Genomic DNA, 230,686 nt, shown 5'->3' with positions numbered 1-230,686 from the left:
AAATATTTTAAAAAATTGCATTGAGGCTATGCCAAAAGGCGGTGATCTTTATTTCACATTAGTTCCTGATCATAAGCATATTCAGTTATATATAAAAGATACAGGAATCGGTATGGAGTCAGAACAAGTAAAACGGCTTGGTTCGCCTTTCTATTCAACGAAAGAAAAAGGCACTGGACTTGGAATGATGGTCGTATTCAGTGTTGTTCAAGCTATGAACGGAAAAATTGATATTATAAGTGAAAAAGGAATCGGTACAACCTTTTTATTAACTTTTCCACTCATACAAAAAACGTGATGAAATAATCATCACGTTTTTTCTGTTCCTTCAACTAATTCAGCAAAAGCTTTCACTTTTCCGTGCGGTTGTTGATTTTCTTTACGCGCTTTCCAGGCGCGCTCCTCTTCTCGCTTCTTCTTAGACATATTTTTTCAACTCCTTCTTTTCTTTCTCCATGTAGTATTCCAAAATAAGAAAGAAAACTATGCACATATCAAAAAAGAAGTGGTTTCCCACTTCTTCCACTTTAGCGTTGCAAAATTGCATGTTTCGCCTCTTTTAACTGCGTAAGATGTCTTTGTTCATGCAAATCAAGAAATTGAACCCATTGATACAAATTCAGATCATTAAAAACAGGATGCTTTAATCCATTTTCAAATAGATTTTTTTCATCTATAACACTATGAAGCGCGTGTAATAGTTCTTGTCGTGAATGTTCTAGTAATTGAATTCCTTGCTGTTTTTTCATTAAAGTTTCTGTTGGTTGCATTTGCTGAGGAGCTTCTCGTTTATGTGTGCGATCAAGCGTAAGTTGGAGGTCTTTAAATGGAGTCATGTTTCTTTCGTTTTTTTGTAAAGCATATACAAGGGCAGACGTGACAGATTGTTCAACTAAATGCAAGTGGTGTAAAATTTGAGTAATACTCCATTTATCACGGCGTGGCTTTACATTCACTTCTGTATCATTTAACATTTCAATTTCTGATAATAGCGTGCTTCGGGTAGACTGTAATGAGTTTACTAAACTTTCTAAACTCACATCCATATTAGATTGAAGCATACTTGTTCCCCCCTTTTGTTGGTGAAAAGAGGTGCTCCTTATTAGAAACACCCTTTAGTATTCTGAATTTTCTTTTATTATCTCATCATTTTCCCATTATGTCGATGTTAAACATGTGAAAAAAAGCGCATGTTTTTTACAATTTTGTGTCGTCAATCGCATGTAACCATGCTTCAATTTCTGTAATAACACTTTTCACACAGCCTTCAACAAATGGTGATGTTAAATTTGCAACTTCTACTAATTCTAAGAACGATTTACTTCCACCTTGTTGGCACAGATTCACATAATCTTCCCATGCCTCTTGTCTATTATCTCTTGCACGTTTCCAAAATTGTAGCGCACAAATTTGAGCAAGCGTGTAATCAATATAATAGAAAGGTGAGCTATAAATATGCCCTTGACGTTGCCAAAAACCACCGCGCTCTAAATAATCATTATCCTCATAATCACGATGCGGTAAGTATTTCTTCTCTATGTTACGCCATGCTGTCTTACGCTCTTCAGGTGATGCTTCTGGATTTTCATATACATAATGTTGATATTCATCAACTGATACGCCATAAGGTAAAAACAGAAGTGCTGAACTTAAGTGAGAGAAGTAATATTTATCTGCATCTTCTTCAAAGAATAGCTTCATCCATGGCCATGTAAAAAATTCCATACTCATAGAGTGGATTTCACACGCTTCATATGTTGGCCAATTATATTCTGGAATTTCAAATTTACGACTTTCATATACTTGGAAAGCATGACCTGCTTCATGTGTTAATACATCAATGTCACCAGATGTTCCATTGAAGTTTGAGAAAATAAATGGCGCTTTATAATTCTCAATATATGTACAATATCCGCCACCAGCTTTTCCTTTTTTCGCAACTAAATCTAATAAATCATTATCTAGCATGAAATTGAAAAATTCATCTGTTTCAGCCGATAACTCTTTATACATCGTCTTTCCATGATCAACAATCCAATCCGCATCTCCTTTTGGAGTTGGGTTCCCTGTAGCAAACTCAAAGTTTTCGTCGTAATAAGCTAACTTCTCTACACCGATACGTGCTTGTTGTCGCTTTCTTAATTCCGTTGTAACGGGAACGATATAATCCAGCACTTGCTGACGGTAATTAGCCACCATCTCCGCATTATAATCTGTACGGTACATTCTTGCATATCCAAGTTCAACAAAGTTTTTGAAACCTAAAGATTTTGCGATTTTCGTTCTCACTTTAACAAGTTCATCATAAATACGATCTAGTTCTTCCTCATTTCCAGCTAAAAATCCGTAGTATGCTTCACTTGCTGCTTTACGTTCGCTTCTTTCTTTTCCTTGCATAAACGGAATCAGTTGCGATAACGTTCTTTCTTCTCCAGCAAAGTCAATTTTTGCCGATGCTAATAACTGTGTATATTGCGACGATAATTTATTTTCTAATTGTAAATCTTTCACGACTTCATCTGAATATGTTTTTAAATCACATTCTGCTAGAGCAAATAATTGTTTTCCATAATACGCCTCTAATTCTTCACGAAATGGAGAATTAATGAGTGCCTTATAATATTTTGTACCATATCCTTGTACAACTGGAGAGAATTCATCAAAGAAATCCTGCTCCTCCTTATAAAAAGTATCCGTCGTATCAACAGAATGGCGAATGTAACAAAGGTTTCCCATTGTACCAAAATCGTTGCGAATTTCATTAATTGAATTAATGACTTGTTTTTGTTCTTCTACAGTTTTTGCTTTATCAAACTTCTCTAAAGCAACAGTAAATTTCTCTTTTAACTCTTCAATATTTGGGCGTTTATATTCATAGTCTTTAAATGACATGAACGAGCCTCCTCTCCATTACATACCTTTACTATAATTCAATACGTATTCCCGAATTCCCTCTTAATTTTCAACAAAATTCGGCAGTTACTACCCTGAGTTCATTGCAAATAAAAAAGCCTTGGATTTATTTATCCAAAGCTCCTTTGGAACATATTATTATTTTTCATACTTCCCAATTTTTTTTAATAGATCAAGTAATTCATCTTTTTCATCTTTCGTTAACATTTCAAAAGACTGATGTATAACTTTCTCATGCCCCGGAAAAATAGAAGCAATAAAGTTCTCGCCAGACTCAGTTAATTGCGCGTAAATAACACGTCTGTCATTCGGACATGGGATTCTCTTTACTAATCCCTTTTTCTCCAGCTTATCTACAACATATGTAATGCTGCCACTGGCTATTAAAATGCGCTCACCAATTTGCTGGAGTGGTTGACCGCCTTTATGATATAGCAGTTCTAATACAGCAAATTCAGTTGGATTTAACCCGTTACTTTGTATAGATCTATTTGTAGTATCCATAACAGAACGATGTACACGAGATAATGCAATAAATACTTTTAAAGATTGAGAAATATCTTCTCGTTCATTATTTGATGTCATACAACTTTCAACCCTTCACTTAAATTCTCAGCAATAAAAAGAAAATGCCACTTCATACTTCATGTGAATTCCGAATGAGCATTCACTCATCCATTTCCTCTCCCCTAATATATTAAGAATCATTCTTGAATAAAAACATGACAATTTTAACATAGTTTATATATAATGATAATAAAAAAAGAAGGAGTACCACATTTGAAAGTCAAATTCCAAAGCATAATTATATATATATTGCTTGTTATCCTACCGACGATAGGGATTGGTGCTACATTTTATTCGTATCATACATATAAAATGAAACAGGAAAACAAATTATCCGCTCATACAGTTCTCTTTTTATATAGAGATTATTTAGATCATCATCTTGGTGAAGCAATTTCTGCTTTAGACATGCTTGCAAAAGTTGTAGGCACCGAGACTGGTAATATAAATGGCATTAAACAAATTGTACATGATACAGATGGAAACGATGCACGCTTTTCTGGTCTATATTACGCTACACCAAAAGGGGCCATTACAATCGCATCTGAAGATGAATCAAAGCCTATAGATGTTTCAGACCGTAAATATATTCAAGACGTGCTACAAACTAAAAAAACCACTGTATCATCAGTCATTACTGATCGCGTTCTTGGACATAAAGCTATTATGATTGCTGCCCCCATATTCAATAAACAGAAGGAGCTCTCAGGATTATTATTAGCTAGTTTACGCTTTGATTACATTTCATCTTCTTTAAATGCCATTAAACCACAATACCATTTTGAGGTAACTGATAAACATGATGTAGTTTTTCTAACCGATGATAATAATGACACAAGTGATACGCATTCTAATATGCTTACTACCCCACTCCAAAGATTAAATTGGAAGGTCTCTGTTTCACCATTACCTATTCATCAAAAAACCTTATACCAGTGGGTTGCAATAGAGTGTATCGCTACTTTATTTTTAATGTCTATTTTATTTTTACTTGCTCAATATATGTTGTTAAAACGTCAAACAAAGCTTGAAAGACAACAAAATGAACTACAGAAAATTGAATTAGTTGGAACTTTTGCAGCAAGTACAGCACACGAAATCCGTAATCCTCTTACTGGAATTAAAGGACTCGTCGCTCTATTAAAAGAGAAATATAAAGATGAACAAGATCAGTTCTACTTTTCCGTAATTGAACAAGAAATAGAGCGAATCAATGAAATTGTAAGTGAATTTCTTATTCTCGGCAAGCCAACCGCCATCATCGAACAAACATATGACGTAAGAACAATTCTAAATGAGGTAGCATTAATTATTCAATCTGAGGCGAATTTACATAACATTGTATTCCATTTACATTTGCCAGACCATCCTGTTCATATCCGTTGTTCGAAAGACCATATGAAACAAGTGGTTTTAAACATTACAAAAAATGCAATTGAGGCCATGACTTCTAGTGATACACTAACCATTGTAGTAAAAAACAATGAAACACACGCACAATTGCAGATTATAGATACTGGAAAAGGGATTCCACAACATATTCAAAAACACCTCTTTCATCCGTTCTTTACTAATAAAGATACTGGAACAGGTCTTGGACTTGTCATATGTAAACGAATTGTAGAGATGTATAATGGGAATATTTTTATTGACAGTACAGAAAACAACGGAACGACAGTTCATATCGAAATTCCGTTACACATAGTATAATTATCCTTATCCTATAAGGGTAATTATACTTATTTCATAAAACCAGCGACAAGCATTCGCCAAAAATTATTCGATTTTCCTTCATACCCGATTTGGAAAATTGGTATTTTTATAATTGAAAACCATTTCGGTGTTTGTTTTTCTTTATAACACTGATATTGTAAAATAAGCTTGTCCAATTCTTGACTAACTTGAATTGTCTCCCTACTATTTAGCCCACTTGTTAATCCTAGTTGAATCATTTCTTCACGTTTCATATGAATATCACGTGAAAGCTTTTCTAATGTGTACTTCCTTTTTACAGTAAACATCCATATCCCCCTTATTATACTTCCATGCTCTCAACTTCACTTCTCCATTGACTTTTTTAACTACTTAATCATATGCAAATTTGAAGAATCAGAAATTTTAACATTTTCTCCCTGTAATTTACAAATCTTTACCCTCACTTTGAGAATTATTACAAATTATTCTATCTTTGTAAATACATTCGCAATAATAGACATTTTTTTCATCTTCTTTTTTTACAAATTCTACGTAAACCGGGGATTCTTAATTTTCCACCTACTTTTCTTCGACATTTTTTGTTTAATTTATATAAAAAAGCAAAACATAATGATGATTGATAAAGTGAAACTTTAATCAGTGTTTTTTGTTCAGCCCCACTGATTATTAGCATTCACCAATCGGGCGTTTATAGGCAGTGACTCTCCCACCTATCCAGCCCAATGTTGAGGTGGGAGTCTTACTACCCACAAATAGCGGGATAACAATAGAAAGGAAATATTTATATGCGAAAATATACGATTGCATTGTTCATCATTGTTTTGTTTTTACCGTCCTTCTTATTTCCTATTCAAGCAAATGCTCATACGAATAAAGTTGCTATTGTCATTGATGATTTCGGCAATAATATGAAGGGGACTAATCAAATGTTATCACTTCCCATTCCACTCACTGTTGCTGTTATGCCTTTTCTTCCTTCCACAAAAGAAGATGCAATAGCTGCCCATAAGAAAGGCCATGAAGTTATTATACATATGCCAATGGAACCTATTAAAGGTAAAAAAGAATGGCTTGGACCGAAAGCAATTACAACCGATTTAAGCGATGAAGAAATAAACAACCGACTTGAACAAGCGATTCAAGAAGTTCCGCATGCAATAGGAATGAACAATCATATGGGGTCAAAAGTAACAGCGGATGAAAGAATTGTTCGCCTTATACTTGCAGCTTGTAAAAAACACGGTTTATTTTACTTAGATAGTAAAACTAATCCTAATAGTGTCGTCCCAAAAATCGGAAAAGAATTAGGAGTTCCTATTATTGAAAACCAACTATTTTTTGATGATGTGTATACAGCAGGACATATTTCAAAACAAGCCCAATTACTCATCAAAAAAATTCAAGAAAAACCTATTATGGTAGCTATCGGGCATGTGGGCCCCCCAGGTGAAATTACATCACGCGTTATTGAAACTTCTATCCCTAAAATTCGTGAGCATGCAGACTTTATTTTTTTATCTGATCTAGCATTATCCCCGCCTCCTGTTTCAAAATAAAGTTTATTACTCACATAGAAAAGTACCTATCTATATAACAGATAGGTACTTTTCTTTTTAACTTAAATATAATCTACATGACTCACTCTGAATCCTTTTTTCTCTATTTTTCCGATTAATTGCTTTAATCTTGTTTCATCTAACTCATCTGATATATTTACAATAACGCGGCGGATATATTGATCACCGTTATCGAGTGTAAACAACCCACCGATATTATATGCTTTTAACAATGTCCCAAGCTCTTTAATCGTTCCCTTACAATCTTGTGTTGCAATTGTTAATATATAACCACCTGTTCGCATACCAAATGAATCTTCAATAACATCAAATATATTCGAATGCGTTAACATACCGACAAATTCATTATAATCATTTAGCACGGCTAAAAACGGAAGCCGACGAATTACATAAAAGGCTCTGAAGAAGGAATCCTTTTCAAAAATAAATGCATTGGAATTGTCAAGCATATCTCCTGCACTTACATGCTCTAATCCGCTATTGCATTTTTTTTCTAATAAATCTACTTTATAAATAATCCCCGTGAATTTCTTCTCATCTTCTGCTAATACCGGGATGGCTCGAAATCCCGTTTTGTTCATCGTTTGCAGTGCCTCTTCACCAGAATCATTTATTTTGCAAAATGTTACTTGCTGCTTTGGCAGAAAATGATATTTAACTCGCAAAATATGTTCCTCCTTACATGTCAACATGTAATCTATATATAATAAGGAGACCTATATTTTATGAGTGAAATTATTTTTAAAACGCTTTCATTTATTTATTAACTTGTAGCCATATCACATTCATTTTTATATAACAGAGCTTCTTGCGCCCTTAATCATTAATAACTTTACATGATAGTTCATTAAATATTCTATACCCTCTAGCCATTTTTTCGCTTCTTCTGGCGTTTTTCCCCACACAATCATGCCGTAATTATGAACAAGAACTACTCCTCCACCTTCAATGAAATTCGGAACATTTCTTTCTAATAAATCAGCGAATTTTTTTTCATCTTCTACAATTGGAATTGTCATTTCTGTTATACCTTCTTTTCCGAAAACACGTTCCACACTGCGTTTATCGAACGTTACTTCTCCTTCTTCTCCATATAACTCAGATATTAAATGACTATCTACAGTCTGCACTTGTAAAATACATCCTGCACTACTTTTTTTATAAATATCCGCATGCATAAATGACTCTGCAGCTGGTTTTTCTTCATTTTCAAATACTGACTCGCACATGCAATTTACGACAATAAAATCTTCTTCCGAAAATAGCCCTTTATCTCTTCCCTCAACATTTACTAAAAATGTTAACGGCTCTTTTGACGTACATAGCGACAAACTAATTTTGGTACCATAAAACCAATCACGAAGTGCCAATTCAGATTTCACATCTTTTAATTCATTCCATTTCTTCAGAAAAAATAACATTTCGTCACCCCCGGCATAATATTCATATAAGGTTCGAATCCTTTCTATGTAAAAGGAATATTTTTTTGATTATTCTAAAAATTTAATTGAATTATCACATGAGAATGCTTTTTTGTCAATATAGTTTCGCGGTTCTTCTTTAAAATAGGCTATTCATATGTCTATACTCCTATCTATTGTTTGCACATAAAAAAATGCACTATTCTTTAATTAAAGAATAGTGCATTTTCCTCACTTTTTATCCCGCTATTTGCTGGGCAGTAAGACCCCCACCTCAAAATTCAGCGAAAGCAAAGAAGTTAGGTGGGGGGGCGGGCTGCCCGTAAAAGCCCGATTGGTGAGGGCTAATAGTCTGTGGGGGATAAACAAAACCCCCACAGATTAAAGTTTCACTTCATTTCTTTATTGCATTATATAAAAACTGTGCATATTGTTCACGTGTTACGAAATTATCTCCTAAAAAATTCCCTTCCCCGTCACCTTTTGATATTTTATTATCTACTAGAGCTTTCACATATCCTTTCGCCCAATGGCCATTTGGTATATCTTTGAAATTCTCTGCACTATTTTCATTTTCTTTTAACTGAAATACTCTTTGTAGTACTACTGACATTTCATATCGAGTTAATACTCCATCTGGACGGAATATATCATTTCCATACCCTGTCATAATACCAGCTTGAACCACTGCATCAATAGCCGTTTCATACATATTTCCTTTCGTATCTGTAAATGCCGTTTTTGGTTCTAGATTATTTTCTAATTTTAAATACCTTTGTATTAGAAGAGCTACTTGTCCACGAGTAATGTTATCACCAAATCCAAATTCACCATTTCCATAGCCTATAAATAACTTTTCTTTCGCTAAGTAATTAATTGCTTCTTCTGACCAATGTCCCTTTGGTACATCTTTAAATTCTACCACTTCTGTTTTCTCATCTTCTTTAGATGTATTACCGTCTTTACTTTCTACTACATTTTGAATAACAGACCCTGTAAAGAAGATTCCTGTATCCGCAAATGGATCTTTCACACCAAATTCATATACTTTCTCACCTGGTGTACTCCATTTCACTACACCATTACTATACGTACCGTTATCGCTCTTCAGACGGATTTTCGTAGAAACCTCACCATCTTTTTCATATATAGGTACTTTTACTTCTTTATTTACTTCTGTTTCCTCTAAAAATACTTTTTGGTTTTGGACATTGATATAAGCCGTCTTACTTAGTTCTATAACTGGTCGGACATCACGGATTTCATTTGCAACAAAACTTAGAAATACTAATTTTTGCAAATTGCTCACTGGTGATAAGTCTGAAATATAATTCGCTTCTAAATCAAGCTTTTGTAAGTTTACTAGACTTGATAATGGAGTAATATCTTTTAATTCATTATTAGGTAAATCTAATTCTGTAAGCTGAGTCATTTTAGCAAGTGGTGTCACATCTTTAATTTGATTTTTCCCGACAAATAATTTATTTAATTGATTCATTTGATCAATACCCGATAAATCTTTAACATTATTACGCGTTAATACTAAGTCTTTTAAAGGTAATGAATATAACGGTTTAATATCTTCAATTTGATTACCTGCTAAAGTTAAGTATGTTACATTTTTTAAAGCACTTAATGGAGCAACGTTCTTAATTTTATTATTTGCTAAATTCAAGTAATCTAGTTGTTCCATTTTCGCTAATGCTGTTACATCTTCTATTTGGTTGCCTGATAGATATAAAGTTTTTACATTTTTCATTTCAGTTAGTGGTGCAACATTTGTAATTTTATTATTACTTAAATCAAGAGACTCTAAATTATTCATCTTAACAAGTGGCGTTACATCTGAAAATTCATTACCACGCAAAGCTAAATGATTTAATTGCTTTAGGTTCGCAAAGAACGACGGATCTTTTATCTTTGCATTCGCAACTGTTAAAGATTTTAAATTTGGCATATATTTTAATGCACTATAATCAAGTATCTCGTTTGTATTTAAAAACAAATCCTTTACTTGTAATAACTCTTCTTTCGTAATTGGTGTATTTAAATCTTTTCTATTAAATACTTTTTTATTAACAAGTTCTCTTAATTTGTTATCTGTTATCATGTTTTGATTATCAACTGGATTATCCGTTTCCGTATTGCCTGAATTAGAGTTATCATCTGGTTTCTCTGTTTCTTTGTTACCTACAGTTGGATCTTTAATTTCAAATTGAACTTGATATTTGTGATCATATCCAATAGCTGGAATAAGTATATGCATTTGCATATTGTGCTTCTTCTCAAACTCGCCAATTTCAAATTGAACTACTTTCGTTCCATTCTTCCTCTTATCTTCTGACAAAACTTTCACATCATGAAATACACCAGGCTGGTTTCTATCTTCTATTCTAAGATATTGAAAATAATCGCTATCTTGCATTGTTACAGTGACAATTTTTTTGCCAGCTGCAATTGTTACTTTAGGATCTTTTATATATTGAGAAACCATAGATGGCTCGTCTTTTTGATCCTTATATATTTTAATCTCAGTATCATACGTGCGATCACTCGCTGCTGCTACCGATTGATTTGCTTCAACTTTTAGTGCTGCTAATGCTGGAGTAGAGTACGTAGCAAATGGAATTGCTAATGTTGTCGCTACTACTAGCGCCTTCATATAATTTTTTTCAAAATAATATCCCCTATCATATATAATTTTTATAATTGATAATACTTATCAATTATCCATAAATAAATGATAATGAATCTCATTATCAATGTCAATGAGAACATTACATTAAATTTATATTTTTAAAGATAAATAATAAAAAGCCCTTTATTCAAAGGGCTTTTTTACCTATCGTATGAAGAATTTCACTTTTTTCCTTCTCATTAATGACACCGATTTTTTGCAAAATATTCGCGTACAATACAAGTTTATTATATATTCGTTCTGACATGTTCGCCCTTCTTTCCTTCGACCAACTTTTTTTGTATTGGTAAATTATATGAAAGAGATGAGAAAATGTGTCCACTTTTTGCATAAATGCAAATCTTTTATTTTACGATTTACAGACAATAAAACTCCCTCCTAAAAATTAGGCGGGAGTTTAGGTACTTTCACTGTATTTAACAAACTGTCCACTGAATATTATGCTTCATAAGTTCTTCTTCAAAACTATATGGCATTTTTTTATCACAAATTACATGTTGAATACGTGAAAATGCTGCTATACGATAATTCCCTTTCACGCCTACCTTCGTATGATCACATAAAATATATGTTTTCTCAGCTAATTTCATCATCGCCTCTGACAATTTCGCTTTCTCTAATTCAAAGCTGGAAACTCCAAAACTAGGTAATAGCCCATCAATCGAAACGAACGCTTTATGAAAATGGAATTGCTGTATTACTTGCTGAGAAATAGACCCTGATACACGCGAATGCTTTGGAGATACTTTTCCACCTATAAATAAAACTTCACCGTGAAACATCTTTTTATTAATAGAAGAAATTAATTGTGTTGCGACTGGAAATGAACTTGTTACAATCGTTAAGTTTTTACGATGAACAAGGTATGGAACCATTTGAAGCGGTGTACTTCCATCATCAATTGCAATAACATCACCATCTTCTACAAATGTCGCTGCTTTATAACCAATTCTTTTCTTCTCTTCTATATGTAGCATTTCTCTTTCTAACATTGGTGCCTCTACCCCAGCGCCTGGAAGTTGAACAGCTCCACCATACACTTTCTTCAGCTTCTTTTCACGATCTAATTCTTCTAAATATCGACGAATCGTTTCTGTTGATACAGCAAATTCTCTCGCTAATTCTGAAACCTTTACTTTCCCTTTAAACTCTACCTTTTCAAGAATGGTTCGCTTTCTTTCTTCTCCTACTACAGACATAGCTTCACCTCATTTATATCTCCCTCATAAACTTCCTTATTTATACAAGGTTGTAATTTTCTTTATAAGCAGAAACTTCTTCATGAATATGAATACCGCGCTTTGCTAGCTCATCAAAAATCAATTGTGGATTTTCAAAAGCTTCTTCAGGCGTAACAACACCCACCCTATTTACATTTCCATTTGCAATTAACTCTGCAGCAATCCCAAATGGAATACCGACGTTTCTCGTATACGCTCTTAATTTTTCCCATCCTACAACAGAACCATCAGATAACGGATGTGTATGATATAACACATGTCTTTGCTTCTCATTATTTTTCATACCTATTACTTCTACATGAAGTGCATAACCATAAACCTCTGTTTCTTGTCCTTCTTTCGATTGTAATAAATACTGCGAAATACAATCCATAATACCAATTTCTTTCCCATTTATTTCAATCTGATCATTACGCAATATGCCGTAATCATATAAAGCACGTACAAGTTGCATATTTTGCTTTGGCCAAGTTCCTCTCGTCTCTATCAGTTTGATACCTTTATTTTCTAGTGCCTTTGCTAACGTAATTGTTTCAGAATGCGGGATTATATACTGCGTTGTCTTACCATAAGGCGCTGGCAATTCTATTTCTCTCGGACGCGCAAACGGAAGTACTTGCTTAAATTCACCATCTTCATACACTGTACGCGATGGTAAATGTGGATCATATTCATATGTCGTTGTCTCTGTAATTGATGCAGAAAAAGCAATCGGACGATACGAACCGTGACTTACGCGGATCGACTCTACAGTATCCAGTTGATTTGCTGCATGCATTGCCATCATTTGTGTTACACCTGGCGTCATGCCAAATCCAGGTAAACATGTTTTTTCGTTTTGAACAAATATAGCATGCGATTCATTTTCTTCACCAAATCCATTTAAGTTCACACCGTGACAGCCTGCTTCTGCAATACAGCGGGTCGACAATCCGTTTAGCTTTATCGTCGTACCGTCCATTACAATGTCATAACCAATCATTTTTGCAACCGTATCCTCGTGATTCGTTACATCTACTTTTACAAAATCAACACGAGGATCGTTGAGCCATTCTACTACTTTACGGCCCTCTTCCTCGTTAAAATCAGCTACTGTAATCGTCTCAAAAGATGAAAATTGAACTAAATCCAAAATAGCTTCACGACAAATTTTACCTGCTCCACCTAAGCAAAATACTTTCATCCAATAACAGCTCCTTTAGCAATACTATCAACTAAGCGATTAATATCTTCTTCATGTACATCACCGATATTTCCAATGCGAAACGTATCTACTTTCGAAATTTTTCCAGGGTAAATAACAAATCCATAACGCTTTAATTCGTTATATAACTGTTGAAACTCGAACCCCTCTTTTGGATAAATGAAAGATGTAATAATAGGAGATTGATATTTCTCATCTACTAGTGGCTTAAATCCGATTTCTCCCATTCTATTCACTAGTAGTTTTTGATTGTTGTAATATCGATTGTAACGCGCTCTCACTCCACCCTCTTTTTCTAGTTCAAGTAGTGCTTGATAAAAAGCATGTACAACATGTGTAGGTGAAGTAAAACGCCATTTCCCATTTTGTTTTTCCATCGTTTCCCATTGATCATATAAATCAAGAGATAAAGAACGTCCTTTTCCTTTACACTTCAATAATTCATCACGTTTTGCGATTACAAATCCGAATCCAGGAACCCCTTGAATACACTTATTTGCACTACTAATTAAAAAATCAATTTGTAAATCAGCAATGTCTATTTCAATCCCGCCGAAACTACTCATCGCATCAACAATTGTAACCTTCCCATACTGCTTCCCTAATTTACATACATCTACAATTGGATTTATAATACCTGTCGTTGTTTCACAATGAACAACTGCAATATGCGTAATCTCTTTATCTTCTTGCAATAACTTTTCTACTTCTACAATATTAGTAGGTTCCCACTCTTCTGTTTGACTGACCACTACATCAATCTGTAACATCTCTGCCATTTGCACAATGCGCTTACCGTACGCACCATTTGTACAAACGAGAAGCTTCCCATTTGCCGGAATAACAGAACCAATTACTGCTTCAACTGAAAACGTACCGCTTCCTTGCATTAACACTGTTGTATATTTCTCTTCTTCCTTCGTCGCTAACGATACAAGTTTAGCTCTTACTTCTTGCACCATCGTATTATATTCAACATCCCACGTACACCAATCGTATAGCATAACTTCTTTTACTGATTTTGTTGTCGTTAATGGTCCTGGTGTTAATAATAAATAGTGATTTTCATTCATGATCCAGTGCCCCTTTTATGAAATAATTAGTTCTTGTTTCTCGATATGTTCTATTACGTTTTCGAGCTCCTGCATCGTTTCAATCGTAAAATGAGCCCCATTTTCAACAAACCGATTACGAACTACTTCTATTTTTTCACGAAGCTCTACCGAATCCATACTCTCCACTTCCTCTTCCGTTAAACCGAGCTCACTACTTCCAAGAATTACACCAACTGTCCACATTCCAGCATTTCTACCTTCTTTCATATCTGATACTGTATCCCCTACTTTTATCATATGGTTCATCGGATACACATCAAGTTCCATTGCATTTTTATAGCACATCCATGGATATGGACGGCCTGCTGGAACATCATCTGGCGTAACAAGAAAATCAGGTTTATATCCTTGTAACGCCGCTTCCTTTGCTACAATATCCATCATTTCTCTCGTATAACCAGTTGTTGAACCGATTTTAATGCCTCTCTCACGTAAAGAAGCGATTACTTCTTTTACCCCATCAATCGGCGTAGCATAACTTGGCAAAATAGAAAAGAGAATTTCTTCAAACTCTTCATACATCTCATGAATGTCTGCTTCTGTTGGTAATTGACCGAAGACACGCTTCCACTCATCCGCAATACGAGGCATTTCTGTTAGTGCCCTTACATGATCTATTTTTAATAAGCCCATTGGCTTACGTGCTTCTTCTGCTGTAATTTCAACGCCGCGTTTATGAAAAATCTTCATGAATACTTCTAGTGGTGCAAAACATCCGTAATCAACTGTCGTACCTGCCCAATCAAAAATAACTGCTTCAATTTTCATTCTGTCCATCACCCTTCTTACTTATCTTTTTTGCCATTGTGAAGTTCGGTTACGAAGTGCTTTCGTTCCCCATTCATATACAACTCTCACTACAATATTTGTAACAACAATAAGTACACTCATTGCAGCTGCTGGCGCTACATTTCCTGCATCATCCATATTTACGATTGATACGGCAGCTAGTTTAAAATCAGCTGCATATAAGAATACAACTGCTGACACAGTTACCATCGAATTTACGAAGTAGTACATTACCATTTCTAAAATTGCTGGTAAACACATTGGTACTGTTACTCGGAAGAATGTTTTATAAAACGGAATACCCATCGACTGCGAAACAAGCTCAAACTCTCGGTCTAATTTCTTTAAGGCAGTCGTTGCCGTGACAAATGTTACAGAATAAAAATGAATGATATTTACTAGTACTAACACAGCGATTGTTCCGTATAAAGAATGAAACGGATTCGTTACTGATAGTCCCAGAATTTGAATCGTTGGTTGACTAAAGAAAAAGACATATCCTAATCCGAGTACTAAACCTGGTATCGCTAACGGCACTATAGAGAAAAAGTAACCTGTTTTTCTAAAAAATTGTAGCTGGTCTATTTTCTCAATTGCATATGCGAATACAAATGTTAAAATCGCCCCAATAACTGCTGTAACTGCTGAAACAATTACGCTATTTTTAAATGCTTCAAGTCCATCTCCTGTTAAACTCGAAAAATTAAAATGCTCAAATGTAAAACTCATATTATATGGCCATACTTTCACACTTGCAGCAATACCAACTGCAACAAATAATAGAATGATCATAAGTGTAATTACACTACAATATATGAATGAGATTACATCTCTTTTCTTATTAGCTATTATTCTGTATGGTACTGCTTTTGAAGATAAGAAATTCGCCTGCTTTCTTTGCGTAATACGATCAACTACAAATGCGAATATAGCTGGGATTAATAAAATCATTCCGACAGTTGCACCCATCGGCATATTTTGCTGCCCAATTACTTGTTTGTATACGTCAGTAGCAAGCACATTATATTGCCCACCAACAATTTTTGGTGCCCCAAAATCAGTAAAACTAAGTGTAAACACAACAAACATTGCACTAATTAATCCGTACTTTACACTAGGTAAAGTAACAGTGAAAAATTGCTTTGTTTTACTCGCCCCTAACATATTAGAAGCTTCATATAAACGATAATCAGATCCTTGAAAGGCAATTAGCAATATAAGAAATGCTTGCGGAAATGTATACATAACTTCAGCTATTACAATTCCTACTGGTCCATATAAAGGGATTTGTATACCTTCAAATAACCCAAACATTCCTTTCGTTACTAGCCCTTGATTACCAAATAAATATGTAAGTGCTATACCGTGCATCATCGTTGGTGCGAACAATGGTAATAACGCTACATACTGAAATACACGCTTTCCAAAAACATTCGTACGGGCAATTGCATATGCGTAAACGAATGCGATTGCAACTGAAATAATTGTTGTTGCGCCCGAAATCCATACTGTATTTTGTAAAGACTGAACTAAAGTTGGTGTTGTGAAATATTTACTGAAATTCGCTAAACCAATGAAAACTCCATCTTTATTATAAAAAGCTTGTGTAAATAGTTGTAATAGCGGCAATACAAGTATGATAAGGAAGGAAAGAATCATACCGATAATTACGAGCCTTTGGATCCATTCCTCTTTCCCAATACTTCTCTTAATCTTTTTTTTCGTACTTTCTACCTTATAGTTTTCTAACATCTCCATCTATACAATGACCTTCTTTCCATATGACAACATATGATTTTCTGAGAAAGAGATTTGAATCGGCTTTCCTTTTCTAATAGCGGTTGCTTCTACTTCTGATGCTAATATATCCACTACAATTTTTTCATTATAAAGGTGTGTGTTTTCTTCTACGACTCGCACTTCCGTCCGATATACGGATCCGCGAAATTCCATACTTTCCACAACTGTTTTAATACCTTCCTTTTGTACAATTGTTACATGTTCAGGACGAATTGCATGTTCTTCGTTATTTTTCGAAAAGAAATTAATAGAACCAATAAAATCTGCCACAAACGGATTGGCTGGTCTTTGGTAAATCTCCTCTGGTGTTCCAATCTGCATAATTTCCGCATGATTCATTACAACAATTTTATCAGCCATCGTTAATGCCTCTTCTTGATCATGCGTTACCATAATCGTCGTTACTCCTATTTCCTCTTGCAAATCACGCATTTCTCTACGTAATTTTTCACGCACTTTTGCATCTAAAGCTGATAACGGCTCATCGAGTAACAAAATATCTGGAGACAGAGCGAGCGCACGTGCAAGTGCTACTCGCTGCTGTTGTCCACCAGACATTTGAGCAGGATATTTATCTTTTACATTCAGCAAATCTACAAGTTTTAACGCATCTAGCGCTTTCTCTTTCACTTCTGCTTTCCCATATTTTTTTGTCCTTAAGCCGTATTCAATATTTTCAAGTGCTGTTAAATTCGGAAATAAAGCATACGATTGGAAAACCATTCCGAAGTTTCTCTTTCCAGGAGGCAATGCTGTAATATCTTTGCCATTCACAGCTATACTGCCAGTCGTTGGTTCCTCTAGTCCCGCTAAAATGCGAAGCAACGTCGTTTTCCCACAGCCACTTGGGCCTAATAAACAAACAAACTCATTTTTGTTCACAGTAAAAGAAATATCTTTTAACGCTGTAAATGCATCAAACTGTTTTTGAATGTGTTGAATTGATAAATATTCGCTCATTTTTCTCTCTCCCACTCACTTACTTTTTCGGTTCTGCTTTTTGGCCAAACTCTTTTTCCCATTTTTCTAAAATTTTGTCACGATTTTCTGCTGCCCATTTAAAGTCATTCTTTTTATATAATTTTTCAGTAACATCTTTCGGGAATCCCTCTGGAAGTTTATAGTCATTTTTAATTGTCGCAAATCCATTTTTCTCAAAGTATAACTTCATTACATCATCAGTAATTGCCCAATCTAAAAATGCTTGCGCTAATTTATCATTTTTCGCATTATCTTTCTTAATAAGTGCGTTCGCTTCTACTTCCCATCCTAATCCTTCTTTCGGCAGTACAACTTCAACTGGGGCACCTTTTTGTTTCTCTTTTAAAGCACTATAAACCATTGATACACCGACTGGATATTCACCTGCTCCTGCTAATTTTGCTGGTTTTGATCCTGAATGCGTATAACTTGCCATATTATCATGAAGTTTCTTCATGTAATCCCAGCCTTTATCTTCACCCATGATTTGTAGCCATGCAGAAACTGTTAAAAATCCTGTTCCAGATGATGCTGGATGTGGCATAACAAGTGTTCCTTTATACTCTGGTTTCGTTAAATCTTCATATGATTCTGGCATCGGTAAATTTTTCTTCTTTAACTCTTCTTTATTTACAGCAATCCCCGTCATAAATGCAGTATTTCCTACCCATTTTTCAGGTTGCTTATCATCTTTAAATTGCGGAAGAACACGATCTGCTCCTTTTGGAGAGTATCCTTTTAACATATCTTTTTTATCTAAAGCTAATAGACTTGATGCCGCAGTTCCCCATACAACATCTGCTTGTGTATTTTTCCCTTCAGCTAGCAATTTCGCAGTAATAACTCCTGTTGAATCACGTACAATGTTCAATTTCACATCAGGATATTTCTTTTTAAAGGAATCAAGATAAATTGGTACAAGCTCTTCTTCAATTGCTGTGTAAACAGTTAATGATCCAGATAATTTGTCATCTTTCACTTTCGCTCCAGCACTTTCTTCCTTCTTTGCACCACACCCCATTAATAACGAAAATACCATTCCAGTCGCTACAGCTTTAAAGATTGTTTTTTTCACTGTTTCTCTCTCCTTTTACAAATCTTATGTACAACTCAAATATAAACAACTAGTGTAAAAGCAGTATTAAACCAACATTAATCTTTTATTTGTTGTTTGTTTTTGTGTAATACGTTGCTACTTCTATGTTTTTTCGCATTTTTCTGCTAATAAAAAACACTAAATTTACAAATAATTAAAAAAACCTTTATAATCCCACAAAAAAATGAAGCGTTTGTAAAAAACGCCTCATTTTTGTTTCCCTTTTTTGAATTACGATTAGCATACTTTGCGCTATTTTCTCCTTCATACTCTAATGCAAATTCTGCATCTGGTAAGCTTTCTTTCGGAGTTTTATTATTATTGATTGCCGCATTTTGTTTCACTTTTCTTTTTACCAATACATTCACCTGCTCTCAAGAAATCACTTTCTACTCTAGTTTGAAACAATTTAAAATAATTATTACTGGCAAGTGTTAACAAGTACATAAGAGGCATTCGATGGAAATACTACGTATGAAGAAATCATTATAAAAAGGAGCGATGATTTTGAAGAAAAAAGAAAAGATTCAATCACCAACTTTAGACGAAACGCTCCCGCATCAAATGCATTTTCCATCTTTTAAAGGAACAGGAAAAACGATGCAACAACCTTTTGTGAATCAATATGATGTTGTAATTGGAGACAGTAAATATAATTCCGAGAACAGTCCACTTAACAATTGGAGTGATGAAGTAGATCCTGCCATTATGGCTGGTGATGAGTGGATCCATCCTACAAATGATATTGGGTGGATTTCAGAAGAAAATCAAGAGTTGCTAAAAAACGAATCAGATAATAAAAATGAAACTTTTATGCATCCACAATTTGGCATTAACGACTAAAAAACCATTCTACCTAACGTAGGTAGAATGGTTTTTTACTATCCAATAATAATCCGTTCTTTCGGGTATTTATAGCGAGGTGGTTGTTCCCTTCCACCACTAGCTAAAATAAATGTTAAAATACCAACGCGTCCGATAAACATAAGCACAATGAGTACAAGTTTCCCAACAGTTGTTAAATCAGGCGTAACACCTGTTGATAGTCCCGTCGTTCCGAAAGCAGAACAAACTTCAACAATTAAGCTCATAAGCGGTACATTTTCCGTAATAGATAAAATGAATAGCGCAGTAGCACATAACAAAATCCCCATCGTCATAACGACAGATGCTTTCAGTACATCCTCTTCATGTAACTGACGTTTGAAGACTCTAACTGTTCTACCGCCCCTTGCAAAGGTGTATAGTGACAATATACTAACAGCAAATGTTGTTGTACGTATTCCGCCCCCAACCGAACTTGGAGATGCCCCTATAAACATTAATATACTCATAAATAAAAGCGTCGGTTGTGACAATTCACGTATATCCATCGTAGCAAGTCCACCACTTCGCGTCGTCACAGATTGGAATAATGTATAAAATACAGTTTCATGCCATGACTTTCCTACTAAAAAATGATTTCTCTCCAGTAAAAAAATCATAATTGTACCAACAACAACGAGTGCAAAAAATGTTGTTGTCGTCAATTTTGTAAATAATGAAAAACGAAATAATTGTTGTCCCCTTTTACTAAAGAATTGTTTCACTTCCATTAGCACTGGGAAACCAATCGCTCCTAAAATAATTAGTAACATATGAATCATTTGAACAATATAATCTTTTTTATACGGGATTAATGATTGTCCTGTTAAATCAAATCCGCCGTTCGTAGTCGCACTAACCGCTGCAAAGAAACCGTGAAAATAAGCTTCTTGCCAAGTCGGAAAATAAAGTAAAAATCTTGTACCTAATAGGATTGCTCCAATAAGTTCTATCGAAATAATTACAATTAAAATAGAACGCATCAATTCTACAAGCCCCGATAAATTTCCTTGATTATGGTCTGCCATAATTAATCTTCTTCTTTGCAAACCAATCTTTTTCCCCGTAATAATCCAAACAAATGTACCAAGCGCCATAATTCCTAAGCCGCCTAATTGTAAAATAAGGGCTAAAACAATAATTCCTGCTGTAGTAAACGTATCTGAAATCGTAATAACAGACAGTCCCGTAACACTTACCGCACTAACCGATGTAAAAAGGGCATCTATAAATGTCCATTTCACACTAGGCTTCGTAACAAACGGTAAACTAAGCAATATTACCGATACAACTACCGCTAATAAATAAAACAAAACAATGAGTTGTACAGGACGTAATTTTTGTAAAAACTTTTTTATATCTCTCATTCCATCACTTCGCTACCTTTTTTCTATCGATTAAATAAAGAAAAATCTTTACTTTCTTTATTTGTAAATAACTGCTCAAATAATTTGGCAAAGACCATTCCATATACAGTTCCATTACCTCCATACGGCAATGCGTAAAACAAATTATGTATCTTTTCGTCTTCTTTTAAAATGGGGAGACCATCATGAGTACCACCAAATGCGGCTGCCCAATAGTAGTCTGCCTGTATATTTTTATACTGCGGGAACAGTTCTTTTACAATATTAATAAGGATATCACGCTTATGCAATAATTTCGTATCACCGATTGTTTGAATTTGCATCGCTTCATCTAATCCGCCTACAATAATGCGGTTTCGATACGTTCGAAAATATAAGTAGGGCCGTGCCGTTTCCCAAATTAACGATCGCTCATGCCAGCCTTCAAACTGATCTATTTCATTTGTTACAATTGCATAAGAAGTTTCTACTGTTGTATTCTTTTCTTTCTTTCCAAAAAGCGCTTCATAACCTGTCGCCATAATAATATTCTTTGCTACAATTTGATTTCCTGTTTTCGTGTAACAAATTAAATCATTTTGGTGTTTTTTTATATGTATTGCCTCTGTATGTTCATATATATTGGCTCCCATTTGATTTGCTTTATGCAAAAAACTATGCGCTAGTAAATACGGATTCACCTCAGCATCACCTTGCGTATATAACGCTGCTTGTTTTGCAAAAGAATAACGTTTCTTAATATCAGCTTCTGTAAAATATTCAACTGGAAATCCATAATTCTGTAACGTATTATATTCCTCTTGTAAAAATGAGACATCCTCACTTTTACTTGCATAATATAAACTATTTCGCAGAATAAAATGGGGATCAATATCAAGAGTCGGTATAACCTCTTCCATTGTTCTTAGCGCTTCATAACAAAGCTTATATGCTCGTACCCCTTTTTCTTTACCAAATGTATGAATAAGAGAGGTTAACGATTTATCATGAAGAAATTGTAGTAAACCTGTATTAGCAGCTGTGCTACCACACGCAATTGCTCTTTTTTCAATAAGTGTAACACTCATGCCAATTTTCGCTAACGAATGCGCTATATGAGCACCTGCTTCGCCACTTCCGACTACAAGTACATCACATATCATATCACTTTCTAACGGTGGATAACAAGGTACAGAAACTCCTGTATTCCAAAACAACTTACCGGTCATAAGTTTCATAATCATACTCCTAAAATATAAATTTCTCCTTTCTATGTTTTGTTATTTTCCATAAAAAAATCCAACTAACATAGGCTAGTTGGATTTTTTATTTTTAATTAGAACGCTCTTCAAGCCAATTTCCAATCGTCGGATATGTTTGTTTTACAGCTGTTCCACCGTAAACAATAGACATATGCCCTGTCGGTAAACATACATATTGTTTATCTGTGCTAGAAATATGGTCTAGTAATGCTTCTACTTGACATGGCAAAGCGATATGATCACGTTTCCCGGAAATATTTAAGACATTCGCCTTAATATTTGCAAGGTCTACCTTTTGTCCGCGAATAACAAGTTCACCCTTAACCAGTTTATTATTTTGATAAAAATCACGAATCCACTGTCTGTATGATTCACCTGGGAACGGAATACCATCACCAACCCACTTTTGAACCAATCTCCAGCTTTCGACGAAGCGCTCATTCTCTGAACGATCTACTAAAGCAACATATGGACCAACAAAGTTCGTAATTGGTTTTAACATTTTGTTTCCGAAATCAATCATTTCTGGCGGGATATTTCCAAATGTATCAACCGCTTTATCTAAATTGAAGTATTTCTCATCTAATAAAGGACCATACAATCCTGTTTCAGAGAAATCAAAAGGACTTGTCATGAAAATTAAATTACGAATTGGCATTTGCGGATGAAGTGCTGCATAAATGGAAGTTAGCGTTCCACCCATGCAATAACCAAGTAAAGAAATCTCGTCCGCTTTTGCAGTTCGCATTACTTTTTTTACTGCTTTTGCAATATAATCAAACACGAAATCATCAAATTTCAAATGACTATCTTCTAAACCAAATGTGCCCCAATCAAGCATATACACATCAAAACCACGATCCACTAGATATTCCACTAAACTATTTCCAGGAGTTAAATCCATAATATATGGTTTATTAATAAGAGCATATATTAACAGAATTGGCACTCTTTGTGTTTTTTCTTGTTTTGGAATGTAGCGATAAAGCTTCGTCTTATTCTTCGTCCAAATAACCTCTTTCGGCGTTAATCCTACTTGCGGCTCTGGTTCACGTAATAAAATTTCACTCGCCCTTTTCACTCGGCGGTATGCTTTTCGGTACTCTTCTGGGTATAGCTCTAATTGCTTTTCCCATTCTGTTGCGAATGTAGTCATTTTCCTATCTCCTTTTTGGTCGATTTCCTTCTAAAAAAAAGAAGTGCATTCCTGCTATGGATATGCACTTTTTTCTTACTTCATTACATATATAATCCGCCGTTAATGTTTAATTGCTGACCTGTGATATACGCACCGTCACGGCATAGGTATACTACACCTTTTGCAATTTCATCAGCTTGACCAAAACGTTTTTTCGGGATTTTTGCAACGATTTTTTGACGTACTTCTTCTGGTACTTCTGCTACCATTTCAGTATCAATAAATCCAGGACAAATTGCATTTACAGTGACATTTGTTTTTGCAAGTTCTAATGCTAATGATTTTGTAAATCCTAACATACCCGCTTTTGCTGCTGAGTAGTTTGTTTGGCCAAATCCACCTGCTTGGCCAATAATAGAAGAAATGCTAATAATTCTTCCTTCTTCCGCTTCCGTTATGTATGGAAGAACCGCGCTTGTCGTATTAAATACGCTACTTAAATTCACGTCAATTACGCGCTCCCAATCTTCACGATTTAACTTTTTGAATGTACGATCTCTTGTAATACCAGCATTATTAACAAGAATATCAACTTTACCAAAATGATTCACAGCTTCTTCTACAAGTCGGTTTGCATCTTCTACTTTAGAAACATCCGCTTGCACTGCATAAACGTCATGTCCGTCTTTTCCTAGTTCATTTACTAAATTTTCAGCTGCTTCTTTACTGCTATTATAGTTAATAACTACTTTCGCTCCCTCTTGTGCTAATGCTACTGTAATTGCTTTTCCAATCCCTTTTGCTCCACCTGTTACGATTGCTACTTTGCCATTTAATTGAACCATTTCTTTTCCCCCTTAAATGAATTTGTGAACGATTGTTATGAATCATTTTGGTACTCATACTGTAGAGTCCCTATATAATTATGTTTCGCTGTTTACACGTGAAAGAGATTCTCCCTCTCTCTTTTACCTGTTATAAACAAGCGCTTTTATCATTTTTTATTTTCCGGCTTATTCGCAGGCTTTATCTCTTCTTTTACAGGTACTTGTAGTTTAGCTAGTACTGCATTTTGCTTTTCTAGCAATTCTAAAATTTGATCTACTTTTGTTTCAAGCGTACGAATATCTTGTTTCACTTTCGTCACATCACGCTTTAATGTAGGAGCTTGTCCTAAAGAATCTACTTTCTCCTCTAGAAACTCCTCAATGTTATCTACTTTATTTTCTAAGTTAATAACAAGCGTAGCCACTCTTGCGATATCCTCTTTCGTCGGCACATTTACTTGTTCTAAATAGTTTTTTGTCGTATCATTTAATGCTTTTTGATAAAACAAATTCAAATCTAGAACGCTGCCCATCCAAGCAGAATATTCTTCTGTTTTAATTGTTTCATTGAGCGCTTTTCCCCAAAATGTTTCGGTTTGTTCATAAGCATTTTTCCATGCTTGTAGTGGATCGAATTTTTGATCAATCACTTTACCTACACTCCCTTTTTCGTTTTTGAAACAATTCAACCTATTCACTATTTTCTAATATTCTGAATAAAACTTCAAGTCTATATTTTATTTTTTCTATTTTCTAACAAATGTGTTGACTTTAAAAACAGATAGGTGTAAATTGCACTTATAAGCAAAAAATTCCATCTAACTGATTCATGAGGTGATGCACAATCATGCTACAAAATGAACCAGAACAACGCGAAAGTTTGGAGAACAACCAAGCGAAACAACCAAACTCCATGCCAAAAAACTTCTTAGTTCCCTTCTTACTTCTCTGTCTAAAAGACTGGAGTCTTCATGGTTACAAACTTATTCAAATGCTAATGGATATCGGCTTTTCTTCTGTTGACCAAGGTAATGTTTATAGAACACTACGCAAATTAGAAAAAGAAAACCTTATTTCTTCTACTTGGGATACAAGCGATGGAGGGCCGGCAAAAAGAATTTATTCTTTAACTGAATATGGAGAGCAATATTTAACAACATGTGCGACTTCTTTTGAACATTATCAAAATATGTTGCGAACGTTTTTCACATTATACACCAATGCATTCTTTCCATTTTCTACTTCTCCAGAAAAGGATGAAAAGGATTCTTCATCTTCACCTGGTGGTACAGCAGAGTAATCTGCGTTCACAATATGCAAAAAAACATTTGGGGGTCAAACAATGGAAACTAAACCATACGAATTAGTCGATGCATTTTGGAAAAACTGGTCTCAATCACTTTCCCTTTTCTCTTCAGCTGGGAAACAATTAGAGCAACTTACTTTAGAAACATTAAAACAACAACAAGACGCTTTGCATAAATTAACATCAGGAGTAGATGAACTAGAAAAAGAACTACAACAACTCACTGCTCAGTTCAATAACCAATATACAGATTACGTGAAACAATTAACTGGAAACTCCTTAAATGATCAAATTAACGAGTGGCAAGACAAGTGGAAGGAACTTTCTGCTCATATGCAGCAACTTACTGTTTCTCCTACAAAAACATCTTTGTCAATCCTTACACAAACAAGCGGTCAATTTGAAGAAACAACAAAACAATTTATTGAGCAACAACAATTACAACGTGAAGAGGCTCAAAAACAGTTAGAGGGTTTTTTGGAAGAGTTCAAGTCAAAACAGTTGGAACTCGCAAAAAAGTTCGAGGAAAATTCAAAAAATCTATTTACTTCCATCAAGTAAGAAAAATGTGGGAGCTAACTGCAGCACAAACAAAACTCTTTCTTCCTCCTACTACATCAAGATGGCTAGCATTTTTCGATATGGAAAAGAAGGAGGACAAAATGAATCCATTTCAAGAAGCACAAACTGTTCCAGAGCTTCGTTATGATGAGATTCAAGTCGGTGATCAAGCATCCCTTACAAAAACAATTACGGATGAAGATGTTATCAATTTTGCAAAATTGACTGGAGATGTGAATCCTATTCATATTTTAGATTCTTTTGCAAAAACAACAATGTTTAAAGAACGTATTGCTCACGGTATGCTCGTTTCGAGTTTTATTTCTACCATCCTTGGAACGAAACTCCCGGGCAAAAATACGATTTATTTATCCCAAAATGTTTCATTCCGTGCCCCTGTCAAAATCGGTGATACACTTCGTGTTGTGGCAGAGGTTATTAAGAAGCGTGACGATAAAAAAATCATTACGTTGCAAACAAACATATATAATCAATCAGATGATATTGTCGTGGAAGGAACGGCGACAATACTAAAAAAAGAGTAGCAAATTTGCTACTCTTTTTTCTATCCAAGAACTTCTAATCGCACCGATTACTTCCGCGTATGACTACGTCATTTCCACATAAAATAACGTTACCAGTTTAGATAAGAACTTAGCTGAACTGGACTACTCATAAGGATGTGTATCAACATGGTAAAAACAAACAAATTATTAGTTCCAGGTGCAGAGCAAGCGCTTGAACAATTTAAATATGAGATTGCACAAGAATTTGGTGTAAGCTTAGGATCTAATACAGCATCTCGTTCTAACGGTTCAGTTGGCGGCGAAGTAACAAAACGTCTTGTTGCTTTAGCTCAACAACAATTACGTGGATAATAATATAACATATGGCTTAGAGGCAGATATTCTCTGCCTCTTTCTATTTTCAACATACATAATAGTGCTTTTTCACATACTAATCAAAGCAAAATGAAAGGAGCGATATGTGAAATGAAACGGATTAATATTAGCATGAGCCCTCCCCGCGTTCTTACTTTATCTTTTCTTCTATTATCAGTTGGCGGCACATGCTTATTAAAACTGCCCATTGCTACGACAACGTCCATTTCATGGCTCGATGCCTTATTTACAACCGTTTCCGCTTGTACTGTTACTGGGCTTGGTGTTGTAGATACCGGAAAAATGTTTACTTTATTTGGACAATGTGTCATTTTAACGCTTATACAAGTTGGCGGGCTTGGCATTATGAGCTTTGCTGTCTTAATTGCGATTATGCTCGGAAGAAAAATCGGTCTTCAAAACCGTATTTTATTACAACAAGCATTAAATCAAACGAATATCGGCGGCGTCATCCGTCTTGCCAAATCGTTATTTTTATTCTCTTTTACAGTCGAATGTATCGCTACCTTAATTCTTTCTTTTGAGTGGGTACCAAAATATGGGGTTACCAAAGGGATCTATTATAGTTTTTTCCATTCAATCTCAGCCTTTAACAATGCTGGTTTTTCTGTGTGGAGCGATAATTTAATGTCCCATTCTCATAGCATTCTTGTCAATTTCGTCATTTCCTCTCTCATCATTTTAGGTGGAATTGGTTTTACAGTAATCGTAGACATAAAAAGAAAGAAAAACTTTAAAAACCTTACACTACATTCAAAACTTATGCTTTCTTCTACTCTAATCGTCAACATTATTGCTACCCTTTTTATTTTTATATTCGAGTTCCATAACTCCCTTTCTATGAGAGGTTTTACCCCATTTGAAGAAGGAATGGCCTCTTATTTTCAAGTAATTTCAACGCGAACTGCCGGATTTAATACAGTTGATATTTCTACATTGTCAAAACCTTCCCTCCTATTAATGATGCTCCTTATGTTTATTGGTGCTGGTAGCGCTTCAACGGGTGGTGGGATTAAGTTAACAACATTTTTAATCATATTTTTTGGCGTATTTAAATTTTTACAAGAACAAGAGGATATTGTCGTATTTAAAAAATCCATTAAAGATACTCTCATTGTCAAATCATTAACCATTACTATTATTTCCATTTCATTTATCTTTTTTGCTATTTTAATTTTGAGTATTACTGAGCGAGTTCCTCTATTGATGAGTGCTTTCGAAGTATTTTCAGCATTTGGGACTGTTGGCCTCAGTATGAACTTAACACCCCACTTAACTATAATCGGAAAAGCTATTATTATCTTTATGATGTTTTTTGGGAAAATGGGTCCTTTAACATTGGCTTTTTCATTTGCTCGTAAAAAGAACCGGAAAATAAAATATCCGAATGAAGATATTTTAACAGGTTGACAACCGTAGAAATTATCCATATAATGAGAATACAATAGCATATCTCCAAAGGGGAGTAGCGTCCAAGAAAATTTCTTGGAAACAAAGTCGTCATTACGTAGAACTTAGTTCTTCCGGCTTTGTTGGCATTTTCATTACATATGTCTAGCAAGACCTTTGCCTATTAACGGCAGAGGTCTTTTTTGTATTCATTTCCAGATTCTCCCAAAGTTAATAGGCAGGAGTATGGGGAAACTAAATAGTGGGGAAATTCTTCACTTATTTAGAACTTATAGAAATGAGAGGAGAATGTACATGGATGTATCATTATTATTGGAGTATGGTTGGGTATTACTCATCCTAATTGCACTTGAAGGGATTTTAGCGGCTGATAACGCTCTTGTTCTTGCAATTATGGTAAAACATTTACCAGAAGAAAAACGAAAGAAAGCACTATTTTATGGATTAGCAGGGGCATTTGTTTTCCGATTCGGATCGTTATTTATGATTTCGTTCTTAGTCGATGTATGGCAAGTGCAAGCAATTGGTGCCATCTACCTTATGTTTATCGCTGGTAATCACTTATTTAAAACGTATGTTAAAAAGAATACGGATGAAGAAACAGAAGAAAAAAAAGCAAAGAAAAAACAAGAGAACTTTTGGTGGACTGTATTTAAAGTTGAGGTTGCTGATATCGCCTTCGCAGTTGATTCAATTTTAGCTGCTGTTGCACTAGCAATGACTTTACCAAAAACAGGATTAGGTACAATTGGTAGTCTTGATACTGGGCAATTCGTTGTTATCTTTGTGGGTGGACTTATCGGATTAATCATTATGCGATTTGCAGCAACTGCTTTCGTACAAATCTTAAAACGTAAACCAGGACTTGAAACTGCAGCATTCTTAATTGTAGGTTGGGTTGGTGTAAAGCTAGCAGTTTATACATTAGCACACCCTGCATTAAATGTAATTCCACATTCATTCCCAGAATCCACTCCGTGGAAGCTTACATTCTGGATTGTATTAGTCGGAATCGCAGTTGGTGGTTGGTTCTTCTCAAAAGAAGTAGAAGTAAAAGTAGAAAAGAATTTAGACGAAAAAGCGCTGTAATTACAGTGCTTTTTCTTTTTGCTTTCTTCCTCTCAATATCCAGAAAAAATTCCATTATACTATTTTTTGTAAACGTTTTCTTAATATATGTATGTCCTTTTTGTGAAACATTGCACAAACTTATTGAAAGTGAGAACAATTCCATGTACTTTATTCATATAAGGAGTATTTATAGAAGATTTACTAAAGGAGCGTATTACTCATGCTAGAACAAGGACTAGATTATGTTGTCAAACTGGCTAAAAGCAAAAAGAAAATGCTAGATACAAACCCAATGCAATATTTCATTCGTGCTGCACTTGCGGGTATTTATATCGGTTTTATTATTGTACTATGTTTTAAATTAGGTAACTTTTTTCACATTGCAGATTCACCAGCAACTTATTTAGCTGCTTCTATGTTTTTCGGGATTGCTCTCGTACTTATTATATATGGCGGTGCTGAATTGTTTACTGGAAACACAATGTACTTTACTGTAGCAACTTTAAGAAAGGAAACAACGATTTCTGATACACTTCGTAACTGGGTTGCTTGTTACGCAGGTAACTTAGGTGGCGCGTTATTCTTTGCCTTACTATTTTACGCAACTGGAATTTTTGAAGCAATTGATCACGGTCACTTAATGAGTAAAGTCGTTGAAGGAAAGATGAACACACCTACAATGCAGTTATTCTTTAAAGCCATTTTATGTAACTGGCTCGTATGTCTTGCTTGCTTCTTACCTTCTCAGGTTAAAGGTGACACAGCAAAAATAATGGTCATGATGCTACTTGTTTTCACATTCTTCTTATCTGGTTACGAACATAGCATTGCAAACTTATCACTCTTTGCTTTATCTTTAGTTTCACCGCATCCTGAGACAATTTCTTTTTCAGGTGCTATTCATAACTTAATTCCTGTTACAATCGGTAACATTATTGGTGGATCAGTATTTGTCGGTATGGTATACCACTACTTAACTAAGAAAACACCTGACGTTCAACAGGAAGAAACTGAAATCGCAGCAGCTCAGCAAGAAGAGATTATTCCTTTACAAGCACATATGAAACATTAAAAACTCCAAAGTTTTACTTTGGAGTTTTTAGCTTCCCACATATTTAACAACAAGGTGAGGATTAATTTCTCCTTCTTCCTTTCCCTTATCCATTCTTTGTTTCATCTTATGCATACCGCATGATATCATTCGTATGAAGGTGAATTTCATTTACATATAACCCCTCTGTACGAAAGGCTTCTACAAAATCTAGTCCACTTTTTTCTCCCCATCCCATATTAAAATCAAGGGAAAGAATATTCACACCATAATCCCGAACCATTTGTAAGGCACATTCTACTGTAGTTGCCGGCACATACCCGAACGGACAACTTCTTTGATCATCCATATATACGTTCATTTTCTATTCCCTCTCTACTTTGAATATGCGACCAATACATAACATATTGCCCCAAGGCTAATAAAAGGACCAAATGGAATGGGCTTTCGTACTTCTATACGTTTTAATACGATCCCAATCCCGAAAAAACAAAGACTAAAACAAGAGGCTAAAAATAAAATGATAAAAACTCCCTTCACTCCTACTATAAACCCAAGCAACGAAAGTAGTTTTATATCTCCACCGCCAAGCCCTTCTGGATATATCTTTTGCATGCAATATAACAAAATGAATATAACACCACTACCAACTATACTATCTGTCCAAGTAACTAATTGTACAAAAACACTTTCGAGAATGAGTAAAACGGCAAACGAAATTAAAATACAATCAGGAATTAACATATATAAGTAATCTGTAAGTGAAATAATAAGAAGTAGCGAAAAAAGGGATAAAATGATAATAAGCTCTCGTTCTATTCCAATTATATACACGGTAAGAAGAAATATACTTCCTGTTATACATTCAAATGCTACATACATAATCGGAATTTTCCTCTTACAATTCGTACAACAGCCTCTTTGTATATAAAATGAAATGATGGGGATTAGTTCTTTTGACCTTAGCACATATTTACAATAATGGCAATGTGAACGCGGGGTAATGATAGACTCCCCTAATGGAACCCTCATCGCAACTAACATAAAAAAAGAACCAAACACCATCCCTGCTAACAGTGCATATAAATAAGTGAACATCCCTTCCTCTCCTTTCCAAAAGAACATAGCAAAAAAAGGAGAGAACTTCTACTTCATATTATCCTTTATTCTACTAAAAAAGCAGGCCATTTTCTGGCCTGCTTTCCCCTCTTTTATACGATGAAATATACTGCTTTTAATGGTCCGTGTACTCCGACAACAAGATTCATTTCAATGTCAGCCGAATTACTTGGTCCTGTAATAAAGTTAATACAAGATGCCGCTGTCTCTCCATTTTCTACACGTGAGTTCATATCTTTAACTGCTTGTGTAATACGAGGCACAAGTGTTTCACGTGGAATAATAGCAAAATATACAGTCGGTAAAAAGTGTAAAGAACGTCCTTGTCCTTTATGACTTTGTACGACAATTGTTCCGGATTCAGCTAATGTATAATCACTAAATGCAATACCAATATTCGCTTTTTCAGCTAAACGCATATTTTCATCTTTTCTCTCTGGATCCCATACGTTTACTTCAACGTCTCGCTTTGGAAGTTCTTCTTTAAATAAAGATGTTAAACCATATGCATCAAAACGCTCATCTGCTGATAATAAAATAGGTCCCCCGCCGTTTTCCATGATTACTTTTTGAAGGTCTTCACCTAAACGGTCATTTGTCGTTTCTACTACAGTTGTATGAATGTTTGTACATTGATTTTTAAACACTTCTAGTAATTCTTCTTGTGAATAATCTTTTAACGTTTCTACATTCACATTACTTTTCCATACTGGGCGTTCTACACCTTCCGTTTTACGCGCACGCCCAAGTTCTTTTGCAATATTATCTAGAAAGGCATCACGGTTTTGAATTAATCCTGCCATTATTTATCCCCGCCTTTCTTATGATCTTTATACCAATCACGGAATCGTTCTTTACTTGGAGCTGGGAATTCACGAATATCCGTCCAGTTTTTAAGTGGTCCAACACCTTTTGATACACGATTACCAGATGTAAATGGACTCATTGCTGCTGGTGCCATTTTTGAACCCATTTTATATAAAGCAGCTGAAGAAGCACCCATACTAAACATTTTCATCGCTAGTTTTTCTGCAAGTGGTGCACGCCCTTCTTGCTCAACGATGACTTGACGATGTTTTAATAATAAATCATGCAATGGAATTTTTACTGGACAAGCTTCTGTACATGCTCCGCATAAACTAGATGCATAAGGAAGCTCTTTGTAATCATCATATCCACCTAGAAGCGGTGTTAATACCGCGCCGATTGGTCCTGAATAAATCGATCCATATGAATGTCCACCAACGTGACGATATACAGGACATACATTTACACAAGCAGCGCAACGAATACATTGTAATACTGAACGGAATTCAGATCCAAGAATTTGAGAGCGACCATTATCAACAACAACTAAATGGAATTCTTCAGGTCCATCAACTTCCTCTTCTTGAATTGGTCCTGCTACTGTTACATAACTTGTTAATTTTTGACCTACTGCACTACGACATAATAAACCAACTAAAACATCTAATTCTTCCATTGTCGGAACCATACGTTCCATACCCATTACTGCAATTTGTGTTTTCGGAATTGACATAACAAGATCTGCATTACCTTCATTCGTTACTAAACAAAGAGAGCCCGTATTTGCAACAGCAAAGTTACAACCAGTTACACCAATTTCTGCATCCATAAATTTCTCACGAAGTTGTTTACGAACAAACTTTGTCATTTCATACGGGTCATCAGAATTTTCATAGCCTAGCTTTTCTTTAAATACATCGCGAATTTGCTTTCTATTTTTATGAAGTGCAGGTGCAATAATATGTGAAGGTGGATCGTTATCTACTTGCAAGATATACTCTCCTAAATCACTCTCTAACACTTCACAGCCAATCTCTTCAAGCGCATGGTTCATACTGATTTCTTCTGTTACCATCGACTTTGATTTTACTACTTTTTTCGCTTGTTTCTTTTTGGCGACGTCTTGAATATACTTTGCTGCTTCCTCTTTCGTCTTCGCAAAGTACACGTGTCCGCCTCTTTTTGATACATTTTCACTTAACTGCATTAAATAATAATCAAGATTTTCTAACGTATGTTGACGGATTTGTTCACCTAGTTCACGCCACTCTTCCCAGTTTCCTAATTCATCTGCGGCTTTTAAGCGATTCGTATATAAACGCGTTTGTGCAGAAGATACTGCTCCGCGCATAAACGAATCTTGAATTCCATCACCAACGCGATCATTAAATTTTTTCTCACTGATTTTCATAGACATAGCTTATGTTCCCCCTTCATGAGCGACTATTCAGTACCTCAGCAATATGCATTACTTTTACTTCTTTTCCTAAACGCTCAATACGTCCGCCAATGTTTAACAAACACCCACAATCTGCACCGATTAAATAATCTGCACCTGTTTCCATTACACTATCTACTTTTTCATCTACCATTTGCTCAGAGATTGGAGTCATCTTAACTGAAAACGTTCCCCCAAACCCACAACAATTTTGCACGTTTGGCAAATCTCTCACAGTTAATCCTTTTACATTTGATAATAAAATCCCTGGTGCTTCTTTTACTCCAAGCAGGCGTGTCATATGACATGATTTATGAATAGTAGCTATCCCTGATAAACTTGCACCAACATCTGTAACTTTTAAAACATCTACAATAAACTGTGTAAATTCATAAGTTTTATCAGCAACTTTTTGTGCACGTTTAGCCCACTTTGGATCATCTTTGAAAACATGCGGATACTCATGAAACATTGTCGCACACGAGCCAGATGGTGTAACAATATATTCTGCATCTTCAAAAGTTTCAATCATATGTTTCATCGCTTCTTTTGCTGCTTCTACATGGCCGCTATTATAAGCAGGCTGACCACAACAAACTTGTGCTTCTGGAAATTCAATTTCACAACCTAAACGCTCCAACACTTCAACTGTTGCTTTGCCGACATTTGTTTCAAACATATCGACTAAACAAGTAACAAATAAAGTAACTTTCATAACTATTACTCCCCCTTTTTACAACTTCACCAACAAACATATGGTCATCAGATGACTGAGCAGAGAAGAAATAGGCTCAACCATAGCCTATCCTCTCCCTCTTCTAAAGAAAACGCTTACTTAATCTTTCTCTATTTTATCAGAAAATTAAATTTTTAAAAGATTAAATTACGAATTTATATCGTTTTTACCTGTGACAATATGTTCTACATTTGTTAAATGATCTAGCATTGCTTGCTGCGCTAATTCTACATCTTGTTTTAACACCGCATCATATATAACTTGATGCTCTTCTATAAGTCGTTCTGATGTCGTTTGTTCACCATATAAAATAATGCGTCTTGATTCACCAATCGTTTCAGCAATCATCTCTGAAACATGATTCATGAGTTCAAGCAAAATGTTATTATGCGAAGACTCTGCAATTCCCATATGAAATTGAAAATCGGCTTTTTCGCCAGCCTTTTCATCTCCAATGCTCTTTGCCATTTCATCTAACCAATGTTTCATATTTTGTAAATTATCTTCCGTACGTTTTGCCGCCGCTACTCGAACTGCCCCCACTTCAAGCACCTTTCGTACTTCTAATAAATTCAAAATATCCTCTTTCTTCATTAATAATCTATTGTTTAATGATTTTGTTAATGAAGAAGAATCGAAGTTCTTCACATATGTACCTTCTCCTTGTTTCATCTCAATTAAGCCCATCGCTCTTAGCGCACTTAGCGCTTCACGAACAGCAGATCTGCCAACTTGAAACTGCTCAGCTAATTGATGCACAGGGAGTAGTTTGTCACCAGGTTTTAACGTACCATTTTTAATCATTGTTAAAATAGCTTCAGATACTTCTTCGTAAATTTTTTTCGGTTTAATAGATTTGTACTCCAGTTAAATCACCTCAGTATCTTCCAAACAACAATTGAAACGATTTATAAGAACTTTGCATCATAACTATTTTAGACCGAATTGATAAGAAGTACAAATGTTTTGTTCATAAAATAGTCAAATTTTCGATATTTATTACATATTAATTTATATTTTTACGTATAAAGTGAAACTTTAATCAGTAGGGGTTTTGTTCATTCCCCACTGATTATTAGCCCTCACCAATCGGGCGTTTACGGGCAGCAGGGCCCCCACCTAACTTCTTTGCTTCCGCTGAATTTTGAGGTGGGGGGCTTACTGCCCGGCAAATAGCGGGATAAATATTTTCTTCAATATAAAGAACATGTCCTAAAAATTAGAACATGCCCACATCATCCTGTACATTCAGTTTAATAATAACCGTTGTTCCCGTATCTTTTTCACTTTCAATTTGCCACTGTCCACCATGTATATGGACAATTTGTCTCACAATAGCAAGGCCTAAACCTGTTCCACCATGTTGACGACTTCTCGCTTTATCAACTCGGTAAAAGCGCTCGCCAAGATTTTCTAAATGCTCTATATCAATGCCAATTCCTGTATCTTTTATTTTTAATTCACAGTAATCATCGATTTGCTCTAAAGTTATAACGATATTTCCGTTTTGATTTGTATACCGTATCGCATTATCTAACACATTATGAAGCACCTGTTGCATACGATCCTCATCAATCATGACAATGACCTCTGGATTTAAATTGGTTGAAATATGAATTTCCTTTTCTATAAACTTAATCTCATACGTATCTAATACGTCTTCAATCAGCTGTGAAAAAACGATAGGTTGCTTCTTTAACGGAAAGTGCTCACCTTCTAATTGTGCTAAGTCTAACAAGTCATGAACGAGACGCTGCATACGACCTGCTTCTTTATGAATTAGCTGCGTTACTTTTTCCTGCTGTGGTCCCTTTGCAACGCCATCTAAAATAGCCTCGCTATACCCTTTTATATAACTAAGTGGTGTTCTAAGTTCATGCGAAACATTTGCTAAAAATTCCTTACGCTTTACATCTTCTGTTTCCAATGAATTTGCCATTTTATTAAATGCTTTTCCTAGTCGTCCAATTTCATCCTCTGAAGAAACGGTAATCCGCTCCGAGAAATCTCCCGTAGCCAAATGGTTTGCAACCCGCTCCATTTGCGAAAGCGGCTTCGTTATTGCAATTATAATTTTTCTTCCAACCCATATCGTAATTAAAATCATCGCAATTGCTAGTGGTGCTAAAATAAGACCCATATCATATATTAAGTCTTTTATACTTTTTAAAGGAATATAAGAATATACAATTCCGACTAATTTTTTATTTTCCAATACAGGGATGACAACCCCCATAATATTACGTTCAAAATGTTCTTCATATCCTATCTTTGTCACAGTTTTCCCATCTAATAGCGTTTGCCTATCTCCTTCGCTTATAAGAGAATGATGATGCACATCAAAAGGTAAACATGCACTTAAATCACGCGGATTAGACACGAAAAGAACGTCTGAACTAGATATTTGATCAAATGATCTTACTTTCTCTTCAAAAATTGATATTCCTTCGCGCTTATCATACTGAGCAGCAAGATTTTTCCCTTCCATTACTAATGAACCTTTTAAATTATCAACGTATAGTTTTTCATATGAGTATAAAGATACGAAATAAAGAAAGGACACTGTTACACATACTGCACATACTACTGTAAGCCAAAGTTTTTGTACCATCGTAAACATACGTTACACCTCGAATTTATAGCCTACACCCCAAACAGTTTGAATGTAGTTTCCACTTTCTCCAAGCTTCAAGCGCATCGTTTTCACGTGCGTATCTACTGTTCTTGTACTTCCCGCATAATCATATCCCCATACCTTTTCAAGTAATTGCTCCCGGCTAAATACTTGTCCTGTATGCTGACAAAGAAAATATAGTAAATCAAACTCTTTTACAGTAAGAGAAATCGGCTCACCATCCGCCTCTATTCGTCTACTTTTTTCATTGATAAGAATTGGTCCAAATTGAATCTCTTCTTGCTGTTCTTGCTTTGTATATCTTCTTAACACAGCTTCCATACGGGCAACCAATTCACCAGGACTAAACGGTTTTACAATATAATCATCCGCTCCCATACGTAAGCCGTTCACCCTATTCCACTCTTCACCTTTTGCGGTTAAAAATATAATCGGCACATCTGACGTTTTTCTAATTTCTTTACAAACTGAAAGTCCATCCATTTCTGGCATCATAATATCTAATACAACGAAATCATAATGATCTGTTTCTAGTTTTTTAAGAGCCTCTTTTCCATCTTCAGCTTCTCCCCACTCATATCCGAAGTTGTCCAAATACATTCCAACAAGCTGCCTCATATCACTTTCATCATCTACAACTAGCACTCTATATTTATTCATTGTCCTTCCCTTCCCTCTCTATGAGTTGAAACGGTCCTTTTCCGACTTTAATTGTTTGTTTTATTTTCAAATTCCTCATATCCATAACGCACACTTCATCACTATCATAACTTGCTACATATCCTTCTGCTCCGCTCTCCAAAAATGCAAATGGATTCGATCCTACTTCTACAGAAGCTATTTCTTTATATGTGCTAATATCAAACTTTCTAAGTGTGTTCGAACCATGACTTAGTGCATATACGTACTTACTATCCTTCGTTATATTCACAGGCATAAATGGAGCGTGTAAAGAGCGCACCATTTCTCCCCCCTGTAAAGAATACACTAACACTTTCTCATTTACTTGATTTCCATCACCATGTCCGCCAATCCATATTTCTTTCCCATCAGGACTAATCGTTGCTCCGGTTGATGCTGGCGGAATCATAAAGGATTGAACAACTTCTTTTTTCTTCGTATCAATTGTCGTTAGTTTCGTATCATAAAAGTTTAGTACAGATAACCGATTATGATACTCTACCATCGTTATAGGACCTTTTCCTGTTGAAACATTTCCGGTCTCTTTCCCATTTATCGTAAAGAACCTTACCTTTTGAACATTTTGATCGGCAGCAAATAATTGTTTTTTATCTTCTGATACGACCACATTTACAATGCCCTTTCCAGTTTTATATTTTTCCACTTGCCTTCCTTCCGCCAGTGAATATACATACATATATTCTAATTGCTTACCGTATACAAGGATTTCCTCACCGTTTGGAAGCAGTGTGATTCCGGCCATTGGCTCATTTAGTTCCCATGTCGTGATTAACTTTTTATTTTTTTATCAATAAAACTAATGCTGCCTTCTTTTATATTCGTTGTTATAATAACATTTTTATCTTTAGCAATTGGTGTATATGAACTTCCTTGACACCCTACTAATAGAAATAAAAAACAGAGAAGAAAAACATACTTTCTCAAAAGATTCCCTCCATCTTCGGATGATTTCGTTATAATTGTAAAATAACAAATAAATGTGTGGAAAGTGTGAAATTTTCCTTTCTTACTCAATTTACATATATAATGTACAACAAATAGAATTTGAGGTGTGTCAATTATGCTATTTCCTGATTTAGCGAATAAAATTGTACGAGAAGTACGCAGACTAATTACAGAAAATATTATTATTATTAATATACAAGGCGTTATTATTGCAAGTACAGATACAGAAAGAATTGGTCAATTTCATGAAGGTGCACTCCGCTGCGCCAACCAAAAGAAAACTGTCATCATTACAACAGAAGATGAAAGGCAGTTGCAAGGTGTAAAGGCTGGGATGAATCTTCCTTTATTATTTCATGACGAAGTAATTGGTGTTATTGGAATTACAGGAGAACCTGAAAATATTTCACGCTATGGAGAAATATTGCGTAAGATGACCGAGTTATTAATTCATGAAAACTACTTTTTAGAGCAACTAGAACTTGAGCATCGTTCTTATGAAGCTTTCGTCTTTGATTGGCTTCAAAATACAGAATGGTCTCCAAGTTTTCTCGATCGCGCCAAAACACTTGGCATTGATTTATATAAGAAGAAACAACTTATTTTGTTTTCTATTGGCCAAAATGACACGATGCTCCAGCGTAAAATATGGCAACATATACGTAATATATTAACAAAAGAGCATCTATTTGTTCGGTGGGGAAATGATCGTTTTATTTTATTTACAGCGATGAGCTCCAACGAGCAAACATACCAATTTTTAAAACGATTAAAACAAGACTGCGAAGCTTTATTTTCTATTCCTTTATATATCGGGATTGGACAAACAGTTACCCCAAACAATATGAACATATCTTACGAACAAGCATTACGTGCTCTTTCTGTATCATTGGAAACGAAACAAATTGTATTTAATGAAGATTTACGTTTAGAAATGTGTTTACAAGATATTTCTGCCGAAACGCGTGAACAATTTCTAGAGCGTACCATCGAAAACTTACTATCATCTTCTGAGCTTATGCACACCTTACGCTTATTTATCGATTATAACCAATCTTATAAACAGACAGCTAAACAATTACATATACACATTAACACATTACATTACAGGCTAAAAAAGATTGAAGAACATACAGGACTTGATCCAAAACAATTCAAAGACTTAAACGTTTTATACTTCGCACTCCTCCTATTAGATAATCATACAAAAAAGAACGATAAAACAGATTAATCTTTAGATGATTATACATAGAAAGAATCCCTCGACTTTTTTATCATTATAACGAAAGCACTGTTACCACGTTGTTTATTATAACTAAACACGTTAACAGTTTGAGGGGGATTTCCAATGTTAGAAAAACAAATTATTCATTCATTCGTATCTATTGTTGGCGAAGATAATGTAGATACATCCAATATGGGGCGTTTAACTTATAGTTATGATGCCACTCCAAACTTCCAAGCAATGCCTGATGCAGTCATTGCTCCTCGTAATACAAATGAAGTAGCTGAAGTTTTAAAAGTATGTAACACTCACAAAATTCCTGTGTATGTGCGCGGGTCTGGAACAAACCTTTGCGCAGGAACATGTCCACTTGAAGGCGGTATCGTCCTTATTTTCCGCCATATGAACAATATTTTAGAAATTGATGAAGAAAACTTAACAATTACTGTACAAGCTGGTGTCATTACACTTGATATTATTAAAGCGGTAGAAGAAAAAGGTTTATTTTATCCACCAGATCCAAGCTCGATGAAAATTTCTACAATCGGCGGTAATATTAATGAAAACTCAGGTGGATTACGCGGTTTGAAATATGGCGTAACACGTGATTATGTAATGGGGCTTGAACTTGTCTTACCAAATGGTGATATTATTCGTACTGGCGGCAAATTAGCAAAAGATGTAGCTGGTTACGATTTAACTCGTTTATTTATCGGCTCTGAAGGAACACTTGGCGTGGTAACAGAAGCCATATTAAAACTTGTTCCTATGCCTGAAACAAAGAAAACAATGCTTGCATTATATGAAGATATTAATGAAGCTGCACGTGCTGTTTCTTCTATTATTGCAAATAAAATCATTCCAGCAACACTGGAGTTTTTAGACCAACCGACAATTGAAGTAGTAGAAGAGTTTGCACAAATCGGTTTACCTACAGATGTAAAAGCAATTTTATTAATCGAACAAGACGGCCCGCCCGAAGTAGTCAATCGAGATATTGAAAACATGGCTAACGTTTGCCGCTCTATGAATGCAGTTGATGTTCGCATTGCAAAAGATGAAACAGAAGCAGATGCGCTTCGTACTGCTCGCCGTAGTGCTCTATCAGCGCTCGCACGATTAAAACCTACTACAATATTAGAAGATGCGACTGTACCACGTTCACAAATCGCTCCGATGGTTGAAGCTATTAATGCCATTGCAAAAAAATATAATATTCCTATTTGTACGTTTGGACACGCTGGTGATGGTAACTTACATCCAACTTGTATGACAGATACTCGTAATGCAGAAGAGATGCACCGAGCTGAACAAGCTTTTGCTGAAATATTTGCGAAAGCAATTGAACTTGGTGGCACAATTACTGGTGAACACGGTGTTGGTGCGATGAAAGCTCCATATTTAGAAATGAAATTAGGTAAAGAAGGTATTACAGCTATGCAAGGAATAAAGCAAGCTTTCGATCCAAATAACATTATGAATCCTGGAAAAATGTTCGCGAAAGACACTCGAAAAAGAGTGGTGGTTGAGCGATGACCACATTAAATAAAGAAAATATTCAAAAAGAATTTAAAGAACGATTAAGTGAAGATGAATTACTAAACTGTATGCGATGCGGTTTTTGTTTACCTACTTGTCCTACCTACATTCAATCCGGATATAAAGAGTCACATTCACCGCGCGGACGTATCGCATTAATGAAAGCAGTCGTTGATGGTTTAATCGAACCAGATGAAGATGTTGAAAATACATTAAACGTTTGTCTTGGTTGCCGTGCTTGTGAGCCTGTTTGTCCATCTGGTGTAAATTATGGACATTTATTAGAAGAAGCTCGAGATATTATTAATCAAAATAAAAAATTCTCAATGCCAGTGAAAGCTGTTCGAAAAGTCGTTTTTGAAGGATTATTCCCCCATCAAAATCGAATGCGAACATTAACCGGACTAATCGGATTTTATCAACGTTCTGGTTTACAAACGCTAACACATAAAACAGGTATTATGAAGTTATTCCCTGAAACACTTGCAACAATGGATCTCGTTTTACCAAAAGTCCCTAAAATGAAAGCAATGAAAGATCGTCCTTCATTTTTACCTGCAGAAAGTACAAAGAAAAAACAAGTTGCATTCTTCACAGGCTGCTTAATGGATACGATGTTTTTAGAAACAAATAACGCAACGATGAAACTTCTCCAATTAGCTGGTTGTGATATTGTTATTCCGAAAACACAAAGTTGCTGCGGTGCATTGCATGGACATGCTGGTGAAAAGAGTGGAGCAAAAGAATTAGCAAAGCGAAATATAAAGGCATTCGAAGATTTAAACATCGACTATATTATTACGAATGCAGGTGGTTGCGGAGCTTACCTCGTAGACTATGATTATCTTTTAAAGGATGATTCGGAGTGGGCTGAACGTGCTAAGCAGTTTGTTTCTAAGATTAAAGATATTACTGCTATACTAGTAGAACTAGACTTCCATAAGCGAACTGATTTACGACTCACGCAGCAAATTATTACATATCAAGACTCTTGTCATTTACGCAATGTTATGCGCACAGCTTCTGAACCTCGTATGTTACTAGAGGCTATCCAAGGTGCAACATATCGTGAAATGAAAGATGCGGACCGCTGCTGTGGCTCTGCTGGTATTTACAATATTGTTCATTCAGAGTTATCAATGGAATTTCTAGATTACAAAATGGACCGTGTGCATGAAACAGAAGCAGCAACCATTGTTACTGCAAATCCAGGTTGTTTATTACAAATGAAATTAGGAATTGAGCGAGAAGGGCTTTCTCATAAAATGAGAGGAATTCACATTGTAGATTTATTATTAGAAGCAATTGAAACTAACTCGTAATAACTCGTAACATACGTAATAATAGGAAAACGGCTATCTCCTTCGTCTATGTAAAGAGATAGCCGCTTTTTTGTCTGCTACAACATTAAAAATATGTTACTTTATTATAAAAAAGAACAACAGAAACATTACAGTTTTGTAAAAATCAATCCATTATATTCCTCAAAAAATCGCTCAAACCATTGATACAATAGGATTCTTCATTTTCCATTTAGGTAAATTCATCCAAAAACCCCCTCTTAAAATCAAGTATAAAAACACTATAAATTCCTTTTATACTCTATATTTCTCTTATTTTTGCTCACTTCTTCTCTTAGGATAAATTAGGTAATTTTAAAGTCTATGAATTTTTTTCCATCTTTTTTCTCGCAAATTGTATGCTACGATAAATTTGTCAGTCAGACAGGCTGTCAAAAACAAATCGTGTGAAAACAAATTAAAACTTTATATAGGGGGACACACATCATGAAAAAGCGTGTTTTATTATCTGTAGCTGCTGCAACAGCTCTTACTTTAGGAGTATCTTCTCTAGATGCACAAGCTGCAACAGTACAACCATCTAACATTAAGGTTCAAAATATTCAGCATTCAAAAGTAATGATGAAACAAATGAACCAACAAGAATTACAAGCATTCTTACAATCTATGGGCGTTGAGTCATTAGCGCAATGGCAACAAGGAAACTTCCAACCAAATTGCATTATTCCTGGTCAACAACCTACTGAAAATGTTGTAACTGAGCAACCAACAGCTAAGCCAGAAACTCAAAAGCCTGCTGAGCAAAAACCAGTTGAGCAAAAGCCTGCTGAAGAAGTTCAAAAACCAGAAGCTCAAAAGCCTGCTGAAAACAACAATACTCAAAAACCTGCTGAACAAAAACCTGCTGAGCAAAAGCCTGCTGAAGAAGCAAAATCTTTAAGCGAGTTCGAACAACGTGTTGTTGAATTAACAAACGCTGAGCGTGCAAAACAAGGCTTACCAGCACTAAAAATCGATACTGAATTAAGCAAAGTAGCACGTATTAAGTCTGAAGACATGCAAAAAAACAACTACTTTGATCATAACAGCCCTACATACGGGTCTCCGTTTGACATGATGAAGAAATTTGGTATTTCTTATACATCTGCAGGTGAAAACATCGCTCAAGGCCAACGTACACCTGAAGAAGTAGTACAAGCTTGGATGAACAGCGCTGGACACCGTGCAAACATCTTAAATAACGGCTTCACTCACATCGGTGTTGGTTATGTAGAAAGCGGCAACTACTGGACACAACAATTTATTACAAAGTAAATAGATTAAAAGAGTCTTCTCATAATGAGAAGACTCTTTTTCAAGTTTCATAGCTTTCTATTATGTATGAATAGAAAATATAGAACATAAACAACATAGATCCACAGCTTATTACACTAAGCAATATATAAAATCCCCACTCTAAGTTCAAAAACAATGAAAACAATATGCCACATGCCATCACTTGAAAAATCCGTCTACTTACTAAACGAATTTTTTGTAATTTAATTGGATCTTTTTCTTTGCCTTTTATTTTCTTAAATTCTTTACTCAGCATAAAAAGAAACATGCTAATCCCAATCGTTAATCCTGTTTGAAAGAATATAAAATCTCCAAAATTAATCAAGAGAATAAGCATATGAATAAACAACATAAATAATGTAATTTTCTTTATAAATCCGCCTATAATACAATGCTCTCTTTCATTAAACTTAAATATATTATGTGAAATAATATACAAAAATCCATATGAAAAAATAATAAAACAAGGAATAAATGCTACAACAACTTGTTTACTCATAAACTCGTTTGGCTCACCATTTACATTCCAATGTACTGCCATACGATTTGGTAAATAGGGGTAAAGACATAGAGTAACTAAAAGACAAGCGAAAAATATTCCAAGTACATACTTATATTTGATCAAGTAATTCTCACCTCTCTTTTCTCTTAACGGCTTCGCTTCTTTTAGAGAAATCCCTGCAAAAATCTACTTTTTTCAAATTAAAACTTATACTTTACGCATTTTCTTTTTGAAATTCTTTTATTTTATTATTTAATTTTGTAGGAAACGGCACATCAACTTCAATTGCTTCTTTCGTAATTGGATGCAAGAAATTTATCTTCATCGCATGTAATGCTTGACTGGACATATATTTTGTTTGTCCACCATATAATACATCCCCAACTAGTGGATTACCATTATGGCTCATATGAACACGAATTTGATGCGTTCTACCCGTTTCTAATTGTAACGTTACGAAAGTCGTGTTTTGCTTCTTAAAATACTTTTCTACTTTATAATATGTGATAGCTTGGTCACCTTTTGGAGAAATACGACGCCTTGTAGCATGATGGCGATCCCTTCCGATAGCAGCATCAATCGTTCCTTGTTTCTTATTTACTTTCCCTTCAACGAGCGCTGCGTACGTTCTTTTAATTTTTCGTTCCATTAATAAACGATCCATAATTGCACCAGCAATTCTATGCTTAGCAAACACGACACCACCTGTCGTATCTTTATCTAAACGATGAATATGACGAACCTTTGTCTCTAAACCTTGCATTTGAAAATGAAAAGCAACAAGATTTGCAAGTGTCCCGTTTCCACCTTTTTCAGCAGGATGTGTGTCCATTTGCTCTGGTTTATTTACGATGAGTACGTGATCATCTTCGTATACTACATGTAATTCACCATATTCTGGATTTACACCGTACTCTTCCTCCGCAAACATATGAACTTGTAACTTATCGTTCTCTTTTAAAAGCTCATTCCATCTTCTTTGTTCCCCGTTAACCGTAACACCTTTTTCCATACGAAGCTGATGTAATAGCTTTTTCGGTATTTCCCATTCTACTTTTAATACTGATTCAATACTTATACCATTCCATTTAGCTGGAACGGTAATTTCACACCATTCGCCCTTTTTCTTTGTTTCCATACTGTTTATCACCTTATTTCTATTGATTCTCTCATTGTAACGGAAAACACACTTTGATGCACCGTCAAAAATAGAGGACAGTCTTATAATAGACTGCCCCTCAAGCTCTAAGCCTTTTCATTTCTAACAATACTTCTTCAGCTTTTTGTTCATACGATAAATCTTTAAAGAAATCTGCCAACCTTTTATAATCATTGTAAGCATCTAATAAATCGTCCATCCTTTCTATTTTCATCACTTGTTGTTTTTGTTTCATTTTTACTGGATAACGATAACCTGATACTTCTTGTATTTTGTAATACTCATCCTCTACTTGAACGACCTTTACAAGTTCTTCCTCCTCTGCATCCATCGTATACCCGTCAAATTCTCTAAGTAGTTCATAAATGATATGAGTCCATTCATCTTTTGGATAAAATCCCTTTTCTAACCGATAACCGACAATGCGATACATATGCCCATCGTTTTCTGCAAACTGTACTGTATCATTTAACTTAAACTTAAAATAACGAAACATTGCCTTCACCTACTTGTATGTAATGTTCTTATCACATACTATTTGCAAAATGTAGGTCTTGCTATTCATAAAAAAATGCTCATCAATATGATGAGCATTTTTTTATGATGATTTTTCTCGTTTTTTTCGAAATGGCAACCACCAGTTCCAGTCTCCAAATAACTTCATTAAGCTTGGTACGAGCATAAGACGAATAATTGTTGCATCAAGAAATATTGCTAATGCAACGCCAAGCCCCATCTGCTTTACTGGTAAAATATCAGTAAATGCGAATGCACCAGTTACAACAATCATTATTAAAGCAGCTGATGTAATGATTCTACTTGTTGAAACGAGCCCTTCTAACGTTGCTTGATCGTTATCTCCTGTTTCTTCATAGAGCTCATGAATGCGTGAAATAAGAAATACTTCATAATCCATACTAAGCCCAAATACGAGGCCAAAAATGAAGATTGGTAAGACAAACAGAACCGGACTCGCTTCTAAACCGAAATGACCACCTTCAAATAACCAAACAACAATTCCAATGGTTGCACTTAAACTAAGTATATTCATAATAATTGCCTTAATTGGAATGAGTATAGATCGGAATGCAAATAATAATATAACAAAGGTCGATCCAAATATAACAGACATACCAATTACAACTTTATCTTTAATTTCATCTTCTAATTCTTGTTGAAACGTCGTCATTCCGCCTAGATAATACGTAACATCCGTTTCTTTATAGTTCTTTTTAAAGTCACGCACCCACTGTTTTGCAGTCTCTGTACGTGGTTTTGTTTTCAAAAAGACTTCTATCGTCGTCTTATTCCCTTTCGTGTATGCTTCAAATACAGGAGTTAGTTTCGCTGACTCTGGCGACTGCAATATTCCAACAACTTGATTTGCTTTCATTCCAGTTAACCCGTCGTATAAACTTCTTACTTCATGTACTTTCTTATCATCTTTTAACTTTTGAACGACTTCTTCTATCTTTTGTAGACTTTCTTTTTCTTTCATATCTTCTTTCGTCTCTACAACTAACGTAACATCAGCGTGTGTTTTGACAGTTTCATTAAATGCTTCTTCATACTTTTCATATGCAATCCTTGTATCACTCTTTTCAGGTAAAGCTTCAACACCAGGGAACTGCAAATTAGCTGTACGTAACGGCAATAAGCAAATAACAATAAATGTTGTAACAACAATAATCATTGCGATTGGATGTTTCATTACAAATTGTGCAAATTTACGCCATGCTTTTGCCGGCGTATGTGCTACTTGATTCTTTTTTAATATTCTTTTACCTATTAACGATAATAGCGCTGGAAGAAGTGTGAGTGAGAATAAAATACTCATAATCACAACAATCATTCCGCTAATCGCGACAGATTGAATATAATCTATCTTAAAGAAAAACAAACCTGACAACCCAACAAATACGCATAATCCTGAAAATACAATTGCACGTCCTGCCGTCTGGTATGTAATTGCTATCGCTTCTTTTACCGTTCGTTTAGCAACTTCCTCTCGAAAACGGTTCACAAATAATAGCGCAAAATCAATAGATAGTGCAAGTCCAATCATCGGTGCAACGTTTAACACGAAAATAGAAAGTTCTTTATCCACACCGATAAAATACAATATACCCATCGTGCTAATAACACTAAGCGCCCCATTCAAAATCGGTAAAATTGATGCCAAAAGGCTACCAAACGAAAATAATAATACAAGAAACGCAATTGGTAATCCAATCATTTCTGCTACTTTTAAATCATTTTGCGTTCTTTCATTAATCTCTTGATTAATTTTCGGAAATCCTGTAGGTGTTACTTTTAATGCTACATTACTTTCTTTCTCAATCTCATCAGCAAATTGTAATGTCTTTTCCATTCTTTCTTTATTTGTTTTCCCAGAAAATAAAATTGTCGCATAACCGATATCACCTTGTAGCATTTCTTTATTTTGGATTGGGTGATGGAAAGATTCATAGTTCTCTTTCTCTTGAACATTCTTTACAATTTCATCTATTCGTTTTTTAAATTCCTCATGCGAAGCATCTTTATTTTTCTCAAAAACGAGCAGAAGCGTATCTTGAGACCTCTTAAAATCTTTATCTAAAATTTCTTTTGTTTTTTGATAGTCGCCTTCCGTTTGGAAACCGTCACCACCTAATACTCCCGGTAGCTTTGGAGCAAAAATCCCAAGTGCGATTGCCAGCAACAGTAACGCTACAATTACTGTATAACGAAATTGATACAAAAAAGCTCCTAACTTCCCCCACTTATCAACTTTATGAACATTTGTCTTCACACATTTTCACCTACTTTAAATAATTCAATTGTCACTTATACTGTATCATATCTTTATACAAACAAAAAACGCCTAGGAACACTATAATGATAGTTTTTCCAGGCGTTTTTTCTATCTCTCTTTATTAAGCCCCAATCTCTCAGTAAGTAAACGATGATAGTAAATCGCGATAATTAACAAAATACCACCTACGCAGTAACCAGCTAAAATATCAGTTGGGTAATGTACATTTAAAATGACTCTACTTAATCCAATCGATAGAATTACTATCCCCATCAAAATCGTTGTGACACATTTCCCAGCTACGCTTTTCAAATTAGCAGCAATGATATAAGCAAGAAATCCAAATGTCATAATTGATAGCATCGCATGTCCACTAGGAAAACTATATCCAAGTGCATCTAGCGCTTCATTTAATGACGGACGTTCTCTCTTTACAATCTCTTTTATCCCTTTATTCACAAGATGTGTTATTAAAATTCCCATTGGATATACAATCATCGTAGCATAATAACGCTTCTTCCAAAAAACAAGCAAACTTATAACGAGCGTAGCGACTATCCCAATTGCTGATCCCAATTTTGTAAAGTACGAGAAAAATGTAAGGGAACTCTCCGTTTGTAGCCCTTTTACTAATCCACGGACATATGTATCCATCACGGTAACGCCACCTGCATGTACGCGCCAAGCAACAATACCAAATACAGCAAATAATAAAGCAATACACATTACCTCATATTGATGTAACTTCTTCAAACGATTTCCTCCTACTATGAAAAAATGCGATTTCTACTTTAGAAACCGCATTTCCTTACTTATTTACCTTTTGTTTTTAGCTCTGTCCAGTAACGATCATAGTCTTTTAACTTATCATCTACATCAACAAGCCATTCTGTACGATCTAACTCTTCTTTCGTTAAGAAAATCATGTGATTATCACGGTATTCTTTACTATGAAGAGGATGAGCTTTTTCATTTGGATTACTGTAACCAATTGACTCGTAGTTTTTCACACTTACTTTTTCATCTAGTAAGTAGTTCATAAATTTCTCAGCAAGCTCTTTATGTTTTGCACCTTTTGGAATTGCTAACGTATCAGCCCAAATCGTGCCGCCTTCTTTTGGTACAACGTATTCTACATCTTTATTATCTTTTGCGATAAATGCTGCATCTCCAGACCAAACTGTTCCGATCCAAGCATCTTCTGTAATGAATTTTTGTTTAATGTTGTCTGTATCAAATGCTAATAAGTTTGGAAGCAGCTTCTTTAAATCATCTGCTGCTGTCTTTAACTCTGCATCTTCTTTCGTACTGTTTGAGAAACCGTGCTTCTTAAGACCCATTCCTAATACTTCACGAGAATCGTTTAGTAACGTTACATGTCCTTTATATTTCTCATTCCATAAGTCAGCCCAGCTTGTAGGTGCTTCTTTCACATACTTTTTATTGTATGCAATCCCTGTTACACCCCAAGTGTAAACTAAAGAATATTTATTCTCTGGATCAAACGCCGGTGTTTTGAAATTGGAAACCATGTTTTCGATATTTGGGATATTCTTTTTATCTAACGGCGCTAATAAATCCATTTTTGCCATTGTTTTAACCATGTAATCAGATGGCTGAATTAAATCATACTTTGCGCCACCAGCTTGTAATTTCGCAAGCATTTCTTCGTTACTTGCGTACTTATCATAGTTAATTTTCACATTATATTTCTTTTCAAAATCTCTTAGCACTTGCTCATCAAAATTGTCAGCCCAGCTATAAATATTTAATTCTTCTTTCTTTTCACCACAACCAGCAAGTACACCAACAACAAGGCTAAAGCTAATTGCTGCGCCAGCTATTCTTTTCATTAATTTCATCGGTTTATTACCCCCTCGTACTTTCTATATCGTTCGTATTATAAAGGAAGGTGTCCTCCAGAGTTTTCTTCACCATCTGCACCTTTGTTACGGAAGATTTCAGATAGAACCATTAATCCTACGATAGCAACAATTAAAATTGTAGAAAGAGCATTAATTTCTGGTGATACTCCGCGCTTAACCATACTGTAAATGTATAATGGCAATGTTGTTGATCCTGGTCCTGATACGAAGAAACTAATTACAAAATCATCAATTGATAATGTGAATGTTAATAATGCTGCCGAAATAACTCCCGGTGCAATTGCTGGGAACGTTACATAACGAAACGTTTGCCAAGGCGTTGCTCCTAAATCATTTGCAGCTTCTTCTAAGTCACGTCCCATACTTGAAAGACGCGCAGCTAAAATAACAACAACAAACGAAATACTAAATGTAATATGTGCAATAATAATCGTTGTTTGTCCAAGTTCCATTCCTAACTGACTGAAAAGAATTAGTAAAGATAATCCCATTAAAATATCAGGAATTAAAATTGGTAAATATACAAGGCCATTAATAGCCCCTTCGAAACGATATTTATAACGATGTAAAGCAATCGCAAAGAATACACCAAGTATCGTTGTCACAATCGTTGTTATAACTGCAATCGTAATACTATTTACAAATGCATCAATAACATCTTGTTTTTGAAATAAATCTGTATACCAATGGAATGTAAAACCTTCCCACTCCGCATTAATGCGAGAGTCGTTGAAAGAATAGACCATTAAAACCATCATTGGAAAATACAAGAATAACAAAATTAACCAAGAATAAGAAACTAAAAACTTCTTCATCTTTGCCTATTCCCCTCCGTTCTCATTATATTTATATACTTTCGTTGCACGATAATATAAGTAAATTAACAGAACAGAGAATAGAACAACGATAATCGATAACGCAGATCCAAACGGCCAGTCACGTGCACCTAAGAATTGGTTTTGAATAACGTTTCCGATTAATGCTACTTTCGATCCGCCCATCACGTCTGATACAACAAACATTCCGATAGAAGAAACGAATACTAAAATAGAACCAGTCGCAATTCCTGACATTGTCATCGGCACTGTTATATTCCAAAATGCCTTTATTGGTGTTGCTCCTAAATCATAAGCCGCTTCTAGCTTACGCTTATCTAGCTGCTCGATTGCTGCATACACTGGTAAGATCATAAAAGGTAATAAAGAATAGACCATTCCGAGTATTACAGAAGGAGTATTATATAATAAATTTAACGGTTCACTAATAATACCAAGCTTTAATAACAACGTATTCACAAGGCCTTGTGAACGTAAAATAACAATCCATGCGTATGAACGAACAAGAAAGTTAATCCAAAACGGGATCGTTGCCAATAATAAAAGAATAGAACGATATTTGCGGTCAACAATTGTAATTGTATACGCAAATGGATAACCAATTAATAAACATATTACTGTAGTAATAACTGCGATTTTAACAGTTTCCCATAACGTCCCTAAGTACAATGGATCAAACACACGGGATATATTCTCTAACGTAAATTGCATTTCTACTGTCCCGTAAGCTCCGCGCTGCATGAAGGCGAATCCTAATACGAATACGAGCGGGATTAGGAAGAAAATTAATAGCCACGCGACTGTAGGTAGTGCGAGTAATTTCCCTTTTTTCAATTTAAGGTCACCTCGTCCTCTTGCTCCCAGCCTACATATACATTATCTCCAATGCTCCACTGTGCTGCCTCTTCAGCAGTTTGATATGCCATTAGTAATTCTGATGTTTTCTCATCACGTACATAAAGCTTCTCCATATTTCCGACAAACTCTATATCTTCAATATGTCCAAGATGGTATTCTTTTAAAATTGGTTCTTCAACCGAACGTACTTTTACATTTTCAGGGCGAATTGCTACATAGCCTTCCCCGTTTTTCACAATATTATTTTCACCGATGAATGTCGCAACGAACAATGTTTTCGGCTTATTATAAATTTCTTTCGGCGTTCCGATTTGTTCGATATGTCCTTTATTCATAACCACGATACGATCGCTCATGCTCATTGCTTCTTCTTGATCATGCGTTACGTATATGAACGTAATTCCTAAATTACGTTGTAAGTTTTTCAATTCACGTTGCAAGTCTTTTCGTAACTTAAAGTCAAGCGCTCCAAGTGGCTCATCTAATAGTAATACACGCGGATTATTTACAATTGCTCTTGCAATTGCAACACGCTGCTGTTGTCCACCAGAAAGCTTCGCAGGTTTACGATTACGGAACTCAAGTAACTGCGTTAAACGCATTGCCTCTTCAGCACGCTCTTTCTGCTCTGCTGCTGATACTTTCTGCATTTTCATACCAAAACAAATATTCTTCTCCACTGTCATATGTGGGAATAGTGCGTAATGTTGGAACACTAGGTTCATATGACGCTTATATGGCGGCAAATCGTTAATTCTTTCATCATCTAATAAAAGATTCCCTTTAGTTGGAGTTTCAAATCCTGCGATCATACGAAGTAAAGTCGTTTTCCCGCAGCCACTCGGCCCTAAAATTGTTAAAAACTCTCCCTCTTTAATATCTAAAGAAAGAGGTGGGATAATCACTTGATTTCCAAAATGTTTTTCAACTGCTTCAACTTTAATAATCTTTTTCATTTTCCCGTCCTATCTACCTTAAATTTTAAATTTTTATATTCATGAATAAATATTTATGTTCTATAGACTATTTTTTGTTTCGATCCAAACAAAAATGGTTATTTAGCAAGCGTTCGTTTCTATTCTTTATGTAGTATGTTTGATTCATTTTCGCATGATACATAACGTCGAACAGAAAAACCCCTTCCATTGCGAAGGGGCTATTATCATACGGCTGCGCCTACTGATAAACACCATCATCATTTTAACAACTTTCGTATGAATTTTAAAGCACTTTTTGTAGAAGAGTAACGAATTTTCATGTCGAATGCTGTAGATTGGGCTAAAATGCTTTTATAATGTGAAAAAGTCCGAAAACTTTCTTTCCCATGATAACCCCCTAATCCACTACTTCCAACACCCCCAAAAGGTAAATATGGCGTGGCAAGATGATAGACAACATCATTAATACAGCCTCCACCATATGAAATATTACTCGTCACTTTCTTTTGTACTTCTTTATCTTCAGAAAATACATATAACGCTAACGGCTTCGGATGTTGCTGAATTGTGCCAATTACATCTTCTATGTTGTCGTACTCTATGATTGGTAAAATCGGACCGAAAATTTCATCTTCCATAACAGCATCTTGCCATGTAATATCCGCTAGTACTGTCGGTTCAATATGTAATGTATCTTTCTTATAGTTTCCACCAATTACGACTTGACCATCTTGTAAAAATCGACATAATCGTTCAAAATGACGTTCACTTACAATACGCACGTAATTTTCATTTTGCAAAGGTTCTTTACTATACTGCTCTGTAATTTCATGTCGCATTGCCTCAATTAGCTTTTCTTTCACAGAAGAATGCACGTACATATAATCAGGCGCTACACACGTCTGCCCTGCATTTAAAAACTTACCCCAAACAATTCGTCTGGCTGTCATCTCTATCCTTGCATCTTTATGTACAATACAAGGACTTTTCCCGCCAAGTTCTAACGTAAGCGGCGTCAACTGTTTCGCTGCTGCTTCCATTACAACTTTTCCAACGCCAACACTACCAGTAAAGAAAATATAATCAATTGGTTCCCTCAACAAAGATGTACTCTCTTCAACGCCACCTTCTACTACCGCTACAAGCTCTTCTGGGAATAACTCACCTAACATTCTCTTAAGCACTTTTGAAACGCTTGGCGTTAACTCTGACGGCTTTAAAACGATTGTATTTCCAGCTGCCAGTGCTCCTACAAGTGGTGCAATTGCTAATTGGAACGGATAGTTCCACGGTGCAATAATAAGCGTAACACCATACGGTTCTGGCACTACTCTTCCTTTTGATCCAAAATGAGTCAGTGCTGTTCGAACTCGCTTCGGTTTACTCCAAGATGACATATGTTTCAATTGAAAAGAAATTTCTTTTAATACATACCCAACTTCAGTTGTAAACGACTCGTGAACTGACTTATTTAAATCTAATTTCAATGCCTGAAATATTTCTTCTTCAAAACGCTGAATGCCTTCATAAAGTTTCTTCAAATTATTCTTTCTCATTTTCATGCTTCTCGTATGCCCTTTTAAAAAATATTCCTTTTGCCTACTTACAATAGAGGAAATACTCATTCACTCACCTTCTCCCACTATTTTTATCCAATTCTTTCATTATTTATATAGACTTCATATATAATAAATTTCTATTCTTAAAGTTACATTATATATGACTTTTTTAGCTATATAAAATTCATTGCTCAAAAAAAACTACCGAAAGAAAATCTCTCGGTAGTTTTACTGTATTAACGATATAAACGAACAGCACCTGCAGAATTATCATCAGCTTGTCCTACTACTTCAAACTTCAGACCAAGCTTCGGTAAAATACGTCCTGCATCTGGAATCTGTTGATTAATATACGTTTTAGAATCATCAAACTTTGGTACACCTGCTAAGCCATCATACGTAAATGTTCCACGCGTTGGAGATACAACTTTCCAAGCTGGCGTTTTGTCGAATGAGAACGCTGCATCAGCGATTTGGAATCGTGTACTACTCTTAACTGTTGGTTTACCATTTAAAGTACCAACAATTGCTTCTGGGTGAGAATCAACTACACCAAGGAAACCGTGTCCTGGATGTACACCAACCCAGTTATCTGTGTAAGCTGAATCTGCATACCATACAACCATACCAGTGTTATATTCAGGACCGCGAGCAAATTTCAACGCGTTATCTGAACCAGCATAGTTTCTCCACTCAACATAATAGTTATGTTTTTTCTTCTCTGTTCCGTTAGATACAACGAAACCGTCTAATTTTAATTGTGGTGTACCTTCTGCGTCATCAGAGAATACTACTTTCCCATCTACTGTTAATGAAGCATTATCAAGAGCGAATCCATTTAATGCTAAACCGCCATCAGTAATGTAATCAAATGTTAATTTTACTTTCTTACCTTTGAATTGGCTTAAATCATATGATTTGTCAATCCATTTTCCATTTGTCGAAGCTGCATTTCCGCTATTCGCTTTCTCACCAAGTCTTTCAATTAACGTTTGTTGACCGTCTTCTGTTACAGCATGTACCTCAAGGAAATCGTACTCTGCTTCAATTTCATATAATGATTTGAAATCAAATTTCGCAGTCGTTGCATTCGTTAAATCGAACAGCGGTGTTTCCATCTTCGTATGAAGATCATCACCTTTTGTACTGTAGTAATACTGTTTTCCAAATGCCGGCTCAATTGTTTTTATATCTTTGTCTGGTAAGTTAACACGAATCATACCTGGACGGTTAGATTTCGTAACACTTTGGTCTAAATATGTTGCTAGACCGATACCTTTATTTAATTTCTCGTAATCTACTTCTACGATATTTGCCCAATTACCACCGATTGTTTTTTGGAAATACTCTTTATTTTGTGGTGATAAACTCGTTGGTGTTGTTCCAGCAATTTTACCAGCCCAGCTTCCGCCACTCATAATAGACCAAGCTTCAATCGGCTCACCTTGACCGCTATATTGTGTATCATACTCATCTGGTAAACCTAAATCATGACCATATTCATGTGCGAATACACCAACTGCGCCATCTTCTGGTTCAATTGTGTAGTCGAATGCTGCCATCTTTCCGCCCCAATATGGAACTTTCGCTTGTGTACCTTCAATTGCGAATGGTTTTGGTCCAACTGTCCAGCGGTGTGACCAAATTGCATCATCACCTAATTTACCACCGCCAGCTTCTTGTCCAACACCCGCATGAATAATCATTAAGTGGTCAATTAAACCGTCTGGTTGATTTTTATTTCCATCACCGTTTACATCATATTGATCGAATTGATCAAACTGTGATAAATCAAGACCGCTATCTACAGCTGCTTTTAATGCGTCTTTTACTAGATCACGTGGCCCTTTTGGTCCTTTATTATCATGACCGCCGCTAGCAGCATCTGCACCGTAATCAGCAGCCTTACCAGGAACTGTCAACCATTTTGTAACTGTTCCATCTACAGTGTAACTACCACCAGATTGCTCTTCGTAATATTGTTTAAACGTTTCAATTTTACTTCCATCATCTAACGTGAATGGCTCGTCACCGAATAACATTTTTTCATAGTGTTCTTTATTAAAGTCTTCCGAATACATATAACCAGGTTCTTTATCAATATTGTTATGTTTGAAATCAGCGTACTCTACAAGTAAAACGAGTACTTTATCTTTACGAACTTCGCCGTTATACTCTTTTTGCTTTGCCGGAGAAGTTGGCACTTTACCGTTTAGACCACCTTTAACTGGGCCTGTCGCTGCGGGTGTCCCTGTTGCTGGTTGATTTAATTTTTCTTTCGTTTCTGCTTTCGCATCTTTCACTTTCTTTAAAAAGTCGGATGCATCTTTCGTAAGTTGGTCCCCATTCGCTGCTTCTTTCCCAGGATTTTCACCCTTTTTGTTCTCTACATACTTTTCGACTGCTTTCTTTGTTTCTGTCTCTGAAGCCTTCGAATCAATTACCCCACGTTTTTTTAATGCATCTGCTAAACGTTCTTCCGGAATTAAATGATCATCAACTGGGCTCGTAGCTGTTTTATTCACAGGCGTTTCAGCATATGCAGATTGAGTGCCAGCTCCGAATGAAAGGCCTAATACAGCTGTCAATGCGATTGATGACAAAACTTTGAACGGTTTCTTGTTCATCCCTTATTTCCTCCCCTAATAAATAATATGTATTACAAATTGAATTTTATTAAAAATTCAATATTTTTTCAATATTTAGTCATATTATGTAATGTTTTTAATATATTTGTAAAAATTTCATAGTTAGCATACGAATATATCACAATTCAACAATGTTTTCTGAAAATATTGAAAGTTTTTATCGAACAATTTATAATTTCCATAGAGGGAGTTTAATGGGGATTTTATCTTTGTTTCATCTACACAATATTTGATAATTCACTATATAAAACACAAAATCGGATTTCATTATCATGTATTCTGTAGCAGCAATTATGACCGATAATTAGGGAGGAATTACATTTGTACAAAGATAAGACAGACGCACTGGATCAAGAATGGATTGATTTAATACTTGAAGCTCTAGATGCTGGTATCGCCATGCAAGACATCGAGCAATTTTTCCAACGTATGAAGCCATCCAGTCAGGCTCAATAGGTTTGTTCTTTTTAACGAAGTTTATGTTATAATAATGACATCATAAGACAACTACATATTGATAGAAAGGTGCGCAAATATGATTGGAGAACGTATAAAACGCCTTCGTTTACAAAAAGGGATTTCATTAACTGAACTTGCCGAAAAAGCTGGCGTTGCTAAATCTTACATTAGTTCTATAGAACGAAATTTACAAAAAAACCCTTCCATTCAGTTTCTTGAAAAGATCGCAGCAGTTCTACAAATTCCAGTTGATACTTTACTTCATGATGAAACAACAAAGGAAACTAACCTAGACTCCGAATGGACACAACTCGTTAAAGATGCAATGAACTCTGGTGTCTCCAAAGAACAATTTCGTGAATTTCTTGAATTTACAAAGTGGAAGCAAAATCAAAAATAATAATAGAAAGAAGTGCTTACAACCAGCACTTCTTTTTCTTTATAAAAAAAAGCGGGAATACCCGCTTTTTTTATTATTTTTCTTCCCCAGCTTCTTGGTTAGCATTGAATGTCCATTCTAAATTCAATGTATCACCTTGGAAGATATTTTGGTCTTTTCCATCATCTACAAATTCAAATTGTACCCATAGATAATCCTCTGTACCAGCTGCTAATCCACCCTTTTCTCCCCACTCAGGAGCAAAGATATCTTTAGCTAAAAGATCTGGATCAACTTTTTGTAAGTCTGCTAAAGTTGTTTCGTATACAGGCTCACTTTGTTTATCCCAGTTCCAAAGGAATTTTACTTTAACGTGCTTACCAAAGTCTTCACCAGCATTATCACCTTTTGCATCTTTAACAGTATACTTTGTTGCTAATTTAACGTCTTTAATAGTTAACGAACCGCTGTTTTGTAATAAGAACTCTTTCTTAACAGAATCCCCTGGTTTTAAATCTTTAATATCTACAAGCGTCTTAGGGTTTAATGTAAGGTCTAACGTCCCAGCTGCAAATGTATTATTTGATACTTCTTTATCGCTAAAGAATGCAAATGTTCCTCCACCAATTAAAGCTAACCCCAATGCTGCTGATGCAACTCCCATACCTAATTTCTTTTTCAGACTCACAATCAATTCCCCTAGCTTTTTTTTATATTTTTATCACTTATTTTTCAATAAGAGATGTAAAGAAAACTATATTAGCTTAGCTAATATGCGTTCTTTTTAAAAACCTTATGTTCATTATAACGAACAACCCTATATAAACACAACACATATTTATTAATATTTTCAGTTATTTTTATTTCTCAATATTATTTAGACTTTTCAGAAAAAATAATGATAATTTATAACTTTTTTCACACTCAAATCATTTAATACTATAAGAAAAAAGAAAAACAAAGAGGTGAGGGCTAACGTTCCCTCACACTCGTATAAATATTACTAGCTTTGCTTATTCGTTCATAATCTCTTGCACCACATTCTTGTTTTCCAGCTGTTTCACTAAAGCAGTTACTCCGCTTTCTTCTGTTCTTCTATTTTCTTCTGTTCCTCTGCTTTCTTCTGTTCTTCTATTTTCTTCTGTTCCTCTGCTTTCTTCTGTTCTTCTATTTTCTTCTGTTCTTCTACTTTCTTCTGTTCTTCTACTTTCTTTTGTTCTTCTACTTTCTTTTGTTCTTCTACTTTCTTTTGTTCTTCTACTTTCTTTTGTTCTTCCGCTTTCTTTTGTTCTTCCGCTTTCTTTTGTTCTTCCGCTTTCTTTTGTTCTTCCGCTTTCTTTTGTTCTTCCGCTTTCTTTTGTCCTTCCGCTTCAATTGCAACGTTTAATTGTTGCTGAAGAGCCTGAATTTGCTCATCAATAGCTTTCAAGCTAATTTCTTTCTCAATATAGTCACGCTTCTCTTTGATACTGCGGAAGCCTTCATTTACATATATGGACACTTGCTGCATCGACTCATCTTTATTTACCTTTAATTCTTCTTGTATTTGATTGTAAGGAGCTTCTATTTCAGTATATACATTTTGCAGGGCTTCCTTCTCAGCAACAATTTTCTCACGCCCATGTTGCCATACAGAAATCGCCTGTTTTATTTCTTCAATAGAAGTTGCTTTCGATTTCCCCTTCATCGTTCCATACTCACGCTCAATAAACTGTTTATGTTTCTCAGATTGCTCTTTTAACGTATTAACTGTTTTCGGAAATATAATTGCTGTAGAAAGCGTCGCTTCTACTTTCGTTTCATGAATGAACGCCGCTTCTGTATGTGTCATAATTTGAGATCCTAAATAAAACGTAATAGAACACATACACGGCAATATAAGCATCTTTTTAAAATTACGCGGTCTTTTCAGCATCTTAATCTCTCCCATCGAACATTACGTTCTTTATACAGAACATTATCTATATTATAGTAAAGAACTATTAAAATTGATAGACAAATACTAGAAAAATAGAAAAAGGGCTATCCATGTGATAGCCCTTTTTCTTATTATCTTTCTTCACCTGCTGTTTGTTGTGCATCAAACGTCCAATTTAATTGTAACTTATCGCCTTGGAATTGATTTTGATCTTTTCCATTATCAACGAACTCAAATTTCACTTTGAATTTATCAGATTTACCTGCTGAAATACCTTTTTCATCCCAGAACCAAGCCGATAAATCATTATCTACAGCTGTAAGTGTGTCACCTTTTAATTTATCTAAAGTAGTTTGTTTCACAATTGTCTCATGCTTATCTACATTTTTTAAGAATGTTACTTTAATATGTTTACCAAAATCATCTTTATTATCTTTCTTTACATCTTCTACATTATAATCTGTTTTCAGTAGAACCTTTTTAATATCTAAAGAGCCTTTATTTTCTAGTTTAAATTCTTTTTCAATTGTATCCCCAGGTTTTAAATTCGATACGTTAACAACTGTTGATGGATTTAATGCTAAATCCAGTGTTCCAGCCGCAAATGTATTGTTTGACACTTCTTTATCACTGAAAAATGCAAATGTTCCTCCACCAACTAACGCTGCTCCTAGTACTGCTGATGTAATACCCATTCCTAATTTTTTCTTTAAAGTCATGTCCATATCCCCTTAATATATATTTGTTAACTTCCTAAATGGAAAGTATAACCAAACAAACTAGACGGATTGTTCTACTTTTTTATCTTTCTTTTCTCCGTCAATGCTACGAATAGCACCAAAAATAGAAATCGCGGAATAACCAAGTAAAAAGACTCCTGGAATAATAAGAAGTAATGCTGCTCCCGCTTTTGAATTCGCATAATTCAGTAAATAACCAACATACGGAACTGTAATATCTGCATACTTTCCAACTACATTTTCTGCAAGTACTGGCTCTAAATCTGGTCCGTTGTTGTTATCCCCTTTTGTTTCATACATTACTTTTCCATTTGTATCTTTCACACCGATAATACGGTGAGTGATAATTTTTTGATCTTTCTCTTTAAAGGTAATAACATCACCTTTTTGATATTTAGAACCATCTTTGTTTGGTTCTATTGCAATGATTGATCCTGTTAAAAACGTCGGCTCCATTGATCCTGAAAGAACGCTCTTAAATTGATATCCCATAACTGTCGGATCACCACCACTCGCTTTTGAAGAAATAACTACAAAAGCTAAAAAAACCATCAATGCAAATAAAACAAATGAGATTGCGTTGCTAATTACCTTCCAAATTAATTTCATCGTCTCTCTCCCTCTCCGTTGTTTTATATTATTTGAAGTATGCAATATCCATTTTGTTCTTTAACAAGAACACAAGTAAATGATATAACGAACTTCAGGTTATTGCAATAAGAAAATTTACAATTATTAGTTAAATGTATTTTTAGCATAGAAAAAGACTGTGATAAAATCTCCACAGCCCTTTTTACTAATACGTTATTTTTCTTCTGTTTTCATTCCTTTTGTATTTCGGCGTAGCACTACATATAAAATGGCTCCAAATAATACAATCGCACCTATCCCAACACTTATCACTTTCACATTTGAACCTTTTACTTCAGGCGCAGTTGTATCTTTTTTAGGCATCACAAAAGTGACATCTTCTGTTGAAAGAACATTTACCGTCGCAATTGTTTGATTATTTTTCGTAATATCAACTGCACCAACTACCTCACCACGATGGATTCCTTTATGATACAAAGATTCTTTATCTAATGAAGCTGCCCGGAAAATAGTTTTCACATTTTTCCCTTCATCTTTCTTAAGCATAAGTTCTGCACTTTTTTCAAGTTCACTATTAATATCTTTATTTAAATATGTTGTTTTTTGATGCCAACTATGTTTATCTAGTACAGTTTGCTTCACAAATTGACCAAAAGAATAGTCCGCCATCTGCTTCAAATCTTCATAAATTTCAGGTCTTTGAGAAGCCATTACTACATTTATAATACGATTTCCATCTTTCTCATTTAATAAAACAAGTGTATTACGCGCTTCATTCGTAAACCCTGTCTTACCGCCAATGCTATATGGATTTTCAAAAAAATTAGATTTATTAAAAATAGACACCGTCTGCCTAGACGTCGTAACTGTCGTTCTTTTCGTATTCATCGCTTGTAAAATTTCAGGATACTTTTGCACACCTTTCGTAATCATAGCCATATCATATGGCGTCGTATAATGATTCGGATCATGCAATCCATTCGGTGTTACAAAGTGACTATCTCTCGCCCCTAATTGCTTGGCTTTCTCATTCATCATATTGGCGAAATTTTCAACACTCCCGCCAATCCGCTCCGCAATCGCATACGATACATCATTCGCACTCAGCACCATTAAAATCATAAGCGCAGTATTTCTATTAATTGTCTCCCCAGGTTGGAACTCAATTTGATAATTACTCTTCTCTTGATCTAATGCTAATTGTGAAAATGCAAATTGATCCTCTGGCTTCGTATGCTCCATGAGTAAAATCGCTGTTAATACTTTCGTCATACTAGCAGGAAATGCGCGGTGATGTGCGTTTTTGTCATATAAAACATCTCCTGTTTTCGCATCAATCGTCGTTGCAAACTGACTAAAAACATTCGGCCCTTCCGCAGGTGGTGGTGCAACTTGTTCTGGATTTACTCCAATATTCGTCTCAGCACGCAATGTTATAGGCGTCAAAAAAAACAAACAAATAACTGTAATAAAAACCAAAATTTTCTTAAAATTTACCATATGACTCTCCCTTTTCCATTTACTCCTTAACAAAATAATAAATCTACCAATCACATGTAATTTGTATTAAACTGGAAGAATTTTCACTATTTTTTACTATATCATATTTTTACGATAAAGAACATAAATATACAATAAAAATAAGAAGGAATTACTCTTTCTTATCCTTCTCATCAATCAACGAATCTATTAACTTTTGACTAGCTTCCTCGGGCGTAATCTCATCTGTTATCCCCATAAACGACCAACCTTTAGAATCGACCCACTCAACAAACTCTTGTAAAAATTCATCATGTGTAACATCCACATCAAGAATCGATCCATTAATCGAAATCGTTCTATTTCTAGACACGCGCATCTTGAACGTTTTTCTTACCATTACAACTTTTCTCCCTCTACTTCTGAATATTTATAAAGTGAAACTTTAATCAGCCCTCACCAATCAGGCTTTTACGAGCAACCCGCCCCCCCAACCTAACTTCTTTGCTTTTGCTGAATTTTGAGGTAAGGGATCTTACTGCCCGCAAATAGCGGAATAAAATAATCTTGTATCTCTGTTATACATGATTTTCAGTAAATTGTAAAAAGGATATATTGGCCAATTTAAATAGCAAAAATGAAAATCTCTTACCTAAGTAAACGTAATACGACATACAATCACTCATAAATTATTAAATAAATCCATAAAAATATACAGTTTAAAACATAATTGAGTAAGCCATTCTAGTCTTTTGGAAGATATTATCTAAAATAGTATACTAAACGGATAAAGGATATTTGAATACAGAAACTGAGGCTTTCTATTTAGCTGGACTCTTAAGTTGTAGACTTAGAGACTGATGCCGGAATTCATATTTAATTTCTATTTCTGTACATAATATCGTAAGAAAGAAGGTAGTACTGTGAAAACAACAGAAAATTTTACTGACAGGGCCGATATATATGCAAAATATCGCCCTAGTTATCCTAATGAATATATTGAGTACTTGCTTTCAGCTAACCAACTGAAAGGGAATCGGATTGTGGCTGATATTGGTTCAGGTACGGGGATATTTAGCCGCCAGCTGCTTGAAAGTGGTTTACATGTTATTGGAGTTGAACCAAATGATGATATGAGGAAGATCGCTGAGCAATCGTTAAAACTATATTCTCGTTTTCAATCCATAAAAGCAACTGCTGAAAATACTACTTTAAAAGAAAATAGTGTAGATTTAGTAACTGTTGCCCAAGCATTTCATTGGTTTGATAAAGAGGCTTTCAAAATCGAATGCCAACGAATTTTAAAACAAAAAGCAAATGTTGCTCTTGTTTGGAATAGTAGAGATTTAACTAGTCCACTTATTAAAGAGAATGCAGAAATTTGCCAGAAAACCTGCCCAAACTTTAAAGGCTTTAGCGGTGGAATAGATGAAAATCCAGAAGTATTTAACAGCTTTTTTAAAGATGGAAAGTATGAGTTTAAAGAATATCAAAATGATTTACTTTTTGATTATGAAGGGTTTTTGGGAAGAAATTTATCAGCGTCTTATGCTCCGAAAGAAAATGACGAACAGTATAAAAATTTTATTTTTCTCCTATCAGAGCTATTCGAAAAATACAGTAAAAATGGAAAAATTATTCTCCCGAATTTAACGCGAAATTATCTAGGCAATGTATAAACAGCCTGATACAAAGAGACTTTGATCGAAATTAAAACAAGCCTAGCCCCTTCCTGAATGTAGAACGGGGTTAGGCTTGTTTTGCATTTTACCACATCAAATTCAAATGACTTTCGTACAATAAAGTAGAATCTATTAGAAAACACCTTAAACTGAGGAGGAACTCAATGGCGCGTTGTACGTATTGTAAAACGAAATGGAAAGTAAAAGATGTATGGTCGATACTCATGACATTTGAAAAAGATTGTCCGTATTGTTTTGGGAGGCAATATATGTCTAATGATACTTTTCATCAAGCTAACGCCGCTTTACCATTGTTATTTTTATGCCCTTTAATTGTTGATTTAAGCGATGAAAATCCTTTAAATAAATACCGGAAATAATATAACAGCTACATTCAAAAACTATTTTCTACTGAATTTTCTTCTCATCATTATCCCTTCATACATTACGAGCATAATCGCTTATACTTTCCCTTTTGAAGATCCTGTATCTCAGCAGAAAGGGTGTCCCCTGGACAAGGTTTATCAATTATGACTTTAATAAACGATGATATATGTATACTGTTAAACATAAAAAATTAGCATTAGATTCCACTCAAATATTAATTGAAACCCAACACTGCTTGTATTCTGTAATTCAGAATACAAGCAGTGTTTTTTATTATGCATTTTTGCATACAGTATGATTTTCTCTTGTAAATAGATAATAATGGTATATAATAAAATCAACGTTTTACCAATAAAAGGTAATAAAAAGCAGTGTGATAAGTAAATAACCAAAACGTATTAACAGATTTTCTCTATGTAAATCATGATACATATATGGAATCAAAACTATGAAATTATATGTAGAGGTTAGATTACTACAAGATGAAAGATTCATAGCGAATACACTCGAGGAAAAAAGCGTTCGATTAGATTAATGTTATAAAACTACTTAATGTGATATCTATGGAACGAATTGAGAATATACTTAGGGGGAATTTCAAGTGAAAACATTTGGTAAAGTATTATTAACAGGAGCTTTAGCTTTAGGTGGTTTAACAGCTATGAACATTGATACACCGAAGGCACATGCTGACGGAGCAAGCGAGTTCTGTCGTTATATTTGTGGTCCTAGCGAAACGTTGAATGGTGTTACAGTTCAAGTACACGCTACAGAATATAGCTTTGGTCAAAACGTAATTGCAAGAATTACAAATGAACGAGCTGAAGATATTCATTACAATGTCAGCATCGAGAAAAAATATGGCGATAACTGGGGAGAATATGATACTTTCTTCCATTGGCAAAATCAATGGGTTCCAGCTGGAAGTAATGATGAAATTTCTACTTTCACAGGATATGGCGAAAACATTTCAGACAATGGAACATATCGCTATAAAGTTGAAGTTGTAAGTGCTGACGGTTCTGTAGATACAATTTACACAGCAGGAATGACAGTTACAGGACGATAGCTCATGAACGAGCTCCATTATTTATGATTGTATTTTTGAAAATATCATTGATAATCGCGGTGATATTATTATTAAAATAAGCTCTTCGGGGCTTATTTTTTATATAAAAATTGGAATGATAATATCCACAAAATTAAATCTTTACACCATTAAAGTTTATTGCTATTATAGGAATGCATCAAATGTTACAATATTCAATAAATTATACAAATCCTTCGATTACACGAATGAAATGAAAACACATTGCTGATCGTAATATTTATAGTTGGGATCCCGTAGCTCAGCAGGGAGAGCGCCACCTTGACAGGGTGGAGGTCGTGAGTTCGAGCCTCTCCGGGGTCATAAAAAAAGAGACACCATATCAACCTTCTACGTGATATGGCGTCTCTTTTTTATCTAATTCAATTACTTCCCACCAAACATCTTCTCCAAAGACTTCGCATTTGCAAACAATACTTCTTTCAAGTTATCGTCAGCAACGATTTTATAGTCGCCATCTTTGTCTTTTTTTAAGTTCAATGTAACTTCGCGAGTTGCCATTGTTGCATCTTTATCCGTTAAGTTTTTGATGATAGTTGAGGTCATTGTTTTTTCGATCGCTTTTTCAGATTGTTCTTTGTCTTCGCTAAATGCGCTAGCGAAGGCCATTGGCATAACTTCTCCCACTGCTTTTGTTACAGCAACGGATAGATCAGCAGATGTAATTTTCACTTTCACTTCTGCTTTGTCATCCTTTTTTGATACTTCTTCTAGCTTTTCAAATTTAAAGTTTTTTGTAATTGCACTTAGCATTGCTTTTGCCTCAGCATCATCTGTTTTTTCATTTAGTTTATTAAATTCCTTGTCACTCTCAACAAATGTACGAGCCTTTTCTACATCACCTTTTTGTATCGCTGTTAAAAATTCTTCTGTAGTATCTTTCGGATTTGTACACCCTGCTAAAACACCTGCTGTTAATCCTACTACCATCATTAATAGCAATAATCTCTTTATCTTTTGCACGCTCATTCTCCTCTTATCTTTTCTAGTAAGTCAGCATCATACAATATTATGAAACTGACATTACAAACATTTTTTAGTATAGCATTTATATGATTCGTTTTCTATTAATTCCCAAAAAATAAAGGGCCTTGCAGCATTCCTACAAGGCTCTTTATCTATCAATCCGTATCCGTAGCACAAATGAACCACATTTTACGCTCCCTACTATCTAACACCACCCAAGTAACATCCCATGCAACATCGTAAAACCAATCTGTCCAAGGGCAATAGCTTTCGAACACTTTAATATCTTCATAGCGATCTTGGAACATATATTGACATACATTCACTGCTAATTGTTTTGCGATAACTGGTCGTTCCTTAAATCCTTCATATGCTCCGCCCGACAAAATTTGAGCGGCAATGCTACCATCAAGCATGACTGCCCATTGCTCTTTAAAATGCAACTTATATTTTTCTGACGTATGTATTTTTAACTCTTCTAAGCTATTGATTATATCTAAAGAGTTAAAGATTCTTCTAAAGAAGTGCTCGTGTCCATCTTTCCAATATGGTATTTCTTTGAAAAAATTTTCGTTATGTACTTTAAAACAGCTTATAACCGCTCCGCCATTTACGTTTTGTTCCTTAAATGTATGTATGAGTTTCTCAATAGATGAGTCATTCGTTTCTATTTTTTCAAACGTTCCTGCTTTCCATCTCATAACGCCCACTACTCTCTATTCAAAATTTGTTTCTTCATTATAAATATCAAAATAAAACCCAGCAACTTTAAGATTGCTGGATTATCTCTTATTTATATTTGAAAAAACAATAACAATTGCTCCAATTATATAATGCCCTGCTACCATCCACATACTCCGATCAAAAATCATAAGCAACAACCAAAGTAATATATTAATAGCAGCAAATAATACATATAAAATGAAGTCTCTCTTTTGTAGTGCCCCTCTATTCATTACAATGTAAATTGCACCGATAGGAGGCAAAATAAAGCAAAGGAAAAAGTTTTTCTTAACAACCATGGGTACGCAGTTGCTTTCTGCATATGAATCTCCTTTTCATCATAATACTTGCTTCAACATCGGCCTCACTACCCTATATTCATCACTATAAGTGTCCTTTATGATTAAAGGCGGGTATTCACTTTTTTCTTCCTCAATCATTGTGAATACTTCTGTTTTCTCTTGTAATGTATTAGATTCTCTATTTTTAGTAGGTTTTTTACTTGTTTTAATTTTCTTCGTTACTTCGCCAAGTTTTTGCCCAACTTCTTCAGCTTTGGCAGGTTCATTCGTAACATAGTATTCTTGTTCGTCCCATACTAATATAGGTGGCACTTGTTCTCGTTTGTTACATATTATATAAGTAGTACTAGCTACAAGTAGTAGACAAGTTAATAAATAGAAGATAGTTTTTTTATTCATATACTACACTCCTTATCTATCATTTCATTGGATTATATAATACAAATCATTTACAGTAAATGGATTTAGCCGTAATTTTCAGGTTAAAACATAAGAAAAAACCTTACCAAAGTAAGGTTCCGTTTTACCTTCTATAGTGACTGACTTATTAAAACAATCATTACAATAATCGCTATAAGCATAACAACTAAACAGCCGATTAATTTATAAAATCCTCGCTTCGTTAATGTCCCACCTTGAACATCTTTACGAATAAATAAGAATACGGCTAAAAATAATACAAGCCCAATGCCAAAAGCATACATCATTTGCATATGTTAATCTTCCTTTCTCTCTTCCATCTTAATATCTTTTTGCCAAAACAACAAATGAGATAAAGACGGTACTCATCGTAAGTGCCATAAGTATATTCAATAATTCAGTAGCAGATAGTGTAAGTATTTTTAAGTTTAAGCCGATAGAGAAAAGAAGATAATATGCTGTTAATGCAAAAAAGGTTACAAACATTCCTTTATAACGAATGAGTTTCATTCGCTCATCTTTTTCTTTAAATTGTGGGTGTAAGTAGCTTAGGCAGAAACTCATAATCATCATCCCAAGCAATGGATACGTTATAGCCGGCGGTGCAGAATGCGTCATTATACCTGTTAATATCATAAATCCACTCATAAATAGAAAGATAATTCCCATGATTACAAAGTACTTTTGTGAATAGTTCATTCTTACTCCTCCCCTTCTTTTCCTTCATAAATAAATACATGTTCTATCGTTGTCTGAAATGTTTTTGCTATTTCAAATGCTAGCGGAAGTGATGGATCGTATTTCCCTTTTTCAATTGAGATAATGGTTTGTCTGGAAACCCCGAGTTTCTCGGCCAGTTTTTCTTGAGATAGTCCAAATTTCTTTCGGTATTCGACCATTTTATTTTCCAAGGAAATTTCTCCCTCCTCCCATATATCGAGTATATATGTAAAGTAAACTTTACGTCAAGGTTCCTTTACATTTATTTCAATCAGTTTTCGTTCTATTTATATAGAAGAAACTTGTTCGATTTCAGCACGTCTATTTTTTAATAAAACATGGAACACTGTATGTAATCGTTACTATATTTCCTCCTCACCTTTTTTAAAATTTAATATCTCCATATTTGTTTTATCCTTTTAAAATATTTCATTTATTTCTTTATTTCACAAAATGCGTTATTTGTTTTACGGTGTTTTTCGTCATATTTATAGAAACTAACTGTTTATGGAGCATTTTTTATGTTTAGCAACTTTTTTTGTAGAAATCCTTCATTTTCCTTTCGATATTTAACACTATCGAAATAAAGTTTATGGTAAATTCATAATTTTTTATTTTTTATACTATATTCCGTTATATTGTTGTATAATATCTATGAAAGCGCTTATTATTTCAATATACATAATTCGAATCAACTTTTATCAAAACATTCCAATGATTATACTTATATTTACATGTAACAATTCTAGTTTTCAATGTAGGTATACCAAATATATCCACCCCATTTTTCTGTAAAATTACTTTATAAAGTGAAAGATTAACTTGGGTGATAAGTTATTGTGAATGTTTTTTTACAAAACAGATAAGTAATAGTGTTTGGTATTATGTAAATTATTGTAATAACATAAGAGTAAAGAAAACATTTACATTGATTATTGATTCATTACTTATTGAAAAAGAGCAAAATGCACCTTTGTATGGAAAAGGATTATATGCATTGGGAGGTTTAAACAAATGACGAGGAAGAATACAACGACAAACCCTTGGGCCAAGTTCCACGGTCCGAACCTTGGTTATGTGATTGAACAGTATGATCTTTACGTAACTGGAGCAGGTTCTGTTGATCCGGAATTACAAGAGCTTTTTGAAATTTTTGGAGCTCCTTCGTTTCAAGATGATGTCGTAACAGGGGACAACACAGCAACACATTTTTCTCCTCAAAACACAGGTAACATTGAAAAAATTCTTAAAGTCGTTCAACTTGTTGAGCAGATTCGTTCTTTCGGGCACACGTTGGCTCACATCAACCCGATGGAAGATGCTGCAAATGGACAATCTCTTCTTGAGAAAGCAATGAACGAACTGAGCGATGCTGACTTGAAAGCGATTCCAGCGAAAACAGTATGGCAAGATGCACCAGAAGGTATTCACACTGCACTTGATGTAATTCATAGATTAAAAGACGTTTATACAAAATCTTTAGCTTATGAATTTTCTCATATACAAGATAGTGAAGAACGCACGTGGTTGCATCAAATGGTGGAATCAAATTCATTGCGTCAACCACTATCAAATAAAAAACGAACTGCTCTTTTAAAACGTTTAACAGCTGTTGAAGGTTTCGAGCAATTCTTGCATAAAACATTCGTTGGGCAAAAACGTTTCTCTATCGAGGGCGTTGATATGCTTGTGCCTGTTTTAGATGAAATTGTTCTAGAAGGTGCTAAGAACGGCGTAGAGGATGTCATGATTGGTATGGCTCACCGCGGTCGTCTAAGCGTACTTGCTCACGTATTAGAAAAACCATATAGTCACATGTTTGCTGAGTTCAAACATGCAAAAATAGAAGGCGCAGTAGCCAATTCTGGCTGGACTGGCGACGTAAAATACCACCTAGGTAGAGAACAAGTCGTTAGTAACGAAGAAGTTAGCACTCGCGTGACATTAGCAAATAACCCGAGTCATCTTGAGTTCGTGAATCCTGTAGTAGAAGGTTTCGCACGTGCTGCTCAAGAGAATCGTAAAAAATCTGGTCTTCCAGATCAAGATATTTCAAAATCATTCGTAATTTTAGTTCATGGTGATGCTGCATTCCCTGGTCAAGGTATTGTATCTGAAACGCTCAACTTAAGCAGATTGAACGCGTATCAAACAGGCGGAACGATTCATGTTATCGCAAACAATGCAGTTGGTTTTACAACTGATAGCTATGATTCTCGTTCTACGAAATATTCAAGTGACCTTGCAAAAGGTTTCGATATTCCGATTGTTCACGTGAACGCTGATGATCCAGAAGCTTGTCTTGCAGCTGCTAACCTTGCGATTCAATATCGCATGCTGTTCAAAAAAGACTTCTTAATCGATTTAATCGGTTACCGCCGCTACGGTCATAACGAAATGGATGACCCAGCGGTTACGCAACCACAAGTGTACAAAAAAATTAAAAATCACCCAACTGTAAGAGCAATTTATGCAGATCAATTACAAGCTGCTGGTGTTCTAAATGCAGATGAGATTGAAACAATTACTCAGTTTACGCAAGAACAATTAAAATCCGATTATGCACAAGTACCGCCAGCTGATACGAGCGATGCAACAATTCACGTTAAAGTGCCAGATGTTGTTGCAAAAGGCATTCAACCAATTGATACTGGTGTTGAGATTGATTCACTTCGTGCAATTAATGAAGGTCTACTATCTTGGCCAGAAGGCTTTAACGTATATCCGAAAGTGAAGAAAATTCTTGAGCGCCGTAAAGATGCTTTAGAAGAGAACGGTAAAATTGAATGGGCACTTGCTGAGTCATTAGCATTCGCTTCTATTTTACAAGAAGGTACGCCAATTCGTTTAACTGGTCAAGATTCACAGCGTGGTACATTTGCGCACCGTCATATCGTATTACACGATACTGATACAAATGAAACATATTCACCTTTACATCGCTTACCAAACATTAATGCATCATTCTCTGTTCATAACAGTCCGTTATCAGAGGCTGCTGTTGTTGGTTACGAATATGGTTATAACGTATTCGCTCCAGAAACTCTTGTTATGTGGGAAGCGCAATATGGTGACTTCTCAAATACTGCGCAAGCATTATTTGATCAATATGTTTCAGCTGGAAGAGCAAAATGGGGTCAAAAATCTGGTTTAGTTCTTCTATTACCACACGGTTATGAAGGTCAAGGACCAGAGCACTCTAGTGCACGTCCAGAGCGTTTCTTACAGTTAGCTGCTGAAAATAACTGGACAGTTGCAAACTTAACGAGCGCGGCACAGTACTTCCATATCCTGCGTCGTCAAGCATCTATCTTAGGAACAGAAGCTGTTCGACCATTAGTACTTATGACGCCGAAGAGTTTATTACGTCACCCACTTACGCTTTCAACTGCTAGTCAGTTAAGCGAAGGACGTTTCCAACCTGCTTTAGAACAAGAAAACCTTGGCATGAAACCAAATAAAGTAAAACGTCTTGTTTTAAGCACAGGTAAAATGGCGATTGACTTAGCAGCAGAAATCGAGTCTGGTAAACATGAGTACAACTTAGACGAAGTTCATGTCGTTCGTATCGAGCAATTGTACCCATTCCCTGCTGAGAAAGTTCAATCTATTATTAAACGCTTTAAAAACTTAGAAGAAATCATTTGGGTTCAAGAAGAACCTCGTAATATGGGCGCATGGCATTACATGGCTCCAATTCTGTTCGAACTTGCTGGAGATAAAGTAAAAACAGGTTACATTGGACGTCCTGATCGCTCTAGTCCATCTGGCGGCGATCCATTCGCTCACAAAGCTGAGCAAGAACTAATTGTTGCACACGCTTTAGATGTGAAGTATAACTTCCGTCAAGATAAACAAGAAATTGAAGTTTTCAGCAACTAAAAAGTAATAATGAAGGTTTCTAGCTTGTTCCCTGGGCAGATATTCTGCCCAAGGCCAGGCTAACAAATGGAGATTACCGAAGACAAAAGAAGAAAAAACACACCGTTAGGCAAATAAGGGGAGGACATTTAAAATGATCGAAATTAAAGTACCTGAGCTTGCAGAATCTATTACCGAAGGAACTATTTCACAATGGCTTATCAACGTAGGCGACAAAGTTGAGAAAGGCGGCAGCGTTGTTGAGCTTGAAACTGATAAAGTCAATGTAGAAATCATTGCAGAAGATTCAGGTATTGTATCGAAGTTACTAGGCGAACCTGGGGATACAGTTGAAGTTGGCGCAACTATCGCAATTTTAGATGCTAATGGAGCACCGGTTGCAGTAAGTACACCTGCACCACCTGCTGAGCAAGCAAAACAAGAAACAGCTGAAGCTGCGGCTCCAAATGCTGAACAAACTACGGGTCTACAAGGCTTACCAAATACGAACCGTCCTATCGCATCACCAGCTGCTAGAAAAATGGCTCGTGAATTAGGAATCGACTTAAACGACGTACGTAGTACAGATCCACTTGGACGCGTGAGACCACATGATGTACAAGCTCATGCTGCCGCACCAAAAGAAGCACCAGCTGCTCCAAAAAGTCCAGCTCCTGCTCCAGTTGCAAAAACAGAATTCGAAAAACCAGTTGAGCGCGTGAAAATGTCCCGCCGCCGTCAAACAATTGCAAAACGTCTTGTAGAAGTTCAACAAACATCTGCAATGTTAACAACATTTAACGAAGTTGATATGAGTGCGATCATGGAATTACGTAAAGAGCGTAAAGACGCTTTCGAGAAAAAACATGATGTACGTCTTGGCTTCATGTCATTCTTCACAAAAGCAGTTGTTGCAGCATTAAAACAATTCCCATTATTAAATGCTGAAATTCAAGGTGACGAGCTTATCATCAAAAAATTCTATGATATCGGTATTGCAGTAGCAGCTCCAGATGGATTAGTTGTTCCAGTTGTACGCGATGCTAACCAATTAAACTTCGCTGAAATCGAAAGTGAAATTCGTAATTTAGGTATGAAAGCACGCGATAACAAACTTTCATTAAAAGAACTACAAGGTGGTACATTTACAATTACAAACGGTGGTGTATTCGGTTCTCTAATGTCAACACCAATCCTAAATAGCCCTCAAGTTGGTATTTTAGGAATGCATAAAATCCAAGTACGCCCAGTTGCAATTGATAACGAGCGTATGGAAAACCGCCCAATGATGTACATTGCTTTATCTTACGATCACCGTATTGTTGATGGTAAAGAAGCAGTTAGCTTCCTTGTTGCTGTTAAAGATATGCTTGAAGATCCAAAGTCATTATTATTAGAAGGTTGATAGATTAAAAATCTATTAAAGGCTGTAGAATGAATCATTCTACAGCCTTTTTTTTATTGTGTTCATACGGGACAAATTTCATGACATAAGGTAATAATGTATGCCTAAACGTAAGGAGGATTAAAATGAATAACCTTCCAATTCATGCAAAACTTAAAGTAAATAAGGATACTTTCTTCCTCCCCGATTCAAACGGGGGTGTCTATTTTCGAAATAACGCCAGTTCATTTCGCATGGACGGTGATGGAATTTATGACTGGATTGAAAAATTAATGCCAATGTTTAACGGGAATTATTCTTTAGCAGAAATAACCGATGGCCTCCCTCTCCCCTATCAAAATCGTGTATTTGAAATTGGAGAGATTTTATATGAAAATGGTTTCGTTCGTGATGCAAATCAAGATGCACCTCATGAACTAAACAGTACATTACTCGACAGATATGCTTCACAAATTGAATTTTTAGAAGCTGATTCTCATTCAGGTGCTTTAAAATTCGAAACGTACCGCGGAGCAAATGTCCTTATACTTGGTTCTGGGGAGATGCTCACTTCCTTAGTTTCTTCTTTATTAGAATCTGGTTTACCTACATTTCATTACCTCGTTACAGATCGTGATGAAACAAACTATGACAGAATACATGAGCTAATAGAACGTGCATATGAAGTTGATAACAATGTACTCCTTCAAGAAATCGATACTACAATTGACCGTCCCTTGCATGAAGTATTCGAACCTTTTGATTGGATTTTATATGTTTCTCAAAATGGAGACATTGACGGTTTAAAAACAGTTCATACTATTTGTAGAGAAACGAAAAAGAATTTCATACCAGCTATTTGTTTATCAACACTCGGTATAGCCGGGCCTGTCGTAACGGAAAATCGTGATGAATGCTGGGAATCCGCATGGCATCGGCTACATGAAACGACTTTGCAAAATGAAAATTCATCTGATTCCTTCTCACCAATTACATCTGCCATGTTAGCAAATGTAATCGTTTTTGAATTATTTAAGCATGTCGCAGATGATTCACATCGGGAAAAACAGTCACAATTCTTTTTATTAAACTATGAAACACTTGAAGGAACGTGGCATCCTTTTATAAAACACCCTCTTGCAACTGATGAAAGTTTTACAATTGATACGATAGAAAATCTTTCTGAAAAACTTGAGCATCGTTCAAACCAACATACTTCAACTGATGTATTCCGATTTTTTGACTCATTAACTTCTAAAGAAGCCGGTATATTCCATGTATGGGATGAACAAGATTCATATCAATTACCGTTATCACAATGCTATATTCAAGTAGCCAATCCACTATCAGATGGCCCAGCTCCCCTTCTACCTCTTATGACTCGCAGTGGATTGACTCATAATGAAGCACGCCGAGAAGCTGGTTTAACAGGAATTGAAACATATGTAGCAGAAATCATTCACCGCCTTATTCCTGAACATAACGATATCGGTATCGGTGCTGGAGAAACGATGACAGAAGGATTTTACCGGGCACTACAACAACATTTAAATAATAAATTGTATGAGCGGCAGTCACATATGCTAGAAGAACTTACAACGATTGATTTAACTGATATTCACGATAAACATTGTAGATTTTATTACGATGCTCTCTCTACAATCCATGAAACACCTAAAATCGCAATGAGCGAAGAGATTCTTAGTTTTCCTGTCGTTTGGATCGGTATAAATGATAGATGGTACGGCGCATCTAATATAAATATGACGTTAGCGTTACGAAACGCACTACAACTATCACTCTTTCACATTCAAAATGAAGAAATTCCTTACAGAGCTAATATTTTGTATGACCCATCTATTATTTTATATGACACGGATTCTTTTAGAGTGGAAATACAAGCGGAAGAAGAAATTCCAAGTGTGCAATCTTTACAGCTTGCCTTACAGCATTTAGAAGAACATAATTTTTATCCCTTCGTGTTCGATTTAGCAATCGAAGCATTTTTGAAAGAAAACTTAGACGGTGTGTATGGGGTATTAATTGCAAAGGAGGACGGTCTATGACTCAAAATATATTGCTTATAGGAGATGGCCTTCTTGCAGACTATGTACATGATCAATTATGCAAACAATATTCCATCATTCGTCAGCATACCCTTACAGAAGAACTTCCTGAAAATATTCATCTCGCTCTCGTATTACATGATGGATCTCCTTCTACTATTCATCATGATGCTGAGCTAATTTTTCGGTCAAATCATATTCCGTGGCTACGTGGTTTTACTTCATTTGGCGAAGGTATTATCGGTCCTTACATTCATCCTCTTACGCCCGGATGTTCCCATTGTTCTGATGGACGCCGTTTTATCGCTGGCTTTGATCAAAAAGAAATGTGGGAACTACAGCGGAAATATGCCTTTAAAGCAGATAATGTAACGAGGCGTGATGTACGTGCCACCCAAAATGGAATGTTACAAATGTGCCATCTTATTTGCGCAGAAACAGAAAAAATATTAACTCATAACCATTCTTCTTTAGAAAATGAACTTATTTTACTAAACTTACAAACATTACAATGTACACGACATTCTTTTCTTCCAGATCCTCTCTGTCCTGTATGTAGTAATTTACCTGATGATACTGCGGATGCGGCGGAAGTTTCTTTACAACCGAGTTTAAAAGTAAGCACCGAAACGTATCGCTGCCGTTCCATTCATGAATTAAACACATTTTTAACGCGAGACTATTTAGATTATCGGGTCGGTATGTTGAACGGCAAAATGCAGCATTCTTTATTACCATTCGCTGACGTCATTATAAACATGCCATTAATGTTCGGAAATGAAGGTGTTGCAGGCCGAACTCATTCATTTGCAGTGAGTGAAGCAACTGCCATTTTAGAAGGTTTAGAACGATATTGCGGTATGTCGCCTCGTGGGAAAAAGACAAATGTGCATGGTAGTTTTCATGATTTAGAGGAACATGCACTAAATCCCCTCACACTCGGTGTACATACAAATGAACATTACAATCGTGATAATTTTCCATTTAAGCCGTTTGATCCTGATTATGAGCAAAACTGGATATGGGGATATTCTTTATCACAAAACAGACCGCTTTTAGTTCCTGAATCAATTGCTTATTATAGCCTCGGTCATCGAGATGCTTTCGTGTATGAAACATCAAATGGATGTGCAATTGGCGGTAGTTTAGAAGAAGCGATTTTTCACGGCATTTTAGAAATTGTAGAGCGTGATGCCTTCTTACTCACTTGGTATGCCGAATTACCTCTTCCCCGCCTTGATCTTAGTTCAGCAAATGATACAGAATTACAATTAATGATCCAGCGGTTACGTACGATTACCGGATATGAATTACACGCTTTTAATGCGACAATGGAACACGGCATCCCGAGCTTGTGGGTAATTGCAAAGAATACGCGTGAAAATGGAATGAACGTTGTTTGTGCGGGAGGCGCTCATTTAGATCCTATTCGAGCTTTAAAAAGCGCCATTCAAGAAATAGCAGGCATGTTACTTATAACAGACGATGAGCTCGAGCACAAAAGAGAATACTACGAAAAATGCTTACAAGATCCTTATTTCGTTAATAAAATGGAAGACCATAGTATGCTGTATGGATTGAAAGAAACGGAAGAACGTCTTCACTTCCTTTTACGGGAAGATGCACCGGTGCAAACGTTCCAAGAAATGAATGTATCACAATCATTTGATATGGATTTAACATCCGATCTCCACCAACTTTTAAATCGTTTGCATCAATCTAATCTTGAAATAATCGTTGTAGATCAAACCGTTCCCCTCATAGAAAAGAATGGATTACATTGTGTAAAAGTTATTATTCCAGGCATGCTACCGATGACGTTTGGTCACCATCTTACTCGAGTTACAGGACTGGACCGGGTATATACCGTACCGATGACACTTGGATATACAGACGAACCTTTAACGAATGAAAGATTAAATCCACATCCACATCCGTTTCCATAGTAAAGGAGGGATTTCATGCAGCTAGATACTTTTTTACATCATCTCCATTTCTCTATCGATGAAATTATGCCGAATCATGAGGTGGACTGGAAAGACGCACCGCTTCCTTATAAATTATATCGAAATGTACCTACCATCCCGCTCTCCTTAGAAATCCCGTTATCTTTATCGAACTCTTCTACTACACCTACTCTAAATGAAATTGGTCACTACCTTTGGTATTCATTTGGTGTAACACAATTATGTCAGCTAAATAGCGAGAGAAATGTATTACGTAGATCCATTCCTTCAGGCGGTGCCTTATACCCGAATGAATTGTATATCTATTTAAAGATTGACGATTATCCAGACGGCATTTACCATTATGACGCCGCGCATCACCGACTTATTTTACTTCGCGAAGGAAATTTCGATTCTTATTTGGCAGACGCACTCGGTAATCGCTGTAATATACATGATTGTTTCGGTGCTGCATTCGTATCCACTATGTTTTGGAAAAACTTCTTTAAATACAATAACTTTTCATATCGACTTCAAGGATTAGATAGCGGGGTTCTCATTGGACAATTACTAGAATGTGCAAAACAGTTCGGTTATACGAACGGCGTATACTTTCAATTTCTAGACCGTGCACTGAACCATTTACTCGGATTATCAGAAGGCGAAGAAAGTGTGTATGCCGTTATTCCTTTAAGTACAGAGCTAGAAACTAATTGGTTTCACAATGATTACCGTGAAAATAAAACAGTTACTTCTCATGAGTTGTTGCAACAAATTCCGCCACTTGCACATGAACATTTCGTTCGCTCAAAACATGTAAATGAATATCCGATGATAACAAAAATAAATGAAGCTTCTATGATTGAATCGACAGCACACTTCAAAACGCTACATGATGAAGAGCACTATCAACATAATACGTACGCTGTACAACTGCCGAAAGTAGAGCGTTTATCTTATGATTTCTTGCAACTTTGCAGAAAACGGTATTCCCCTGATGCTGACTTTACTTTAACGAAATGGGATGCAGCCGAGCTCGCTACTTTACTACAAGAAGCGAGCCTCTCCTTCCCCTATTACAACGACCTTGACGGTAAGTATACAAATAAAAATACACGCGTCTCCTTATATGGATGTTTTTATAACGTGAAAAATATTGAAAACGGAGCTTACGCTTATAACAGTAAAACACATTCCATACAACCAATTCGATATGGAGACCTTCGCTACCCACTTCAGTCTAGTATGACGATGGATAACGTAAACCTTTTTCAAGTACCACTTTGCCTACATGTAGTCGGAAAGAAAGATTATTATACAAATGCATTAGGCTATAGAGGGTACCGTATTCATCAAATGGAAGCAGGTATACTCGTTCATAAACTCGTTTTTGCAGCGACCGCGATGGGGATGGGCGGGCATCCTTTACTTAGTTTTGATACAAATTCATGTGATCAATTGTACGGAATAGATGCTGGAAATGAAACATCTCTTATTCAAGTTCCAGTTGGGGCATATCGGGCGCGGAATTGGTTAAAAGGGGCTTTGCATTGTTAGAAGCACGCCGTCTATCGGCGTGCTTTTTTTAAAGGATTTAATTTATAAAAAGCGAAATGAGTATATATTCTTACATAAAAGGAGAATTTAACTTGAGCATTTTACAACGGTTAATTCAGCAAGCAAAAAATCCTAGCGGAACAATTGGTTCCTCCATGCTTTGTATTATGAACGCTGCACATACGAGATTAATAAATTGGGCATTGCAGAAAGTACATATAAAGACAGATGCAGTCGTATTAGACATCGGCTGTGGTGGAGGTAAAACCATACACATTCTTTCAAAACGAACTCCACTTGGGGAAATATATGGGATTGATTACTCCGATCAAGCTGTGAAAAATTCTATACAGACGAATGCAAAAGATGTTCAAAAACAAAAAGTAATTGTTCAACAAGCAAGCGTTTCTTCTATTCCACATCATACGAACTTCTTCGATCTCATTACCGCCTTTCAAACTCATTATTTTTGGCCTGATGTTGAACAAGATATAAAAGAAGTATTTCGCGTCTTAAAACCGGACGGCTCCTTTTTATTAGTGGCTGAAACTTTCAAAATTCAATATCATATGAAGAAGTTTAACACGACCGAAGAACTAATAAATCTCTTTTATAAAACAGGATTTACAAGTGTACAATGTTACGAAGAAAGAGATTGTCTTTGTGTAATAGGAATTAAATAAAAAGCAGACCTCAAAGGGTCTGCTTTTTTACTAGATTAACTTAAAAATACTCTTAATTTGTCTAGCAAATAACCAATTTTTCGTACCGTAGTTATCATTTAAACTATCTAAATTAATAGATTGTCCGTTAGCAAACTTTAATTCTAACGTAGTATTTTTGTCATTTGTTTTTAAGTTACTATTTGTAATGTCATCATACTTTAATTTTTCAATCTCAACATATTCGTCTTTTTCTTGTCCAATCACGACATGGTCTTGGAAGAAGAAAAAGACTTCTACTTTTTTACCAAAACAAAATACATTTTTCGTATAAATTAATGTCGCGTTATCAAGTCCGACACATACTTCTTTCATTTCTTCCACAACGTGTCCAAAGTCTTCTTCATGTCTTGCATTTGATTCAGCAATCCATTCTTCGATTGTTTTCATGTTAATTGCCATACTGCGCCCCCTGGTTCGTTCATTGCTTCGTTTAAAAAATAAATACTATATGAAAATATAAGCGATAAATACTATGTTTTCAAGGGTGAACGGTATATTCGAAATAAAGTTAAATTTCAAAGTAATATACTAGGAGCATCGATTTCATTATATTTTAAACGTTTGAACGAGACATTCTTCATCATCAATTAACTGTGTTTTCTCATCAAATTCGATGTTTAGCTCCCTATATACTTTCTTCCAAAAAGAAACTGCTGGTATATTTTTCACAAGTTCGATAACGAAATACTGCCCTCGTTTCTCTTTTAGTACATTCGCAATAACTTGTTTACCGATTCCTTTCCCTTTGTACTGATTCAATATGAAAATGTCATTTATACCAAAGTCGTTTTCCTTCTTCAAAAAAGGACGTTCCAGTAGTAATAAAAATCCTACAATATCATTATCACTTTTAATAAAATACGGAGTGATTCCGTCATTTTCCCAAAACATGTGCAAATCTTCGTATTCGAAAAATCCATTTGCCTCAATCGTTATATTAGGAGTAAATGTAGAGAGGTCATGAAGATATAGTGCATACAAATTACGCAATATTTCTTTTTCTGATTCTTGAACTATTTGAAGTGTTAAAAACATTTTTAAAGATCCCCTTCCCTATATGTAACTGTTTCTCCCTCTTTATTATTCGCTAAAAAAGTTTACCTACCTTTGCAAAAAAAATAGCACTTAAAAAGTGCTATTCTGCTCTCCTTGCCGCTTGTTGAATTGGGTCCCACACGCTGTTATATGGTGGTGCATAACTTAAGTCGACATCTTCTAAATCGTGAACACTCATTTTATTGAAAAGCGCCATTGCGATCACATCAATTCGTTTATCTACGCCTTCTTCTCCAATTACTTGCCCGCCCAGTAATTGTTTCGTATCGGATCGATATAGTAATTTCAAGTAAAGTGGTTTTGCATTTGGATAATAGCCCGCCATATTTGTAGAATCTACTTTGACTGTTTTATACGGGATGTTTAGCCCTTTCGCTTCTTTTTCATTTAATCCTGTTCTTGCGAGTGTCAAATCCATAAATTTAATAATGCCTGTACCTAACGTACCTTTAAATGCTCTTCGTTTATCAAGCATATTCAGTCCTGCAAGTCGGCCTTGTTTATTAGCAGTCGTTCCGAGCGGGATATGATCATGAATTTCCTTTATAACGTGGTAATGTGTTGCGCAATCACCAGCTGCATATACGTCCTGCACATTCGTTTGCATGTATGCATTTACTTCAATTGCCCCTTTATGATTTGTACGTATATTTGTTCCTTCAAGAAAATCAGTATTTGGCTTTACTCCAACCGACACTAAAACAAGATCTGCTTTATACGTCCCTTTATCCGTTTCAATTTGTTCCACTCTTTCGTTCCCTTTAAATGCTTTTACATTTTCATTCGTTAAAATTTCAATATGATGTTTATCTGCTTCTTTATGTATATATTCAGCCATATCTGCATCATAAATCGTACCGATATGATCGTTTCTCTCAATCATTCTTACTTTCTTACCAAGTTCGACGAATGTTTCTGCCATCTCCAGTCCAATCGCACCGCCGCCGATAATAGTTACATCCTCAACTTTATTCGTTTCTAACGTTTTTAATATGCGCTCAGCATCAGGAATTGTTTTTAAAAGATGAACGCCTTGTAATTCCCGTCCTTCCCATTCTGGCATAACAGGACGCACTCCAGTCGCAATTAATAATCGATCATATGGAAATTCAAAGACATCTTTCGTCTTCGTATGCTCTGCATACACCATTTTCTTTTCCGTATCTACTTTCGTTACTTCATGACGCACTTTCGCATCAATTCCATATTTCTCACGAAACGTCTTCACGTTGCGCGCGATTAACTTTTCAGTTGAAGCGATAGCACCACTAATGACATACGGTAATCCACACTGAGCGTATGAATAAATTTCACCTTTTTCTAAAGTTACAACATTTGCATTTTCATCGTTTCTAACAATTTGCATAGCTGCACTCATACCAGCTGCATCTCCGCCAATAATGACATAGTTCACTTTACCACTCCTTCTTTTTTACATACTCTTTACGTTTTCCATATTTTATAGAAATAACACCTACTTCCATTGTAAAGAAAGAGAATTTCATCTTCAAATTTGGTGCACAAACTTATGTATGAATAGGTAACTGTCGTGTCTTATAAACAACATGTTTAATATGCTATAACAGTAACCAATTGAAAGTAGGTGAAACATACATGTGCGCCGGCCTTCTCGCTCAAACTCCAGAGGAACCGAAAGAACCAAAACCCGCCTTGTCGCTCGATCAAGAATTTTCTATTAACGCAACCATTTATAGTGCTCGTGCTTGGTTATCTAATGATGAAACTTTCCCACAAACAATTTGGAAAGGCTCTCGCTTCGCTTCAGCATCACACGCTGGCAAGTCCATCTTACCAATCGGTACTGTAAAAATTTTGAACTTATCTGATGATACAATAACAGTTACTGCATCATCAGAATCAGATGATACTCTCAAAATAGTCGTACCCCCTCATTCTGAAGGTGTTTTAACATCTAACGCATTATCTGATGTGCAAGCAAGTACATCAGGAGGAGCAAGTAAAGTCACATTTCTCTTTCATATCTTTTTCTCAAGGGATCCTGGTTCAGATAAAAAACCATAAAAAAGGTACAGTTATGCACTGTACCTTTTTTCCAGGCTGTGGAGAAAGTCTTCTCCACAGCCTGTTTTTGTGTCTGAACCTCTTTTTATGTGTCAACACTGATAAAAAGAGGTAAAGGAGAGATTTTTTATGATGGGTGCTTTAAAAAATCATCGTGATGAACGTGTATCTGTTTCTGTAGAAGAGTTGGTTCCACAAGATCATTTCCTTCGTGCGATCGAAGCGACAATTAGTTTTGATTTTATTGAAGAGAAGTTACGCCCTTATTACTGTGAAAACAATGGACGTCCTTCAATCCATCCTATCGTTTTATTTAAAATGATGTTTATTGGATATTTTTACGGTATTCGTTCGGAGCGTCAATTGGAAAAAGAGATTAAAACGAATATCGCCTACCGTTGGTTTTTAGGGTCTTCTCTATCAGATACTATTCCAGATCATTCTACAATCAGTTGGAATCGTCGTACTCGCTTTATTCATACAAATATTTTCGAAGAAATTTTTGATGAGATCGTGAGGCAAGCGACAGAGCACCGGATGGTGGGAGGACGTGCGCTGATGACAGATTCTACGCACATTAAGGCCAATGCTAATAAAAATAAGTTTGTACATAAATATAAAAAAGAAAAGGCAAAGTTTTATATAGATGAACTAGAAGCTGCGGTAATTGAAGATCGTGAGGTACACGAAAAAAAGAATTAAAACCCAGAAAGGAAAGTGATACTCCCACTAAAAAAACTCGTATAAGTACTACGGATCCAGATAGTGGATTTTTAATGAGAGATGGAAAACCGAACGGTTTTCATTTCTTAGACCATCGTACGACTGATGCGAAGTACAATATTATTACAGATACTTATGTAACGGCTGGAAATATGGCAGATTCCGAGCCATATTTAGCGCGTCTACAAGCTCAAATTGATAAATTCGGATTTAAAGTGGAAGCTGTAGCTCTTGATGCAGGCTATTTTACAGGGTATATCTGTAAGAAATTATCGGAGAGAAATATATTTATGGTGATGGGGTATCGCCGATTTGGAAAACGAAATAAAGAAGTACCAAAAAGCCAATTTAAATATGTAGAAGAAATGAATGCATTTGCTTGTCCGATGGGGTGTATTTTAGAGTATGCGACAACGGATCGTGAAGGATATCGTCACTATAAATCCAACCCAGAAGACTGCGCTGTTTGTCCGCTACGTGAGGTATGTTTTTCAAAGAAACAAAAACAAAAAGTTATCACTCATCATATATGGGAGAAATATAAGGATATCGCTAGAAAAAACAAACTAACAGTTACAGGGAAAAAGTTGTACAAAGTACGCTGTTCAACTATAGAGCGAAGCTTTGCGGATGCCAAAGAACTACATGGCTATCGATATGCTCGATTTCGGGGGCTGAAGTCTGTCCAAATGCAGGCTTATCTCACCGCAACTTGTCAAAACATGAAAAAAATAGCCCTCCATCTGACCAAAAAAGGTCTGGTGGAGGGCTATTTTTTTGAAACTCTATTATTTTATGTTGTTTTTATTCGCTAAAATCAAAATGATTCCAGAGTGTGGGGAACCCTAAAGGGTTTCCCAACACTCTGTAAAAAAGGTACAGTTATGCACTGTACCTTTTTTCATGTGCTCTATTCTCTTGATTTAATTAGTTCAACATTATAAGATTCAATATCCGTTAGCTTTCCTGTAAAATATGGATTTTCTCTATACCAAGACTGTTTCGCAAAATATGCTTGCATATCTTTCGTTTGAAAAATATGTCCATGCCTTGCATATATTTCATTTCTAGCAATTTTCAACTGTTCTTTCGATAAATATGTTAAATCTGTGCTCGTTAATTTTCGAATATCACTATCAGGAAAGATGAAACCATTATATACATACCCAGTCGTAGGTGGCGGGGTAACATTATAAACAACTGTTTTTTCTGTACTTTTCGTTTGGAATGGAAGATTATAAGACGAAAGTGCCGTTACCTTCTCTACTTTTGTCGTTTCCCGTCCGCTTTCTCCATTTCGTTCTAAATAAATCGTCGCACTTCCATCAGTCGCTACAGGCCCCCATGTAATTTCTTCTCCTGCGAGCGCTGTAACTGGTTTTTGATTTACGTACAATGTTGCACCAGGCGCGTTCGTTTGAACTGTAATATATTGACCTTGCAACGTTAAATCTATCGTTACGTTATTTTGGCTTTGTTTCATAAGTACAACCTTTTCCTCACGAGATAGTTTTACATAGTCATTTTTATATTCTGATTGAAACACTTGATTTCCCGGAAGAAATGGCCCATATTGCTTCTCAAACTTTTTGTCATCTGTCTTATCAATTTCTTTTCCGTTCATTTTTAACGATACGCCTTTTTCATTTGTAAGCAAAGTTGTATAGTACGTCTTCGCTTTCAATTTATATCGATCAAATATAAAGAAATACTTTCCGTCTTTCGTTAATGAAAAATCGGCTCTTTCTATTCCGTCCCGTTGTTTTTCACCTTGTCTCAAATATTCTTTTAATTCATTTACGTAAGATGGATTTTCTTTTATATATGAAAATAGCGGCTTTACACTCTCTCTCGTTATCGTAACCGATGGATCATCTGTCGTAACGACCTGAGCTAATTTCTCTCCGTCCCTCTCTTGTAAAATCGTAATCATCCGGTCTACTTGTGCCACCTGCGTATAATACGATGATCCGTACAAATATAATCCAATAATCGCTATAACAAATAGTGCTAACAGTGTAATGCCAACCTTTGCACCACCGCTCATGTTCTTCTTTACTACAGGACTTCCCCTCTTCGTCCCGCAGTTTTGACAAAATTGCACACCATCTTCAAACTGAATTCCGCACTTTGTACATACATTCATCCAGTCAACCACCTTTTCATTAGAAGCCAGTTATTCCCTGTGTTAAGGCTTGAATTATCGTGCTAATGTAAGACCAAAGTACAATAAATGTTGCAATTCCAATTAAAACATTTGCAATAATAAGTGTGTACACGAGATCTAATCCGCCATTGTCTAGCTTTAATATGGCTACAGTTATACTAATCCCTAAATAAGTTGCAGCTACCGATAATAATATCGGTAAGAAAAAGATTAATAAGAAACTAAAAAGAAAAGAAAGGACTAATATAGCAATAGCCGGCGTCGCTAGCGTTCCCCATATACCGAATACTTCAAGAAACGAAAAAGATGATTTCATCATCTTACCACTTACAAAAATAATAAATCCGACAAATAAAGTTAAAATTAATAAAAAGAAAAAGACCGTTATAGATTCTACAAAAAATGTGGGAGTAGATATATCTGGTGCAAATGTTCTCGTAACTGCTGATGCTGCACTCATCATTCTATAAAAAATACATGCTCCTAAAAAACAAATAAGAACAAGACTTACAATTCCATTTCTTACTTCAATCGTGCCGCTTTTCATAATCGCTGTCGGTGCTTGTAATGCATGTTTAAAAAATTGAAAATAGCCGCTCGCAAACCGCTTCGCTTGCTCTACCGTTTCATTTGGCCGAGTTTCCTTTACTTGTGCCGCGCGTGCTTGTTCCGGCCCTTCTTCTTGACCACTACTTGCCACTACTTCTTCCGTTAACGAATGTCCACAATTCCCGCAAAACTTTGCCTCTGCTGCATTTTCTGTATGACATGACGGACATTTCATTCTCTCATCCCTCCTTAAGCATATACCATATAGGGTGTTACAAATTCAATATATGACTTTGTACATAAAACATGACTACAAGAAAAAGATTCTGAAATCCTTCTTTCGAAAGAAATATATGTGCTAGCAATCTTGAAAAAAATGCTATTATGAAACAGAATAAATAATATTTTTAACAGATTGGATGAAAGACAATGGAATTGGTAAACTCAATTTTTCAAATACTCCTTACAAGCGTAATCCAATTATTATCTTTAATTGGCGTTATCATTGTAATTGGATTTCTATTAGGCTATTTAGAATCTCTCACACGGATGTATTGGTCGAGAGCTTTCGGAAGAAAAGGATTCCTTTTAACTGCGTGGATTGGTGTTCCTATTCATGAACTTGGACATGCCATTATGTGCTTACTATTTCGTCATAAAATTGTTGCAACGCAGTTCTTCCCAACAGACATAAGTCAAGGTGCTTTAGGCTACGTACAACATCAATACAATCAAAAAAGTGTATATCAACGAATTGGGAATTTCTTCATCGGTATCGGGCCTATTATTTCTGGTATTACTGCACTAATCCTTTTAATGCGCTATTTCGTACCAGAATCATATTTTTTATTTAATACAACTCTCGAAAAAACGATCGCTTCTACTTCTATTAATATAGAAATGATCCAAAACATGCTCTTGTCGACGTTTGTATTATTGAAAAGCTTATTTACAATCGGCAATTTATTGAACCCTTCCTTTTGGTTATTTTTATTTATCGCCATTTGCATTTCTGCACATATCGCTTTAAGTAAACCAGACATTAAAGGATCAATAGACGGAGTTATCGTCATGTTTATCGTTTTATTTTTATTCAATATAATAGCCGGACTTTTTCAGTACGACAGTAATCAGCTAATTGGACAGGTTATGAAATATAATATGTATCTCATTGCGTTTTCTAGTGTAGCACTGCTTTTCTCTTGTCTTTCTACACTCGTTAGTTTTTCGTTTTATAAAATAAGAAGAGGGCGTTCTTTTTGAACGCCCTCTTCTTATTAATTATTCCCCTTATAATCACAATGCTCAACAGGCACACGAGCATGCCCTTCTTCATCCGTACACCATGACTGTGATTGGAATGCAAGAAAGATACCAATCCATTCTTCTTCCTTTTCAAAGTGAATGAGTATCCCTCCGTCTTGCCATATGCCATTATCACCTTTCCATTTCTCTACATTCCCTTGATTCATGTGAATATCATGTATACCGTTTCCTGGTTTGAAATGAAAATAGGAATCTGGTGTATTTTCTTCTGGTCCCCATCTTTCACCAAACGCGTAAATAATCGCTTTTTCTTCTATCGCTCGCTTTATATAACGTTCTATTTTTTCGTTTAAATCATTATCTGCTCCTGCTTTTTCGGGAGGCAAAGGAATCATTTGTTTTGAATCAAATAGATTTCCTCTTACATAATCTAAAGCCACTTTCGGTTCATTGTTTTTTATTTCTGTAAAACCGAATGGTAATGTCGGTAAAATATGAATCGCTTCTGATTTAATATTGTTACTCGCAAAATATAAAACTTCTGACGGATAACTTTGCGACTTTACGTTAATTGCAATACGATAATCTACTCCAGTCTCGCCCTGTAAATGAACTTGATAATGAGGTGTTTTCCCTTTTCCAATCTTTGATTGTATAACTGTACCTTTTAACACACCGTAGTTTTTTAGGGGCATACATTTCATCTCCTATTCATTTAGTAGAAGCTATTCATATTTAAATCATTATCCACTCATAAAAAAAATCCTCCTATGTTAGGGGGATTTTTAATTTCTCAACATATACCAAACAATAACCTCTACCACTACAAGTAAAGCCGCAACAAAGATCATTAACGTCGTCTTCTTTAATAGTTCATTTTCACGGTAAGGGATATTACATAAGTAAGCACCTAGTGTAATCCGTGACGGACAAGCGATTGTCGCTACTGATGATGCGGTGTTTTGCAGTGTTGTGACGTATTGCCACGGGAGTGCTACGTTTTGTGCGGTTTGCATTTGTAGTTTTATAAACATTGCATTTGATCCTGCGTTACTACCTGTTAAAAATCCACCAATAGCGCCAATAAACGGAGCAACAAAAACGAAAAAGGTTCCAAATGTTTCACCAGCTGTCTTTGCGAGTAATAAATGCATGCCTGATGCACCCATTAGTTCTGAAATGGCGATAAACATTGTCGTAGTAATAGCAAAAGGAATCCATTGTTTGATCGTTTGCGAGAGTGATTGTTTAATAATATTAGACGGGATGCGGAAGAAAATAATAGTAAATAAGCAAGTCATACCGAGCCAAAATCCTGGTGAATATAGTAACTCTAGTTTGTAAGAGTATGATTTCAAATCAAGAACCGCATATGATCTGAACAAATCATGTAATGCTGGAACGAGGCGAGAAAGTAAAATACAAACTGTTAGAAATATATAAGGGCTAATAATTTTTATAATGGATACTTCTCTCTCCGTTGCAGCCGCATGTTCTGTTATAAGATTCTGCCCACTTTTTCCTTTTAATTTAATGATAAGAAAGCCAAATGTAATCGTAACGATAGAACTTAATATCCCGGCTAGTTCAACACTTACGTACGCATTAGAAAGATAGATTCCGAGAGAAAATAATAGAAAGAATCCTACTCCTTCTTTCCACTTTTCTATAACCGCTTGCCAGCCGCCAACAACGTGTAAAGAAAGAATAACAAAGTAAGCAAACATCGGAATACTTAATAGCGCTGTATTTGTACCAAGTGTTGTAAGAGGCATATTTATTAGCTGCGAACCGATAATCGTACCAGTTGCCATTGCGCCCCATGAACTAGCTAGTAAGCCGATAAATGAGAGCAGTACAGCTTGAAATGGTTTATATCCTAGTGAAAGAAAAATAGGTGCTGCAACCATGAAGCCAATACCGAATCCACTTACTGATTCAATAAGCGGGCAAATGCCAAAACACATAAGCAGCATTTGTAATAAACGATCCTGAGTAACTGCTTCTAGAAAACGCGCTACTTGATCGATGTACCCCATTTTGTTCATGAGGTGAAATAAAAAAATACCGAAAAATAAAACGTACCCGACAATAAAACAAATTAACCATCCTTTAATCGTTGCGTGCACAGTTTCACTTATCCCTAATCGAAACGTTGGTGAGAGTAAAACGATTCCGACAGACACTGCATAAGAAATTAACGAGGACCTTAATGACGTTTGTTTAAATAAAAATAAACAAATGAAAATCATCATAATTGGGATAAGTGCCAACAATATGGCCATGTTATCATCTCATTTCGTTTAAAATACAATTTTTAACTATTATATAACAGATGACATAATTTTCAATTGTTTTTACAACAGATTCGAAAAAAGAGCCAAACGGCTCCTTTTCATTCACTCCCATTTTCTATTATCCTGAAAAATTGTCTGCTGTCCGACTATTTTATCTAACACAACAAACACAATATAAGCACATATTACTTGCAATACAATATTTCCAAATTTCATTAATTCAAATGAATGAATCCACCTGAATAATTCGTTTAATAATACAATCGAAACAATACTAAATAATTCTACACTAATCGAAAATATACATATTTCTAAAATAGACTGTTCTTGAATGCGATTTAAGTTTGAAAAGATGAATACATATCCTAAAAATAGAGCCATCAACTCTATTTTCGTCATGCTAATGAGCCAAGCGTATAGTGGTACAGTTAAAAGAAGATATAGTAATTTCCATCTTAGCATGCCTTCTCACCCTCTAAATTATATGTATTTTCTGTATATTTTAACATTTATTGAGCAAAACAAAAAGAAGGGACTTACGCCTCTTCTTTTTGTTTTGTCGCCTGTATTAATTCACATATCCCTTCTCTTTCTCCATTTTCTAACAGCTCAATAACTTTACTTCCAACAACAACGCCGTCACATATTGTAATCATTTCTTCTACATGTTCCTTTGTTGAAATACCGAATCCTGCGACGACTGGTAAGTTGACGTGTGATTTTACTTTTTCTAAGTAACTATGAATCTCTTCTTTAAAGTTTTGACGTACTCCCGTTACGCCCGCTACTGTAACAGCATAAACGAACCCTTCTGATTCACTCGTAATTTTTTCAATTCTTTCAATAGGACTCGTTACGGTAACGAGTGGAATGAGCGCAATGTTTGCCTCTCGAAGTAACGGCGCAATAATATTTTGTTCTTCATACGGTAAGTCTGGGACGATAATACCGTCTACACCTGCTTCTATACAGTTTTCGATGAATCGTTCTTTTCCGAATGCGAGTACTGGATTTAAATATGTCATGAGTACAAACGGAATTTGTACTTCTTTCCTTACCTCTATTAATGCTTGAAAAATGCCTTTTAATGTTACGCCGCTATCTAGCGCTCGCTTTCCTGCTCTTTGAATCGTTGGGCCGTCCGCGACTGGATCTGAAAACGGAATACCAATTTCAACGATGCTTGCTCCAGCCTCATCTAGAAAACGAATTCTTTCTTTTAATTTTTCAAGGCCACCATCTCCGCCCATTACGTACGGAATAAATGCTTTCTTACCATTTTCAAACGCTGCTTTAATTTTTTCTACTCCCATTTTTTACACCTCTTCCATATAACGTTTTATACTCTCTACATCTTTATCACCGCGGCCTGATAAGCAAATAACAAGTCCTTCATCTTCCTTCATTTTCGGAGCTAATTTTAATGCGTATGCGACAGCATGTGAACTTTCTAGCGCCGGGATAATGCCTTCTTTTTTCGTTAATAATTGAAATGCTTCTAACGCTTCTTCATCTGTTATCGAATGATAAGAAACGCGGCCAATATCTTTTAGCAAGCTATGTTCTGGACCAACACCTGGATAATCGAGTCCTGCTGAAATAGAGTGTGCTTCTTGAATTTGCCCTTCTTCGTTTTGCAGAAGATACATCATTGATCCGTGTAAAACACCGACGCTTCCTTTCGTTAAAGTTGCTGCATGCTTTTCTGTATGAACGCCTTTTCCAGCTGCTTCTACGCCGTAAAGAGCAACTTCTTCATCGTGTACAAACGGATAAAACATTCCCATTGCGTTACTACCACCACCAATACAAGCAACGACTGCTTCTGGTAATTTTCCTTCTAACTCTTCATATTGTTTCTTCGTTTCATTCCCAATTACACTTTGGAAATCACGGACAATTTGTGGGAACGGATGTGGTCCGAGAACTGATCCCATAATGTAGTGTGTATCATGCACGTGTGAAACCCAGTAGCGAAGCGCCTCGTTCACCGCATCTTTTAATGTGCCGCTACCTGCCGCTACACTTTCTACTTTCGCTCCGAGTAATTCCATTCGGAACACATTTAATTTTTGACGTCTCACATCTTCTTCTCCCATAAAAATGACGCATTCTAACCCGAGAAGAGCACATACAGTAGCTGTTGCAACTCCGTGTTGTCCAGCTCCTGTTTCAGCGACAACTTTTTTCTTGCCCATTCGCACTGCAAGTAGTGCCTGACCGATTGTATTGTTAATTTTATGAGCTCCTGTATGGTTCAAATCTTCACGTTTTAAATAAATCTTTGCACCACCGCAATACTTCGTCATATTTTCAGCATAATATAGCGGTGTTTCTCTTCCGACGTACGTTTTTAAATAATGATTTAATTCCTTTTGAAATGCTTCATCTTGCATCGCTTCTTTATATGCTTCTTCTAGTTCTAGTACAGATTGCATTAACGTTTCTGGAACGTATCGTCCTCCGTATATACCGTAATGTCCTTTTTCATCTGGATATGCGTAGTTCATTTGGAACACTCCTTCGCTTTTATAATAAATTGTTTTATTTTCTCTACATCTTTCTTTCCTTCTGTCTCTACTCCGCTGCTCACATCGACCATATATGGCCGAACAGTTCGAATTGCTTCTTCTATATTAAGAGCGTTTAATCCACCAGCTAATATCGTTTTCTTTCGCAATTCTTTTGGCATATGCCCAAGTAGTTCCCATGAAAATGTCTTTCCATTTCCTCCATGAAACTTTTCTTTCGGGCTATCAAACAATATATAATCCGTTTCATATGCTTGAGCGCTTTTCATATCACTCTCTGAAGTTACTCCTAGTGATTTTATAGATGGAATATTCAATCTTCTAATTCGATGATTCTCTTCATCCCCATGTAGTTGCACATGCGTTAACCCGCACTCATCTGCAATCTTCTGAATCACTTCAACTGATTCATTTACGAAAACCCCGATTTTTAACACGTGTGCTGGAAGCTCCCCAATAATTTCTTTCGCTAGCCCCGGAGTAATTTCCCGCTTACTTTCTGCAAAAACAAATCCGATTGCATCTGCTCCGTATTCGCAAGCACATTTTGCTGTTTCAACATCAGTAATACCGCAAATTTTCACTTTCATATATTCACCTTACAATCTTCAAAAAAGCTACTAATAGAAGATGATGTCATAAGTGCCTCTCCAACTAATACCCCTTTTGCCCCAGCTCTTTTAACGCGGGTAATATCTTCTTTTGAATGAATGCCACTTTCACTAATCCAAAGTAATTTCTCCTCATTCAATCGTTTTCCTAACTTTTCAGTTTGGCTTAAATCTACTTCGAACGTTTTTAAATTACGATTATTAATGCCAATAACATGTGGATTTAGTTGGATCGCAGTTTCTAATTCCTGTTCATCATGAACTTCAACAATCGCTTCCAATCCTTTTTCTAACACGTAGCCATACAACTCTTTTAATTTCTCTTTCGTTAACGCTGCTACGATTAGTAAAATAATATCTGCTCCCGCTTCATACGCTCTATCGATTTGAATCTTATCGATTATGAAATCTTTACATAAAAGCGGAATGTTACTTTCTTCTCTTGCCGTTTGCAAATCGTGAAACGATCCTTTAAAAAATTGACCATCTGTTAAAACAGATACTGCTCCTGCACCACATTTCTCATATGTTCCCACTTGTTTTCGTACGTCAACGTGTAAATTGATATCTCCTTTTGATGGTGATGCTCGCTTTACTTCTGCAATGACAGTAAACTGCTTTAACGCTTCTACAAGTGAATGTGCCTTTCTTTTTGTTTTTACTGGTGTATACGTTTCATATAACTCCGCAACTTCCTTTTTCTTCTGTTCTACAATTTTATCTAAAATCGTCCCCACTTTAGTTCACCCTTTCTAATTTTTCGTTGCTTGCTGCAATTAATAAGTTTAATTTGGTTAATGCTTTTCCAGAGTCAATGCTATGTGTTGCTAGTTTAATTCCTTCTTCAATCGTTTCTGTTTTTCCATTTGCAAAAAGGGCTAGACCTGCATTTAATAACACAGTATCGCGGTAAACACTCTTTTCTCCACTCAATACGCCGACTGTAATCTTTGCATTTTCTTTTGAATTCCCTCCTCTAATTTCTTCATTTTTCACTCTTGAAAAACCATACTTTTCTGGATCAATATTCATTTCTACTATTTCATTATCTTTTAAAAGGACTACGTGATTTTCCCCTTGTAATGACGCTTCATCTAAAAAACCACTTCCATTTACGACAAGCGCTTGTTTCCGGCCTAACTTTTGTAATACTTGTGCAACTGGTAATAACATATCTCGTTTATAAATACCGACAAATTGTGTTTCTAAATTCACTGGATTTGTTAAAGGACCAATTAAATTAAAGATTGTCGGCACATTTAATTCTTTTCTTATTTTCATAATACGTCTTAATGCTGGATGCATCGCTGGTGCGAATAAAAATGCGATGCCGACATGCTCTAATAAATAATCAATTTCGTTTGGTGTACTGCTAATATTTACACCGAGTTCTTCTAATAAATCTGCACTTCCTGTTTTACTAGATACAGCACGGTTACCATGTTTTGCAACCTTTACGCCAGCTCCTGCGAGTACAAATGCCGATGTTGTACTAATATTAAACGTTTGGGCACCGTCACCACCCGTTCCGCAATTGTCCATTGCTCCTTGTATATGGTTCAAAAACGGTAATGCCTTTTCGCGAAGAGCTCGAACAAGGCCGTATATTTCTTCTGCTGTTTCACCTTTCGCTTTCAGTAAGACTAAGAAAGCTGCAATTTCACTTTCCAATATGTTTTCATTTAATAAAAGAAGCCCTGCTCTATACATTTCCTCTTCTGTTAAATGTTGTCCCTCCACTAATTTACGAAGATAGTTATTCATACTCTTTCCTCCTCCTTCACTTCTGTTAAAAAGGCACGTATTAACTTTCCGCCTTCTTCTGTCGCGATTGATTCTGGATGAAACTGTAATCCGAATAGCGGATAATAATTGTGACGAACTGCCATAATTTCTCCGTCGTCCATCGCTGTCGCTAATATGTCAAAACACTCTGGCAAACTCGTTTGCGCTGCAACAAGGGAATGGTAGCGCATCGCTGTTAGCGGCTGTGTCACGTATGAAAAGATTGATGTTCCGTTATGTTTTACGCGTGATGTTTTTCCGTGTTTAATGCGCTCCGCTCTAACAATTTCTCCTCCAAATGCTGATATAATCGCCTGGTGTCCGAGGCAAATACCTAATATGGGAACGTTCTTATAAAAGTGACGAATCACTTCGATACAAATGCCAGCATCCTCTGGTTTTCCTGGTCCTGGCGAAAGCACAATTCCTGTTGGATTCATCCCTTCTAGCTGTTCTATCGTTATTTGGTCATTTCTTACGACTACAATATCTTCTTCGTATTCACCTAACAGTTGATACAAGTTATAAGTGAATGAATCATAATTATCAATCAGTACAATCATTTCATTACCTCCAAGAGCGCTCTCGCTTTATTTAACGTTTCTTCATATTCAGCTACTGGGTCTGAATCATAAACAATTCCCGCTCCTGCCTGAACGTATGCTTTTTCATCCTTTATGACCATCGTTCGAATGGCGAGCGCCATATCAAGATTCCCTGAAAAACTAACGTATCCAACTGCACCTGCGTATACATTTCTTTTTTCATTCTCTAGCTCATTTATAATTTCCATCGCTCTAATTTTCGGAGCGCCTGACACTGTTCCTGCTGGTAGGCAATACGCTAATGCATCAAATCCACTCATTCGTTTTCGTAATGTTCCGTAAACTTCAGATACAATGTGCATAACGTGAGAGTATTTTTCTACTTTCATATATTTATCTATCGTCACGGATCCAATTTCACTTACTCTGCCAATATCATTCCGACCAAGATCTACAAGCATCATGTGCTCCGCTCGTTCTTTCTCATCTTCTAACAGTTCTTTTTCAATTTCCGCATCTTGCTCCTTCGTTTTCCCTCTCGGCCTCGTACCCGCAATTGGATTCGTCATCACCTTATCTTCTCTAACTGATAACAAGCTTTCCGGCGAAGAACCGAGTACAACATAATCTTGAAAATCGATATAGAACATATATGGTGATGGATTGGTAATTCGAAGCTTTCGGTATAACGCGAAAGGATCACCAATACATTCACTTTGCAAACGCTGAGATAATACGACTTGGAATATGTCCCCGGCCCGAATGTATTCTTTCGCCGTTTCTACCATCTCACAAAACTTTTTTTCCGTTATAGAAGAAGTGAATGATAATGTGGATTGTATTGCATTTACTTCAGTTTCTTCTCCTTGTAGCACTTCCTCTTTGTATACTCGTAGCCTTTCGTATACTTCCTCATAATCTGCTGAATCATCTTCCCTGCATACATATACAAACGACAACTTTTGGCGTAAATGATCGTAAACGATAAACTCACGATATAGTAAAAGGTGTACTTCCGGAACATTTAATGGGTCGTGTAAATCCGCTCCAATGTTTTCATACTGCCGAATGACATCATATCCAATATAACCAACTGCTCCTCCGCAAAATGGAAATGGGCTATCTACTTGTGAGGATGCGATTACTTCTTCTAACACTTGTAGTACGTTACCTTGTAACTTTTCTGTTTGCCCATATATCATTCGTTCTACTTCCGTACCAACGCTTTTCACCTCTCCATAAGGATTACATCCTAAGTAAGAATAACGCCCTTTATCTTGATGAAGCTGTGAACTTTCTAATAAAAATTTCTTCTTCCCTTTCATACGTCTATATAAAGAAATTGGCGTAATGCTATCTCCTTCTTCTTCAGTGATTACTAAAAATGTCTTTCTCTCTCTTTTTTGTTTTATAAATTCTTCTTTCGTCATCATGTCCTTCACCTCACTCTGAAAAATAAAAAAGTCCCCTACATATCGAAAATATGTAGAGGACGATAAATATACCGCGGTACCACCTCGTGTTGGATGCAAAAGCATCCCGCTTTGTTCAGGTACAAAATTTATACCTTATCCTTGTAACGGCGGAACCCGGGTTGCCTACTGAAAATAATTGTTCAGCATACCTCTCGTAAGCCCATTCCGTATATGGCACCGTACCGGGCTCCCACCTATTCCCAGCTCTCTGTAACGTCTCCAATATACGTACTCTTCTTACTTAAACGATTTCATTTATTTAATTTTTTATACACAAAAAGGGAGTACTCATCCTATAGAAAGGACGGGTACTCCCGTGGTGCCACCTTAATTCGTTACAAATGTAACGCACTTTACCGTATCAAAAACAATACGTGTCTCTTGTATCGATGAGATCATGTCGCCAAAGCCTACTTCTTTCGTTTCGGTTTGGAAGCTCCGAAGCCCATTCCACATCAATTCCATACTGATTCGCACCAACCATCAGCTCTCTGACATGTTCATCATGTGTACTCTTCTTCATCAACGCTTGCATTTTTTTAAGTTGCACTCATTATAGACCTAACTTTTTTCACAAGTCAATACTTTTTTTAAAATTTTATTTTTCTTTCCTTTCAATATTATATTGACAAAACAACCTCTTTTTATGTAAATATAATAAATACTCTATTAAAAATAAGGTTTTTTGTATGAATATTATATATTAAAAAAGTAAAATAACATCAAAAAACGCTTACATTTCTGAAAATTCGTATTTCTATATGGATTTTTCAGAATAATCATGATAGATTATAAAGTGAAACTTTAATCAGTGGGGGTTTTGTTCATCACCCCACTGATTATTAGTTGAACCAATCGGGCATTTACGGGCAGTTGATCTCCCACCTAACTTCCTTGCCCAGCCAATTTTAAGGTGGGAGTTTTACTACCCGTTAATGCGGGATAAATATGCATAACGCATCAAAAGACATGACAAAAGGAAGGGGAACTACATGAGTACGCAGATGTTAACTTTAACTTCTATCTCTATTTACATGCTCGGGATGTTAGTAATTGGCTATTTCGCCTACAAACGAACATCCAACTTAACAGATTATATGCTTGGCGGGCGTACACTAGGCCCCGCAGTAACAGCATTAAGTGCTGGAGCAGCTGATATGAGTGGTTGGCTTTTAATGGGATTACCCGGTGCAATGTTTAGCGTTGGATTAAGTAGTAGCTGGATTGCGATCGGCCTAACATTAGGCGCATACGCAAACTGGATCTATGTCGCTCCTCGCTTACGTACCTACTCTGAAATTGCAAACAACTCTATTACTATCCCAGAATTTTTGGAACACCGTTTCCACGACAAATCCCATATGCTACGCCTAGTATCTGGACTTGTTATTATGATATTTTTCACGTTTTATGTAGCTTCAGGATTTGTCTCTGGCGCTGTATTATTCGAAAATTCATTTGGACTCAATTACCATGTTGGTCTTCTTATCGTTGGTGGAGTTGTCGTAGCTTACACATTATTTGGTGGGTTTTTAGCTGTAAGTTGGACAGACTTCGTGCAAGGAATCATTATGGTAGTCGCTCTTATTCTTGTTCCAGTCGTAACAATTATGCACGTAAATGGACTTGGTCCAGCATTTGAAACAATTAAATCTATCGATCCGGCATTATTAGATATTTTTAAAGGTACTTCTGTATTAGGAATTATTTCATTATTCGCATGGGGCCTTGGTTATGTTGGACAACCACATATTATCGTACGCTTTATGGCAATTTCTTCTGTAAAAGAAATTAAAAGCGCACGACGTATTGGTATGAGCTGGATGATTTTTTCTGTTGTCGGAGCTATGTTTACTGGCCTTATCGGTATTGCGTACTATTCAAAAGCAGGTTTAAAACTTTCTGATCCAGAAACGATTTTCGTTGAACTTGGCACTATTTTATTCCATCCACTTATTACTGGATTTTTATTAGCAGCTATTTTAGCAGCGGTTATGAGTACAATTTCATCTCAGTTACTCGTTACTTCGAGTGCTGTAACTGAAGATTTATATCGTACATTCTTTAAACGTTCTGCTTCTGATAAAGAACTTGTATTTGTCGGTCGTATGGCTGTTCTTGTTATCGCTTTAATTGGATGTGCATTAGCACTTAAACAAGATGATACGATTTTAGCTCTTGTTGGATACGCTTGGGCTGGATTTGGTTCTTCATTCGGACCTGCTATTTTATTAAGCTTATATTGGAAACGTATGACGAAGTGGGGCGCACTTGCTGGTATGATTTCTGGTGCCGCTACAGTAATTATTTGGACTCAATTCAAATTCTTAAAAGAATTCTTATATGAAATGATTCCTGGTTTCACTATTAGTTTACTAGTAATCGTAATTGTTAGTTTACTAACACAACCTTCAAAAGAAGTTGAAGAGCAATTTGAGGATTTCGAAAAACAACATAGTCATAATCTATAAAAAGAAATCTCTGCTGTTATCGTAACAGCAGAGATTTTTTACAGTTCGACAATCTTCTTATCAAATTTAACAAATTCTTTATGTTTCGTTAAATTTAACATAACACTACTCCTTTATAGTATGAGTATCAGCACTTATACAGAAAGGGGACTCCAACATGTTAGCAGCTTTCCAGCAACAACAAACACGAAAATTTTCACCTATCACAAATACTTCTGCGTCTTGTTTAAACATGCAACCTAACCCGCCTAAAATTTCAATTGCTCCTTCTGTTATTTCAGTCATCGGTGTTCATATGGAAAAACATAAATTAAAAATAAAAACGGGACAAAACATTGTGTTATCAGCTTCCATTTTGCCAATACAAGCAACGAATAAAGAGCTTATTTGGTCAAATATGAATTCTGATATCATCACCATATATCCAAAAGGTGACACCGTGACGATTACTGGAAAAAGTGCAGGTAAAGCAGTCGTAATCGTCACAACTGCTGAAGGCAAATTTCGTGACCTATGTGTCATTCATGTACAACCTTATATGACAAATCCAAAGTAAAAGAGTGGCTTCGTAGCCACTCTTTTACTCGATTTCAATATTTGAGTTTTTACTTTTTACAAGATTAATAAAAAAGATTGGATATAACCATACATCTTTTTTGATGGAAATTCCACTAAACTTTCCCCATCTTGATTTAAGTCAATGATTCTCTTCCTTTTCCCTATTACAATGAAAACAATATTAGAAAAGGAGGACGTATTATGACTGAACGAAAGTACGCCTTATTCGCTAGCACATCTCTTCTTGTTATGGCATTCATTGCCTTTTTTTCTTACGGTTTTGTTCATGGAAATCTCGTTGTACAAGGAGATGCGAGTACAACATTCCATAATATCCAAACTTCAAATTCACTTTTCAAAGCAGAAATTTCCGGGTGGATTATCATTTTTATTACTGATATTGTCGCCGCGTGAGCTCTTTATTTCTTTCTAAAACCAATTCATACTAGCCTCTCATTACTAGCTTCCTGGCTTCGTCTTATGTATACAGCTATACTTGGGATTGCTATATTCAATTACTTCTTTAATATCTCTTCCATTTCCCTCCCCCTTCTACGCCCGTATTTCTATAAAACAAAAAGAGAAGTATCACAACTTCTCTTTTCTCCCCTAACACTATAATTCCTGTGTATACACCGGCTCATTTACGACATTTTTTGTTGTTCGTTTTTGTTGCTGTAGTAAGAAAACAGATACACCAAACAATACGAGCATGCTACCGATAATTTGCATTGCATTTAATTTTTCTCCAAGTAAGAAGAACGCAAGTATAGATGCTCCAACAGGTTCTCCTAAAATACTCATTGAAATTGTCGTTGCATTTACATAATTTAATAGCCAGTTATTAATTACATGTGACACTGTCGGCACAACCGCAAGTAAAAGAAAAACGGTCCAATCCCACTTCGTATAACCTGTAAAGGGTACTTGTAATATGACATTATAAACCCCCATAAAAAGACCTGCGAACGCAAAAACTGTAAAGCTATAAATCCAGTGTGATACTTTCTTTACTGTCGTTTGCCCGATAAATAAATAACCGACAACTGCTATTACACTTAGAAAGGATAATATGTCTCCATAAATTGCTTGCTTACTTAAACCTAAATCTCCCCAACCAATGCACATTACCCCTAGAATAGCGATTCCCATCGTTGCAATGGCTGAATATGTTGTTCTTTCTTTAAACAGAAAAAAACCTCCAACTAAAGATACGATCGGTTGAAGTGCCAAAATAATTGTTGAACTAGCAACTGTTGTATGCTTTAAAGATTCAAACCATAAAAGAAAATGTAGCGCTAAAAAGAATCCAGATCCAATTAAAAATCCCCAATCTTTTATTTGAATCTTACTAAACTCTTCCCGTTTTTTCCAAACGATAGGCAGCATAATAAGCACGATAATCCATAATCGATACATACTTAATATTGAAGATGGTGCTGAGGACATCTTTACAAAAACTGCTGCGAATGAAATGGCTATAATAGAAATTGCTAATGGTAGTGCGATTGATCTTTCTTGTTTCAAATTCCGTCTCCCCTCTCACCTGTCAAAAATCCCACTTCATTATATCCGTTTTCTTTCGTAACTTAAATACTAATTTTTTAGATTCTTCGTACCATTATGGTAAAATAGAAATTAAGGCACCAATTAGTGAATATTTATTTCCTTTTTCACTATAAGCGTCGCTCTTACAAGCGTTACAGTAAATTTTTATTTAGGGGGATCTACATGAGTCAAACAATAGGGAGAATTGAAGAAATTTCATTTTATAGCGCATCACTTCAAGAAGACGTTACACTTCTCGTTTATTTACCAGTAAATTACACACCACTGCACAAACATACAGTTGTAATTGCACAAGATGGTAGAGATTATTTTCAGCTTGGTAAAGCGCATCGTGTAATTGAGCGCCTTCGTGAAACTGAAGAAATTGACCGTACAATTATTGTCGGTATTCCATATAAAAATGTACATGATCGTAAAGAAAAATATTTCCCAAATGAAGTAAAAAATGCTGCATATATTCGTTTCCTTGCTCATGAACTTGCACCATATATTGATGAAAATTATCCAACGTACCAAATGGGAAAAGGTCGTGTTTTAATTGGTGATTCTCTTGGCGGAACAGTTTCCTTTATGACTGCACTTATGTATCCGCATACATTCGGTAAAGTCGTTATGCAATCACCATTTGTGGATGAGACAGTAATGAACTTAGCAAAAGACTTCAAAGATCCACAAGCATTAGAACTGTATCACGTCATCGGTACAGAAGAAACGGCTGTAAAGCGTACTGATGGACAAGTATCTGATTTCGTAGAACCGAACCGTGAGTTAAATACACTTCTTACAGATAGAAATTTCATTACGCATTACGAGGAGTTTGAAGGTAACCATACTTGGAAATATTGGCAAACTGATTTACCAAAAGCCTTCTCTCATATTCTATCAATGAAATAATAGAGAGCAGTATTCAGAATAATTTGATATAATAGATAAAGAGATTTATTTATCTCAAAATCTAACTAGACTTACAAAGGGAGGAATTGGAACATGAAATTAGGCATTGTAATTTTTCCATCTAAAATGATTCAAGATAAAGCGAACGGATTGCGTAAACGTTATGACCCGCACTACGCATTAGTTCCGCCACATATTACATTGAAAACACCCTTTGAGACGCAAGATGAACAATTAGAATCGATTGTAAACGAGCTACATACAATCGCAGGTAAAACGAACCCTTTCACCCTTCATGTTGGGAAAGTCGGTTCATTCGCACCTGTTAATAACGTCCTTTATTTTAAAGTAGAAAAAACACCTGAACTTACTTTTTTAAATGAAGAAATGCATGGCGGGTTATTCACGCAAGAACGCGAATATGCTTTCGTACCTCACTTAACAATCGGACAAGGCTTATCAGATGCAGAGCATGCTGATGTATTGGGTCGATTACGTATGAAAGATTTCTATTATGAACAACCAATCGATCGTTTCCATCTTCTATATCAATTAGAAAATGGAACATGGACTGTACACGAAACATTTCACCTTGGAAAGGGGAACAACTAATTTGCACGCACAGATTGTACAAACGGACGAACAACTAAGAGATGCATTCTCTGTACGTAAACAAGTGTTTGTAAATGAACAACGTGTCTCTGCTGAAGAAGAGTACGATGAGTTTGAAGAAACTTCAACACACGTTGTTATATATGACAATGATGTTCCAGTTGGTGCTGGACGTTTTCGCATCCTTGATGGTATAGGAAAAATGGAACGCATTTGCGTGCTAGGTTCCCATCGTAAAAAAGGCATCGGAAAAATTGTTATGGATGCGCTTGAAGCGTATGCAAAAGAAAATTCGCTACCAAAATTGAAACTTCATGCTCAAACACATGCTGAAGATTTCTATAAAAAACTTGGATATGTAACGAGTTCTGATGTATTTATGGAAGCAAATATCCCGCACGTCGTAATGATAAAAGAATTGTAATTTGAAAGCAGGAGGTGCCCCCTCCTGTTTTTTACATTGCTATTTTCTTTTTCTTCCGCTAAAGTTAAATGTTGATGCTATAGTTTTGAAGGTGAACATATGACACAAGAAAAATTTTCACAAAAATCGTTAACACACGCTGATATTCCGCGTGCGACATATCATATTCCGAAAACATCTACCCATTTAATTATGGAAGAAGATGTAGATGCGGCTTATTTCCGCGCTCTCGAACAACAAAATGTTTTTTTAAACGAAAAACAATTAGAAGCCGTGCGCACAACAGAAGGTCCGGTTCTTACACTAGCTGGTGCTGGAAGCGGGAAAACATCTGTTTTAACAACTCGCGTTGGTTATTTAGTAAATGTAAAACAAGTTCATCCACGAAATATTTTATTACTTACATTTACACAAAAAGCAGCTGAAGAAATCCGAAGTCGTGTTGCGAAGTTACCAGGTATGAATCATGCAGCAAGTAGCTACGTTGTTGCTGGTACATTCCACTCTGTTTTCTTAAAATTGCTTCGTAGTCAAGGGTATAATCAGCAAATTTTAGCAAATGAAAAACATAAACAAATTATGATAAAGAAAATCTTAAAAGAATTGCGTTTAAAAGACGATTATGATGCGGAAACGATCCTCGCGATGATTTCACTTGAGAAAAACAAATTAAATCGTCCGAAAGATGTAAAGGCGAAAACGCCAGTCGAACAAGAATTTAAAGAAGTATATGAACGTTTTGAAGAGGTAAAACAACGATACAATTATATTGATTTCGATGACATCTTATTGGAAACATATTATATGTTAGAAAATAATGCTCCTTTACTAACTCAATTACAACAACGTTTTCACTACATTGAAGTAGATGAGTTTCAAGATACATCCTATGCACAATATGAAATTGTAAAATTGTTAGCCACGCCAAGAAATAATTTGTTCATCGCAGGTGATGATGATCAAGCAATTTATGGTTGGCGAGGAGCAAGTCACCAAATTATTTTATCTTTTCCAAAAGAATTTGATAACACAACAATCATTGCACTAAATACGAATTATCGATCCAATCCATTTATCGTCGGGCTTGGAAATGAAGTTATAAAATTAAATCAAGAACGTTTTGATAAAGAGCTATACTCCGTTCGTGAGGAAGGTGTACAACCTTTTTATGCAAGACCTGCTACGACTCTTGATGAAGCAAATCAAATTTTACAGCTCATTCAAGAAAAAGTAGATAGCGGTGAACGAAACTATAAAGATTTTTGTTTACTGTATCGCACACATTCTGTAAGTCGTTCGTTACTTGATCAGCTTACCATTCATAAAATCCCGTTTATTAAACACGGGGCAAGCCAATCATTTTATGAGCATTCTTTAATTAAGCCTGTATTAGATCATTTAAGACTCGTGATTGAGCCGTTTCGACTAGAATCACTTTCAAACATATTGCCGACGATGTATATCGGACGTGATGATTGTATTTCATTTATTGAACGTGAACAATGGAAATATGGTGAGGGGCGCTTCCCTTCTCTTCTTCATTTCTTACTATTAAATCCAAGCTTAAAACCTTTTCAAGTAAAAAAGGTAAATGAGCGTATTGATTTTATTAAATTTATAAAAGAATTAGAACCCAAAAAAGCATTAAAAGAAATCATTCATGGTAAAGGAAAATATTTAGAGTACTTACAAAGTAACGATCGTTCTTCCTTTACGATGCATAAAGACATACAAGAAGAAATGTTAGAAGAATTAATGGAGTCTGCAACTCGTTTCACCGATATTCCGGCTTATTTACAATTTATTGACGCGGCGATTCAAGGTCAAAAAGAAATGGAAGCATTAAAAACAATGCCGCAAAAAGATGCCGTTTCACTTATGTCAATTCATAACGCAAAAGGCCTTGAATTTCCATGTGTCTTTTTACTTGGAGCGAGCGATGGGATCCTGCCCCATACTTCCTCTTTAAAAGATGCAAATGATCGCGTTACGGAAACTTCTGAAGCATTAGAAGAAGAACGCCGATTACTTTATGTCGCCATTACACGTGCGAAAGAAGAACTTTACATTTCTTCTCCGCAATTTTTCAGAGGAAAGAAATTAGATATATCTCGCTTTCTATATACTGTCCGAAAAGATTTACCTGAAAAGACATCCACTAAATAAGGATGTCTTTTTTTATAATGCATTATGTACATCCCCCCTATATAAATTCCTTGTTCTTATCATAAGAATTAACGTAATATCAACCATATCCCACTCATATTGTAATAGTGTATGTCAGAACTCACGAGAAGGAGTGAACATAATGAGCTGCAATTGTAATGAAGATCATCAACATGAGTGTGATTTCAACTGTGTATCGAATGTTGTTCGTTTTATACATGAACTACAAGAATGTGCAACGACAACATGTGGATCTGGTTGCGAAGTTCCATTTTTAGGTGCACATAACAATGCATCAGTAGCTAATACACGTCCTTTTATTTTATACACAAAAACTGGAGAACCTTTTGAAGCATTCGCACCATCTTCAAGCCTTACTAGCTGCCGATCTCCAATTTTCCGCGTAGAAAGTATAGATGATGATGACTGTGCTGTATTGCGTGTATTAACTGTAGTTTTAGGTGATGGTACCGCTGTACCACCTGGTGACGACCCAATCTGTACGTTTTTAGCTGTACCAAATGCAAGACTAATATCAACCTCGACTTGTATTACTGTTGATTTAAGTTGCTTCTGCGCTATTCAATGCTTACGCGATGTTTCTATATAAAACTAAATACTGATTTAAGCATGGATTGGGTGGCAGAATTATCTGCCACCCAATCCATGCTTAAAGAGTATTATTATGTAAATTTCTTAAAATTGGGAACTTGTCTAGAACATAGAACCTGTCCTTTTCATTAACTGAAAGTAGAAACAGATAAAGGAGTGAAAAACATGTTCTCTTCTGATTGCGAATTTACTAAAATCGATTGCGAGGCAAAGCCAGCTAGTACACTACCTGCCTTTGGTTTTGCTTTCAATGCTTCTGCACCTCAGTTCGCTTCACTATTTACACCACTACTATTACCTAGCGTAAGTCCAAATCCAAATATTACTGTTCCTGTAATCAACGATACAGTAAGTGTCGGAGATGGTATTCGAATTTTACGAGCTGGTATTTATCAAATTAGTTATACATTAACAATTAGTCTTGATAACGTACCTACTGCACCAGAAGCTGGTCGTTTCTTCTTATCATTAAACACGCCAGCTAACATTATTCCTGGATCAGGTACAGCAGTTCGTTCTAACGTTATTGGTACTGGTGAAGTAGACGTATCTAGCGGTGTTATTCTTATTAACTTAAATCCTGGTGACTTAATTCAAATTGTACCAGTTGAGTTGATTGGAACTGTAGACATCCGTGCAGCAGCATTAACAGTTGCTCAAATTAGCTAGTAAAAAGCGGTATTTCTAATACAGAAATACCGCTTTTTATATGTATAATAAAAAACACTCACAGTAGCATGAGTGTTTCATTCTTCATAGTGTTTTATTTTGTTCTTCTTTTTCCCACAATTACATCCCTTTTTCTTCACAAATCCTTGTTGTTGTAATTGTTCTTGATATGCCTGTTGTTGTGCATGGTGCTGTTGCTGTATTTGATACCACTGCTGCAGGTCATATGAATTTTGCCTTAGATTACTGCTCACAGCAAACATCTCCTCTACTGTCAATTCTGTCTATTTACTATATGACCAACTCTTTATTTCCGTTCCCTCATTCTTTTAAACTCCGCTTTTCCTCTTATTATGAAAATATATTATTCTCCCATAAAATATCCTGTAATCGTTTCAATGATTGCTGCTGCACCTGCAATAGCTAATAATGCAAGTAACGGCTCCGCAACGATAGGAATACAATTATATAAAACTAATAAAAAAGCACTAACCCATACACCTGTACACCAATAACAGCTTAATAATTCGCCAATCCACTTTCTTAATCCTTTACCTTTTACTTTTGTAAACGTTGATACACTTCCATCCGGCTCGGTAATCTCTAATTCATCAATAAATGGTCTTCGCAAAAAGGCTGTAATTTTATCATAAACAATTAAACGAGTGAGCCTAAAAGCAGCTAACGCAAAAATAAAAAATAAAAGCCAGCTTGTAAACAGCATAATTCCACCTTCCCTTATCCTCTTTCGCCTATTTAAAAAAAAAGGTCTTGAGATTGTGACCAAATCTCCTCGACTCCAATATCTTATTAATGTAAATACAAACAAGAAGATAAGGAGTGACATTAATGAGTTGTAACGAAAATAAACACCATGGCTCTTCTCATTGTGTAGTTGACGTTGTAAAATTCATCAATGAATTACAAGATTGTTCTACAACAACGTGTGGATCTGGTTGTGAAATCCCATTCTTAGGTGCACACAATACTGCATCAGTAGCAAATACACGCCCTTTTATTTTATACACAAAAACTGGAGAACCTTTTGAAGCATTCGCACCATCTTCAAGCCTTACTAGCTGCCGATCTCCAATTTTCCGTGTGGAAAGTGTAGATGATGATAGCTGTGCTGTACTACGTGTATTAACTGTAGTTTTAGGTGACGGTTCTCCGGTACCACCTGGTGACGATCCAATTTGTACGTTTTTAGCTGTACCAAATGCAAGATTAATATCGACAACTACTTGCATTACTGTTGATTTAAGTTGTTTCTGTGCGATTCAATGCTTACGCGACGTTTCTATCGTTAAGTAAACTAAAAAACTATTGGGGTGGTAGAAGCTTTCTACCACCTTTACATATTTAAAAGCCGGCCATACTAATCGATTGGATATCATCTATAGACAACCTAATATCTCTCATACTATTTTGCGGCATAATAGATACAATGCCATTACGATACGATATGATCGATCCCACATAAGAAACTGTAGCTGTTTTTATTCTGCACCTTACTTTTGGAATGTAATGAGGGCGGTTTAATAAAAAATGAATTTTTTCTTCATTATTCATATCCTTAAATGATTTATTATACGGGACAGTTCTTACTGGCTCTTGCTGTTCTTCCTCTTCTTGTTCTGCGTGTTCTTCTTTTTCCTCTTCTTCTATTTTTTCTTCCACTTGCTGCTCTTCTTGTTTTTCTTGTTCTATTACCTCTTCCACAGCACTGCTTACAATATTTTCTTGTCTATTACTTTGCTCTTTTTGATCTTCATTTTCAAAGTTTGTCAGGATAATCCTTTTTATTTTCGGTGCAGCAAGTTCTAAACTTACTTGAGCAATATATAACAACGGTTTTCCAACTGTTGAACTTTTATTTTTATTCTTCACACTCGTCCCTCCCACTTCCATACGTAGCTGAATAAATTGTGTACTATTATAGTTATATTCATCATGTGGTAAGAACTTTCGTTAAAAATCGTGCTTTCTAAGAACAAATAAAAAGGACAATCTCAGCATTTAGAGATTGTCCTTTAAAAATTAATATTATATTTATCCTAGGATATGATACCCTGAATCAACGTGAATGTTTTCTCCTGTTACACCACGTGCTAAATCACTGAATAGGAATACTGCTGTATCGCCAACTTCTTCTGGAGTTGTTGTACGACGAAGTGGTGCGCGCTCCTCAATTTCTCTTAAGATTGAGTTGAAATCGCCTACACCTTTTGCAGATAACGTACGAATTGGTCCTGCAGAAATAGCGTTGACGCGAATACCATGTTGACCTAAATCGTTCGCTAAATATTTCACGCTCGCTTCTAATGAAGCTTTCGCAACACCCATAACGTTATAATTTTTCACAACGCGCTCGCCGCCAAGGTATGTTAACGTTAAAATATTTCCGCCTTCTGTCATTACTTTCTTCGCTTCTCTTGCTACAGCTGTTAAAGAGAATGCACTAATATTTTGTGCAAGTAAAAATCCATCGCGAGAAGTATCTACAAATTCACCTTTTAAGTCATCGCGATTTGCAAAAGCAATACAATGTGCTACACCGTGAATAGTACCTACTTCTTGTTTAATTGTTTCAAAGCAAGCTGTAAGTTCCTCATCATTTGTTACATCACAAGGTAATACAAGTGATTCTTGTCCTTCTAATGTATCCGCTAATTCACGAACGTTTCTTTCTAAACGTTCTCCTGCATATGTGAAGATTAATTTTGCACCTGCATTATGCAAAGAGCGAGCAATTCCCCACGCAATACTTCTTTGGTTCGCAACGCCCATAACAACAAATGTTTTCCCTTGTAATAGTTCCATGATATATCCTCCCAGAAATACTTATACTTGTTATTAGTACCTGATACTATAATTATAGTACCATAAAACCGCTTAAAGGCAAACAAAAAAGTCATTAACAGAAATTTGTTAATGACTTTTGGTTTCTATAAAAAAGCGCTCTAACCCTTCTTCCCAAGACGGCATTTGTAAAAAACCATTTAATCGTAGCATGTTATGTTGAAAGATAGAATATTTGGGCCTCGCAGCCGCAGCCCCGAATTCTTCCGTTGAAACAGGTAATACATTCACTTTCATATTTGTATACGAAAATATCTTTTGTGCAAATTCAAACCAAGAGCATGAGCCTCTGTTTGATACGTGGTATGTACCGTATAAAGAAGTATGAATGAGCTTATTAATAACTATATTTAAATCCGCCACATACGTAGGAGAGCCAACTTGATCCGCTACAACAGATATTTCATCTCTTTCTTTTCCTAATCGCATCATCGTTTTCACAAAATTATTTCCATATTTACCATATAGCCACGATGTGCGAACGATAAAATATTTATTATGTAACTCTTTGACGAACTGCTCCCCCGCATACTTAGAGGCTCCATATATATTTATCGGCGCTGGACTATGAAATTCATCGTATCCCTCTGGTCTGGCGCCTTGAAATACATAATCAGTACTAATATAAACTAGTTTCGCTCCTACTAATTGTGAAGCGACCGCTACATTTCGAGCTCCGATTGCATTTATTCTATATGCAAGATCCTGTTCTTTCTCCGCATGATCTACTTTCGTATAGGCAGCACAATGAATAATTATATGTGGTTTTATTTCTTGTACCACTTGTTGTATTCGGGATATATTTGTCACATCTAATAGCTTTTTATCAAATGGATATATATCATATTCTTCAGAGTTTAACTCTTCAAATAGTTGCTTTCCTAATTGGCCGTTTGCTCCTGTTATGATAACCCTCTCTTTCATTTAACATGCCCCTTACTGGTCTTTTAGTAGTTTCCACCATTCCTTATTCTTTTCATACCATTTCACCGTCTCTTGTAATCCTTGTTCAAACGTATATTTCGGTTCCCAATCAAATTCATTCTTCATTTTCTCCGCATCAATCGCATAACGACGATCGTGCCCTAAACGATCTGTAACATATTCGATGTCTTTTTTTGTTTTTCCTAAAAGAGTAATAATTTGTTCCACAACTTCTACATTTGTTTTTTCATTATTTCCACCTATATTATATACTTCTCCTACACGTCCCTTATGCAGAACAACGTCAATCGCACTACAATGATCCGTTACATGTAACCAATCTCTTACATTTAAACCATCACCATATAACGGTAGTTTTTTTCCTTCCAGTGCATTCGTAACCATTAACGGAATTAATTTCTCGGGATACTGGTACGGCCCATAATTGTTAGAACAACGCGTTACTATAACCGGTAATTGATATGTTTTATAGTAAGATAGAGCTATCAGGTCCGCGCTCGCCTTACTTGAAGAATATGGACTATTTGGAGCTAACGGCGTTTTCTCTGTGAATTTCCCTGTTTTCCCTAAAGAGCCATACACTTCATCCGTTGATACTTGCACAAGTTTTATATGCGAATATTTTTTAACTAGTTCTAATAAAGTGACCGTCCCAATTACATTTGTATCATAAAAAGGAATCGGATTTTCAATACTACGGTCCACATGTGATTCAGCTGCAAAATTTACAATCACTTGTACGTCTCGCTCTTTTATAACGTGTTCTAATAGCTCTCCATTTTGAATTTCCCCTTTTACAAAAGAGTAATTCGGGTGATTCTGAAGAGATTTTACGTTATTTAAATTCCCGCTATATGTTAATGCATCGTAATTAATAATTTTATATGTTTCATAACTTTGTAGCATGTAATGAACGAAATTACTTCCAATAAATCCAGCCCCACCTGTTACTAATATATTCATAAACAACGCTCCTACTTAAAAACTATCTTCATATTCCTCTAGTAATGGTAATATCTGATCCTTATCGGACAATATAGGATCGGTTACTGGCCAAGGAATTGCTAAATCTTTATCTTCCCAAAGTAATCCTGAGTCATGCTCTGCGCTATAATATTCATCTACTTTATACATAACGATAGTATGCGGAACAAGCGTGCAAAATCCATGCGCAAACCCTTTTGGCACTAGTAATTGCCGATGGTTATCTGCACTTAAAATATATCCTTTCCATTGTTTAAATGTTGGTGATTTTTTTCGTAAATCAACGATAACATCATAAATTGCCCCTTGCATAACTTGAATGAGTTTCGTTTGTGCTTTCGGTTTTTTTTGAAAGTGTAGTCCCCGAATCGTTCCTGCCTTAGCCGAATAAGATACGTTATCCTGTACAAATGTATACGTTATCCCTAATGTTTCTAGCACCTGCTTATTATAGCTCTCTGAAAAAAAGCCACGCTCGTCTCCAAACAACCTCGGTTCTAACAATTTTGCATCGGTAAAATTTGTTTCTACAACTTTCATATTCTCACCTATTCTCCGTTAAACTGTTTCCCAAAATTAATATCCCGTGCTAACGTATTCGCCTTTTGAAGCGAAGCGTGAGTTCCCGCATCAGTCCACCAGCCGCTCATTTCATTATAAGTAAGTACCCCTCGTTTTAAATACCAATTATTTATATCTGTAATTTCAAGTTCTCCCCGTGCAGAAGGTTTTAATTCTTTAATATAAGAAAAGACTTTCGAATCATACAAATAAATTCCCGTAACAGCATAAGAGCTTTTCGGCTCTTTCGGCTTTTCTTCAATTTCAACTATTTTTCGGTTTTGAATATGTGCTACGCCAAATCTTTCGGGATCTTCTACAGATTGCAATAGTACTTTCGCACCTTCTTTTTGATTTGTAAACTCTTCAACATACGGAAGAATATCATCTGAAAAAATATTATCCCCTAATATAACTACCATACGATCATTCCCGACGAAATCTTCACAAAGCCCTAACGCCTGTGCGATCCCGCCCGCTTTATCTTGTACTCGATACGTAAAGGACACGCCAAATTCATGACCACTCCCTAAAAAGCTAACAACATTCCCCATATGCTCTTTACCTGTAATAATCATAATATCTGTAATATCGCATTGTTTTAGCTTATATACCGCATGATAAATCATCGGATACCGACCAACAGGAAGTAAATGTTTATTCGTTACTTTCGTTATTGGATATAATCTCGATCCAGTACCACCTGCTAAAATAATTCCTTTCACCCTGCATCTCTCCTTTATGATGGAGATAATATATCTTTGTAATGTTCTATAAACACTTTCCGGTACTTCTCATATGTATCCGCATCAAACTCATCCCCGTTGTAATGAATACACCATAAATTTGCTTGATTTGGGATACCGATTAAATAACCAGCCCTTTGAAACTCTAAAGACTGTGACACATCATAAAAGTGAAACCCTTGAAACAAATCTTCTCGCCACGGAATATCATACTGCGTTGCCATGAATAAACCATCAATTGCCTGAACTGATAAAAATGGTTGATTACCATAAAAAACCTGATCTAAATTTAACAATTGATAATTCTGTCTTCTGTATTCAATCACTTTCCCTACTAAATTTTTTCCTTCCCACCATATCCCGTTATTCGGTAAAAACTGAGCCCCAGCGACTCCTATTAAACCAAGCTTTTCATTTTCTTTAAAAAGAGATATAAGTGTAGAAAACATGTCTCGATTAATAAGATATGTATCTTGATGTATATACACTTTGTATTTCGCTGGATATGAAAGGGCTCGGTTGTATGCACTTGCCATACTTTGTGCATCTCGTATCGGAAAAATTTGTACGACATAGCCAGGGGGAACAAAAATGTTTCTTATTTGACTCTCACATTGTTTGAAAAGCTCTTCATTATTTACACAAACAACAACTAATATTGTATGATCTTTCATTTTTGTCCCCCCTTTTATTCTTCCTTATTTACCTCTGACATATAGTGTTCCACAAATATTTCCCGATACTTTTCATAGTTCGTCATATTCACATCAAAATGATAATGGATACACCAAGCATCGCGCTGTACAGGTACACCGACTGTATATCCTGCTTTTTTAAATTCAAATGATTGAGATACATCATAAAAGTCAAATCCGTCAAATAAGTCTTCTCGCCACGGAACATCATATTGTGTCGCCATTAATAAACCGTCAATACATTCTACAGGAATAAATGTTTTTGATTCATGATACGGTTGTTCTAAACTTGCCATATAAAACAAATCATTCATATAACCAATGACCTTTCCTACAATTCCACGCCCTTCGTTCCATACACCAGTCGGAGGAACATATTGCGCTCCAACCATCCCAATCATCCCAAGGTGTTCATGTTCCTCAAATAATTGAAGTAATCCGTATAAAAAAGCCCTATTTATAATAAAAACATCTTGATGTAAATAAACTTTATACTTCGCTGGATGCGAAATGGCTTGATTGTATCCACTCGTCATACTTTTCGCATTTCGAATCGGCATAAATTGGACAATATACCCTGGCGGTACTAACAATTGCAATATATGTCGCACGCAGTTTGCATACAATTTCCGATCATTTATACATGTAACAAATAATATTGTTTTGTCTGCAGCACTCATAATTGTGATTTTTCAGCTTCAATAATATACTGAAATACAACTGTCTCAGCCATGAAGCCACTTCCAAGACGATATTTTTTACAAATTCCATATAACTCCTCAATAAGTGGCTCATACATTTTATGATCAACATATACACGATCTACTTTACTAATAACATATCCTGCTTTTAAAAACATTCTTAGCATTTCATTAAATGTAAAGAAACGAATATGTGTTTTATCTAATAAACCATATTCTGTATACGTCCAATTTCCGGCAAGTAAGGGAGCTAATACTGAAATATGAGCAACGTTTGGTATACTTGCTAAAATCACACCATTTTGCTTTATATATGGCTTAACCTTTTCAATCACAGCCCACGGATCAAATAAATGCTCTAATACATCTCCAAATAGGATGCAATCAAATTGCCCCTCCTCATAAGGAAGATCTATTTTTTCTATATCCCCTAAAATAACATGATCTAGTCTTTCTTTCGCTTTTTCTGCAGCCTCTGGAAATGCCTCGATTCCTGATACACGTGTACCATTTTCTTTAATAGCTGCTCCCAATGCACCGCTCGAGCAACCAATATCAAGAACTTCTTTCCATTCCTTTTTTATATGCTTTAATAAATTCGGATTCGCTGCATTATAATAATGCTCGGATTTTTCTTCATATAAAGAACTTTTTTCGCGATTCATTTCACACACTCCTTATGCAAATTGAATTAGAAATATAAATCTCATATGAATTCTATAAAGTGCAGATTTTGTTCATCCCCCACTGATTATTAGCCCGCAAATAGCTTTATAAAAATTTTTATCTATATTGGTTACGTTACTGATACTCTAATATATAACCAATCTATTAGAGTTAGAATAACGATAAATCATTTCTAAAAAACGAAACCTATTACGCTTTATATGGTTTATCAAAAACTCCCCGAAAATATTTACGGTTATATTCAATTGCAGCATTATTCGGAACATAAGAAGCTGCTAATTCATTGTAATAATACGCTTTATCCTGCTCCCCTAACCTGCTATAACAAATACACATTTGTAAATAGGGTAGCCATGTGTAGCTAGCTGGACTATGAAAAGGACTTTCCGTTGCCATTGGTACTTCCGTTGCAAGTTTAAACCAAAATATCGCTTCATTATATTTTTCTTGTTCCATATATATATATCCTATTCTTGTACAATTCTCTCCTCTAGGGACGTCATACCGAAACGACTTCACACAAGATTCGATTGCCTTCTCCCACATTCCGAGCTTCGCATAGCAATCTCCTAACTTACCACATGCATAAATTTTCTCTTCATACCATCCTTCGTCTTGATTAAGAAATGTTTCATAAAGAAGAACTGCATCATCATATTTTTGGTTATCCATAGATTCATTTGCGTAATAAAACAAATCCCTCGAACTCAATTCTTCCCCTGCAGCTACAGTATTTTGAAAAATTTTCAAATTACGATTTGTTACTTTTTTTTCTTTTTTATGTGTAATAGCAACTTTACTACTAAAAGTCTCACCGGCAATAGCTAAATACTCATGAACCTTTCCAAACCATTGAAATTGTTTTTCACGCTTTACAAGTCGATTTCTTTTTGTACAATATAAAGGTTTCCCATTAGAATCCATCGCAAGATGATAAGGCATCGAAACAGCATCAAATTTAGGATCTAATTCTATTTTTAAGAGTTTCAATGCTTCTTGAGCATCTTCTAATAATACGTCATCTGCATCTAGCCACAATATATACTCTTGCGTCGCTTTTGAAAAAGAAAAATTTCTTGCTGCCGCAAAATCATCAATCCACTGGAAATCATATATGTTAGAAGTGTATTTCTCTACGATTTCTTTCGTTCGATCGACGGAACCTGTATCAACTACTATAATTTCATCCACAATTTTCTCAACTGTCTCTAAACAACGGGCTATTGTCTCCTCCTCATCTCGAACAATCATACATAAACTAATTGTAATTCCTTGCTTGTTCAACATAATCACCCTCTTCCAAATCAATCATATGTTATACATATACTAAACTTTCCATTTTTTTAAATTGTTCAAGTAGTTTAAGATTTCTTTTCAATAATTCAAATGTCCGTGTCATTTTCTTTCGGTTTTGCATCTACTATATAATGAACGCTTTATGGAGGTGAATTTATGTCAAATAATAATTATTCAAATGGATTAAATCCCGATGAATCTTTATCAGCTAGTGCATTTGACCCTAATCTTGTAGGACCAACATTACCACCGATACCACCGTTTACCCTTCCGACTGGACCTACCGGGCCTACGGGGCCGACCGGACCTACTGGGCCGACTGTACCTACGGGGCCTACTGGACCTACTGGACCTACTGGACCGACCGGGCCTACTGGACCTACTGGACCTACTGGCGGAGGAACTGGAATAACTGGGCCTACTGGGCCGACTGGTGACACGGGGGCTACTGGACCGACTGGGCCTACTGGTAACACGGGGGCTACTGGACTTACGGGGCCGACTGGTGACACGGGGGCTACTGGGGCTACTGGACCGACTGGGCCGACTGGTGACACTGGAGCTACTGGACCGACTGGGCCGACTGGTGACACGGGGGCTACTGGACCGACTGGGCCGACTGGTGACACGGGGGCTACCGGACCGACTGGAGCTACTGGACCTACGGGGGCTACTGGACCGACTGGACCATCCGGATTAGGACTTCCAGCAGGATTATATGCATTTAACTCTGGCGGGATTTCTTTAGATCTAGGAATTAATGATCCAGTACCATTTAATACTGTTGGATCTCAGTTTGGTACAGCAATTTCTCAATTAGATGCTGATACTTTCGTAATTAGTGAAACTGGATTCTATAAAATTACTGTTATCGTATACACTGCAGCAGTAAGTCTATTAGGTGGCCTTACAATTCAAGTGAACGGAGTACCTGTACCAGGTACTGGAACGAGTTTAATTTCAATTGGAGCACCTATCGTTATTCAAGCAATTACGCAAATTACGACAACTCCATCATTGGTTGAAGTAATTGTTACAGGGCTTGGGCTATCATTAGCTCTTGGTACGAGTGCATCCATTATTATTGAAAAAGTTGCTTAATTTTTTACTTAGCAGTAAAACTGATATCAGTTTTACTGCTTTTTCAATTTTAAATTCAATCATGAAACATTCGCTATCTACATAATCATATTGTTGTATGACATTTTGCAGGAGGCACAAATATGGAAAGTAAATCTGCTGTTCAGCTTTATCTCGAATTGCTAAAGAAAACAATTTTATTTGAAATATGGTTGGAATATGAGGCATACTTACCCGCATCTCTACATATTTCGAAAGAACTAGAATTCGAACCCGTTACAGTCCCCCTCCCTTTATTCATTAAGCAATATGCCGAAAACCATAACTTAAAAATTGTAAAACCAAATGTTTCAAAAAGTGAACGTCATGATGGAATGGATTGGCCAAGAGCAGCACATAGCATGATTGGTCGAGAACGTATGAACCAATTACAAGAGGCAATGGAAACCGTTGTTCGTGAAAATATAGAGGGAGATTTTATTGAAACAGGTGTATGGCGCGGAGGATCATGCATTTTTATGAATGGTTTTTTACAAGCGAACAACATTACGAATCGTAATGTGTGGGTCGCAGATTCATTTGAAGGTTTGCCAGCACCGAATCTAGAACAATATCCAAAAGATTACGGTGATTATTTACACACATTCGATTACTTACGCGTCTCTTTAGAACAAGTACAAGAGAATTTTAAAAAATATGATTTACTAAATGATCAAGTGAAATTTTTAAAAGGCTGGTTTAAAGATACTTTACCAACAGCACCAATTGAAAAAATAGCAATTGCACGGCTTGATGGTGATATGTACGAATCCACCATGGATGGTCTCATAAACTTATATGATAAAGTTTCTAAAGGTGGCTATATAATTATCGATGACTACGGGCTACCGCCATGCGCTGAGGCTGTGACAGACTTTAGAAAGCAACGAAATTTAAAAGCCCCTATTACTAAAATTGATGTATTTGGCGTTTATTGGAGAAAAGAATAAACAAGATTTAATCTATAGGAGATTCCATTTTCACTCATCCTTCTCTCACTTCTAATCCAATTAAGTATTTCTTTTGTGGAATCTCCTTACATATAACAATTGTTTTCCTTTGTTCTCTCACTACAAATTGAAAATTTTATTAATAGAGTTACTGCATATTCTCACACAAGAAAGGGGTATACTCATGAGCGAACTTAACAAAGAAATGACTTTACTCCCCCCTCCTGAACTCGTCCAATATGTAGGTGGCGACTTCAAAAAGGTTGGAAAAGAGTTCCTAAAGCATTTTATTCAAATTGGCGCTTTAAAATCAAATGAAAAAGTATTAGATGTAGGCTGCGGCGTCGGCCGAATGGCTGTACCATTAATGAATTACTTAAATGATGATGGAGCGTATTATGGATTTGATTTGTTTAAAGATGGAATTACTTGGTGTCAAAATAACATTTCAACTATGCGTAATAATTTTCACTTTGAACATGTTGACATATACAATCAATTCTATAATCCAGAAGGAAAAGAAGATGCCTCTCAATATCGTTTTCCCTATGAAGACGGGACATTCGATTTTATCTTTTTAACTTCTGTATTTACACATCTTCTCCCAAAAGAATTAGAACATTACGTATCTGAAATTGTACGTGTATTAAAAAAAGACGGGAGATGTTTCATTACATTCTTTCTAATAAATCCTGAATCGTCCTATTATTTAAATGCAGGACAAAGTACATTAGGTTTTTATCATCGAATTGAAAATTGCTACGTTGTAAATAAAGATATTCCCAATTTTGCAGTTGCTTATCCTGAGACAGATATTTGCAATCTATTGAATAAGTATGGTCTAGAAATAATCAATAAGCCACATTATGGTTTATGGTGCGGCAGACCAGAATATACAAGTTACCAAGATATTGTTCTTACAAAAAAAAGCTTCTGAAAGGAAGTTATGTATGGCGAGTGAAAAGAATCTACCTCTCGTTTCTATCCTTATTCCCACTTATAATCGACCCCATTATTTCAAAATCGCTCTAGAAAGTGCATTGGCACAAACTTATTCAAATATTGAAATCATCATTGGAGATGATAGTACAAATGATGAAACAGCAACTCTAATACATGAACAATACTTACCAAATTATAAAAATATAACATACATTCGAAATATCTCTACTCTAGGACAATTTCAGAATGACCTTATGCTCATAGAAAAATCAAATGGTGAGTATATAAATTTTTTAATGGACGATGACGTGTTTTATAAGCATAAAATACAAAAAATGATGGCCTATTTTGAGCAAGATTCCAATAAAGATCTTGCTCTTGTTACTTCTTATCGAGTACGTATTGATGATTATGGAAATCTAATCGGCGATGCCCATCCAACACAAAAGTTATATAGCGAAGATACCCCATTAAACGGAATATTTTTAGGCGACTGGATGCTAAAGGCCGGCCACAACATTATCGGCGAACCTACAACTACTTTGTTTCGAAAGAACTTGCTCACTGAACCTTTTGGCACCCTTAAAGAGCGACAATATTCTTGTAGTGTTGATATGGCCTCATGGATTTCTTTACTTTCTAAAGGAAATGCAATATACATTTCTGAGCCTTTAAGTCAATTTCGCTACCATGCTGGACAACAAATACACAATAAACTACTTCAAGGTTGCGAAGATTTCACACACCTCGTTATAACAGCAAAAGAATATGGATTTTTACAAAATACTACAGACTATAGAACAGCTCTACTTAGTGCTTACAAATGGTGTAAAAGTTCCTTAAAATACTACCTTCATCAACTAGATATTTTTCCTGACGCACATGTACGTCTTGCCCATTGTTTGGATATAATTATTAAAGAGTTAAACAATTAAACTACTCTGCAAAATCAAAAGTGTATGGACTATATGTGAATCATTCGTATAGTTCATACATTCTTTCTCATACTATAAAGTGAAACTTTAATCAGTGGGGGTTTTCTTCATCCCCCACTGATTATTAGTTGAACCAATCGGGCTTTTACGGGCAGTTGATCCCCCTCCTAACTTCTTCGCTTTCGCTGAATTTTGAGGTGGGGGTCTTACTGCCCATTAATGCGGGATAAAATCCATTACTATAAAGAGCAGTAGAAAGGAATACCTACATTGAAAGATTCAAATTCTCAATATCAAATAGACTACGTATTACTATTTATTTTATTTGCCATTGGGATTGTTAGTTGTTGTGCTATTGCAAGTGCGCAAGCCTCCTTACCGCCATTTTTACAAAACGTCAATTTTGTACTCAAGCAAATCCAATGGTACTTCATTGGATTTATAGCCATTGGTGTTATTATGATTATCGATTTCGATCGTTATCAAAAAATTGCTTGGTATTTGTATAGCTTTGCAATGGTACTACTTATTGGACTAGAACTTCAAGTACCAGGTGCCGTTACAATTAAAGGCGCTACCGCTTGGTACAGGCTCCCAGGCATCGGAAATTTTCAGCCTTCTGAAATTATGAAATTGTTTTTAATTATCGTCATTGGACGAATTATAGCAAATCATAATGAGAAATATTTTTCCCGAACAATGCGTGACGATTTTTTATTACTTGGAAAAATATTTGCGACAAGCTTGCCACCACTACTACTTATTGCAAAAGAACCAGATTTAGGAAACACAATGGTCATTTCAGCGATGCTTGCAGCAATGATACTAGTTTCTGGCATACGATGGCGTTTTATTTTCGGATTAGTTTCAGGTACTTTCGTGGCTGGATCTACATTAATATATATTTTTTTACTCACACAGATTTCTTTAAAGCACACATTTTAAAAGAATATCAATTAAATCGCTTCTACGGATGGTTGGCACCTTACAAATATGATGCGCAAGGCTATCAATTAAGACAAGCATTCTTAGCGACTGGATCCGGAGAAATGCAAGGAAAGGGGTGGGAAAATGGACAAGTATATTTTCCAGAACCACATACAGATTTTATTTTCACTAATGTCGCTGAACAATTTGGATTTCTAGGCGCAAGTGTCATTATTTCACTTTTTTTCTTACTCATTTTTCGAATGATTCATATCGCTTTAGAAAGTAATGACCCTTTCGGTAGTTACATTTGCGCTGGTACAATCGGAATGTTTACTTTCCAAGTATTCCAAAATATCGGGATGACAATCGGATTACTTCCCATTACAGGGATAACATTACCTCTTATGAGCTACGGAGGAAGTTCACTGCTTACATACATGATTGCGATTGGATTCATTTTAAATATTCGCTCAAGAACGAAAAGCTTTATGTTTAAATGAACAACACAAAAACGCTATATTTTTATCTCTATCCTTTTTTAGATATACTAATGAAAAATACGATGGAGGTTTAAATATGAAATATGACATTATAGGAGATATTCATGGATGCTTCCAAGAGTTTCAAAATTTAACAGAGAAGCTAGGATATAACTGGAGTAGCGGTCTACCGATCCACCCTGAACAACGTAAACTTGCATTCGTTGGTGATATTACAGACCGTGGTCCTCATTCATTACGTATGATCGAAATTGTATGGGAACTTGTCATACATAAAAAAGAAGCTTATTACGCTCCTGGAAATCACTGTAATAAACTATATCGATTTTTCCTTGGACGTAATGTAACAATCGCTCACGGACTTGAAACAACTGTCGCTGAATATGAGGCACTTCCCTCTCATAAGCAAAACATTATAAAAGAAAAGTTTATCACTCTTTATGAACAATCACCACTCTACCACATACTAGATGAAAAAAAAGTAATCGTATGTCACGCTGGGATTCGGCAAGATTACATAGGAAGACGAGATAAAAAAGTACAAACCTTTGTATTATATGGCGATATTACAGGAGAAAAGCATGCCGATGGCTCACCTGTCCGTCGCGATTGGGCGCAAGAATACAAGGGGCAAGCTTGGATTGTATATGGACATACACCAGTAAAAGAACCTCGATTCGTCAATCAGACAGTCAATATTGATACTGGTGCTGTATTTGGTGGCAAATTAACCGGATTACGTTATCCTGAAATGGAGACTATCTCTGTCCCGTCTTCTTTACCTTTTGTCGCTGAGAAGTTCCGTCCAATTTCATAACTACCTTACTTAGCGAGAGATTACCGTATTATTTAGGCAGATCTCATATAAAACTAGGTAAAGTAATTAAAAAAAGATGCAATAAAGTGCATCTTTTTTTAATTACTTTACATATAATGTCGCAGGAGGTGACAGAATGAAGAAAAAATCTTCTAAACAAAAAAGAAAATTTCCCCCTTTATATCTGCCCATGTACGGAATTAACAACTGGTGTAGTATTCGGGCTGCAGCCATAGAAGAACTAGAAGAACAAGAGTCATCAAAAAAAAGCAAAGTAAAACCAACATATGTCTCTTTAGAAAATGCTGTGATGAACCACATAATCGATCACAGAAAAATAAAGATGCAACAAAAAAATAAACAGCTCTCAAATCAAGATGAACAGGTACTACGTTCTAACCAAACAGAAGAAAAGGCGGAAGAAAATAATTCTGTAGCAATAAATAAAAAAGTGGAACCAGAAATTCCAGCTGCTATTATAAACAAAGTAAAAAAAATAAAAGAAGCATTAGCTTCATCGAATGATATACAAACTGAAAAACCACTCATAATTGAGACACCTACACCTGAAAATACAAAAGTTAAAAGGGGCGGCCGATATGCATATGCGGAGGGGCTTCACTCTCATGCGGAGGGCATGGCAGCACATGCGGAAGGCTTATTAACACACGCAAAAGGTTCTTTCTCTCATGCAGAAGGATCCAACTCAAAAGCAACTGGACATAGTTCGCATAGTGAGGGAAGTGAAACGACAGCAGGCGGTGCTTATTCTCATGCGGAGGGTAAACAGACGACTGCTTTAGGCGAAGCAGCACACGCAGAAGGAACCGCAACTATCGCTAACGGCTCCTCTTCTCATGCGGAAGGTCATCATACATCAACAGCTCATTTTGCAGGTAGCCATATTATGGGGCGCTTCGGCACTGCAGAAGAAGCTTATTCCTGGTTTATTGCAAATGGTGCAAACGACACCGACCATAATATCGGTGCTAAATGGCTTGCCCATAATGGAGAAATGTATATTGAGGGCGCGTCTTACAATGCAAGCGGAACGGATTTTGCACAAATGTTTGAAACAGAAGGTCATAAACCTATTGATGTCGGTTATTTCGTTACATTTAGTAGCGAAGAAAAAATTCGGATAGCTACTTCACACGATTCGTTCATTTTAGGAATATCTAGTGCAACCCCTGCACTTATAGGAAATAGCGGGGCTTTAAGTTGGCAAAAACGCTATAAAACAGACAACTTTGGAAAACGCCAATATGTATGGACGGAATCAGAAGAAATACAACCTCTTTTAAATACAGAATGGGATCCAGCTTGCAAATATGTAGCAAGAAAAGATCGCGCCGAGTGGCTTCCTGTCGGATTAATTGGGCAAATGTTAGTACGTGATGACGGCACTTGCGAAACGCATGGATATTGTCGTCCAAATGACAATGGCATTGCTACAAAAGCCGAAAATGGATTTTTCGTTATAAAGCGTACGGGTGAAAACCAAATTTTAATATTATTCCGCTAAGAAAAAAGGGAACAAAATTCTTTATAATATAAGAATTTTGTTCCCTTTTTAAGCATTCCTAAGTAACGCTTGCATATCGCTTGGAATCTTTATAGTGAAAGACATTTCTTTCTCTAAAATAGGATGATAAAACGTCAAAGATTTACTATGAAGTGCTTGCCGTTTCATTTCATCCCTTCTTCCTCCATATAAGTTATCACCAAGTAATGGATGTCCTATATGAGCCATATGCACACGAATTTGATGCGTTCTTCCTGTCTCAAGCTCCAGCGCTACATGTGTCTTATGATATGTACTACCAATTACTTTAAAATGAGTAACTGCCCTTTGTCCATCCTCACAAACTGTTCGCTCAATAATGCTATCAGATTTCCGACCAATTGGTGCACCAATCATTCCTTCTCGTTCTACCATCTCACCGTGAACAATTGCTTCATACGTTCGTTTCACAGCTTTTTGTTGATGCTGCTTCGATAAAAGATGATGCACGAAACGATTTTTTGCAATAAGCATAAGCCCTGAAGTATCACGATCTAACCGTGTTACAATGTGCACTGTACTTGCAAGATACTGCTTATCATAATGAGATAAAAGCGCATTGGCAACACTCCCTGTCGGATGTTCTCTAGACGGAATCGTTGACATGTTCGCCTCTTTATCAATGATAAGAACCGCATCATCTTCATATACAATACATAAAGGGATATCTTCTGCAATCATCCCTTCACTTCTTTCCTCCACTGGAAAAAAAATACGTAATTCTTCACTAGCGCGCAACCGATGACGAACACTTGCATGTTGACCATTTACTTCAATTGCCCCGCCGTGAAACTTTATATCCGTTAAAGCGGCTTTAGAAATACCTTTCGTTTTCAAGAATTCCCTAACTAAAATCCCCTCTTCAGCCAGCCCTATATCCCATTTCAATGTAAATCTGTTCAAATATATAACCCTTTCTATTTATCTGCAACAAACGAGTCACGAACTCGTTTCCAGAACGGGAACGGGCGGAAACGAACAAATCGTACTTTCTCGTTTGCGACACGATACTGGATTGATTTCACATCTTGATGGACCATCGTTAAATGATCCACTGTAATTTGTAAGTTCATTCCTGCAGCTGGCTTTAACACACATGTATGGTGCTTCGGCAATACGAGTGGCGATCCCACAGTACGAAACACACGATTGTTAATGGACGCCATTTCTGCAATTTGAATCGCTTCAATAGAAGGGTGAATAATTGCTCCGCCAAGCGCTTTATTATACGCAGTACTTCCTGAAGGAGTAGAAATACAAAGACCGTCCCCTCGGAATGTTTCAAAATATTCTCCGCGTATTTCTACTTCTGTTACTAATGTACCTTCTGCACTTTTTACAGTCGCCTCATTCATCGCCAAATACTGTGACTCTTTACTTCCATTCACATAGCGAATAATCACTTCTAAAAGCGGATATTCCACCACTTGGAATGGTGTTTTCGCAATCGCAATTACTAATTTCTCTACTTCTGTCGGTAACCAATCTGCATAGAAACCTAAATGTCCTGTATGTACACCAACAAATGCTGTTTCATCCAATCGATTATAATAACGATGAAACGCATATAAAAGCGTTCCATCTCCCCCAACAGAAATTACAATATCGGGTTCCTTTTCATCCATTGTAAATCCAAAATCTAACAAGTACTCTTTCATCGTGCTTGCCAGTGTATCTGATGATTGATCTCCCTTTGACATAATCGTAAATTTCATCGCCCAACACCCTTTAGTTTATGATTCGGAATCTTTCGTTTCTTGCTTTCTTGAAAAAGCCTTCTGCGCTTCTTGAATCTCAAGACGAATAGAAGACATCTCTTCATCTAATAAAAACGCCGCTTCCGCTGCACGTTGCAAGCGTATTTTAATATCTTCAGGAAAACGTCCACTATATTTATAATTTAAAGAATGCTCAATTGTTGCCCAAAAGTTCATTGCTAGCGTGCGTATTTGGATTTCTACCAATACTTTTTTTTCCCCCTGAATCGTTTGAACAGGGTAACTAATGACAACGTGATAAGAGCGGTAGCCGCTATCTTTCTTTTGCGTGACATAATCACGTTCTTCCACGATTTCAAAGTCATTTCGTTTTCGAAGATACTCTACAACAGGCTTAATCTCATCAACAAATTGACACATCATTCGAAGGCCCGCAATGTCTTGCATATCTTCTCTAAGCCGGTCTAGCGGTACATTTCTCTTCTCCGCTTTATCAATAATACTCGCAACTGATTTCACTCGTCCAGTTACAAACTCAATTGGGGAATGCTCCGTCAACATTGCAAACTGCGTACGCATTCCTTTTAATTTCACTTTCAGCTCTGCCACCGCTTGGTGGTAAGGTGCTAAAAATTCTTCCCAATTTCGATTCATTTCAACCACCACCAAAATCAATCCATTTGCTTATAGAAATACTTTTTCTACAGCAGTTACTAGTTCTTCTCCGTAATTTGCATTACCTTCAATATTTTCAACTAAATATTCTACTTCTTCTTTTAATCCTTCTAATTCCATTTCAATGTCATTCACGCGAATGAACATTACCATATCTTTATTCATCGCTTCATGCATTGCTTCCCAGCATGTGTGCGGAATACTTACATAAATGAAAGATGATTCGTTTTCTAAAATATATAAAAATGATAAATTGTCTGAGTCTACAAGTACGTGATTACGCGCACTTAGCTCCTTTACCTCTATTTCACTATTTTCCGCACAAAAAATAAGCGCATTCTCTCTCGTTTCTACGCTCTTAACTTGAATTTTATTTTGCATGCTCGAACTCCTCCATCTCAACTTCCTGTCTTACTTAACAGTATTATTGTATCATAACATGGACGCAAACAAATAAAACATTGAACCAAATTTATGAAAAAGCGATAATGTGTAAAGAATTATTTTTCAAAAGGAGATTATACAATGACACAAGAAATTGAAATTGAATTCAAAAATATCGTTACAAAAGAAGAATTCGATATATTATGTAAATCGTTTTCCATTGAAGCATTTACGAAACAAGTGAATCACTACTTTGAAACACCTGACTTCTCGTTAAAAGAAACTGGCTCTGCACTTCGTATTCGTCATAAAGGAGAAACTTATACGTTAACGCTGAAACAACCTGCAGAAATCGGCTTATTAGAAACGCATCAAGTCGTAACAGAAGACGAAGCAAAAATGATGATGGAAACAAACACAATCATTCAAGGAGCAGTAGTAAATCAACTACACAAATTACAAATTCCTGTTTCCGCTTTAACATATATGGGTAGTTTAACAACAGAAAGAGCCGAAGCATTATTTAAAGGCGGAACGCTTGTCTTTGATCATAGTTTCTATTACAATCACGATGATTATGAAATTGAATTTGAAGTGCAAGATGAAGAAACAGGAAAAGCTGCATTTATTCATTTATTAACGCAACATAACATACCTGTTCGTCATACAAATAACAAAGTAAAACGCTTTTTCCTTGCCAAACAAAACAAAGCACGCTAAAGTGAAAATTCCACTAGTGAATATGTTTCACTAGTGGATACATCTTACTAAAAAAGTTTACACCCGTAGAATAAGCAAAGAATGTTTGAGAAGGCTGTTTATTTGCCCTCTCGAACATTCCATTGCTACAATAGATATACATTTCATGGAAAAAGGAGTTTATAAAGGATGAGCAAGCAACCGATGACACCATTTGAAGCAATTGGCGGTGAACAATGCATTGCAATATTAGTAGATACATTTTATTCCTATGTCAGTAAACACCCTGACTTATCTCCCATCTTCCCGGAAGATTTAACAGAAACTGCTAGGAAGCAGAAGCAATTTTTAACACAATATTTAGGTGGTCCTAATTTGTACACTGAAGAACATGGTCATCCTATGTTAAGAGCACGCCATCTTCCGTTTGAGATTACTCCAAAACGAGCAGAGGCTTGGCTATCATGTATGGAGCAAGCAATGGATGATACTGGAGTGCATGGTCATATAAGAGAGTTTGTTTTTGAACGTTTAGCATTAACCGCTCAGCATATGGTTAATACTCCAAACGAAACAGGTGAAGTGTAATGGATAAGCAGGAAGCAAAGCATATAAATATGCCATCTCCTTCCGCATGCGAGCATAAGTCTGTAGAAGCATATTTATTTATTGATCCACTTTGTAAAGATTGCTGGGAAATTGAGCCTTTTATTATTAAACTATGGCTTGAATACGGGAAATACTTCTCTATTCGTCATATCGTAACAGGAAAAGTGGATGGAACGAACGCTTCCTCACACAAATGGAATAAACCTGCTAATATTCGATTTGTGTGGGAAAAGACAACAAGTTTACAAGGTTTTTCATGTGATGGAAAGGTACATATGCAAGAAGCATCGTCAACACCATATTTAGTTTCGATGGCAATTAAGGCGGCGGAGTTGCAAGGCCGAAAAGCAGGTTCGAAGTTTTTGCGAAAACTCCAAGAATACATTTTCCTTGAAAATGTATCAAACCCTGACTGCGAACTATTACTTGCATGTGCGAAAGACAGCAATATTGATGTAGAAGAATTTAAAAAAGATCTACATTCTGCTAGTGCAAAAAAAGCTTTCCAATGTGACTTGAAATTCACGAATGAGATGCATATTACAGAAATACCCTCCCTCGTCTTTTTTCATGCGAACTCAGATGAAGAAGGTATTAAAATCTCTGGAAATTATTCCTACGATGTATACGTACAATTATTGAAAGAACTTGTAAAATGTGAAATTGAGCCGGAACCATTACCACCTTTAGAAGCATTACTAGAAGCAACACAATTTATATCTTCAAAAGAAGTAGCATTTATTTATGACTGTCCGCAGCAAGAAATTGAGCGCGAACTTAAAAAATTACAACTGAAACGAAAAGTACAAATGATTGAAGTAAAATGCGAACGTTATTGGAAATGGATAGTAAAAGAAAAAGACCTGGTGTAAACACCAGGTCTTTTTCTTTACGGCTTATAAAAATATTAAAGGGGATGGGAGAAATTTTCACGTTCAAACAAAGGGGTATATGTTTGTATGTGAATTCGTTCACGCTTATTATATTACAAGATTCGACGCCAGATGACAACCCCTTTTGTCGAAATTCACACTTTTGTCACATTCTAAACGTTTTCATTTTTGAATAAGCTATAAAAAAGGGCATTTAGGGGGGTTATTTATGAAAAAATCTTATATTGCTCTTCTCTTTCTAGCTGTCATCGTTTCTTTTTTCTTGTACATACTCTCTCTACTACAAGCTTTTCCTAAAATTATTGCCTTACCTCTTTTATTCGGAATCATCGTTATCACTCTCTCTTATTTCAATCATAAAAAAAGATTCAAAGGGTTTTAATTTCAAAAATCAGCTGTAAAACTATCCTTTCAGTTAGAAAAAACAAAGAAATTCACCTTATTTTTTCGACAAATATCGACATTGAATTTATTCAACAAAAAAGACGAGGATACAATCCCTCGTCTTTTTTCATTACTTTTCTTCAAATAATAATGCTTCTAATTCATTTAATTTCTCTTCAAATACTTGTAGTGCCTCTTTTACTGGTTCAGGAGATGCCATATCTACTCCTGCTTTTTTCAGCACTTCAATTGGATAATCAGAGCTTCCTGCTTTTAAGAACTCGTTAATATAACGTTCTACTGCTGGTTGTCCTTCTTCTAAAATCTGTTTAGATAGAGCTGTCGCTGCACTAAATCCTGTTGCGTATTGATATACGTAATAGTTGTAGTAGAAGTGCGGAATACGAGACCATTCTAAACCAATCTCTTCGTCGATTACTAAAGCGTCACCGAAATATTTCTTATTTAAATCGTAGTAGATTTCCGTTAGCATGTCTGGCGTAACAGCATGTCCTTCTTGTACTTTCTTATGAATAATATGTTCAAACTCTGCAAACATCGTTTGACGGAATACAGTACCACGGAATCCTTCTAAATAATGATTTAATAAATATAGACGCTCTTTCTTATCTTCTGTCGTTTTTAATAAATAATCATTTAGAAGCGCTTCATTACAAGTTGATGCCACTTCTGCTACGAAGATGGAATAATCACCATATACGTGCGGTTGTGTTTTTCTTGTATAGTAACTATGCACCGAATGACCAAACTCATGAGCAAGTGTAAATAAATTATTTACATTATCATGCCAGTTCATTAAAATATACGGATTTGTTCCATATGCACCAGATGAATATGCCCCGCTTCGTTTTCCTTTATTCTCATACACATCTACCCAGCGATTTTCATATGCTTCTTTCAAAATATCAACATATTCATCACCAAGTACGTTTAAAGATTTTAATAAAAGGTCTTGCGCTTCTTCGTATTTCACATTCATTTTCACTTCTGGTACAAGTGGTGTATATAAATCATACATATGAAGCTCATCAAGTCCTAATGCCCGCTTACGAATATCGATGTAACGGTGTAATAAATGTAAGTTGTCATTTACCGTTTCAACAAGTTGATCGTATACTGCTTCCGGAATATTATTATTGCTTAGTGCAGCTTGGCGAGCAGAATCATATTTACGAACACGCGCATTGAAATTATTACGTTTTACTGCTCCGCTTAACGTACTTGCGAATGTATTTTTAAATTTCCCGTACGTTTCATATACAGCTTTAAATGCATCTTCGCGAACACGGCCATCATCACTTTCTAAAAACTGAATGTAACGACCATGTGTAATTTCTATTTCTTCTCCGTCTTCACCTTTAATAGATGGGAATTTTAAATCCGCGTTATTCAACATACCAAATGTATTGCTTGATGAACTCATTACTTCAGATGCTTCCGCTAATAAAGCCTCCTCAGCTTCTGATAATACGTGCGGGCGTTGACGTGTAATTTCTTCTAATGCATGTTCATATACACTTAAGTCTCTATTTTCCTTCAAGAATGTTTGCAGTGTATCTTCTGAAACCGACAAAATTTCAGGTACAATATACGCTGTGCTACTAGATACTTGTGAATATAAATTTGTTGCGCGATCATTTAATGCTTGATATACAGAGTTTGTTGTATCTTGATCGTAACGCATATGAGCATATGTATATAGCTTACCTAATCGCATTGAAATTTCATCTTCATATTGCAATGCCTCAAGTAAATTGTCCGCAGAGTCACCAAGTTTCCCTTTAAATTCAATTAACTTCGGTAATAGCTCTTTAATAGCTTGGAATTCTTTTTCCCATTCTGCATCTGTTTGGAAAATATCTTCTAATCGCCACGTACTTGCTTCTTCAATCTCATTGCGATCTGGTAATGTTTTCGCTTTGTTTTGTTCAGACATTCTTTAAGCCCTCCTTTAATTATCTCTACTTAAGTACAATTCGTTTTTTTCTTATGTAATTCCTTCACAATCAGTCTTTATTATATCCCCTTTTCCTTCTCTCATGTTGTACTTTGCCTCAAATAAAGATAAGGCATACGCTAAACAAGTTTCATCATATTTCATAACTTCCTCCTCTGTTTTTAACATAACGATCCCCCTTATTTTCCGGTACTTATAAGTCTCCACTTTACGTAATACACCTGTATAACATAAGAATGTCATATATTCAGTAACTGCTACTTTCCATATATGCTTTGAAAAGTACGGGAGCATACGCCTTTTCGTATACTTTTTTACATAACTACACACATATTGAAGAGAAATACACTCTCCTACTGCAAGCTCCCCTATACACTTCATATATAGAAAAGCTTGCCATATAAATGGGTTTGTTTGAAAAGCAAATCCAGAAGGGAGTGGAACACCAACCTCAGAAGGAAAACTCGCTGGGGTACATTTAAATTGATATAAGAGGCGTAATAGTGACTTATAATTATAATTCCAAATAGGCAAAGCATTTTTTCGAAAATAGTCCTTTCGTTGCTTCCATTCTCGGTCTAATATTTCTTTTTGGAAAGGAACAGGGGAAAAGAGTAGTTCAAAAGTAGTAGTTTCAGTTGGTAAATATATAGTATGTGAGAAAGAGACGCTTGTAGAAAATGAAGTGAGAAACGCGCATTTCATAAATGATTTTTGTTTGGAACAGAAGAAAATAAGAAATGGTTGAGGATAAGATTGTAAGGAGAAAGCCATAAGTGAGGAGAATTTCATCCAATATGCAGATTGCTTTTTCAATTGATTTCCACCAATGATCCAAATGACCTGTATACCCGCTCGCCAATACAAATAGGTTCGTTTGTACAGCTGCTCTATAGAAAGGTTTGCGCATTGGTATTCAATCGCAATTTTTCTCCCTGCTCTCTCTATAAAAATATCTGGTCGTTGCTGAATCTGGGGCAGATAATGCTCTATATCTACATGAAAGTTTTGACGTTTGAACCATCTATATAACAATTCTTTACCGTGCCTATGATACATAGATTCCGCTTCATAAAAGGCAAGACATGAATCCACTTTTTTATGAGCAAAATGCCAACTTTTTTGTTTCCCTAATTTCATTTGTACTTCCTTTCCACAAGCTACACAAAAGAATCGTTCCTGTTGACGCATACGGCGCAAAAGCTCTTCATTACAATTGTAGAGTAAATGAATTTTTTCTCCGTTTTCTCTTTTAGCTATAAATATCGTAATCACACCCTTTCAGCTCTTTATATTCTACAATTTTCAACAAATTCCTTTTAAAAAAGAGATGTCCCAATTTCGGACATCTCTTTTTATAATAAAGGCGATAATAACCGGTATGTCGATTCAACAATTCGTCTATGAAGACGCCTTTTATGAAAATGATCGACGTGAATTTCACTGGATTCTTCTAAATCGTCTTTAAAATCTTGAACAAGCTTTCGAATGCTATCTGTATCATATAAAAAGGCATTTACTTCAAAATTCAAATGGAAACTTCTCATATCCATATTAGCTGTCCCAATTGAAGCTAAATCAGAATCGACAATGACAACTTTACTATGGAGAAAACCTTTTTCATACTCATATATCTTTACCCCTGCATCTAAAAGCTCTGGGAAGTACGATCTCGATGCGTAAAAGACAGTACGCTTATCAGGCTTACTCGGCATTAACAAACGAACATCAATACCAGCAAGCGCAGCTACCTTTAATGCGGATAAAATATCATCATCCGGAATGAAATACGGCGTTGCAATCCAAATAGATTTCCGAGCAGAAGCGATCATTGCGAAATATAAATGCTTAATCGTTTCCCACTTATTATCGGGGCCGCCTGCAACGAGCTGCACGCCTCCCCAATGATCACCCTCAACTGCTTTTGCTTGTAAATATTCAGGAGCTAGCACAGCCTCTCCAGTCATATAAAACCAATCTTGAAGGAAAATAAGCTGTAAACTTTGAACCGCTTCACCACGTAAATACAAATGCGTGTCTCGCCAAAAGCCAAAATATTTACTTTTCCCTAAATACTCATCACCGATATTTAATCCGCCTACAAACCCTTCGTTCCCATCAATCACAACAATTTTCCTATGATTTCGATAATTAATCTTATCGTTTAAAATCGGAAAGCGCACAGGAAAGAACGGAATCATTTCGACACCTGCATCGTTTAATTCTTCAATATACGATTTTGATAACTTAAAACTTCCAACCGCATCATATAAAAAACGAACAACAACGCCTTCTTTTGATTTTTGTATTAAAATATCTTTAATTTCTGTTCCTAATTTATCATCACGCACAATGTAATATTCCATATGAATATGATGTTTCGCTCGTTTTAATCCATCTAAAATGGCCTGAAACGTTTCATCTCCATTTGTTAATGTCCTCGTTTCAGTTTGAAATGAAATATTTAAAGCGCCTAAGCGATCCGCTAAACGAAATAACAGCTCTTGATGCTTATGATTGCGTAAAATTCTTTCTTCGTAATCATCATGCCCTTTATATTGTAAAAACGCCTGTTCATCAAGTAACGCCTTCTTTTGAAACATTCTTTTTCTCCGAAAATTTTGTCCAAATAATAAATAAGCAAAGAAGCCAAATACCGGAAAAATTCCTAACACAATTAACCATGTAAGTGTTTTAGATGGATGGCGATTTTCTAAGAAAATAACGCAACCAATTAAAAACGCAGATACTGTAAATAAAATACTAATAATACCTAAAATCGAAACATCTTTTATCCCAATCACATCTGAATAAAATGCTACATCAATAAACATACGTAACGAAACAAATAATGCGAACAATAGCAGGATAAAGAAAATCAGCTTTAACGTATTTTTCATCTCTTACCTCCTAACTAAGAAAGCTTTCCTATTCTTCATATAAAAAGCCGATTTCATACTACAGAAATCGGCCTACGTTTTAGCAGGAAAATTATTGCGAATCGTTTCAAGCGCATGCTCTTTCACAATTTGTTTTCCATACTCACTTACACGATGAATTGTTAAAGTTGATTCTTCCCCATATTCTAAAATAATACTTAAAATACGATCGATTTCTTCTTCATCATGTAGCACTTCATCGAATTCCACATATACATAATAGCGGTTCTCAAATGAATACAGCTCATCTTTTATATCTTCAAAGATAAGACGATGACTTAATGAAATGACATCTTCAAAATCATTAAATTTAATTAAAAAGCCAAACGTACCATCTTCATTAAAGTTTGTTCCTGTTTGTTCTTCTACCTCTTCGACTAACTCTTGTTGGAATAATGATTCGATGCCTTCATCTAGAGGAATATCTATAATTTTGTCTACTCCTATCGGTAGTTCTAGCTTTCGTCCGTCCTTTGAAAGCTCTGCTTTCGTGACAAGTACTTCAATCCCTTTATCGACTGCTTGCACTTGAATCCATAACGGCCCATCAATAAAGAAGTCGTCATGATCACGAGCTTCGTCCATCATCTCCCAAAAGAGCTCTTCACTTCGTTCGCGATCATACCAAATTTCTTCACGATTAAATCCTCTATCCTCTATATCAATGTACGTAATAAAAAATTTCATCGTATGATCATTAATTCTTTCAATATCCAAAATACAACTCTCCCTTCCTGCTTAGAATTGTTATGAAGGGATTCCCCACTCATATGACAAATCAATAGATTCTTGTACTCTCATTTTATGATAAGATTCTCCAGAATGGAAATAAAATCGATTTATTTTACAAAAATAGTTATATGCCTATCTTTACTCGATCAACTACATAAATATATTATTATAGCGATTTCTTACTTACAAAAAATTTGGACATACATTTCCACATTCCCCCGTACACTTTAATAAAGTGAAACTTCTATTGGAAGAGATTATTTAACAACAACTTTCTTCATCACATACATACAGTTCGCTTATTAAAACATTATAAATGGAGGCAGACGAATGGACTTAGAGTTTTTAACATCCGTACTAATGATTGTCGGTATCGATGTTGTATTAGGTGGTGACAATGCAATCGTCATCGCACTAGCTAGCCGAAATTTACCTGAATCGAAACGAAATAAAGCTATTTTGATTGGTACTCTTTTAGCAATCGTACTAAGAATTGCCCTTACTATATTAGCTGTCTATTTACTCGACATTCCATTTCTACAACTGATTGGCGGGGTTTTACTTACATTAATTGCAGTCAATTTATTAACTGATAATAACAACGATCTTTCTGCTATTCAAGGAAAAACAACTTTATTCCAAGCTGTGCGGACAATTGTTTTCGCGGATCTCGTTATGGGGTTTGATAATGTTATTGCCATTGCAGGTGCAGCTCACGGGAGATTTTTACTCGTCATAATTGGCTTACTCATTTCTATCCCTATTATTATTTGGGGTAGCAAACTTATTTTAATACTTATGGAACGATTTCCATTCCTCATTTATTGCGGTGCAGCGATTCTTGCTTATACTGCAGGAAAAATGGTTACACATGAAGACAGACTTGCAACCTTTTTTCATAACAACCCAAGTTTCACTGCAAGCATTCCTTATTTGTTCATTTTCACTATTTTATGCATTGGCTTTATTGTACAACAAGTTCGATTACGCAATGTGAAACATTAAAAAAACCTTCTACTATATAATAGGTAGAAGGTTTTCATATTATTATAATTAATTTACAAGACGTTGTGCTTCACGTAATTGGAACGTTCTTACTGTACGTGGTAAGAAACGGCGAATTTCGTCTTCGTTGTAACCAACTTGAAGGCGTTTCTCGTCAATCATAATTGGACGACGTAAAATCCCTGGATAGTCACGAATCATCTTATATAAATCTTGAAGTGGTAAAGATTCTAAGTTTACATTCAATTCTTGGAAAACTTTCGAACGAGTAGAAATAATCTCATCCGTTCCGCTTTCTGTCATACGTAAAATCTCTTTAATTTCCTCAATTGTTAATGGATCTGAGAAAATATTACGTTCTGTATAGGGAATATGATTTTCCTCTAGCCATAATTTCGCCTTTCTACAAGACGTACAGCTTGGAGAACTATATAATGTTACCATACAAAGCTCACTCTCCTTAAAGAGTACAAATTCTGTACTAAATACAGTTTTAATTTCTAACTTCAGCAATTTTTCGCGATAACTTGTCTTATTGAAAAGTACAAAAATCGCATTTCATGTAAGCAACAACTTATAATAAACAACAATTACTTTTAATAAGTAACTTCTATAATCATTATACAATAGATTTTGCAAGAAATATACAGTAAATTTCCTGCTAGTTGAGAAAACTCTTCCGTGTATTCCACTGCTATGTAACATGATTACGCTCAATTTAGCTGTACTTGAACAATAACTTTCAACCCTTTCAATACTCACTTCCTCTAGATTTTTCATATAATATATAGTTATTTATCTATAATCTTCCCTATGAAAAAGAGAACGTTTTCTTACTTTTTCCTGATAAATCAATTAAGAAATGTAAGACTATACAAATGAGAATAGAAAGGAACGTTTGTTCTTATTTTAACAAACATTCTCCCTCCTGTCCACACGATTTCTAAAGTAAATTAATTTTTTTCTGACATTTCTTTCTTTTTTATTTTTTATCTCATACAATAAACATACAGACAGGCAAAGGGGGAGTTTGCAAATGATTGCTTTTTTTATTGATTTTATTACGGTTGCTGCCCTCATCATCGGAATAACAGCATTGATTGGTGTCATTACAAATAGCATCGGGGAAAAGCTCTTTGGCGGAAAAGAAAAAATGAAGTTTGTTAACAAAAGTTTGGATGTACAATCCGGCTGGAATCAAGTTGGCGGAAAAGGCATTTATAAGAAACGCACGTATTAAAAAAAAGCAGGTGGTTAGCCTGCTTTTTTTATTTCCCTACGGATGCCCATTTAAAGCTTAATTCACCGCCATATTTGTGGATATACACATCTTTAATCGTTTCTCTTTCTAATATAGATCTGCCACGTTGGAATACCGGCGCAATTGCTGCATCCTCAAATAAAATTTTCTCTGCTTTTAACAGTTCATCCCAACGTCCTTTTACATCTGAGCCTTCTTGCTTTGCCTTTTTAATAATGTCATCATACTGAGCATTAGAATAAGCCATTTTATTTTGTGAACCATCTGTTATAAACATATCAAGGAATGTGATTGCATCAGGGAAATCAGGTCCCCATCCAGTAAATGAAATATCAAACTGTCCACTATCTTCAAGTTTTAATTTTTGTGCAAATGGTTGCATCTTAATTGTTACTGTTAGACCTGGTAAATTCTTTTCTAATTCTCCCTTTACATACTCACCAATTTTCTTAGATTCTTCATTATCAAAGTTTAAAAATTCTAGTTCTATTTTATCCTTACCTAATTCTTTCTTGCCTGCTTCCCAGAATTTTTTCGCTTCTTTCACATCGACTTTCGAAAGCTTTCCATTTTCTTTTCTGAAATCTTGCTTATCTGGCCCTTTAACAAAATCAGATGGTACTAAACCATAAGCTCCCTTAGAACCGTTGTTTAAAATAACCTCTCCAATACCATCTCGATCGTATGCACTAGAAATAGCCTTACGAATATTTTTGTTAGCTAAAGCCGGATTTTTTTGATTAAAACGCAAGAAGAATACAGTTGGATCATTAATTGTTTTAAAGTCTTTTTGTCCTTTATACTTATCAACTAATTCCGCTGATAAACCAACTCTGTCAATCGCATTCGTATTATACAAATTAACAGCTGCTCCTGTATCTTTTACAACATTAAAGTTAACTTCTTCTAATTTCACTTCTTTTTGATCCCAATAATTTGGATTTTTCTTTAATTGGAAACTTTGTTCATGTTTCCATTCATTTAATACAAATGGACCGTTATACAAAGTTGTATTTGCTTCCAAACCAAATTTTTCTCCCTGTTCTTTCATATACTTCTCATTTAATGGGAAAAATAGTGGATATACCGTTAAATTGAGAAAATATGGAACTGGATTATCCAATTCAACTTCTAATGTATAATCATCTATCGCTTTTACACCTAATTGATCCGGTGATAGCTCTCTTTTATTAATTTTCTCTGCATTTTTCACATCTAGCATAATATATCCTGATTTTGCTGCCGTATCAGGGTTAACAGCTCTTTGCCATGCATATACAAAATCTTTTGCTGTTACAGAATCACCATTCGACCATTTAGCGTCTTCACGCAATTTAAATGTATATTTTTTGCCATCTTCAGATTTCGTATGGGATTTCGCTACCCCTGGAACTAACTTATCTCCTTTCCCAAGTCGATATAGCCCTTCCATTGTATTATTCATAACTTTTGAAGAAGCAGCATCCGAGGCAAGTGTTGTATCCATTGTCGGAATTTCAGACACTTCTGTTAGATTAATAACTTGCTTCGCACCGCTTTTCCCGCTATCCCCTTTTGCGTTTGCTTGCGGTTCATCTTTTTGGTAGCTACATGCCCCTAACATCATGCTCATCGCTACTGTTGATGCTACAAAAACTGGTATCTTTTTTTTCATACTTCCACCCTCCAAAAAAATGTTAGCCCTTTTATTTTCAAACAGAAAGAAATGTATATATGTTCTAATAATTCATATTATACACACAAATATTTTTTTTGTATATTTATATTTCTATTTCATTAAAATTTTCTGTTAAAAAATATATCTTTGTAAACGTTTTATATTGTCTATTTTCCTTACTAAAGTGCCAAAAATAATTATTTTTTATTTTTCTAAATTATCAGATAAAAATAAATTTTATATTTTATAATACTTTATGTATAATTATCCCACTCTTTTCAACATAAAATAGCAGGCCCTTCATATTAAAAATATGTAGGCTAAAATGAGTGCAAAGGATAAGAAAGTATGTTACGATACATTTTGCTAAAAATAGATATCGGTAAAGAGGGGACGGACATGACAGCAATTCAAGCAAAAAATGGGCCGACAGAGAAATTAAGTTTATTCTTATTAACATGGCCTATTTTTCTAGAAGTTTTTCTTTTTATGTTGATGGGGATCGCTGATACTTTCATGTTAAGTGCATTATCAGACGATGCTGTATCTGGGGTTGGTGCAGCGAATCAATATCTTCATATTGCGATTTTAGTATTAGAAGTCATCGGGAACGGCGCTGCTATCGTTGTATCTCAATACCTCGGTTCCAAACGCTTTATGGAAGCATCTAAAATATCAGCATTAGCCGTCACATTAAATTTAATAGTTGGGCTCGTTATAAGCGCTGGTTTTCTTTTATTTTCGAAACATATGATGCTCGCAATGAACTTACAAGGCGATGTACTAACGTATGCACAAAACTACTTATCTATCGTCGGAGGGGCTATCTTCCTGCAAGCTATTATTAACTCATTAGCCGCAATTATCCGTGTACACGGTTTTACAAAGCAAGCAATGTTTATTTCACTCGGAATGAATATTATTCATATCGCTGGAAACTACGTACTCATTTTCGGGAAATTTGGTTTTCCTGAGCTCGGTGTACAAGGGGCTGCAATTTCTTCCGCTATCAGTCGATTGATCGCACTTATTGTTTTCTTCTGGTTACTATACCGCGTTATGGAATATCGTGTGAAATTACAATATTACTTCACTTTATCCAAAGAATACATTGGAAAAATTTTAAAAATCGGCATTCCATCTGCATTTGAACAAGTGATGTATCAAGCTTGTCAAATCGTCTTCCTTTATTACGCAACGTACTTAGGAACGGAATCATTAGCTGCTAGACAATACGCTACTAACATTTCCATGTTCACTTATTTATTTGCAATTGCGATTGGTATGGGAACAGCCATTATTATTGGCCGCCTTGTTGGTGGCGGCGAAAAGGATGAAGCATACGAACGTTTGTGGAAAAGTGTAAAATGGGCGATTGGTGTAACTTTATGTATGGTCGCTCTCGTTATTACATTCCGTACACAATTAATGGGACTGTTTACAGATAATCCACACATTATCGGGTTAGGCGCAAGTGTTCTTTTACTAAGTGTACTACTTGAAACGGGACGTACGATGAATATCGTCATCATTAATTCGCTTCGTGCAGCTGGTGATGCAAAATATCCTGTTTTAATCGGTGCATTCTCTATGGTCTTAATGAGTTTACCACTAGGCTACTTTTTCGCCTTTCATTTAGATATGGGGCTCGTTGGTATTTGGCTAGCGATTGCCATCGACGAATGGACGCGTGCGATTATTATGTTCTTCCGCTGGAAAAGTAGGGCGTGGGAACGTTACGCACTAGTTAAACCTGAAGAACAAGAAGAGAGTATTTCTGTTCAAGTTCAGTAATTTTATATAGTAGAAAAAGAGCCCTCCTTCCGCAATGGAAGAATGGCTCTTTTTTTATTGATAGATTTCTTTATATTTCTTATACTCTGCTTCAGAACATAGTACGAAATGTCCTGGACGAATTTCACGCATTGTTGGCACTTCGCTACCGTAATCATGCTGCGATGGATCGTATACGATACGTTTACGATTACGCTCATAATCTGGATCTGGTAGCGGAATTGCTGATAATAGTGATTTCGTATATGGATGAACTGGATTCGCATATAACTCTTCACTTGTTGTCAGTTCTACAATTTGACCACGGTACATTACGCCGATGCGGTCACTAATGTATTTTACCATCGATAAATCATGGGCAATGAATAAGTATGTTAAGCCTTTTTCTTTTTGTAACTTTTTCAGTAAGTTTACAACTTGCGCCTGAATCGATACGTCAAGTGCTGAGATCGGCTCATCGGCAATGATAAATTCTGGTTCTACAGCAAGCGCTCGAGCGATACCGATACGCTGACGTTGTCCACCTGAGAATTCGTGTGGGAAACGGTTTGCGTGCTCTTTATTTAAACCAACTGTGTTTAATAGTTCATGAACACGGTCCATGCGCTCTTTTTTACTTTTCGCTAATCCGTGAATATCAATACCTTCTGCGATAATATCCCCTACTGTCATACGAGGATTTAATGATGCGTATGGATCTTGGAAAATCATTTGCATTTTACGGTTGAATTTCTTCAATTCTGTGCGTGATTTCTTACCATGTACGTTTTCACCATCGAACAATACTTCACCAGCAGTTGCATCATATAAACGAATAATCGTTCTTCCAGTTGTTGATTTACCACAACCTGATTCTCCTACAAGACCAAATGTTTCTCCGCGGTAAATATCAAATGAAATATCATTAACCGCTTTGACAACACCACCACTCACGTCGAAGTGCTGCTTTACATTTTTTACTTCAATTAATTTCTCACGTTGTTTAGTCATGTTGTTCACCTGCTTTCATTTGAAGAATACGTTTTTCAACAACTGCCGGCGGTTTTACTTCTGGAGCTTGCTCGTGAAGTAACCAAGTTGCCGCATAGTGTGTATCACTTACTTTAAATAAAGGTGGGTCCATTTCAAAATCAATTTTCAGTGCCTGTGGGTTACGTGGTGCAAAAGCATCCCCCTTTGGCGGCTTCAATAAATCCGGAGGCGTTCCAGGAATTGCGTATAACTCTTCCTCTGAACCATCTAAACTTGGCATAGATGCGATTAAGCCCCAAGTATATGGATGTTTCGGATTATAGAAAATTTCATCTACAGTTCCAATTTCAACAACTTTACCAGCGTACATAACTGCCACTCGGTCAGCAACGTTTGCTACTACACCTAAGTCATGCGTAATGAAAATAATTGCCGCTTCTGTTTTTTGCTGAATGTCTTTCATAAGTTCTAAAATTTGTGCCTGAATCGTAACGTCTAGCGCTGTTGTCGGCTCATCGGCAATTAATAATTTCGGGTTACAAGCTAACGCCATCGCAATAACTACACGCTGTCTCATACCACCTGAGAATTGGTGAGGATATTGTTTTAAACGAGCTTCTGGATTTGGAATACCTACAAGGTCGATTAATTCTAAAGCAACTTTACGTGCGTCTGCTTTACTCATTCCTTGGTGTTTAATAAGGCCTTCCATAATTTGATTCCCAATTGTCATCGTTGGGTTTAATGATGTCATTGGGTCTTGGAAAATCATTGCGATATCTTTACCACGTACTTGTTGCATTTCTTTTTCTGTTAATTTCGTTAAGTCACGACCTTCAAATACGATTTCACCATTTTTAATGCGTCCAGGAGGATTCGGAATTAATCCCATTAACGCTTTAGAAGTAACTGATTTCCCTGAACCAGATTCTCCTACAATCGCCAATGTTTCTCCTTTTTTCAAATCAAAAGTAACGCCGCGTACAGCTTGTACTTCACCTGCATGTGTATCAAAGGAGACTTGTAAATCTTTTACCTCTAACAATGTTTTCATCTTTGCCTCTCCCCTCTTTTACTTACGCATTTTTGGATCTAACGCATCGCGTAATCCGTCTGCCATTAAGTTAAACGCTAAAATTAATATACTGATGACAACCGCAGGGATGAACATCATATGCGGATACGTTTGAATAGATTTATAACCGTCATTAACAAGAGAACCAAGTGATGCGAATGGTGGCTGAATACCTAAACCGATAAAGCTTAAGAACGCCTCACCAAACACCGCTGTTGGGATTGTAAACATTGTCATTACGATAATTGGTCCCATTACGTTCGGGATTAAGTGTTTTACAATTAATTGTGTATTCGTTGCACCTAATGTACGAGATGCTAATACGTATTCTTGGTTTTTCAATTTCAAGATTTGTCCACGAACGATACGGGACATCCCTATCCAACCTGTAATCGCCATTGCTAATGTAATTGACCATATACCAGATCCCATAATGATTACCATTAAGATAACAATGATTAAGTATGGAATACCATTAATAATCTCCATAATACGTTGCATAATATTATCTACTCTGCCGCCATAAAATGCTGAAATCCCTCCGTATGCAACCCCAATTACTAAGTCAATTGCTGCTGCTAAAAGAGCGATATATAAGGATACACGTGTACCTTCCCATGTTCTTGTCCATAAATCACGACCAAGATCATCTGTACCAAACCAGAAATACTCTTTAATATCACGTTTTTCATATTGATCAACACCATATTGATCTGTACCGTCAAATGGTAACCAATGAACATTTTCAATAACAGGAATTTTCGGCGGCATTTTCGCACGGCCTAAATCTTGCTCTTTATATGAGTGTTTACTTACCATCGGTCCAAAAATTGCTAGTAATATAATAAGGCTTAATAATACGAAACCAAACATCGCACCTTTATGTTGGAACAAACGTCTTCTTACATCTTGCCAAAACGTTAAGCTTGGACGGGCAATGACTTCATTATCCACATTATTTTGATTGGCTTGTTGAAATAAATCTGGAGATAATTTTTGTACATCTTTCATCATTTTTTCCCTCCCGCTAAACGAATTCGAGGATCAATAATTCCATATAAAATATCGACAATGAAAATAACTAAAATGAAGATTGCACTATAGAAAATCGTAGTTCCCATAATAACTGTATAGTCATTCACTGTAATAGATTTAACGAACTGTTCCCCTAGTCCTGGTACAGCATAAATTTGCTCAATAACTAGTGTACCTGTGATTAAACCTGCAACCATTGGTCCTAAAATTGTTACTACTGGAATTAACGCGTTACGAAGTGCGTGTTTGATAATGATAACGCCTTGGCTAATCCCTTTCGCTTTCGCTGTTAAAATGTAATCGGCTTGCATAACTTCAATTAACTCTGCACGAGCGAAACGTGCGATTGTCGCGATAACTGCCATCGATAAAGCAATTGTAGGCATTACTGTAAACTCTGGTCCTTTCCAGAACGCTACTGGGAACCAACCAAGTTTTACCCCTACGAAATATTGTAGTAAAGCGGCGAATACGAATGATGGTACCGACATCCCGAGTACGGAAATAATTGTCGCTCCATAATCGACCCACGTATTGTTACGGAGTGCCGCAACGATTCCTAAAATTAAACCGATAAATGTTCCTAATATAATCGCTTGTAAACCAAGTTGTGCTGATGGTCCAATGCGATCCACAATCATATCTGTTACTGGACGGTTATCATATTGGAATGATACCCCTAAATCACCTTTTGCTAAGTTACCTAAGTAACGTGCATATTGAACTGGTACTGGATCATTTAAACCATATTTTTCAAGAATGATTTCTTTCTGTGCCGGTGATAACTTCTCCTGATTTTTAAGCGGAGAACCCGGAAGTAATTTCATCAAAAAGAAAGTCAGCGTAGTAATTAAAAATAATGTCAAAGCCATGTACACGAAACGTTTTAATACATAACGTCCCATAGTCAAGCACCTCCCCGTTTTTCTCAAAAGCAATAAGATAGTTTAAAATATTCTTACTTTTATTTTTTTAAAATAAGAGCATATGCCCATCATAGGCATATACCCTTGTAAACGATGGAAAAAAGATTATTTTTGTTCAACAGATGCCCATTTGTAAGTTAATCTACCACCATAGTTGATTGGTATAATATCTTTTACAGCATCTTTTACTATATATGCTGAACCTTTTTGGAAGATTGGAGTGATAACTGCATCCTCTTTAATTAACATCTTCTCTACTTCTAAAAGGTTGTTCCAGCGTGCTTGTAAATCTTTTGTATCTGTTTTAGCTTTTAGAATTAACTCATCATATTTCTGATTAGAATACCCTGTTTTATTTTGAGAACCATTTGTAACAAACATATCTAAATATGAGATTGGATCTGGGAAATCTGGGCCCCAAATACCAAACGCAATATCATATTGCTGAGAATCTTCTAATTTATTTTTTTGTGCAAATGGCTGCTGTTTAATTTTAATTGATAAACCAGGTAAGTTTTTTTCTATCTCACCTTTTAAGAATTCACCAACCTTTTTTGCATCTTCATTATCAAAGTTTAAGAATTCTAGTTCGATTTTATCAGTGCCAAGCTCTTTCTTCGCTGTTTCCCAAAGCTTTTTCGCTTCTTTTGGATTCGTTTCAACTAGCTTTCCATTTTCAGCTCGGAAATCTTTTTTATTCGGACCTTCAACGAAATCTTTTCCAACAAATCCATAAGCTCCAATCGCACCATTATTTAAAATAACTTTCGCAATGTTATCACGATCAAAGGACATTGAAATTGCTTTTCTTAAGTTTTTATTACTTAAGTATTGATTACTTTGATTAAATCGTAGGTAAGCAACCCCTGCTTCTTTTCTTGTGTGGAATTCTGAGCTTTGTCTAAACTTATCAACAAATTCTGAAGTTAGAGCCGCACGATCAATCGAGTTTGTCTCATATAAATTTACATCAGTTGACGTATTTTTTACAATATTAAAGTTAATTTCTTCGATTTTAACCGTTTTATTATCCCAATATGATGGGTTCTTCTTAAACTGGAAGCTTTGCTCATGTTTCCAATCACTCATAACAAATGGCCCATTATATAATGTTGTATTTGCCTCTAACCCAAACTTATCACCTTGTGCTTTTACAAAGTTTTCATTTAGTGGGTAAAATACCGGATAAACTGTTAAATCAACAAAGTAAGGAACGGGATTGTCTAATTCCACTTCTAATGTATAATCATCAATTGCTTTTACACCTAATTGGTCAGCAGGTAATTCTTTTTTATGAATTTTCTCTGCATTTTTAATATCAAACATAATGTACGAATACGTCGCTTTTGTATCTGGATTTACTGCTCTTTTCCATGAATACACAAAGTCTTTTGCTGTTACAGGCTCCCCATTCGACCATTTCGCATCTTTTCTTAATTTAAATATGTATTTCTTCCCATCATCTAACTTTTGAAAATCTTCAGCAACTCCTGGCATTCTCTTTTGATCTTTGCCGGTACGATATAAACCTTCCATCGTATTATTTAATGCTGTAGAAGATGCAGAATCAGATGCTAATGATGCATCCATTGACGGAATTTCAGATAACTCTGTTAAATTAAGAATCTGCTTTCCATTACTACTACTCGTAGCATCTTCTTTCCCTTTTGCTTTTGCGTCATCTTTTTGGTAGCTACACGCGCCAAGCAACATACTTGCAGTTAAAGTCGATGCAAGTAATAACGGTATCTTTTTCTTCATGTTGTGTTGCCCCCCTAATTGCACTTCCTGTACCCTCACCTGTTAAAAAGTAGAATTGAAAGAATAATCTCCAAGTTTCTACAATTTTCATTATACATATAATATAACAATTGTGAATATAGTTTTTTGTTTTTTTGTTAAAATTTTTAATAAAATGTTTATATTTTTATTTTTTTGTAAAGGGATACGTTAACATTGCTACCATCATCTTGAAATCAGACCTTTAATTGCGTATAATTTTCAAAAAATTAATTCTGGTACATATTATAGCTTTTATAGTATAATAATTCTAGTAATATTTTGACGGAGGGGAACATTTTGAATAAAGTTTTTTTTCATACTTGTATACTAATTTTCATAGCGATCATCGCTTCTAGTATTAGCGCATTCCTCATTTCATCGCAATTTTTGTTGAATTTTGTCAACATCTTGTTTTATATTGCACTGTTTTTTATTCTTACCGGCGGTTTTTTATACATATTTCAAAATGGTTTTTTCAATGTAACCATTTACGCATTCCAAAGAGTATTTGGTACGAACAAAAAGATTGACTCTTTAATTGAAGAAGTCGAGGAACCTACAGATAAGAAAGAACGTATTTATAAAACATATTCATTCAAATGGACATATCCAATTTGTATTACAGGTATCGTTCTTGGGTTGTTCTCGACCCTCATTAGCTTTACTATTTTGATGTAGTTTGCAAACACTATCCCATATGATATAATAATCAGCAAAACATTTTGTTATAAAACTTTAGTTCTTTCATATTAAAAGAGCTCAAGTAACAATAAATAAATTTATATGTATGCGATGATAAAGAAGAGTACATATTGAGGCAATTTCAGAGAGCTTGTGGTCGGTGTGAACAAGTAATTGTACAGTATGGAATGGGCTTTTGAGCACCAAACCGAACCGAAAGTAGTAGGCTTTGGCGTTATATCCAAACGTTATTATGGATTAGAGAGATTTCACAGTAGTGAAATAATTAGGGTGGTACCGCGGTCCATTCGTCCCTATAGTTTTTGGGATGAATGGGCTTTTTTGTTTGCCTTCTCTTCCCCCATCACGCATTCAATTTTAGGAGGAATTACTTATGTCAGTTATCTTTTCTGGTATTCAGCCAAGTGGAACGATTACACTTGGAAACTATTTAGGAGCAATGAAGCAGTTTACAGAGCTTCAAAATGAACACGACTGTTATTTCTGTATTGTAAACCAACATGCGATTACAGTACCTCAAGATCCCGTACAACTTCGTAAAAACATCCGCAGTCTTGCTGCACTTTATGTGGCATGTGGCATTGACCCTGAAAAAGCTACTTTATTTGTACAATCAGAAGTACCAGCACACGCTCAACTAGGTTGGATCATGCAATCTGTTGCTTACGTTGGAGAATTAGAGCGTATGACGCAATATAAAGATAAAGCTTCTGGTAGAGATTCAGTTCCAGCTGGATTACTTACATATCCACCACTAATGGCTGCTGACATTTTACTTTACAACACTGAAATCGTACCGGTTGGTGATGACCAAAAGCAACATATGGAATTAACACGCGACCTAGCAGAGCGTTTCAACAAACGCTTCCGTGAAGTGTTCACAATTCCTGAAATTCGTATTCCAAAAGTAGGAGCTCGCGTTATGTCACTAACAGAACCTACGAAAAAAATGAGTAAATCTGATCCAAATCCAAAATCAATGATCAGTATGCTTGATGAACCAAAAACAATTGAAAAGAAAATTAAGAGTGCCGTAACTGATTCTGAAGGTATCGTGAAATTTGATAAAGAAAACAAACCTGGAATCTCTAACTTATTAACAATCTACTCTTCATTCTCTAGAAAAACAGTTGAAGAAATTGAAGCAATGTACGAAGGAAAAGGATACGGAGACTTCAAAGGCGACCTGGCTCAAGTAGTCGTAGAAGCAATTCGTCCAATCCAAGACAAATATAACGAACTAATCAACTCACCAGAACTAGACGAAATTCTAGACAAAGGTGCAGAAAAAGCAAACCGCGTTGCATTCAAACAACTACGCAAAGTAGAAAACGCAATGGGACTAAGCAGAAAACGTAGGTAACATAAAAAGCGGAGGCGACTGCTTAGCCCTGACGGCTAAAGTTCTTTCCCACAGAAGGTGCTTTTTACCTTCTCGTGGGGAAGGTTCTTAGACGCGAAGGGCTAGGAGCCGGAGCTAGATTACATATAAAGCGGAAGCGGCTCGTTTAGAATGTGAGGGGGATGGAGCGCCTTCCTACGAGGCGTTTTTTGCCTCGTAGGAAGGCGCGAAGCCACCGAACATTCTTGCCGCTGGAGCTGGATTTCTACAAAATTAAAAAACCGCCAATTGGCGGTTTTTTAATTTACCTTTTGCTCATTTTCCATTTCCCATAACTTTTCAAAAAATGGCTGTCCTTTTACGAGACGCTCGCATAATTGTTCATGTTTCTCAGACCAGCCAGCTTTCGCTTCATCATACAGTCTAGCCCAAATATCCTCGAACTCCATATGTTGAACCGTTCCATATGCTGATGGATCCCACTCTGTGTACCAATAGCGAATCTCTGCTGTATTTTTCGTTGTATGTAATTGATCTAACGCCATAAATAATAATTGTTTTAGCTGTCTTTCTTTACGAGTCAAGCCATTCATAATGAAAGGCGATGGTGATAAAATGTGGTGTTCTTTTTCTGTTTCTTCTACTTGGAACTCATATTTTTCTGCTTGTACGTTTTCTACCATCTCATATACCATCTGCTCTTGGCGTGGTATAAGTCTGCTTTTACGAATAGGTACATTGTAACCAATTGTATCAATCGCAATAATTCCTTTTCCATCTGTAACAACAAAGCAATACTCTTGCTGCAAACGTTCATGATTTTTACGAATATAAGCCTTATGATGTACGTCTTCCAACAATTTTTGCGGAAGCTCTAACAATTCGTCCTCGATGTAATGATATAATGTGGCATCTACTTTTAATAATGGCACTTGATCTAATAGCTCAATCGTATCATCTTTCCGCCATTCGTAAAAATGACAAACGTTATACCCATTCTCTTCACCTTCAAACCAATTTACCCATACATCATGTAGATATAACATTCACTACCCCTCACTTCACTACTGTTTGTATCAATCATTATGTTCAATTTTTCTTAACTTTATTCCACCTAAGGAAATATATTCTAATTATTATTTTTCTTCTATTAATACTAAAAAAAAACAGGAAATAGAGCTCCTGTTTTTTATATATGAAATGTATTTGCTTTATTCAATATTTCTTTTGCATCTATAGATAATAAAGAAAGTGTATCTTCTCCTTCCAATGTTACACAATCTTTGACAATATGAAATCCAAGCGCATAGCCAAGCATCTTTGGATAAGAGTGAAATCCATTTAATAAGATGTCGTGCTCCCTTGTTCCTCGTTTTATACTTATTCTTTCATGTACAACATTTTTCCAATAATAAATAGCCTCTTCTTTTGAAAGATACATCGTCCACGGTGCATTGTTTTTTTCTGAATATCTTTCCGTTACCGCTTGCTCAGCTAACCCTTCCATAATCATCGTATCAAGTAATGTATATTCTGTTTCTTTCGTCTCAATTTGATGTAACCTGCATATGTGATGATATTCATGCGCCAATAACACCTTTAATTCTTCCACCGAATTCCGTCCACATACGAATAAGAAAATAACATGACGCATAGATAATCCAGCCCTACCGTTATACTCTTCTTGTACAGTTCGATTATAGGAATCTGATAATAAAATAAAGACAGGGACATCCGGACCTTTCAACCAATTTTTCAATTTATCATACTCCAAGCTCAACTCTTTCCAAATTTCCTTTTCCTCTAATTCTTTAATTTCCTTTTCCCCATGCATGACCGGACGATACATCCCTTTTGAAATTAAAAAGCGATACAACCTTTCTTTTGGCAACGGAATATACTTCGTAAATTTCTCACAAAGTTTTTCTGGCCGTCCATAATATAAATGTAGCCATTCAGCTGTTTCAATAACCCCCATCTTTATCCCTCCTTTTTTCTTATGTATATGCTACAGGAGAAAAAGACGTAAAAATAAATAAGGAGTTTTTTCGTAATATGCTACGAAAAAACTCCTTATTTCATCTATTATTTATACGATTTAAATACTAATACTGCGTTATGACCACCGAATCCTAGTGAGTTACTTAATACTGCATTTACTTCTTGTTGTCTCGCTTGATTCGGTACGTAATCTAAGTCACATTCTGGATCTGGTGTTTCATAGTTAATTGTTGGAGGGATTACTCCGTCTGTAATTGATTTAATTGAGAAGATCGCTTCAACAGCACCAGCTGCTCCTAATAAGTGACCTGTCATTGATTTCGTTGAGCTAATTGCTACTTTGTACGCGTGCTCACCGAACGTTTCTTTAATTGCCATCGTTTCATACTTTTCATTCGCATCCGTACTTGTACCGTGCGCATTAATGTAATCAATATCTTCTGGTTGTAGACCTGCATCTGCTAAAGCTTGACGCATTGCACGCACGCCGCCTTCACCACCAGGAGCCGGCATTGTAATATGGAATGCATCACCAGTTGCACCGTAACCAGCGATTTCCGCATAAATGTGAGCACCACGAGCTAATGCGTGCTCTAATTCTTCAAGAATTAAAATACCTGAACCTTCACCCATTACGAAACCGCTACGGTTTTTATCAAATGGACGGCAAGCCGTTGCTGGGTCTTCATTAAATGTTAATGCTTTCGCTGAGCTAAATCCTGCGAATGCCATACTTGTTAACGGCGCTTCAGCTCCGCCTGTTATCATTGCATCAGCATCACCACGCTGAATTGCTTTAAATGCATCACCAATTGAGTTTGCACCAGATGCACAAGCCGTTACAGAACAAGTGTTAATTCCTTTCGCTCCTGTTGCGATTGATACTTGACCTGCTGCCATATCTGGAATCATCATCGGCACGAAGAATGGACTCACACGGCGCGGACCTTTCTCAGTAAAAATCTTAAATTGTTCTTCGTATGTCTCCATACCGCCAATACCAGATCCAATCCATACACCAATTCGAGGTCCGTTTTCTTCTGTAATTTCAAGCTTTGCATCTGCAACTGCCATTTTCGCTGCTGCTACTGCATATTGTGTAAAGCGATCCATACGGCGCGCTTCTTTTTTATCAATATATTTCTCGACTTCAAAGTCGTTAATTTCTGCTGCTACTTTTGCTGGAAATAGTTCCGGATCAATTCTTGTAAGTCGTCCGATTCCAGATACACCTTTTTTAATGTTTTCCCACGCTGTTTCAACATCTGTACCGATCGGTGTAACAGCTCCTAGTCCTGTAATTACGACCCTCTTTTTTTCCATACAAAATACACTCCTTTTTTTCTCTCAGTCCTTATTTACCCCAACGAAGAGCAACTGCTCCCCATGTTAATCCGCCGCCAAAACCAACAAGTATAATTAAATCACCATCTTGAATACGTCCATTTTGCAATTCCTCTACCATTGCAATTGGAATTGAAGAAGCTGATGTATTACCAAACTTTTCAATTGTCATACTCATTTTTTCTTGTGGTAAATTTAATCTCTCTCTTGCAGATTCCATAATACGAATGTTCGCTTGATGCGGTACTAAGAAATCCACATCCTCTTTCGTAAGACCAGCTTTATCCAGCACGCGAAGACAAGATTCACCAAGTTGACGAACGGCAAATTTAAACACTTCTCTGCCATTCATCATAACATACTCGTCTTGATAAAGATGCTTACCGCCACTTCCGTCTGCTCCTAATTCGAAAGATAGAACGCCTCTTCCTTCTGAAACAGCTCCCATTACGATAGCACCGGCTCCGTCTCCAAATAGTACCGCTGTATTTCGATCATTCCAGTCTACAATTTTAGATAGTTTATCACTACCAACTACTAATACATTTTTATAAGTTCCCGTTTGAATAAATTGCTGCGCTGTAATCATTCCGTACATAAAACCAGCACATGCTGCACCTAAATCCATTGCAGCTGCATGTTTCGCTCCAATCGCTTCTTGAATGACACAAGCTACTGCTGGAAACGCACGATCTGGTGTTACTGTCGCCACCAAAATAAGATCGATATCTTCTCCGCTAACCCCTGCATCTTCAAGTGCTTTTTTAGCAGCCTCTACGGCCATATACGAAGTATCTATTGTATCATCGGCAATGCGTCTTTCGGCAATTCCCGTTCTCGTACGAATCCATTCATCGGATGTATCCATTATCTTCTCTAAATCGTGATTTGTGACTACTTTTTCCGGCACATATCTTCCGATCCCTAAAATGCCCACGTTCACATCGCAGCCCTCCGTTTTATATCAATTATTATGACTTGGTACTAATTTTAAAACATAAATGTATTTTTGTCTAGAATATATTTCAGCTAAAACATAAAGCTAGGCATTATTCACTTTATTGTTTATTAAAAGAAACAGAAACATACCTTTCCTGTTTCTTTTGAAATATAAAAAGGCTCGAACCGCTTCTCTCGACGGTTCGAGCCTCTTTCTCCTCAAAAAGAAAGGGTTTTATTGTTGATCTGCTTTCCCAAGCTCATATGCTTCGTTCATAACTTTCATCAATAACTCTAATACTGGTTGTGCTTTCTCCATATCAAGCGCAATTCCATTATCATCTAAAATGGCCTTTGCTTCTGGTAAATGCTTCATTGCGATTTGTAAAAACTGCATGCTTTTTTCGTTCATATTATACTCTTCCTCTCCATTAAAACTTTCACATACAATAGTGTAACACGCGTGCTACCCTTCGTATAACTCTTTATATTTTTTCATGTGTGCCAGTTGCTTATTTAAACCGTATTCTAACGGAGTATTTCTTTTTATCGAAATTACCTCGATAGCCTCATCTCTTACTTCGTTATTATCTTTATTTACTTTATCATCCGCGCGTAAAAGGTTCATACCTTTTTTCCATAATGATTTTTTACCACTAAGCAAATTGTATATACCGAGATGCTGCTCGTTCATTCCATTTTCCCATAAGTATTCACATACATCTTCCACGTACAGTAGATCACTTCCGTTTTCCTCACTCGCATAATAGCACTCTTTCTCATCCAGTTCTGATAAAATGAGCTGATGATACATCATAAAAGACGGTTGCCACGGTCCATATAATGTAGGAACTCGAAATACACTATATTGTAAATCCCCTTTTTTCAATCCTTCTTCTACTTTCAAAAATATGCGCTTATTTTCCGATTCATCTGTACTACCTACTTCAATAGAAGAAATTAAATTTAACTTCAATTTTTGTTCTTCACACATTCTTATAATTCGCTTTAAATATTGTAATATGACTCTTTCATTCCGAAACCCACATTGCTGATTTGGCTCATATAAGCAAAAGTAAACAGTATCGAATCTCTCTTCCTCTACTAATCTCCATCCATCTTCATCTCTTATCGAATAATACGTAAATAACGCATTTCGCCCAATTAACAATAACTTCTCTTCATTAATTTTGGTCATACTATTGAATTCATCAAAATCAAGACCATACACTTCTACTTCTTCTGCGATCATTTTATTCACAAGGTGATAACCTACAAACGTAAGTGCACCTATTATCAGCACGCGTTCCATACCACCAACCCTTTCTCCTTGAAACAAATAGCTCCTCATTTATGTATATGGGAGCTTCACAATTCTTCTTCATATTTTTTAAAGAAATCAGTCGTTTGCCTAACCATTTTATATTTCACATCTTGCAGATGGAACAAGACAGAAGTATCGCATTGATTTAATTGCCTCATTTTCTCATATTTACGCAACTGTTGTTTTCTTCCTCTTTTTTCTTGTGTTGATACGAAAACTTTGACAGGTACACAAGATGGAAGAAGCGTAAATGATTTCTTATTTATTTTTAAATCTAACTCTTCCTCTTTGGCATCATACGCCAAACTTAATTCCTTCACTAATCTTTTGTAAAAAAACTTATGCTCTTTCTCAAATTCCACATATTCTGGTAAATCTAAACACGGATTCAACATAATGACAGAACGAATACATTCAGGGTATTTGTTCATCATTTCAAGTGCTACAAGCGCACCCATACCATCTGCCATTATGTGCATTTTCGCATTTAACGTCTCTTTTCTCAAAACAACATCATATAAACGTTTTGCTAGACGAACAGATTGGTCGTTTCCCCAGTGCCTTCCGTATAAATTAGAAGAAAAGACCGTGTAGCCTTCCTCAATAAGGCCATGTAAAAAATAAGATCTTCCCGCATGCTGTGTCCATAAACTTGTACCATTCTCAATAAAGTAGTTGTAATCACCGAGGAGCATAACCGAAAATCCATTTGGCTTCTCCGGTAAATAAATGACACATGGTTCTTTTTCTAAGTAAAAAAAACGTTCCGTAATACTCATTTTTCCCCCGCCTTATTTTCTAAACATATAAAACCACTCTTTTATAATGTATGAACGGAATGCAAATTTGCGTTGAAAAATCTACAAATATTTTTCTATATTCTTTTTTCAATTGTGTTACAATAAGGACAGATTGAACGAATAGAGGTGTAAAATATGCGTTTCATTTGGGCATTAATTTGGTCGTTCTTACTTGTACATATGATGAGCTATGTAATCGGCTCTATGACTGGCGGTACATACGACTTTAACCAAGCGTCTATTTTCTCAGTTGTTCTTGCTGTATTAGTACTAGCGATTTCAGCTGCAATTCCAAACGAGCCAGTAGAACAACACTAAAAAAAGAGTCCGGATTTTATCCGAACTCTTTTTTATTTTTATTTCACATGAACAACTAATTCGTTATTTTCTACATCGACAACTACGTGACTATTGTCAGTAATTGTTCCTGCAATTAATTCTCGCGCTAATTTCGTTTCCACTTGACGTTGTACGTATCGTTTTAATGGACGAGCTCCATACATCGGATCAAAGCCAGCTTCTACAACGAATTCTTTTGCTGCGTCTGTTAATTCTACTGTAATGTGACGGTCAGCTAAACGCCCTTGTAATTCTTTTACAATTTTATCAACAATACCTTTAATTTCATTCGTTGTAAGAGGTTTAAATAAAATAATTTCATCAACACGGTTTAAAAATTCAGGGCGGAAATGTCCTCTTAATTGCCCCATTACAAGGTCTCTTGATTCCTCTTTAATCGAGCCATCTTCTTCTAATCCATCTAGTAAATGAGCAGATCCAATATTTGAAGTCATAATAATAACTGTGTTTTTAAAGTCCACTGTACGTCCTTGCGAATCTGTAATGCGTCCATCATCTAACATTTGTAATAAAATGTTGAATACTTCTGGATGTGCTTTTTCAATTTCATCTAATAAAATAACGGAATATGGTTTACGTCTTACCGCTTCTGTTAATTGACCGCCTTCTTCATATCCTACATATCCAGGAGGTGCACCAATTAAGCGTGACACTGCGTGTTTCTCCATATACTCAGACATATCAATACGAATCATTTGCTCTTCACTATCGAATAAAGACTGCGCTAACGTTTTTGCAAGTTCTGTTTTACCAACACCCGTAGGGCCTAAGAAAATAAAGGAACCAATCGGGCGGTTCGGATCTTTAATACCAGCGCGAGCACGAAGAACCGCGTCTGATACTAAGCTTACTGCTTCCTCTTGTCCGATGACACGCTCTGATAAGATTTGCTCTAAGCGTAGTAATTTCTCGCGTTCACCTTCAACGAGTTTAGCAACAGGAATACCAGTCCAGCGTGAAACAATATCTGCAATTTCTTCTTCACTTACTTCCTCACGTAATAAACGATTTTCTTGTTTATTATGCGCGCCCATTTCTTCCGCTTCTTTTAACTCTTTTTCAATTGCTGGAATTTTCCCGTGACGAAGTTCGGCCGCTTTATTTAAATCGTAATTACCTTCTGCTTCTTCTAATTCACGGCGCAGACGTTCTAAATGTTCACGTAAGTCACGAACTTTGTGAATGTCTTCTTTTTCTTTCTCCCATTTCGCTCTCATACCACTTGCAACTTCTTTTAAATCTGATAGTTCACGTTGCAACGTTTTAAGACGTTCTTGGCTACCACGATCTGTTTCTTTTCCAAGAGCTGCTTCCTCAATTTCTAACTGCATAATACGACGCGTTACTTCATCTAATTCTGTTGGCATAGAATCAATTTCTGTACGAATTGTTGCGCACGCCTCATCAACAAGGTCAATTGCTTTATCTGGTAAGAATCGATCTGAAATATATCGATCTGATAAAACTGACGCTGCAACAATCGCACGGTCATGAATATTTACACCGTGATAAATTTCAAAACGCTCTTTTAATCCACGTAATATGGAAATCGTATCTTCAACAGTTGGTTCTTCTGCTAATACTTGTTGGAAACGTCTTTCTAGCGCTGGATCTTTCTCAATATATTTACGATATTCATCTAATGTCGTCGCCCCGATACAATGCAGTTCACCACGCGCAAGCATTGGTTTTAGCATATTCCCTGCATCCATCGCACCTTCTGTTTTACCGGCGCCAACGATTGTATGAAGTTCATCAATAAATAATAAAATACGCCCTTCACTCTTTTTAATTTCATTTAATACAGCTTGCAGACGCTCTTCGAACTCACCACGGAATTTCGCACCAGCTACGAGCGCACTCATATCTAACGCGAAAATCGTTCTATCTTTTAGCCCTTCAGGTACATCTTTTTTCACAATACGCTGCGCTAACCCTTCAACGATTGCTGTTTTACCAACACCTGGCTCACCAATTAAAACAGGGTTGTTTTTCGTTTTACGTGAAAGAATGCGAATGACACGTCGAATTTCACTATCCCGGCCAATAACAGGATCAATTTTCCCTGCTCTCACTTCTGCCACTAAATCACGGCCATATTTTTCTAACGCTTCATAAGTTGCTTCTGGATTTTGACTAGTCACTCTTTGATTCCCCCGAACTGTCATTAAAGACTGTAATAAGTTATCTTTCGTAATATGAAATCTTGTAAATAATTGATTGATATCGCCTTTTTCTTCAGAAAAAGCAAGCAATACATGTTCCACTGAAATGTAGTCATCTTGCAATTTCTCTGCTTCTTTTCCTGCTCTTACAAATAGTTGTTGCAGAGCACCTGTTATATATAATTTGCCTACTTCTGCACCGCTTCCCGTTACAGAAGGCTTTTTCTTAATTAAACTTTCGGCGCCTTGCTTTAACGCTTCTATATCGACATTCATTTTTTGAAAAATACGCACTGCTAACCCATCTTGCTCTTCTAATAATGTAAACAAGAGATGAACAGTATCTACTTCTTGATGATGATGAGATACCGCTAAAGATTGGGCACTCATAATCGCCTCTTGTGTTTTTGTTGTCATTTGATTTAAGTCCATCTTTACAGCCCTCCAAACGTTTGACTTTCTTTGACCTTTGATTTAATTATACGCCAACTGACTTTTTTATACAATAAATTCGCCTATGCATTTTCAAACTTATTATTGGAAAAAGAAAAAAGGAGCATTCATTATGCTATTTAAAAAAGTACGATAAATGAAACTACATTATGTAACAACAAAAAAGCCGCAATAAAGATTGCGGCTTCTGTTACGGTTTTCTTTTATATGTCCACTGGCGGTTATGATTCGTGTTATCTGGAAACTTTTCACCGGCAGTTAATTGTACCATTTGCGGATTTTTTACCATACTTCCCGTTTCACCAATTTCTACGTAAATGCCATCATTTGGCGCTTTTTGTCCAGAACGAAACCTGCGATTTTGTCCCATCTTCATTCTCCTTCCATGACGTCTTGCCTCATTAGTATATCCATTTTAAAAGAAAGGTTTTCTGTCATGTTTAGGAAACAAGTACTACATCTCATTCTTGTACATATACATGAATGACACAAGCTTAGGAAGGAATTCCTTTCCTATCTGTAGAAAAAAAGAAACCAACCTACTCTAGGCTAGTTTCAAAGGAGAGTCAAACATATACGAGAAGATTACATGTTCATTATATGCCTCATCATACGAGCAATGTAACCCTTTTCACATTTTGTACATAATGAAAGAAACATTATTTGAACTTTCTAAAAAGATGTTGACTTTTCTTAATTTCCAACGAGAAATAGTAGACACCGTAGTACTTCGCGACGTAAGATGGATATATAGTGAAATCTCCATCTATGGTGGTCTCACCCAGTCTAACCTCTTATTTCTGCATATTAAAAACGGAAATACAGATAGAAACAAAAAAATTATTATAAGAGGTGAAATTATGAACAAACAACATTTAATCGCATTAGACTTAGACGGCACTTTATTAACAGACAACAAAATAATTTCCACTCGAACGAAACATACAATTGCAAAAGCAAAGGAACAAGGACACGTTGTCGTTATTTCAACAGGACGTCCATTCCGCGCTAGTTATGATTACTATAAAGAACTAGGTCTGAATACACCTATCGTAAACTTTAACGGTGCGTACGTGCACCATCCTCTTGATTCAAACTGGGGTATACATCACTCTCCTCTTGAGCTAGCAACAGCGCAAGAAATTGTACGAGCTTGTTTTGATTTCGGCGTAAAAAATATATACGCTGAAGTTATGGATGATGTGTATGTTCGTGAAATTGATGAAGATAAAAAACACATTTTCGAATTCGGTTCTCCTAAGATTTTTACAGGAGACTTATTAAATATTTTAAATGACCATCCAACTTGCTTATTAATTGACGCACATGACGAGCATTCTACTGCAATTCGTCAACATTTAACTGATATGCATGCGGAAGTAATCGACCATAGAAAATGGGGTGCACCTTGGCCGATTATTGAAATTGTAAAAAGCGGATTAAATAAAGCGGTCGGATTACAAAAAATTTCTAGTCATTACAACATTCCACAAGAGCGAATTATCGCTTTCGGTGACGAAGATAATGATTTTGAAATGATTGAATTTGCTGGTCACGGCATCGCAATGGGAAATGCCATCCCTGAATTAAAATCACTCGCAAACCATACTACGTTAACGAACGAAGAAGATGGTATTGCTTTATATTTAGAAGAGGTTCTTGGGTTGTAATCTAAAAATTCCCTACTTATAGTTTCCTGCCAAATGCCCATACTATAAGTAGACGCATAAGACATCGCGTCGATTGTTTTCAGCTAAATAAAGGGGGTTTTTCGAATGGGTAAAAAGAACAAATCAAAACGTTTTATCCAACAAGGAGCCGATGCTGTTATGAAGCATGATGCAAGATTCCCGTACAGAGGTACATTAGCTGAGGCAGAAAAGGCAAGAAGTAACTCTTCTTTTGGAGGGGTTTAAATGGGGAACTTACTATTCCAACAAGCTAGAGATGCTGTTGAAAATGCCGTATCTTGTTCAAGCGGTACTGAGCAACAAGATCTCGTATATAGAGCAAAAAATGCTTTGCAATCCGCTTACGCAAACTCTTCAACTGCTGAAAAAGTTCAGCTCCGTGAAATGCAAGAGCAATTGCAAAACATTACGAATGTACATTAAAAAAGAGGACCAACTTTGGTCCTCTTTAATCTTTCCGAAACAATCCGAACACCCCAACTGTTTGCAGTATATTTGTAAATGCACCTGGGTCCACTTGTTTAATAATCCTCTCCAATTCGTATAACTCGTAACGGGTAATAACCATCATTAACATTTCTTTATTTTCATTCGTATAAGCACCTGTTGCTGGTATCGTTGTAATTCCTCTTACTAATCGCGAGTGAATCGCCTTTCTTACGTCCGCCCCATTCTTCGTAACAATTAATGCTGTAATCTTTACATGACGAGTATGAATTGCATCAATAATTCTCGTTGATACATATAAAGTCACTAACGTATATAACGCTTTTTCCCATCCATATACATAGCCAGCAGCGATAATGATAATTGCATTAAAAAAGAAAAAGTATGTACCGACAGGCTTATCTTTTATTTTTGATAAAATCATGGCGATAATATCTAATCCACCTGTAGAAGCACCCCACTTTAAAGCAATCCCTACTCCAATTGCCGAAATAATCCCGCCAAAAATCGCATTTAATATGATATCATTCGAAACCGCTCTAACAGGGATGATTTCTAGAAACAAAGTCATAAATATAACACAAAGAAAACTAAAAAAGGTGAAGGCCTTTCCAACCTTTTTCCACGCTAAAATAACGACAGGAATATTAAATAAGCTAAACAATACTCCCGTAGATATGTGAATCGATAAAAAATCACCTAATATTTGTGATAATAATTGAGACAATCCAGCAAAGCCGCTCGCATACACTTTCGCTGGCGTTAAAAATAAATTCATCCCAATCGCGTTTAATAAACCTGCGATGATTACAACGATTAACTTCTTTATAAGTTCAGTATAATTCAACTTCAAATCCATTTGGAGTCCACCTTTACCCTTCATAAATGCACCGCTATACATAGTCTTTACGAAAAAGGAAATGATAAACGTACAACGTTTAGAAATGGAGTTGATACATATGCCACATACGAGTGATAACGACAAAAAAGCACGCGATAATAATGCAAAACGCACACAAAAAAATGAGCAAGAGCAAAAAAATATTCAGCAAGGTAAACGTGCATACTCTAAAAAGACCGATCACCTTTGATTCCATCGTACATCAACAATTATGTTGATGTACTTTTTTACATTTTAAAGGAAAAAAACATTAAAAATTCACTTCATGTTCACTTCTATATTCTACAATAGCGATAACATATTCGGATGAGGTGTTGGCATGAGAGGGAAACATATTTTTATTATTACTGCACTAATAAGTATATTGATGCTATCTGCTTGCGGACAAAAAAATGGCTCAGCTACAGTCGCCACAGCAACAGACTCGACTGTTACGAAGGACGACTTCGAAAAACAATTGAAAGATCGTTACGGAAAAGACATGCTATACGAAATGATGGCACAAGACGTCATCACAAAAAAATATAAAGTACCTGATGAAGAGGTAAATAAAGAAGTAGAAAAAGTAAAAAAACAATATGGAGATCAATTCAAAAAAGTATTAGAAAACAATCGTTTAAAAGATGAAGAGGATTTTAAAAATCAAATTAAGTTCAAACTTGCTATGAATGAAGCGATTAAGAAAAGCATTACAGAAAAAGACGTAAAAGACCACTATAAGCCAGAAATTAAAGCGAGTCACATTTTAGTAAGTGACGAAAATGAAGCGAAAGAAATAAAGAATAAACTAGATGCCGGTGCTTCATTTGAAGAATTAGCAAAACAAGAATCACAAGATCTACTATCAAAAGATAAAGGTGGAGACCTTGGATACTTCAATTCAGGTACAATGGCTCCTGAATTCGAAACGGCTGCCTACAAACTAAATGTTGGACAAATTAGCAATCCCGTAAAATCATCAAACGGTTATCACGTTATTAAATTAACTGATAAAAAAGATTTAAAACCTTACGATGAGATAAAAAACTCTATTCGCAAAAACTTAGAGGAAGAACGTACTGCTGATCCTGTATTCAGCAAAAAATTGTTACAAGAGGAATTAAAAAAGGCAAATATTAAAATAAATGATAGTGATTTGAAAGATACATTTACTCTTGTTTCTCCGCAAGGAAATTAAAAAAGCACAACCTTATTTTTTTAGATAAGGTTGTGCTTTTTAATCTTTTATCTTATTTCTTAAAGTAAGTCCAACCTTCTTCTTGGTAAACCTTTTCTTCTTTCATCAACTTACCAAGTGCGCGCTTAAATGCAGCTTTACTCATGTTAAAGCGTTCTTTAATATCTTCTGGATGGCTCTTATCCCAAAACGGCATTGCTCCGCCTCGTTCTTCCATATATGCATAAATTACTGCAGCATCATCTTCCATTCCTTCTTCTTTACGAGGAAGAAGTGAAATGTTAATTGTACCGTCATCTTTTACGTCAATAATACGGCCCGTTACACGCTCACCGATGCGGACTTGTTCTTTTCTTTCTGTATGGTGTAGGAAAGCACGGAAATGCTCATCCGTTAGTATGAATGAACCAACTTGAAGTGAACGATATACACGTCCGTTTACGTTTTTATTACGCATAGATGGCGTTGCATCTACGATAATTTCTTGCATATCACTGTCTCTCGCTGGAAGAGCAATTAAACGATCACGATTCGTTAATTTTAACGTACAATATAATTCGTCGCCTACTTCTGGCCATACTGGCATATAAATCGGGAACTCATCAGCTGGAATTAATATATCTTTTGATACACCAATATCAACAAACACACCTAAACTAGGAATGACTTCTACAACCTTTACCCAGTTCCAATCATAAGTTGTAATAATTGGCTCCTTCATTGTTGCTGAAATACGATTTTGGTGATCAAGGTATATGAATACATCAATCGTATCGCCTTCTGCAATTTCTCCAGCTACTTCGTTTTTATGTAGGAAGATTTCTTCTTCTTCATTCCCAACCATATATCCGATTTCCGTTTCGCGTAAAACAGTTACCTGTTCAATCGATCCTATTTGCAAATACATATTTTTAATTCCCTTCTATATATATAAAATTATCTTTTTTATCATTCCAAACAAAAGTTAATTATAACATGATTTTCCCTGTATTTGTCCAACTGCCCAAAATTCACTATAATAAAATGTGGTTCCATGAATATAAGTACGAAAACACTTAAGTCTAGACTCGTTTTCAGCTATACTTTAGTATGTACAGTACATAACAAGATTAGAAATTTATTTGGAGGTGCTAACTATGGCAAAAGATAGTTCTTTTGACATCGTTTCGAAAGTAGAATTACCTGAAGTAACAAACGCAATTAATATCGCATTAAAGGAAATCCAAAACCGATATGACTTTAAAGGAAGTAAAAGTGATATTAAATTAGAAAAAGAAGTACTAGTTTTAACTTCTGATGACGAGTTCAAATTAGACCAAGTAAAAGATGTTTTAATTTCTAAACTTGTAAAACGTAACGTTCCAATTAAGAACTTAGATTACGGAAAAGTTGAAGCTGCAACTGGCAACACTGTTCGTCAACGCGCAACACTTCAACAAGGTATCGATAAAGATAACGCTAAAAAAATTAACAACATCATTAAAGAAATGAAATTAAAAGTAAAAACACAGGTACAAGATGATCAAGTACGTGTTACGGCGAAAAGCCGCGATGACTTACAAGCAGTAATTGCAGCTGTTCGTAGCGCTGATTTACCAATCGACGTACAGTTTATTAACTACCGCTAAAAAGAAAACTCCTCTTAATTAGAGGAGTTTTCTTTTTAGTTTTGTAGAGACAATATTACAAGAACAAACCATAGAAAAAAGGCATCTGCGATGAAAATTGCTAAGTGAACAGAGTCTAACCATACGAATACTTCACAAGTGAATGCATGATTAAACTAGGCCTTATTGTAGAATTTGTTTTATACATGTATTTAGCAGACCTTATTGAAAATAAGAAAAAGACACCTCAAGACGTTTCCCCCTTCGATTTGAATTACTTTTCTTAGTAACTACACCCTAGACCAAAGTCATCTTAAAAATCGCTGTAACTCATAATTCCTCTCCCCGCCAAAACGTAACAATTTATGAGTATAAGAATATTTCCCAACCTTTAATGTAATGTAAAATTAATAAGGATCTTAAAAAATGTTAATTAAAAAAGAGTTAGAAGTGGTTTTTTGAAGAAATTAATATTATGGTTTTTATTGGCCACATTCTCCCTAAATACTGTAGGATGTTCTAATAATACGAATACACTAACGGATAAGTCTAACTGTACCAACAAAGCTTGGTACAAAAAAACTATGTCATGTAATCATTTAAAAAACATTAAATAGTTAATGATAAAAGTCATAAGAAAAGACACATCAAAGCGCCTTCCTCCGACTTGAACCATCTTAATTTTAATCATATTTGGATGGAGTTAAAAAGAAGCATAAATGGTTAATAAAGATGCAGACTTCAAAATAAAAAAGTACGTTAAGGAAACTCTTATATTAAACACTAATATTCTAGAAGCAAGTTTATAAGTGTAAAACCTACAGGGATTTCCCCTGTAGGTTTTATTATATTTCAAGTGATTTCCAAATGAATTATGAGTGGCTTTTTTCAGTTTGGTTTTCAAAATATTTTTCTTTAACCATTTTTATCAGATTTTCTTTTTCTGTTAGTTCAAATATAAATAATGCTTTTTTCATGTTATTTGCAATATCTTCTTCATTCTGTTGTTTAAATCTTAATAAATTCCATCCTTTTAAATAGTACAGTTCACCTAATAAGTATAAAGTATTTAGATTAATAGCTAATTTGATGCCCTTATCAATGTATTTTACCGCTTCTTCATATTGATAGGTCATACCTAAACATTTCGCTAAATTAAAAATGATTTTTAATTTAATCGCTTTATCTCTCGGAAAATCTAACTTATTAAAATTAGTTAAACATCTTCCTAATATAGTAATACTTTTATCATATTCTTTATTTTCCGCATAAAATATAGACATTGTCTGCATAATATCTATTTCTCTTTCTGATAAAAAATCAACATTGGTTAAAGTTAGTTTTAATGCATTATTTAAAAGTTTTAAAGCAGTTTTTATGGATCTGTTCACCTCAAATACAGCAATTGCTTCATGCCATAGGAGAAATTGTTTATCTTCTTTTGCCTGGAATTTTTTTTCATCTTTCTCTTTTTTCACTATTTCATAAAGTTCTTTATATTGTTTTTGCTTTAAGCAATCTTTTATTACACATTTTACATTTTCTACATATTTAAATTTCTTGTTTTGAGTTAATGCAAATATATTATTCGGGTCAATACCAAGTCTTTCTGATAATTGATATAACAATATACTAGATGGATAAATCATACCTTTTTCTATTTTGCTAATTTGACTTTGCGAACATATTCCATGACATAATTCGGATTGTGATATATTTTTTTAATTCTAAGCTCTTTAATGGTAATACCCAAATCGTAAAATTCCATTTTCCCACCTACTATTTAGCACTATATTAGTATAAGAGTATTCTCTAACTTTTAATGTAATGTAAAATTAATATAGTTGCAATTATCGTTCGTTTCAAAGATCTTTCTCTATCCGTATTGACACAAAAACAGGCTAGGAAGAAGACTTTCTCCCTAACCTAGAACCCCCTCTCATTAGAGAAGTTTTCATTTTCGTATCGTTTCTCTTAAGAAATTTCATATCAACAGAATAAACACTATTGCCCCACCGAACAAACTTACAAATACAATAAGAAGACATGAACATAGAACGAGCACCTTCTCATCTACGTTTCCTTTTAACTGCAATTAAAAACGCAATAAATAATACATTCACACCAACGATTAAGGAGATAAATAACCAATTCACACCTGTTTCTCCGTTAACTTTATACACGTTTGATTCTTCACGCTTTAAAACGAGATAAAATCCCCCATTTTCCTCTCTTATAATTTCATCCTCTAACAATCCTCTTAACTCTTGTTTTTCACCAATCGCACTTGCAGGTAAGGAGACTTTTTGTGTTTCTTTCGTATTATTAATTGCTACTAAAGTTACTTCATTTTTATATTTTCGTTTTAGTATGCTCATCCCGCTCTTATCATACAATAGCTCAAACGTACCGCGTCGTAAAGACGGTCTCGCCTGTCTAAGTTCACCTAGTTTTGTTATGTGCTGCATAAATTTTTCGTCTGACTTAAAATCCATTAATCGTCTATTATCGGGTACACTTCCTCCATCTAATGCAATTTCAGTTCCGTAATAAAAATTCGGAATTCCAGGTGATGTTAACAGATATGTAAGCGCCAGTTTTAAACGTGATGGCGGATAATACATATTTTCTTTTGCAATACGCGCATATCTTTTTGTTTCTTGATCATCTAAAAACGTAACAAATTCCCCTTCTTTTTTACTCACATCGTATAACGATTTCACCGATACATCCGCTTTGGAAAACGATTCTACTATTTTTTCGTTGTATTCGCTATCCTCCTTTGTCATAATACGAAAATCTTTCTTTATCACTTGCATATCTTTTTGCGCGTTATCCCAAAAGGAACGCGGCTTTTTTTCACTATGTATAACATAACTTCCGTCTAAATCAACTTCTTTTATCCACCATTTCATTGCGTCAATTACCTGTTGTTCGTTTTCTCCAAGCGGAAATTGAAATACAACTTTCATTCCTTTTGCCTGAGCTTCTTTTACAAGTTCTTTCACATCATTTTCTGTCCCGAAATGTTCATTTACCTTTTTAAAATTTCGCACGTCTAATCCATCGTACTTTCCACTTTCAAAAAGTGGCGAAAGCATAACGGTAGTAAAACCCATTTCTTTTATGTAATCCAACCTTTTTATAATTCCTCTTATATCCCCGCCTTGATACCCTTCTAAATTACCAACTTCTAACTGTTTGTCATTTTTCGGTTCTCCATTATTGAAGCGATCAATCATAATGGAGTATATAACTTCATCTCGCCACTCTCTTTTTTCGTCTGCAAAAGTATGTATTGGTACAAACAAAACAACAGCTAAGCAAAAACAAATGAATAGTTTCCTAGTCCGTATTTTTCCCACACGCATCCCCCAAGCTTTTTAATTGTAAGAATATTATACCAATTATCCGAATGAAACGCATATGTCGATTTTAATCCTCACAAAATAATTCATGTTAGATTTCCTGACATCATGTATATAATTTTCTGAATTTTTAGTTGATTTTTAGTTTAATTTCGAATATGATATGAAACATAACAAATAGATGTTATTTTTTCTAACATTACAGGAGGAGAGCTCATGAATATGGGAGATACAGTTTTTATGTTTGTGACGACAGTAATGGTCATGTTGATGACACCAGGATTGGCACTTTTTTATGGAGGTATGGTTCGCAGCAAAAATGTACTCAGTACAACGATGCATAGTTATAGCGCAATGGCTATCGTTTCGATTCAATGGATTGTTATCGGCTATTCTTTATCATTCGGACCAGATTGGCACGGGATTATCGGTACACTTGATTGGTTCGGTCTAAACGGAGTTACCTACGCACCAAATCCAGACTACTCATCTACTATTCCTCACAATTTATTCATGATGTTTCAACTCATGTTCGCCATTTTAACTCCAGCTTTAATTTCAGGTGCATTCGCTGAAAGAATGCGATTTTCTGCCTTTCTTATTTTTATCCTTCTATGGACAACGATCGTTTACAATCCTGTCGCTCATTGGGTATGGGGCGTCGGCGGGTGGCTAAGGGAACTTGGCGCACTAGACTTCGCTGGCGGAAACGTCGTTCACATCACTTCCGGAGTTGCTGGTCTTGTATTAGCTATTTTCCTTGGAAAACGAAAAAACATAAATGGTTCTTCTCCTCATCATTTGCCATTTACAATGTTAGGCGCAGGCTTATTATGGTTTGGCTGGTTCGGTTTTAACGTCGGCAGCGCATTATCCTTAAACGACGTAGCTTTAACTGCATTTGTTAATACAAATATAGCCGCTGCTGCCTCCGCTCTAACTTGGATGCTTTCTGAATGGTTCTTCCAATCAAAACCGACTGCGATGGGAGCTGCTTGCGGAGTTGTTTCTGGTCTAGTCGCTATTACACCAGCTTGCGGGTTCGTTACACCTTTCTCCGCTCTTCTTATCGGAGCAATTGGTGGTATATTATGCTTTGGCGCCGTTTTCTTCTTAAAAACAAAATTCGGGTATGACGATACACTTGATGCCTTTGGATGCCACGGTATCGGAGGAACTTGGGGCGGTATTGCAACAGGACTATTTGCAACTACTACCGTAAACGGGGATGGTGCGAACGGATTGTTTTACGGAAATGCGGCTTTACTGTTTAAACAACTTATAGCGATCGGTGCAACATATGCATTCACGATCATCATGACGTATGCCATTATTAAAGTTATTAACTTCTTCCTCCCTGTTCGAGTAGATGAGCACGAGGAACACATGGGACTTGATATTTCGATGCATGGCGAGAAGGCTTATGAACATGCAGAGCGAGCAAACTAAAAAAGAGATGCAATCTATTAGTAATAGATTGCATCCCTTTTTTTGCGCACGGGGCAACATACCCCGCCTAGTATAAATGTAAATATATCAACGATTTTTCAAATATATCGATTGTTTCTTTCAATATATCAACGGTTCGACACAACATATCGATTTACAAACAAATTCCGACATAATTTACACGCAAAATACCCCACATAAATTTATACAAAAAAGACGACCGAAACCCGGTCGTCTTTTCCTATTTATTTCGGAGCATTTCCTACATATTGCGTAATATCAACATTTAACGCCTGCGCTAAACGCATACCGTATTCTTGATCTGCACGGAAGAAGTTACAAACAGCTAGTAATTTCGTGCGTTCATTTACGTCTTTTAGATCATTTGTTAAGTTTGCAATTAAGTTATCTTGCTCTTCTTTAGAGAATGAACGGTAACGCTCACCTGCTTGTTTAAAGTCATTTGGTTTCTCGATTTTTTCACGAGATACATAGCCTTCTACTTTCATAGTTGAATCGCGGTAAGCTTTGTCTTCAACTGGATTCTCCGCATGACGGCTCGGTTCGTAGTTGATTGTAGATGGGTTTTGATTCATTTGCATCGCACCATCACGTTGTTGGTTATGAACAGCTGCGTACGGGCAGTTTACAGGAATTTGCAAGTAATTTGCACCAAGACGATAACGCTGTGTATCTGGGTAAGAGAATAAACGACCTTGTAATAATTTATCTTCCGATGGTTCAATACCATTTACAGTTGCACTTGGAGAGAATGCTACTTGTTCTACTTCTGCAAAGAAGTTTTTCGGATTACGATTTAACGTCATTGTCCCTACTTCAATTAACGGGAAGCGATCTTCTGGCCATACTTTCGTTGGATCTAGTGGATCAAAGTCTAAAGAATCCATTTCATCAAGTTGCATAACTTGTACGTGTAAATCCCATTTCGGATGATTTCCTTTTTCGATTGCGTCGAACAAGTCACGAGTTGCATGATTGAAGTCTTTCCCTTGTACTTCTTGCACTTCTTTCGCATTTAAGTTACGTACACCTTGCTGCGGTTTCCAGTGGTATTTAATATAAACAATTTTACCTTCTTCATTAATCCATTTAAATGAATGGACGCCGAAACCTTCCATTTCACGATAGCTTGCTGGTGTACCATAATCAGAAAATACCCATGTCATCATATGTGTAGACTCTGGAGTTAACGTCATGAAATCCCAATAACGATCTGGCGTTTGAATATTTGTATCCGGTGCTGGTTTTAAAGAATGAACCATGTCAGGGAATTTAATTGCATCACGAATGAAGAAAACTGGTAAATGATTACCTACGATATCGTAGTTTCCTTCTTCTGTATAAAATTTAACTGCGAAACCGCGTGGGTCACGAGCTGTTTCCGGAGAACCTTGACCATGAATAACCGTTGAAAAACGAACAAATACAGGTGTTTCAGTTCCTTCATTTTGTAAAAATGCTGCTTTCGTATATGGCTTCATGCTATTTTTCGTTACGAATACACCGTGAGCACCTGCACCACGTGCATGCACAACACGCTCCGGAATACGTTCACGATCAAAGTGTGCAAGTTTTTCTACTAAATGATAGTCTTCTAATAATACTGGTCCACGACGACCAGCTGTACGAGAATTTTGGTTGTCTCCAACTGGAGCACCTTGGTTTGTTGTTAAGCGATTATTTGGATTCATCTAGGGGGATCCTCCTCTTTCTTTCGTAGTAATTATTATTTATTTAAAATTATTATAAACTAATTATTATTTAAAACTAAATCTTTGTCAACTATTTCCTTCACTTTTTTTGAAACAATTTCAGCCAAACAGTCGATAAATGCAGATTGTGCATTCGGCATATTTGGTCTAAAATATTTGGCATTTAATTCATCAGTTACAACTTTACATTCATAATCGTTGTCATATAAAACTTCTAAATGCTCCGCTACAAAGCCAATTGGGCAATATATGAAAGATTCGTACCCATGGTCTTCATATAAATCTTTCGTTAAATCTTGCACATCTGGACCAATCCATGGATCAAGAGTATTCCCAGCACTTTGCCAACCAATTGTATAGTTTTGAATATTTGCAGCTTCTGCAATTAAATCTGCCGTATACTTTAGTTGTTCTACATATGGGTCTCCTGCTGCAATAATTTTTTCTGGCAAACTATGCGCCGAAAAAATTACGACTGTTTTCTCTTTATCTTCAATCTTTGTAAATGTTTCTTTTATTTGCTCTGCCCAATACGAAATAAACTTCGGTTCATCGTACCATTGTTCAATTGGTTCAATAACAGGACCACCGATTTCTTTTGAAAGACGAATAGCACGGTCATTATACGCTTTAATGCTAAATGTAGAATAGTGCGGTGCTAATACGATACTAATCGCCTGCTCAATTCCATCTCGCTTCATTTCCTCTACAGCCTCTTCTATAAATGGCGCAGTATGTTTTAAACCTAAGTAACAAGTAAATTCATACTCTGTAAATATGTTATTCATTGAATCTGTTAATTTATGCGCCTGCTCTTTCGTAATTTTTGCAAGCGGCGAAATTCCACCAATCGCTTTATAGCGCCCAATTAAATCTTCAAGCGCTTCTTCTGACGGCTTACGCCCGTGACGGATATGTGTATAATATGCCTCTACATCGTCTAATGATTCTGGTGTTCCATACGCCATTACGAGTAAACCTATTTTTTTCTTTGTCATCTATATAACACCTCAATTTTATAAATGAGAATCCTTTTCAGAACGTTTGTTTCCAATTATAACAAGCAATAATAAGTACGTCAAAATAATAATTCTAATTAAGTATTATTTATAAGGTGATTTTGAATTTTATATGACAATTTCTTTAATAAAAAGCGACTTACATAATTGCAAGCCGCTTTTCCCTTATTCCTTAATATTTACCCCATATTCTTTAAACCAAACGTGAATTTGTGCTAAATGAGCTAAAAGCTGTGGCCCAGTCATCAATTGACCAAACCATGGTGTTTGAAATGCACTGCCACCAGACTGAATTAATCCGTTCAACTGCTCTTTATCAAACAATTCGTGTAAAATTGAACCTTTATCTGTTAATAGATTTTGAAGCCATACCGTTACTGCCTTTGTATAGTGTGGATTGTGCGTTTTCGGATAAGGACTCTTCTTCCTATATAAGATGTCATGTGGGAGTACATCTTCTAACGCTTTACGTAATAGACCTTTTTCGCGGTTTTTATACATTTTCATTTCCCAAGGAATATTCCACGCATATTCGACAAGACGATGATCTGCAAACGGAACACGTACTTCTAAGCTTGCCCCCATACTCATGCGGTCTTTTCTGTCTAATAATGTTGTCATAAACCATACCATATTTAAATAAAATAATTGGCGTCTTTTTGCTTCTAGCGGACTTTCTCCCTCTAAAATAGGAACTTCTTGAATGGATTCTTCATAACGCTGCTGTACATATTGTTGTAAATTTAATTTATTTCTCCATTCTCTCTTTAGCAATTGTTCACGCGCTTCTGTAGAGCGCATCCACGGAAACGCACTCGATTGTAAATCATCTTCTCTATAAAACCACGGATAACCACCAAATATTTCGTCTGCACATTCCCCAGATAAACCAACGACAAAATCTTGTTTAATTTCACGGCAAAACCATAGTAATGACGAATCGATATCTGCCATACCAGGCAAATCACGAACGAGTACGGCTTCTGTTAAATACTGCGCTAATTGTTCATTTGAAATGACGCAACGATGGTGGATTGTTTGAAACGTCTCCGTCATCAAATGAATAAATGGTGCATCTGAATTTGGCTGGAACGCATTCGCTTTAAAGTATTTGTCATTATCTTCATAATCAACAGAGTATGTGTGTAATTGTCCTTTTCCTGACCTTACATATTCTTTTGCAGCAATTGCTGTTATAGCGCTCGAATCTACACCCCCTGATAGAAAAGTACATAGTGGTACATCAGAAACGAGCTGCCTTGTAATCGCATCTTGTAATAAAAAGCGTGTTTTTTCTACTGTTTCTTCAAAGGAGTCTTCATGTTTTTTGCTTTCCACATTCCAATATCTCCATATGCATAAACCGTTCTTTGAAAATGTCATCGCATGACCTGGACGTAATTCTTTTATACCAGCATAAATACCGTGGCCAGGCGTTCTTGACGGTCCGAGTCCGAATATTTCTGATAATCCTTCTAACGTTACTTCCGCCTTCACATCTGGATGCGACAATATCGCTTTTAACTCCGAACCAAATAATAAGCGTCCACTATCATATTTATAAAAAAGTGGCTTTACACCTAATCGATCTCGCGCAATAAATACTTGTTCTTTCTGTTCGTCCCATACTGCAAACGCATATATACCGTTTAAATGATCGACACATTCTTCTTTCCATTCAATATAAGAAGCTAATAATACTTCTGTATCAGAATGACCTTTGAACGTATATCCTCTTCTTAATAATTCCTTTCGAATGTCTTCTGTGTTATAAAGTTCACCGTTATAGCAAATGGCGTAATTCGTTTCATCTTTTAAACAAGTCATCGGTTGTTTACCACCCTCAGGATCAACAACGATTAAACGTTTATGCCCAAATGCGACATTGCCTTTAATCCAAACTTTATTATCATCCGGACCACGTTTGGCTAACGTCTCAGCCATCTTCGTAACGACATCTCTTTCTCCTTCTAATGAGCGTTTATAATCCACCCATCCTGTAATCCCGCACATATAAATCATCCTTCCATCTTATTTCTTTTCTTGAACGTGCAGTAATCCCCACCCTAAGAGTGCGGATCAAAAAATGAAAAACTTGACGATAACCTACTATCCACATATGGAATAGCATTCTCACTCAGTAAAACGTGTTTTATTGTATGCCCACCTATGTCTATATGTGTCTAGTTATAAAGAATGCACGAACTGTCTATAACAGGAATAACTACTTTTCATAAAGGAGAAATCGTGTATGATACAACGTAAACATATTTTATATAACCAGCCCCGTGCTCATACAGTCGGTAATGTAGAATATATAAACAATGAATGGGTATTCTTTGATGATGAAAATGATGAAGCGTTTTTATTAGAAGATATTGCCGAAGATGGGTTTGAAATTTTATATAATAACAATTGGCTACCAGCCCGTTTCTATGAACAAGATGTATTGCAAATCGCCAACGAGCAACACCATTTGCAAAATGGTGAAATGATACGTATTCGAAAAAAGTTACTTCTTAGTTATAATGAATGGCTCGAGGAATTACCTGACTCCGTCTTCACATTATTAACTGAATCATTGCAATCACTTCACTACTCTTTATATGATTGCATGTATTGTCATAATTATTTATCTTTCTTACCGAAAGAGGAGTCACGCGAAGGAGTAAATATTCTTTTGTTTGATAACGAAGAGATGATCTGTACACTGCAGCATCATTTCGTTCGTCACACTACGTCAAATAAAAATATGTTCCGTTTTACGAAAGTAAATGGAGAAGAGTTGCATATCGATGCGACATAAAGTGAAACTTTAATCAGTGGGGCAACCCCCACTGATTATTAACCTTCACCAATCGGGTGTTTACGAGCAGTTGATCTCCCACCTAACTTCTTTGCTTAAGCTGAATTTTGAGGTGGGAGTTTTACTGCCCGTTAATACGGGATAACGTAAAAAACCACCTTATCTCCCAAGTCTTTGAGGATTATAAGGTGGTTTTATTTTTATTTGAATACGTACCAGCCAAGTGGCAATTTCAGTCCTAAGTATAATACTGCTACTAGCGCAACAATAAATAAGCCCCAAACCGCCCCTGTTGGTTTGTTTTTGCTCATTTTCACAAGAACCATTTCCATTCCACCGATAACTAAAATACCAGCTAACATTTTTAAGCCATACCACATGTGCATGCTACCTGTTGCGGTCTTCACAATACTCATGTACAACATGAAGCCTGTCACAATAATGATGATATACATTAGGCGAAGCCCCATATGTACACCTTTACCTTTTCTTCCTGCTGAATAAAGTGAATACGCAACGAAGAATAAAATTAAACCTAACGCCCATGCTGTAATATGCATATGTACCATCGTATCCCTTACCTCCTCTTTTCACACTTTTTCACTCTATATGATAACATGTTCATTTATTTTCAGGAAATGTTTCGCTTTTTTACATTTAAATGATATAATATTTAGAGTATTTACAAACTTCTTGTAATAACAAAAGGGGGAACAATCATGATTCAAACTAAGGATATTATCGAACTTACAGACACATACGGAGCAAATAACTATCACCCACTTCCAATCGTTATTTCTAAAGCAGAAGGTGTTTGGGTAGAAGATCCTGAAGGAAACCGCTATATGGACTTATTAAGTGCATATTCTGCAGTAAACCAAGGTCATCGTCACCCGAAAATTATTAACGCTTTAATTGACCAAGCTAATCGTGTTACGTTAACTTCTCGTGCTTTCCATAGCGATCAATTAGGTCCTTGGTACGAAAAAGTTGCGAAACTAACTAATAAAGAAATGGTACTTCCAATGAATACAGGTGCTGAAGCTGTTGAAACTGCAATTAAAACAGTTCGTCGCTGGGCTTATGATGTGAAGAAAGTAGAAGCAAACCGTGCTGAAATCATCGTTTGTGAAGATAACTTCCACGGACGTACAATGGGTTCTGTTTCTATGTCTTCAAATGAAGAGTACAAGCGTGGATTCGGCCCAATGCTTCCTGGCATCGTTGTGATTCCTTACGGTGATTTAGAAGCATTAAAAGCCGCAATTACACCAAACACAGCTGCATTCATTTTAGAGCCAATTCAAGGTGAAGCAGGAATTAATATCCCACCAGCTGGTTACTTAAAAGAAGCTCTTGAAGTATGTAAAAAAGAAAACGTTTTATTCGTAGCAGATGAAATCCAAACAGGCTTAGGCCGTACTGGTAAAGTATTCGCTTGTGACTGGGACGATGTAACTCCTGACATGTACATACTTGGTAAAGCACTTGGTGGCGGTGTGTTCCCGATCTCTTGCGTTGCAGCAAATCGCGACATTTTAGGCGTATTTGAGCCAGGTTCTCACGGTTCTACATTCGGTGGTAATCCACTTGCATGCGCTGTGTCTATCGCAGCTCTTGAAGTGTTAGAAGAAGAAAAATTAACAGAGCGCTCTCTTCAATTAGGAGAAAAATTAGTTGGGCAATTAAAAGAAATTGATAACCCAATGATCACTGAAGTTCGCGGTAAAGGTTTATTCATCGGTATCGAATTAAACGAACCAGCTCGCCCTTACTGTGAACAACTAAAAGCAGCTGGTCTACTATGTAAAGAAACACACGAAAACGTAATTCGTATCGCACCACCTCTAGTAATCTCTGAAGAAGATTTAGAGTGGGCATTCCAAAAAATTAAAGCTGTATTATCGTAATAATAGAGAGGTTGTCCGACATCTTGGGACAACCTCTTTCTTTTTATATTCAATTATATTAAGATGAAATTGTAATTTTCTGTATTTTAAATTCGTAAAGGAGGTGCAATATGCTATTAAGATATGGTAAACAGATTAACTATTTAGCTACATCTTTTATTTTAGTTACATTCTTTGGCTTCCTACTTTCCACAACATGGCTTACTCACTACTCAACTCCTATTACATTCACACTACTGAAAGCATCATTTTGGATTGCTGTTATTCTTACTATCATTGGTTTTGGACGAGAAAAAAGTGCACTTACGGTTATACTATTTGGCATTTGTACACTTGCATTCATTGGCCTTTACACTTTTTCCGTTATCGATTACCTCTATAATCCAAGGCCATAAAAAAAAGCTATCTTTTAACAAGATAGCTCTTTTCTTTATTTCACTACATTTCGCAAAGCACCAATTCCTTCTACTGTAATGACCACTTCATCACCAGCATGTAAAAACTTCGGTGGTGTAAAACCTTTTCCGACACCAGCCGGGGTTCCTGTTGCGATAATATCACCTGGTTCTAAAGTCATTCCTTTGCTTATCGTTGAAATAATTTCTTCTATCGAAAAAATCATTTTATTTGTGTTGGAAGTTTGCCTTACTTCTCCATTTACTACCGTTTCAATGTGTAATGCATTCGGCGCATTAACCACCGATTTATGAATTAAATACGGTCCCATCGGGCAAAATGTATCGAAGCTTTTCCCAAGGAAAAACTGTTTATGTTTTCTTTGAATGTCTCGAGCTGTTACATCATTTATAATCGTATAACCAAAAACATGCTCAAGCGCTTTTTCTTTTTTAATTTGCTTTCCTCGCTTACCTATAATGACAGCTAGTTCTCCTTCGTAATCTAGTTCGTCCGTTGCATGAGGGTGACCATTAATTTGCTCATTTATGCCAATAACTGTTGTTGGTGCTTTCGTAAAGATCATTATATTTTCTGGAATAGACTCTACTCCGCCCATTTCTACCGCATGCTCACGATAGTTTTTTCCAACGCACAAAATATTCTTTCTTGGCCTTGGAATCGGTGCTAATATTTTCACCTCTGTTAACGGATAATATGCCGCTTCCCCGTTTTCTTTTGCCCAATTTACAATTTCACATACTTTCTCAAAGCACTCAGTCCCTCTTTCAATACACTCTAACATTGTAATAGGGATTGTAACCTTTTCCCCTTTTTGTCTTTGCGCTTCTCTTAAGTGTAATACCTTTTCTTCTTCTTCATCCACAATACCTACAAATACCTTTTCTTCTTTCTTCGCCGTTACAAAACGCAATATTTCCACTCTCCATCCTAAAACTCATACCCTTTAATTGTATTCGCATCCGCAAGAAAAAAACCTTCTCATGCACGCTAATTTTTACAATATTCTTCTCACATCCTATTCGTTCCCCCTTTACATTTGGCATAAAATGTAGAATTTTTACTTTTTTTAGCGAAGGTATTTCTTTTTTATGGAGTTTTTGTATAATATGTACTACATATATACTAAAAATTTCATTTAGAGATGGAGCCGATTTCAATGTTTGAGCAAGCGATTGAAAAAAAACGTGAAAAAATGATTTATTTTGCTGAACGCTATGGAATGACTTCTCAAAAAACAGTGGATTGTAGCCAAGAACTGGACAGGCTCTTAAATGTAATTTGGCATGTACATACGGATTTTCACCCAAATCAAACACTCAACACACACACGCAATAATGTGTGTGTTTCTTTTATTTCAAAAAAACACACATTTTATCGGAAACGCCCATACAATAGTAGAAAAGAAAATTTTACAAACGAAGGGTGTTTTGTATGCCAGCTATGGTCGGACATATTCGTATCGTCAATATTGGATCAAGTGGTATTTTTCATATTGGAGATGTATTTGCGATTAGGCCTATTAGTTACTCACGTGCTTTCGCCGGGGCCGGCTCTTTTAATGTTGGAGATAATGTTTCTGTCTACAATTATCAAAGTGCAACGACTGTTAATGATTCAGATGTCGTTGATCAAGCGATAATTGGTTCAACTTAAAGGGGGCGATTGTATTGAATTTTTACGTAAACCAAAGCATCATCATTAACAGCATTAAAATTGATAGCATTACAACCTCTTCTGTATTCCAAATTGGCACTGCCGGAAGTATTAAAGCCCTATCTAAATTTTCAAATACGGGCGGATTTACGGAGCCGCTTCGCCCATTACAGGCAAGCGGACAAATTATTTCTATCAAACCATCAACTAGTTCTTCTTAAGACATCCTTGTCATAAATATATAGCAGGAATATTTTTACCCTCCCTATTGAAAAGGAGGTTTCACAAATGAATCAAGATATATATACTTACTTACACCAACTTCAACAAGCTCTTCAAACACAACAAGCAGCCATCCTCAATTTAGAAGATCAAGTGCGCCAACTCCAAGAAGAGCTTAACGAATTAAAAAATCGCCCCTCCTCTTCTGTAGGAAAAGTGGAATACAAATTCGATCAATTAAAAGTCGAAAATTTAAATGGCACTTTAAATATTGGCTTAAACCCATTTTCAGCAAAAGGACAACAAATTGAAGATTTTCAAGTGGATACAGAAACATTGAAGGTAAATCCTGAAACCGAAACAAACCCAGACTTTTATCAAGGTATCCTCCAAGAAATGCATCGATACTTAGATGAAGAAGCATATAATCGTATTCTCCATTTTGAACAAGAAGAGAGAACACCGCTTGATGAAATGTATCGACAAATGATGGTGGATGACATAAAAAAACAGATGGAGCATCGACTCCCTTATTATTTATCACAAGTTCAATCATATGAAGGTATTTCAACAGATCCAGATTATTTACGAGATATCATTATTCAGGCAATGAAACAAGATATTGACAAAGCCTTTCTCTCATTTATTCAGCACATACCGGGAAATTTCCGAAAGGAGTAAGTATGTATGAACCTTAACGTTGTAAACCGTGAGTTAAAAGTCGGACAGATTAAAATGAACGGTGTATCGTCGTCCGCACTCTTTTTAATTGGAGATGCAAATCTCCTCATTCTATCTTCTATTCTCGATACACCATTTGAAACAGTTACAGAGGGGCCATTTGTACCATTAGTAACAGATGTCCCTCCTACTCCAGGTTAAGGAGACTGAAAAATTATGTTACATCATGTGTCTATTGTCCAAAATGTTTCTATTATTTCTTTAGGGATTGCTGCCGTATTTCAAGTTGGAGATGCCAATCAAATGGAATTAAAAAGTAGAGCTCTTGCCGTCCACCGTGAAATTCCTTGTTATATAAAGGGAGAAGGTCGCTTCGATGCTTTTGAAATCTTTACAGATGAACACATTACAATTCCAAAACGAACGACAGATGTAAAATTAAATATTATAAATGAATGCCCTTTTATTCAAGTTAATAACGTTGAATTGCGGACACTTTTAAATTCTGGTTGCTTTCAAATTGGAAATGTTGATTATGGTTTTAATAACTCTCGTATTATGCAAATCCGCCAATATATTACGGATGAACCTTCCGCACAATAATTCATATAGTAAGTAAAAAGCTTAGTAAAGTAGGTGGATGGTATGCCTTCGGTTGTAGGAAATCTCGTCGTTCAAAATAGTAACGGCTCTTTCAACTTAGGAGATTTTTATAACGTATCTCCGAAAGAAAACACGAAAGCTTATAACGGATCTGGAGCTTCCAATGTTGGATTTGTCGTAAATACGTTTAACGGTGTTAGTGCAACAAATACGTTTGATTCTGATGTGGCGGATCAAGATCAGATTGGAACAGCGTAAAAAAAGTAGGAGATATTCTCCTACTTTTTTCTTTTATCTAATTCAAAATTATTAAAATGAAATTTTAATAAGTAAGAGCTTTACTGTCCACAAATAGCAGTATAAACAGGTAAGTAGTAAAGAGGCACTATTTCATTTTATTTAAATGATAACCCTCTCTCCTCCAAAGCCTTTCTAAGCTTCGGCAAAGACGCAGGTCCCATACCATGCAGTTTTAAAATTTCTTTTTCACTATATTTTGAGAGTTCTTCTACAGTTTGAATTCCATGGTGTTCTAATGCCCTTCTTGCTGGCGCTGAAAGAAGAGAGAGAAAACCTTCTTTTGGCTTTTTCTCTTTCTCACATGTTGGGCAAGTTGGACAATCACTACTTTTATAGTACTCGTGTCCCTGTTCACAAGTTCTTAACGTTTTTTCCGTTACCATTTTCAAGCCCCTCTATTCCTCAATATTTACAACGTGATTCCCATCAAAGAAGTATAAACACTTCTCTTTCACAGGATGTTGTAAGCTTTTCTCCAGTGCTTTTGCATATAACGAAAGCTGTACTTTATATCGATCTTCTAAAATTGGTTTTGCTTGTTCGAATCCGCCTGGGAATTTCCCTTCAATCGTATCTGTTTTGAAGTCGATTAACGTAATGCCGTCTTCCTCTTCAATCATGCAGTCGATAACCCCTTGGACAAGAATCGTTTCTTCACTCTTCCCTTGCCAATCTTGATATGCTTCTTCTGCTGCAAGCATCATCGTAAATGGCACTTCACGCTCAACACTTTTCGCCGCTAGTACCCTTTTACCTAAATCACTGTCAAAGAATGAAATTACTTTTTCAATCGCTATTTCTTCCGCCTGCTCGAATGTTAATAATTCCTTATTTACCATTCCAGCAATTTGCTCTTGAAGAACTTCAACCGTAATCGGCTTCTTCAAATCAACATGCTGCATAACGGCATGGACTGCTGTTCCACGCTCTGCGTACGTTAACCCTTTTTTCTCCATAAAACGCGGACGTGTTTTAATTGGCGCACGTAGTTTTTTAATAAAGGCATTATCGCTACCTTCTTCAGATTGATAATTTCTCTTTATTTCTGTAACAGATTGCTTCGCACGATAAGATGTTGCATCCTCATATCCGTACTTCCACATTAATCTGTCGTACACTTCTTCTTTCCGTTCACTTTGCAGGGGAACAGCCTTTTTCTCACGAAGCGCTTCTAACAATTCTTGTTTCTCTTCTTGAACTGGCTCTGGTGCAAGTAGCGTGTTACCTTCCACAACTTCTACTTTCCAGCTCGTGTCATACCCGTAAATTTCATCTGGAATACTTCCTTGTCCTAATTCAAGAAGCATTTCACTATCACGGTGTCTATATAATGAAGGTGCAATCCAGTCTAAATAACAAGACGCTCCGGCACGTATGTGATCTGGTAATAACCATTCACTATGTTCCCTCGCATCAAGCCATTTTTCCATTTCCTTATTTGCATCCTTAACTGTTCCGATTAAAATTAACTTCTCTTTCGCACGCGTCAACGCTACGTATAGTACGCGCATTTCTTCCGCAATTAATTCCATTTTCATTTTACGCTTAATTGCAAGCTGTGATAATGTCGTGTATTTAATTCGTTTACGCGGATCGATAAATTGCGAACCGAAACCGAAATCTTTATGGAGTAAGAAACGTTTCATTAAGTCTTGTGTATTAAAACGACGGCCGAGTCCAGCTACAAATACAACTGGGAACTCTAGCCCTTTACTTTTATGGATCGTCATGATGCGAACAACGTCTTCTTGTTCACCGAGAGCCCTCGCCGTACCCATATCATCACCGCGTTCTAAAATACGTTCAATAAAACGTAAGAACCGGAATAACCCTCTAAATGATGTTGCTTCATATTGTCTTGCACGGTCATATAGTACGCGTAAGTTTGCCTGCCTTTGCTTTCCAGCTGGTAAACCGCCAACGAAGTCGTAATAGCCTGTCTCGCCGTACACTTTCCAAATTAAATCAGAAAGTGATTGTTGACGTGCAAATTCACGCCATCCTTGCAGTAAGTTATAAAACCACTCTAGTTTTTCATGAAGTTCTTGTTCCTCTTCAAGCGGTGCACCTTTTAAGAATGAGCTCATTACTTCATAAAACAAACCTTTCTTTCCGTGAGCACGAAGCGTCGCAAGGTCTTCATCGTTTAATCCAACGATTGGGGAACGAAGTACAGCTGCAAGCGGGATATCTTGCATCGGATTATCAATAACGCGGAATACGTTCATCATAATATTTACTTCCGTTGCTTCAAAATAACCAGTCGCAAGGTCAGCATATACCGGAATTCCTTGCAATTTTAACTCTTCCATAATTTGCGGCGCCCACGGCATGGAGCGAAGTAAAATAACAAAGTCGCGGTATTGTACAGGACGCATACTATCCGTTTTACGGTCATACACTTCATAACCGGAATCAACCATTGCTTTAATGCGCTGCGCCATAAGGCGAGCTTCAAGCTGTGCTTTTTCGACTTCTGCACCTTCTTCACCGTCTATTACTTCTTCTTCCGTTTGCTCAATACATAGTAATTCTGCCGCTACATCTTCACCTTCTGGATAGGTAGCGCCTAGTTTTAATTCAGCATCAGCATCGTAGTCAATCTCTCCAACTTCTTCGCCCATAATTTGTTTGAAAATGAAGTTCGTACCTGCTAGCACTTCATGACGACTACGGAAGTTTTTCGCCAAATCAATCTTCATTCCGCCGCCCAATCCTTCTTGTGTGAAGCGTTTATACTTTCCTAGAAACAGGCCTGGTTCTGCTAATCGGAAACGATAAATTGACTGCTTTACGTCACCAACCATGAACAAGTTTCCTTCACTCTCAGAATCTTTCGTTACGAATTTAATAATGGATTCCTGTACAAAGTTCGTATCTTGATATTCATCGACTAACACTTCAGCAAATTTATTACGATATTGAAGCGCTACTGCTGACGGATTCATTTCACCATTTTCACTTTGTTCACTTAAAATTTGTAAACAGAAATGCTCTAAATCTGTGAAATCGACCATTCCTTTATCTCGCTTCATCGCTTGGAAACGCTCTGTAAATACTTTTACAAGTTGAACAAGCTTTTCTAATACTGGGTGCATATCTTGAAAATCTCGTAAGAAACTTTCAGGTTTGCGGCTAAATAACTCTTCTTGTAATTTCTTTACTTCATCTTTCGCTTTATTACGAAGAGAGTCTACTTGTTTTACAACATCTTCATTGTAATCACTTTTCTTAATACGCTTTAACGTTTGCCACGATACGTTTTGCATCGCTTCATACACGCTTGTCCACGACTCACGAGCAGCTGATGATAACGTTCCAAGTAAAGCTACATCTGCTTGCAGGGTTTCAACGCGAGGCGCTGGACCGTCAGGAAGCATTGCGAGTTCAGTTGCCTTACGAATATGCTGTTCCGCTGTTTCAAGCTGGAATTTCACATCTTCTAATAAATAAGAAGCATATACTAAATCTTCAATTGTCTTTCCTTCTACGTCATATGCTTCTACTAATTTATCAAGCCATTTTTCCGGATTTGGATGCGCTCTTGACTCTGTATGAAGCGCTAAAATCATACGTTGTAAGTCATCATCACTACGGTCACTCGTATAACGATCAACAAGTTCAAAGAAGATTGTATTATCTTCGATTCCGTACTCTTCTTCTAATATGTCATCTAGCACTTCTTCTTTTAACAATTCATTTTCTGTTTGATTCGCAATACGGAAACGAGGATCAACATCCAGCATGTAGTAATATCCTCTAATTACTTGTAAACAGAATGAGTGAATTGTTGAAATGGAAGCTTTATTTAATAGGCTCAGTTGCTTTCTTACATGCTGAGAGCCTGGTTCATCAATTAATACCTTTTCTAACGCTTCCCCGATTCGATTTTTCATCTCTTGCGCTGCTGCATTCGTAAATGTTACAACGAGCAGGCGGTCGACATCGACTGGATTCTCTTCATTAATAATCTTTTTAATAATACGTTCAACTAATACTGCTGTTTTACCTGATCCAGCTGCAGCCGCAACTAAAATATCACGTCCGTTCGCTACAACAGCTTTCCACTGGTCATCTGTCCATTGACTACCTTCTGGTTTTTTAGGCCAATTTTCTATCATTCTCCGCCAACCTCCTCTCTTATTTTCTCCATCGCTTCACTATCTTTCATATCTTTTAACGTACGGAATTGATTATCTTCAAGTGACTCATCAAATTGACAAACAGATTTGAAGTTACAGAACGTACATGCTGCTTTATTTCCCATTTTATAAGGAGCAATATCGATAACACCTTCTGTAATATCTTTTCCGATATTTTCAAACGTATGGTGTACATATTTTTGCAGTACGTTAAACTCTTGCTCACTTGCAATACTTGAACGCGCACTAAAGCTACCGTCTTTTTTCAGGCCAGCAGAAATAATATCCGAGCTTCCTGTTGAAAGTTTGTTATCCATTAAACGAACAACGTCAGCATCTCCTAATACGAGTCCTTTCATTTTAAATTTCTTTAAAATTTCTTTTTCAATTTCAGCTTCAGATGCGTCACCTTTCATCTCAACGATTGGGTTATGAATATGGAAATACAATACACCAGCTGGTGATGCTGCGTGGCCTTTTTTCATCCACGTCTGTGCATTCGAAGTAACAACATCTAAATACGTTAACATTTGAAGTGCTAATCCGTAATACACTTCCGTTAAATCTAACGCTTTTGAACTTGATTTATAATCAATAATACGTAAGAACGTCCCGTTCTCATCTTCTGCCTTATCAACACGGTCAATACGGCCGACTACTTCCATCTTTACACCATTTGGTAATGAAAATTCCATCGGCGGAAGTGATCCTGTACCACCCATACCGAACGGCACTTCTAAATCAACTGGTACGAATCCGCTTGACTTCGCATGTTCACGAAGAATGATTGACGTACGGAAAATGATTTGTTGTAGTTTTTGTTTTAAATAGAAATGACGGTTTGAACTTAATAAAATTTGTCGTTGTAATAACGGTGCGATTTCTTCTATTACTAAAACAGAAAGATGCTCACACTCTTTTATGGATAAATCCGCCCAAGTACGGTTTTCACGCAATAACTTGTCCGCAATTTTCTTTAATGCCGCATGGAATAATTCGCCGATGTCTGGCGCATCAAGCTTGAAAATATCACGCTCTCTAAGCGATAAACCGTGCTGCGCAAAATGAGCGTATGCACAACGATTAAATAGTTCCATACGAGAGACGCTTCCTTTAATTATATCTCCGTATAAATCTCTACTTACTGCTGCACTTAGTTTCTTCGCACGATTTCGATAGAATAAACTTGATAAGACGCGGCTACTTTTTTGTTTCCATTCATCTGAAGTTACGTAGAAATTATATACGTCCCACCAAAAGTCTAAATTCCCTTCAAATCCGTATCGCTTCCACGTTTGTAGTTGCTGCATAACGTAAGATAACGTTACTTCTGGCGTTGCTACGTATGAAATTTGTTCTGAACGTGATAAATCATTTACGTCATTCGTAATAAATGAATCTTTCACATTAGGGAACATTCTTTTTATTTTCTTAATAAAGCTAGACGCAAGTAACGTCTTTCCTTCTTCATCCGCAAGCGGGCATGAAATGTATAACTTCTCAGATGCTCTCGTTACCATTTGATACATAACGAACTGTTCTTCTAACAAAGTTTGTCTCGTCGTTGGCGCTAATTCAATCCCTGCCGCACCAAGAACTTCTCTTTCCTCATCAGAAAGCATCCCTTCATCCATAGGTGCTGCTGGAATGACACCCTCATTTACACCTATAATAAACGTTGCTTTCACGTCAGATAACCTGGAGTGATCAATATTAGCAATTAACACTTGGTCTAATGACGGCGGAATGTTAGCAAATTGAAGTGCCTCAAGACCTGTCGACATAACGTCCGTAAACATAGAAAGAGACATTTTCTCTTCACCAAGCATCTCTACAAACGTATCAAGAAGGCTCATTACTTCTTCCCATACTTGTTCATGATCTGTCGCAAATAAGAAGTCTCCACTTTCTTCTGCACGTATACGTAATTCTTCTAGTTTCTTCGGAACATCCAGCTCTTCTAAAAATAAGTAAACTGCTTCACACATTTGCATAACTGTTCCTGCACGCTTTAACCTTTTTTGCATGCGAATAACAGGTGTTCTTACAACGTCACGTAGCCTATTTATTTTCTCTTCCATTTCACGTTCACTGTCTGTAATCATCCCGTTCGTATCATCAAGAGAACGATAACGCCGATACATCCATGGATCTTCAGCAGTCCATCTCTTTCCTTGTACACCGTACGCTAAACAGTAATTTTCAAATTCATCCATTTCTTCACGCATCGCTTCTTTTCTTACGTCTAATGGATATAAAAGCTCTGTTTTCACGCAACGGAACACCGCATCATAACGCCAATTCCCACTAATAATCTCGAGTGCAGAACGAATACATTCTACTAATGGGTGGTGTGACATCGGGCGCTTTTCATCGATGAAGTGCGGGATATTATAATCTGTAAATAACGTTCGCATCACATCGTAATAACTTTCCCCATTACGAAGAAGCACTGCAATATCTCGGTAACGATATTTTTCATCCGCAACAAGTTTACGAATTTCACGAGCAACACCTTCTACCTCCGCTCGTAAATTCGCAGCTGTACTAATCGTTACACTCGCTTCACCGTTAAATTTTTCATTCGGACGCGCTTCATAATGAGCTTCTAAATGCGCTAATGCTGGAGAATGAAAACGCGGCTGTTCCATAAGTGGGATTGTTTTTTCAATTTCTATTTTCTCTTCACGTGCTACTTGCTTTATTTTTTCATACGTTAACGTCGTTTCATAAAATAAATCGAGTTCATTTACTGGCTGCGCTAACGTTTTTTCATCTATCGTTAACGTGATCGTAACTTTCGCTCCGCAAATCATAAGCTGTCTTACGATCTCTAACTCTTGCGGGGAGAATGAATGAAATCCATCTATATAAATTTCCGCACCATTTACATATTCAGACTGCGGAAGCTTTTCCACTAGCAATTGCAGGTAGTCTTCTGAATCTAAGTATCTTCCAATTAAAGCACGTTCAAAATCATCGTATAATAGCTGTAAATCATACACTTTATTCGCTAGTAACTTTTGTTCGGCACTGCTACTATGCGCATCTAATTGTTGCCACATTTCATATACGTTAGATGGCGTTACATTGTAACGTTTAAACTCCGCGATCATACTGCCAAGATGTTCAAAGAAACCGTTTTGCTCCGCTGCTTTTTGGAACACCGATAATCCATCTTTACGAGACTCTACAATTTTACGGAGTAACATATGTACACCAGCTTCATCAATATGAAGACGACTCGCTCCACCAACTTCTTGCAGTACCTTCCACGCTAATCGTGAAAAGCTAAAAACTTGTGCCCGAATAGACCCCCTTACATCCTCACTTCCAATTAACGCCTGCTGCGTCTGGAATGTCATCTGTTCTGGCACAAGATATAATATTGTTTTCCCTCTCGGGCGCTGTTTTAACTCTTCTTGCACTTCGCGTAAACAAAGTGTACTTTTTCCACTTCCCGCTCTACCAATCACAAATCGAAGTGACATGTAACCCCACCTTTCACTTACATAACGAACGTTAGTTTGCTACTATAATTGTATTATAGTACACGAAAAAAGACAAACTGAGTTGTTTGTCTTTTCTATACTTCTATCTATTATATCAACCTTTTGAAAAATTCGTTTGCACCTCTTGAATTGGCCAATATCGCAAATCAACTTTACCGACGACTGTATCAGCTTTTACAAAGCCAAAGTGTCTACTATCCCAGCTCCCGAGCCGGTTATCACCTACTACAAAAATAAACCCGGGTGGCACCAGCTTTTCTTTCGTTAACTCTTCTAATTTAAAGTCGCCTGTTAGTTGCCTTCCATTTATCTCTTTCTTATACTTCTCTAGATACGGCTCATCAATAAATTGTCCATTTATATATAACTTATCATGCTTATATTCAATATGATCTCCAGGTAAACCGATAATTCGCTTTACATAGTCCTCTTTTTTATTCGCATGAAACACCACAACGTCAAATCTGTTCAAGTCCCCAACTTGATAACTCACCTTATTTACAACGAGCATATTACCATCTTGCAATGTCGGCATCATTGACTTCCCCTCTACAACATACGTTGAGAAGAAAAACGTTCGAAAAAATACAGCTAATAATACACCAATTAAAATTGTTCGTATCCACTCTATGCCTTCTTTTTTCAAAGTTTTCTTCATCTGCTTCTCCCCTTATCCTTTAATACTGAAGCTTTCCTTTACAAAGAAGACTATTCTTAATGTAGTTCTAACTTTACTTCAATTTTCTTACCGACATACCATAAAATAAAAATACCAATCGCTACAATGACTGATTTCACCGGATTATGAATAAATGACATTAAATCATGACCGATATACGTTAAAATAAAAATCATCACAAGTTTTCCGAATGCTAGCGCTAGCCCAAACTGTTTTACACTAATTCGTGATAAACCAGCGACAACATTTATTAGCGCTGACGGTGTAAACGGAAAACAAAATATAACAAAAATCGGTGCGAATCCTTTCCTTTCAATCCACCCCATTGCTTTTCTTACTCTCTCATGCTTATTTACAAACGAAAAGAAACGACTGCGACCAAAATGGCGGATGATGAAAAAGACAAGTAATGCACCCATTACTGATCCAAGCCATGAATAAAGAAAACCGAGCCAAAAGCCAAATGCAACAGCATTCGCCAGTACAAATACGATAAGCGGTAATGCTGGAATCAACGCCTCTATCATCGGTAAACCAATACCAAGAAGTGGTCCGAACGCTTTATAACTCTCAACAATATGATCCATATTTTCTGGTGAAAAATACTCTTTGATTGTCTGAAAATCCATTCTACACTTTACCCCTTTACTCTAAATACTATCCCTACTGTATCATTGCTTATATGAAAGAGGAAATGGTAGATACGACATATGGAGATGTATTTATTAAAGTTTCCATATCTTTCATAAGAATTCCTTCATTATTTAGCTATGATAATCTATCAATATTCGACAGAAAATGTCGTTCGTTTTGTTATTTAGGTGGTTTTCCGATATTTTTATCGGTAAATGAAATTACAACTCGGTTTTTCTAGTACATCTATTTATCTATAAATACTGATAAAGAGAAACTTTAATCACCCCTCACCAATCCGGCTTTTACAGGCTGCAGGGCCCCACCTAACTTCTTTGCTTTCGCTGAATTTTGATGTGTGCGTCTTACGGCCCGGTAAATAGCGGGATAAACAAAAAAAGAATGGGGATTCCCCCATCCTTTCACACTTCGCCTTCCTTCACAAAATACACTCTCTCATAAGCAGGTCTTAATGTTGATTCCTCTTTTTTATCAATCTCTTTAAAACAAGGGCTCCCTTGTTTTTTCCTACGATCTTCATATTCAGTACGCAATTTCGCTGTACGATTTTGTTGATTTTCAAAACTAGTTTTTGATATTTCTAATTTCACAGCAAAGCCATTTATAAACCTAATAATAAGATTTCCATCTTTTAATTCTTTATTACCTTCAATATAAAAGTGAGACAACCAAGCGCACTCTTTTCTAGAGTAAGAATAGGTAGGGAAAAAATAAAGTTGATCTGTAGGACTAATCGCAATCGGTGCTTTATGTGTAATATGAGTTAATTCTTTCGTTCCTTCTTTTCTGCCTAAGAAACTAGAACCATGCTTTCGGCAACTTCTTTCTATAATATCTAGTGGTTTTTGAAATACGAAAAAAGAATCATTCATTTCAACGACTCGCGTAACAATTTTCTTTTCACTTAGAATAACAGGAAGTAAGGCCATCGTATTTTTCGTTACAACATAATTTTCGACATAGCGTTCCACTTTACTTTCCATACTCTATTATCTCCTTTTTTCCATTTATATTAGCAGGCTGCATATATAATTTTAGCACCTATGAAAAGAAAACGGATTGCAAATTCCACTATTTTACATTAATTTATTATTTATCAAACATTCTTCAAATTTTAAAATAAATATATAACAATAATAAGATGGCATTGTGCACAAAAAAGCATTTATACTACTATAAATATTTGAAATCACTTCCTCATTTCACATCATTACAACAATTAACTTTGTTATAATTAAAATGTAAATCCAATATATGGAGGGCCACTATGGAAGAAAAAGAGATCCAACCATCGATTCAAATGAAAAATAGCAGCGTCATTATCGTGAAAAACTCAGCTAGTATTATATTCGGTTTATTTTTCATTCTGCTATTCTTTGCCAAACCGTTTCGTAAATCAAAATGTCCAGAATGTAAAAAACGTGAGAAGAAAAAATCAGGACAAGAACAATAAAAGGCCTTCCTTTTTGGAAAGCCTTTTTACATTTGTAGTATCATTTTATTTATTCTTCTTCACCCTTAAAAAAACAACTATATTTTCTTCCAAGGTTCTCTACATCTTTTTTGATTTGTAATATGATCCTTATATAAAACATGAGAAAGAGTATTTGTACTTGTTACCCGCTTTTAATTTTTACTAAAAAATTAAAATTTGTACATCTTTTTCCATCACTAACAATTCGTTAATTAATTAACTTTGTAATATAAGTTTTGTATATAATTTCATTCAAAAACACAATATATATAAGTAGCCATTTATAATTACATTTCTTTTTATCAAATTCCAAAAAGGAGCTGTATACTATGGATAAAGAAAATCTATTAAGTCAGCAGGTTAATAGCATCCCCTCAGATGCTCTGAATACCCCTAGTAAGGAACAAGAACAACTGTTAGAAACATCATCTCAAAACGTACAAACTTCCAACAACAATGCTAACAAAAAAGATGTTACTAAAGGTCTATCTGGAAAAGATTTCCCTATCTCAATAGAGAATACAAATTTATAGTTATTTACTATCATACGCAGCAAATGCTCTTGCTGAACTAATTCTTCTACAGAAACTAATACGCATTCCGGGTGATTTTTCACCAGTTTTAACATAAAAAAAGAGATTTAGATATAAAAACAGGCTCTGGAAAAAATTTCTCCACAACCTAAAAAAAGGATGGCATTAGCCATCCTTTTTTCCATCATCAACTATAAAATTATAGTTTGATTACGTTTTTAGCTTGAGGTCCACGGTTACCTTCTTCGATTTCGAAGCTAACTTTTTGGCCTTCTTCTAGAGATTTGAAACCTTCAGTTTCGATTGCAGAGAAATGTACGAATACGTCGTTTTCGCCTGGAACTTCGATGAAACCGAAGCCTTTTTCGTTGTTAAACCATTTTACTTGTCCTGTTACTGCCATGATTATTTCCTCCTAAGAAAATACAAATTTTAATTTTTTTAGTCTTCCTGTCTAAAAAAAGAATCCACACATTATCAAATACGAAACATAAACTAGTTCTCACATACTTTTTCTCGTTCGTTTTCAGCACTTGATAACATATGGATTGCTTAATTTAACTATTCAACTGACATCATCATAGCACATTAAAATAAAATGTACAATCTTTTTCTAAAATGGAATTTCTAATTTTTAGTATTTCTTATAAAATATAATTATCTCTATTCCAAATAAGGAGGAATTTATGAACAACAAAATTCCTAGAAAAACATTAGCAAGAATCGAAGAGGATATTGAAAATAATAATCTTGGAAAAGCAAGAGACAGATTGCACGGCCTCATCTTTACATACCCAAATGAATTACATCTTCGAAAACAACTCGGAGATATTTATTATACATTACAATATCCAGAAATGGCTGGACGTTACTGGTATCTAGAGGCGCATAAAACAGATATTATGCATGAATCATGTTTATTATTCGAAAAATCAATGGGAAATAATCCGCATCATATTGCACGTGCTTTAAAGTTTAAAGGCGATTCTAACCATATAAAAGGTTTGTATAAAGATCAACCTTTATCTTCAGTGCAGAAGAAAGTAGCAGAGGAGTTAATTTATGAGTATAAAGAAACATGGCAAGATAAGCTAGTTCCTTTTGGCTGTCTAGCATTCCTTGCTTGCCTTCTCTTTTCTGCCATTGTTGGTCTATTCACTATTTGGAATTGGATTTTTTAATTATAGGGGGAATTTTCACATGGCAAACTACGATAACGAAGAAAAGCTAAAAGGCGGAAACGTTTCGAACGTATATCGTTCTGAAAATACTGTTCGTCGAGAGTTAAAGCCAGATAGCGCAAAGATCCATAAGCTATTACAACACTTAGAAAACAAAGGATTTCATTATGCTCCAAAGTTTTTAGGTGTAGATGAAAAAGATAGAGAGATTTTATCCTTTATTGAAGGAGAAGCTGGGAATTATCCTTTAAAAGAATATATGCGATCTAATGATGTATTAAAAGAAATCGCAAAGATGCTCCGCCTTTACCATGATGCTGTAAGTGATTTTCCGTTATTAGATGATTGGAAACCGATGGATCACACGCCAAATAACATTGAGGTTTTATGCCACAATGATTTTGCCATATATAACATTATTTTTAATAATGAGAAGCCAGTAGGGATTATTGATTTCGATGTTGCTGCTCCTGGTCCAAGACTATGGGATATCGCTTATACACTTTATACTTGTGTGCCTTTAAGTAGAGTGTATTATACAGAATCTGGTGAAGCCATTCATTATGAATCATCGCAACATGCAGATCGTATTAAAGAGAGAGTGAAATTATTCGTTCAGTCCTATGGTAAAAATATGGATGAAGATTACTTAGGAATAGTGTTGCTTCGATTAGAAGGGTTATGTACATATATGAAACGAAAAGCGCAAGAAGGCGACTTGAATTTCCAAAGAATGATTGATGAAGGACATCTAGAGCATTATGAGAAAGATATGAAATTTATTCGTAATCATAGGGCTGAGTGGAGTTGATTTAGTAATAAAGAAAAGTTAGTATCGTTTTTTGCCGATAAATCGATATCTCTTTTCGAATCGTTCACAAAATAACAAGGGGCACCCTTCAAACAGGTGCCCCTTCCTTTTATTTCGTAAACTGTGCTTCTTCTGTAGATCCTTTTAACGCTGTCGTTGATGAAGTTCCGCCTGTAATCACTTGTGCAACTTCATCAAAGTAACCTGTTCCTACTTCGCGTTGATGACGTGTTGCAGAGTAGCCGTGTTTTTCAGCTGCAAATTCAGCTTGTTGTAGTTCAGAGTATGCTGCCATGCCGCGCTCTTTATAGCCACGTGCTAGTTCAAACATACCGTAATTTAATGAATGGAATCCAGCAAGTGTTACGAATTGGAACTTATAACCGTAAGATGCGATTTCCTTTTGGAAGCTCGCAATTGTTTTTTCATCTAGTTTTTGTTTCCAGTTGAATGAAGGTGAACAGTTATATGCAAGTAACTTTCCTGGATGCTCCTTATGAATTGCGTCCGCAAATCGTTTTGCATCTTCTAAATTTGGTTCCGACGTTTCACACCAAACGAGGTCTGCATACGGTGCATACGCTAAACCGCGCGCAATTGCTTGATCAAGACCTGCATTCGTACGGTAAAATCCTTCTGGTGTTCTTTCTCCTGTAATAAATGCTTTATCAACAGGATCGATATCGCTCGTAATTAAATCAGCTGCATCTGCATCTGTTCTTGCAACGATAATTGTCGGCACTCCCATTACATCTGCTGCAAGACGTGCAGAAATTAAATTACGTACCGCTGTTTGCGTTGGTAGTAGTACTTTTCCACCTAAATGGCCACATTTTTTCTCTGAAGATAATTGATCTTCAAAATGCACACCTGATGCACCTGCTTCAATCATACCTTTCATCAGTTCGAATACGTTTAATTGTCCACCAAATCCAGCTTCTGCATCTGCTACAATCGGTACGAAATAGTCTGTATCATCGCTTCCTTCCATATGTTGAATTTGATCCGCACGTTGAAGTGTTTGATTAATTCGTTTCACTACAGCAGGTACGCTGTTCGCTGGATATAAACTTTGGTCTGGATACATATGTCCAGAAAGGTTTGCATCAGCTGCCACTTGCCAACCACTTAAGTAAATCGCTTTTAACCCAGCTTTTACTTGTTGCATCGCTTGGTTTCCTGTTAATGCGCCAAGTGCGTTAATATAGTCTTCTGTATGAAGCGATGTCCAAAGCTTCTCAGCACCGCGGCGCGCTAATGTATGTTCAATATCAATTGATCCGCGCAGGCGAATTACATCTTCTGCCGAATATGGACGTGTGATCCCTTTCCAACGCTCATCTAATTCCCAGCTTTCTTGTAATTTCTCGATTCTTTCGTTTTTCATTTGTTCCATCCCCTTTTCATTTTTTATAAAATTTCATAACCCGGTAATGTTAAAAATGGTACGAATTCATCATTTCGAACGAGATTTGTAAACAACGTTGTCGCCTCTTGGAATCTCCCTTTCTTAAAGGCTTCCTTACCAATCTCTCTTTCTATTTTTGCTAATTCTTCTTCTTTTAGCTCTTCCATTAATTCAAGCGTAATATTACGACCATCATTTAGTTTTCCACCTTCATGACGAATCCATTGCCATACTTGTGCTCTTGAAATTTCAGCAGTTGCCGCATCTTCCATTAAGTTATAAATGGGTGCTGCTCCCCGTCCGCTTAACCAAGATGCAATATATTGAATACCTACGCTAATATTCATGCGAAGGCCCTCTTCTGTAATCGTTCCCACCGGTACATCTAGTAAATCGTTTTCTGTTACACATATTTCTTCACGTTTTCTAAAAATTTGATTCGGTGTTTTCATAATGTGATTAAATACTTCCATTGCAACCGGTACAAGTCCAGGGTGGGCAACCCAAGTCCCGTCATGACCGTCTAAAGCTTCGCGCTCCTTATCAGCACGCACTTTTTCAAAAGCTGCTTCATTTGCTTCTGGATTATTTTTAATCGGAATTTGTGCCGCCATTCCTCCAATTGCTGGTGCATTACGGCGGTGACACGTTTGAATTACTTTCAAAGAATACGAACGCATAAATGGCGCTGTCATCGTGACTTGTGCTCTATCTGGTAGTAAGAATTTATTATGATTACGGAAACTCTTTAAAAAGCTAAAAATATAATCCCATCTTCCACAGTTTAAGCCAGCAGAATGATCTTTTAGCTCATACAAAATTTCATCCATTTCAAACGAAGCGTGAATCGTTTCCAGTAACACAGTTGCTTTAATCGTTCCATTTGGAATGCCGATATATTTTTGAGCAAATACGAATACATCATTCCATAATCTCGCTTCTAAATAACTTTCCATTTTCGGTAAGTAAAAGTATGGGCCGCTCCCTTTTGCTAAAAGAGCTTTCGCATTATGGAAAAAGTACAAGCCGAAATCTACTAAGCTACCCGACATATTTTTCCCATCAACTTGCATATGCTTTTCCTCTAAATGCCATCCTCTTGGACGTACAATGAGTACAGCTGTTTTCTCATTTAATCTATATTCTTTCCCTTTATCATTTTCATATGATATCGTTCCTTTTACTGCATCACGTAAATTTATTTGGCCTTCCACTGCATTTTCCCAAGTTGGTGAATTCGAATCTTCAAAATCCGCCATAAAAAGATGCGCTCCTGAATTTAAAGCGTTAATGACCATCTTTCTATCTACCGGTCCAGTAATCTCTACGCGGCGATCCTCTAAGTCTTTTGGCAGCTTGGCAATTGTCCAATCCGCTTCACGTATGTGTTTTGTTTCTTCTAGAAACTTCGGAAACTCCCCTGCATCAATTCTCTTTTGTTTTTCTACACGTTTTTGTAAAAGTTCTATGCGGCGCTCATTAAAATTCTCATGTAGTTCCTTCAAAAAACTAAGCACCTCAGGTGTCAATATTTCGTTGTACGCTGGTAACATTTCTCCCACGAGTGTAACCCGTGAAGTTTGCGTCGACATATTAGCATCCCCTTCTTAAACTGTTTTATAACAGATTTGATTTCATGTTTTATATTATATAACAAATCTTCAGAAAAGGAAGTTTTTTTGAAAATTCATTTCGCTTTTTTCAAAACGCCATGCTTTCGCGCTTTATTTCATACAAAAAAGGTCGCTGTTATACAACAACGACCTTTTTTGTATTATTTTTAAATTTCACTTTGACTAGTTAAACTTTATTACTGCCCTTGTTCCATATCATGCAATATTGCTCTATGTAAAAACTGTGCGTATTGTTCTCTCGTTACCTTCATAGTCGGACCGAATTTACCTTCTCCGATTCCCATTGTAATACCATTTGTTTGTACTGCACTAATTGCATTCGTTGCCCATGAATTTGCTGAAACATCATTAAAGTTATGAGATCCCTTTGCCTGTAAGTCAAAAGCATTCGTAAGAACTTGTGCCATTTCCGCACGCGTTAACGTCGCCTTCGGTCTAAAGTTTCCATTCTCGTCTCCCTGGAAAATTCCCATTTCCGTTAAAGCCAATATCTCCTCGATAAAGCTTGTTGAATTTTCATCGATATCTCCATATGGGTTTTCATATTCATCTTGTTCTTCCATATCAAACACACGGTAAATTAAAGCTGCAACTTGCTCACGTGTTACATTATCCCCAAAACCGAATATTCCATCGCCATATCCCAAAATAATTTCTTGTTCCGCTAATTCATGAATCGCCTCATATGCCCAATGTCCTTTTGGTACATCTTTAAATACAATTGTATTTGTTTTTTGCAACGGTGCACTTTCCGCTTTTACATTGTTACTCTCTGCTGAGAATAACACCCCACCCATAATTGTTAATGCTGTAGCTGTTTTTAATAATTTTTTGCTCATTACATTTCCTCCCCAATATGTATATGTTTTTTCAAATATACATAACAAATAGTATAGTAACAATATATTTTCCGACACATTTCGTGACAGTTTTGTGAATCATATTACACATCATGTCTTTTTTATGGGGTTGATTATAAAGCTTATGTATAACATTAAAAATACACAAAAACGAATAATAATTCTTTGTTAAACAAACAAAAAAAGCACAAATATTTCTATTTGTGCTTTCATATTTCACTCTATCTCCAATCCTCTTTCAAATGATAATTAATAATCGCATTATTAATAAATTGAGCATATTGTTCTCTAGGTACAGGGCGATTTAACTCATACATGCCATTCCCAGTTCCTCTTACAACATTATTAGATTGTAGCGCACTAATTGCATCTTCTGCCCAGTGGCCTTTTGGAATATCTTTAAATGTATGTTTTTGTTTCGTTTCAAAAGTAAATGCTCGTTTTAAAATGGCAGCCATTTCCGCTCTAGAGACTGGTGCTTTCGGCCTAAAGTTCCCTTGCCCATCCCCTGTAAAAACACCACGTTTTGTTAACGCCAAAATTTCCTTTTTAAAAGTTGTTGTACTATCAGAAATATCTTTATACGGATTCGCTACTGATCCTTCTTCTTTCATTTCAAGTGTTCTGTAAATAATACCAGCTACTTGTTCACGTGTTGTAAGATCACCAACACCATACTTCCCGTTTCCATACCCTAATATAATTTTATGATATGCTAAATCCATAATAGCGTCATATGCCCAAAACCCGTATGGAACATCTTCAAACACAATCATTTGTGGATACTCTTCCGCTTTTACAGACGTCACACTTGTCCCTGCAAATATACCTCCTGCCATTGTCGCAATCATCATTACACCCAATATTTTTTTCTTCATCGTCCTCTCTCCCTATTTCATTCAAATAAAATGAACCTCATTGTTTCAGGAGTACTATTTTTTGGTGAATGTAAGATAAAATGCAAATCTTCTAGAAGAAATATTTCCACTACCTTTCTGCTTTATGCCTCCTTCTTTCTTTTTCAAAAAGGAAGTTGTCACATCTAAGGTGTTATATACTAAAACATTCTACAATCTCTTTATAAACTCCTTTTCACTTTACAACTTCCCTTTATTGGCGCGCGTAAAGGAGATGCCTAATGGAGGTTACTATATTCATGATTTATATTTCAGAGGTAGCATTCCTCTCCACTGATAACTCACCTTCTCTTCCCTTGCGAAAAGTTAGCGCCATCCCTACAAATATAAGGATAATCCCTACTACTTGCATACTAGTCAGTCTAAATCCGGTAAAGACAGTATCTAATAATATTGCAACAACAGGATCTAAAAACACTAATACAGAAATAATTCTCGTCGATAAATCTCTTAAACTGTCAAAAAATAAGTAATATACAAATCTAGTATGTATAGATCATCACCTTGAAAATGCCCGAAATCTAAGAATAGTAGTAATAAAAAAAGCATCCTTTTTTCTTAAAAGAGGATGCTTTTTTATATTTATTAACACTCAAATATGCTACTACTTTTGAAGAGTAAATTGGGCAACTATTTGTTTTAATTTTCCTGCTGCGTTATGCATATGTTCAATTGAAACCGAAATCTCTTGAACAGATTTTTCTTGCTGTTGAATAGACTCTTTTACCCTATCAGTTCGGTCAGATGATCTTTGGGAAATTTGAGCCATGTCTTCTGCAGAAGCCGAGATTTCCTCACTACTCGCTGCAATTTCATCTGTAGACATAGATACCGTTTGAATTTGCTCAGATACTTGCTGTACTTTTTCTGTAATTGTTCCAAATACTTTTTCTGTATGCATTACTACTTGTGTACCTGCCTGTACCTCATTATCTACTTTCCCCATCATATGTACCGTATGGTTCGTTGTTCCCATAACTTGAGTAATAAGATTCTCAATTTGTTTTGCAGAATCACTAGATTGTTCTGCTAATTTCCGCACTTCATCTGCAACAATTGCAAATCCTCTACCACTTTCTCCAGCACGTGCAGCCTCAATTGCGGCGTTTAATGCTAATAAGTTAATCTGAGAGGTAATACCTTGCATAACATCAATGATTTTAACAATTTCTTCTGATTGTTCTTTCATAGTCTCTACTTGTTTCACACCGCTATGTACCGAATTTTGGATTGTATCCATCTGTTGAATCATTTGTTTCATTAATTTATTACCATTCTCTGCATCTAATGCTGATTGAGCAGACAATTCATTTACAGAGGACGATGTATTGACTATACTCTGCATTCCTTGTGTCAACTCTTCCATCGCACCCGCAGTTTGTTCCATTGCTTGCATTTGACTCTCTGCACCATTTGCAACTTCTTCAATATCCATAGTGATTTTCTTCGCTGCACTACTAGATACTTCTGATGCAGATGCTACTCCGTCTGCATGTTGGAATAAAAGCTGAATATTATTCTCTACTTCCTGCATATTTGTTCTTAGCCCTGCAATCATCTCGTTAAAATTACTTACCAATACACCTAATTCATCCTTAGCATTATAATCACCATGTACAGTTAAATCTCCTTCTTTCGCTCTTTCCATCATACGACTAACCGTTTGTAACGGAGCAACTATAAGCCTACTAATAATATAACTTACTATACATATAACGATTGTAGTAACTACTACAAGAATGATAAAGGTAATAACGGATCGATCAATCATTTTTTGAGAATCTTTAAACACTTGATCAGCTAAGTTTGAAACATACGATTCTAGATCCACTGCATAACCAGCTAACTCTATTCCCTTCGGTTTTAATTCCTTCTGAAATTCATTTACCATTTGTGGCTCATTTGTTGCCTTCGCCTTTTCAAATAATTTTTTATATGTATCTTTATAACTTGGCAAAGATTTCTTCATCTTCTGAAACAGTTCATCCTCTTGCTTACTTAAATTAAAACCATCATCATATTCTTTTAATAAAGAATCATATTTTTTAAGATCCTTTTCAATATTATCAATTATTCCCTCTTTATTTGCCACTTCATTTTGTGATACCGTAATTAATTCTAATAAATTATATTCTAGTGAATTTTGTGTGCGAAGCATTCCTTCTAATAAAATTGCAGAATATTGATAATCATCTACTACAACCTCTGTATCGTGCTTAATCTTATTAATAGAATTAATTGCTACACTGCTCATAATTATCATACCTAAAACTGCTAATGAAATAAGCGATAATAATTTATATTTCACTTTTAAATTTTGTAAAAAATACATTTTTCCACCTTTATTCCTTTATATATAGATTTTTAGAATTTTATAGCTTATTATTTACAAAATCTCAATAAAAAGCAATGATAAATATTCCCAATATCAAACTTATATCTCTATAAAAAAAGAAGTAGCTATCATGCTACTCCTTTTTGCTTTGTTTCTCATATTGTTCAAACGTATGAATTCTTTCAAAAATTGGTGGGTGCGTGTATAAGAAAAACTTCACTAACGCAGGCGGATTTACTTGGCTTAGACTTGTTTTTGATAAATATTGAAAAGTTTTCACACCAGATTTCCCGTCCTTCGTCATATTTAAAGCATATTGATCTGCCGCTCTTTCTTCTATACGTGAAACATAGTTTGTTGCTGGTTGTGCTGCAAAAGAGAGTACAGAAGAAATTAAGAAAAATAAAGGTAAAATGGAGGAACATGCCACTTTTGAAATTTGCAATGTATCTCCCCATTTGCGAATACACATATTTATAATACGACTAATTAAAAACATACCTATAAACGATAGCAACACATAACTTGCAACGCCAAAGTATATATGCTTCATAACATAATGTCCCATTTCATGAGCCATGATAAATAATATCTCTTTATCTTTTAACTGCTTAAGCGTTGTATCCCACATTACAATACGGGCGTTAGGACCAATTCCTGTTACGTAAGCATTTAATGCATTCGTTTTTTCTGACATATTTACTTCATATACGTGTTTAGCAGGAATGTCAGCTTTGTCTGCTATCGCTAAAATTTTCGTTTCTAATTCTTTATTTTTCAGCGTTGAGAAGTCGTTATAAAGCGGATCAATAACGACAGGCTGTATGAATGTTAAAAAGATTGTAAATGGAACAGAGAGCGCCCACCCTGCTAGCCACCATCTCTTCGGAAATTTACGGATAAGCCATAATAGAACGGTAACTACGATTAACATAGTCGCATAACTTTCCCAAAAACCGATAACATGATCTTTTATCCAGCTTTGTGTACTTTGTGTTGAAATGCCGTAATCAACGGATACTTTCCGGCCAATCCATTGCATCGGTAAGGCAAGCACTGTTGTCAGTAATGATAAATAAAAGAAATAAATCGCAACTTGCAAGACACTTATTTTAGTCGTTTCCTTCGACCATTTCTCAAACTTTCTTGAAATACCTAGCACAAGTACAAATAATAAAATAATCCATTCAAGAGGCGTCGCTAAAAAGTATAGTAAATTTTTCACACGCGAATAATCTTGGCTTAGCGTAAGCTCTCTAGCACTCATAAACGTTTCTGGATCTGCACTTGTTCCTTTATACATGTCCGGAATAAGTTCATGATTCCATCCAAATAAATACCAATATATAAGTAACGCAAATCCAACGTACAAAAAAAGCGACCAACCAATAACCTTCCTCACGCTATTCCCTCCTCTATGCTGCCTGTCTATTATTATTGTAAGTTCGTACACGCTAAATTAGAACAAGCTTATTATGTGAATTGCTCTGGATCTTTTTATTTACATAAAAAAACTCTTCTACATAAGAAGAGTTTTACCTATCTTTAAACACTTTCTTCGGTTCATAATCCGGAAGCACTTACAAACCAACGCCTTTTACATATCATATATACTCATAGTCTTGAAAAAAGAGCGTCGTTATAATAAAGTGAAACTTTAATCAGTGGGGGTCTTACTGCCCGGCAAATAGCGGGATAATCGTAAAAAATCCGATTAAAACTAGTACGTACCCTACTTGCTTTTTAGATAACATAAAGAGCCTCTTTAAGGAAGTACATCTATTAATAAACTAAAATCTTGTAAAGAGAAAGAACTATATTTCATAATACCCTGTACAGCTAAAAGTAAAACAAGACCGATCACACACATATAGTTAACGCTTTCTTCATTCTTTTTTTCAGTAACCACTCCACCACTTATACATAAAATCCCTAGCAAATGGAGCGCTAAATACATGAAAAAATAAGCTTCCTCCCAGCGCAAAATAACATTCACTGTCGTTATTAACACTAGACTAAGCAAAATCAAATAAAAAAACTTATTTGATGATATCGTTTCATTCATATAATTTTATACATCCCTTTCAAATTTCGAATTAATGATGTTTCAAAGCTATAAAGTAAATGATTGTTTTCATACCATAAAACAAAAGGAAAGCCACCATTACTTTCTCGAATACTTTATGAATCCACATATACTTCTCTTCATTCTTTCTGAAGATGCGCTTCATCATTTCTTCTACAATTAGACCAAATATTAGTAAAACCCCGAACACAATAAGAAGAGAAATAATATTTTCTTTTAAATGAGTACTAGAAAATACGTAATACTCTGGAAACACAATCGTATCTACTACAGGTTGAAGCCAATGACAAACACTTCTATCACACATATCTGTAATAGACGTAGAATCTATAATGTCTTTTAATATTTTTTCAACCGTCTTCTTCATCTTATTTACTCCCGACTACATCTGAAAAGCTCTTTTTCTGCTCTGCATATATAACTGGCACTTCTTTACTCCAATATTTGCGATTAACAAATAAAAAGATAAGTACTAAGTTTAATCCTGTTATAAAAATAATAAATCCAGGAAAGAATGTCGTATAATTTGAGAAATCGGCAAAACTCATAATTTTTTCTCTACTTATTAGAAAAGACGCACCTATTACAAATGCATTGTTTAACATATGTATTGCAATTGGCATGAGTAAACTTTTCGTACGAATATATACGATTGACAATACGATGCTGAATATGGCTGCACCGAGGAAATCAACATGTAACAACGCAAACAATATTGCTACAACGATGGTCGCTATGCTCGTTCCCCATTTTGTTGCAAAACGTTGAAGTAAAAATCCGCGAAAAACAAATTCCCCGATAATTGGTGCGATGAATACGACCCTAATGACTTGAGATACATATCCCCCAGTACTATCTACAATTGGTTCATGCAGGGCGTTCATAATAAAGTCCGGTGTAATCCATGCAAAACTATACATATACAAAATAAGATACCCGTAACTAAACATGCATAACATAACGGTAATGTATAAAACTTGTACCAAGTTAAATGTTTCATTTTTATTAACAAATAATGAAAATGAAATGTGGTGCTTTTTATACTCATAAGAAATCCATACCATCGGAAGGATATAGAATATAAGGATATTTATAAAAGAAGAATTTTGTATATGAAATATACTTGTTAGCAAATCGCCACTACTTCTCGCTATTAAAATTAATAGTGCAAATACAATTAAAAAATATCTAGCTCGCATCACTTGAAACGGGTTCACACTCATCTCCTCCCCTATGTTACTTTTATCATATCATTTGATTCTTAATTTTTTGCGAAAGAAAACCTTAAAATTTCCTTAAAAATTCCATAAGTTACAAAATGATGATATGATATTCGAGAAAATTAGGAGGGATATTTATGTACCAAGCAAATATTTTACTCGTTGATGATGAAACAGCAATTTTACAATTACTAACTACCATTCTTGAAAAAGAAGGCTTTTCTCATATTACAACTGCAACATCAGCTGAAATAGCTTTATCTCTAACTAAGCAAAACCATTACGATTTAATTATTTTAGATGTAATGCTTCCTGGACAATCTGGTTTTGATATTTGTCCAATCATTCGCCAACAAACAGATTGTCCAATTTTCTTCCTCTCAGCAAAAGCATCTGATTTAGATAAAATATCCGGATTTTCATACGGTGCAGATGATTATATTACGAAACCATTTAATCCATTAGAAGTAGTAGCACGTATGAAAGCACAGCTTCGGAGACATATGAAACAAACCGTACCACACGAACAAAAATCACACTCAATTTCATTTGGAAGATTTGAAATTGATCAGCACTCTGCAGAACTGACAGTGGATGGTCACATTGTCGAATGTTCCGCTCAACTCTTTCAACTACTACTCTTCTTTTGCGAGAATCCAAACTACGTATTTTCGAAAGAGGAAATATACGAAAAAGTTTGGGGAGCACCTGCCTATAATGGCGATGACAACACTGTTATGGTCCACATTCGAAAACTACGTGAAAAAATTGAACACGATCCAAGTAAACCAGAATATATAAAAACTGTTCGCGGCCTTGGTTATAAGTTCGTTACAAAGTAGGGTGACGATATGAATTTTAATAAACGACTTATTATTCAATTTATCATGCAACACGTTTTTGTTTTAGTTACATTACTTATCGCTGTAGTTGCTGCTTTTACTTATTTAATTTTTCTTCTTACTAGTACTTTATACGAACCTAATATTCCAGATTCTGATAGTTTTACAATTTCAAGATACATCTCTTCAGAAAATGGGCATATTTCATTACAATCTGAAGTGCAAGATTTAATAAAGGAGAAAAATGATTGGCTCCAAGTTGTAGATGAAAACGGAAAAATCCTCTACCACTTTAATACACCAAATGATGTTCCGAATGCTTATACGAAGACATCTTTAGTCGCATATATACAACATCATATCGAAAGTAATTATAAATTTACATATTGGGAAATTGAATTAGAAGAAAAGAAAGTACTTGTTATTTATGGTGGTATGTTAAAAAGCAATGCTTTACTGACAGCAATTCAAAAGGAGCATTCCTCTTTAACGATGGATTCGTTCACATTAACAGATCAAGAAAAACAGTTACTGTCTAAAGAAAAAGCAGCAATTCAAATATTTAATCAAAATGGCGAAGAGGTTTTTTCCTATACAACCGGAAAGAAAAAAATATTTTCAGCAATACAAATCGCACTTAATGAAAAAGAACCTTGGAATCATAAAGAAAACACGTCTAGCTTTTACGATGCAAATAGTGGCAACCTTCTCGTTGTAACTGCAAAAAATGAGCACTACTATCCAGATGACGAAATTGAAGATGTATTTACTAAGAAGTTTCTCATCGGATGCGGATTAATCCTTCTTATCGTATTTGTTTATTTAGTCATTCTTTCTATTTGGTATGGTAATAAATTCGGGAAACCGCTATTACATGCGATGCGCTGGCTTAAAAATATCGCTGGTGGAAAGTATGAAGAACCTATTAGTAAAAAAGGAAAGCCTGTCAGGTTCCGGCGATCTGGTAAAGAAAAATGGTCATTCCGTTTGTTTAGAGATGTGACAAGTTCACTAGAACACCTTTCTACTACACTCAAGAAAAATGATGCGATGAGGCAAGTACTTCAGCAAACACGAGAAGAATGGATTACCGGTCTAACGCATGATTTAAAAACACCACTTAGCTCTATATATGGCTACGCATTATTACTAGAATCGAATCAATACAACTGGACCGATCGTGATATTCAACAATTTGGTAGTGTTATGAAAGAGAAATCTCAATATATGACTACATTAATTGATGATTTAAGCTTAACGTATCAATTAAAAAATAATAGCCTTCCTGCACAGCACGTAAACGTTGAAATCAATCAGTTCGTCCAAAAAGTATTATTGCAATTTATTAACAATCCAACACTTCAAAATCAAAATATTGAATTCGTACCGAGCTCAAATAAAATTCAATATTTCATTGAAGAAAAATGGTTCCAGCGTATTATCGAAAACTTACTAGTAAATGCTGTAAAACATAATAACGAAACAACTACTGTCATCGTAAAATTATCACAAAACGCTAATTCCTTTACACTCTCCATTTCAGATGACGGAAAAGGAATGGATGAAAAAACGAAAGAACTTCTATTTGAACGATATTACCGCGGAACAAACACAGAAGAAAGCAACATCGGAACTGGACTTGGCCTAGCCATTACAAAACAGCTCGTTCATGCTCATAACGGGACAATTTCCGTTGATAGTGCACTCGGAAAAGGAACGACGATTATTCTTGTGTTTCCGTTTCGTTCGTAGGAAAGACGCTATGTGGCGTCTTTTTTTCTTTTCTGGGAGAATTTTACGGTAATTGAAATTATGTGAATCGTTTTTTCGAGGTGTTTTAGCGGTATATGAAATTATATCGGCGCAACTCGAATTATATCAGCGATTTTCTAGATGTATCGACTTACCGACAAAAACCGACAATACTAACCTACTTCCTCTACTACTATACAAATTAAAAATAACCCTTCATAACTCACTATGAAAGGTCACTCCGTATTTCAGCTATTTCCCTACTAACACAAACACATTCTCATCAGGTGCTTCCATTACTGCAACATGTCCTGATTCTGTTGGAAATGGTTCGCGAATCCATTTTACATCTTTATTATCTTTTAAACTTTCATAAGTTTGTTGCACATCTTCTACTAATACTTCGACTTCCGTAAAATTAATATCCGGATGATTGCTTATTACTAACTCCGAACTTTTCTCATCTGGAAACTTCAATCCTATTAACGTCCAAATAACCCCTTCTTCTAGTTCTCTTTCTATCATCCAGTTTTGCTTCATTCCCATTTCTTTATAAAAAGAAACTGATCTTTCTATATCCTTCGTATGTATAGATACACATTCTAGTTTTTTGAACATTTTCCTATTTCCCCTTTATGAAAAAGCGAACCATCTCCCAATGATTCGCTCTTACCCTATTATTTTTTCTTCACCGGTATCCAAAGCTCTACTTGTGCAAACTCACTCTTATCTTCGTGGCAACGCTCATCGTACAGTTCAAACTCTGTAACTCCGCAATGTTCATATCCTGAATGCGGGAACCATTCTGAGAATACTGCATTCCACGTTTGGTGAATAGACGATACCATTTCTTCATGAGGAACTTTCGGCGTTGTAAATACTGCATATGTTGCTGCCGGGAAAGTACGCTTCGCAATTTCATTTGGTACATTTTCAAAGTCTGTAACTTCCATTCCGATAATGTAAGTGAAGTCCCCTGTTTCTAAATTAAAATCAGTACATAATCCAAGCTCTACCCATTGGCTCGTATCTTTACGATTCGGAATTGTTGTCCCAAGATCTTTTTGTAAATATTTTTGCCAAAATGCTGGAATGTCTTGATGGTTTTTCCCTTCTTTACTTGTCGTCTTCAATTCATAACCCGCCACTAAAAATTCTGGTTTATTTACAATACGATATTCCATTTGTATGCCCCCTAAATACGGATTTAATTTTCTTTGCTTTACATTCACTCGGTAATACATCGGTGTTTCGATTTCTTGTTTTCGATATTCACTCGGTGTCATTTGAAATAATTTTTTAAAGGCTCTCGTGAACGTTTCGTGAGATTGAAAGCCATGTTCAAACGCGATATCAATAACTTTTTCATCCGTATGAGAAAGTTGATAAGCTGCCCGGGCTAACCTCCTCTTTCGAACATACTCCATTACTGTATCACCTACTAATGCCTGAAATACACGATGAAAATGCGACTCAGAAAAACCTGCAATGCGAGCTAAATTACGCAGCGTTTGTTTTTCCATTACATCTTCCTCAATATAATCAATTGACCTTTGAATTTGTGTTTCATAGCTTTCCATCTCTGTTCACCCGCCTTATATGTATTATGATAAAAGAGAACGCAATCCAATTCTTGACGTTTTTTACTATAATTCCATAAAAAATTGTAACTTTTTTATATGTATTTCGTTGTTATGTATGAAGGGAGGGAAATGTAGTGAAACGCAAACAATCATTAGAAGAAATTTACTCAGAGCATATGCAAGATTTATTTCGCTATCTTCTCTCCCTAACCGGAGATTCCCACTATGCGGAAGATCTCATGCAAGAAACCTTTTACCGAATGCTCGTCCATATTGATTATTATAAAGGCGAAGAAATTAGGCCGTGGTTATTTACAATAGCCTACAACACCTTTATCGATTGGTATCGAAAAGAAAAGAAATATAAAACAACAGCACTTGCAGAATTCCATTTACCAAACGTACCAAGTACAAAACATGCATATTTCGTAAAACATGAGATTGCTAGTTGGTTAGACAGTTTATCTTCTCTTCCCCTTGAAAGACGAAATATGTTACTACTACGAGATTACTACGGATTCTCCTATAAGGAAATAGCAGAAATGACTGGTCTCTCATTAGCGAAAGTAAAAATTGAATTACACAAGGGACGAAAAGAAACGAAAAGCATAAAGGAGTGATAGGGATGGGTTGTACAGAGTTTAAAAAACTATGGGAGAAGTACGAAAACGGAACGCTCACGCATGATGAACAGGAAGAGTTAGAAAGTCATATTGAGACATGTGAAGAATGTGAAGCTTACTTAGATGAGTTGCTTTCGAAGAGTGAACCAATAAAGAAAAGGTTACCGCCACAAAATTTGAAAGTCCCGTTTCGGAGAATAAAGTGGAAACATCGCTTACAGACGCTTGGTTTCATCCTATCCATTTGTATCGTTATATATATAATCGGTGGAATATTATCTGCCTTTTATTTTCAATCTAATAACGATAAAAGGTTAGAAGAAATACGAAGTGTTCCCTCTCTTGCACTTGAAGCAACTATCCCAAATAGCCGCGTTATGGGGGACGGAACGAATGTAGAAGCCTTTTTCCGTACGAATAGCCACTTTAATGTAGTAAAAACGGTCGGTAAAAAAGAAATACCACTCGGTACATTAAAAACGAGTAGCTTCTTATCATCTGTAAATGTCCTAAATAACTCTTGGATGAATACATTCTATCAGCCAAAGCTCTTCTTTGTTCACCCAAAAACAGAACAGGGTGATTATTTAAAGGAATCTTCAAAAAAGGTATGGGATACACTTGCAAAAGTACATGAAGGGACCGTTGCAGAAATCGCAATTTCTTTTGACAAAGCTTACACTTTAAAGGAGCTAGAACCACTTTTATATAACGTATTTGAGGCACAAGAACCCCCTCCAACTCCTGTATGGTACGCTTTAGATACAGGACAAGAAAGAAAAAATGTAGATGACTATATCCTACATGGCGGAGAAGCTATAGGGTTTCCAGAACATGTAAGATTCCTCAATAATGAAACTGACGGGCAGAAAACGCAAGAAGACAAAGTAACCGAAATGATGCGCGTCCTTTCTATCCATAAAAAAACGGTAAGCAAAATAGCAGCGCTTTCTGAGAAAGAACTAAACTTAGATAAACGTTATCAATATGTAAAGGATAACGGTGTAAAAGTATACGGAATTGTTATTACCGGCCCATCGAAAGAGTTATTAAAATTACAAAACTCCCCGCACGTACGTTATGCGACTCTTGGAGATATTGAGATTTGGAATTGGTTTGATCATTAATAAAAAAGAAGTAGCGCTCTAAAAACGATGCGCTACTTCTTTTTTATTTCGAAATCAATTTCACATACATCCCTCTCACCGCTTTTTCATAAGCAATATCACTCATCTGTCTTATGTTTTCTGACACAACAGATGCTGGAATAACTTCATCTTCACGAAGTAACGGCGGATCAATAAGACGCACTTTATTTTTCTGATGTAAATCATAATCGTTTCTATCTTCTTTTACTTTTACATTTGGATGAACTTTGCTTAATAAAGCTTCTACTTCGGGGTCATTACATTGCTGCAATTTTGAAATAAGCTCATCATCTTCAAGAAGAAAATCATCTGCATGAATAATCCTTTTATGAAGAGCTACCTTTATCGTTTTCGCTAACATATCATTTCCGTAAATATTCATTGGTTCCATAAAGAAATCGATTACTTCTTTGTAATACGTTTCTGTAAACCATTCAACTATTTCGATACTTTGAAGAACCATTTTCCCCTCTACTTCGATGACATCCTCTAAAAAACTATGAACTTCTTCTAAAGAAATATACCCATATGTATACATATCTCGTAACGTATAATCCACTCGATCTGCGCATAATTCGGGCGCTGACCTTTCCAGTAACGTCCACTTCGAATCATCTAATAAAATATCTTCATAGTTATAACCATGCTTCACAAGGATCGCTGGAATTTCTGAATTTTTCACAACAGAGCTAAATATCTCTTCATGGTAACTTTCATCTTCATTATCAAAAACGTAATCAATTACGTGTGAAAAAGCAGTATGCGATACGTCATGCAGTAAACCAGCGATCTGTTCTTCTACTGAACCACCTAGTTTTTTAACTAATAACATAACACCAACTGAATGATCAAAGCGCGTTACATTCCATTTCTCGTTCATTAAGTAACTTGCGCCTGCTTGATGAATTCCCTTTAGTCTTTGCATAGGCTTACTTAAAATTAATTCTTCTAGCACTACATCCACTTCAAATTCTCCGTATAGTACATCTGATATGATCACTTACAATCCCCCTTTATTTTAATCGAGTCTTATAATCGTATCTCTTTTATGAAATTAGCACCAACATAAATATTTATTGTTATTTGTTTTTATTGAAAAAAATAGAGAGCCATCAGCTCTCTATTTCATAACCCCTATTCAAACGTAACTTCTACCTGCACAATCTCCGACCTACTTCCAAGTCTAAGCGGTGGTCCCCAAAATCCAAATCCAGAAGAAACAATTGCGTGGAACGCGCCTTTTTGTGCGTATCCCCAGTCTAGCTCGTACATTCTTCTCGTTACAATATGATTGGGCGCCATTTGTCCGCGGTGTGTATGACCGGATAATAATAAATCTACACCTGCCGCTGCTGCTTGTTTCAACTCAAATGGCTGGTGATCCATTGCGATAACAGGCATCGATTTATCTACCGTACTCATTAATTGTTCAAAGCTTTGACGATCTCGCTCTGTTTTATCTCTTCTTCCAACGAGATAAAAGTCATCTTCAATTGTAATTACTTCATCTAAAAGAATACGAATATCAATCTTATCCATCTCTTGTAAAAACTCTGGAACCGCTCTACCGTAGTATTCATGGTTCCCTAAAACACCATATACGCCTAATGGTGCTTTCATTTGTTTCATGATTGGTCCCATATTCTTTTGAATGAACACACCTGGATGATCATCGATAATATCACCTGGCAGTAAAATAATATCAGGTTCCATCTCATTTACATGACGAACAAGTCTTTTTAAATGCGAAACGCCAGACAGTTTACCGAAATGCATATCAGAAGCCATCGCAATGCGTAAACTTTTACGCCCCTCTACCTTTTTCGGTATGTGCACCTCGTACTTTCTTACTACCGGACTATACGCATTAAATACTCCATACGCAAAGATAAAGATAAATGCAGCTATCACAGCCGCCCCTGTCCAAATAATTGCCGCTTCTTTCTCTACTGAAAACTGTAAAAGAAAGACCATAATATTAGCTAATGGCAACAGCATAAGCGCATATTGTATGACCGCAAACCAAATCGAACCTATCGTTCGCAGAAATGGTAAAAACTTAAACACTTGCACGAGAATGTACGCATATGAAATAAATGCAACTATAAAAGCATAATATCCCCAAGATTCCCAGCCAAATACCGCATGAAGCCAAACCCATCCGTTCCAGCCGATGTAAAACATAAGTAGTGTGTATATAATTAATATGGTAAATATATTGAGATAACGAAGATTCTTCACAGCCAGCCTCCTTATTGCTTTCTTCTATTATAACTTGTTATGCACTTATAGCGTAAATATTAAGCACTTCGCTCATCATAGTAAAAACCTATAGTTGTTAGACTTGTATCTAACAACTATAGGCACCATTTATATCAACATTGTTTTTACAAATGCTCTTTATAAAAACTTGTTAATTTTTCAACTGCAATTCTTACTGGTTCTGGTTGGTCGTATAAATCGTAATGACTCGCACCTTCCACAACAAGTAAATCCTTTTTCTCTGAAGCTGCTTTCTCATAAAGCTCATGACCATCTTTATAAGAACCAAATGCACCTTGCTTACTGCCGACAATAATTTGCAGCGGCTGCGTTAATAACGTATCTGCTAAATGGAACGCATCAAAACCGATTACCGATCCCATACTCGTAAAGTTTAACTTATTTGGCGAGTTCAAACTTTGCCCTCGCGGCGTTGTGTAATACTCAACTGCTTCTACAATATCTATATCGGTCATACCCGCTGCTACTAACTCTTCCTGATTTTTAGGAATCCAATTTGTAATCATTTCCTCTGCTCCGCGTGCTTCAGCAGTACGTTGTTTACCAATTGCCTCTAACACACCAATCGGGTTAGACTCACGATTTAAACGACCGATATTTGCACCAACAACTGTACCAACCGCTTTAATGCGGCGCTCTGTCATCGCAGCATTTACCGCATAACCACCGCCTGCACAAACACCTAACACACCGATACGTTCTTCATCTATATAAGGAAGAGTAGTTAAATAATCTACTGCTGAGCGAATATCCTCAACTCGCGCAGCTGGCTCTTCAATATATCTCGGTGTACCTTCACTTTCACCTTGATATGACGCATCAAACGCAAGCGTGACATATCCTTGTTCCGCTAACTTCTCGGCATACAATCCTGCTGTTTGATCTTTACAGCTACTACCTGGATGCACACAAACAATCGCTGGATTTTGTTTCTTTTCCTCAGCACCTTCAGGAATGTTCAAAACACCTGCAACTTGTAAACCTCTTGCATAAAATCTTATATTTTCCTTCGTAACTGCCATATATAAAACCACCCTTATCTTATTATTAATTTTACACTTGTGAGAGTTATTACTCACGTGTATATTTATAATAAAATGAGTAGAACCTTGTTTCAATGACCACATTTACGCATTTGGGTGATAATACACACATAAAGAAATATGTGTATCAACAACGGAGGAACACGATATGGAGAAAATCGATAGAAGAATTATAAAATCACAAAACGCCATTCAATCGGCATTTATAGAAATGTTAATTACAGATGGATTTGATGAAATTACAGTTAAAAACATTACCGAAAAAGCAAACATCGGAAGAAAAACGTTTTACTTACACTATCTAGATAAGTACAATTTATTAGATAAAATTGTGGACGATCATTTAGACCAATTAAAAGAAATATGCTACGAGAAGCAAAACAAAGAATTTATAGAAGGAACAATCATATGGTTTGAATACTTCAAAGAACACAAACCATTTTTTGCGGCACTATTTAGAAGTAACAGCACCTTATCATTTCAAAAAAAATTACTAACTTTCATCATGGGTGAAATAGAGAAAAAATTAAATACAGACACATCAGTAAATAAAAACATCGATAAACATATCGTCTTAAAATTTTTAGGAACAGCTGTAATGGGCATTTTAGAGTCTTACGTGTTGGATGAAATTGATAGTGATGTTGCGTTTGTTGCGACGCAAGTTGGAGAATTGATTAGGAGGAATATATAAAATGAAACTTTAATCAGTGGGGATTTATTCATCCCCCACCTAACTTCTTTGCTTTCGATGCATTTTGAGGTGGGGGTCTTACTGCCCAGCAAATAGCGGGATAAAATAAAACCGCATCAATTTTCTTAATAAGGATTGATAAAATGCTATTATCTTTATCCTTCAAAACTCATCTATGCAATTATGCATAACCACCCATTCCGTTTTATTTTCATGTTACGATATAAATGTAATACGACATATATCGACAAAGATAAAAGGAAGTGATTGTATGAAACGTTCTAAAACATACTTAAAATATTTAGCATTATCCGCTGTTTTTGCTAGTAGTGCTATAACTCTTTCAACACCTGCTGCTTACGCTCAAACGACGTCACAAGTTGTAACAGATATCGGGCAAAATGCAAAAACACATACGAGCTATAATACATTTAATAATGATCAAGCTGATAATATGACAATGTCTTTAAAGGTAACTTTTATCGATGACCCAAGCGCTGATAAACAGATTGCCGTTATTAATACAACTGGTAGTTTTCTAAAAGCAAATCCTACTATAAGTGATGCACCTATTGATAACTACCCAATCCCTGGCGCTAGTGCAACATTACGTTATCCTTCACAATATGATGTTGCATTTAACCTTCAAGATAACAGCGCTCGTTTCTTTAACGTAGCACCTACAAATGCTGTAGAAGAAACGACTGTAACATCTAGCGTATCTTATCAACTTGGTGGCTCTGTTAAAGCTTCTGCAACGCCAAATGGACCTAGCGGTGAAGCAGGTGCAACTGGCCAAGTAACTTGGTCTGACTCTGTAAGCTATAAACAAACTAGTTATAAAACAAATTTAATTGACCAAACAAATAAAAACGTAAAATGGAACGTATTCTTTAACGGATATAACAATCAAAACTGGGGTATTTACACACGTGATTCCTACCATTCTTTATACGGAAACCAACTGTTTATGTACTCTCGCACATACCTATATGAATCTGATGCAAAAGGTAATTTAATACCGATGGATCAACTTCCCGCATTAACAAATAGTGGATTCTCTCCTGGTATGATTGCTGTTGTTATCTCTGAAAAAAATACAGATCAATCTAACTTACAGGTCGCTTATACAAAACACGCCGACGACTACCAACTTCGTCCAGGCTACACATTCGGAACTGCAAACTGGGTTGGAAACAACGTAAAAGACGTTGATCAAAAAACATTTAATAAATTGTTCACACTAGATTGGAAGAATAAGAAATTAGTAGAGAAAAAAATAAAGAAAACCGAACCGCCACTTAGATGACGGTTCGGTTTTTATTTAAATTACAAAATCCTCTGGAATAAACACTTTCACTTCTTTCGGCTGTACGTATACGAAATCACCCGCTTGAATGTTCAGCTGTTTGAACTGTTCTTTCGTAATTTCTGCTTCTAAATATTCATCTGTTTCGTCTCGTTTTAATTCTACATATACGACAGGTCCGACTGCGTGAGAATAAGATACTTTTGCCGGGATTGCATCTATGCTTTGTTTCGTACGAGAGATTGATAAGTCATGTGGCCTTACGTAGGCTATTCCGTCTACGTTGGAAACGTGCTTATGCTCTGGTGCTTCTAGTTCGATAGATCCTACATTTAGCTTTCCTTTATGAACGCGGCCGTGAAATAAATTTACATTTCCTAAAAAGTCATATACAAACGGACTTGCTGGGTTTTCATATACTTCTTCCGGTGTTCCCATTTGTTCAATGCAGCCCTCATTCATTACAACGATGCGGTCTGCAACGTCTAACGCTTCTTCTTGATCATGCGTTACGAATACGCTCGTAATTTGAAATTCGTCATGTAATTTTCGGAGCCATCTGCGTAATTCTTTTCTCACCTTTGCATCAAGTGCACCGAACGGTTCATCGAGTAATAAAATTTTCGGTTCGACTGCAAGTGCCCGTGCTAGTGCAATACGTTGACGTTGTCCACCAGATAATTGCGCTGGATAACGTTTAGCAAAGCCATCCATTTTTACGAGCTTTAATAATTCTGTTACCTTTTCTTCTATCGCTTCTGCTGACGGTCTTAAGCTTTTCTTTCTTACTTTTAAACCGAAAGCGACATTCTCAAATACATTCATATGCTTAAAGAGCGCATAGTGCTGGAAGACGAAACCGACTTGCCTGTTTTTCACGTGAATGTCTGTTAAATCTTCTCCATCAAATGAAACAGAGCCTCCATCCGCTTCTTCTAATCCTGCAATAATGCGTAATAACGTCGTTTTCCCAGAACCAGACGGGCCTAATAAGGCAACAAGTTCACCTTTTGGAATATCCAAATGAATGTCTGTTAGTGCTTGAAATGTACCATATTGCTTTGATACACCTTGAATTTGAATACTCACCGTAATCCCCCTTATTGTCGTTTTTCCATTCGCCATTCAATCCAGTTTTTTATAACGAGTGTAAACACTGCAATTAATGACATTAACGTCGCTACTGCAAATGCTGCTGAAAATTGATATTCATTGTACAAAATTTCAATATGGAGCGGCATCGTGTTCGTAATGCCACGCACGTGACCTGATACGACAGAAACGGCTCCAAACTCACCGATAGCACGGGCATTACATAGAATCATGCCGTATAAAAGACCCCACTTTATATTTGGAAGCGTAACGCGCCAAAACATTTTCCAGCCACTTGCGCCAAGTGATAAAGCTGCCTCTTCTTCACTTTTCCCTTGTGCCTGCATAACCGGAATTAATTCACGTGCAACGAACGGGAAGGTTACAAAGATTGTTGCGATAATAATGCCTGGTACAGAGAAAATGAGTTTCACTCCATGTTCAAGTAACCATTCGCCAAGAGCACCCCTCGGTGTGAAAAGTAAAACGAATACTAATCCTGCGATAACTGGTGACACAGCAAACGGCAGTTCAATAAGAGAGAGTAATACTTGTTTTCCTTTAAACTGAAACTTTGTAATAAGCCACGCGGCCGCTACCCCAAATATCGTATTAAGCGGCACAACGATTAACGCAACGAGAAGCGTTAATCTAATTGCTGAAAATGCTTCTTGATCTGTAATAGCGGCAATGTATACATCCATCCCTCTTTCAAAGGCTTTTAGAAAAATAGTTATGAGTGGCAGTAATAGAAAGAGAGATAAAAATAAAACTGTAATCGTAATTAATACGCCTGGTACAAGCTTAGATTCTTTTTTAGCTGATACGCTTTTTACTATTTTCTTTTCTAACAATGTTGGTTCCATTTTCTCTCCTCCTATTCACTTTTTAGTTCATGCCTTCTACTCCAGCTTTGAATCATATTAATAAGAAGAAGGAAAAGGAGGGAAATAATAAGCATCACGGTCGCTACAGCTGTTGCCCCCGCATAGTCATATTGTTCTAGTTTCGTCATAATCATCAGTGGTGCAATTTCTGTTTTCATCGGCATATTACCTGCGATGAAAACGACAGATCCGTTTACTATTTTCTTTTCTAACAATGTTGGTTCCATTTTCTCTCCTCCTATTCACTTTTTAGTTCATGCCTTCTACTCCAGCTTTGAATCATATTAATAAGAAGAAGGAAAAGGAGGGAAATAATAAGCATCACGGTCGCTACAGCTGTTGCCCCCGCATAGTCATATTGTTCTAGTTTCGTCATAATCATCAGTGGTGCAATTTCTGTTTTCATCGGCATATTACCTGCGATGAAAACGACAGATCCGTATTCTCCTAATGCTCTTGCAAATGCAAGTGAAAAACCGGCAAGAAGAGCGGGAAAGATTTCTGGTAAAATGATTTTCACAAATATTTGCAAGCGGGATGCACCTAAACTCGAAGCCGCCTCTTCTACTTCTTTATCAATATTTTGCAGCACTGGTTGCACCATTCGAACGACAAATGGTAAACCGATAAAAGTAAGCGCAACGATAATTCCGAGTGGTGTAAAAGCTACTTTTATATGAAACAGACTAAATATTTTCCCAATCCATCCATTTTCCGCATAAAGCGTTGTAAGTGTAATACCAGCTACAGCTGTCGGAAGTGCAAACGGTAAATCAATGAGTCCCTCTAATAGTCGTTTCCCTGGAAATTTGTAGCGTACGAGCACCCAAGCTATTAATAAACCGAAAATGGCATTTACAATAGCAGCTGCAAATGAAGTTGTAAAACTAACTTGATAGGAATGCAACACACGCTCGTTCGTTATAACCCCAGCGAACTTCTTCCAACCTAACTGTGAAGTTTGAATAAATACGATAGAAAGTGGTATAAGTACGAATAAACTCATGTACAACATTGTAAATCCAAGAGATAATCCAAACCCTGGTAAAACACGTTTCTTCCTCATCCTCTTTCACCTCATCCCCCTTTAGCAGCGTTCATTATTTTTGATAAATTTTATCGAATACGCCGCCGTCATTAAAGTGTTTCTCTTGTGCTTTTTTCCAACCACCAAATAGTTCATCTACTGTAAATAATTGAACTTTCGGAAATTGGGATGCATATTTTTCGGCTACTTTTTCATTACGCGGACGATAAAAGTTTTTCGCCGCAATTTCCTGTCCTTTTTCTGAGTACAAATATTCAAGATACCCTTCTGCTACTTTTTTCGTTCCTTTTTTATCAACGACTTTATCTACAACCGCTACTGGTGGTTCTGCAAGTACACTAATAGAAGGGGTTACAATTTCAAATTTATCTTTTCCAAGCTCTTTTTGAGATAATAACGCTTCATTTTCCCACGCGATTAATACGTCTCCAATTCCTTTTTCAACAAATGTTGTCGTTGCTCCGCGCGCTCCTGAATCTAATACTTCTACGTTTTTATAAATTTGGCTAACAAACTCTTTCGCCTTATCTTCACTATTATTATATTTTTTCAGTGCGTATCCCCACGCCGCTAAATAGTTCCAACGTGCCCCGCCTGATGTTTTCGGGTTTGGTGTAATGACAGACACACCTTTTTTCGTTAAATCATCCCAGTCTTTAATGCCTTTCGGGTTTCCTTTTCGAACAAGAAATACAATTGTTGACGTGTATGGAGTGGAATTATTCGCAAGTCGCTTCTGCCAATCTTCTGCTAGTTGTTTTTTCTTGCTAATGGCATCAATATCATAAGCAAGTGCTAGTGTAACAACGTCTGCTTCTAAACCATCAATAACAGATCGCGCCTGGCTTCCAGATCCCCCGTGTGATTGTTTTACATTTACTGTTTGCCCGTGCTTCTCTTTCCAATACTTCGCAAAATCTTTATTGAAATCTTGATATAACTCCCTCGTTGGATCATAAGAAACATTTAAAAGCTCAACTGTTTTTTTATCTCCACTTCCTTCAGAATTACTAGTGGATGTTGCCGAACCACACCCTGATAAAAGTACAACTGCTGATAATAAAACACCTGTACTTTTCATAAACGCTGTCTTGCCCCACTTTTTCATCGTTAAGCCCCCTTAGTTTATACAATAGAAAAAGGCACACAATATATTCACAAATGTGAACATTGTGCGCCTTCAGTTTATCTGATTAGCTTCTAATGTATTGTATTCGATTTCTTTTCATTTTAATTCTGTAATTCATATGTGTCAACTTGGAATTTGAATTTTCTTACTAAACTAAAATATTGGCATACTTTGAGCCCAATGATTTTTCAAATCAGCAAATTCTTTTGGTAACTTACTATTTTCATTCCATTCTAATTTATATGCATTTACTAACACCGTAGCCATTGATTCACGGTTCATTACTCCATTTGGATTAAACTTACCGTTCTTATCACTTTCAGAGTTCATTTCATCCATAATGTCATAAATAAAATATTGCACCCGCCGTAAGCGTTAATTCCTTCTGTTCTACGTATATCTCCTCCTTGTTGGTCATATGAAGGTTTAAATATATGGCACCACCACTTAATCAATACACAAAAAATGAGGCAACCACCTTCAAAGATGGTTGCCTCATTTTTACACTTGCATCGCTTTCTCTCTCAATGCTCTTCTTAACAACTTACCAGTCGTATTCTTCGGTAATTCTATTAAAAACTCAATGCTTTTCGGCACTTTATATTTCGCTAAATGTAACGTGCAGTAATGCATTAGCTCTTCTTCTGTTACGTTTGCTTGCTTCAAAACGACGTACGCTCGCACAGCTTCTCCTAAGTTTTCATCAGGAACACCGATTACGACAACTTCCGCTACTGATTCGTGCGTATATAATACTTCTTCTACTTCACGAGGGTATACGTTATAACCGCCAACTAAGACGATATCTTTTTTACGATCCACGATATAGAAGTAACCTTCTTCATCCATTTTCGCCAAGTCACCTGTATATAGCCAGCCGTCTTTCAATGTCGCAGCTGTATCTTCTGGTGCATTATAGTATCCTTTCATAACGTTAGGTCCGCGAACAATTAATTCACCGACTGCGCCGACAGGTACTTCTTCCCCAAGTTCATTTACAATTTTATTTTCTACATGCCAAATATTTGTGCCAATTGATCCTGGTTTACGAGGACGATCTAGCGGATTGAAACAAGTAACTGGTGATGCTTCTGATAAACCGTATCCTTCTGAAACAATAACGTTAAAACGTTTTTCAAAGTTTTGCAGAAGAGCAACAGGCATCGATGCACCACCGGAAATACAAAGGCGAAGCGTCTTCACATCTTCTGCACTTGCTTCTTCAAATAAATATAAATAATTGTACATCGTCGGTACGCCAGCAAAGATCGTTGGCTCGTACGTGCGACAAATACGGAATACTTCTTTCGGACTAAATTTCGGTAACATTAAAATCGTTGCCCCGTTCACAATCGGTGCATTTACCGCAACTGTTAAACAGAATACATGGAACATAGGCAGTGCCGCAACAACGCGGTCATCAGCCGTATATTGTAAATACGACGCCACATCGTTCGCATTACTATATAAATTTTTATGTGTTAACATAGCGCCTTTCGGTTTTCCAGTTGTGCCCGATGTGTATAGAATAACCGCTACATCTTCTTCATCTAGTTCAGGACCTTCGTAAGTTGTATCTCCAGTCCCCACAAAACTAGTAAACGTTTTCATTTTTTCGGTTTCTGTATGGTTAAAATCTGATGAGGTTTCGCATATGATGATGTTTTCTAATGAAGGAAGTCTTGTTGTAAGAGATTGTATAACAGGTAGAAGGACGTCGAGTACGATGATTGTTTTTACATCTCCATTTTGTAAAATATAATGCATTTCGTCTGCTGTATAAATTGGATTAACTGGAATAACAGTTGCTCCAGCTTTCATTGTTCCGTATAAACCGACCAAAAAATGTGGTGAGTTCCCAACAACTAATGCGACATTGTCCCCTTTTCCAATGCCCATTTCTGCTAAATTGCTAGAAAACCTTGTGACCATTTTGTTTAATTGGTCATATGAGACCGACTGATCCATAAATATATAAGCCGGTTTTTCCCCCTTCTTTTTTGCCGTTTCAGCCAAAGATTGAACGAGATTCACAAAAACCCCACCTTTATAAAATTTAGAATATTTAAAAATTCTAAATTAATTATATTAAAAGAAAATTAAAGTAGCAAGTGATATTCTATTAACTGCATATAGACAGATCACCTTCTCTTAGTTTACTTTGGAAAAATAAGGGGATTTTGTTTACAAGTAATTTATGAAACTAGACCAAAAATCATTTTAGGATAATATGCACTCATCTTTTCTCTAAGTTCATCAAGTTCTTCTTTATGTAACGTCGTATGCTCTCCAAACAAGTTAAGAGCATCCGCTCCCTCTTCATGAAAATAAACTGTAACATACAATGTCGGTAACTCTGTATTGTCTTCATCTATTGATAAGACGACATCTGGTGTTTTATTAACAGTGCTGAATGTTTCATTTCTTTTCCACTTCTTATTTTGAAACATGTCTTGTATATCATGTATCTTTCGTTTGTTATCTGTATGCGTAAAATATATAACATTATCCTCCGCTGGTTTTCCGATAGACAAAATTGTACGACTTGAGGGCGATTCACTGTTACACGCCGTCATTCCGACGACGAAGCTGAGTAATAATACAACGTACATTACCCTTTTCATATCAATCCGCCTCCTTTTGAATATATATATTCCTTTATAAGAGGCAGATGTCCTGTAATTTTATGTTTTGTGGTAAATGAAATTATATGAGCGATTTTTCAGTTATATCAGCGCAGCTCGATTTATATCGGCGATTTTCCAAATATATCAGCGCAACTCGGTTTATATCGGCGATTTTTCAAATATATCAGCGCAACTCAATTTATATCAGCGATTTTCCAGTTATATCGACTTACCGACAAAATCTGAAAATCTACACAAAAAGAAAGAGGCTGCCCGTGATGGCAGCCTCCCTCATTTTTAGAAGAATAAATGTAAGAAATCTTCAGTTGTAATGTTACCGAAGTAGCGTGCGATATCTACGCCTTCTAAAGCTGCAGTGAATGCATCTTTATCGAACTGAACGCCTGTTAGACGCTCTTCGATATCATGAACATCTAGTGAACCGAAGAAGTCGCCGTAAACTTTACATTCTGTTACTGTTCCTTTTTTCACTTCAAGACGAACGTCAACTTGTCCAACTGGGAAGCGGTGTGAATGTTGTAAGTTGAACTTCGGTGATTTTCCGTAGTTCCAGTCCCAATTTTGGTAGCGCTCTTCAGAAAGTTTGTGGATTTCTTTCCAATCTTCTTCTGTTAATTCGTACGTTGGAATTTCTGTTTCCCCTTCGAAAATTGTTTCTAGAAGAAGTTGTCTAAACTCTTCTGTCGTCATTTCTTCGTTTAGGAACTCTGTAATGTTCGCAACGCGGCTACGGATTGATTTAATACCTTTTGATTGAATCTTATCCATTTTTACTTTTAACGCTGATACGACGTGATCGATTTCAGAGTCAAATAGTAACGTACCGTGGCTGAACATACGACCTTTCGTTGAGAACTGCGCGTTACCTGAAATTTTTCTACCTTCAGCTAAAATGTCGTTACGACCACTTAGTTCTGCATTTACACCTAATTTACCAAGCGCTTTCGTTACAGGCTCTGTGAATTTTTTGAAATTGCTGAAACTGTCTCCATCATCTTTCGTAATAAAACTGAAGTTTAAGTTTCCTAAATCATGATATACTGCGCCTCCACCTGATAGACGACGAACGACATGAATACCTTTTTCTTTTACGTAATCTGCATTAATTTCTTCTACTGTGTTTTGGTTTTTACCAATGATAATCGAAGGCTCATTAATGTAAAACAGTAAATATGTTTCGTTAATATCTAAATTCTTCACACAATATTCTTCGATTGCTAAGTTTATTCTAGGATCTGTAATTCCTTTATTATCAATAAATAACATCGTATCACCTCATGAGTTCCATACGTAACCACTATGCGCTAGCGTAATATGGCCACTGAAAATTTGTTTTGCTTCTGTTACTAAATCAGATGGGTTGCCTGTATGTGGTAAGTGCGTTAATAAAAGTTCTTTTACATTCGCATCTTTCGCAATACTTGCTACTTCTGTACTATTCATATGCCCTGCTTTTGCAGCCTCTTGATGTGCATACATATTACACTCACAAATGAAAAGATCAGCATCTTTCGTGAATGGAATGAATTCAGGAATATAACTGGAATCAGCGCTGTATACTACAGCATCATCGCCAGCTGTAATACGCATCGCAAAGCATGTAACAGGATGAACAGTTTTTAAGAACGAAATCGAGAATGGTCCAACTTGAAGTGTTTCTTCTGGGTTGTACGCGATTCCTTTCGTATGTGGTTCATGTGTTAAAGAATGGAATCCATTCTCGTCAAACGTATGACCGTATATTGGTAATTCCGGTAGTTGCCTTGTTGTCGCACTCGTAATTAATCTCGCATATTGCAATACCCCAATGTCCGCAACATGATCGTGATGATAGTGTGACAGTACAACTGCATCTATATCAGATGGTGTTATATATTTTTGAAGCTGTGCTAGTACACCACTACCACAGTCTACAAGTAAACGAAAACCATCGTGTTCAAACAAATACCCCGACGTTGCTTCTCCCGCTTCTGGAAAGCCGCCCCAAAAGCCGACAACAGTCATTTTCATATGTATCCATCCTTTCTAAAACCGAGTAGGAATGCAGTTTTTCTCCGTACTTGAGAAAGTTTTTTACTTACATCCTACATTGTTAACTATAATCCATTTCCTAAACTTTTTCATTAATTTTCAATTTTGTTATAAAACAGTTGTTGACTTTTATTTTTTGTACTAATACAATGATAGTAAGAAATGGAAATGGAGGGATTGACATGATCGATCAACCAATGGAGTTTTTCAGAAATTTACCGACGAAAACTTGTGCGCACTGCGGGAAAGAAATTGATGAGCAACACGAAGCATACCATAACAAATGTGACGATTGCGTTCACGAAGAATAGTAGTTTGTGAACATAAAAAAACCTAGCAGACATAGTCTACTAGGCTAATAACATCTTATCCTTCATCGTTGAACCTTTCACCAAGAGCTCCAGTTCAAACTCATACAATTCTTTTTTTCGATAATTTTTCGTATGGATTTTATCCATCATCAGGTCGACAACTTTTCGGGCCATTTCATCAATTGGCTGTTCAATTGTCGTAATACCTGGTTCTGTAATCTGCGATAATATTTGATTATCAAAACCGATAACAGCGAGATCATCTGGAATGCTCCAGTTATGGTGCTTCGCCTCTGAGATAATTCCAGCTGCTACCTCATCGCCTCCTGCCAAAATCGCGGTAGGATTTTTTTTGTCCTTTAATACTTCATGGAATATTCGTTTTCCATCCTCCCAAGAGAAAGCGTTTTCAAGAAAATCAATCGCTTCTACTTGGCGGCTCTTCTCAGTTATTGCACGTAAAAAGCCCATTTTTCGCTGCTGGCTAACTAATTTGGTTTCGTTACCACGACAAAAAATAAGATTACGATACCCTTGATCTAACACATGCTTCGCAGCTATGTATGCTCCTTGCGCATGATCAAACTTCACTGTTGGAATATTTGCTTCCTCAATATATTCATTACATAACACGATTGGACCGTGCTGTAAGTATGGCTCTACATCTTCCCACGGATTTTCTAGTGAACATAGAATAATCCCATCTACTTGTTTCGTAGATAATAATTGTAAATACTCCATCTCTTTTTCCGGTAAATATCTTGTTTGACAAATAATCAGTTTATATTTATGTTCAGAAGCAGCAATCTCGATTGCTTCAATAAATCTACTGAAGAAAGGATTTGTAATCCTTGGAACTAGCACCGCAATTGTTTCCGTTTTTTGTTTACGAAGCCTTCTCGCCGCAGAATTAGGAACGAAGCCTAAATGCTTCATTGCTAATTGAACCCTTTTTTTCTTCTCATCTGAAACATATGGATGATTATTAATCACCCTAGAAACCGTTGTCCTTGATAACCCCGCTAATTTCGCCACGTCCTCTATAGTCGACACGAAATTCTCCCCCTTTGCATGAAAACGTTTTCTTAAATTGATTATATAGTATATTATTGGAAACTGCAATATCGGTTGTTATGATTTTACTATATTAATATTATACATAGAAAAAAGTCTGTTAATGCAGGGGCAATATACTACTTTTAGAAATTTACGTTATGTACATTCCTTTTCTTAATACCATATATCCTTTATTCAATATAAAACCCCATCAATACGTCATCTCCATATGATCCATCTTCATACTTTATTTGCTTTCGTTGTCTCCCTTCTTCTACAAAACCCATACGTTTGTACACTTTAATTGCCCGATCATTAACAGAAACTACACCTAAGCAAATTTTCTCTAAACCTTTCTGCCCTTTAGCCCAACTAATAAGAAATTCAATTAATTTCGTGCCGATGCCTTGATTACAATACGCCTCTTTAATCCCCATTCCCATTGTGCCTGCGTGTTGTAACCGTTCTAGTTCATATCGGTTGAAAAGTAAAAAGCCAACTACCTTCCTATCTACTTCATACACGATATAGAGATTACCTTTCTCATTGCTTTTCCGTATCTTTTCTCTTTCTGCATTACTATCATTCGGTAACTTCTTTGGGGATACTATGAAAAATTTTGTAGTAGTTTCCGATAATATAATTTCTTTTCTAATATTCATAATTGCTTCTGCATCAGTCTCTTTTACTAACCGTATCATTGAATCACCTCGTACTTTTTCTTTTTAAAAATAATATTAAAACTATAAAACGTCCAATATGCAATATTACATATTGAGAATCTTTTTACTCTCGATACAATATTCATAAATCAAAATAAAAGGAATGTATGGAATGAACCCAATCTTAACAGCTGCAAAACAACTATTACATAAAGAAGAAAAAATTTTATCTACTTTAAAATGTTCACTTACTGGCTATATGATTACGCATAAAGTCCCGTATCCTGGCATGTTACTTGCTACTAATAGAAGACTTCTCTTTTTTAGCCAATATAAAAACACATTCATTGCCGAATTTGATTATGAAAAAATTCTATCCATAGAAACGAAGAGAAGAATCTTTGACAAAAAAATAATATTTTATTATGAAGATGAATATATAACGCTTGGATACATTACAAGTTCGAATGTTGAAGCGTTCATAGACTTACTACAAAGAAACAGCAAGACTAGCACAGGCTTATAATCAGCGGGGATCCCCTCGCTGATTCATTATTTTAACTCCTCCCACTTCGTCCAAACTTCTCTCCCGTTTATACGGTACATATTATCCTCTCTATCCATAAACCTATGTACAATAAATTCACGTCTAATTGTACAAAAATCATCATGATATTGTTTTATAAATGTATTAATTTCTTTTTCTGTATATTGATTTTCAGCATTTAACTTGCTAACTAAATGCTCTATTAATACTAGTTTTTTCTTCTTTTGACCTGGAATCGATTTTAAACGATCCTCTTTATCGAAAAAGTTACGAATGGTCGTATCACGGAATTTCATTTCACTTTCAGTCATTTTGTTGTCCTCCATCGGTTTTTATGCTATAAAACTTTATTATTTGTCCTTACTATTCTTCTTCATTCTTTTACTTATAACATCCATAAAGTAATATCCGCTAATTAGCACATAGTAAACTAAAAGTATTCCTAGTGCATCTTTCATATTTATATATTTTTCTTTATGAAACAAGATAGGTGAAAGGGCGTAAACAAGAAAGATGATTAGCGGATTTAAGATAAAATAAAAAGTAAGATTTCCTTTCATTATATCAACTCCTCTATTCTATTTTTCTCTGTAAATTGTTGTAATTCCTTTTCTTTCGTCTCTATAGCTTTTAAAAAGGTTCATATATAAACTACAGAAAAGACCCCCTACATTAAAATAAAAAAGCACCAAAAAGGTGCTTTTATCTACGCTTCAACCGATTGATTTTCAGCAACATTTTTAAATTGTCGTTTGTGCATCAAAGTTAAGGAAGCGATTGTTCCAAGTGATAATACAACGATAAAGATCATGAGCATTCCTATGTTTTGCCACATGAAGTCAAAGTCTCCACTCGATACGACTGCTTTCAATCCTGATACAGAGTATGTCATCGGTAACCAAGCATTGAATGGTTGTAAAAACTTCGGAATCAACTCTAACGGGAATGTTCCAGCACTTGTTGTAAGCTGCATAATTAATGTGATGATGGCGATAAAACGGCCCGCATCACCGAATGCTGTTACTAAACATTGAATTAATGCAATAAACGCTAAACTTGTAACGATGCTAAAGAGTATGAAATACGGAATACTTTGTACTTCCACACCTAATCCGAATAGTAATATCACATCTGCTACTATCGCTTGAATAATACCGACTGATAGTAACACGCCAAACTTACTAATAAACCAACTAAATCCTGATTTCGGAACGCCAACTGTATCACGTAATGGATAAACAATTGATAATAATAATGCCCCAACAAATAAACCGAGTGATAAGAAGTACGGTGTAAACCCAGTTCCGTAGTTAGGAACTTCCGCCATTTTCTCCGTCTTCACTTTTACAGGACTTGCAAACATATCATACGTTTTATCTGTTCCTTTTACTTCACCAGTTTTTTCTGCTCCCTCGCCAAGTTTCTCAGCAAGTTCACCTGAACCATCGTTTACTTTTACAAGACCATCTGTTACTTTTCCAGATCCGTCTGCTAGTTTATTTACGCCGTCGATTAGCTGGGTTGAGCCTGTTGACATTTTATTTAGACCACCATTTAGAGTACCTAAGCCAGTTGTTACTTGATTAGATCCATCTGCTAATTGATTTACTCCACCTGCCATTTGGTTTGCTCCTACAGATAATGTTCCTAAACCGCCTGTTACTTGGCTTGAGCCATCTGCTAATTGATTTACTCCACCTGCCATTTGGTTTGCTCCTGCAGATAATGTTCCTAAACCGCCTGTTACTTGGCTTGAGCCATTTGCTAATTGATTTACACCACCTGCCATTTGATTTGCTCCTGCAGATAATTGACCTAATCCAGCTGTCACTTTTCCAGAGCCGCTTTGTAATTGCGCTACTCCATCAATTAATTGAACTGATCCATCTTTTAATTTATCAGCACCTATTTTTGCATTATCTAATCCCTCACCAAATCCATGAAACTTACTAACAAATTCATTTTGTGCGTTCGTTAGTTTCGCAATACCACCCGCTAGTATTTTCACCCCTGCTGGATTTGGTAATTCGTTTTGCAATCCATTTGTTTTTTGATTTATTTCACCTTTTAATTGTTTAACTTCTTCATTTAATTTATTTGTTCCACCTGCTACTCCGGTAGCCTTCTGCTGAACTGTCGCTGTACTTTTTACGGCACTTGTTATGAATGGTTGTAACTGCTCTTGATATTCTTTTGGTAAACTTTCAATTTGCTTTTGTAAATTCGCTACATCTTGCGTTGCAGTTTTGGCATCTCCTGCTGTTGATTGCGTGAGTTCATTTAACTGATTTACATTCGCCCCAGCTCCATCTATTTTTTCATTTACTGTATTCAATATAGAAGGAACTTTCGACTGCATTTCCTCTAAGTCCGCAGCAGACTTTTGTACGTTACTATTTAAATCTTGCAATCCCTTTTGGATCGCTTGAGAACCTTCCTCTAATTGACTTTGCCCTTCAACAAGTTTTCCCATACCATTTGATAGATCAGTTGTTCCTGTTTTTAATTCACCGGATTTACTTACTAATTTGTTCAAACCACCGGTCACTTTCTCAGATCCATCATGTAATTCACCAATTCCTTTTTGCATTTCACCCGTTTTGCTATTTAACGTATTTAAACCGTCTGTTACTTTTCCAGATCCATCTATTAATTTTCCGATACCTGTCTGCATCTCACCTGTTTTACTATTTAACGTATTTAAACCGTTCGTTACTTTTCCAGATCCGTCTACTAATTTCCCTATACCTATCTGCATTTCACCTGTTTTGCTATTTAGCGTATTTAAACCATTTGTTACTTTGCCTGACCCATCTACTAATTTATTAGATCCATCTGCTAATTTCTGAGCTCCATCCTTCATCTCTCCAGACTTCCCTTGAAGTGTATGAAGGCCATCCGTCACTTTACTTGAACCATCATGCAGCTCACTTGATCCGTCGTGTAGTTTATTTGCTCCTTCCGCCCCATCTGCTAATCCTTTTGAGACGTCTTGAATGGAATCAAACATTTTCTCTGCATATGTTTTCGTTAACGTACTTGCTACTTCACCTTTAATTTTTTCAATGGCTGTTCCTCCAATTTGTGAAGATAAGAAGTTTAAACTTTCGTTTGGAATGTACTCTAAG

At 36.0% G+C, this 230,686-nt stretch carries 231 protein-coding genes, 1 tRNA gene, 8 pseudogenes, 1 riboswitch and 3 other annotated features (2 of these 244 only partly in view); of the genes and pseudogenes, 86 read left to right on the top strand and 154 right to left on the bottom strand.

Annotated elements, in window-relative coordinates; translation table 11 throughout:
* A protein-coding gene (gene kinB, locus JFU02_RS26210) for a sporulation sensor histidine kinase KinB (RefSeq protein ID WP_061668005.1) crosses the window boundary here: on the top strand, window positions 1-298 show its end. It extends 911 nt beyond the left edge of the window; the window shows 298 of its 1,209 coding nt (coding positions 912-1,209); its start codon lies off the left edge, out of view; the stop codon is at window positions 296-298.
* Between the two features lie 11 nt (window positions 299-309).
* Here the strand turns inward: kinB and JFU02_RS32290 are convergent, their stop codons facing one another.
* The 4 genes from JFU02_RS32290 to JFU02_RS26195 all read right to left on the bottom strand — a co-directional run bounded on the left by JFU02_RS32290 (window position 310) and on the right by JFU02_RS26195 (window position 3,498).
* On the bottom strand, window positions 310-426 hold the full coding sequence (locus tag JFU02_RS32290; RefSeq protein WP_000038355.1) for a DUF6254 family protein: 117 nt from the start codon (window positions 424-426) through the stop codon (window positions 310-312).
* A gap of 101 nt (window positions 427-527) precedes the next feature.
* Window positions 528-1,061: a DinB family protein gene (locus JFU02_RS26205; protein ID WP_097960515.1), complete on the bottom strand. Its 534-nt coding sequence runs from the start codon at window positions 1,059-1,061 to the stop codon at window positions 528-530.
* A 136-nt stretch (window positions 1,062-1,197) separates the two neighbouring features.
* Window positions 1,198-2,892, bottom strand: a complete 1,695-nt coding sequence (locus JFU02_RS26200) for a M3 family oligoendopeptidase (protein WP_000008566.1) — start codon at window positions 2,890-2,892, stop codon at window positions 1,198-1,200.
* A gap of 159 nt (window positions 2,893-3,051) precedes the next feature.
* Window positions 3,052-3,498 (bottom strand): MarR family winged helix-turn-helix transcriptional regulator, encoded by a 447-nt coding sequence (locus JFU02_RS26195; protein ID WP_000203350.1) that lies wholly within the window; start codon window positions 3,496-3,498, stop codon window positions 3,052-3,054.
* Window positions 3,499-3,693: 195 nt separating this feature from the next.
* On the opposite strand from JFU02_RS26195, the gene JFU02_RS26190 reads away from it, so the two are divergent.
* Window positions 3,694-5,190 carry a DUF3149 domain-containing protein gene (locus tag JFU02_RS26190; protein ID WP_097820680.1) on the top strand — a complete coding sequence of 499 codons (1,497 nt, stop codon included), beginning with the start codon at window positions 3,694-3,696 and terminating at the stop codon, window positions 5,188-5,190.
* A 29-nt stretch (window positions 5,191-5,219) separates the two neighbouring features.
* Here the strand turns inward: JFU02_RS26190 and JFU02_RS26185 are convergent, their stop codons facing one another.
* Window positions 5,220-5,501, bottom strand: a complete 282-nt coding sequence (locus JFU02_RS26185) for an aspartyl-phosphate phosphatase Spo0E family protein (RefSeq protein ID WP_000495536.1) — start codon at window positions 5,499-5,501, stop codon at window positions 5,220-5,222.
* A gap of 480 nt (window positions 5,502-5,981) precedes the next feature.
* On the opposite strand from JFU02_RS26185, the gene JFU02_RS26180 reads away from it, so the two are divergent.
* Window positions 5,982-6,752, top strand: a complete 771-nt coding sequence (locus JFU02_RS26180; RefSeq protein ID WP_001234107.1) for a divergent polysaccharide deacetylase family protein — start codon at window positions 5,982-5,984, stop codon at window positions 6,750-6,752.
* 62 nt (window positions 6,753-6,814) lie between these two features.
* On the opposite strand, the gene cbpA is transcribed toward JFU02_RS26180, so the two are convergent.
* From cbpA to JFU02_RS26125, 11 genes are all read right to left on the bottom strand, one after another.
* Window positions 6,815-7,438 carry a cyclic di-AMP binding protein CbpA gene (cbpA, locus tag JFU02_RS26175; protein WP_001264214.1) on the bottom strand — a complete coding sequence of 208 codons (624 nt, stop codon included), beginning with the start codon at window positions 7,436-7,438 and terminating at the stop codon, window positions 6,815-6,817.
* Window positions 7,439-7,564: 126 nt separating this feature from the next.
* Window positions 7,565-8,194, bottom strand: a complete 630-nt coding sequence (locus JFU02_RS26170; protein ID WP_000896005.1) for a class II aldolase/adducin family protein — start codon at window positions 8,192-8,194, stop codon at window positions 7,565-7,567.
* A gap of 394 nt (window positions 8,195-8,588) precedes the next feature.
* Complete coding sequence (locus JFU02_RS26165) at window positions 8,589-10,856, bottom strand: NEAT domain-containing leucine-rich repeat protein (RefSeq protein WP_201071887.1); 2,268 nt, start codon at window positions 10,854-10,856, stop codon at window positions 8,589-8,591.
* A gap of 452 nt (window positions 10,857-11,308) precedes the next feature.
* Entirely contained in the window at window positions 11,309-12,091 is a 783-nt protein-coding gene (locus tag JFU02_RS26160; protein WP_000117666.1) for a DeoR/GlpR family DNA-binding transcription regulator, read from the bottom strand.
* A gap of 40 nt (window positions 12,092-12,131) precedes the next feature.
* Complete coding sequence (locus JFU02_RS26155) at window positions 12,132-13,316, bottom strand: saccharopine dehydrogenase family protein (RefSeq protein ID WP_000862159.1); 1,185 nt, start codon at window positions 13,314-13,316, stop codon at window positions 12,132-12,134.
* Entirely contained in the window at window positions 13,313-14,410 is a 1,098-nt protein-coding gene (phnW, locus tag JFU02_RS26150) for a 2-aminoethylphosphonate--pyruvate transaminase (protein WP_001004779.1), read from the bottom strand. The genes JFU02_RS26155 and phnW overlap by 4 nt, the downstream gene beginning before the upstream one ends.
* A 15-nt stretch (window positions 14,411-14,425) precedes the next feature.
* Window positions 14,426-15,220 (bottom strand): phosphonoacetaldehyde hydrolase, encoded by a 795-nt coding sequence (gene phnX / locus JFU02_RS26145; protein ID WP_000687384.1) that lies wholly within the window; start codon window positions 15,218-15,220, stop codon window positions 14,426-14,428.
* Between the two features lie 21 nt (window positions 15,221-15,241).
* Complete coding sequence (locus JFU02_RS26140) at window positions 15,242-16,999, bottom strand: putative 2-aminoethylphosphonate ABC transporter permease subunit (protein WP_000425530.1); 1,758 nt, start codon at window positions 16,997-16,999, stop codon at window positions 15,242-15,244.
* Window positions 17,000-18,001, bottom strand: coding sequence for a putative 2-aminoethylphosphonate ABC transporter ATP-binding protein (locus tag JFU02_RS26135; RefSeq protein ID WP_000006199.1), 1,002 nt, complete (start codon window positions 17,999-18,001; stop codon window positions 17,000-17,002).
* A gap of 19 nt (window positions 18,002-18,020) precedes the next feature.
* On the bottom strand, window positions 18,021-19,097 hold the full coding sequence (locus tag JFU02_RS26130; RefSeq protein WP_000750893.1) for a putative 2-aminoethylphosphonate ABC transporter substrate-binding protein: 1,077 nt from the start codon (window positions 19,095-19,097) through the stop codon (window positions 18,021-18,023).
* A gap of 146 nt (window positions 19,098-19,243) precedes the next feature.
* On the bottom strand, window positions 19,244-19,477 hold the full coding sequence (locus JFU02_RS26125) for a hypothetical protein (RefSeq protein ID WP_201072199.1): 234 nt from the start codon (window positions 19,475-19,477) through the stop codon (window positions 19,244-19,246).
* A 148-nt stretch (window positions 19,478-19,625) separates the two neighbouring features.
* Between JFU02_RS26125 and JFU02_RS26120 the strand changes: the two genes are divergently transcribed.
* The gene (locus tag JFU02_RS26120; RefSeq protein WP_000726029.1) at window positions 19,626-19,961 is read left to right on the top strand and encodes a DUF3905 domain-containing protein; all 336 of its coding nucleotides are present in this window, start codon (window positions 19,626-19,628) and stop codon (window positions 19,959-19,961) included.
* Between the two features lie 38 nt (window positions 19,962-19,999).
* Here JFU02_RS26120 and JFU02_RS26115 read toward each other — a convergent pair whose 3' ends face one another.
* The 5 genes from JFU02_RS26115 to phaR form a co-directional block, all read right to left on the bottom strand.
* Window positions 20,000-21,349 carry a TrkH family potassium uptake protein gene (locus JFU02_RS26115; RefSeq protein ID WP_061668011.1) on the bottom strand — a complete coding sequence of 450 codons (1,350 nt, stop codon included), beginning with the start codon at window positions 21,347-21,349 and terminating at the stop codon, window positions 20,000-20,002.
* Between the two features lie 23 nt (window positions 21,350-21,372).
* Window positions 21,373-22,566 carry an NAD(P)/FAD-dependent oxidoreductase gene (locus JFU02_RS26110; RefSeq protein ID WP_000772565.1) on the bottom strand — a complete coding sequence of 398 codons (1,194 nt, stop codon included), beginning with the start codon at window positions 22,564-22,566 and terminating at the stop codon, window positions 21,373-21,375.
* Window positions 22,567-22,660: 94 nt separating this feature from the next.
* Window positions 22,661-23,746, bottom strand: coding sequence for a class III poly(R)-hydroxyalkanoic acid synthase subunit PhaC (phaC, locus tag JFU02_RS26105; protein WP_000206332.1), 1,086 nt, complete (start codon window positions 23,744-23,746; stop codon window positions 22,661-22,663).
* A gap of 83 nt (window positions 23,747-23,829) precedes the next feature.
* Window positions 23,830-24,573: an acetoacetyl-CoA reductase gene (locus tag JFU02_RS26100; RefSeq protein WP_000250407.1), complete on the bottom strand. Its 744-nt coding sequence runs from the start codon at window positions 24,571-24,573 to the stop codon at window positions 23,830-23,832.
* Between the two features lie 149 nt (window positions 24,574-24,722).
* Entirely contained in the window at window positions 24,723-25,205 is a 483-nt protein-coding gene (phaR, locus tag JFU02_RS26095) for a polyhydroxyalkanoic acid synthase subunit PhaR (protein ID WP_000566941.1), read from the bottom strand.
* A gap of 197 nt (window positions 25,206-25,402) precedes the next feature.
* On the opposite strand from phaR, the gene phaQ reads away from it, so the two are divergent.
* From phaQ to JFU02_RS26060, 7 genes are all read left to right on the top strand, one after another.
* A complete protein-coding gene (gene phaQ, locus JFU02_RS26090; RefSeq protein WP_000939954.1) occupies window positions 25,403-25,855 on the top strand; it encodes a poly-beta-hydroxybutyrate-responsive repressor in 453 nt (150 codons plus the stop codon).
* A gap of 42 nt (window positions 25,856-25,897) precedes the next feature.
* Window positions 25,898-26,422, top strand: a complete 525-nt coding sequence (gene phaP / locus JFU02_RS26085; RefSeq protein ID WP_000448596.1) for a polyhydroxyalkanoic acid inclusion protein PhaP — start codon at window positions 25,898-25,900, stop codon at window positions 26,420-26,422.
* A 101-nt stretch (window positions 26,423-26,523) separates the two neighbouring features.
* Window positions 26,524-26,967: a MaoC family dehydratase gene (locus JFU02_RS26080; protein ID WP_001067916.1), complete on the top strand. Its 444-nt coding sequence runs from the start codon at window positions 26,524-26,526 to the stop codon at window positions 26,965-26,967.
* A 147-nt stretch (window positions 26,968-27,114) separates the two neighbouring features.
* Window positions 27,115-27,300 (top strand): alpha/beta-type small acid-soluble spore protein, encoded by a 186-nt coding sequence (locus JFU02_RS26075; RefSeq protein WP_000241212.1) that lies wholly within the window; start codon window positions 27,115-27,117, stop codon window positions 27,298-27,300.
* A 114-nt stretch (window positions 27,301-27,414) separates the two neighbouring features.
* Window positions 27,415-28,734, top strand: a complete 1,320-nt coding sequence (locus tag JFU02_RS26070; protein ID WP_000822357.1) for a TrkH family potassium uptake protein — start codon at window positions 27,415-27,417, stop codon at window positions 28,732-28,734.
* Window positions 28,735-28,772: 38 nt separating this feature from the next.
* A riboswitch (yybP-ykoY riboswitch) is annotated at window positions 28,773-28,946 on the top strand.
* An 82-nt stretch (window positions 28,947-29,028) separates the two neighbouring features.
* Window positions 29,029-29,823 (top strand): TerC family protein, encoded by a 795-nt coding sequence (locus tag JFU02_RS26065; RefSeq protein ID WP_201071884.1) that lies wholly within the window; start codon window positions 29,029-29,031, stop codon window positions 29,821-29,823.
* 202 nt (window positions 29,824-30,025) lie between these two features.
* Window positions 30,026-30,877: a formate/nitrite transporter family protein gene (locus JFU02_RS26060; protein WP_000893035.1), complete on the top strand. Its 852-nt coding sequence runs from the start codon at window positions 30,026-30,028 to the stop codon at window positions 30,875-30,877.
* 27 nt (window positions 30,878-30,904) lie between these two features.
* Here the strand turns inward: JFU02_RS26060 and JFU02_RS26055 are convergent.
* The 9 genes and pseudogenes from JFU02_RS26055 to JFU02_RS26015 form a co-directional block, all read right to left on the bottom strand.
* Window positions 30,905-31,217: pseudogene (locus JFU02_RS26055) on the bottom strand (cyclic-phosphate processing receiver domain-containing protein).
* Between the two features lie 14 nt (window positions 31,218-31,231).
* Window positions 31,232-31,954, bottom strand: coding sequence for a prepilin peptidase (locus JFU02_RS26050; RefSeq protein WP_098379424.1), 723 nt, complete (start codon window positions 31,952-31,954; stop codon window positions 31,232-31,234).
* A gap of 113 nt (window positions 31,955-32,067) precedes the next feature.
* Window positions 32,068-32,778, bottom strand: coding sequence for a LutC/YkgG family protein (locus tag JFU02_RS26045; RefSeq protein ID WP_000907753.1), 711 nt, complete (start codon window positions 32,776-32,778; stop codon window positions 32,068-32,070).
* The gene (locus tag JFU02_RS26040; protein ID WP_201071882.1) at window positions 32,778-34,199 is read right to left on the bottom strand and encodes a LutB/LldF family L-lactate oxidation iron-sulfur protein; all 1,422 of its coding nucleotides are present in this window, start codon (window positions 34,197-34,199) and stop codon (window positions 32,778-32,780) included. Before JFU02_RS26040 ends, JFU02_RS26045 begins: the two co-directional genes overlap by 1 nt.
* 16 nt (window positions 34,200-34,215) lie before the next feature.
* The gene (locus JFU02_RS26035; protein ID WP_000869151.1) at window positions 34,216-34,935 is read right to left on the bottom strand and encodes a (Fe-S)-binding protein; all 720 of its coding nucleotides are present in this window, start codon (window positions 34,933-34,935) and stop codon (window positions 34,216-34,218) included.
* Between the two features lie 168 nt (window positions 34,936-35,103).
* A complete protein-coding gene (locus tag JFU02_RS26030; RefSeq protein ID WP_254904515.1) occupies window positions 35,104-35,793 on the bottom strand; it encodes a FadR/GntR family transcriptional regulator in 690 nt (229 codons plus the stop codon).
* A gap of 382 nt (window positions 35,794-36,175) precedes the next feature.
* Window positions 36,176-37,576: a sensor histidine kinase gene (locus JFU02_RS26025; RefSeq protein WP_000494815.1), complete on the bottom strand. Its 1,401-nt coding sequence runs from the start codon at window positions 37,574-37,576 to the stop codon at window positions 36,176-36,178.
* Window positions 37,577-37,579: 3 nt separating this feature from the next.
* The gene (locus JFU02_RS26020; protein ID WP_001046394.1) at window positions 37,580-38,251 is read right to left on the bottom strand and encodes a response regulator transcription factor; all 672 of its coding nucleotides are present in this window, start codon (window positions 38,249-38,251) and stop codon (window positions 37,580-37,582) included.
* A pseudogene (locus tag JFU02_RS26015) lies at window positions 38,244-39,217 on the bottom strand (YncE family protein). Before JFU02_RS26015 ends, JFU02_RS26020 begins: the two are co-directional and overlap by 8 nt.
* A 127-nt stretch (window positions 39,218-39,344) precedes the next feature.
* Here JFU02_RS26015 and JFU02_RS26010 point away from each other — a divergent pair.
* The 4 genes from JFU02_RS26010 (at window position 39,345) to JFU02_RS25995 (ending at window position 44,617) form a co-directional block, all read left to right on the top strand.
* A complete protein-coding gene (locus JFU02_RS26010) occupies window positions 39,345-40,469 on the top strand; it encodes a CdaR family transcriptional regulator (RefSeq protein ID WP_003306564.1) in 1,125 nt (374 codons plus the stop codon).
* A gap of 117 nt (window positions 40,470-40,586) precedes the next feature.
* A complete protein-coding gene (gene glcD, locus JFU02_RS26005; protein ID WP_201071880.1) occupies window positions 40,587-41,999 on the top strand; it encodes a glycolate oxidase subunit GlcD in 1,413 nt (470 codons plus the stop codon).
* Window positions 41,996-43,324, top strand: coding sequence for a (Fe-S)-binding protein (locus tag JFU02_RS26000; protein ID WP_000209626.1), 1,329 nt, complete (start codon window positions 41,996-41,998; stop codon window positions 43,322-43,324). Before glcD ends, JFU02_RS26000 begins: the two co-directional genes overlap by 4 nt.
* A gap of 465 nt (window positions 43,325-43,789) precedes the next feature.
* Window positions 43,790-44,617 (top strand): CAP domain-containing protein, encoded by an 828-nt coding sequence (locus JFU02_RS25995; protein ID WP_097820678.1) that lies wholly within the window; start codon window positions 43,790-43,792, stop codon window positions 44,615-44,617.
* Window positions 44,618-44,657: 40 nt separating this feature from the next.
* Here the strand turns inward: JFU02_RS25995 and JFU02_RS25990 are convergent, their stop codons facing one another.
* From JFU02_RS25990 to inhA1, 11 genes are all read right to left on the bottom strand, one after another.
* On the bottom strand, window positions 44,658-45,263 hold the full coding sequence (locus JFU02_RS25990; protein WP_000599007.1) for a DUF1648 domain-containing protein: 606 nt from the start codon (window positions 45,261-45,263) through the stop codon (window positions 44,658-44,660).
* A 91-nt stretch (window positions 45,264-45,354) separates the two neighbouring features.
* On the bottom strand, window positions 45,355-46,278 hold the full coding sequence (locus tag JFU02_RS25985; RefSeq protein WP_000448354.1) for an RluA family pseudouridine synthase: 924 nt from the start codon (window positions 46,276-46,278) through the stop codon (window positions 45,355-45,357).
* Window positions 46,279-46,378: 100 nt separating this feature from the next.
* The gene (locus JFU02_RS25980; RefSeq protein WP_000490302.1) at window positions 46,379-46,795 is read right to left on the bottom strand and encodes a hypothetical protein; all 417 of its coding nucleotides are present in this window, start codon (window positions 46,793-46,795) and stop codon (window positions 46,379-46,381) included.
* Between the two features lie 102 nt (window positions 46,796-46,897).
* Window positions 46,898-49,090, bottom strand: coding sequence for an MMPL family transporter (locus JFU02_RS25975; protein WP_086405999.1), 2,193 nt, complete (start codon window positions 49,088-49,090; stop codon window positions 46,898-46,900).
* 111 nt (window positions 49,091-49,201) lie between these two features.
* The gene (locus JFU02_RS25970; protein ID WP_003306560.1) at window positions 49,202-49,819 is read right to left on the bottom strand and encodes a phosphatase PAP2 family protein; all 618 of its coding nucleotides are present in this window, start codon (window positions 49,817-49,819) and stop codon (window positions 49,202-49,204) included.
* 86 nt (window positions 49,820-49,905) lie between these two features.
* Complete coding sequence (potD, locus tag JFU02_RS25965) at window positions 49,906-50,955, bottom strand: spermidine/putrescine ABC transporter substrate-binding protein PotD (protein ID WP_000772492.1); 1,050 nt, start codon at window positions 50,953-50,955, stop codon at window positions 49,906-49,908.
* A gap of 38 nt (window positions 50,956-50,993) precedes the next feature.
* Entirely contained in the window at window positions 50,994-51,794 is an 801-nt protein-coding gene (gene potC, locus JFU02_RS25960) for a spermidine/putrescine ABC transporter permease PotC (RefSeq protein ID WP_000714189.1), read from the bottom strand.
* 6 nt (window positions 51,795-51,800) lie between these two features.
* Entirely contained in the window at window positions 51,801-52,649 is an 849-nt protein-coding gene (potB, locus tag JFU02_RS25955) for a spermidine/putrescine ABC transporter permease PotB (protein ID WP_000715500.1), read from the bottom strand.
* Window positions 52,646-53,629 carry a spermidine/putrescine ABC transporter ATP-binding protein PotA gene (gene potA / locus JFU02_RS25950; protein WP_000720333.1) on the bottom strand — a complete coding sequence of 328 codons (984 nt, stop codon included), beginning with the start codon at window positions 53,627-53,629 and terminating at the stop codon, window positions 52,646-52,648. Before potA ends, potB begins: the two co-directional genes overlap by 4 nt.
* 239 nt (window positions 53,630-53,868) lie before the next feature.
* A complete protein-coding gene (locus tag JFU02_RS25945; protein ID WP_097821163.1) occupies window positions 53,869-55,236 on the bottom strand; it encodes an aldehyde dehydrogenase in 1,368 nt (455 codons plus the stop codon).
* Between the two features lie 170 nt (window positions 55,237-55,406).
* Window positions 55,407-57,797: a M6 family metalloprotease immune inhibitor InhA1 gene (gene inhA1, locus JFU02_RS25940; protein WP_061668019.1), complete on the bottom strand. Its 2,391-nt coding sequence runs from the start codon at window positions 57,795-57,797 to the stop codon at window positions 55,407-55,409.
* Between the two features lie 342 nt (window positions 57,798-58,139).
* Between inhA1 and JFU02_RS25935 the strand changes: the two genes are divergently transcribed.
* Entirely contained in the window at window positions 58,140-58,274 is a 135-nt protein-coding gene (locus JFU02_RS25935) for an anti-repressor SinI family protein (RefSeq protein WP_000276219.1), read from the top strand.
* Between the two features lie 79 nt (window positions 58,275-58,353).
* The gene (locus tag JFU02_RS25930; RefSeq protein WP_000578885.1) at window positions 58,354-58,677 is read left to right on the top strand and encodes a helix-turn-helix domain-containing protein; all 324 of its coding nucleotides are present in this window, start codon (window positions 58,354-58,356) and stop codon (window positions 58,675-58,677) included.
* 73 nt (window positions 58,678-58,750) lie between these two features.
* Here JFU02_RS25930 and calY read toward each other — a convergent pair whose 3' ends face one another.
* The 6 genes from calY to JFU02_RS25900 form a co-directional block, all read right to left on the bottom strand.
* Window positions 58,751-59,344 carry a biofilm matrix protein CalY gene (calY, locus tag JFU02_RS25925; protein WP_000053713.1) on the bottom strand — a complete coding sequence of 198 codons (594 nt, stop codon included), beginning with the start codon at window positions 59,342-59,344 and terminating at the stop codon, window positions 58,751-58,753.
* 384 nt (window positions 59,345-59,728) lie between these two features.
* Window positions 59,729-60,571 (bottom strand): DUF4047 domain-containing protein, encoded by an 843-nt coding sequence (locus JFU02_RS25920; protein WP_201071877.1) that lies wholly within the window; start codon window positions 60,569-60,571, stop codon window positions 59,729-59,731.
* 134 nt (window positions 60,572-60,705) lie between these two features.
* Window positions 60,706-61,293, bottom strand: a complete 588-nt coding sequence (locus tag JFU02_RS25915) for a CalY family protein (RefSeq protein WP_000172852.1) — start codon at window positions 61,291-61,293, stop codon at window positions 60,706-60,708.
* A 60-nt stretch (window positions 61,294-61,353) separates the two neighbouring features.
* Window positions 61,354-61,923 carry a signal peptidase I SipW gene (gene sipW / locus JFU02_RS25910; protein WP_000767802.1) on the bottom strand — a complete coding sequence of 190 codons (570 nt, stop codon included), beginning with the start codon at window positions 61,921-61,923 and terminating at the stop codon, window positions 61,354-61,356.
* A 195-nt stretch (window positions 61,924-62,118) separates the two neighbouring features.
* Window positions 62,119-63,405, bottom strand: coding sequence for a D-alanyl-D-alanine carboxypeptidase family protein (locus tag JFU02_RS25905; protein WP_000247019.1), 1,287 nt, complete (start codon window positions 63,403-63,405; stop codon window positions 62,119-62,121).
* A 151-nt stretch (window positions 63,406-63,556) separates the two neighbouring features.
* Window positions 63,557-63,784 carry a hypothetical protein gene (locus JFU02_RS25900; RefSeq protein ID WP_000251862.1) on the bottom strand — a complete coding sequence of 76 codons (228 nt, stop codon included), beginning with the start codon at window positions 63,782-63,784 and terminating at the stop codon, window positions 63,557-63,559.
* A 523-nt stretch (window positions 63,785-64,307) separates the two neighbouring features.
* Here JFU02_RS25900 and JFU02_RS25895 point away from each other — a divergent pair.
* The 4 genes from JFU02_RS25895 to JFU02_RS25880 all read left to right on the top strand — a co-directional run bounded on the left by JFU02_RS25895 (window position 64,308) and on the right by JFU02_RS25880 (window position 66,864).
* Entirely contained in the window at window positions 64,308-65,063 is a 756-nt protein-coding gene (locus tag JFU02_RS25895; protein ID WP_086405996.1) for a class I SAM-dependent methyltransferase, read from the top strand.
* A gap of 167 nt (window positions 65,064-65,230) precedes the next feature.
* Entirely contained in the window at window positions 65,231-65,446 is a 216-nt protein-coding gene (locus JFU02_RS25890) for a hypothetical protein (RefSeq protein WP_086405995.1), read from the top strand.
* Window positions 65,447-66,054: 608 nt separating this feature from the next.
* Window positions 66,055-66,522 carry a hypothetical protein gene (locus tag JFU02_RS25885; RefSeq protein ID WP_016082408.1) on the top strand — a complete coding sequence of 156 codons (468 nt, stop codon included), beginning with the start codon at window positions 66,055-66,057 and terminating at the stop codon, window positions 66,520-66,522.
* A gap of 269 nt (window positions 66,523-66,791) precedes the next feature.
* Window positions 66,792-66,864, top strand: a tRNA-Val gene (locus JFU02_RS25880).
* Between the two features lie 63 nt (window positions 66,865-66,927).
* Here the strand turns inward: JFU02_RS25880 and JFU02_RS25875 are convergent.
* The 7 genes from JFU02_RS25875 to JFU02_RS25845 all read right to left on the bottom strand — a co-directional run bounded on the left by JFU02_RS25875 (window position 66,928) and on the right by JFU02_RS25845 (window position 69,883).
* Window positions 66,928-67,524, bottom strand: a complete 597-nt coding sequence (locus tag JFU02_RS25875; RefSeq protein ID WP_001169501.1) for a hypothetical protein — start codon at window positions 67,522-67,524, stop codon at window positions 66,928-66,930.
* 158 nt (window positions 67,525-67,682) lie between these two features.
* Entirely contained in the window at window positions 67,683-68,228 is a 546-nt protein-coding gene (locus JFU02_RS25870) for a hypothetical protein (RefSeq protein ID WP_061668021.1), read from the bottom strand.
* Between the two features lie 81 nt (window positions 68,229-68,309).
* A complete protein-coding gene (locus JFU02_RS25865; protein ID WP_086405994.1) occupies window positions 68,310-68,549 on the bottom strand; it encodes a hypothetical protein in 240 nt (79 codons plus the stop codon).
* A 39-nt stretch (window positions 68,550-68,588) separates the two neighbouring features.
* A complete protein-coding gene (locus JFU02_RS25860; RefSeq protein WP_001036581.1) occupies window positions 68,589-68,951 on the bottom strand; it encodes a hypothetical protein in 363 nt (120 codons plus the stop codon).
* 131 nt (window positions 68,952-69,082) lie between these two features.
* Window positions 69,083-69,265 (bottom strand): DUF3976 domain-containing protein, encoded by a 183-nt coding sequence (locus JFU02_RS25855; protein WP_001178295.1) that lies wholly within the window; start codon window positions 69,263-69,265, stop codon window positions 69,083-69,085.
* Window positions 69,266-69,293: 28 nt separating this feature from the next.
* Window positions 69,294-69,671 (bottom strand): hypothetical protein, encoded by a 378-nt coding sequence (locus JFU02_RS25850; protein ID WP_001109901.1) that lies wholly within the window; start codon window positions 69,669-69,671, stop codon window positions 69,294-69,296.
* A 2-nt stretch (window positions 69,672-69,673) separates the two neighbouring features.
* A complete protein-coding gene (locus tag JFU02_RS25845) occupies window positions 69,674-69,883 on the bottom strand; it encodes a helix-turn-helix transcriptional regulator (protein ID WP_000428510.1) in 210 nt (69 codons plus the stop codon).
* Window positions 69,884-70,706: 823 nt separating this feature from the next.
* Between JFU02_RS25845 and odhA the strand changes: the two genes are divergently transcribed.
* The 6 genes from odhA to JFU02_RS25815 all read left to right on the top strand — a co-directional run bounded on the left by odhA (window position 70,707) and on the right by JFU02_RS25815 (window position 81,189).
* Window positions 70,707-73,574, top strand: a complete 2,868-nt coding sequence (gene odhA / locus JFU02_RS25840; RefSeq protein WP_000197140.1) for a 2-oxoglutarate dehydrogenase E1 component — start codon at window positions 70,707-70,709, stop codon at window positions 73,572-73,574.
* Between the two features lie 133 nt (window positions 73,575-73,707).
* Window positions 73,708-74,958 (top strand): 2-oxoglutarate dehydrogenase complex dihydrolipoyllysine-residue succinyltransferase, encoded by a 1,251-nt coding sequence (gene odhB, locus JFU02_RS25835; RefSeq protein WP_201071875.1) that lies wholly within the window; start codon window positions 73,708-73,710, stop codon window positions 74,956-74,958.
* Window positions 74,959-75,083: 125 nt separating this feature from the next.
* Window positions 75,084-77,003, top strand: coding sequence for a putative thiazole-containing bacteriocin maturation protein (locus tag JFU02_RS25830; RefSeq protein WP_097888306.1), 1,920 nt, complete (start codon window positions 75,084-75,086; stop codon window positions 77,001-77,003).
* Window positions 77,000-78,949: a TOMM precursor leader peptide-binding protein gene (locus JFU02_RS25825; protein WP_097888307.1), complete on the top strand. Its 1,950-nt coding sequence runs from the start codon at window positions 77,000-77,002 to the stop codon at window positions 78,947-78,949. The genes JFU02_RS25830 and JFU02_RS25825 overlap by 4 nt, the downstream gene beginning before the upstream one ends.
* Before the next feature lie 15 nt (window positions 78,950-78,964).
* Complete coding sequence (locus JFU02_RS25820; protein WP_097888308.1) at window positions 78,965-80,506, top strand: SagB family peptide dehydrogenase; 1,542 nt, start codon at window positions 78,965-78,967, stop codon at window positions 80,504-80,506.
* Between the two features lie 92 nt (window positions 80,507-80,598).
* A complete protein-coding gene (locus tag JFU02_RS25815) occupies window positions 80,599-81,189 on the top strand; it encodes a class I SAM-dependent methyltransferase (protein ID WP_097888309.1) in 591 nt (196 codons plus the stop codon).
* 30 nt (window positions 81,190-81,219) lie between these two features.
* Here JFU02_RS25815 and JFU02_RS25810 read toward each other — a convergent pair whose 3' ends face one another.
* The 3 genes from JFU02_RS25810 to JFU02_RS25800 form a co-directional block, all read right to left on the bottom strand.
* A complete protein-coding gene (locus tag JFU02_RS25810; protein WP_000996783.1) occupies window positions 81,220-81,630 on the bottom strand; it encodes a DUF3908 family protein in 411 nt (136 codons plus the stop codon).
* A 147-nt stretch (window positions 81,631-81,777) separates the two neighbouring features.
* Window positions 81,778-82,266 carry a GNAT family N-acetyltransferase gene (locus tag JFU02_RS25805; RefSeq protein WP_061668027.1) on the bottom strand — a complete coding sequence of 163 codons (489 nt, stop codon included), beginning with the start codon at window positions 82,264-82,266 and terminating at the stop codon, window positions 81,778-81,780.
* Between the two features lie 100 nt (window positions 82,267-82,366).
* A complete protein-coding gene (locus JFU02_RS25800; protein WP_001110232.1) occupies window positions 82,367-83,701 on the bottom strand; it encodes a CoA-disulfide reductase in 1,335 nt (444 codons plus the stop codon).
* 200 nt (window positions 83,702-83,901) lie between these two features.
* On the opposite strand from JFU02_RS25800, the gene JFU02_RS25795 reads away from it, so the two are divergent.
* The gene (locus JFU02_RS25795) at window positions 83,902-84,330 is read left to right on the top strand and encodes a hypothetical protein (RefSeq protein WP_000332416.1); all 429 of its coding nucleotides are present in this window, start codon (window positions 83,902-83,904) and stop codon (window positions 84,328-84,330) included.
* A 129-nt stretch (window positions 84,331-84,459) separates the two neighbouring features.
* Window positions 84,460-85,868, top strand: a protein-coding gene (locus tag JFU02_RS25790) for an IS1182 family transposase (protein WP_201071873.1) whose coding sequence is annotated in 2 segments (ribosomal slippage) — window positions 84,460-85,018 and window positions 85,018-85,868 — 1,410 coding nt in all. Because the reading frame shifts where the segments join, the coding sequence is not laid out codon by codon here.
* 95 nt (window positions 85,869-85,963) lie between these two features.
* On the opposite strand, the gene JFU02_RS25785 is transcribed toward JFU02_RS25790, so the two are convergent.
* Together JFU02_RS25785 and JFU02_RS25780 are read right to left on the bottom strand one after the other, a co-directional pair.
* Entirely contained in the window at window positions 85,964-87,199 is a 1,236-nt protein-coding gene (locus JFU02_RS25785; protein WP_086405990.1) for a TcaA 3rd/4th domain-containing protein, read from the bottom strand.
* 19 nt (window positions 87,200-87,218) lie between these two features.
* Window positions 87,219-88,004: a zinc ribbon domain-containing protein gene (locus JFU02_RS25780; RefSeq protein WP_061668030.1), complete on the bottom strand. Its 786-nt coding sequence runs from the start codon at window positions 88,002-88,004 to the stop codon at window positions 87,219-87,221.
* Window positions 88,005-88,198: 194 nt separating this feature from the next.
* Between JFU02_RS25780 and JFU02_RS25775 the strand changes: the two genes are divergently transcribed.
* Window positions 88,199-89,032 carry a hypothetical protein gene (locus JFU02_RS25775; protein ID WP_201071870.1) on the top strand — a complete coding sequence of 278 codons (834 nt, stop codon included), beginning with the start codon at window positions 88,199-88,201 and terminating at the stop codon, window positions 89,030-89,032.
* 14 nt (window positions 89,033-89,046) lie between these two features.
* Here the strand turns inward: JFU02_RS25775 and JFU02_RS25770 are convergent, their stop codons facing one another.
* The 10 genes from JFU02_RS25770 to trpE all read right to left on the bottom strand — a co-directional run bounded on the left by JFU02_RS25770 (window position 89,047) and on the right by trpE (window position 98,237).
* Window positions 89,047-89,730 carry a DUF2278 family protein gene (locus JFU02_RS25770; protein WP_001128605.1) on the bottom strand — a complete coding sequence of 228 codons (684 nt, stop codon included), beginning with the start codon at window positions 89,728-89,730 and terminating at the stop codon, window positions 89,047-89,049.
* Window positions 89,731-89,820: 90 nt separating this feature from the next.
* Window positions 89,821-91,320, bottom strand: a complete 1,500-nt coding sequence (locus JFU02_RS25765; RefSeq protein ID WP_086405988.1) for an L-lactate permease — start codon at window positions 91,318-91,320, stop codon at window positions 89,821-89,823.
* A gap of 114 nt (window positions 91,321-91,434) precedes the next feature.
* Entirely contained in the window at window positions 91,435-91,794 is a 360-nt protein-coding gene (locus JFU02_RS25760; RefSeq protein ID WP_000946977.1) for a DUF4029 domain-containing protein, read from the bottom strand.
* Between the two features lie 74 nt (window positions 91,795-91,868).
* Complete coding sequence (gene trpA / locus JFU02_RS25755; protein ID WP_000537828.1) at window positions 91,869-92,645, bottom strand: tryptophan synthase subunit alpha; 777 nt, start codon at window positions 92,643-92,645, stop codon at window positions 91,869-91,871.
* Window positions 92,646-92,648: 3 nt separating this feature from the next.
* A complete protein-coding gene (gene trpB / locus JFU02_RS25750) occupies window positions 92,649-93,842 on the bottom strand; it encodes a tryptophan synthase subunit beta (protein ID WP_001105039.1) in 1,194 nt (397 codons plus the stop codon).
* On the bottom strand, window positions 93,839-94,453 hold the full coding sequence (locus JFU02_RS25745) for a phosphoribosylanthranilate isomerase (protein WP_000865126.1): 615 nt from the start codon (window positions 94,451-94,453) through the stop codon (window positions 93,839-93,841). The genes trpB and JFU02_RS25745 overlap by 4 nt, the downstream gene beginning before the upstream one ends.
* The gene (gene trpC, locus JFU02_RS25740; RefSeq protein WP_086405987.1) at window positions 94,450-95,211 is read right to left on the bottom strand and encodes an indole-3-glycerol phosphate synthase TrpC; all 762 of its coding nucleotides are present in this window, start codon (window positions 95,209-95,211) and stop codon (window positions 94,450-94,452) included. The genes JFU02_RS25745 and trpC overlap by 4 nt, the downstream gene beginning before the upstream one ends.
* A gap of 1 nt (window position 95,212) precedes the next feature.
* Window positions 95,213-96,238: an anthranilate phosphoribosyltransferase gene (trpD, locus tag JFU02_RS25735; RefSeq protein ID WP_001067377.1), complete on the bottom strand. Its 1,026-nt coding sequence runs from the start codon at window positions 96,236-96,238 to the stop codon at window positions 95,213-95,215.
* Entirely contained in the window at window positions 96,235-96,822 is a 588-nt protein-coding gene (locus JFU02_RS25730) for an aminodeoxychorismate/anthranilate synthase component II (protein WP_000636341.1), read from the bottom strand. Before JFU02_RS25730 ends, trpD begins: the two co-directional genes overlap by 4 nt.
* Window positions 96,819-98,237, bottom strand: coding sequence for an anthranilate synthase component I (gene trpE, locus JFU02_RS25725; protein ID WP_061668035.1), 1,419 nt, complete (start codon window positions 98,235-98,237; stop codon window positions 96,819-96,821). The genes JFU02_RS25730 and trpE overlap by 4 nt, the downstream gene beginning before the upstream one ends.
* Before the next feature lie 52 nt (window positions 98,238-98,289).
* Window positions 98,290-98,534 (bottom strand) — a binding site (T-box leader).
* A 42-nt stretch (window positions 98,535-98,576) separates the two neighbouring features.
* Window positions 98,577-98,814 (bottom strand) — a binding site (T-box leader).
* A 457-nt stretch (window positions 98,815-99,271) separates the two neighbouring features.
* Here trpE and putP point away from each other — a divergent pair.
* The 3 genes and pseudogenes from putP to JFU02_RS25710 form a co-directional block, all read left to right on the top strand.
* On the top strand, window positions 99,272-100,750 hold the full coding sequence (gene putP, locus JFU02_RS25720; protein ID WP_000107195.1) for a sodium/proline symporter PutP: 1,479 nt from the start codon (window positions 99,272-99,274) through the stop codon (window positions 100,748-100,750).
* 157 nt (window positions 100,751-100,907) lie between these two features.
* On the top strand, window positions 100,908-101,306 hold the full coding sequence (locus tag JFU02_RS25715) for an Ig-like domain-containing protein (RefSeq protein ID WP_000878734.1): 399 nt from the start codon (window positions 100,908-100,910) through the stop codon (window positions 101,304-101,306).
* A gap of 203 nt (window positions 101,307-101,509) precedes the next feature.
* Window positions 101,510-101,833, top strand: a pseudogene (locus JFU02_RS25710) (DUF4386 domain-containing protein); the annotation flags it as partial.
* A 90-nt stretch (window positions 101,834-101,923) separates the two neighbouring features.
* Here the strand turns inward: JFU02_RS25710 and JFU02_RS25705 are convergent.
* Window positions 101,924-102,835 (bottom strand): DMT family transporter, encoded by a 912-nt coding sequence (locus JFU02_RS25705; protein ID WP_000808246.1) that lies wholly within the window; start codon window positions 102,833-102,835, stop codon window positions 101,924-101,926.
* A 204-nt stretch (window positions 102,836-103,039) separates the two neighbouring features.
* Here JFU02_RS25705 and JFU02_RS25700 point away from each other — a divergent pair, with 204 nt between their 5' ends.
* The 6 genes from JFU02_RS25700 (at window position 103,040) to exsF (ending at window position 108,254) form a co-directional block, all read left to right on the top strand.
* Window positions 103,040-103,771 carry an alpha/beta hydrolase gene (locus tag JFU02_RS25700; RefSeq protein ID WP_000084010.1) on the top strand — a complete coding sequence of 244 codons (732 nt, stop codon included), beginning with the start codon at window positions 103,040-103,042 and terminating at the stop codon, window positions 103,769-103,771.
* A gap of 93 nt (window positions 103,772-103,864) precedes the next feature.
* Window positions 103,865-104,383 carry a YjcG family protein gene (locus JFU02_RS25695; RefSeq protein ID WP_000765871.1) on the top strand — a complete coding sequence of 173 codons (519 nt, stop codon included), beginning with the start codon at window positions 103,865-103,867 and terminating at the stop codon, window positions 104,381-104,383.
* A gap of 1 nt (window position 104,384) precedes the next feature.
* Window positions 104,385-104,807, top strand: coding sequence for a GNAT family N-acetyltransferase (locus tag JFU02_RS25690; protein WP_000543294.1), 423 nt, complete (start codon window positions 104,385-104,387; stop codon window positions 104,805-104,807).
* Between the two features lie 99 nt (window positions 104,808-104,906).
* Window positions 104,907-106,973, top strand: a complete 2,067-nt coding sequence (locus tag JFU02_RS25685) for an ATP-dependent helicase (protein ID WP_000191193.1) — start codon at window positions 104,907-104,909, stop codon at window positions 106,971-106,973.
* Window positions 106,974-107,115: 142 nt separating this feature from the next.
* Window positions 107,116-107,583, top strand: coding sequence for a spore coat protein CotY (gene cotY, locus JFU02_RS25680; protein WP_001277719.1), 468 nt, complete (start codon window positions 107,116-107,118; stop codon window positions 107,581-107,583).
* Between the two features lie 167 nt (window positions 107,584-107,750).
* Complete coding sequence (gene exsF, locus JFU02_RS25675; RefSeq protein WP_000492942.1) at window positions 107,751-108,254, top strand: exosporium protein ExsF; 504 nt, start codon at window positions 107,751-107,753, stop codon at window positions 108,252-108,254.
* A 77-nt stretch (window positions 108,255-108,331) separates the two neighbouring features.
* Here the strand turns inward: exsF and JFU02_RS25670 are convergent, their stop codons facing one another.
* Window positions 108,332-108,517, bottom strand: coding sequence for a hypothetical protein (locus tag JFU02_RS25670; RefSeq protein ID WP_003306531.1), 186 nt, complete (start codon window positions 108,515-108,517; stop codon window positions 108,332-108,334).
* A gap of 101 nt (window positions 108,518-108,618) precedes the next feature.
* On the bottom strand, window positions 108,619-108,978 hold the full coding sequence (locus JFU02_RS25665) for a DUF1360 domain-containing protein (protein ID WP_000899659.1): 360 nt from the start codon (window positions 108,976-108,978) through the stop codon (window positions 108,619-108,621).
* Between the two features lie 125 nt (window positions 108,979-109,103).
* Here JFU02_RS25665 and exsY point away from each other — a divergent pair, with 125 nt between their 5' ends.
* On the top strand, window positions 109,104-109,568 hold the full coding sequence (gene exsY / locus JFU02_RS25660; protein ID WP_001277742.1) for an exosporium assembly protein ExsY: 465 nt from the start codon (window positions 109,104-109,106) through the stop codon (window positions 109,566-109,568).
* A gap of 48 nt (window positions 109,569-109,616) precedes the next feature.
* Here exsY and JFU02_RS25655 read toward each other — a convergent pair whose 3' ends face one another.
* The 10 genes from JFU02_RS25655 to JFU02_RS25610 all read right to left on the bottom strand — a co-directional run bounded on the left by JFU02_RS25655 (window position 109,617) and on the right by JFU02_RS25610 (window position 117,722).
* Window positions 109,617-110,165, bottom strand: coding sequence for a spore coat CotO family protein (locus JFU02_RS25655; protein WP_097821119.1), 549 nt, complete (start codon window positions 110,163-110,165; stop codon window positions 109,617-109,619).
* Between the two features lie 141 nt (window positions 110,166-110,306).
* The gene (gene fabI, locus JFU02_RS25650) at window positions 110,307-111,077 is read right to left on the bottom strand and encodes an enoyl-ACP reductase FabI (protein ID WP_000421885.1); all 771 of its coding nucleotides are present in this window, start codon (window positions 111,075-111,077) and stop codon (window positions 110,307-110,309) included.
* Between the two features lie 108 nt (window positions 111,078-111,185).
* Window positions 111,186-112,040, bottom strand: coding sequence for a dTDP-4-dehydrorhamnose reductase (rfbD, locus tag JFU02_RS25645; RefSeq protein ID WP_000664662.1), 855 nt, complete (start codon window positions 112,038-112,040; stop codon window positions 111,186-111,188).
* A gap of 12 nt (window positions 112,041-112,052) precedes the next feature.
* Complete coding sequence (gene rfbB, locus JFU02_RS25640; RefSeq protein ID WP_001024180.1) at window positions 112,053-113,024, bottom strand: dTDP-glucose 4,6-dehydratase; 972 nt, start codon at window positions 113,022-113,024, stop codon at window positions 112,053-112,055.
* Window positions 113,025-113,039: 15 nt separating this feature from the next.
* Window positions 113,040-113,585 (bottom strand): dTDP-4-dehydrorhamnose 3,5-epimerase, encoded by a 546-nt coding sequence (gene rfbC / locus JFU02_RS25635; RefSeq protein WP_000869419.1) that lies wholly within the window; start codon window positions 113,583-113,585, stop codon window positions 113,040-113,042.
* A gap of 8 nt (window positions 113,586-113,593) precedes the next feature.
* Complete coding sequence (locus JFU02_RS25630) at window positions 113,594-114,331, bottom strand: sugar phosphate nucleotidyltransferase (protein ID WP_000676169.1); 738 nt, start codon at window positions 114,329-114,331, stop codon at window positions 113,594-113,596.
* Between the two features lie 14 nt (window positions 114,332-114,345).
* Window positions 114,346-115,026, bottom strand: a complete 681-nt coding sequence (locus JFU02_RS25625) for a glycosyltransferase family protein (RefSeq protein ID WP_000651523.1) — start codon at window positions 115,024-115,026, stop codon at window positions 114,346-114,348.
* 14 nt (window positions 115,027-115,040) lie between these two features.
* A complete protein-coding gene (locus JFU02_RS25620; RefSeq protein WP_001271181.1) occupies window positions 115,041-115,727 on the bottom strand; it encodes a glycosyltransferase family protein in 687 nt (228 codons plus the stop codon).
* The gene (locus JFU02_RS25615; RefSeq protein ID WP_061666490.1) at window positions 115,724-116,413 is read right to left on the bottom strand and encodes a class I SAM-dependent methyltransferase; all 690 of its coding nucleotides are present in this window, start codon (window positions 116,411-116,413) and stop codon (window positions 115,724-115,726) included. Before JFU02_RS25615 ends, JFU02_RS25620 begins: the two co-directional genes overlap by 4 nt.
* A 211-nt stretch (window positions 116,414-116,624) precedes the next feature.
* A complete protein-coding gene (locus tag JFU02_RS25610) occupies window positions 116,625-117,722 on the bottom strand; it encodes a glycosyltransferase (RefSeq protein ID WP_000932911.1) in 1,098 nt (365 codons plus the stop codon).
* A gap of 165 nt (window positions 117,723-117,887) precedes the next feature.
* Between JFU02_RS25610 and JFU02_RS25605 the strand changes: the two genes are divergently transcribed.
* The 7 genes and pseudogenes from JFU02_RS25605 to JFU02_RS25575 all read left to right on the top strand — a co-directional run bounded on the left by JFU02_RS25605 (window position 117,888) and on the right by JFU02_RS25575 (window position 125,449).
* Window positions 117,888-118,832, top strand: a complete 945-nt coding sequence (locus JFU02_RS25605) for a BclA C-terminal domain-containing protein (protein WP_086405983.1) — start codon at window positions 117,888-117,890, stop codon at window positions 118,830-118,832.
* A 122-nt stretch (window positions 118,833-118,954) separates the two neighbouring features.
* Window positions 118,955-119,800: a TylF/MycF family methyltransferase gene (locus JFU02_RS25600; RefSeq protein WP_000444384.1), complete on the top strand. Its 846-nt coding sequence runs from the start codon at window positions 118,955-118,957 to the stop codon at window positions 119,798-119,800.
* A 184-nt stretch (window positions 119,801-119,984) separates the two neighbouring features.
* A complete protein-coding gene (locus tag JFU02_RS25595; protein ID WP_001292844.1) occupies window positions 119,985-120,737 on the top strand; it encodes a class I SAM-dependent methyltransferase in 753 nt (250 codons plus the stop codon).
* Window positions 120,738-120,750: 13 nt separating this feature from the next.
* Window positions 120,751-121,677 (top strand): glycosyltransferase family 2 protein, encoded by a 927-nt coding sequence (locus tag JFU02_RS25590; protein ID WP_000135608.1) that lies wholly within the window; start codon window positions 120,751-120,753, stop codon window positions 121,675-121,677.
* A 270-nt stretch (window positions 121,678-121,947) separates the two neighbouring features.
* Window positions 121,948-123,107, top strand: a pseudogene (locus tag JFU02_RS32835) (FtsW/RodA/SpoVE family cell cycle protein).
* Window positions 123,108-123,183: 76 nt separating this feature from the next.
* The gene (gene prpE, locus JFU02_RS25580) at window positions 123,184-123,924 is read left to right on the top strand and encodes a bis(5'-nucleosyl)-tetraphosphatase PrpE (protein WP_000872690.1); all 741 of its coding nucleotides are present in this window, start codon (window positions 123,184-123,186) and stop codon (window positions 123,922-123,924) included.
* A 136-nt stretch (window positions 123,925-124,060) separates the two neighbouring features.
* A complete protein-coding gene (locus JFU02_RS25575; RefSeq protein ID WP_201071867.1) occupies window positions 124,061-125,449 on the top strand; it encodes a peptidase G2 autoproteolytic cleavage domain-containing protein in 1,389 nt (462 codons plus the stop codon).
* 48 nt (window positions 125,450-125,497) lie between these two features.
* On the opposite strand, the gene JFU02_RS25570 is transcribed toward JFU02_RS25575, so the two are convergent.
* The 4 genes from JFU02_RS25570 to JFU02_RS25555 are packed head-to-tail and all read right to left on the bottom strand — an operon-like array spanning window position 125,498 to window position 128,262.
* Complete coding sequence (locus tag JFU02_RS25570; protein ID WP_201071864.1) at window positions 125,498-126,391, bottom strand: RluA family pseudouridine synthase; 894 nt, start codon at window positions 126,389-126,391, stop codon at window positions 125,498-125,500.
* A gap of 14 nt (window positions 126,392-126,405) precedes the next feature.
* Entirely contained in the window at window positions 126,406-127,203 is a 798-nt protein-coding gene (locus JFU02_RS25565) for an NAD kinase (protein ID WP_000673196.1), read from the bottom strand.
* Between the two features lie 18 nt (window positions 127,204-127,221).
* Window positions 127,222-127,860: a GTP diphosphokinase gene (gene yjbM / locus JFU02_RS25560; RefSeq protein WP_001081480.1), complete on the bottom strand. Its 639-nt coding sequence runs from the start codon at window positions 127,858-127,860 to the stop codon at window positions 127,222-127,224.
* Window positions 127,861-127,890: 30 nt separating this feature from the next.
* On the bottom strand, window positions 127,891-128,262 hold the full coding sequence (locus tag JFU02_RS25555) for a UPF0738 family protein (RefSeq protein WP_001180015.1): 372 nt from the start codon (window positions 128,260-128,262) through the stop codon (window positions 127,891-127,893).
* Between the two features lie 144 nt (window positions 128,263-128,406).
* Here JFU02_RS25555 and JFU02_RS25550 point away from each other — a divergent pair, with 144 nt between their 5' ends.
* From JFU02_RS25550 to JFU02_RS25535, 4 genes are all read left to right on the top strand, one after another.
* On the top strand, window positions 128,407-128,985 hold the full coding sequence (locus JFU02_RS25550; protein ID WP_000191113.1) for a CYTH domain-containing protein: 579 nt from the start codon (window positions 128,407-128,409) through the stop codon (window positions 128,983-128,985).
* A 168-nt stretch (window positions 128,986-129,153) separates the two neighbouring features.
* On the top strand, window positions 129,154-129,552 hold the full coding sequence (locus JFU02_RS25545; RefSeq protein ID WP_000043386.1) for a globin domain-containing protein: 399 nt from the start codon (window positions 129,154-129,156) through the stop codon (window positions 129,550-129,552).
* On the top strand, window positions 129,552-130,445 hold the full coding sequence (locus tag JFU02_RS25540; RefSeq protein WP_000360649.1) for a ClpXP adapter SpxH family protein: 894 nt from the start codon (window positions 129,552-129,554) through the stop codon (window positions 130,443-130,445). The genes JFU02_RS25545 and JFU02_RS25540 overlap by 1 nt, the downstream gene beginning before the upstream one ends.
* A gap of 229 nt (window positions 130,446-130,674) precedes the next feature.
* Window positions 130,675-130,848, top strand: a complete 174-nt coding sequence (locus tag JFU02_RS25535; RefSeq protein ID WP_000750354.1) for a hypothetical protein — start codon at window positions 130,675-130,677, stop codon at window positions 130,846-130,848.
* 132 nt (window positions 130,849-130,980) lie between these two features.
* On the opposite strand, the gene pepF is transcribed toward JFU02_RS25535, so the two are convergent.
* The 4 genes from pepF to mecA all read right to left on the bottom strand — a co-directional run bounded on the left by pepF (window position 130,981) and on the right by mecA (window position 136,484).
* Entirely contained in the window at window positions 130,981-132,807 is a 1,827-nt protein-coding gene (pepF, locus tag JFU02_RS25530) for an oligoendopeptidase F (RefSeq protein WP_000003355.1), read from the bottom strand.
* A gap of 51 nt (window positions 132,808-132,858) precedes the next feature.
* A complete protein-coding gene (locus tag JFU02_RS25525) occupies window positions 132,859-134,103 on the bottom strand; it encodes a competence protein CoiA (protein WP_000628325.1) in 1,245 nt (414 codons plus the stop codon).
* Between the two features lie 80 nt (window positions 134,104-134,183).
* A complete protein-coding gene (locus JFU02_RS25520) occupies window positions 134,184-135,728 on the bottom strand; it encodes a cardiolipin synthase (RefSeq protein WP_086405981.1) in 1,545 nt (514 codons plus the stop codon).
* Between the two features lie 72 nt (window positions 135,729-135,800).
* Window positions 135,801-136,484, bottom strand: coding sequence for an adaptor protein MecA (mecA, locus tag JFU02_RS25515; protein ID WP_201071861.1), 684 nt, complete (start codon window positions 136,482-136,484; stop codon window positions 135,801-135,803).
* A gap of 345 nt (window positions 136,485-136,829) precedes the next feature.
* Here mecA and JFU02_RS25510 point away from each other — a divergent pair, with 345 nt between their 5' ends.
* Complete coding sequence (locus JFU02_RS25510; RefSeq protein WP_000362600.1) at window positions 136,830-137,504, top strand: TerC family protein; 675 nt, start codon at window positions 136,830-136,832, stop codon at window positions 137,502-137,504.
* A gap of 48 nt (window positions 137,505-137,552) precedes the next feature.
* Here JFU02_RS25510 and spx read toward each other — a convergent pair whose 3' ends face one another.
* Entirely contained in the window at window positions 137,553-137,948 is a 396-nt protein-coding gene (gene spx / locus JFU02_RS25505) for a transcriptional regulator Spx (RefSeq protein WP_000258267.1), read from the bottom strand.
* A 465-nt stretch (window positions 137,949-138,413) separates the two neighbouring features.
* Window positions 138,414-138,614 (bottom strand): dithiol-disulfide isomerase, encoded by a 201-nt coding sequence (locus tag JFU02_RS32275; RefSeq protein ID WP_085960139.1) that lies wholly within the window; start codon window positions 138,612-138,614, stop codon window positions 138,414-138,416.
* On the opposite strand from JFU02_RS32275, the gene JFU02_RS25500 reads away from it, so the two are divergent.
* Complete coding sequence (locus JFU02_RS25500; protein WP_000559971.1) at window positions 138,541-138,744, top strand: hypothetical protein; 204 nt, start codon at window positions 138,541-138,543, stop codon at window positions 138,742-138,744. The genes JFU02_RS32275 and JFU02_RS25500 overlap by 74 nt on opposite strands.
* A 28-nt stretch (window positions 138,745-138,772) precedes the next feature.
* On the opposite strand, the gene JFU02_RS25495 is transcribed toward JFU02_RS25500, so the two are convergent.
* Window positions 138,773-140,419 (bottom strand): peptide ABC transporter substrate-binding protein, encoded by a 1,647-nt coding sequence (locus tag JFU02_RS25495; protein ID WP_000727247.1) that lies wholly within the window; start codon window positions 140,417-140,419, stop codon window positions 138,773-138,775.
* Between the two features lie 351 nt (window positions 140,420-140,770).
* Between JFU02_RS25495 and JFU02_RS25490 the strand changes: the two genes are divergently transcribed.
* Window positions 140,771-142,216, top strand: a complete 1,446-nt coding sequence (locus JFU02_RS25490) for an MATE family efflux transporter (RefSeq protein ID WP_003306543.1) — start codon at window positions 140,771-140,773, stop codon at window positions 142,214-142,216.
* A gap of 54 nt (window positions 142,217-142,270) precedes the next feature.
* Here the strand turns inward: JFU02_RS25490 and JFU02_RS25485 are convergent, their stop codons facing one another.
* The 5 genes from JFU02_RS25485 to JFU02_RS25465 all read right to left on the bottom strand — a co-directional run bounded on the left by JFU02_RS25485 (window position 142,271) and on the right by JFU02_RS25465 (window position 147,985).
* Entirely contained in the window at window positions 142,271-143,206 is a 936-nt protein-coding gene (locus JFU02_RS25485; RefSeq protein ID WP_000166354.1) for an ABC transporter ATP-binding protein, read from the bottom strand.
* Complete coding sequence (locus tag JFU02_RS25480) at window positions 143,199-144,242, bottom strand: ABC transporter ATP-binding protein (RefSeq protein ID WP_000854346.1); 1,044 nt, start codon at window positions 144,240-144,242, stop codon at window positions 143,199-143,201. The genes JFU02_RS25485 and JFU02_RS25480 overlap by 8 nt, the downstream gene beginning before the upstream one ends.
* Before the next feature lie 18 nt (window positions 144,243-144,260).
* Complete coding sequence (gene opp3C, locus JFU02_RS25475) at window positions 144,261-145,277, bottom strand: oligopeptide ABC transporter permease (protein ID WP_000974098.1); 1,017 nt, start codon at window positions 145,275-145,277, stop codon at window positions 144,261-144,263.
* Complete coding sequence (gene opp3b, locus JFU02_RS25470) at window positions 145,274-146,203, bottom strand: oligopeptide ABC transporter permease (RefSeq protein WP_000534165.1); 930 nt, start codon at window positions 146,201-146,203, stop codon at window positions 145,274-145,276. The genes opp3C and opp3b overlap by 4 nt, the downstream gene beginning before the upstream one ends.
* A 126-nt stretch (window positions 146,204-146,329) precedes the next feature.
* Window positions 146,330-147,985: a peptide ABC transporter substrate-binding protein gene (locus JFU02_RS25465; protein WP_000727204.1), complete on the bottom strand. Its 1,656-nt coding sequence runs from the start codon at window positions 147,983-147,985 to the stop codon at window positions 146,330-146,332.
* A 318-nt stretch (window positions 147,986-148,303) separates the two neighbouring features.
* On the opposite strand from JFU02_RS25465, the gene JFU02_RS25460 reads away from it, so the two are divergent.
* Window positions 148,304-148,684, top strand: coding sequence for a DUF3899 domain-containing protein (locus JFU02_RS25460; RefSeq protein ID WP_061666482.1), 381 nt, complete (start codon window positions 148,304-148,306; stop codon window positions 148,682-148,684).
* 105 nt (window positions 148,685-148,789) lie between these two features.
* Window positions 148,790-149,006, top strand: a binding site (T-box leader).
* A 75-nt stretch (window positions 149,007-149,081) separates the two neighbouring features.
* Entirely contained in the window at window positions 149,082-150,071 is a 990-nt protein-coding gene (gene trpS, locus JFU02_RS25455; RefSeq protein ID WP_000110995.1) for a tryptophan--tRNA ligase, read from the top strand.
* A 278-nt stretch (window positions 150,072-150,349) separates the two neighbouring features.
* On the opposite strand, the gene JFU02_RS25450 is transcribed toward trpS, so the two are convergent.
* From JFU02_RS25450 to JFU02_RS25420, 7 genes are all read right to left on the bottom strand, one after another.
* Window positions 150,350-151,096 (bottom strand): YjbA family protein, encoded by a 747-nt coding sequence (locus JFU02_RS25450; RefSeq protein WP_000966118.1) that lies wholly within the window; start codon window positions 151,094-151,096, stop codon window positions 150,350-150,352.
* 143 nt (window positions 151,097-151,239) lie between these two features.
* Window positions 151,240-152,028 (bottom strand): DUF2268 domain-containing putative Zn-dependent protease, encoded by a 789-nt coding sequence (locus tag JFU02_RS25445; protein WP_000538198.1) that lies wholly within the window; start codon window positions 152,026-152,028, stop codon window positions 151,240-151,242.
* Window positions 152,029-152,135: 107 nt separating this feature from the next.
* Complete coding sequence (gene fabF, locus JFU02_RS25440; protein WP_000412645.1) at window positions 152,136-153,374, bottom strand: beta-ketoacyl-ACP synthase II; 1,239 nt, start codon at window positions 153,372-153,374, stop codon at window positions 152,136-152,138.
* Between the two features lie 31 nt (window positions 153,375-153,405).
* Window positions 153,406-154,338 carry a beta-ketoacyl-ACP synthase III gene (gene fabH / locus JFU02_RS25435; protein ID WP_001100531.1) on the bottom strand — a complete coding sequence of 311 codons (933 nt, stop codon included), beginning with the start codon at window positions 154,336-154,338 and terminating at the stop codon, window positions 153,406-153,408.
* A gap of 231 nt (window positions 154,339-154,569) precedes the next feature.
* Window positions 154,570-154,746 (bottom strand): ComZ family protein, encoded by a 177-nt coding sequence (locus JFU02_RS25430; RefSeq protein ID WP_001003335.1) that lies wholly within the window; start codon window positions 154,744-154,746, stop codon window positions 154,570-154,572.
* Between the two features lie 54 nt (window positions 154,747-154,800).
* Window positions 154,801-155,673: an NAD-dependent epimerase/dehydratase family protein gene (locus JFU02_RS25425; protein WP_061666480.1), complete on the bottom strand. Its 873-nt coding sequence runs from the start codon at window positions 155,671-155,673 to the stop codon at window positions 154,801-154,803.
* A gap of 29 nt (window positions 155,674-155,702) precedes the next feature.
* Window positions 155,703-156,437: a lipase family protein gene (locus tag JFU02_RS25420; RefSeq protein WP_000028706.1), complete on the bottom strand. Its 735-nt coding sequence runs from the start codon at window positions 156,435-156,437 to the stop codon at window positions 155,703-155,705.
* Between the two features lie 156 nt (window positions 156,438-156,593).
* Between JFU02_RS25420 and JFU02_RS25415 the strand changes: the two genes are divergently transcribed.
* Window positions 156,594-156,776 carry a YjzD family protein gene (locus JFU02_RS25415; protein ID WP_001211116.1) on the top strand — a complete coding sequence of 61 codons (183 nt, stop codon included), beginning with the start codon at window positions 156,594-156,596 and terminating at the stop codon, window positions 156,774-156,776.
* A 38-nt stretch (window positions 156,777-156,814) separates the two neighbouring features.
* Here JFU02_RS25415 and clpB read toward each other — a convergent pair whose 3' ends face one another.
* Both clpB and JFU02_RS25405 read right to left on the bottom strand, forming a co-directional pair.
* Window positions 156,815-159,415 carry an ATP-dependent chaperone ClpB gene (gene clpB, locus JFU02_RS25410; RefSeq protein ID WP_000365378.1) on the bottom strand — a complete coding sequence of 867 codons (2,601 nt, stop codon included), beginning with the start codon at window positions 159,413-159,415 and terminating at the stop codon, window positions 156,815-156,817.
* Between the two features lie 211 nt (window positions 159,416-159,626).
* A complete protein-coding gene (locus tag JFU02_RS25405; RefSeq protein ID WP_000531422.1) occupies window positions 159,627-159,806 on the bottom strand; it encodes a YjzC family protein in 180 nt (59 codons plus the stop codon).
* Window positions 159,807-160,296: 490 nt separating this feature from the next.
* On the opposite strand from JFU02_RS25405, the gene JFU02_RS25400 reads away from it, so the two are divergent.
* The 3 genes from JFU02_RS25400 to JFU02_RS25390 all read left to right on the top strand — a co-directional run bounded on the left by JFU02_RS25400 (window position 160,297) and on the right by JFU02_RS25390 (window position 161,550).
* Window positions 160,297-161,106 carry a Cof-type HAD-IIB family hydrolase gene (locus JFU02_RS25400; RefSeq protein WP_001041241.1) on the top strand — a complete coding sequence of 270 codons (810 nt, stop codon included), beginning with the start codon at window positions 160,297-160,299 and terminating at the stop codon, window positions 161,104-161,106.
* A 105-nt stretch (window positions 161,107-161,211) separates the two neighbouring features.
* Window positions 161,212-161,352 (top strand): hypothetical protein, encoded by a 141-nt coding sequence (locus JFU02_RS25395; protein WP_000516816.1) that lies wholly within the window; start codon window positions 161,212-161,214, stop codon window positions 161,350-161,352.
* The gene (locus JFU02_RS25390; protein ID WP_000527408.1) at window positions 161,353-161,550 is read left to right on the top strand and encodes a DUF3813 domain-containing protein; all 198 of its coding nucleotides are present in this window, start codon (window positions 161,353-161,355) and stop codon (window positions 161,548-161,550) included. It abuts the gene before it with no gap.
* Window positions 161,551-161,575: 25 nt separating this feature from the next.
* On the opposite strand, the gene JFU02_RS25385 is transcribed toward JFU02_RS25390, so the two are convergent.
* Window positions 161,576-162,433 carry a YitT family protein gene (locus JFU02_RS25385; protein WP_000364431.1) on the bottom strand — a complete coding sequence of 286 codons (858 nt, stop codon included), beginning with the start codon at window positions 162,431-162,433 and terminating at the stop codon, window positions 161,576-161,578.
* 100 nt (window positions 162,434-162,533) lie between these two features.
* On the opposite strand from JFU02_RS25385, the gene JFU02_RS25380 reads away from it, so the two are divergent.
* Both JFU02_RS25380 and prsA read left to right on the top strand, forming a co-directional pair.
* Window positions 162,534-162,665 carry a DUF3941 domain-containing protein gene (locus tag JFU02_RS25380; protein WP_001120851.1) on the top strand — a complete coding sequence of 44 codons (132 nt, stop codon included), beginning with the start codon at window positions 162,534-162,536 and terminating at the stop codon, window positions 162,663-162,665.
* Between the two features lie 129 nt (window positions 162,666-162,794).
* The gene (prsA, locus tag JFU02_RS25375) at window positions 162,795-163,652 is read left to right on the top strand and encodes a peptidylprolyl isomerase PrsA (protein WP_001214223.1); all 858 of its coding nucleotides are present in this window, start codon (window positions 162,795-162,797) and stop codon (window positions 163,650-163,652) included.
* A 52-nt stretch (window positions 163,653-163,704) separates the two neighbouring features.
* Here the strand turns inward: prsA and JFU02_RS25370 are convergent, their stop codons facing one another.
* On the bottom strand, window positions 163,705-164,559 hold the full coding sequence (locus tag JFU02_RS25370) for a CvfB family protein (protein ID WP_201071859.1): 855 nt from the start codon (window positions 164,557-164,559) through the stop codon (window positions 163,705-163,707).
* Window positions 164,560-164,788: 229 nt separating this feature from the next.
* Between JFU02_RS25370 and JFU02_RS25365 the strand changes: the two genes are divergently transcribed.
* Window positions 164,789-165,280, top strand: coding sequence for a YajQ family cyclic di-GMP-binding protein (locus JFU02_RS25365; RefSeq protein ID WP_001040146.1), 492 nt, complete (start codon window positions 164,789-164,791; stop codon window positions 165,278-165,280).
* An 851-nt stretch (window positions 165,281-166,131) separates the two neighbouring features.
* On the opposite strand, the pseudogene JFU02_RS25360 reads toward JFU02_RS25365, so the two are convergent.
* Window positions 166,132-167,027: pseudogene (locus JFU02_RS25360) on the bottom strand (helix-turn-helix domain-containing protein).
* A 301-nt stretch (window positions 167,028-167,328) separates the two neighbouring features.
* Window positions 167,329-168,630: an alpha-amylase family glycosyl hydrolase gene (locus JFU02_RS25355; protein ID WP_097888852.1), complete on the bottom strand. Its 1,302-nt coding sequence runs from the start codon at window positions 168,628-168,630 to the stop codon at window positions 167,329-167,331.
* 213 nt (window positions 168,631-168,843) lie between these two features.
* Here JFU02_RS25355 and JFU02_RS25350 point away from each other — a divergent pair, with 213 nt between their 5' ends.
* On the top strand, window positions 168,844-170,076 hold the full coding sequence (locus JFU02_RS25350) for an ammonium transporter (protein ID WP_201071857.1): 1,233 nt from the start codon (window positions 168,844-168,846) through the stop codon (window positions 170,074-170,076).
* 245 nt (window positions 170,077-170,321) lie between these two features.
* Here the strand turns inward: JFU02_RS25350 and katB are convergent, their stop codons facing one another.
* From katB to asnB, 3 genes are all read right to left on the bottom strand, one after another.
* The gene (gene katB, locus JFU02_RS25345) at window positions 170,322-171,788 is read right to left on the bottom strand and encodes a catalase KatB (protein ID WP_001069164.1); all 1,467 of its coding nucleotides are present in this window, start codon (window positions 171,786-171,788) and stop codon (window positions 170,322-170,324) included.
* A gap of 59 nt (window positions 171,789-171,847) precedes the next feature.
* Window positions 171,848-172,807 (bottom strand): ferrochelatase, encoded by a 960-nt coding sequence (hemH, locus tag JFU02_RS25340; protein ID WP_097888850.1) that lies wholly within the window; start codon window positions 172,805-172,807, stop codon window positions 171,848-171,850.
* Window positions 172,808-172,993: 186 nt separating this feature from the next.
* The gene (asnB, locus tag JFU02_RS25335) at window positions 172,994-174,841 is read right to left on the bottom strand and encodes an asparagine synthase (glutamine-hydrolyzing) (protein WP_097960522.1); all 1,848 of its coding nucleotides are present in this window, start codon (window positions 174,839-174,841) and stop codon (window positions 172,994-172,996) included.
* 238 nt (window positions 174,842-175,079) lie between these two features.
* On the opposite strand from asnB, the gene JFU02_RS25330 reads away from it, so the two are divergent.
* A complete protein-coding gene (locus JFU02_RS25330; protein WP_000616044.1) occupies window positions 175,080-175,634 on the top strand; it encodes a DUF2777 domain-containing protein in 555 nt (184 codons plus the stop codon).
* Window positions 175,635-175,834: 200 nt separating this feature from the next.
* Here JFU02_RS25330 and JFU02_RS25325 read toward each other — a convergent pair whose 3' ends face one another.
* A complete protein-coding gene (locus tag JFU02_RS25325) occupies window positions 175,835-176,203 on the bottom strand; it encodes a YisL family protein (protein ID WP_000233495.1) in 369 nt (122 codons plus the stop codon).
* A 150-nt stretch (window positions 176,204-176,353) separates the two neighbouring features.
* Between JFU02_RS25325 and rocD the strand changes: the two genes are divergently transcribed.
* Both rocD and JFU02_RS25315 read left to right on the top strand, forming a co-directional pair.
* Entirely contained in the window at window positions 176,354-177,544 is a 1,191-nt protein-coding gene (gene rocD, locus JFU02_RS25320) for an ornithine aminotransferase (RefSeq protein ID WP_000616660.1), read from the top strand.
* A 110-nt stretch (window positions 177,545-177,654) separates the two neighbouring features.
* Complete coding sequence (locus JFU02_RS25315; protein WP_000926871.1) at window positions 177,655-177,939, top strand: hypothetical protein; 285 nt, start codon at window positions 177,655-177,657, stop codon at window positions 177,937-177,939.
* 35 nt (window positions 177,940-177,974) lie between these two features.
* Here JFU02_RS25315 and JFU02_RS25310 read toward each other — a convergent pair whose 3' ends face one another.
* The gene (locus tag JFU02_RS25310; protein WP_001213077.1) at window positions 177,975-178,874 is read right to left on the bottom strand and encodes a fumarylacetoacetate hydrolase family protein; all 900 of its coding nucleotides are present in this window, start codon (window positions 178,872-178,874) and stop codon (window positions 177,975-177,977) included.
* 246 nt (window positions 178,875-179,120) lie between these two features.
* Here JFU02_RS25310 and JFU02_RS25305 point away from each other — a divergent pair, with 246 nt between their 5' ends.
* The 7 genes from JFU02_RS25305 to gerPF all read left to right on the top strand — a co-directional run bounded on the left by JFU02_RS25305 (window position 179,121) and on the right by gerPF (window position 181,382).
* Window positions 179,121-179,300, top strand: coding sequence for an aspartyl-phosphate phosphatase Spo0E family protein (locus JFU02_RS25305; protein ID WP_000462847.1), 180 nt, complete (start codon window positions 179,121-179,123; stop codon window positions 179,298-179,300).
* A 96-nt stretch (window positions 179,301-179,396) separates the two neighbouring features.
* On the top strand, window positions 179,397-179,618 hold the full coding sequence (gene gerPA / locus JFU02_RS25300; protein WP_001111188.1) for a spore germination protein GerPA: 222 nt from the start codon (window positions 179,397-179,399) through the stop codon (window positions 179,616-179,618).
* Between the two features lie 14 nt (window positions 179,619-179,632).
* Entirely contained in the window at window positions 179,633-179,839 is a 207-nt protein-coding gene (gene gerPB / locus JFU02_RS25295) for a spore germination protein GerPB (protein WP_001012510.1), read from the top strand.
* A gap of 67 nt (window positions 179,840-179,906) precedes the next feature.
* Complete coding sequence (gene gerPC, locus JFU02_RS25290; RefSeq protein WP_001070761.1) at window positions 179,907-180,521, top strand: spore germination protein GerPC; 615 nt, start codon at window positions 179,907-179,909, stop codon at window positions 180,519-180,521.
* A gap of 6 nt (window positions 180,522-180,527) precedes the next feature.
* Complete coding sequence (gene gerPD / locus JFU02_RS25285; RefSeq protein ID WP_001052807.1) at window positions 180,528-180,722, top strand: spore germination protein GerPD; 195 nt, start codon at window positions 180,528-180,530, stop codon at window positions 180,720-180,722.
* 15 nt (window positions 180,723-180,737) lie between these two features.
* Entirely contained in the window at window positions 180,738-181,124 is a 387-nt protein-coding gene (locus tag JFU02_RS25280) for a spore germination protein GerPE (protein ID WP_000902320.1), read from the top strand.
* A 42-nt stretch (window positions 181,125-181,166) separates the two neighbouring features.
* On the top strand, window positions 181,167-181,382 hold the full coding sequence (gene gerPF, locus JFU02_RS25275; protein ID WP_001141566.1) for a spore germination protein GerPF: 216 nt from the start codon (window positions 181,167-181,169) through the stop codon (window positions 181,380-181,382).
* A 137-nt stretch (window positions 181,383-181,519) separates the two neighbouring features.
* Here the strand turns inward: gerPF and JFU02_RS25270 are convergent, their stop codons facing one another.
* From JFU02_RS25270 to JFU02_RS25245, 6 genes are all read right to left on the bottom strand, one after another.
* The gene (locus JFU02_RS25270; protein ID WP_000255722.1) at window positions 181,520-181,807 is read right to left on the bottom strand and encodes an RNA polymerase alpha subunit C-terminal domain-containing protein; all 288 of its coding nucleotides are present in this window, start codon (window positions 181,805-181,807) and stop codon (window positions 181,520-181,522) included.
* Between the two features lie 12 nt (window positions 181,808-181,819).
* Window positions 181,820-185,545 carry a helicase-exonuclease AddAB subunit AddA gene (gene addA / locus JFU02_RS25265; protein WP_086405974.1) on the bottom strand — a complete coding sequence of 1,242 codons (3,726 nt, stop codon included), beginning with the start codon at window positions 185,543-185,545 and terminating at the stop codon, window positions 181,820-181,822.
* Entirely contained in the window at window positions 185,542-189,057 is a 3,516-nt protein-coding gene (gene addB / locus JFU02_RS25260) for a helicase-exonuclease AddAB subunit AddB (protein ID WP_097960523.1), read from the bottom strand. Before addB ends, addA begins: the two co-directional genes overlap by 4 nt.
* A 115-nt stretch (window positions 189,058-189,172) precedes the next feature.
* Window positions 189,173-189,736 carry a signal peptidase I gene (gene lepB, locus JFU02_RS25255; protein ID WP_000751896.1) on the bottom strand — a complete coding sequence of 188 codons (564 nt, stop codon included), beginning with the start codon at window positions 189,734-189,736 and terminating at the stop codon, window positions 189,173-189,175.
* A 56-nt stretch (window positions 189,737-189,792) separates the two neighbouring features.
* A complete protein-coding gene (locus tag JFU02_RS25250) occupies window positions 189,793-190,386 on the bottom strand; it encodes a TVP38/TMEM64 family protein (protein ID WP_000347517.1) in 594 nt (197 codons plus the stop codon).
* 426 nt (window positions 190,387-190,812) lie between these two features.
* Window positions 190,813-191,394 (bottom strand): competence protein ComK, encoded by a 582-nt coding sequence (locus JFU02_RS25245; RefSeq protein WP_000444446.1) that lies wholly within the window; start codon window positions 191,392-191,394, stop codon window positions 190,813-190,815.
* A 284-nt stretch (window positions 191,395-191,678) separates the two neighbouring features.
* On the opposite strand from JFU02_RS25245, the gene JFU02_RS25240 reads away from it, so the two are divergent.
* Both JFU02_RS25240 and JFU02_RS25235 read left to right on the top strand, forming a co-directional pair.
* Complete coding sequence (locus JFU02_RS25240) at window positions 191,679-191,864, top strand: hypothetical protein (protein ID WP_000391373.1); 186 nt, start codon at window positions 191,679-191,681, stop codon at window positions 191,862-191,864.
* A gap of 350 nt (window positions 191,865-192,214) precedes the next feature.
* On the top strand, window positions 192,215-192,418 hold the full coding sequence (locus JFU02_RS25235; protein ID WP_061666462.1) for a hypothetical protein: 204 nt from the start codon (window positions 192,215-192,217) through the stop codon (window positions 192,416-192,418).
* A gap of 199 nt (window positions 192,419-192,617) precedes the next feature.
* On the opposite strand, the gene cspA is transcribed toward JFU02_RS25235, so the two are convergent.
* Window positions 192,618-192,821, bottom strand: coding sequence for an RNA chaperone/antiterminator CspA (gene cspA / locus JFU02_RS25230; protein ID WP_000301522.1), 204 nt, complete (start codon window positions 192,819-192,821; stop codon window positions 192,618-192,620).
* 283 nt (window positions 192,822-193,104) lie between these two features.
* Between cspA and JFU02_RS25225 the strand changes: the two genes are divergently transcribed.
* The gene (locus JFU02_RS25225) at window positions 193,105-193,599 is read left to right on the top strand and encodes a DUF6584 family protein (RefSeq protein ID WP_086405971.1); all 495 of its coding nucleotides are present in this window, start codon (window positions 193,105-193,107) and stop codon (window positions 193,597-193,599) included.
* A gap of 19 nt (window positions 193,600-193,618) precedes the next feature.
* Window positions 193,619-194,410, top strand: coding sequence for a phosphotransferase (locus JFU02_RS25220; protein ID WP_061666457.1), 792 nt, complete (start codon window positions 193,619-193,621; stop codon window positions 194,408-194,410).
* A 109-nt stretch (window positions 194,411-194,519) separates the two neighbouring features.
* Here the strand turns inward: JFU02_RS25220 and aceA are convergent, their stop codons facing one another.
* From aceA to JFU02_RS25170, 11 genes and pseudogenes are all read right to left on the bottom strand, one after another.
* Window positions 194,520-195,797 carry an isocitrate lyase gene (gene aceA, locus JFU02_RS25215; RefSeq protein WP_000787346.1) on the bottom strand — a complete coding sequence of 426 codons (1,278 nt, stop codon included), beginning with the start codon at window positions 195,795-195,797 and terminating at the stop codon, window positions 194,520-194,522.
* Between the two features lie 23 nt (window positions 195,798-195,820).
* Window positions 195,821-197,410 carry a malate synthase A gene (gene aceB, locus JFU02_RS25210; protein WP_086405970.1) on the bottom strand — a complete coding sequence of 530 codons (1,590 nt, stop codon included), beginning with the start codon at window positions 197,408-197,410 and terminating at the stop codon, window positions 195,821-195,823.
* A gap of 218 nt (window positions 197,411-197,628) precedes the next feature.
* Entirely contained in the window at window positions 197,629-198,291 is a 663-nt protein-coding gene (locus JFU02_RS25205; RefSeq protein ID WP_061666451.1) for an S-layer homology domain-containing protein, read from the bottom strand.
* A gap of 242 nt (window positions 198,292-198,533) precedes the next feature.
* Window positions 198,534-199,190, bottom strand: coding sequence for an S-layer homology domain-containing protein (locus JFU02_RS25200; RefSeq protein WP_140337697.1), 657 nt, complete (start codon window positions 199,188-199,190; stop codon window positions 198,534-198,536).
* A gap of 283 nt (window positions 199,191-199,473) precedes the next feature.
* Window positions 199,474-199,775, bottom strand: a pseudogene (locus tag JFU02_RS25195) (EamA family transporter); the annotation flags it as partial.
* Between the two features lie 58 nt (window positions 199,776-199,833).
* Window positions 199,834-200,625 carry a methyl-accepting chemotaxis protein gene (locus JFU02_RS32830; RefSeq protein WP_406940645.1) on the bottom strand — a complete coding sequence of 264 codons (792 nt, stop codon included), beginning with the start codon at window positions 200,623-200,625 and terminating at the stop codon, window positions 199,834-199,836.
* A 156-nt stretch (window positions 200,626-200,781) separates the two neighbouring features.
* A pseudogene (locus tag JFU02_RS32825) lies at window positions 200,782-201,561 on the bottom strand (MCP four helix bundle domain-containing protein); the annotation flags it as partial.
* A 136-nt stretch (window positions 201,562-201,697) separates the two neighbouring features.
* Window positions 201,698-202,966, bottom strand: coding sequence for a M48 family metallopeptidase (locus JFU02_RS25185; protein ID WP_061666446.1), 1,269 nt, complete (start codon window positions 202,964-202,966; stop codon window positions 201,698-201,700).
* 363 nt (window positions 202,967-203,329) lie between these two features.
* Entirely contained in the window at window positions 203,330-203,629 is a 300-nt protein-coding gene (locus tag JFU02_RS25180) for a DUF2101 family protein (RefSeq protein WP_001006050.1), read from the bottom strand.
* A gap of 31 nt (window positions 203,630-203,660) precedes the next feature.
* A complete protein-coding gene (locus JFU02_RS25175; protein ID WP_086405967.1) occupies window positions 203,661-204,017 on the bottom strand; it encodes a hypothetical protein in 357 nt (118 codons plus the stop codon).
* A 1-nt stretch (window position 204,018) separates the two neighbouring features.
* A complete protein-coding gene (locus tag JFU02_RS25170) occupies window positions 204,019-204,867 on the bottom strand; it encodes a CPBP family intramembrane glutamic endopeptidase (RefSeq protein WP_140348259.1) in 849 nt (282 codons plus the stop codon).
* A gap of 140 nt (window positions 204,868-205,007) precedes the next feature.
* Between JFU02_RS25170 and JFU02_RS25165 the strand changes: the two genes are divergently transcribed.
* Window positions 205,008-205,712, top strand: coding sequence for a response regulator transcription factor (locus JFU02_RS25165; RefSeq protein WP_086405965.1), 705 nt, complete (start codon window positions 205,008-205,010; stop codon window positions 205,710-205,712).
* 9 nt (window positions 205,713-205,721) lie between these two features.
* Window positions 205,722-207,464, top strand: coding sequence for a sensor histidine kinase (locus JFU02_RS25160; protein ID WP_097888841.1), 1,743 nt, complete (start codon window positions 205,722-205,724; stop codon window positions 207,462-207,464).
* 252 nt (window positions 207,465-207,716) lie between these two features.
* Here the strand turns inward: JFU02_RS25160 and JFU02_RS25155 are convergent, their stop codons facing one another.
* The gene (locus JFU02_RS25155) at window positions 207,717-208,082 is read right to left on the bottom strand and encodes a VOC family protein (protein ID WP_000473644.1); all 366 of its coding nucleotides are present in this window, start codon (window positions 208,080-208,082) and stop codon (window positions 207,717-207,719) included.
* 59 nt (window positions 208,083-208,141) lie between these two features.
* Window positions 208,142-209,044: an AraC family transcriptional regulator gene (locus JFU02_RS25150; protein ID WP_098838272.1), complete on the bottom strand. Its 903-nt coding sequence runs from the start codon at window positions 209,042-209,044 to the stop codon at window positions 208,142-208,144.
* A 137-nt stretch (window positions 209,045-209,181) separates the two neighbouring features.
* Here JFU02_RS25150 and JFU02_RS25145 point away from each other — a divergent pair, with 137 nt between their 5' ends.
* The gene (locus tag JFU02_RS25145; protein ID WP_201071855.1) at window positions 209,182-209,667 is read left to right on the top strand and encodes an RNA polymerase sigma factor; all 486 of its coding nucleotides are present in this window, start codon (window positions 209,182-209,184) and stop codon (window positions 209,665-209,667) included.
* A gap of 5 nt (window positions 209,668-209,672) precedes the next feature.
* On the top strand, window positions 209,673-210,797 hold the full coding sequence (locus JFU02_RS25140) for an anti-sigma factor (protein ID WP_061666662.1): 1,125 nt from the start codon (window positions 209,673-209,675) through the stop codon (window positions 210,795-210,797).
* Window positions 210,798-210,840: 43 nt separating this feature from the next.
* Here JFU02_RS25140 and JFU02_RS25135 read toward each other — a convergent pair whose 3' ends face one another.
* From JFU02_RS25135 to JFU02_RS25125, 3 genes are all read right to left on the bottom strand, one after another.
* Window positions 210,841-211,818 carry an HD domain-containing protein gene (locus JFU02_RS25135; RefSeq protein ID WP_201071853.1) on the bottom strand — a complete coding sequence of 326 codons (978 nt, stop codon included), beginning with the start codon at window positions 211,816-211,818 and terminating at the stop codon, window positions 210,841-210,843.
* A 134-nt stretch (window positions 211,819-211,952) separates the two neighbouring features.
* Window positions 211,953-213,059 (bottom strand): metallophosphoesterase, encoded by a 1,107-nt coding sequence (locus tag JFU02_RS25130; RefSeq protein ID WP_000793735.1) that lies wholly within the window; start codon window positions 213,057-213,059, stop codon window positions 211,953-211,955.
* 146 nt (window positions 213,060-213,205) lie between these two features.
* Window positions 213,206-214,123: an alpha/beta hydrolase gene (locus JFU02_RS25125; protein WP_103945169.1), complete on the bottom strand. Its 918-nt coding sequence runs from the start codon at window positions 214,121-214,123 to the stop codon at window positions 213,206-213,208.
* Between the two features lie 169 nt (window positions 214,124-214,292).
* Between JFU02_RS25125 and JFU02_RS25120 the strand changes: the two genes are divergently transcribed.
* Window positions 214,293-214,838, top strand: coding sequence for a TetR/AcrR family transcriptional regulator (locus tag JFU02_RS25120; protein ID WP_000410998.1), 546 nt, complete (start codon window positions 214,293-214,295; stop codon window positions 214,836-214,838).
* A 271-nt stretch (window positions 214,839-215,109) separates the two neighbouring features.
* Window positions 215,110-216,147: a beta-channel forming cytolysin CytK2 gene (gene cytK2 / locus JFU02_RS25115; RefSeq protein WP_000830635.1), complete on the top strand. Its 1,038-nt coding sequence runs from the start codon at window positions 215,110-215,112 to the stop codon at window positions 216,145-216,147.
* 15 nt (window positions 216,148-216,162) lie between these two features.
* Here the strand turns inward: cytK2 and JFU02_RS25110 are convergent, their stop codons facing one another.
* The 10 genes and pseudogenes from JFU02_RS25110 to JFU02_RS25065 all read right to left on the bottom strand — a co-directional run bounded on the left by JFU02_RS25110 (window position 216,163) and on the right by JFU02_RS25065 (window position 224,961).
* Entirely contained in the window at window positions 216,163-217,236 is a 1,074-nt protein-coding gene (locus JFU02_RS25110; RefSeq protein ID WP_000027101.1) for a sulfate/molybdate ABC transporter ATP-binding protein, read from the bottom strand.
* An 11-nt stretch (window positions 217,237-217,247) separates the two neighbouring features.
* A complete protein-coding gene (gene cysW, locus JFU02_RS25105; RefSeq protein WP_061655450.1) occupies window positions 217,248-218,105 on the bottom strand; it encodes a sulfate ABC transporter permease subunit CysW in 858 nt (285 codons plus the stop codon).
* Between the two features lie 11 nt (window positions 218,106-218,116).
* Window positions 218,117-218,317, bottom strand: a pseudogene (locus tag JFU02_RS25100) (sulfate ABC transporter permease subunit CysT); the annotation flags it as partial.
* Window positions 218,318-218,364: 47 nt separating this feature from the next.
* The gene (cysT, locus tag JFU02_RS25095; RefSeq protein WP_097960525.1) at window positions 218,365-219,192 is read right to left on the bottom strand and encodes a sulfate ABC transporter permease subunit CysT; all 828 of its coding nucleotides are present in this window, start codon (window positions 219,190-219,192) and stop codon (window positions 218,365-218,367) included.
* Between the two features lie 34 nt (window positions 219,193-219,226).
* The gene (locus tag JFU02_RS25090; protein WP_000758702.1) at window positions 219,227-220,282 is read right to left on the bottom strand and encodes a sulfate ABC transporter substrate-binding protein; all 1,056 of its coding nucleotides are present in this window, start codon (window positions 220,280-220,282) and stop codon (window positions 219,227-219,229) included.
* A 174-nt stretch (window positions 220,283-220,456) separates the two neighbouring features.
* On the bottom strand, window positions 220,457-220,633 hold the full coding sequence (locus tag JFU02_RS25085) for a hypothetical protein (RefSeq protein ID WP_042973218.1): 177 nt from the start codon (window positions 220,631-220,633) through the stop codon (window positions 220,457-220,459).
* 171 nt (window positions 220,634-220,804) lie between these two features.
* Window positions 220,805-222,337, bottom strand: a complete 1,533-nt coding sequence (locus JFU02_RS25080; RefSeq protein ID WP_001055200.1) for a fatty acid--CoA ligase family protein — start codon at window positions 222,335-222,337, stop codon at window positions 220,805-220,807.
* A gap of 161 nt (window positions 222,338-222,498) precedes the next feature.
* Window positions 222,499-222,927 (bottom strand): hypothetical protein, encoded by a 429-nt coding sequence (locus JFU02_RS25075; RefSeq protein ID WP_098317880.1) that lies wholly within the window; start codon window positions 222,925-222,927, stop codon window positions 222,499-222,501.
* Between the two features lie 300 nt (window positions 222,928-223,227).
* Complete coding sequence (gene lplA / locus JFU02_RS25070) at window positions 223,228-224,217, bottom strand: lipoate--protein ligase (RefSeq protein ID WP_061666657.1); 990 nt, start codon at window positions 224,215-224,217, stop codon at window positions 223,228-223,230.
* Between the two features lie 9 nt (window positions 224,218-224,226).
* Window positions 224,227-224,961 (bottom strand): MBL fold metallo-hydrolase, encoded by a 735-nt coding sequence (locus JFU02_RS25065; RefSeq protein ID WP_000784671.1) that lies wholly within the window; start codon window positions 224,959-224,961, stop codon window positions 224,227-224,229.
* 203 nt (window positions 224,962-225,164) lie between these two features.
* Here JFU02_RS25065 and yhfH point away from each other — a divergent pair, with 203 nt between their 5' ends.
* Complete coding sequence (gene yhfH / locus JFU02_RS25060; RefSeq protein WP_000567010.1) at window positions 225,165-225,293, top strand: protein YhfH; 129 nt, start codon at window positions 225,165-225,167, stop codon at window positions 225,291-225,293.
* Window positions 225,294-225,332: 39 nt separating this feature from the next.
* Here yhfH and JFU02_RS25055 read toward each other — a convergent pair whose 3' ends face one another.
* Both JFU02_RS25055 and JFU02_RS25050 read right to left on the bottom strand, forming a co-directional pair.
* Window positions 225,333-226,346, bottom strand: a complete 1,014-nt coding sequence (locus JFU02_RS25055) for a LacI family DNA-binding transcriptional regulator (protein WP_000103709.1) — start codon at window positions 226,344-226,346, stop codon at window positions 225,333-225,335.
* A gap of 194 nt (window positions 226,347-226,540) precedes the next feature.
* Window positions 226,541-227,050 carry a GNAT family N-acetyltransferase gene (locus tag JFU02_RS25050; RefSeq protein WP_000620472.1) on the bottom strand — a complete coding sequence of 170 codons (510 nt, stop codon included), beginning with the start codon at window positions 227,048-227,050 and terminating at the stop codon, window positions 226,541-226,543.
* A gap of 133 nt (window positions 227,051-227,183) precedes the next feature.
* On the opposite strand from JFU02_RS25050, the gene JFU02_RS25045 reads away from it, so the two are divergent.
* On the top strand, window positions 227,184-227,537 hold the full coding sequence (locus JFU02_RS25045; RefSeq protein ID WP_001068221.1) for a PH domain-containing protein: 354 nt from the start codon (window positions 227,184-227,186) through the stop codon (window positions 227,535-227,537).
* A gap of 26 nt (window positions 227,538-227,563) precedes the next feature.
* Here the strand turns inward: JFU02_RS25045 and JFU02_RS25040 are convergent, their stop codons facing one another.
* From JFU02_RS25040 to JFU02_RS25030, 3 genes are all read right to left on the bottom strand, one after another.
* Window positions 227,564-227,869, bottom strand: a complete 306-nt coding sequence (locus JFU02_RS25040; RefSeq protein ID WP_000140285.1) for a DUF2087 domain-containing protein — start codon at window positions 227,867-227,869, stop codon at window positions 227,564-227,566.
* Between the two features lie 39 nt (window positions 227,870-227,908).
* Window positions 227,909-228,121, bottom strand: coding sequence for a hypothetical protein (locus JFU02_RS25035; RefSeq protein WP_042972352.1), 213 nt, complete (start codon window positions 228,119-228,121; stop codon window positions 227,909-227,911).
* 143 nt (window positions 228,122-228,264) lie between these two features.
* On the bottom strand, window positions 228,265-230,686 hold the 3' portion of the coding sequence (locus JFU02_RS25030) for a YhgE/Pip domain-containing protein (protein ID WP_201071851.1). Its footprint extends 392 nt past the window's final position; only the last 2,422 of its 2,814 coding nucleotides appear in the window; its start codon lies beyond the right edge, outside the window — the gene reads right to left on this strand; the stop codon is at window positions 228,265-228,267.

Origin of the sequence: Bacillus sp. TH13, from assembly GCF_016651175.1 — a bacterium.
Classification (GTDB): domain Bacteria; phylum Bacillota; class Bacilli; order Bacillales; family Bacillaceae_G; genus Bacillus_A; species Bacillus_A thuringiensis_S.
The sequence above is the reverse complement of the archived record's forward strand: the minus strand, read 5'-3'. Positions and strand labels throughout refer to the sequence as shown.

Bases quoted from the DNA above. Each gene is read 5' to 3' on its own strand.
- JFU02_RS25305 (WP_000462847.1), top strand. From the start codon at position 179,121: ATGTTTGAGCAAGCGATTGAAAAAAAACGTGAAAAAATGATTTATTTT.
- JFU02_RS25235 (WP_061666462.1), top strand. From the start codon at position 192,215: ATGGATAAAGAAAATCTATTAAGTCAGCAGGTTAATAGCATCCCCTCA.
- JFU02_RS25480 (WP_000854346.1), bottom strand. From the start codon at position 144,242: ATGAAAACATTGTTAGAGGTAAAAGATTTACAAGTCTCCTTTGATACA.
- JFU02_RS25220 (WP_061666457.1), top strand. From the start codon at position 193,619: ATGGCAAACTACGATAACGAAGAAAAGCTAAAAGGCGGAAACGTTTCG.
- JFU02_RS25545 (WP_000043386.1), top strand. From the start codon at position 129,154: ATGAGCAAGCAACCGATGACACCATTTGAAGCAATTGGCGGTGAACAA.
- JFU02_RS25225 (WP_086405971.1), top strand. From the start codon at position 193,105: ATGAACAACAAAATTCCTAGAAAAACATTAGCAAGAATCGAAGAGGAT.
- phaC (WP_000206332.1), bottom strand. From the start codon at position 23,746: ATGACTACATTCGCAACAGAATGGGAAAAGCAATTAGAGCTATACCCA.
- JFU02_RS25745 (WP_000865126.1), bottom strand. From the start codon at position 94,453: ATGAAAGTGAAAATTTGCGGTATTACTGATGTTGAAACAGCAAAATGT.
- JFU02_RS25700 (WP_000084010.1), top strand. From the start codon at position 103,040: ATGAGTCAAACAATAGGGAGAATTGAAGAAATTTCATTTTATAGCGCA.
- cytK2 (WP_000830635.1), top strand. From the start codon at position 215,110: ATGAAACGTTCTAAAACATACTTAAAATATTTAGCATTATCCGCTGTT.
- JFU02_RS25890 (WP_086405995.1), top strand. From the start codon at position 65,231: ATGGCGCGTTGTACGTATTGTAAAACGAAATGGAAAGTAAAAGATGTA.
- JFU02_RS25245 (WP_000444446.1), bottom strand. From the start codon at position 191,394: ATGGAAAGTAAAGTGGAACGCTATGTCGAAAATTATGTTGTAACGAAA.
- cysT (WP_097960525.1), bottom strand. From the start codon at position 219,192: ATGAGGAAGAAACGTGTTTTACCAGGGTTTGGATTATCTCTTGGATTT.
- cotY (WP_001277719.1), top strand. From the start codon at position 107,116: ATGAGCTGCAATTGTAATGAAGATCATCAACATGAGTGTGATTTCAAC.
- JFU02_RS25445 (WP_000538198.1), bottom strand. From the start codon at position 152,028: ATGGGGGTTATTGAAACAGCTGAATGGCTACATTTATATTATGGACGG.
- JFU02_RS26065 (WP_201071884.1), top strand. From the start codon at position 29,029: ATGGATGTATCATTATTATTGGAGTATGGTTGGGTATTACTCATCCTA.
- JFU02_RS26195 (WP_000203350.1), bottom strand. From the start codon at position 3,498: ATGACATCAAATAATGAACGAGAAGATATTTCTCAATCTTTAAAAGTA.
- JFU02_RS25900 (WP_000251862.1), bottom strand. From the start codon at position 63,784: ATGGTAAGAAAAACGTTCAAGATGCGCGTGTCTAGAAATAGAACGATT.
- JFU02_RS25390 (WP_000527408.1), top strand. From the start codon at position 161,353: ATGGGGAACTTACTATTCCAACAAGCTAGAGATGCTGTTGAAAATGCC.
- JFU02_RS26060 (WP_000893035.1), top strand. From the start codon at position 30,026: ATGCTAGAACAAGGACTAGATTATGTTGTCAAACTGGCTAAAAGCAAA.
- JFU02_RS26135 (WP_000006199.1), bottom strand. From the start codon at position 18,001: ATGAGCGAATATTTATCAATTCAACACATTCAAAAACAGTTTGATGCA.
- lplA (WP_061666657.1), bottom strand. From the start codon at position 224,217: ATGTTATTTATTGATAATAAAGGAATTACAGATCCTAGAATAAACTTA.
- JFU02_RS26020 (WP_001046394.1), bottom strand. From the start codon at position 38,251: ATGAATAAATATAGAGTGCTAGTTGTAGATGATGAAAGTGATATGAGG.
- exsY (WP_001277742.1), top strand. From the start codon at position 109,104: ATGAGTTGTAACGAAAATAAACACCATGGCTCTTCTCATTGTGTAGTT.
- JFU02_RS25870 (WP_061668021.1), bottom strand. From the start codon at position 68,228: ATGAGATGGAAAGCAGGAACGTTTGAAAAAATAGAAACGAATGACTCA.
- JFU02_RS26000 (WP_000209626.1), top strand. From the start codon at position 41,996: ATGACCACATTAAATAAAGAAAATATTCAAAAAGAATTTAAAGAACGA.
- yjbM (WP_001081480.1), bottom strand. From the start codon at position 127,860: ATGAATCGAAATTGGGAAGAATTTTTAGCACCTTACCACCAAGCGGTG.
- JFU02_RS26170 (WP_000896005.1), bottom strand. From the start codon at position 8,194: ATGTTATTTTTTCTGAAGAAATGGAATGAATTAAAAGATGTGAAATCT.
- gerPC (WP_001070761.1), top strand. From the start codon at position 179,907: ATGAATCAAGATATATATACTTACTTACACCAACTTCAACAAGCTCTT.
- JFU02_RS25830 (WP_097888306.1), top strand. From the start codon at position 75,084: ATGAATAACCTTCCAATTCATGCAAAACTTAAAGTAAATAAGGATACT.
- JFU02_RS25160 (WP_097888841.1), top strand. From the start codon at position 205,722: ATGAATTTTAATAAACGACTTATTATTCAATTTATCATGCAACACGTT.
- opp3C (WP_000974098.1), bottom strand. From the start codon at position 145,277: ATGATGAAAGATGTACAAAAATTATCTCCAGATTTATTTCAACAAGCC.
- JFU02_RS25120 (WP_000410998.1), top strand. From the start codon at position 214,293: ATGGAGAAAATCGATAGAAGAATTATAAAATCACAAAACGCCATTCAA.
- trpB (WP_001105039.1), bottom strand. From the start codon at position 93,842: ATGAACTACGCATATCCAGATGAAAAAGGACATTACGGTATATACGGA.
- JFU02_RS25485 (WP_000166354.1), bottom strand. From the start codon at position 143,206: ATGACTAAACAACGTGAGAAATTAATTGAAGTAAAAAATGTAAAGCAG.
- JFU02_RS25165 (WP_086405965.1), top strand. From the start codon at position 205,008: ATGTACCAAGCAAATATTTTACTCGTTGATGATGAAACAGCAATTTTA.
- JFU02_RS25540 (WP_000360649.1), top strand. From the start codon at position 129,552: ATGGATAAGCAGGAAGCAAAGCATATAAATATGCCATCTCCTTCCGCA.
- JFU02_RS25805 (WP_061668027.1), bottom strand. From the start codon at position 82,266: ATGTTTTTAACACTTCAAATAGTTCAAGAATCAGAAAAAGAAATATTG.
- JFU02_RS25465 (WP_000727204.1), bottom strand. From the start codon at position 147,985: ATGAAGAAAAAGATACCGTTATTACTTGCATCGACTTTAACTGCAAGT.
- hemH (WP_097888850.1), bottom strand. From the start codon at position 172,807: ATGACAAAGAAAAAAATAGGTTTACTCGTAATGGCGTATGGAACACCA.
- JFU02_RS25765 (WP_086405988.1), bottom strand. From the start codon at position 91,320: ATGGCCATATTGTTGGCACTTATCCCAATTATGATGATTTTCATTTGT.
- JFU02_RS25240 (WP_000391373.1), top strand. From the start codon at position 191,679: ATGGAAGAAAAAGAGATCCAACCATCGATTCAAATGAAAAATAGCAGC.
- JFU02_RS25510 (WP_000362600.1), top strand. From the start codon at position 136,830: ATGGACTTAGAGTTTTTAACATCCGTACTAATGATTGTCGGTATCGAT.
- fabF (WP_000412645.1), bottom strand. From the start codon at position 153,374: ATGGAAAAAAAGAGGGTCGTAATTACAGGACTAGGAGCTGTTACACCG.
- rfbB (WP_001024180.1), bottom strand. From the start codon at position 113,024: ATGAATATATTAGTAACAGGTGGGGCTGGATTTATTGGAAGTAATTTC.
- putP (WP_000107195.1), top strand. From the start codon at position 99,272: ATGAGTACGCAGATGTTAACTTTAACTTCTATCTCTATTTACATGCTC.
- rfbD (WP_000664662.1), bottom strand. From the start codon at position 112,040: ATGAAAGAGAGGGTTATCATAACAGGAGCAAACGGCCAATTAGGAAAG.
- JFU02_RS25405 (WP_000531422.1), bottom strand. From the start codon at position 159,806: ATGGGACAAAATCGCAGGTTTCGTTCTGGACAAAAAGCGCCAAATGAT.
- rocD (WP_000616660.1), top strand. From the start codon at position 176,354: ATGATTCAAACTAAGGATATTATCGAACTTACAGACACATACGGAGCA.
- JFU02_RS32275 (WP_085960139.1), bottom strand. From the start codon at position 138,614: ATGACACCAATCAATGCTGTTATTCCGATGATGAGGGCAGCAACCGTA.
- JFU02_RS25125 (WP_103945169.1), bottom strand. From the start codon at position 214,123: ATGGCAGTTACGAAGGAAAATATAAGATTTTATGCAAGAGGTTTACAA.
- JFU02_RS26180 (WP_001234107.1), top strand. From the start codon at position 5,982: ATGCGAAAATATACGATTGCATTGTTCATCATTGTTTTGTTTTTACCG.
- prpE (WP_000872690.1), top strand. From the start codon at position 123,184: ATGAAATATGACATTATAGGAGATATTCATGGATGCTTCCAAGAGTTT.
- potC (WP_000714189.1), bottom strand. From the start codon at position 51,794: ATGAAGAAGTTTTTAGTTTCTTATTCTTGGTTAATTTTGTTATTCTTG.
- JFU02_RS25730 (WP_000636341.1), bottom strand. From the start codon at position 96,822: ATGATTGTACTGATTGATAATTATGATTCATTCACTTATAACTTGTAT.
- phnX (WP_000687384.1), bottom strand. From the start codon at position 15,220: ATGAAAATTGAAGCAGTTATTTTTGATTGGGCAGGTACGACAGTTGAT.
- JFU02_RS25865 (WP_086405994.1), bottom strand. From the start codon at position 68,549: ATGGTTGTTAAGAAAAACTTTTTCCTTTGCTTTATTTTGCCTCCTATC.
- inhA1 (WP_061668019.1), bottom strand. From the start codon at position 57,797: ATGAACAAGAAACCGTTCAAAGTTTTGTCATCAATCGCATTGACAGCT.
- JFU02_RS25615 (WP_061666490.1), bottom strand. From the start codon at position 116,413: ATGAATCGCGAAAAAAGTTCTTTATATGAAGAAAAATCCGAGCATTAT.
- asnB (WP_097960522.1), bottom strand. From the start codon at position 174,841: ATGTGCGGGATTACAGGATGGGTGGATTATAAACGCTCATTAGAAGGA.
- JFU02_RS25850 (WP_001109901.1), bottom strand. From the start codon at position 69,671: ATGAACTATTCACAAAAGTACTTTGTAATCATGGGAATTATCTTTCTA.
- trpS (WP_000110995.1), top strand. From the start codon at position 149,082: ATGTCAGTTATCTTTTCTGGTATTCAGCCAAGTGGAACGATTACACTT.
- JFU02_RS25860 (WP_001036581.1), bottom strand. From the start codon at position 68,951: ATGAATAAAAAAACTATCTTCTATTTATTAACTTGTCTACTACTTGTA.
- JFU02_RS25590 (WP_000135608.1), top strand. From the start codon at position 120,751: ATGGCGAGTGAAAAGAATCTACCTCTCGTTTCTATCCTTATTCCCACT.
- JFU02_RS25620 (WP_001271181.1), bottom strand. From the start codon at position 115,727: ATGAGTGCTGCAGACAAAACAATATTATTTGTTACATGTATAAATGAT.
- JFU02_RS25995 (WP_097820678.1), top strand. From the start codon at position 43,790: ATGAAAAAGCGTGTTTTATTATCTGTAGCTGCTGCAACAGCTCTTACT.
- JFU02_RS25785 (WP_086405990.1), bottom strand. From the start codon at position 87,199: ATGAATGTATGTACAAAGTGCGGAATTCAGTTTGAAGATGGTGTGCAA.
- trpD (WP_001067377.1), bottom strand. From the start codon at position 96,238: ATGAATAACTATCTTCGTAAATTAGTGGAGGGACAACATTTAACAGAA.
- JFU02_RS25980 (WP_000490302.1), bottom strand. From the start codon at position 46,795: ATGTTTCGTTATTTTAAGTTTAAGTTAAATGATACAGTACAGTTTGCA.
- JFU02_RS26185 (WP_000495536.1), bottom strand. From the start codon at position 5,501: ATGTTTACTGTAAAAAGGAAGTACACATTAGAAAAGCTTTCACGTGAT.
- addB (WP_097960523.1), bottom strand. From the start codon at position 189,057: ATGTCACTTCGATTTGTGATTGGTAGAGCGGGAAGTGGAAAAAGTACA.
- JFU02_RS26155 (WP_000862159.1), bottom strand. From the start codon at position 13,316: ATGAAAGTATTTTGCTTAGGTGGAGCAGGTAAAATTTGTCGTGAAGCT.
- JFU02_RS25330 (WP_000616044.1), top strand. From the start codon at position 175,080: ATGATACAACGTAAACATATTTTATATAACCAGCCCCGTGCTCATACA.
- JFU02_RS25770 (WP_001128605.1), bottom strand. From the start codon at position 89,730: ATGCCCCTAAAAAACTACGGTGTGTTAAAAGGTACAGTTATACAATCA.
- odhB (WP_201071875.1), top strand. From the start codon at position 73,708: ATGATCGAAATTAAAGTACCTGAGCTTGCAGAATCTATTACCGAAGGA.
- JFU02_RS26140 (WP_000425530.1), bottom strand. From the start codon at position 16,999: ATGGAGATGTTAGAAAACTATAAGGTAGAAAGTACGAAAAAAAAGATT.
- aceB (WP_086405970.1), bottom strand. From the start codon at position 197,410: ATGTCGACGCAAACTTCACGGGTTACACTCGTGGGAGAAATGTTACCA.
- glcD (WP_201071880.1), top strand. From the start codon at position 40,587: ATGTTAGAAAAACAAATTATTCATTCATTCGTATCTATTGTTGGCGAA.
- JFU02_RS26100 (WP_000250407.1), bottom strand. From the start codon at position 24,573: ATGGTTCAATTAAATGGCAAAGTAGCAATCGTAACAGGTGGAGCAAAA.
- JFU02_RS25605 (WP_086405983.1), top strand. From the start codon at position 117,888: ATGTCAAATAATAATTATTCAAATGGATTAAATCCCGATGAATCTTTA.
- JFU02_RS25400 (WP_001041241.1), top strand. From the start codon at position 160,297: ATGAACAAACAACATTTAATCGCATTAGACTTAGACGGCACTTTATTA.
- JFU02_RS25175 (WP_086405967.1), bottom strand. From the start codon at position 204,017: ATGAAGAAGACGGTTGAAAAAATATTAAAAGACATTATAGATTCTACG.
- JFU02_RS25825 (WP_097888307.1), top strand. From the start codon at position 77,000: ATGACTCAAAATATATTGCTTATAGGAGATGGCCTTCTTGCAGACTAT.
- JFU02_RS25350 (WP_201071857.1), top strand. From the start codon at position 168,844: ATGAATATGGGAGATACAGTTTTTATGTTTGTGACGACAGTAATGGTC.
- JFU02_RS25655 (WP_097821119.1), bottom strand. From the start codon at position 110,165: ATGGAAGTGGGAGGGACGAGTGTGAAGAATAAAAATAAAAGTTCAACA.
- fabI (WP_000421885.1), bottom strand. From the start codon at position 111,077: ATGGAACTATTACAAGGGAAAACATTTGTTGTTATGGGCGTTGCGAAC.
- spx (WP_000258267.1), bottom strand. From the start codon at position 137,948: ATGGTAACATTATATAGTTCTCCAAGCTGTACGTCTTGTAGAAAGGCG.
- sipW (WP_000767802.1), bottom strand. From the start codon at position 61,923: ATGAAATTAATTTGGAAGGTAATTAGCAACGCAATCTCATTTGTTTTA.
- JFU02_RS25150 (WP_098838272.1), bottom strand. From the start codon at position 209,044: ATGGAAAGCTATGAAACACAAATTCAAAGGTCAATTGATTATATTGAG.
- JFU02_RS25155 (WP_000473644.1), bottom strand. From the start codon at position 208,082: ATGTTCAAAAAACTAGAATGTGTATCTATACATACGAAGGATATAGAA.
- JFU02_RS25905 (WP_000247019.1), bottom strand. From the start codon at position 63,405: ATGGTAAATTTTAAGAAAATTTTGGTTTTTATTACAGTTATTTGTTTG.
- JFU02_RS25670 (WP_003306531.1), bottom strand. From the start codon at position 108,517: ATGTTTGCTGTGAGCAGTAATCTAAGGCAAAATTCATATGACCTGCAG.
- JFU02_RS25365 (WP_001040146.1), top strand. From the start codon at position 164,789: ATGGCAAAAGATAGTTCTTTTGACATCGTTTCGAAAGTAGAATTACCT.
- JFU02_RS25575 (WP_201071867.1), top strand. From the start codon at position 124,061: ATGAAGAAAAAATCTTCTAAACAAAAAAGAAAATTTCCCCCTTTATAT.
- JFU02_RS25930 (WP_000578885.1), top strand. From the start codon at position 58,354: ATGATTGGAGAACGTATAAAACGCCTTCGTTTACAAAAAGGGATTTCA.
- JFU02_RS25385 (WP_000364431.1), bottom strand. From the start codon at position 162,433: ATGGATTTGAAGTTGAATTATACTGAACTTATAAAGAAGTTAATCGTT.
- JFU02_RS26165 (WP_201071887.1), bottom strand. From the start codon at position 10,856: ATGAAGGCGCTAGTAGTAGCGACAACATTAGCAATTCCATTTGCTACG.
- JFU02_RS25810 (WP_000996783.1), bottom strand. From the start codon at position 81,630: ATGGCAATTAACATGAAAACAATCGAAGAATGGATTGCTGAATCAAAT.
- JFU02_RS26050 (WP_098379424.1), bottom strand. From the start codon at position 31,954: ATGTTCACTTATTTATATGCACTGTTAGCAGGGATGGTGTTTGGTTCT.
- cysW (WP_061655450.1), bottom strand. From the start codon at position 218,105: ATGGAACCAACATTGTTAGAAAAGAAAATAGTAAAAAGCGTATCAGCT.
- JFU02_RS26200 (WP_000008566.1), bottom strand. From the start codon at position 2,892: ATGTCATTTAAAGACTATGAATATAAACGCCCAAATATTGAAGAGTTA.
- JFU02_RS32830 (WP_406940645.1), bottom strand. From the start codon at position 200,625: ATGCAAGCAATGGAACAAACTGCGGGTGCGATGGAAGAGTTGACACAA.
- aceA (WP_000787346.1), bottom strand. From the start codon at position 195,797: ATGAAAAACGAAAGAATCGAGAAATTACAAGAAAGCTGGGAATTAGAT.
- JFU02_RS25820 (WP_097888308.1), top strand. From the start codon at position 78,965: ATGCAGCTAGATACTTTTTTACATCATCTCCATTTCTCTATCGATGAA.
- JFU02_RS25270 (WP_000255722.1), bottom strand. From the start codon at position 181,807: ATGGTAACGGAAAAAACGTTAAGAACTTGTGAACAGGGACACGAGTAC.
- JFU02_RS26025 (WP_000494815.1), bottom strand. From the start codon at position 37,576: ATGTTTACGATGGTACAAAAACTTTGGCTTACAGTAGTATGTGCAGTA.
- JFU02_RS25600 (WP_000444384.1), top strand. From the start codon at position 118,955: ATGGAAAGTAAATCTGCTGTTCAGCTTTATCTCGAATTGCTAAAGAAA.
- addA (WP_086405974.1), bottom strand. From the start codon at position 185,545: ATGATAGAAAATTGGCCTAAAAAACCAGAAGGTAGTCAATGGACAGAT.
- JFU02_RS25565 (WP_000673196.1), bottom strand. From the start codon at position 127,203: ATGAAATTTACGATTATGTCAAAGGGAGATCAATCATCAGATACACTG.
- JFU02_RS25050 (WP_000620472.1), bottom strand. From the start codon at position 227,050: ATGATACGGTTAGTAAAAGAGACTGATGCAGAAGCAATTATGAATATT.
- JFU02_RS25985 (WP_000448354.1), bottom strand. From the start codon at position 46,278: ATGGAAACAAAGAAAAAGGGCGAATGGTGTGAAATTACCGTTCCAGCT.
- JFU02_RS25065 (WP_000784671.1), bottom strand. From the start codon at position 224,961: ATGAAAATGACTGTTGTCGGCTTTTGGGGCGGCTTTCCAGAAGCGGGA.
- JFU02_RS25140 (WP_061666662.1), top strand. From the start codon at position 209,673: ATGGGTTGTACAGAGTTTAAAAAACTATGGGAGAAGTACGAAAACGGA.
- JFU02_RS25500 (WP_000559971.1), top strand. From the start codon at position 138,541: ATGATTGCTTTTTTTATTGATTTTATTACGGTTGCTGCCCTCATCATC.
- JFU02_RS25355 (WP_097888852.1), bottom strand. From the start codon at position 168,630: ATGCGTGTGGGAAAAATACGGACTAGGAAACTATTCATTTGTTTTTGC.
- gerPA (WP_001111188.1), top strand. From the start codon at position 179,397: ATGCCAGCTATGGTCGGACATATTCGTATCGTCAATATTGGATCAAGT.
- rfbC (WP_000869419.1), bottom strand. From the start codon at position 113,585: ATGAAAGTTGTAGAAACAAATTTTACCGATGCAAAATTGTTAGAACCG.
- JFU02_RS25780 (WP_061668030.1), bottom strand. From the start codon at position 88,004: ATGAAATGTCCGTCATGTCATACAGAAAATGCAGCAGAGGCAAAGTTT.
- cspA (WP_000301522.1), bottom strand. From the start codon at position 192,821: ATGGCAGTAACAGGACAAGTAAAATGGTTTAACAACGAAAAAGGCTTC.
- potD (WP_000772492.1), bottom strand. From the start codon at position 50,955: ATGAAATTAATGAAAAGAATAGCTGGCGCAGCAATTAGCTTTAGCCTT.
- JFU02_RS25685 (WP_000191193.1), top strand. From the start codon at position 104,907: ATGACACAAGAAAAATTTTCACAAAAATCGTTAACACACGCTGATATT.
- JFU02_RS25945 (WP_097821163.1), bottom strand. From the start codon at position 55,236: ATGAGTATTTCCTCTATTGTAAGTAGGCAAAAGGAATATTTTTTAAAA.
- JFU02_RS26075 (WP_000241212.1), top strand. From the start codon at position 27,115: ATGGTAAAAACAAACAAATTATTAGTTCCAGGTGCAGAGCAAGCGCTT.
- JFU02_RS25085 (WP_042973218.1), bottom strand. From the start codon at position 220,633: ATGAACTCTGAAAGTGATAAGAACGGTAAGTTTAATCCAAATGGAGTA.
- JFU02_RS25970 (WP_003306560.1), bottom strand. From the start codon at position 49,819: ATGTGTATTGCTTTATTATTTGCTGTATTTGGTATTGTTGCTTGGCGC.
- JFU02_RS25315 (WP_000926871.1), top strand. From the start codon at position 177,655: ATGCTATTAAGATATGGTAAACAGATTAACTATTTAGCTACATCTTTT.
- JFU02_RS25795 (WP_000332416.1), top strand. From the start codon at position 83,902: ATGTGCGCCGGCCTTCTCGCTCAAACTCCAGAGGAACCGAAAGAACCA.
- JFU02_RS26080 (WP_001067916.1), top strand. From the start codon at position 26,524: ATGAATCCATTTCAAGAAGCACAAACTGTTCCAGAGCTTCGTTATGAT.
- odhA (WP_000197140.1), top strand. From the start codon at position 70,707: ATGACGAGGAAGAATACAACGACAAACCCTTGGGCCAAGTTCCACGGT.
- JFU02_RS25205 (WP_061666451.1), bottom strand. From the start codon at position 198,291: ATGAGCAAAAAATTATTAAAAACAGCTACAGCATTAACAATTATGGGT.
- JFU02_RS25200 (WP_140337697.1), bottom strand. From the start codon at position 199,190: ATGAAGAAAAAAATATTGGGTGTAATGATGATTGCGACAATGGCAGGA.
- JFU02_RS25490 (WP_003306543.1), top strand. From the start codon at position 140,771: ATGTTACGATACATTTTGCTAAAAATAGATATCGGTAAAGAGGGGACG.
- JFU02_RS25370 (WP_201071859.1), bottom strand. From the start codon at position 164,559: ATGTATTTGCAAATAGGATCGATTGAACAGGTAACTGTTTTACGCGAA.
- JFU02_RS25595 (WP_001292844.1), top strand. From the start codon at position 119,985: ATGAGCGAACTTAACAAAGAAATGACTTTACTCCCCCCTCCTGAACTC.
- JFU02_RS25920 (WP_201071877.1), bottom strand. From the start codon at position 60,571: ATGCTGAAAAGACCGCGTAATTTTAAAAAGATGCTTATATTGCCGTGT.
- gerPF (WP_001141566.1), top strand. From the start codon at position 181,167: ATGCCTTCGGTTGTAGGAAATCTCGTCGTTCAAAATAGTAACGGCTCT.
- JFU02_RS26035 (WP_000869151.1), bottom strand. From the start codon at position 34,935: ATGAAAGTTACTTTATTTGTTACTTGTTTAGTCGATATGTTTGAAACA.
- JFU02_RS26045 (WP_000907753.1), bottom strand. From the start codon at position 32,778: ATGGCAGGATTAATTCAAAACCGTGATGCCTTTCTAGATAATATTGCA.
- JFU02_RS25180 (WP_001006050.1), bottom strand. From the start codon at position 203,629: ATGAATGAAACGATATCATCAAATAAGTTTTTTTATTTGATTTTGCTT.
- JFU02_RS32290 (WP_000038355.1), bottom strand. From the start codon at position 426: ATGTCTAAGAAGAAGCGAGAAGAGGAGCGCGCCTGGAAAGCGCGTAAA.
- JFU02_RS25045 (WP_001068221.1), top strand. From the start codon at position 227,184: ATGAACCCAATCTTAACAGCTGCAAAACAACTATTACATAAAGAAGAA.
- JFU02_RS25495 (WP_000727247.1), bottom strand. From the start codon at position 140,419: ATGAAAAAAAAGATACCAGTTTTTGTAGCATCAACAGTAGCGATGAGC.
- JFU02_RS25610 (WP_000932911.1), bottom strand. From the start codon at position 117,722: ATGTTGAACAAGCAAGGAATTACAATTAGTTTATGTATGATTGTTCGA.
- JFU02_RS25420 (WP_000028706.1), bottom strand. From the start codon at position 156,437: ATGAGTATTACGGAACGTTTTTTTTACTTAGAAAAAGAACCATGTGTC.
- gerPD (WP_001052807.1), top strand. From the start codon at position 180,528: ATGAACCTTAACGTTGTAAACCGTGAGTTAAAAGTCGGACAGATTAAA.
- JFU02_RS25555 (WP_001180015.1), bottom strand. From the start codon at position 128,262: ATGCAAAATAAAATTCAAGTTAAGAGCGTAGAAACGAGAGAGAATGCG.
- prsA (WP_001214223.1), top strand. From the start codon at position 162,795: ATGAGAGGGAAACATATTTTTATTATTACTGCACTAATAAGTATATTG.
- JFU02_RS25415 (WP_001211116.1), top strand. From the start codon at position 156,594: ATGCGTTTCATTTGGGCATTAATTTGGTCGTTCTTACTTGTACATATG.
- clpB (WP_000365378.1), bottom strand. From the start codon at position 159,415: ATGGACTTAAATCAAATGACAACAAAAACACAAGAGGCGATTATGAGT.
- phnW (WP_001004779.1), bottom strand. From the start codon at position 14,410: ATGAATGAAAATCACTATTTATTATTAACACCAGGACCATTAACGACA.
- JFU02_RS25040 (WP_000140285.1), bottom strand. From the start codon at position 227,869: ATGACTGAAAGTGAAATGAAATTCCGTGATACGACCATTCGTAACTTT.
- JFU02_RS25535 (WP_000750354.1), top strand. From the start codon at position 130,675: ATGAAAAAATCTTATATTGCTCTTCTCTTTCTAGCTGTCATCGTTTCT.
- trpE (WP_061668035.1), bottom strand. From the start codon at position 98,237: ATGATGACGAAAGAAGAATTTATAAAACAAAAAAGAGAGAGAAAGACA.
- JFU02_RS25325 (WP_000233495.1), bottom strand. From the start codon at position 176,203: ATGGTACATATGCATATTACAGCATGGGCGTTAGGTTTAATTTTATTC.
- JFU02_RS26070 (WP_000822357.1), top strand. From the start codon at position 27,415: ATGAAACGGATTAATATTAGCATGAGCCCTCCCCGCGTTCTTACTTTA.
- JFU02_RS25395 (WP_000516816.1), top strand. From the start codon at position 161,212: ATGGGTAAAAAGAACAAATCAAAACGTTTTATCCAACAAGGAGCCGAT.
- JFU02_RS25775 (WP_201071870.1), top strand. From the start codon at position 88,199: ATGGAATTGGTAAACTCAATTTTTCAAATACTCCTTACAAGCGTAATC.
- katB (WP_001069164.1), bottom strand. From the start codon at position 171,788: ATGAATCCAAATAATCGCTTAACAACAAACCAAGGTGCTCCAGTTGGA.
- JFU02_RS26110 (WP_000772565.1), bottom strand. From the start codon at position 22,566: ATGAAACTTATGACCGGTAAGTTGTTTTGGAATACAGGAGTTTCTGTA.
- JFU02_RS25450 (WP_000966118.1), bottom strand. From the start codon at position 151,096: ATGTTATATCTACATGATGTATGGGTAAATTGGTTTGAAGGTGAAGAG.
- JFU02_RS25380 (WP_001120851.1), top strand. From the start codon at position 162,534: ATGCCACATACGAGTGATAACGACAAAAAAGCACGCGATAATAATGCA.
- opp3b (WP_000534165.1), bottom strand. From the start codon at position 146,203: ATGGGACGTTATGTATTAAAACGTTTCGTGTACATGGCTTTGACATTA.
- phaQ (WP_000939954.1), top strand. From the start codon at position 25,403: ATGCTACAAAATGAACCAGAACAACGCGAAAGTTTGGAGAACAACCAA.
- JFU02_RS25090 (WP_000758702.1), bottom strand. From the start codon at position 220,282: ATGAAAAAGTGGGGCAAGACAGCGTTTATGAAAAGTACAGGTGTTTTA.
- yhfH (WP_000567010.1), top strand. From the start codon at position 225,165: ATGATCGATCAACCAATGGAGTTTTTCAGAAATTTACCGACGAAAACT.
- JFU02_RS25625 (WP_000651523.1), bottom strand. From the start codon at position 115,026: ATGAAAGATCATACAATATTAGTTGTTGTTTGTGTAAATAATGAAGAG.
- JFU02_RS25430 (WP_001003335.1), bottom strand. From the start codon at position 154,746: ATGAACGAAAAAAGCATGCAGTTTTTACAAATCGCAATGAAGCATTTA.
- JFU02_RS26115 (WP_061668011.1), bottom strand. From the start codon at position 21,349: ATGAGAGATATAAAAAAGTTTTTACAAAAATTACGTCCTGTACAACTC.
- phaP (WP_000448596.1), top strand. From the start codon at position 25,898: ATGGAAACTAAACCATACGAATTAGTCGATGCATTTTGGAAAAACTGG.
- JFU02_RS25075 (WP_098317880.1), bottom strand. From the start codon at position 222,927: ATGAAAAGGGTAATGTACGTTGTATTATTACTCAGCTTCGTCGTCGGA.
- JFU02_RS26160 (WP_000117666.1), bottom strand. From the start codon at position 12,091: ATGTCTGTAGTAGGAGAAGAAAGAAAGCGAACCATTCTTGAAAAGGTA.
- JFU02_RS25855 (WP_001178295.1), bottom strand. From the start codon at position 69,265: ATGCAAATGATGTATGCTTTTGGCATTGGGCTTGTATTATTTTTAGCC.
- JFU02_RS26040 (WP_201071882.1), bottom strand. From the start codon at position 34,199: ATGTCTATGAAAATCAGTGAGAAAAAATTTAATGATCGCGTTGGTGAT.
- JFU02_RS26205 (WP_097960515.1), bottom strand. From the start codon at position 1,061: ATGCTTCAATCTAATATGGATGTGAGTTTAGAAAGTTTAGTAAACTCA.
- JFU02_RS25250 (WP_000347517.1), bottom strand. From the start codon at position 190,386: ATGGATTTTCAGACAATCAAAGAGTATTTTTCACCAGAAAATATGGAT.
- JFU02_RS25695 (WP_000765871.1), top strand. From the start codon at position 103,865: ATGAAATTAGGCATTGTAATTTTTCCATCTAAAATGATTCAAGATAAA.
- lepB (WP_000751896.1), bottom strand. From the start codon at position 189,736: ATGAAGAAAACTTTGAAAAAAGAAGGCATAGAGTGGATACGAACAATT.
- JFU02_RS25915 (WP_000172852.1), bottom strand. From the start codon at position 61,293: ATGACTTTAAAGAAAAAATTAGGAATGGGTATTACATCAGCAGTACTA.
- potA (WP_000720333.1), bottom strand. From the start codon at position 53,629: ATGAAAAAGATTATTAAAGTTGAAGCAGTTGAAAAACATTTTGGAAAT.
- JFU02_RS25550 (WP_000191113.1), top strand. From the start codon at position 128,407: ATGACACAAGAAATTGAAATTGAATTCAAAAATATCGTTACAAAAGAA.
- exsF (WP_000492942.1), top strand. From the start codon at position 107,751: ATGTTCTCTTCTGATTGCGAATTTACTAAAATCGATTGCGAGGCAAAG.
- JFU02_RS25280 (WP_000902320.1), top strand. From the start codon at position 180,738: ATGTTACATCATGTGTCTATTGTCCAAAATGTTTCTATTATTTCTTTA.
- JFU02_RS25760 (WP_000946977.1), bottom strand. From the start codon at position 91,794: ATGCTAAGATGGAAATTACTATATCTTCTTTTAACTGTACCACTATAC.
- trpA (WP_000537828.1), bottom strand. From the start codon at position 92,645: ATGGGAGTAGAAAAAATTAAAGCAGCGTTTGAAAATGGTAAGAAAGCA.
- JFU02_RS25715 (WP_000878734.1), top strand. From the start codon at position 100,908: ATGTTAGCAGCTTTCCAGCAACAACAAACACGAAAATTTTCACCTATC.
- pepF (WP_000003355.1), bottom strand. From the start codon at position 132,807: ATGTCTGAACAAAACAAAGCGAAAACATTACCAGATCGCAATGAGATT.
- JFU02_RS25520 (WP_086405981.1), bottom strand. From the start codon at position 135,728: ATGAAAAATACGTTAAAGCTGATTTTCTTTATCCTGCTATTGTTCGCA.
- JFU02_RS25665 (WP_000899659.1), bottom strand. From the start codon at position 108,978: ATGCTGTTTACAAGCTGGCTTTTATTTTTTATTTTTGCGTTAGCTGCT.